The sequence below is a fragment of the Coprococcus ammoniilyticus genome, assembly GCF_025567345.1.
In the GTDB taxonomy this organism is placed as follows: domain Bacteria; phylum Bacillota; class Clostridia; order Lachnospirales; family Lachnospiraceae; genus Coprococcus; species Coprococcus ammoniilyticus.
In genome coordinates this window covers 57672-288357 of the sequence record NZ_JAOQJS010000004.1, presented here as the reverse complement: position 1 = coordinate 288357, position 230686 = coordinate 57672, and the positions used below count along the sequence as shown (strand labels likewise).

General features: G+C 41.7%; 190 protein-coding genes, 1 tRNA gene, 1 pseudogene, 1 riboswitch and 1 other annotated feature (1 of these 194 running past the window's edge). Of the genes and pseudogenes, 19 read left to right on the top strand and 173 right to left on the bottom strand.

The window, feature by feature from the left end:
• The 13 genes from OCV60_RS07675 to leuC all read right to left on the bottom strand — a co-directional run.
• Positions 1-478, bottom strand: partial view of a class I SAM-dependent methyltransferase gene (locus tag OCV60_RS07675; protein WP_021944404.1) — the 5' portion only. It extends 245 nt beyond the left edge of the window; 478 of the gene's 723 nt are visible here — the first part of the coding sequence; the start codon lies at positions 476-478; its stop codon lies off the left edge, out of view.
• A complete protein-coding gene (locus OCV60_RS07670; RefSeq protein WP_262529924.1) occupies positions 471-2288 on the bottom strand; it encodes an aminotransferase class I/II-fold pyridoxal phosphate-dependent enzyme in 1818 nt (605 codons plus the stop codon). Before OCV60_RS07670 ends, OCV60_RS07675 begins: the two co-directional genes overlap by 8 nt.
• A 14-nt stretch (positions 2289-2302) precedes the next feature.
• The gene (gene yidC / locus OCV60_RS07665; protein ID WP_021944402.1) at positions 2303-4327 is read right to left on the bottom strand and encodes a membrane protein insertase YidC; all 2025 of its coding nucleotides are present in this window, start codon (positions 4325-4327) and stop codon (positions 2303-2305) included.
• A gap of 2 nt (positions 4328-4329) precedes the next feature.
• Positions 4330-4587 carry a hypothetical protein gene (locus tag OCV60_RS07660; RefSeq protein WP_021944401.1) on the bottom strand — a complete coding sequence of 86 codons (258 nt, stop codon included), beginning with the start codon at positions 4585-4587 and terminating at the stop codon, positions 4330-4332.
• A 21-nt stretch (positions 4588-4608) separates the two neighbouring features.
• Positions 4609-6666 carry an alkaline phosphatase family protein gene (locus tag OCV60_RS07655; RefSeq protein ID WP_147340228.1) on the bottom strand — a complete coding sequence of 686 codons (2058 nt, stop codon included), beginning with the start codon at positions 6664-6666 and terminating at the stop codon, positions 4609-4611.
• Positions 6667-7071: 405 nt separating this feature from the next.
• Complete coding sequence (asd, locus tag OCV60_RS07650; RefSeq protein WP_008402908.1) at positions 7072-8157, bottom strand: aspartate-semialdehyde dehydrogenase; 1086 nt, start codon at positions 8155-8157, stop codon at positions 7072-7074.
• Positions 8158-8184: 27 nt separating this feature from the next.
• Positions 8185-9348 carry a phosphoglycerate dehydrogenase gene (locus OCV60_RS07645; RefSeq protein WP_021944399.1) on the bottom strand — a complete coding sequence of 388 codons (1164 nt, stop codon included), beginning with the start codon at positions 9346-9348 and terminating at the stop codon, positions 8185-8187.
• A gap of 70 nt (positions 9349-9418) precedes the next feature.
• Positions 9419-10501, bottom strand: a complete 1083-nt coding sequence (gene serC, locus OCV60_RS07640) for a 3-phosphoserine/phosphohydroxythreonine transaminase (RefSeq protein ID WP_021944398.1) — start codon at positions 10499-10501, stop codon at positions 9419-9421.
• Between the two features lie 33 nt (positions 10502-10534).
• Positions 10535-12217: a biosynthetic-type acetolactate synthase large subunit gene (gene ilvB, locus OCV60_RS07635; RefSeq protein ID WP_117785426.1), complete on the bottom strand. Its 1683-nt coding sequence runs from the start codon at positions 12215-12217 to the stop codon at positions 10535-10537.
• A 25-nt stretch (positions 12218-12242) separates the two neighbouring features.
• Complete coding sequence (ilvD, locus tag OCV60_RS07630) at positions 12243-13919, bottom strand: dihydroxy-acid dehydratase (RefSeq protein ID WP_008402912.1); 1677 nt, start codon at positions 13917-13919, stop codon at positions 12243-12245.
• A gap of 14 nt (positions 13920-13933) precedes the next feature.
• Positions 13934-15019, bottom strand: coding sequence for a 3-isopropylmalate dehydrogenase (leuB, locus tag OCV60_RS07625; protein WP_021944396.1), 1086 nt, complete (start codon positions 15017-15019; stop codon positions 13934-13936).
• Between the two features lie 136 nt (positions 15020-15155).
• Positions 15156-15641, bottom strand: coding sequence for a 3-isopropylmalate dehydratase small subunit (gene leuD, locus OCV60_RS07620; protein ID WP_021944395.1), 486 nt, complete (start codon positions 15639-15641; stop codon positions 15156-15158).
• A gap of 18 nt (positions 15642-15659) precedes the next feature.
• Positions 15660-16925 (bottom strand): 3-isopropylmalate dehydratase large subunit, encoded by a 1266-nt coding sequence (gene leuC / locus OCV60_RS07615; protein WP_021944394.1) that lies wholly within the window; start codon positions 16923-16925, stop codon positions 15660-15662.
• 165 nt (positions 16926-17090) lie between these two features.
• On the opposite strand from leuC, the gene OCV60_RS07610 reads away from it, so the two are divergent.
• Entirely contained in the window at positions 17091-18131 is a 1041-nt protein-coding gene (locus OCV60_RS07610) for a LysR family transcriptional regulator (protein WP_117821902.1), read from the top strand.
• A gap of 27 nt (positions 18132-18158) precedes the next feature.
• On the opposite strand, the gene OCV60_RS07605 is transcribed toward OCV60_RS07610, so the two are convergent.
• From OCV60_RS07605 to OCV60_RS07570, 8 genes are all read right to left on the bottom strand, one after another.
• Complete coding sequence (locus OCV60_RS07605) at positions 18159-19859, bottom strand: DUF6541 family protein (protein ID WP_262529923.1); 1701 nt, start codon at positions 19857-19859, stop codon at positions 18159-18161.
• A gap of 198 nt (positions 19860-20057) precedes the next feature.
• Positions 20058-23813, bottom strand: a complete 3756-nt coding sequence (locus OCV60_RS07600; protein WP_021944391.1) for a phosphoribosylformylglycinamidine synthase — start codon at positions 23811-23813, stop codon at positions 20058-20060.
• Positions 23814-23982: 169 nt separating this feature from the next.
• Positions 23983-24921: a M14 family metallopeptidase gene (locus OCV60_RS07595; RefSeq protein WP_118484530.1), complete on the bottom strand. Its 939-nt coding sequence runs from the start codon at positions 24919-24921 to the stop codon at positions 23983-23985.
• A complete protein-coding gene (locus OCV60_RS07590; protein ID WP_117785519.1) occupies positions 24914-25858 on the bottom strand; it encodes a M14 family metallopeptidase in 945 nt (314 codons plus the stop codon). The genes OCV60_RS07595 and OCV60_RS07590 overlap by 8 nt, the downstream gene beginning before the upstream one ends.
• Positions 25859-26026: 168 nt before the next feature.
• Positions 26027-26839, bottom strand: a complete 813-nt coding sequence (spo0A, locus tag OCV60_RS07585) for a sporulation transcription factor Spo0A (RefSeq protein ID WP_021944388.1) — start codon at positions 26837-26839, stop codon at positions 26027-26029.
• A gap of 172 nt (positions 26840-27011) precedes the next feature.
• Positions 27012-27836 (bottom strand): sporulation transcription factor Spo0A, encoded by an 825-nt coding sequence (gene spo0A, locus OCV60_RS07580; protein ID WP_021944387.1) that lies wholly within the window; start codon positions 27834-27836, stop codon positions 27012-27014.
• 232 nt (positions 27837-28068) lie between these two features.
• The gene (locus OCV60_RS07575) at positions 28069-29181 is read right to left on the bottom strand and encodes a 4-hydroxybutyrate dehydrogenase (RefSeq protein WP_021944386.1); all 1113 of its coding nucleotides are present in this window, start codon (positions 29179-29181) and stop codon (positions 28069-28071) included.
• 103 nt (positions 29182-29284) lie between these two features.
• Positions 29285-30709: a DUF512 domain-containing protein gene (locus tag OCV60_RS07570; protein WP_262530017.1), complete on the bottom strand. Its 1425-nt coding sequence runs from the start codon at positions 30707-30709 to the stop codon at positions 29285-29287.
• A 155-nt stretch (positions 30710-30864) separates the two neighbouring features.
• On the opposite strand from OCV60_RS07570, the gene OCV60_RS07565 reads away from it, so the two are divergent.
• Positions 30865-31707 carry a M15 family metallopeptidase gene (locus OCV60_RS07565; protein WP_201815385.1) on the top strand — a complete coding sequence of 281 codons (843 nt, stop codon included), beginning with the start codon at positions 30865-30867 and terminating at the stop codon, positions 31705-31707.
• A gap of 67 nt (positions 31708-31774) precedes the next feature.
• Here OCV60_RS07565 and OCV60_RS07560 read toward each other — a convergent pair whose 3' ends face one another.
• The 4 genes from OCV60_RS07560 to clpX form a co-directional block, all read right to left on the bottom strand.
• Positions 31775-32578, bottom strand: a complete 804-nt coding sequence (locus OCV60_RS07560; RefSeq protein ID WP_262529922.1) for a hypothetical protein — start codon at positions 32576-32578, stop codon at positions 31775-31777.
• Positions 32579-32737: 159 nt separating this feature from the next.
• Positions 32738-34480, bottom strand: a complete 1743-nt coding sequence (locus OCV60_RS07555) for a S8 family peptidase (protein ID WP_262529921.1) — start codon at positions 34478-34480, stop codon at positions 32738-32740.
• A gap of 62 nt (positions 34481-34542) precedes the next feature.
• Complete coding sequence (locus OCV60_RS07550; protein ID WP_117785522.1) at positions 34543-36420, bottom strand: DUF885 domain-containing protein; 1878 nt, start codon at positions 36418-36420, stop codon at positions 34543-34545.
• 341 nt (positions 36421-36761) lie between these two features.
• Positions 36762-38228: an ATP-dependent Clp protease ATP-binding subunit ClpX gene (gene clpX, locus OCV60_RS07545; RefSeq protein ID WP_021944380.1), complete on the bottom strand. Its 1467-nt coding sequence runs from the start codon at positions 38226-38228 to the stop codon at positions 36762-36764.
• A gap of 315 nt (positions 38229-38543) precedes the next feature.
• Between clpX and OCV60_RS07540 the strand changes: the two genes are divergently transcribed.
• Entirely contained in the window at positions 38544-38882 is a 339-nt protein-coding gene (locus OCV60_RS07540; RefSeq protein WP_008402931.1) for a P-II family nitrogen regulator, read from the top strand.
• A 261-nt stretch (positions 38883-39143) separates the two neighbouring features.
• Here the strand turns inward: OCV60_RS07540 and proC are convergent, their stop codons facing one another.
• From proC to ribD, 12 genes are all read right to left on the bottom strand, one after another.
• Positions 39144-39938: a pyrroline-5-carboxylate reductase gene (proC, locus tag OCV60_RS07535; RefSeq protein WP_021944379.1), complete on the bottom strand. Its 795-nt coding sequence runs from the start codon at positions 39936-39938 to the stop codon at positions 39144-39146.
• Positions 39939-40018: 80 nt separating this feature from the next.
• Positions 40019-40465 (bottom strand): DUF6465 family protein, encoded by a 447-nt coding sequence (locus OCV60_RS07530; protein WP_021944378.1) that lies wholly within the window; start codon positions 40463-40465, stop codon positions 40019-40021.
• 253 nt (positions 40466-40718) lie between these two features.
• The gene (locus tag OCV60_RS07525; protein ID WP_021944377.1) at positions 40719-42086 is read right to left on the bottom strand and encodes a UDP-N-acetylmuramoyl-tripeptide--D-alanyl-D-alanine ligase; all 1368 of its coding nucleotides are present in this window, start codon (positions 42084-42086) and stop codon (positions 40719-40721) included.
• 142 nt (positions 42087-42228) lie between these two features.
• Positions 42229-44772 (bottom strand): ATP-dependent DNA helicase, encoded by a 2544-nt coding sequence (locus tag OCV60_RS07520; protein WP_262529920.1) that lies wholly within the window; start codon positions 44770-44772, stop codon positions 42229-42231.
• A 32-nt stretch (positions 44773-44804) separates the two neighbouring features.
• The gene (locus OCV60_RS07515) at positions 44805-45347 is read right to left on the bottom strand and encodes a DJ-1 family glyoxalase III (RefSeq protein ID WP_021944375.1); all 543 of its coding nucleotides are present in this window, start codon (positions 45345-45347) and stop codon (positions 44805-44807) included.
• A gap of 16 nt (positions 45348-45363) precedes the next feature.
• The gene (locus OCV60_RS07510; protein ID WP_021944374.1) at positions 45364-45888 is read right to left on the bottom strand and encodes a CYTH domain-containing protein; all 525 of its coding nucleotides are present in this window, start codon (positions 45886-45888) and stop codon (positions 45364-45366) included.
• A 24-nt stretch (positions 45889-45912) separates the two neighbouring features.
• Positions 45913-46725: a DUF1189 domain-containing protein gene (locus OCV60_RS07505; protein WP_021944373.1), complete on the bottom strand. Its 813-nt coding sequence runs from the start codon at positions 46723-46725 to the stop codon at positions 45913-45915.
• Positions 46725-47528 (bottom strand): HAD family hydrolase, encoded by an 804-nt coding sequence (locus OCV60_RS07500; protein ID WP_262529918.1) that lies wholly within the window; start codon positions 47526-47528, stop codon positions 46725-46727. The genes OCV60_RS07505 and OCV60_RS07500 overlap by 1 nt, the downstream gene beginning before the upstream one ends.
• 121 nt (positions 47529-47649) lie before the next feature.
• On the bottom strand, positions 47650-48111 hold the full coding sequence (gene ribH, locus OCV60_RS07495; RefSeq protein ID WP_008402941.1) for a 6,7-dimethyl-8-ribityllumazine synthase: 462 nt from the start codon (positions 48109-48111) through the stop codon (positions 47650-47652).
• 100 nt (positions 48112-48211) lie between these two features.
• The gene (locus OCV60_RS07490; RefSeq protein ID WP_021944371.1) at positions 48212-49408 is read right to left on the bottom strand and encodes a bifunctional 3,4-dihydroxy-2-butanone-4-phosphate synthase/GTP cyclohydrolase II; all 1197 of its coding nucleotides are present in this window, start codon (positions 49406-49408) and stop codon (positions 48212-48214) included.
• Between the two features lie 29 nt (positions 49409-49437).
• On the bottom strand, positions 49438-50094 hold the full coding sequence (locus tag OCV60_RS07485) for a riboflavin synthase (RefSeq protein WP_021944370.1): 657 nt from the start codon (positions 50092-50094) through the stop codon (positions 49438-49440).
• Positions 50095-50326: 232 nt separating this feature from the next.
• A riboswitch (FMN riboswitch) is annotated at positions 50327-50458 on the bottom strand.
• A gap of 33 nt (positions 50459-50491) precedes the next feature.
• Positions 50492-51586 (bottom strand): bifunctional diaminohydroxyphosphoribosylaminopyrimidine deaminase/5-amino-6-(5-phosphoribosylamino)uracil reductase RibD, encoded by a 1095-nt coding sequence (gene ribD, locus OCV60_RS07480; protein ID WP_330659708.1) that lies wholly within the window; start codon positions 51584-51586, stop codon positions 50492-50494.
• Positions 51587-51709: 123 nt separating this feature from the next.
• Between ribD and OCV60_RS07475 the strand changes: the two genes are divergently transcribed.
• Complete coding sequence (locus OCV60_RS07475) at positions 51710-52216, top strand: YqeG family HAD IIIA-type phosphatase (RefSeq protein ID WP_262529916.1); 507 nt, start codon at positions 51710-51712, stop codon at positions 52214-52216.
• Between the two features lie 136 nt (positions 52217-52352).
• Here OCV60_RS07475 and OCV60_RS07470 read toward each other — a convergent pair whose 3' ends face one another.
• Both OCV60_RS07470 and OCV60_RS07465 read right to left on the bottom strand, forming a co-directional pair.
• The gene (locus OCV60_RS07470; RefSeq protein WP_117785436.1) at positions 52353-54425 is read right to left on the bottom strand and encodes a hypothetical protein; all 2073 of its coding nucleotides are present in this window, start codon (positions 54423-54425) and stop codon (positions 52353-52355) included.
• 183 nt (positions 54426-54608) lie between these two features.
• Positions 54609-56387 (bottom strand): MutS-related protein, encoded by a 1779-nt coding sequence (locus OCV60_RS07465; RefSeq protein ID WP_021944366.1) that lies wholly within the window; start codon positions 56385-56387, stop codon positions 54609-54611.
• A 292-nt stretch (positions 56388-56679) separates the two neighbouring features.
• Here OCV60_RS07465 and OCV60_RS07460 point away from each other — a divergent pair, with 292 nt between their 5' ends.
• Positions 56680-57096: a hypothetical protein gene (locus tag OCV60_RS07460; RefSeq protein ID WP_021944365.1), complete on the top strand. Its 417-nt coding sequence runs from the start codon at positions 56680-56682 to the stop codon at positions 57094-57096.
• 77 nt (positions 57097-57173) lie between these two features.
• Here OCV60_RS07460 and OCV60_RS07455 read toward each other — a convergent pair whose 3' ends face one another.
• Genes OCV60_RS07455 through OCV60_RS07445 form a run of 3 tightly spaced genes read right to left on the bottom strand, consistent with a single transcriptional unit; the run spans position 57174 to position 59984 of the window.
• Positions 57174-58052 carry a hypothetical protein gene (locus OCV60_RS07455; RefSeq protein WP_147340229.1) on the bottom strand — a complete coding sequence of 293 codons (879 nt, stop codon included), beginning with the start codon at positions 58050-58052 and terminating at the stop codon, positions 57174-57176.
• A gap of 54 nt (positions 58053-58106) precedes the next feature.
• Positions 58107-58997, bottom strand: coding sequence for a TPM domain-containing protein (locus OCV60_RS07450; RefSeq protein ID WP_117785438.1), 891 nt, complete (start codon positions 58995-58997; stop codon positions 58107-58109).
• Positions 58998-59984 carry a TFIIB-type zinc ribbon-containing protein gene (locus OCV60_RS07445; RefSeq protein ID WP_117821924.1) on the bottom strand — a complete coding sequence of 329 codons (987 nt, stop codon included), beginning with the start codon at positions 59982-59984 and terminating at the stop codon, positions 58998-59000.
• Positions 59985-60206: 222 nt separating this feature from the next.
• Here OCV60_RS07445 and OCV60_RS07440 point away from each other — a divergent pair, with 222 nt between their 5' ends.
• Positions 60207-60458, top strand: a complete 252-nt coding sequence (locus tag OCV60_RS07440) for a chorion class high-cysteine HCB protein 13 (RefSeq protein ID WP_117785440.1) — start codon at positions 60207-60209, stop codon at positions 60456-60458.
• Here OCV60_RS07440 and OCV60_RS07435 read toward each other — a convergent pair.
• On the bottom strand, positions 60455-60619 hold the full coding sequence (locus OCV60_RS07435) for a hypothetical protein (RefSeq protein ID WP_173783371.1): 165 nt from the start codon (positions 60617-60619) through the stop codon (positions 60455-60457). The genes OCV60_RS07440 and OCV60_RS07435 overlap by 4 nt on opposite strands.
• Before the next feature lie 109 nt (positions 60620-60728).
• Here OCV60_RS07435 and OCV60_RS07430 point away from each other — a divergent pair, with 109 nt between their 5' ends.
• Both OCV60_RS07430 and OCV60_RS07425 read left to right on the top strand, forming a co-directional pair.
• Positions 60729-61340 (top strand): hypothetical protein, encoded by a 612-nt coding sequence (locus tag OCV60_RS07430; RefSeq protein WP_021943384.1) that lies wholly within the window; start codon positions 60729-60731, stop codon positions 61338-61340.
• Between the two features lie 77 nt (positions 61341-61417).
• Positions 61418-61675 (top strand): hypothetical protein, encoded by a 258-nt coding sequence (locus tag OCV60_RS07425; protein WP_021943383.1) that lies wholly within the window; start codon positions 61418-61420, stop codon positions 61673-61675.
• A gap of 218 nt (positions 61676-61893) precedes the next feature.
• Here the strand turns inward: OCV60_RS07425 and leuS are convergent, their stop codons facing one another.
• The 14 genes from leuS to OCV60_RS07355 all read right to left on the bottom strand — a co-directional run bounded on the left by leuS (position 61894) and on the right by OCV60_RS07355 (position 87072).
• Positions 61894-64311 carry a leucine--tRNA ligase gene (leuS, locus tag OCV60_RS07420; protein ID WP_021943381.1) on the bottom strand — a complete coding sequence of 806 codons (2418 nt, stop codon included), beginning with the start codon at positions 64309-64311 and terminating at the stop codon, positions 61894-61896.
• 91 nt (positions 64312-64402) lie between these two features.
• Entirely contained in the window at positions 64403-64960 is a 558-nt protein-coding gene (gene efp / locus OCV60_RS07415) for an elongation factor P (protein ID WP_044946272.1), read from the bottom strand.
• A gap of 215 nt (positions 64961-65175) precedes the next feature.
• Positions 65176-66537, bottom strand: a complete 1362-nt coding sequence (gene aroE / locus OCV60_RS07410; protein ID WP_117785443.1) for a shikimate dehydrogenase — start codon at positions 66535-66537, stop codon at positions 65176-65178.
• A 227-nt stretch (positions 66538-66764) separates the two neighbouring features.
• Positions 66765-73601, bottom strand: coding sequence for a DUF5057 domain-containing protein (locus OCV60_RS07405; protein ID WP_262529911.1), 6837 nt, complete (start codon positions 73599-73601; stop codon positions 66765-66767).
• Between the two features lie 14 nt (positions 73602-73615).
• A complete protein-coding gene (locus OCV60_RS07400) occupies positions 73616-74440 on the bottom strand; it encodes a prepilin-type N-terminal cleavage/methylation domain-containing protein (protein ID WP_262529910.1) in 825 nt (274 codons plus the stop codon).
• A gap of 13 nt (positions 74441-74453) precedes the next feature.
• Entirely contained in the window at positions 74454-74960 is a 507-nt protein-coding gene (locus OCV60_RS07395) for a pilus assembly FimT family protein (protein WP_021943481.1), read from the bottom strand.
• A gap of 11 nt (positions 74961-74971) precedes the next feature.
• Entirely contained in the window at positions 74972-77803 is a 2832-nt protein-coding gene (locus OCV60_RS07390; RefSeq protein WP_262529909.1) for a hypothetical protein, read from the bottom strand.
• A 3-nt stretch (positions 77804-77806) separates the two neighbouring features.
• Positions 77807-79150 carry a type IV pilus modification PilV family protein gene (locus OCV60_RS07385; RefSeq protein WP_262529907.1) on the bottom strand — a complete coding sequence of 448 codons (1344 nt, stop codon included), beginning with the start codon at positions 79148-79150 and terminating at the stop codon, positions 77807-77809.
• Positions 79151-79201: 51 nt separating this feature from the next.
• Positions 79202-80014 carry a hypothetical protein gene (locus OCV60_RS07380; protein ID WP_117785446.1) on the bottom strand — a complete coding sequence of 271 codons (813 nt, stop codon included), beginning with the start codon at positions 80012-80014 and terminating at the stop codon, positions 79202-79204.
• A gap of 15 nt (positions 80015-80029) precedes the next feature.
• Positions 80030-81649, bottom strand: coding sequence for a type IV pilus assembly protein PilM (gene pilM, locus OCV60_RS07375; protein ID WP_117807371.1), 1620 nt, complete (start codon positions 81647-81649; stop codon positions 80030-80032).
• 584 nt (positions 81650-82233) lie between these two features.
• Positions 82234-82638 carry a type II secretion system protein gene (locus OCV60_RS07370; RefSeq protein WP_021943486.1) on the bottom strand — a complete coding sequence of 135 codons (405 nt, stop codon included), beginning with the start codon at positions 82636-82638 and terminating at the stop codon, positions 82234-82236.
• A gap of 126 nt (positions 82639-82764) precedes the next feature.
• Positions 82765-83973 (bottom strand): type II secretion system F family protein, encoded by a 1209-nt coding sequence (locus OCV60_RS07365; RefSeq protein WP_021943487.1) that lies wholly within the window; start codon positions 83971-83973, stop codon positions 82765-82767.
• 194 nt (positions 83974-84167) lie between these two features.
• On the bottom strand, positions 84168-85229 hold the full coding sequence (locus OCV60_RS07360) for a type IV pilus twitching motility protein PilT (protein ID WP_117785447.1): 1062 nt from the start codon (positions 85227-85229) through the stop codon (positions 84168-84170).
• 124 nt (positions 85230-85353) lie between these two features.
• Positions 85354-87072: a GspE/PulE family protein gene (locus tag OCV60_RS07355; protein ID WP_117785448.1), complete on the bottom strand. Its 1719-nt coding sequence runs from the start codon at positions 87070-87072 to the stop codon at positions 85354-85356.
• Positions 87073-87219: 147 nt separating this feature from the next.
• On the opposite strand from OCV60_RS07355, the gene sigK reads away from it, so the two are divergent.
• Positions 87220-87900 (top strand): RNA polymerase sporulation sigma factor SigK, encoded by a 681-nt coding sequence (gene sigK / locus OCV60_RS07350; protein ID WP_117785449.1) that lies wholly within the window; start codon positions 87220-87222, stop codon positions 87898-87900.
• A 1-nt stretch (position 87901) separates the two neighbouring features.
• Here sigK and OCV60_RS07345 read toward each other — a convergent pair whose 3' ends face one another.
• From OCV60_RS07345 to mtaB, 9 genes are all read right to left on the bottom strand, one after another.
• Positions 87902-89140, bottom strand: coding sequence for a peptidase U32 family protein (locus OCV60_RS07345; RefSeq protein ID WP_021943454.1), 1239 nt, complete (start codon positions 89138-89140; stop codon positions 87902-87904).
• Between the two features lie 108 nt (positions 89141-89248).
• Positions 89249-89911, bottom strand: coding sequence for an O-methyltransferase (locus tag OCV60_RS07340; protein ID WP_021943455.1), 663 nt, complete (start codon positions 89909-89911; stop codon positions 89249-89251).
• Entirely contained in the window at positions 89908-90318 is a 411-nt protein-coding gene (locus tag OCV60_RS07335) for an endolytic transglycosylase MltG (protein WP_021943456.1), read from the bottom strand. The genes OCV60_RS07340 and OCV60_RS07335 overlap by 4 nt, the downstream gene beginning before the upstream one ends.
• 61 nt (positions 90319-90379) lie before the next feature.
• The gene (locus tag OCV60_RS07330; protein ID WP_117785451.1) at positions 90380-90715 is read right to left on the bottom strand and encodes a YlbF/YmcA family competence regulator; all 336 of its coding nucleotides are present in this window, start codon (positions 90713-90715) and stop codon (positions 90380-90382) included.
• 61 nt (positions 90716-90776) lie between these two features.
• Positions 90777-92441, bottom strand: a complete 1665-nt coding sequence (locus OCV60_RS07325; RefSeq protein ID WP_021943458.1) for a ribonuclease J — start codon at positions 92439-92441, stop codon at positions 90777-90779.
• Positions 92442-92445: 4 nt separating this feature from the next.
• Complete coding sequence (locus tag OCV60_RS07320) at positions 92446-92718, bottom strand: DUF1292 domain-containing protein (protein WP_117785452.1); 273 nt, start codon at positions 92716-92718, stop codon at positions 92446-92448.
• Positions 92719-92736: 18 nt separating this feature from the next.
• Complete coding sequence (gene ruvX, locus OCV60_RS07315) at positions 92737-93174, bottom strand: Holliday junction resolvase RuvX (RefSeq protein WP_117785453.1); 438 nt, start codon at positions 93172-93174, stop codon at positions 92737-92739.
• 55 nt (positions 93175-93229) lie between these two features.
• Positions 93230-93493 carry an IreB family regulatory phosphoprotein gene (locus tag OCV60_RS07310; protein ID WP_021943460.1) on the bottom strand — a complete coding sequence of 88 codons (264 nt, stop codon included), beginning with the start codon at positions 93491-93493 and terminating at the stop codon, positions 93230-93232.
• 153 nt (positions 93494-93646) lie between these two features.
• The gene (gene mtaB, locus OCV60_RS07305; protein ID WP_262529903.1) at positions 93647-94960 is read right to left on the bottom strand and encodes a tRNA (N(6)-L-threonylcarbamoyladenosine(37)-C(2))-methylthiotransferase MtaB; all 1314 of its coding nucleotides are present in this window, start codon (positions 94958-94960) and stop codon (positions 93647-93649) included.
• Positions 94961-95073: 113 nt separating this feature from the next.
• Here mtaB and OCV60_RS07300 point away from each other — a divergent pair, with 113 nt between their 5' ends.
• On the top strand, positions 95074-95310 hold the full coding sequence (locus OCV60_RS07300) for an HPr family phosphocarrier protein (RefSeq protein ID WP_021943462.1): 237 nt from the start codon (positions 95074-95076) through the stop codon (positions 95308-95310).
• Positions 95311-95410: 100 nt separating this feature from the next.
• Here the strand turns inward: OCV60_RS07300 and thiI are convergent, their stop codons facing one another.
• The 15 genes from thiI to OCV60_RS07225 form a co-directional block, all read right to left on the bottom strand.
• Positions 95411-96598, bottom strand: a complete 1188-nt coding sequence (gene thiI, locus OCV60_RS07295; RefSeq protein WP_117807366.1) for a tRNA uracil 4-sulfurtransferase ThiI — start codon at positions 96596-96598, stop codon at positions 95411-95413.
• Positions 96599-96686: 88 nt separating this feature from the next.
• Positions 96687-97832: a cysteine desulfurase family protein gene (locus OCV60_RS07290; RefSeq protein WP_262529902.1), complete on the bottom strand. Its 1146-nt coding sequence runs from the start codon at positions 97830-97832 to the stop codon at positions 96687-96689.
• Positions 97833-97834: 2 nt separating this feature from the next.
• Positions 97835-98581, bottom strand: coding sequence for a 16S rRNA (uracil(1498)-N(3))-methyltransferase (locus tag OCV60_RS07285; RefSeq protein ID WP_021943465.1), 747 nt, complete (start codon positions 98579-98581; stop codon positions 97835-97837).
• Between the two features lie 24 nt (positions 98582-98605).
• Positions 98606-99568 carry a 50S ribosomal protein L11 methyltransferase gene (gene prmA, locus OCV60_RS07280; protein WP_262529901.1) on the bottom strand — a complete coding sequence of 321 codons (963 nt, stop codon included), beginning with the start codon at positions 99566-99568 and terminating at the stop codon, positions 98606-98608.
• A gap of 11 nt (positions 99569-99579) precedes the next feature.
• Positions 99580-100746 carry a molecular chaperone DnaJ gene (gene dnaJ, locus OCV60_RS07275; RefSeq protein WP_044946265.1) on the bottom strand — a complete coding sequence of 389 codons (1167 nt, stop codon included), beginning with the start codon at positions 100744-100746 and terminating at the stop codon, positions 99580-99582.
• Between the two features lie 115 nt (positions 100747-100861).
• Positions 100862-102709, bottom strand: a complete 1848-nt coding sequence (dnaK, locus tag OCV60_RS07270; protein ID WP_262529899.1) for a molecular chaperone DnaK — start codon at positions 102707-102709, stop codon at positions 100862-100864.
• Positions 102710-102781: 72 nt separating this feature from the next.
• Positions 102782-103447 carry a nucleotide exchange factor GrpE gene (grpE, locus tag OCV60_RS07265; protein ID WP_021943469.1) on the bottom strand — a complete coding sequence of 222 codons (666 nt, stop codon included), beginning with the start codon at positions 103445-103447 and terminating at the stop codon, positions 102782-102784.
• 11 nt (positions 103448-103458) lie between these two features.
• Positions 103459-104490, bottom strand: a complete 1032-nt coding sequence (gene hrcA / locus OCV60_RS07260) for a heat-inducible transcriptional repressor HrcA (RefSeq protein ID WP_021943470.1) — start codon at positions 104488-104490, stop codon at positions 103459-103461.
• 116 nt (positions 104491-104606) lie between these two features.
• Positions 104607-105413 carry a hypothetical protein gene (locus OCV60_RS07255; protein WP_173788556.1) on the bottom strand — a complete coding sequence of 269 codons (807 nt, stop codon included), beginning with the start codon at positions 105411-105413 and terminating at the stop codon, positions 104607-104609.
• Positions 105414-105512: 99 nt separating this feature from the next.
• Entirely contained in the window at positions 105513-106145 is a 633-nt protein-coding gene (locus OCV60_RS07250; RefSeq protein ID WP_021943472.1) for an ATP-binding cassette domain-containing protein, read from the bottom strand.
• A gap of 22 nt (positions 106146-106167) precedes the next feature.
• A complete protein-coding gene (gene hemW, locus OCV60_RS07245; RefSeq protein WP_173788555.1) occupies positions 106168-107382 on the bottom strand; it encodes a radical SAM family heme chaperone HemW in 1215 nt (404 codons plus the stop codon).
• A 111-nt stretch (positions 107383-107493) separates the two neighbouring features.
• On the bottom strand, positions 107494-109308 hold the full coding sequence (lepA, locus tag OCV60_RS07240; RefSeq protein ID WP_008403015.1) for a translation elongation factor 4: 1815 nt from the start codon (positions 109306-109308) through the stop codon (positions 107494-107496).
• 98 nt (positions 109309-109406) lie between these two features.
• Positions 109407-110561 carry a stage II sporulation protein P gene (gene spoIIP, locus OCV60_RS07235; RefSeq protein ID WP_173788554.1) on the bottom strand — a complete coding sequence of 385 codons (1155 nt, stop codon included), beginning with the start codon at positions 110559-110561 and terminating at the stop codon, positions 109407-109409.
• A gap of 43 nt (positions 110562-110604) precedes the next feature.
• Positions 110605-111522 carry a GPR endopeptidase gene (gene gpr / locus OCV60_RS07230; protein ID WP_117785464.1) on the bottom strand — a complete coding sequence of 306 codons (918 nt, stop codon included), beginning with the start codon at positions 111520-111522 and terminating at the stop codon, positions 110605-110607.
• 74 nt (positions 111523-111596) lie between these two features.
• A complete protein-coding gene (locus tag OCV60_RS07225; protein ID WP_021943476.1) occupies positions 111597-111908 on the bottom strand; it encodes a hypothetical protein in 312 nt (103 codons plus the stop codon).
• A 213-nt stretch (positions 111909-112121) separates the two neighbouring features.
• Between OCV60_RS07225 and OCV60_RS07220 the strand changes: the two genes are divergently transcribed.
• The gene (locus OCV60_RS07220; RefSeq protein ID WP_262529896.1) at positions 112122-115115 is read left to right on the top strand and encodes a transglycosylase domain-containing protein; all 2994 of its coding nucleotides are present in this window, start codon (positions 112122-112124) and stop codon (positions 115113-115115) included.
• 90 nt (positions 115116-115205) lie between these two features.
• Here the strand turns inward: OCV60_RS07220 and spoVAE are convergent, their stop codons facing one another.
• Together spoVAE and spoVAD are read right to left on the bottom strand one after the other, a co-directional pair.
• Positions 115206-115562 (bottom strand): stage V sporulation protein AE, encoded by a 357-nt coding sequence (gene spoVAE / locus OCV60_RS07215; RefSeq protein WP_021943478.1) that lies wholly within the window; start codon positions 115560-115562, stop codon positions 115206-115208.
• Between the two features lie 8 nt (positions 115563-115570).
• Positions 115571-116590 (bottom strand): stage V sporulation protein AD, encoded by a 1020-nt coding sequence (gene spoVAD, locus OCV60_RS07210; protein ID WP_173788552.1) that lies wholly within the window; start codon positions 116588-116590, stop codon positions 115571-115573.
• A gap of 147 nt (positions 116591-116737) precedes the next feature.
• On the opposite strand from spoVAD, the gene OCV60_RS07205 reads away from it, so the two are divergent.
• Positions 116738-118045 carry a chloride channel protein gene (locus OCV60_RS07205; protein ID WP_173788551.1) on the top strand — a complete coding sequence of 436 codons (1308 nt, stop codon included), beginning with the start codon at positions 116738-116740 and terminating at the stop codon, positions 118043-118045.
• Between the two features lie 88 nt (positions 118046-118133).
• On the opposite strand, the gene OCV60_RS07200 is transcribed toward OCV60_RS07205, so the two are convergent.
• The 32 genes and pseudogenes from OCV60_RS07200 to OCV60_RS07045 all read right to left on the bottom strand — a co-directional run bounded on the left by OCV60_RS07200 (position 118134) and on the right by OCV60_RS07045 (position 153107).
• Positions 118134-119858 carry a VanW family protein gene (locus OCV60_RS07200; protein WP_262529895.1) on the bottom strand — a complete coding sequence of 575 codons (1725 nt, stop codon included), beginning with the start codon at positions 119856-119858 and terminating at the stop codon, positions 118134-118136.
• A gap of 203 nt (positions 119859-120061) precedes the next feature.
• On the bottom strand, positions 120062-120520 hold the full coding sequence (gene spoVAC, locus OCV60_RS07195; protein ID WP_021944472.1) for a stage V sporulation protein AC: 459 nt from the start codon (positions 120518-120520) through the stop codon (positions 120062-120064).
• Positions 120521-120599: 79 nt separating this feature from the next.
• Positions 120600-121022, bottom strand: a complete 423-nt coding sequence (locus OCV60_RS07190) for a stage V sporulation protein AB (RefSeq protein ID WP_117785469.1) — start codon at positions 121020-121022, stop codon at positions 120600-120602.
• A complete protein-coding gene (locus OCV60_RS07185; RefSeq protein WP_262529894.1) occupies positions 121012-121641 on the bottom strand; it encodes a stage V sporulation protein AA in 630 nt (209 codons plus the stop codon). The genes OCV60_RS07190 and OCV60_RS07185 overlap by 11 nt, the downstream gene beginning before the upstream one ends.
• Positions 121642-121699: 58 nt before the next feature.
• Complete coding sequence (locus tag OCV60_RS07180) at positions 121700-122377, bottom strand: sigma-70 family RNA polymerase sigma factor (protein WP_021944475.1); 678 nt, start codon at positions 122375-122377, stop codon at positions 121700-121702.
• Positions 122378-122809 carry an anti-sigma F factor gene (spoIIAB, locus tag OCV60_RS07175; RefSeq protein ID WP_021944476.1) on the bottom strand — a complete coding sequence of 144 codons (432 nt, stop codon included), beginning with the start codon at positions 122807-122809 and terminating at the stop codon, positions 122378-122380. It lies immediately after the preceding gene.
• A gap of 21 nt (positions 122810-122830) precedes the next feature.
• On the bottom strand, positions 122831-123172 hold the full coding sequence (locus tag OCV60_RS07170) for an STAS domain-containing protein (RefSeq protein WP_021944477.1): 342 nt from the start codon (positions 123170-123172) through the stop codon (positions 122831-122833).
• A gap of 76 nt (positions 123173-123248) precedes the next feature.
• The gene (locus OCV60_RS07165; protein ID WP_173788547.1) at positions 123249-124625 is read right to left on the bottom strand and encodes a tetratricopeptide repeat protein; all 1377 of its coding nucleotides are present in this window, start codon (positions 124623-124625) and stop codon (positions 123249-123251) included.
• 1 nt (position 124626) lies between these two features.
• On the bottom strand, positions 124627-124773 hold the full coding sequence (locus OCV60_RS07160) for a hypothetical protein (RefSeq protein ID WP_021944479.1): 147 nt from the start codon (positions 124771-124773) through the stop codon (positions 124627-124629).
• Between the two features lies 1 nt (position 124774).
• Entirely contained in the window at positions 124775-126109 is a 1335-nt protein-coding gene (locus OCV60_RS07155; protein ID WP_173788546.1) for a bifunctional folylpolyglutamate synthase/dihydrofolate synthase, read from the bottom strand.
• Positions 126110-126121: 12 nt separating this feature from the next.
• Entirely contained in the window at positions 126122-126616 is a 495-nt protein-coding gene (gene queF, locus OCV60_RS07150) for a preQ(1) synthase (protein WP_008402990.1), read from the bottom strand.
• Positions 126617-126630: 14 nt separating this feature from the next.
• The gene (locus tag OCV60_RS07145) at positions 126631-127857 is read right to left on the bottom strand and encodes an aspartate aminotransferase family protein (RefSeq protein WP_117807349.1); all 1227 of its coding nucleotides are present in this window, start codon (positions 127855-127857) and stop codon (positions 126631-126633) included.
• Positions 127858-127898: 41 nt separating this feature from the next.
• Entirely contained in the window at positions 127899-129659 is a 1761-nt protein-coding gene (locus OCV60_RS07140) for an ABC transporter ATP-binding protein (RefSeq protein WP_118484329.1), read from the bottom strand.
• Positions 129660-129675: 16 nt separating this feature from the next.
• The gene (locus tag OCV60_RS07135) at positions 129676-131457 is read right to left on the bottom strand and encodes an ABC transporter ATP-binding protein (RefSeq protein WP_021944483.1); all 1782 of its coding nucleotides are present in this window, start codon (positions 131455-131457) and stop codon (positions 129676-129678) included.
• A gap of 210 nt (positions 131458-131667) precedes the next feature.
• The gene (locus tag OCV60_RS07130) at positions 131668-132408 is read right to left on the bottom strand and encodes a YebC/PmpR family DNA-binding transcriptional regulator (protein ID WP_008402983.1); all 741 of its coding nucleotides are present in this window, start codon (positions 132406-132408) and stop codon (positions 131668-131670) included.
• Positions 132409-132506: 98 nt separating this feature from the next.
• Positions 132507-133313, bottom strand: coding sequence for a hemolysin family protein (locus OCV60_RS07125; protein WP_117785476.1), 807 nt, complete (start codon positions 133311-133313; stop codon positions 132507-132509).
• Between the two features lie 213 nt (positions 133314-133526).
• A complete protein-coding gene (locus OCV60_RS07120) occupies positions 133527-133871 on the bottom strand; it encodes a type II toxin-antitoxin system PemK/MazF family toxin (RefSeq protein ID WP_008402980.1) in 345 nt (114 codons plus the stop codon).
• A 70-nt stretch (positions 133872-133941) separates the two neighbouring features.
• The gene (gene alr, locus OCV60_RS07115; RefSeq protein ID WP_173788545.1) at positions 133942-135108 is read right to left on the bottom strand and encodes an alanine racemase; all 1167 of its coding nucleotides are present in this window, start codon (positions 135106-135108) and stop codon (positions 133942-133944) included.
• A 26-nt stretch (positions 135109-135134) separates the two neighbouring features.
• The gene (locus tag OCV60_RS07110; RefSeq protein ID WP_173788544.1) at positions 135135-136685 is read right to left on the bottom strand and encodes an NAD(P)H-hydrate dehydratase; all 1551 of its coding nucleotides are present in this window, start codon (positions 136683-136685) and stop codon (positions 135135-135137) included.
• Positions 136686-136826: 141 nt separating this feature from the next.
• Positions 136827-138095: a cell division protein FtsZ gene (ftsZ, locus tag OCV60_RS07105; protein WP_021944487.1), complete on the bottom strand. Its 1269-nt coding sequence runs from the start codon at positions 138093-138095 to the stop codon at positions 136827-136829.
• A 202-nt stretch (positions 138096-138297) separates the two neighbouring features.
• A complete protein-coding gene (locus OCV60_RS07100) occupies positions 138298-139062 on the bottom strand; it encodes a cell division protein FtsQ/DivIB (RefSeq protein ID WP_021944488.1) in 765 nt (254 codons plus the stop codon).
• A gap of 22 nt (positions 139063-139084) precedes the next feature.
• Positions 139085-140230 (bottom strand): putative lipid II flippase FtsW, encoded by a 1146-nt coding sequence (ftsW, locus tag OCV60_RS07095; RefSeq protein ID WP_021944489.1) that lies wholly within the window; start codon positions 140228-140230, stop codon positions 139085-139087.
• Positions 140231-140235: 5 nt separating this feature from the next.
• Positions 140236-141597, bottom strand: coding sequence for a UDP-N-acetylmuramoyl-L-alanine--D-glutamate ligase (gene murD / locus OCV60_RS07090; protein ID WP_117785478.1), 1362 nt, complete (start codon positions 141595-141597; stop codon positions 140236-140238).
• 10 nt (positions 141598-141607) lie between these two features.
• Positions 141608-142567 carry a phospho-N-acetylmuramoyl-pentapeptide-transferase gene (gene mraY / locus OCV60_RS07085; RefSeq protein ID WP_021944491.1) on the bottom strand — a complete coding sequence of 320 codons (960 nt, stop codon included), beginning with the start codon at positions 142565-142567 and terminating at the stop codon, positions 141608-141610.
• Positions 142568-142638: 71 nt separating this feature from the next.
• A complete protein-coding gene (locus tag OCV60_RS07080; protein WP_173788543.1) occupies positions 142639-144369 on the bottom strand; it encodes a peptidoglycan D,D-transpeptidase FtsI family protein in 1731 nt (576 codons plus the stop codon).
• 89 nt (positions 144370-144458) lie between these two features.
• Entirely contained in the window at positions 144459-146615 is a 2157-nt protein-coding gene (locus OCV60_RS07075; protein WP_262529893.1) for a peptidoglycan D,D-transpeptidase FtsI family protein, read from the bottom strand.
• Positions 146616-146723: 108 nt separating this feature from the next.
• Positions 146724-147290, bottom strand: coding sequence for a hypothetical protein (locus OCV60_RS07070; RefSeq protein ID WP_173788541.1), 567 nt, complete (start codon positions 147288-147290; stop codon positions 146724-146726).
• Positions 147291-147305: 15 nt separating this feature from the next.
• Positions 147306-148250, bottom strand: a complete 945-nt coding sequence (gene rsmH / locus OCV60_RS07065) for a 16S rRNA (cytosine(1402)-N(4))-methyltransferase RsmH (protein WP_117785482.1) — start codon at positions 148248-148250, stop codon at positions 147306-147308.
• A 17-nt stretch (positions 148251-148267) separates the two neighbouring features.
• Entirely contained in the window at positions 148268-148714 is a 447-nt protein-coding gene (mraZ, locus tag OCV60_RS07060) for a division/cell wall cluster transcriptional repressor MraZ (protein ID WP_021944496.1), read from the bottom strand.
• 519 nt (positions 148715-149233) lie between these two features.
• Positions 149234-149500 (bottom strand): annotated as a pseudogene (locus OCV60_RS07055) (transcriptional repressor); the annotation flags it as partial.
• 167 nt (positions 149501-149667) lie between these two features.
• Positions 149668-152379, bottom strand: a complete 2712-nt coding sequence (locus OCV60_RS07050; protein ID WP_008402964.1) for a sensor histidine kinase — start codon at positions 152377-152379, stop codon at positions 149668-149670.
• Between the two features lie 38 nt (positions 152380-152417).
• Positions 152418-153107, bottom strand: a complete 690-nt coding sequence (locus tag OCV60_RS07045; RefSeq protein WP_117785483.1) for a response regulator transcription factor — start codon at positions 153105-153107, stop codon at positions 152418-152420.
• 562 nt (positions 153108-153669) lie between these two features.
• On the opposite strand from OCV60_RS07045, the gene OCV60_RS07040 reads away from it, so the two are divergent.
• Entirely contained in the window at positions 153670-154854 is a 1185-nt protein-coding gene (locus OCV60_RS07040) for a DUF4317 domain-containing protein (protein WP_262529892.1), read from the top strand.
• Between the two features lie 69 nt (positions 154855-154923).
• Here the strand turns inward: OCV60_RS07040 and OCV60_RS07035 are convergent, their stop codons facing one another.
• The 3 genes from OCV60_RS07035 to OCV60_RS07025 form a co-directional block, all read right to left on the bottom strand.
• Positions 154924-157932 carry an AAA family ATPase gene (locus tag OCV60_RS07035; protein ID WP_173788539.1) on the bottom strand — a complete coding sequence of 1003 codons (3009 nt, stop codon included), beginning with the start codon at positions 157930-157932 and terminating at the stop codon, positions 154924-154926.
• Between the two features lie 2 nt (positions 157933-157934).
• On the bottom strand, positions 157935-159113 hold the full coding sequence (locus tag OCV60_RS07030) for an exonuclease SbcCD subunit D (RefSeq protein WP_243000444.1): 1179 nt from the start codon (positions 159111-159113) through the stop codon (positions 157935-157937).
• 480 nt (positions 159114-159593) lie between these two features.
• Complete coding sequence (locus OCV60_RS07025) at positions 159594-160541, bottom strand: magnesium transporter CorA family protein (protein ID WP_008401814.1); 948 nt, start codon at positions 160539-160541, stop codon at positions 159594-159596.
• Positions 160542-160757: 216 nt separating this feature from the next.
• Between OCV60_RS07025 and OCV60_RS07020 the strand changes: the two genes are divergently transcribed.
• Positions 160758-161531 carry a class I SAM-dependent DNA methyltransferase gene (locus OCV60_RS07020; protein WP_173788538.1) on the top strand — a complete coding sequence of 258 codons (774 nt, stop codon included), beginning with the start codon at positions 160758-160760 and terminating at the stop codon, positions 161529-161531.
• A 171-nt stretch (positions 161532-161702) separates the two neighbouring features.
• Positions 161703-162578 (top strand): Hsp33 family molecular chaperone HslO, encoded by an 876-nt coding sequence (hslO, locus tag OCV60_RS07015; protein WP_262529891.1) that lies wholly within the window; start codon positions 161703-161705, stop codon positions 162576-162578.
• 98 nt (positions 162579-162676) lie between these two features.
• Here the strand turns inward: hslO and OCV60_RS07010 are convergent, their stop codons facing one another.
• On the bottom strand, positions 162677-163984 hold the full coding sequence (locus OCV60_RS07010; RefSeq protein WP_021943671.1) for a Na+/H+ antiporter NhaC family protein: 1308 nt from the start codon (positions 163982-163984) through the stop codon (positions 162677-162679).
• A 215-nt stretch (positions 163985-164199) separates the two neighbouring features.
• Here OCV60_RS07010 and typA point away from each other — a divergent pair, with 215 nt between their 5' ends.
• Entirely contained in the window at positions 164200-166038 is a 1839-nt protein-coding gene (gene typA, locus OCV60_RS07005) for a translational GTPase TypA (RefSeq protein WP_117821949.1), read from the top strand.
• A gap of 128 nt (positions 166039-166166) precedes the next feature.
• On the opposite strand, the gene OCV60_RS07000 is transcribed toward typA, so the two are convergent.
• The 3 genes from OCV60_RS07000 to aspS all read right to left on the bottom strand — a co-directional run bounded on the left by OCV60_RS07000 (position 166167) and on the right by aspS (position 169470).
• A complete protein-coding gene (locus tag OCV60_RS07000; RefSeq protein WP_021943672.1) occupies positions 166167-166769 on the bottom strand; it encodes a TIGR04100 family radical SAM protein in 603 nt (200 codons plus the stop codon).
• A 15-nt stretch (positions 166770-166784) separates the two neighbouring features.
• The gene (locus OCV60_RS06995; protein ID WP_008401822.1) at positions 166785-167627 is read right to left on the bottom strand and encodes a pyridoxamine kinase; all 843 of its coding nucleotides are present in this window, start codon (positions 167625-167627) and stop codon (positions 166785-166787) included.
• Between the two features lie 91 nt (positions 167628-167718).
• Positions 167719-169470 carry an aspartate--tRNA ligase gene (aspS, locus tag OCV60_RS06990; RefSeq protein ID WP_262529890.1) on the bottom strand — a complete coding sequence of 584 codons (1752 nt, stop codon included), beginning with the start codon at positions 169468-169470 and terminating at the stop codon, positions 167719-167721.
• 73 nt (positions 169471-169543) lie between these two features.
• Positions 169544-169832: a binding site (T-box leader), on the bottom strand.
• Between the two features lie 600 nt (positions 169833-170432).
• Between aspS and OCV60_RS06985 the strand changes: the two genes are divergently transcribed.
• Positions 170433-171821: a TrpB-like pyridoxal phosphate-dependent enzyme gene (locus OCV60_RS06985; RefSeq protein ID WP_117785490.1), complete on the top strand. Its 1389-nt coding sequence runs from the start codon at positions 170433-170435 to the stop codon at positions 171819-171821.
• Between the two features lie 122 nt (positions 171822-171943).
• Here the strand turns inward: OCV60_RS06985 and OCV60_RS06980 are convergent, their stop codons facing one another.
• The 27 genes from OCV60_RS06980 to OCV60_RS06850 all read right to left on the bottom strand — a co-directional run bounded on the left by OCV60_RS06980 (position 171944) and on the right by OCV60_RS06850 (position 200711).
• Positions 171944-172885 carry a tRNA dihydrouridine synthase gene (locus OCV60_RS06980; RefSeq protein WP_044945609.1) on the bottom strand — a complete coding sequence of 314 codons (942 nt, stop codon included), beginning with the start codon at positions 172883-172885 and terminating at the stop codon, positions 171944-171946.
• 177 nt (positions 172886-173062) lie between these two features.
• Complete coding sequence (gene guaB, locus OCV60_RS06975) at positions 173063-174514, bottom strand: IMP dehydrogenase (protein ID WP_008401827.1); 1452 nt, start codon at positions 174512-174514, stop codon at positions 173063-173065.
• 172 nt (positions 174515-174686) lie between these two features.
• A complete protein-coding gene (locus tag OCV60_RS06970; RefSeq protein ID WP_021943676.1) occupies positions 174687-176732 on the bottom strand; it encodes an LTA synthase family protein in 2046 nt (681 codons plus the stop codon).
• A 447-nt stretch (positions 176733-177179) separates the two neighbouring features.
• Positions 177180-177251, bottom strand: a tRNA-Gly gene (locus tag OCV60_RS06965).
• Between the two features lie 127 nt (positions 177252-177378).
• Positions 177379-178359 (bottom strand): prolipoprotein diacylglyceryl transferase, encoded by a 981-nt coding sequence (lgt, locus tag OCV60_RS06960; RefSeq protein WP_021943677.1) that lies wholly within the window; start codon positions 178357-178359, stop codon positions 177379-177381.
• A 29-nt stretch (positions 178360-178388) separates the two neighbouring features.
• Entirely contained in the window at positions 178389-179486 is a 1098-nt protein-coding gene (ychF, locus tag OCV60_RS06955; RefSeq protein WP_021943678.1) for a redox-regulated ATPase YchF, read from the bottom strand.
• 233 nt (positions 179487-179719) lie between these two features.
• Positions 179720-180421, bottom strand: coding sequence for a TraX family protein (locus OCV60_RS06950; RefSeq protein ID WP_008401875.1), 702 nt, complete (start codon positions 180419-180421; stop codon positions 179720-179722).
• A gap of 19 nt (positions 180422-180440) precedes the next feature.
• The gene (rlmD, locus tag OCV60_RS06945; RefSeq protein ID WP_173783347.1) at positions 180441-181649 is read right to left on the bottom strand and encodes a 23S rRNA (uracil(1939)-C(5))-methyltransferase RlmD; all 1209 of its coding nucleotides are present in this window, start codon (positions 181647-181649) and stop codon (positions 180441-180443) included.
• Positions 181650-181756: 107 nt separating this feature from the next.
• Positions 181757-182302, bottom strand: a complete 546-nt coding sequence (locus tag OCV60_RS06940; protein WP_262530013.1) for a prolyl-tRNA synthetase associated domain-containing protein — start codon at positions 182300-182302, stop codon at positions 181757-181759.
• Between the two features lie 28 nt (positions 182303-182330).
• The gene (locus tag OCV60_RS06935) at positions 182331-184010 is read right to left on the bottom strand and encodes a GGDEF domain-containing phosphodiesterase (RefSeq protein ID WP_262529887.1); all 1680 of its coding nucleotides are present in this window, start codon (positions 184008-184010) and stop codon (positions 182331-182333) included.
• A gap of 154 nt (positions 184011-184164) precedes the next feature.
• Entirely contained in the window at positions 184165-184647 is a 483-nt protein-coding gene (locus OCV60_RS06930; protein ID WP_262529886.1) for a low molecular weight protein-tyrosine-phosphatase, read from the bottom strand.
• 167 nt (positions 184648-184814) lie between these two features.
• Positions 184815-186479, bottom strand: a complete 1665-nt coding sequence (locus tag OCV60_RS06925) for a hypothetical protein (RefSeq protein ID WP_262529885.1) — start codon at positions 186477-186479, stop codon at positions 184815-184817.
• 90 nt (positions 186480-186569) lie between these two features.
• Entirely contained in the window at positions 186570-187850 is a 1281-nt protein-coding gene (locus OCV60_RS06920; RefSeq protein ID WP_262529884.1) for a site-specific integrase, read from the bottom strand.
• Entirely contained in the window at positions 187850-188059 is a 210-nt protein-coding gene (locus OCV60_RS06915; RefSeq protein ID WP_118674377.1) for a MerR family transcriptional regulator, read from the bottom strand. The genes OCV60_RS06920 and OCV60_RS06915 overlap by 1 nt, the downstream gene beginning before the upstream one ends.
• Positions 188060-188168: 109 nt before the next feature.
• Complete coding sequence (locus OCV60_RS06910; RefSeq protein ID WP_118674375.1) at positions 188169-188387, bottom strand: excisionase; 219 nt, start codon at positions 188385-188387, stop codon at positions 188169-188171.
• A gap of 58 nt (positions 188388-188445) precedes the next feature.
• Complete coding sequence (locus OCV60_RS06905) at positions 188446-188760, bottom strand: phage major capsid protein (RefSeq protein ID WP_118674373.1); 315 nt, start codon at positions 188758-188760, stop codon at positions 188446-188448.
• 229 nt (positions 188761-188989) lie between these two features.
• Complete coding sequence (locus tag OCV60_RS06900; protein ID WP_262529882.1) at positions 188990-189757, bottom strand: helix-turn-helix domain-containing protein; 768 nt, start codon at positions 189755-189757, stop codon at positions 188990-188992.
• A 215-nt stretch (positions 189758-189972) separates the two neighbouring features.
• Positions 189973-190371: a hypothetical protein gene (locus OCV60_RS06895; protein WP_262530019.1), complete on the bottom strand. Its 399-nt coding sequence runs from the start codon at positions 190369-190371 to the stop codon at positions 189973-189975.
• Between the two features lie 280 nt (positions 190372-190651).
• Complete coding sequence (locus OCV60_RS06890) at positions 190652-191542, bottom strand: Fic family protein (protein ID WP_262529881.1); 891 nt, start codon at positions 191540-191542, stop codon at positions 190652-190654.
• 296 nt (positions 191543-191838) lie between these two features.
• Positions 191839-192885 carry a Fic family protein gene (locus OCV60_RS06885; RefSeq protein WP_262529880.1) on the bottom strand — a complete coding sequence of 349 codons (1047 nt, stop codon included), beginning with the start codon at positions 192883-192885 and terminating at the stop codon, positions 191839-191841.
• A gap of 119 nt (positions 192886-193004) precedes the next feature.
• Entirely contained in the window at positions 193005-193379 is a 375-nt protein-coding gene (locus OCV60_RS06880; RefSeq protein WP_117821994.1) for a DUF4186 domain-containing protein, read from the bottom strand.
• Positions 193380-193452: 73 nt separating this feature from the next.
• Positions 193453-196467 (bottom strand): diguanylate cyclase domain-containing protein, encoded by a 3015-nt coding sequence (locus tag OCV60_RS06875; protein ID WP_262529878.1) that lies wholly within the window; start codon positions 196465-196467, stop codon positions 193453-193455.
• Between the two features lie 124 nt (positions 196468-196591).
• Positions 196592-197305 (bottom strand): hypothetical protein, encoded by a 714-nt coding sequence (locus tag OCV60_RS06870; protein ID WP_021944122.1) that lies wholly within the window; start codon positions 197303-197305, stop codon positions 196592-196594.
• A complete protein-coding gene (locus tag OCV60_RS06865) occupies positions 197302-197862 on the bottom strand; it encodes an RNA polymerase sigma factor (RefSeq protein ID WP_021944121.1) in 561 nt (186 codons plus the stop codon). Before OCV60_RS06865 ends, OCV60_RS06870 begins: the two co-directional genes overlap by 4 nt.
• A gap of 340 nt (positions 197863-198202) precedes the next feature.
• The gene (locus OCV60_RS06860) at positions 198203-199045 is read right to left on the bottom strand and encodes a class I SAM-dependent methyltransferase (RefSeq protein WP_262529877.1); all 843 of its coding nucleotides are present in this window, start codon (positions 199043-199045) and stop codon (positions 198203-198205) included.
• Positions 199046-199118: 73 nt separating this feature from the next.
• Entirely contained in the window at positions 199119-199754 is a 636-nt protein-coding gene (locus OCV60_RS06855) for a TetR/AcrR family transcriptional regulator (protein ID WP_317258979.1), read from the bottom strand.
• Between the two features lie 162 nt (positions 199755-199916).
• A complete protein-coding gene (locus OCV60_RS06850; protein WP_021944117.1) occupies positions 199917-200711 on the bottom strand; it encodes an ATP-binding protein in 795 nt (264 codons plus the stop codon).
• A gap of 210 nt (positions 200712-200921) precedes the next feature.
• On the opposite strand from OCV60_RS06850, the gene OCV60_RS06845 reads away from it, so the two are divergent.
• On the top strand, positions 200922-201596 hold the full coding sequence (locus OCV60_RS06845) for a Crp/Fnr family transcriptional regulator (RefSeq protein ID WP_118662616.1): 675 nt from the start codon (positions 200922-200924) through the stop codon (positions 201594-201596).
• 203 nt (positions 201597-201799) lie between these two features.
• Here the strand turns inward: OCV60_RS06845 and OCV60_RS06840 are convergent, their stop codons facing one another.
• Positions 201800-202645, bottom strand: a complete 846-nt coding sequence (locus tag OCV60_RS06840) for a radical SAM protein (protein WP_118662615.1) — start codon at positions 202643-202645, stop codon at positions 201800-201802.
• A 391-nt stretch (positions 202646-203036) separates the two neighbouring features.
• Positions 203037-205313, bottom strand: a complete 2277-nt coding sequence (gene pflB / locus OCV60_RS06835; protein ID WP_021944115.1) for a formate C-acetyltransferase — start codon at positions 205311-205313, stop codon at positions 203037-203039.
• A 227-nt stretch (positions 205314-205540) separates the two neighbouring features.
• Here pflB and OCV60_RS06830 point away from each other — a divergent pair, with 227 nt between their 5' ends.
• Positions 205541-205669, top strand: coding sequence for a hypothetical protein (locus tag OCV60_RS06830; RefSeq protein ID WP_021944114.1), 129 nt, complete (start codon positions 205541-205543; stop codon positions 205667-205669).
• A gap of 480 nt (positions 205670-206149) precedes the next feature.
• Here the strand turns inward: OCV60_RS06830 and OCV60_RS06825 are convergent, their stop codons facing one another.
• The 22 genes from OCV60_RS06825 to OCV60_RS06720 form a co-directional block, all read right to left on the bottom strand.
• A complete protein-coding gene (locus OCV60_RS06825; protein WP_008401909.1) occupies positions 206150-206296 on the bottom strand; it encodes a hypothetical protein in 147 nt (48 codons plus the stop codon).
• A 36-nt stretch (positions 206297-206332) separates the two neighbouring features.
• The gene (locus tag OCV60_RS06820; RefSeq protein ID WP_021944113.1) at positions 206333-206752 is read right to left on the bottom strand and encodes a hypothetical protein; all 420 of its coding nucleotides are present in this window, start codon (positions 206750-206752) and stop codon (positions 206333-206335) included.
• Positions 206753-206897: 145 nt separating this feature from the next.
• Positions 206898-207659, bottom strand: a complete 762-nt coding sequence (locus OCV60_RS06815; RefSeq protein WP_021944112.1) for a YoaK family protein — start codon at positions 207657-207659, stop codon at positions 206898-206900.
• Positions 207660-207850: 191 nt separating this feature from the next.
• Positions 207851-209455, bottom strand: coding sequence for a phosphoenolpyruvate carboxykinase (ATP) (gene pckA / locus OCV60_RS06810; protein WP_008401912.1), 1605 nt, complete (start codon positions 209453-209455; stop codon positions 207851-207853).
• A 185-nt stretch (positions 209456-209640) separates the two neighbouring features.
• Positions 209641-211989: a ferrous iron transport protein B gene (gene feoB / locus OCV60_RS06805; RefSeq protein WP_117821998.1), complete on the bottom strand. Its 2349-nt coding sequence runs from the start codon at positions 211987-211989 to the stop codon at positions 209641-209643.
• A gap of 20 nt (positions 211990-212009) precedes the next feature.
• Positions 212010-212825: an HAD family hydrolase gene (locus OCV60_RS06800; RefSeq protein ID WP_262529873.1), complete on the bottom strand. Its 816-nt coding sequence runs from the start codon at positions 212823-212825 to the stop codon at positions 212010-212012.
• 84 nt (positions 212826-212909) lie between these two features.
• Positions 212910-214103, bottom strand: coding sequence for a nucleotidyltransferase family protein (locus OCV60_RS06795; RefSeq protein ID WP_118674357.1), 1194 nt, complete (start codon positions 214101-214103; stop codon positions 212910-212912).
• A gap of 13 nt (positions 214104-214116) precedes the next feature.
• Positions 214117-215841, bottom strand: coding sequence for an ABC transporter ATP-binding protein (locus OCV60_RS06790; protein WP_118674355.1), 1725 nt, complete (start codon positions 215839-215841; stop codon positions 214117-214119).
• Positions 215838-216308, bottom strand: a complete 471-nt coding sequence (locus OCV60_RS06785; RefSeq protein ID WP_117822002.1) for a hypothetical protein — start codon at positions 216306-216308, stop codon at positions 215838-215840. Before OCV60_RS06785 ends, OCV60_RS06790 begins: the two co-directional genes overlap by 4 nt.
• A 27-nt stretch (positions 216309-216335) precedes the next feature.
• Positions 216336-216596, bottom strand: a complete 261-nt coding sequence (locus tag OCV60_RS06780) for a PqqD family protein (RefSeq protein ID WP_262529871.1) — start codon at positions 216594-216596, stop codon at positions 216336-216338.
• Between the two features lie 50 nt (positions 216597-216646).
• On the bottom strand, positions 216647-217450 hold the full coding sequence (locus OCV60_RS06775) for a hypothetical protein (protein WP_262529870.1): 804 nt from the start codon (positions 217448-217450) through the stop codon (positions 216647-216649).
• A gap of 135 nt (positions 217451-217585) precedes the next feature.
• On the bottom strand, positions 217586-218200 hold the full coding sequence (locus tag OCV60_RS06770) for a hypothetical protein (protein ID WP_262529868.1): 615 nt from the start codon (positions 218198-218200) through the stop codon (positions 217586-217588).
• Between the two features lie 193 nt (positions 218201-218393).
• Positions 218394-219113, bottom strand: a complete 720-nt coding sequence (locus OCV60_RS06765; protein ID WP_021944103.1) for a CpsD/CapB family tyrosine-protein kinase — start codon at positions 219111-219113, stop codon at positions 218394-218396.
• Complete coding sequence (locus OCV60_RS06760; RefSeq protein WP_262529867.1) at positions 219110-219934, bottom strand: YveK family protein; 825 nt, start codon at positions 219932-219934, stop codon at positions 219110-219112. The genes OCV60_RS06765 and OCV60_RS06760 overlap by 4 nt, the downstream gene beginning before the upstream one ends.
• Positions 219935-219957: 23 nt before the next feature.
• Positions 219958-220971: an LCP family protein gene (locus OCV60_RS06755; RefSeq protein ID WP_118674347.1), complete on the bottom strand. Its 1014-nt coding sequence runs from the start codon at positions 220969-220971 to the stop codon at positions 219958-219960.
• Positions 220972-221124: 153 nt separating this feature from the next.
• Positions 221125-221841: a CpsB/CapC family capsule biosynthesis tyrosine phosphatase gene (locus OCV60_RS06750; protein ID WP_117807296.1), complete on the bottom strand. Its 717-nt coding sequence runs from the start codon at positions 221839-221841 to the stop codon at positions 221125-221127.
• A gap of 276 nt (positions 221842-222117) precedes the next feature.
• Complete coding sequence (locus tag OCV60_RS06745; protein ID WP_021944098.1) at positions 222118-223368, bottom strand: ABC transporter permease; 1251 nt, start codon at positions 223366-223368, stop codon at positions 222118-222120.
• A 5-nt stretch (positions 223369-223373) separates the two neighbouring features.
• The gene (locus tag OCV60_RS06740; protein ID WP_021944097.1) at positions 223374-224384 is read right to left on the bottom strand and encodes an ABC transporter ATP-binding protein; all 1011 of its coding nucleotides are present in this window, start codon (positions 224382-224384) and stop codon (positions 223374-223376) included.
• 162 nt (positions 224385-224546) lie between these two features.
• Positions 224547-226526 carry an NAD(+) synthase gene (locus OCV60_RS06735; protein WP_021944096.1) on the bottom strand — a complete coding sequence of 660 codons (1980 nt, stop codon included), beginning with the start codon at positions 226524-226526 and terminating at the stop codon, positions 224547-224549.
• A gap of 332 nt (positions 226527-226858) precedes the next feature.
• The gene (gene hydF, locus OCV60_RS06730) at positions 226859-228058 is read right to left on the bottom strand and encodes a [FeFe] hydrogenase H-cluster maturation GTPase HydF (RefSeq protein ID WP_021944094.1); all 1200 of its coding nucleotides are present in this window, start codon (positions 228056-228058) and stop codon (positions 226859-226861) included.
• A gap of 105 nt (positions 228059-228163) precedes the next feature.
• Positions 228164-229585 (bottom strand): [FeFe] hydrogenase H-cluster radical SAM maturase HydG, encoded by a 1422-nt coding sequence (gene hydG / locus OCV60_RS06725; protein WP_021944093.1) that lies wholly within the window; start codon positions 229583-229585, stop codon positions 228164-228166.
• A gap of 266 nt (positions 229586-229851) precedes the next feature.
• A complete protein-coding gene (locus OCV60_RS06720; protein ID WP_021944092.1) occupies positions 229852-230634 on the bottom strand; it encodes a ZIP family metal transporter in 783 nt (260 codons plus the stop codon).
• Between the last annotated feature and the right edge of the window lie 52 nt (positions 230635-230686).

The following is a 230686-nucleotide window of genomic DNA, read 5'->3' as shown; positions in this document are numbered from 1 at the left end:
GCGCTTTTTCATACATCTTCTCCAGAACATCAGATACATAGGCTTCATCTGGAAAATATGCAAATACAGAATCAGCCATCACAACATCAAATTTTTCATCTGTTGAAATATGGTCCGCTTCCATACATGCTATCTCCGCTTCTTTTAATACAATTTTTGCAATATCTGTACTCTGTCTGGAATAATCAATTCCGCCAATCTTTTTATTCTGCCTGGAAAATAAATATAAGGTCGCTCCTGCGCCGCATCCTACTTCATAAATGCTGTTCCACGGACCAATATGTGTATTTAAAAGTGCACATTCTTCTTCCCAGCTTTTATAAAATGCATTATAATATGCATCCGCTGAATCTCCCAGATCCACATCAAATCCATCAATTCGTTTCAGCTCCCGCCAGATTGCTTTAGGATCTTCAAGCGACTGCAAAAAACATTCATCCGCTTCTCTTCTATTCCAGATTGCTTTCCAGTTATTCAATATATTCACCTCCAAATTTTTCCAACAATTCAATCAGATGCATATTCTCTTCATCCGTCCGAACTGCAAGTCTGATCATTTCCTTTTGGTTATTTAATTTCTCATTCAGCACTTTGATCAAAATATTATTTTCCAGTAAAAATGATGCAAGTTTCCTGCTTTTCACTCCATCTGAAAGTTCACACATAACATAATTTGCTTGCGATGGATATACCTTCATATATGGGAGTTTTTCCAGCTCTTTCATGAAAATCTCACGGGACTTTCTAAGACGATCCAGTGACAGTCTGTAATCCTCCTTGTACTTTTCTATGATCTGTAAAAAGAATTCTGCATAAGAATTAATATTCCAGATTGGCAGTTTGCGCTGGATCTGATCAAGTTTTTCACTGTTTCTTCCAGCTAATATTCCCAGTCTGCAGCCCGGAACCCCATATGATTTTGAAATACTTTTTATTACATAAAACTCATCATACAGTTCCAGATACGAATCAGCTATACAAGATTCTGCCTCATCCGAAAAATCCGAAAAACTCTCATCTAATATAAGACATATCTTTTTCTTCTTACACCAATGGATCAATTCATATATTTCTCTGGAATCAATATAATTCCCACTAGGATTATCCGGATTTATCAGCACAAGCATTTGAATATGCTTCTGTTCAAAATAATCCTGAATGTCCTGTCCAGAATATGAAAAATCCATTTTTCTGGTATCCATAATAACTCTTTGTTCCTGCTTACAGCAATTTATATATTCCTCAAATGTCGGAGTCACAAAACCTATTTTTCCATTCGTTTCCTGCATCATTTCACGAATTAATTCCGCTGCTCCATTACCAACTATAATTTTCTTATCTGATATGCCAAACAGTTTGCCTGCCAATAACCGTATCACTCTTGCACCAGAGGGATACTGCATGATCAGCCGGTCACTGTTGGCACGGATTTCTTCCAACATGTGTTCTGTTGGGAAATACGGATTTACAAGATAGCAATAATCGACCAATTTAGGATATCTCCAAAAGCCACCATATCTGGCAGTTATTTTTTTATACTGTTCCTCTGTATTATCTGTAAACAGGCTTTCTGCAATATCCAGATCCTGAATATCATCAATCTCATACCAGCGCTGACCGTTAAGCCGTCTGGCCTGCAACTCTTTCGTGTCAAGCATTGCGATCAAGCGGATAACAGACTCATAATATTCATTATTTCCCATTGCCATTGCATACGCCTTTAGAAAAGGCACATATGTATACTTGGAAAAATGCCTGCTGAATTTATATATATTCACTGTCTTATAGTATTGATCCGCATTTACAAAATGAAGATTTTTTTTTGCGACCATATCCACAATACAGTCATTCTCATCCAAAAGCATACATGTACCATCCATCCAGCTTTCAAACCGATCAACAAGTGCAAGGTTCTCTCTTGGATCACATAATATCAGATCTATTACCGTTTCATCAAAAATCAGATCTGATTCCAGCAAGAGGGTGTCTTCTTCCTCCAGAAAAGTGGCCGTTAAAGACAGGGAATAAATATTATTTGTTTTATCATATATTGGATTTTCCACAAATATGATCGGTGTATGTATTGTTAATGACACAATATATTCCTTTAATGTCTCTTCCTGATACCCTGTCACTATAACGATCCTTGACAGGTCTTTTCTGTCAAGGATCTTCAGCATTCTTTCAATCAGAGATATTCCATTTACTTCAACCATACATTTAGTCTTATTCTTTGTAATATTCTTTAATCGTTTCCCCATTCCTGCTGCTAATATTATACCCTGCATTCTCCTACCCCTCTCTATTCCATAAGCCGTTTCATAATATATTTTCCACTTAATATCCGGCTCTTTCCGATATTAAAAATATGTTTCTCTCTGGCATCCGCAATCTGCTTTCTATACATGTCCTTTTGCTTTAACATATCTGTAGATATTTCAAGTATATTATCAATATCATTTACAGATATCGCCTTCCCAAGCACATTTCGCAATGTCACATTAATTGGCTTCTGCTCAATCTTATCATATTCAGGATTCATGATTTTCATTGGCGTATCAATAAACAGCACTGGTTTCAATGTTGTAAATGCATATTCAAATGATATATCTGACCAGTCTGTTATCAGCAGATCAGCATCCATAACCGTACTGTTAGAAGAAAAGTCCGTCTGTATAGTTATATTATCATCCTTTGCATATCGCTCCTGCATTTCCACAAACCGTTCCATCTGATGTCTCACCTGCTGCGGATGCGGCCGTACAATGACCTCATATGGTGTATTCTTATATTTATCTAATATCTGCTCAATACACAGATCAATAATATTTTCCGGCTGCCACGATGGTGCGATCAGTATTTTTTTCTTTTCATTTTCTTTTCTGTTTTCAATCTGATACTGCTCGATCATCTGATCCAATAACGCATATCCTGTCTCAACCAGAGTTTTAGGCTGTGTCACATACAGCGCTTCCATTTGCTGTATTTCACGTACCGAATCGATTCCTACACAAAAAACCGTGTCATAATAATCTAATGCACCTTTCCGTAATGTAAGTGCATTACTTCCCATCCCATGTGCTACATAAATATATTCAATATCTGATCTTACCTTGGAACGCTTGATATGATATTTTTCCAGATCTGGCATCGTCATCAGACAGATATCACAATCCAATTTCATAAACAAAGGAATCAGATACTTGTCCTGTGCTATATAATATGCCCGGACTGCCGACTGCTCCTGCTTCAGGATCGGATCCTCCGGATCACTGGTAACATAATCCATTTTATAATCAGACCGTTCAGCCAGATACTCTATGATCGGCTGATAATATTTATAAAAGCCCCGGCCCTCTGCATAAAATACAATTCTCTTTTCAGTCTTCTCAAACCGATGATAATCCTGTTTCTCTGTTCTCCCATACTTTTTTCGTATCTTTTCTTTTTCCTCTGCTGTTTCATTCAAGATCCGTATGTAATCCATATCAATATATTTTTCAGGCGGCATCACAATATTTACCAGATACATGGAAGGAATTGCGAACAAATTTCCAAAGATCCAATATACCCCGACTCCAGCCGGAACAAGGAACGCAAAATATGTGGAAAATGCTATCATAAATACCGTCATTCCTATTTTATTCCATTTTCCGGCATATAACTGCAGCACATTTATTTTATTTTGAACAACACACATGAGCCATGCGCTCACACCCGATAAAACAGGAATCAAAACCAGTTTATTATGTAATGATAATTGTGGTTTCTCTGATAAATTAAATCCGATAAAATTCATATCAAAATCTGATATCTTTTCTATCAGTCCCATAAGGTTTTCAGGTACACCGCTAATACCATTCTGTATTTCATGGATCATTGTCAACTGGTAAGAATTATCCTGCAATGTCCATCCAAGCCCCTCAAACCATTTTTGCAGCATAGCGATATCGGGATCCTGCATCCGCAGGATATATGAAAGCGGGCAATACATAACACCCACCAATCCAAGAACGATCAGAATCTGGATCAGCAGTGGTATCATATCCAGTAATGGATGATATTGCATTTTTTTATATAATTCCAGTTGTGCATCTGCATACCGATCTTTATCATCCACATATTTTACTTTTAAAGCATCAAGTTCCGGACGCATCTGTGCCATTTTTATCGAATTTTTCTGTGTAATCAATGAAATAGGAAATAATACAAATTTTGTAAAAATCGTAAACACAATAATTGACAATCCATAATTATTTACAAAAACATAGCACCATCTCATTATGATCCCGAAAAAATCCGAAACATAATTAATTATCTGATTCACTTCTATTCCTCATCATCTAACAAATCATCTGCAGTAACAATTTTCTTTTCTTCATTTCTTGTCTTTTTTACGGGCTGTTCTTCTGTTTTTCCTTTTTTTAATGCTCTTTTTATTTTACTGAATGCAATTCCTGCTACCGCACCTGCTGCGATCACTACTCCGGCAATTATCTGGATCAGATAACTTGTCGTCGCCGGATCAATATATAATTTCATTGTTGGAAATTCCTGTACTAATAAATTCATTTCATTAAACATCATACTATCTCCTTTTCTTGTTTTTTAATACCAGAAATCGATCAACGGTATCTTCTGCTTCGGTTTTGCACCTGCATATTTCCTTAATTCATCCTTGTCTCCCTGATATGTATACTTATACAAACAAGCATAATTTGCTGAATCATTTTTCAGAAGATCGGATATATTTTCCTTGTACTGTCGTATATATACACTTCTTGACCGATTTTCATCCGCTTCATAATCATAAATGGTTTTATCTTTGCTTTCACCTGTAATAAGCTTCATGATCGTTGGCATAAACTCTTCCGCACTTACCGGAGAACTGCAAACTGCAAGCCTGTCATTCTTTTTATAGGGTTCTTTGATAAAGAAAATAGGCTGAATACCATCTACCGTCATGATTTTTCCATGATCTGCCGTTATTATGATCGTTGAATTATCATAAACTCCCATATTTTTCAATTCATCAAGAAAAACGTACACATCATTTAGATTATCGTAAGCCGCTTCTGGCAGATTTTTTCCCTTTCCATCCCCATAATCATGCATTCCGCTAAAATGGTAAATTGCAAATGTTCCAGAACTGCTGTTATATTCTAGTCCCTGTGTCTGTAATTTTAAATAAAAATCATCATCCAGGTCCGGCGAATCTTCCCCTCCGCCGGAAGAACTGACCGCACCATCAAAATCACTGGTAACAACTAAAGAAAATCTCTTTAATGCCAGCGGCAATACTTTATACATTGCCCCCTTTATAATATTTTTCCGGACTGCGTGGTAATCGACTAAGATCTCACCATCTGCATTTTCCTGTACATTATCATAATATTCATATAGATTCTTTGCATTAAGAAAACTAACTGTTGCTTTATCCGTATATATATTACAAGAATACTGTTGTTCTTTTAGTGTATTATAAAATTCGACAGCCTTTTCTGAATGAAATGCTTCTTTAGAATATTCCCGACAAGGAATCGTATTATCAAATTCCTGTCCCGTTAACAGATAATTCATTGCCAGCGCTGTTCCGTCATATTTGCTGTCATAATTATCATAATATGTAAAATCATGCAGCGGCTCTAACGCATCCGGATATTGCTCTGTCATTTCGTCAATAAAATCATTGCTGTATGTATCAAGAACAAATACAAAAATATTTTTTTCTTCCGATACTGTATATTCATTTTTGCCTGAAACATAGTAATTTGTAATCTCTGCTTCTGAAGTATTCCTATAACCTCCGGATTTTATAACCAGATATACAGTTGCCGATATCTGAATACATAATAAACACACTGCTACATATTTCAAAATACTAAAGAATTTATTTTTAAATTTTGCAAACAAAATAACCGGAACTACAATACAGATTCCCCATACAATTCCGGTCATGATCATCTTGCCGGAATAATCACTCCATTTAATTGCATAAGCATCCGTAATACCAAGGTCACGATCAAATATCATAACCTGAATATAGGAAGCTACCGCTAATCCCCATAAACAACAACTGATAATCTTTGTTACATTCGTTTTCAATAAACTGACCAGAACAGATATGATAACGGATAAGAAAAAAGACTGCACGATCATACTACCCCAGAAATCAGATAAGTTAAATTCCAAGGTCTTTCGATTGGTATAATAAAATTCCAGTGTATTCTCTATAAATACCCAAAACATCAACAAAAACAGGGAAAGGAAGATATTAAAAAATCTTTTTATAATTCTTTTATATCGAACAACCTGTACTTTTCGGTTTTCTGCTGTTTCTGTAAACAGCCAGTATAACATTCCCGGATTTTTATCAACTGCTCCAAAGGTAAACAAACATAATAAAACAAGCCAGATGATCAATAATAAAGCAAACAGCCAATTTGAAAAATATTGAAAATCATCTGATCTTGCAACGATCATACATATAATAAAGGCAAAGAAGCCTGCAATATTCTGAAGCATATGCATTTCCCAAATGGATTCCCGCAGCTTTTTCATCACCATAAAGAAAGCATTTACCAGATATGACATAATAAAGAATCCCCCGCTGATCCCCCATTCGCCATTTGGAAGATATAACAGGATCAACATTCCCCAAAACATAAACGAACTCATCACTTGTTCATGCCAGTTCTTCAGCACTTTAATTACCCGATTATCTCTTCCAATATGATTGAAAAGGAATGGTAATCCTATTTGAAGAATAACCATGAAAAGAACAATTAGCAGATACAGTATTTTTACACGGCATTTACCAACAAGCACATAGTAAAACAATCCAGTCACATCATACAAATATAAAAAATACGAAAATAACATACATGGATTATTTTCCTTTCTTTTCCATATATAACGAAACACTGTAAGAAAAATAACACATATAATAAACCAGACCCCCAGCATTTTATCCTCCTCATACAAATCTTGCATTATGTTATGAAAGAAAAGAGGCTCTTTTTGTATATTCTAAAAGAACCTCCTTTTTTCAACTTATTGCTTTATGAACATTTATTTCTTTGTGATATATCCCTGTGCTTTTAATAACTCTGCGCAAAGGACAGCACCACCTGCTGCACCTCTGACTGTATTATGGGATAAACCAACAAACTTCCAGTCATATACAGTGTCTTCACGAAGACGACCAACGCTGATTCCCATACCATGTTCAAAGTCAACATCCATTGATACCTGTGGACGATTGTCTTCTTCCAGATACTGGATGAACTGCTTTGGTGCACTTGGAAGCTCAAGCTCCTGAGGAACGCCCTTATATGATACCAACTTTTCGATCAACTGTTCCTTTGTAGGATTCTTCTTGAACTTAACAAATACAGCTGCTGTATGTCCGTTTAATACAGGAACACGGATACACTGACATGTGATAACCGGTGTTGTTGCAGGAACGATCACTCCATCCTCGATCTTACCCCAGATACGAAGTGGTTCCTTCTCTGACTTTTCTTCTTCTCCACCGATATATGGAATGATATTTCCAACCATTTCCGGCCAGTCCTTAAAGGTCTTACCTGCACCTGAGATTGCCTGATATGTGGTAGCAACCACCTCATATGGCTCAAACTCTTTCCATGCTGTAAGAACCGGTGCATAAGACTGGATGGAGCAGTTTGGTTTTACTGCTACAAAGCCTCTGGTTGTTCCTAGTCTCTTCTTCTGGAAATCAATGACCTTCATATGCTCCGGATTGATCTCAGGTACTACCATAGGAACATCCGGTGTCCAGCGATGTGCTGAGTTGTTGGATACTACAGGAGTCTCTGTCTTTGCATATGCTTCTTCAATCGCCTTGATCTCTTCCTTTGACATATCAACTGCACTGAATACAAAATCTACAGTTGCAGCAACCTGTTCTACTTCATTTACATTATGAACGATGAGCTTCTTAACGCCCTCCGGCATCGGAGTATCCATCTTCCATCTATCGCCGACTGCCTCTTCATATGTCTTTCCGGCACTTCTTGGGCTTGCAGCCACTGTTACAACCTCAAACCATGGATGATTCTCTAATAATGCTATAAATCTCTGTCCTACCATACCGGTAGCACCAAGAATACCAACTTTCAGTTTATCACTCATTTTTACTAATCTCCTAATCTTTTTTTCTTAGATCGCGCGAACCTTGATAACACCATCAATTGCAAGCAATGCATTGATATCGTCTTCTGTAGGAACCTTATCAATGTCAAGGATTGAGTATGCATATTCACCCTTTGCCTGACTGATCATTCCCGATACATTTCCGCCCTGCTTTGCAAATACACCTGTAAACTGTGTCAGCATGTTAGGAATATTCTTATGGCAGATTGTAACTCTGGCAGTATCACCACATACGCCCATATTTACATTTGGATAATTTACGGAGTTCTTGATATTACCATTCTCCATAAAGTCTGTGATTTCTTTACATGCCATGATCGCACAGTTATCTTCAGATTCTTCTGTGGAGGCACCAAGATGTGGTAATGCAATTACATTTTCTGTACCTGCGATTGCCGGATTAGGGAAATCTGTTACATATTTTGCTACCTTGCCGCTTGCAAGTGCTGCCTTGATATCTTCATCATTTACAAGAACATCTCTTGCAAAGTTCAGGATTCTGACACCATCCTTCATCATGGCAAATGCATCTGCGTTCAACATTCCCTTTGTTGCAGGAAGTGCTGGAACATGGATCGTGATATAATCACATTCCTTATAGATATCTTCTACATTTGTAATGTGTTTGATGTATTTGGATAAGCCCCATGCTGCATCAACGGATACAAACGGATCATAACCATATACTTCCATTCCAAGTCTGACTGCGATATTTGCTACCTTGGCACCGATCGCACCAAGACCGATAACACCGAGCTTCTTGCCGGCGATCTCATTACCTGCATACTGCTTTTTCTGCTTCTCAACTGCTTTTGCAAGGTTCTCGTCAGAAGCATTGTCCTTTACCCAGTTGTATCCGCCCATCAGATCACGGGAAGCAAGAAGCAGACCTGCTACAACCAGTTCCTTAACACCATTTGCATTTGCACCTGGAGTATTGAATACTACAACGCCCTTTTCTGCACATTTATCAAGTGGAATATTATTTACACCTGCACCTGCTCTTGCAACACACAGGAGTTTGTCTGAAAGTTCCAGATCATGCATGGATGCACTTCTTACCAGAACCGCATCTGCGTCTGCATAATTATCCGTTATTTCATATGTATCCGGTAACAGCTCCATGCCACATGCAGCGATCGGATTTAAACAATTCACTTTAACTGCCATTTTTTATTTAACTCTCCTTTATATCCGCCTCCGCATGCAATCCCAAAGGACTGCATGCAGAATGCTCTTATTATGAATTCTTCTCTTCGAAATCCTTCATGAATTCTACTAACTTCTCAACACCTTCGATCGGCATTGCATTGTAGATCGATGCTCTCATGCCGCCAACCGTTCTGTGTCCCTTCAGATTTACAAAACCAGCCTCTGTTGCAGCCTTTACGAACTTGGCATCTAATTCTTCATCACCTGTAACAAATGGAACATTCATTAAAGAACGATCCTCTTTTACTACAGTTCCCTTAAACATCTTGGAGCTGTCTAAGAAATTGTAAAGGATTGCTGCCTTCTTCTCATTGTGCTCCTTCATAGCTGCAAGACCACCCATCTCTTTTACCCATTTGAATACCTTGCCACAAATATAGATACCGTAGCATGGTGGTGTATTGTAAAGAGAATCTGCATCTGCCTGTGTCTTATACTTTAACATGGTTGGTGTAAATGGCATAACGTCATCACGGATCAGATCTTCACGGATGATCGCAACTACTACACCGGCCGGACCTACGTTCTTCTGTACGCCAAAGTAGATCACACCATAGTCAGATACATTGACCGGCTGAGACAGAATGTCGGATGACATATCTGCTACCAGAATCTTACCCTTTGTATTTGGAAGCTTGTGATATGTAGTTCCATAGATTGTATTGTTGTGACAGATATATACATAATCTGCATCCTCATCAATCGGAAGATCAGAACAATCCGGAATATAGGAGAATGTCTTATCTGCTGATGAAGCAACAGCATTTACCTTTCCATATTTTTTAGCTTCTTCGTATGCTTTCTTTGCCCACTGACCTGTGATGATGTAATCCGCTACACCATTCTTCATAAGGTTCATAGGTATCGCAGCGAACTGCTGGGAAGCACCGCCCTGTAAGAATAATACTTTGTAATTATCAGGGATTTCCATGATATCGCGAAGATCCTGTTCTGCCTCTTTGATGATCGTATCGAATGCTTTCGATCGATGACTCATCTCCATAACACTCATGCCTGTTCCTCTGTAGTCAAGCATTTCTTCTGCTGCTTCTCTTAATACAGATTCAGGAAGCATGGATGGACCTGCTGAAAAGTTAAATACTCTTGCCATTTTTTATCTCCTTCTTTTTTATTATTGTTATTTTTAATTATCAAGATCTTTGTCTGTGAAACAGGTGTCGATTGCAGCACCCGGAGCTACCATAGGCCATACCTTATCATCGGAATCGATCATAACATCCAGTACGGTCGGACCATCTGCTGTCAATGCCTTCTTAAACTCTGTTTCAAACTCTTCGATCGATGTGATCTTACTTGCATTTGCCCCAAGTGCTTTTGATACTGCTACAAAATCAACAGAATCATCTAATACTGTATTCGAATACCGCTGTCCATAGAACAGATTCTGCCATTGTCTTACCATTCCGAGAACGTGATTATTTAATACCACCTGAATGATAGGTACTTTATAACGGGCTGCTGTCGCAATCTCGTTCATATTCATACGGAAGCATCCGTCTCCTGCGATATTTACTACAGTCTTATCCGGTCTGCCATATTTTGCGCCGATAGCTGCACCGACACCGTATCCCATAGTACCAAGTCCGCCTGATGAAAGGAAAGTTCTTGGCTCCTTATAAGTGTAATTCTGTGCCGCCCACATCTGGTGCTGACCTACATCAGTAGTGATTATAGCATTTCCTTCGGTAATTTCATAGATTTTTTTGATAGTTGCCGGTCCATTTAAGTGATCCATGTCGTATGTGACCGGATTTTTCTCTGTTAAATCCTTGATTTCTGCCATCCAGGAACGATTTGACTGAGTTGGAAGTTTACTGTTTAATATCGTCAGAACTTCTTTAGCATCACCCACAATGCTTGCATTTGCCGGAATATTCTTATCAATCTCGGCTGCATCGATATCAATATGAATGATCTTTGCATTTGGTGCGAACTTGGAAGCATTTCCAATGACACGGTCGGAGAAACGTGCTCCTACCACGATCACAAGGTCGGATCTGGATACTCCAAGATTCGATACCTTGGTTCCGTGCATTCCGATCATGCCGGTATAACGCTCGCTTGTACCATCATATGCGCCCTTTCCCATAAGTGTATCACATACAGGTGCATCTACCTTCTCGGCAAATTCTTTTAATTCTTCGGAAGCTCCTGAAATGATCACTCCGCCGCCTGCCATGATATATGGTCTTCTGGATACTTTGATCATCTCGATCACTTTATTTATATCTTCTTCCCGGATTGTATCTGTCTTACGCTCGATCACTGCCGGTTCTTCATATGTATACTCTGCCTCTGCAGCCGTAACATCCTTTGTAATATCAACAAGGACAGGACCTGGTCTTCCACTCTTTGCGATCTTAAATGCACGTCGGATCGTCGGTGCCAGATCTTCTACATTTTTTACGATAAAGCTATGCTTTGTGATCGGCATTACAACACCTGCAATGTCGATCTCCTGAAAGCTGTCCTTACCAAGCATATTTACTCCGACATTTGCGGTGATCGCAACCATCGGAACGGAATCCATATATGCAGTCGCAATTCCCGTTACAAGGTTTGTTGCACCAGGACCGGATGTAGCCATACAGACACCGACCTTACCTGTTGCTCTTGCATATCCGTCAGCGGCATGTGCTGCCCCCTGCTCATGTGATGTAAGTACATGCGTGATCTCTTCCTGATGCTTATATAAAGCATCATAGACATTTAAGATTGCGCCCCCCGGATACCCGAACACAATATCAACACCCTGTTCTTTTAAACATTCAATTACTATCTCAGAACCTGATATCTTCTTTGCCATTTTCCTTTTGCTCCTTTAATACTCTCTACTTATCAGCCTTTGGTACCTCTAAGATTGCTCCACGATTTCCTGATGTTACCATAGCGGCATATCTTGCAAGATAACCGGTTGTTACCTTCGGTGTTCTTGGCTTCCATGCAGCCTTTCTCTGTGCAAGCACATCATCCGGTACATCTAACGTGATCGTAGTATTGTTAATATCGATCTTGATGATATCTCCCTCTTCTACGAGTGCGATCGGACCACCAACTGCTGCTTCCGGTGAAACATGTCCGATGGATGCACCACGGCTGGCTCCTGAGAATCTTCCGTCTGTGATCAGGGCTACTGATGATCCAAGTCCCATACCTGCGATCGCTGATGTTGGATTTAACATCTCACGCATACCAGGGCCTCCTTTCGGTCCTTCATAACGAATAACAACGACATCACCGGGTACGATCTTACCGCCCTTGATCGCTGCAATCGCATCTTCTTCACAGTCAAATACTCTTGCAGGTCCTTCATGCACCATCATCTCAGGTACAACAGCGGAACGCTTTACAACAGAACCGTCCGGTGCAAGATTTCCCTTTAATACTGCAAGACCACCGGTCTTACTATATGGATTATCCAGTGTACGGATAACTTCCGGATTCTTATTTGCTACGCCGTCAACAGCTTCACCGATCGTCTTACCGGTTACTGTCATACAGTCTTCATTTAACAGACCTGCGGATTTTAATTCATTCATAACAGCGTATACGCCACCGGCTTCATTCAGATCTTCCATATAAGTAGGACCTGCAGGAGCCAGATGACATAAGTTTGGTGTCTTGGCACTGATCTCATTTGCATAAGAAATATCAAAGTCAAACCCGATCTCATGTGCGATAGCCGGAATATGAAGCATGGAGTTGGTAGAACATCCAAGCGCCATATCAACGGTTAATGCATTGATGATCGCTTCTTTTGTAATGATATCTCTTGGTCTGATATTCTTTCTGTACATATCCATAACAGCCATACCTGCATGCTTTGCAAGCTTCAGACGCTCAGAATACACCGCAGGTATCGTTCCGTTTCCAGGAAGTCCCATACCAAGTGCTTCTGTTAAGCAGTTCATGGAATTCGCTGTATACATACCGGAACAGGAACCGCAGGTAGGACATGCCTTACATTCAAATTCATTTACATCTTCTGCTGTCATGGTTCCTGCCGAATAAGAACCAACAGCCTCAAACATACTGGAAAGACTGGTCTTATGACCTTTTACATGACCTGCAAGCATTGGGCCACCGGATACAAATACGGTAGGTACATTTACTCTTGCTGCAGCCATTAACAGACCAGGTACATTCTTATCACAGTTCGGGATCATAACCAGTGCATCAAACTGATGTGCAGTTGCCATTGCTTCTGTAGAATCAGCAATCAGATCTCTGGTTACTAATGAATATTTCATACCGATATGTCCCATAGCGATACCATCACAGACTGCAATTGCCGGGAACATGACAGGTGTACCACCAGCCATAGCAACTCCCATCTTAACTGCCTGTGCGATCTTATCCAGATTCATATGTCCCGGAACGATCTCATTGTAAGAACATACAATACCTACCAGCGGACGTTCCATTTCTTCCTTTGTCATACCGAGTGCATTAAACAGGGAACGATGTGGTGCCTGCTGCATTCCGACTTTTACATTATCACTCTTCATCTCTATACTCTCCTTTATTTTATGCGTTCTGCAATTAAATCTCCCATTTCAGAACAGCTTACCGGTGTCATTCCTTCCGAAATGATATCACATGTTCTGTAACCATCTACCAATACCTGTTTTACAGCCTGCTCTACTGCATCTGCTTCCTTATCCAAGTCAAATGTGAAGCGAAGCATCATAGCTGCCGACAGGATCGTTGCGATAGGATTGGCCTTGTTCTGTCCTGCAATATCCGGTGCTGATCCGCCGCTTGGCTCATACATACCAAACTTCGTCTCATTTAAGGATGCAGACGGAAGCATACCGATCGAACCTGTGATCATGGATGCCTCATCGGAAAGGATGTCACCGAACATATTCTCTGTTAATACAACATCAAACTGTGCAGGATCCTTTACAAGCTGCATTGCGCAGTTATCAACTAACATATGCTCGTAGCTTACTTCCGGATAATCCTTTGCCACTTCTTCTACGATCTTTCTCCATAATCTGGAAGAATCCAGAACATTTGCCTTATCTACAGATGTAACTTTCTTTCTTCTCTTCATTGCAATATCAAAACCCTTGATTGCAATACGACGGATCTCGTTCTCATTATATACAAGGTTATCATGTGCAGTTAACACACCATCGATCTCCTCTGTACTTCTTGCTCCAAAATACAGGCCACCTGTCAGTTCACGCATGATCATCATGTCAAATCCACGATCTGCGATCTCTTCCTTTAACGGACAGGCACTCTTTAACTCCTCATAAAGATTTGCCGGTCTTAAGTTTGCAAATAATCCAAGCTCCTTACGGATCTTAAGAAGTCCTGCTTCCGGTCTTAAATTTGGAGGAAGCTTATACCATGGCGAGGTAGAAGTATTTCCACCAATGGAGCCTAACAATACGGCATCCTTTGATTTTGCCACTGCTACTGCCTCATCTGTAAGTGGCACTCCGGTTGCGTCGATCGAGCATCCACCCATCAGGATCTGCTCATAATCAAATGTATGACCATATACTTCACCAACTTTATCCAGAACCTTCATTGCTTCTGTTACGATCTCAGGGCCAATACCGTCACCCTTGATCACTGCTAAATTACATTTCATCTTTTATTCCTGCCTTTCTTTACCAAGTAATGCAACCTCGCCTTTCGGCTCGGTTTGTGCTGCGCACTATACATTTGAATAACTCCTATGCTGTATGCAAGCAAGCTTGCATAGCATAGAGTTATTCAAATGTGCATTACTTGTTGTTAATGTAGTTAATCAGACCTTCATTCTTAATGATCTCCTGCATGAATGGAGGAAATGCCTGCCCCTTATACCGGGTATCCTTTGTCTTATCGTAGATGATACCACTGTCAAAATTGATCTCTACTTCATCACCGTCCTCGATACCTTCTGCTGCTTCCGGGCACTCAATGATCGGAAGTCCGATATTGATCGAGTTACGATAGAAAATTCTTGCAAATGTATCTGCGATAACACAGCTTACACCGGATGCTTTAATCGCGATCGGTGCATGCTCTCTGGAGGAACCACAGCCAAAGTTCTTCTTTGCCACAATGATATCTCCTGCTTTTACGTTGTTTACAAATTCCTTATCTATGTCTTCCATACAGTGTTTTGCAAGCTCCGCAGGATCTGATGAATTCAGATATCTTGCAGGGATAATAACATCTGTATCTACGTTGTCACCATATTTGTGTACTGTACCATATGCTTTCATTCTGCGTACCCTCCTTAATTATAATCCAAGTTCTTCCGGACTGCTGATCTTGCCTGTGATCGCTGATGCTGCTGCAACAGCCGGGCTTGCCAGATATACTTCTGAATCAACATGACCCATACGTCCTACAAAGTTACGGTTGGTTGTGGATACGGCTTTTTCTCCTGCTGCCATAACACCCATATGTCCACCAAGACATGGTCCACAGGTAGGAGTGGAAACTACAGCGCCTGCCTTTACAAATATCGTCATGAGTCCTTCTTCGATACACTGTAAGTATACTTCCTGTGTTCCGGGGATCACGATGACACGAACACCCTGTGCTACCTGTCTGCCCTTGATGATATCTGCTGCAATACGCATATCGGAAATACGTCCATTTGTACAGGATCCGATCACAACCTGATCGATCTTGATATCGCCAACTTCATCAATTGTCTTTGTATTCTCCGGCAGATGTGGAAATGCAACTGTTGGACGAAGTGTAGAAAGATCAATCGTATACTCTTCATCATAAACTGCATCTGCATCTGCTTCATACTTCTTGTAAGCCTTTGTGGAATGTTCCTTCATGTATGCTTCTGTTAATTCATCCACCGGAAAGATTCCGTTCTTGGCACCTGCTTCGATTGCCATATTTGCGATAGTAAAACGATCATCCATGGTCAGGTTCTTAATACCGTCACCAACAAATTCCATAGATTTGTATAATGCGCCGTCTACACCGATCATACCAATGATGTGAAGGATAACATCCTTACCGCTGACCCAAGGTGCTTTCTCTCCTACAATATTAAACTTGATCGCAGATGGTACCTTAAACCATGCTTTGCCTGTCACCATACCGGCTGCCATATCAGTACTTCCAACACCGGTTGAAAATGCACCAAGTGCACCATATGTACATGTATGAGAATCTGCACCGATACAGGTCTCGCCTGCAACGATCAGTCCCTGCTCCGGTAACAGAGCGTGCTCAATACCCATAGAACCTACATCAAAGAAATTCTTGATCTGGTTCTCTGCCGAGAATTCTCTGACACATTTACAATGCTCTGCACTCTTAATATCCTTATTCGGTGTAAAGTGATCCATTACAAGTGCAATCTTATTCTTATCAAATACTTCTTTCTTATTGAATTTGTCCATCTCATGAATTGCTACAGGTGTTGTAACATCATTTCCAAGTACAAGGTCCAAATCTGCCTCAATCAACTGTCCGGCTTCCACGCTGTCAAGTCCTGCATGTGCAGCTAAAATCTTCTGAGTCATTGTCATACCCATGTGCTTTGTCCTCCTGATCCTAAATCTTATTTTGTAAATAACTGTCGCTATTTCACGCATTTTGTTATTGAATATTTTTATTGATTTTACCACACCGGCTGGTATAATTACAATATATAATAGTAATACATTGTATAACTTGTATTTATATATCGGAGGGACGCCATGATCAATAATCTGAATTATTATAATGTGTTTTACATGGTTGCAAAGACTGGCAGCATCAGCCGTGCCGCAAACCAGCTTTATATCAGCCAGCCCGCAGTCAGCAAGGCGATCAGCAATCTGGAAGAAAGCATAGGGATTGCACTCTTTGTCCGCAATTCCAGGGGCGTTGCCCTGACCGAAGAAGGAACGATCCTGTATGACTATATCGAACGTGCTCTGGATAACATTGTAAAGGGAGAAGAAAGTCTGAAAAAATACAACGAACTTGGGATTGGTCATATCCGTATCGGTGTCAGCACCTCTCTCTGCAAGCATATCCTTTTGGACTACTTGAAGCCCTTCATCAAAGATAACCCGAATATCAAGGTCAGCATCGACTGCCACTCTACCAAAAATACGATCCGGCTCTTAAAAAATGAAGAAATCGACATCGGTCTGATCTGCGAAACGGAACTACCTAAAAATATCACTTATTCCCATATACGCTCCATCCATGATATTTTCGTGGCAAATAGTGATTATATCGATAATTTTCCATACCGGGAAACAGAAGCCGGTCTGGAAGCAGGCGAAGAAACCGCCGATACACAACCGGAAGCTGCCAGCTATCCGATATTTTCCGGCTCGATCATAGGGAACCTGATCCCGCTTATGAATGTACAGCAGTCCGTTTCGGATTCTGAAGTCCTGACCGAAGATCATATCCGGGATATCTTCCGCCACTCTACACTTATGATGTTAGAGGAGGCAAATGTAACCAGAACCCATGTCGATAACTATCTGAATAAACATTCATTCCACTGTAACCAGCTTCTTGAGATCAATAACATGGATCTCCTGCTTGACTTCGCAGCGATCGGTATGGGAATCGCCAGTGTTGTCCGGGAATTCTCTGAAAGCTACCTGAAGGATGGACGTATCGTAGAAATCCCCCTTCCAACACCTATTCCAAAAAGAAGTGTCGGCTTCGCCTATCTGCAAAACCGACACCAGTCAAAAGCGTTATGTACTTTTTTAGATTATTGTAATATTTCGTGATTTCATCACTTAATGCATTCCACAAAATCAGATGTATTGTGTGTCTGTATTTTCCCGTCCACTTTTATACTTTGTAAGGAACTGGATCACACCAAAAGCAACGATAAGCAACAGACTAAGCAGAGATATCCATTTCGATACTGTCTGCATTGTGGTTTTTCCGTACCAGACACAAATCGTTCCGCTTTTCCCATTCAGTTCCAGTCTGACCAGTCCGGTATCCGGATCTTTGGAAACCGGAAGCAGTTCCTGACTGCCGGCCGGATCGGCTACAGTTGCTTCATATCCTTTGTAGTAATATTTCGGAACAACACAACTGTCATAAGTACCATTTACATCAAAGGAATAGCTTCCATCTGAATGATATTCACCTGTCTCCGTCTTCTCATTCTCTCCATACAACCATATCGTTCCACTGTTATCACTGAACACTGTCTGTCCTCTGTCCGCTTCTGATGGCAGCCATTCACAAAAGCCGATCTCATTTGTATTTGCTGGTGTCTCGATATAGTCATATGAATAATCCATGTGCCGAAGGATCTCCACCTGCCATACGACACTCAGATTAAAGACACCGGCCAATACGCAGAGCACAAAACACAGTTTGCAGTTTTTCTCGGATAAAAGACTGTGTCTGTATAATACATATAACTGGTTTCCGATTCCAAATGCTACAAAAAATTCTGTGAACATATTCAGTCTCCATGGAAACTGCAGACTGATAAGCGGTGTTTTATCTATTAATTTCCATGGGAACAACCGTGTTTCTATGAGTAACAAACCAACTGCAAGGCAAAGGCACAGAATTGCCTTTTTATTTTTTATCTGTGACCGTAGTCCAAGCATTACCAGTAACAGGAAAATACCAAGCTCTGCAAAGGAAACTGACAGTCTTCCACTTACAATACCAAGCATCGTCATCATCTCATCCTGTGTCTCAAATGCCGGATTCGTACTGACATAAAATGTTCCATCCGCAAATTGTTCCAATACCGGAATCCAGTAAAATGCAGTCAGCAGTACACAACCTAAAATCTCAGCCAGCACGCCCAGAATATGCTTTTTATCCCATACCTTTCGGATACGGAGCAGCACCCATACCACAGCGATTCCAACACATAACACGAAGCTGATCGTGTGACAGAGCAGCAAACCGGAAAATACCAGACATAACAACCCTTTTCTCCGTTCTTCCCGTTCTGTATAATCATACAATGCCAGAAATACCAGAGGAATGAATGCCATGGCGACAACTTCTCCCATTGCCGACCGTCTGTATATATCTTCCAAATGATAATGTCCCATTGTATACAATACCATCGTAACAAGCCCCACAAAATGACTTTTTCCAATTACTTTTCCTGCCCGGTATGATGTATAACAGGTCAGTAACAGCAACAAGAAAATATATCCCTTCATGGCTCCTGCCGGTGACAGTCCCATAAAACGAAGCAGGATTGCAGGAAGCAGCAGGATATCCGGATAAAAGATTCCTGCTCCATAACCATACCCCTCCAGCAGTTTATCATAAATATATGCAGGGAAACCCTGTCCGGTCTTTATTGCATGATAAACACTTTCTATTCTCAGAATATGAAAAGTCATATCGTCTCCCTGCGGAAGCAGTTTCCCCATACATGGTATCATGCACAGCAGACTGACGACCAGCATTATAACCAGCCATTCCATTCGTTCTCTTCTGTTGTACCCTTTCTCTTTTAAATCCATAGTCCCCACCTCCTTTATATTTACGTCCGAACCCATGAGAAACCTTTTCCCATTTTCCGAATTACCATAGCACTTGTCAAAATCATCCACTTATATGGGCTTTGATAAATAATAAAGCCCGCACAATCCTCTCTCAGCCACCAAACGGTTATGCCTCAATCCTATCATGCGGGCTTTCATTTATGATCTATTATTCTCTTACTTGAAGTAATCTACACCACTTTCAAAGATCTTCTGGTTCTGGTCGCCATAAATATTGACTGCAACCGCACGACCGGTACGCTCTGAATGTCCCATCTTACCAAGTACACGACCATCCGGACTTGTGATACCTTCAATCGCATAGTAAGAACCATTGACATTGTAGTACTCATCCATTGTCGGGTTACCGTTCATATCAACATACTGTGTTGCAACCTGACCATTTGCAAACAGCTTCTCACACCATTCCTTACTTGCAACAAATCTTCCCTCACCATGTGAGATCGGAATTGTGTATACGCCGCCAAGATCAGCTTCCTTTAACCATGGGGACTTGTTTGTTACCACCTTGGTATAAACCATCTTGGACTGATGACGACCGATGCTGTTGATCGTCAATGTAGGTGAATCATCTGTCTGTGGACGGATCTCACCATAAGGAACCAGTCCGAGCTTGATCAGTGCCTGGAATCCGTTACAGATACCAAGTGCAAGACCATCTCTCTGCTGTAACAGCTTCATAACCTCGTCTGCGATCTTCGAATTACGGAATGCTGTTGCGATAAACTTACCGGAACCATCCGGTTCATCACCTGCGGAGAATCCACCCGGGAACATGATGATCTGGGACTGGCTGATTGCCTTTGTAAATGCATCTACAGAATCACGAATGCCCTGTGCTGTCATGTTACGGAATACAATCGTCTCAACCTCTGCACCTGCACGTTCAAATGCCTTTGCAGAATCATATTCGCAGTTTGTACCCGGGAATACAGGAATGAATACCTTTGGCTTTGCAACCTTATTCTTTGCTGTATATACGGTCTTTGCATCAAAGAGACCGGTCTTGATCTTCTTCTGTTCTACACCGGACTCTGTAGGGAATACCTTCTCCAGTGTCTTTGTCCATGCAGCAAGTGCTTCATCCATTGTAACTGTTACATCACCATAGGTAAATGCTGCGCTGTCATTTACAGTACCGATCTTCTTAACCGGAATACCAAGTGTATTTATATTCTCCGGCTTCACTTCAAGGATGATTGAACCATAATCCTTGGAAACCAGTTCTCTCTTTGTAATACAGGTATCAATATCTACACCCAGCTTATTACCAAATGCCATCTTGCTGACAGCTTCGATCATACCGCCAAATCCTACAGCATAAGCAGATTCTACCTTATCTGCGAGGATTGCCTGATGTAACAGATCGTACATGGCAAGTACATTCTGATATACCGGGATATCATTTTCATCTTTTTCTATATCAAGCTTAACAAGCACATTGCCTGCTTTCTTAAGCTCTGGTGTTACTACGTTCATGTAGCTTGCAACATCAACTGCAAAGGAAACCAGTGTCGGAGGAACATCAATATCATTGAAGGTTCCTGACATACTGTCTTTACCACCGATAGATGGAAGTCCAAGTCCGACCTGAACATCATATGCACCAAGCAAGGCTGCAAATGGCTGACCCCATCTGTATGGATCTGTTCCGAGTCTCTTGAAATACTCCTGGAAAGTCAGACGGATCTTTGATACATCACCACCGGCTGCTGCGATCTTTGCTGCAGATGTAACAACTGCATATACGGAACCATGATATGGGCTCCAGCTTGACAGATATGGATCAAATCCATAACTCATCATTGTGATCGTATCGGTCTTACCCTTCATAACAGGAAGCTTTGCGATCATTGTCTGTGTCGGTGTAAGCTGATACTTTCCACCATATGGCATCGTTACTGTGCCTGCTCCGATCGAGCTGTCGAACATCTCAACAAGACCCTTCTGTGAACATACATTCAGATCTGATAATGTGTCGATCCATGCTTTCTTTACATCTTCCGGTTCTTTTACAGAATCGAAATAATTATCTGCCTTTGCAGGAATCTCTACCTTAACATCTGTTTCCTGATGTGCGCCGTTTGTATCGAGGAATGCACGGGAGATATTTACGATCTCTTTTCCTCTCCATGTCAGAACCAGTCTTGGTTCTTCTGTTACTTCTGCTACAACAACGGCTTCCAGATTCTCTTCATCCGCATACTTAAGCATCGTATCTACATCTTTTGGATCTACTACGATAGCCATACGCTCCTGAGATTCTGAAATAGCAAGCTCTGTTCCATCCAGACCTGCATATTTCTTTGGAACCTTGTCCAGATCTACAACTAGACCAGGTGCAAGTTCTCCGATTGCTACGGATACACCGCCGGCACCAAAGTCATTACATTTCTTTATGATAGAAGCAACTTCTTCTCTTCTGAACAGTCGCTGGATCTTTCTCTCTGTTGGAGGATTACCCTTCTGTACTTCTGCACCACAGGTCTCAAGAGACTGGCTGTTATGTGCCTTGGATGATCCGGTTGCTCCACCACAACCGTCACGACCGGTACGTCCGCCGAGAAGGATGATCTTATCTCCCGGATCAGAATTCAGACGTTTTACCGCACGTCTTGGAGCTGCACCCATAACTGCTCCGATCTCCATTCTCTTTGCTACATAATCCGGATGATATATTTCATTTACAAGTCCTGTTGCAAGACCGATCTGGTTACCATATGAGCTGTAACCTGCTGCTGCGGTCGTAACGATTTTTCTCTGTGGAAGCTTTCCAGGAAGAGTATCCTTTAAAGACTTTGTAGGATCTGCTGCTCCGGTTACTCGCATAGCCTGATATACATATCCTCTACCTGACAACGGATCACGGATCGCACCACCAAGACAGGTAGCAGCACCACCAAACGGTTCGATCTCAGTTGGGTGGTTATGTGTCTCGTTCTTGAAGAATACGAGCCATTCCTCTGTCTCACCGTCTACTTCTACAGGAACGATGATACTGCAGGCATTGATCTCATCGGATACTTCCATATCGTCTAATTTGCCCGCTGCCTTTAACTGCTTCATACCCATAAGGGCTATATCCATCAGACAGATGAACTTATCATCTCTGTCCTTGTACATTTCTTTCATCTCTGCCCGGTAAGCATCAAATGTCTTCTCAAGCATATCCTTATAATCACCATCATCAAATTCAACATTTGTAAGCTCTGTTGAGAATGTGGTATGACGACAATGATCAGACCAGTATGTATCCAGCACACGGATCTCTGTCATAGATGGATCACGCTTCTCTTCACCCTTGAAATACTTCTGGATATGAAGGAAATCCTTAAATGTCATCGCAAGTCCGAGGGAATCATATAACTCCTTTAACTTGTCCTCTGCCATATCCTTAAAGCCATCAAAGACAATAACATCGGCCGGTTCTTCATACTCGGTAACAAGTGTCTCAGGGATCTCCATACCACAGGCTCTGGAATCTACCGGGTTGATACAGTATTCCATAACTGCTTTTAACTGCTCATCCGTTACATTACCGGATAAAATATATGTTGTGGCTGTCTTTATGATAGGATCTTCATCTTCATTTAAAAGCTTAACACACTGTTCTGCTGAATCTGCTCTCTGATCGAACTGTCCCGGAAGGAACTCAACAGAAAATACCTTATCTGTATCTGCCATTGGAAGATTATCTCCCTCGTAGATCATATCGATCGGTGGCTCTGAAAATACTGTAACCAGTGCTTTTTTGTATGTTTCTTCAGACAGATTCTCAATATCGTAACGAACCAGTACTCTTACATACTCGGCATCGATATTCAGATAGTTCTTGATCTCGTCATGAAGTTCCTTTGCCTTAACTGCATAGTCAGGCTTCTTTTCAACATAAACTCTCTTAACTGTGCTCATAAAAACCTCCATTTTTATCATATGTTTTTTCCCATATTGCGGGAATTCATATTATTACAAGCGTTTCACAACGCCTATGATACCACTTTTGAAATTCATTGAATAGCTTTTTTCAGCTTTTCTTTTTAAATTGTTGCTGTTTACCGAATAAACCTCAAAACAGCCATCTTTAATTGTGCAGTCTGCGGATAAGCTTGAATACCACTGAATTCTGATAGATCATCGGTGCATTCTGCGCATAGAAAATAATTCCATCTGTCGGTGCGTAAATATCGGCTGCGATCTCTCCGGTCATCGGATTTATAACATTTGCAATAACATTTCCCCGAACCACTTCATCTCCCGGACTTACAAACCGCTTTAAAAAACCACCGGATTTATCTGACTTTACAGACAGCAGTTCCTCCTCATCAAGAACAGTCGATATATAACCTGCATGACAGTTGTACCGGATGATTCCCATTCTGGTCAGGAATCGGAGTACCGCTGAAACCGCATGTGCTGCACTCTCACTGTCAATCTTCTCCGTCACACCGGAATACACAGAAAACGCCTCTGTTCCTCCGATCTGCCAGTTATAATTTAAAGTTGCCTTATCATATGCCCTCGGTTCTGCTGTCAGAACATAAGGAAGACCAAACAGATTGGCCAGACTGGTACTCTGCTTTCCCGTCTCCATCATTCTGACATGCGGGATAAATTCTCCATCCATATAAAAGCTTGCAAACTGTATTCCATACGCATAATCTTTTACATGATCCATAACCGCTGCCGCTATCCTGCTGGTCGCCTGTCCCTCCGGATTTCCCGGAAAAGCACGGTTCACATCAGAATTATCAGAGATCCAGTATTTCTTACCGACATTAAAGGAACTGTAATTTAAGGATGGGATCAGCAGTATCTGTTTTCCCGATACGATTGCTCCTCTTGTCTCAAGTTCACTTAATTTTTTCGACAGCAGGGAGCAGATATATAACTGCTGGAATTCATTTCCGCGCATAGCGCCCATGATACATGCCGCCTTTTCTCCTGTTCCGAAGCTGAAGCCTTTAATGGAATATTCTCCACGATAGGCGGTGTTCATCGTATATATGATCTCTTTACGCATTATTTGTCACACCTCCAAATATTCTGGCAACCAGCGAACCTTCCTCGATCACCGGATAAGCACGAAGTGAGAATACGACGCCTCTTCTTGGTGACAGGATCGTCTCTTCGACAGAACCGGTCAGTACATTGACGATCTGTCCGATCACATCTCCCTTTTCAACTACGCCTGAGTGCTTTACCTTTGGTATAAAGATTCCACTGCTCTCCGCATTCACAAAAGAGACATCCGTATCTCTGGCGATCTTCGGCATATGTGTATTATAAGCACAGCCATCCCAGATTCCCATATATTCCATCAATGAAAATAGACCCTCAACAATCTGATCTGCATAGTCGTAATCGATCATAAGTGCGACACCGGATTCTACGACCATACTCTTGACTCCGATCTCATTTAAAGAATATGCAAGGCTACCTTCCATAACGGTAGAGGATGGATGCACCCATACAACATCGGTATTCATTCTTGCAGCATATGGCAGGATATCATCTGCAATGTCCGAATTTACCCGTACCTGTGGCAGCTCTTTTAAATATACGCTGCTGGAATGCAGATCAACGCAGATATCCGAACCTTTAATATCCTGCAGCACAAGTGCCGCCGTATACTCCCCGACCGTTCCTTCTGTAGAACCCGGAAACAATGTGTTCATATCAATATCAAACACCGGAACATCTCTCACCTGTGCTTCTAAACCCATTGGATTAATAAACGGATATATGTCCACGATTCCTTTTAATTTATCAAAATCCTTTTTGATCCGTCGGATCACCTCATAGCAGATATACTGTCCTGCCACTTCATCTCCATGTACACCGGATACAATACTTAATCTTTTTTCTTTTCCTGTGGCAAAATCGGGAGCCAGACGATTTTTCTTTACCCGCATTACCTCATCGATCAGCATATCTGCTGACGCTACTGTTTCTATCATTTCTTCTTCCTTTACAGCAAAAAACAGAGCCCCCATGGCGCTCTGTTTTGTTTTTTATTTATTAGGATCCTTGTCTTATACAGGATTTCCATCTTTTATTTCAGCACCTTATCTATTATACACGTTTCTCTCGTTATACGTCAACAAACAAGGAACTTTTTATACACATCATGCCCTTTTTCGATATTCGATCCGGAGCTTATCTGCGATCAGTGCAATAAATTCTGAATTTGTTGGTTTACCTTTACCAGCATTCACCGTATATCCAAAAATATCATTGATCACATCGATCTGTCCTCTGCTCCATGCAACCTCGATCGCATGACGAATCGCACGTTCTACGCTGGATGATGTCGTTTTATATTTCTTTGCAATCGTCGGATATAAAAGCTTCGTTATGTAATTCAACATATTGACATCGTTTACTGCCATAATGATTCCTTCACGAATATATTGATAACCCTTTATATTAGCCGGAATCCCTATATCCCTGATAATATCCGTTACATCACTCTCAATATTATTCGCTGCACCAGACAGTCCCTCTCTATTCTGGATGCAGATCAGATCTTTTGAGATCTCAGTCTGAACCTCTTTTCTTCTGTTGTAAATCTGATGAATTCTTGCAATGAGCTGCTCAGAATTATATGGTTTCAATACATAAAAAGATGCCCCCAGTTCGAATGCGCACCGTATCAGTCTCTGCGAACCAACCGATGTTACAATGACAAATAATGTATCTGGGCATTCGCCTGATTCCCGGATCTGTTCCATTACCCCTAATCCATCCAGAACCGGAAGACAGATATCTAAAAGTACAACATCTGGCTGATATTTTTTTATTGATTCGATCGCACTCTCCCCATCACTTACCTTATCAAGAACCCTCATCCCTGTTCTTGTGTTCGCTGCTGTAAGCTGACGTGCTATTAATTCACAGTCGCTATCAGCAATAATAATACTGATTTCTTGATTGTTCATTATTCAATCCCCCTTAATCTTTTTTGTTTGAAAAATCGACTGTTTCTAAAGTATATTTGTGATTTCGACAAATGTCAAGAACTTACCAGGTTCACAGAACCCCCTCTGATAAGTGAATTTTTATCCATTTTTCGACATATTTCGTCGTCACCTGATGGAATGCACCATATTTCTAAGAAATACTTTGCAGGGAATACTCCGTTTTCTGAAGCATACTGCGATTATCCAGTCGAATTTTGTCTGCAATCAATGCAATAAATTCCGAATTTGTCGGTTTGCCCTTTCCCGCATGGATCGTATATCCAAATAATTCATTGATCGTATCCATACTGCCTCTACCCCAGGCAACCTCGATTGCATGACGGATCGCACGTTCCACTCTGGAGGCTGTCGTTCCATATTCCTCTGCAATCGATGGGTACAACTGCTTTGTAATTGAATTCAGGATGTCCATATCGTGAACTGCCATCAGGATCGCACTGCGAAGATACTGATATCCTTTTATATGTGCAGGGACGCCAATCTCATGTATGATATCAGTCACTACGGCTTCCAGCATGTTTCCATCCGAACCTGTTTCCACCAATTTCTGATAATTATCATTTCTTTTAGCCTTCATAACATCCTCAATAATCTCCCGGATCTTTCGTTCATCATATGGCACATCAAGAATTCGCAATACAAGGCGGTCTGCGATCTTATAGTAGATGAAGTCAAGATATTCTTTATGTGTTTTCGATCCGCACAGAAGAATCCTTGTATTCTTCAGATTCTTATAGTGCATGATTTCTTCTGTTATCTCCAGTATATCTTTGCCCGGCAAAACCTCATCCATGATCACAACATCCGGTTCCCGTTCCAGAATCTTCTTCACGGCTTCCTGTCCACTGTCACATATCCCCGAAACTTCATACCCCGGAATCGACTTCACGATAGATACAAGCTGTTCCACTTCTCTTTTGTCGCGCTTTACTATCATTATTTTTACATAATTCATAATGTCCCTCCTGCTCTTCTGCCTTGGACAACATTATATCTCTATGATACCTGCTTTGGAATATACTTCTCTCCGCAAGTTGCGACAGCTTTTCGCCTCTGTGGAACAATTTTGTACCATCTCGACATTTTCCAAGCAGAACTCCGTAGAATTATGTCTGATCTGTGTAATAAAAAAGAAGATGATGTTCCATCTTCCTTTTTTCTCTATGCCCGCCTAGGCTCCGTCCGGATTAAAAGAGTTCTTTATATATCTTGTAAACTCTGTCCCGGTCAAGTTCTACAAAGTTATTCGCCATCAGACGACCCTGATTCGTCATAACGGAATCGGTAAATTCGACAAGATCTTGCTCCGTTACCCCATATTCATGCAATGCTTTCTTTGGAATCAGAATATTTAAAAGATCCTCCAGAGATTCATAGACATTTTCGACATCGCAGCCAAGGATATCTGCAATAAATGCATTTAATTTTGCAATTTCTCCATCCTGTCTGATCTCCATATAATTCTTCATGACTCCGGTAAACATGGCATAGTTCGATTCTCCATGCGCAACATGATAGGTTGCTCCAAGCGGATAGCTTAAGGCATGTACTGCCGCACAGCCAGCATTGCCAAATGCGATTCCGGCGTAGTTTGAAGCTACAAGGAAACGGTCTAACAATGGAATTCTTGCCTCCGGTCCTTTCTCACGGATCTCCATATATCCATGAAGGATCATATCGATCGCCTTATAGCCAAACATACGTGTATATTCATTTCCTTTCGGAGACAAACTGGACTCTACAGCATGGACAAGTGCATCGATCGAACTGGTTGCAAAGAAGCGGAACGGAAGGCCCTTTAACAGCTCCGGTATCAGAACCGCAGAATCTCCATACATCTCATCGACTGCCAGTCCCTTTTTCGTTCCCCTGCTGTTTAATGCAAGAATCGCTATATTTGTTACCTCTGAACCGGTTCCACAGGTAGTTGGGACCAGTACCAGTTCTTTATCTTTTTCTATCGGAAGCTTGCCATCATACAGATCAAGAATCGGGGATACATACTTTAATGCAAACAGCTTTGAAATATCAATTACCGTTCCTCCACCGATTGCTATAATTCTTTTATGTTCACCCTTTATATCCTTATAAATTGCCTCCGCCATATCATCTGAAGGCTCACCTGCACCATATTTTTCCTGAAAGATAACATCACATTCCAGATCCATCTTTCCAAAAAACGGTTCATAGATATATTCATTTGTAATTACCAGATCACCTTTTTCGATATGGAATTCATCAGCAAATTCCTTACATGTGTCATACTTATAAATCGTTGGTTTGAGCATTAACTGTTTCATACGTATCCTCCATTCATTTTCTCTGATATTTCTGTACCAAAATTTTTGCTCACATTGTACCACTATAGAATGAAATTACAATTACCCAAAAAGAGCATCTTTTTTACTCTTCTGTATCATCAAATGCCTGAATATATCCAACGGTTTCATTGTTTCGATCCATCGAATAGGAAGGATCGATGACTGCCTGTATAAAATCTGCACCTCCGGATTCGATCGGTACCACCTTTAAGCCCAACTGCTTCTCTACCTGTGCAACTGTCATATCATCTAAAAATACCTGTTCTCCCATTCGCAGCATATTCGATGGAATGAGCAGCGCTTCTCCCAGATCATCTCCTGCTGCCTGCCGCTCTTTTAACTGGGTCGTCAGATCAATGCCTGTGATCAGTCCGGATACTGTAATTGTTTCTCCAAAAAAGTCATTCCGGATGCAATATACACGGATCGTAAGTCCTGGATATGCCTGCATCAGCCTTGCTGCAAAGTCTACAACCGTACTATATGTCAGTTTTCCGGTTGCCATACAGATCGTACGGCGGAATGTTCCTTTCTGTTCCTGATATTCCGGTGAAGCCAGCAGCTCCTGATAGGCTTCATCAAATTCCTCTAAAAACAAACGCATCATTCCAACGCCATTTTCAAGCTGGATATAACCATCATAGCGTTCTGCTTCCGGAAATTCCCGTCCGGCCGTTATATACCACTCATCACTTGCATGAATAAAATGAAGCGAATACCTTTCATAGAATTTTTTCTGATAACTCTCGATCAGATCGATAACCTGTCCCGCTTCTTCCTTCGTAAATAATTCTAATGGGTACAAACCTTTTCGGAATTTCGTAAGTCCGGCAGGAACAACGGATACACTCCGCATAAATGGCAGATACTTTCCAAGATCCCGGATACTCCGTTCCAACTCTGCCCCGTCATTTACACGCTTGCAGAGAACGATCTGCCCATTCATCTCTACATGCCCTTCAAAAAGACGATCCAGATATTTCAGCCGGTCACCTGCAAAACGATTATGCAACATCTTGCAGCGAAGCTCCGGATTGGTCGTCTGAACCGATATATTGATCGGTGCAAGCTGCATCTTGATGATACGATCCACATCCTCATCTGTCATATTTGTAAGCGTGATATAATTGCCCTGCAAAAAAGACAACCGGGAATCATCATCCTTAAAATAAAGTGTCTCTCTCATCCCCGGCGGCATCTGATCAATAAAACAGAACATGCATTTATTGGTACAGGAACGATAATCGCTCATAAGACCGTTTTCAAATTCCATCCCAAGATCATCATCATAATCCTTCTCGATCTCAAGCAGCCATTCTTCTCCATATGATTTACGGATCAACACCTCTATATATTCATCTTTGATCATATAACGATAATCAAATACATCTTTTATTTCTTTATCGTTGATTGCAAGCAGATAATCACCCGGTTCTATTTCCATCTCTTCTGCAATGGAGCCCGAATAGACTACCGTAATTAAATGTTCTATTTTCTTCACAGTTATTCCTCATCATTTTCTAATGTATCTTCCCCATTATACCATTGCAAAATAAAAAAGAAAGATGATAAATATGCAAAAACGATGCTTTTTTGAGAATTTTTGTATGCTTCTGTGGCGTATCCTTCTGTACATAAACAAAAGACAAAGGAGCAAACATCATGTTGCATATATTTGGAACTGTAATTAAGAAAAAGAAGGTCATAATTCTGGGGATCATCTATATACTGTTACTGATACTTGTGATCCTTGCAGGAAAGGCGAAAAAAATGAAACTTCAGGAACAGGTCTCCCAGTCAGACTCCAGACCCATCACAACAGAACAGGTTTCTGTCTCCGAAGATTCCACCGAGAAAACCAAAGCATCCTCCGGCAGCTATTCTTCCTTTGATACTGCATCCGTTTTACAAACGCTTGCCTCCGCAACAGAAGCAAAAAACAACGGGCTGCTGACACTGGTCAATATGTCTCATACCCTGCCAGCCGACTGGACCGTTGATCTAGTCGAACTGCGAAACGATCAGTCGATCGACCGCCGTGCTTATGACGGGCTTCAAAAAATGATGGACGATGCAAGAGCCGAAGGTCTTGACCCTCTGATCTGCTCTTCCTACCGTACAAATGAAACACAGGAACGGCTCTATACAAATAAAAAGAATTCTTATCTGGAGCAGGGTTACAGCGAAGATGATGCTACAGCCCTTGCTGCTACCTGGGTTGCCTATCCCGGTACCAGCGAACACCAGCTCGGCCTTACCGTTGATATCTGTTCCATTGGCAACCAGGAGCTGGATTCCTCCCAAGAAGATACCGCCACCCAGCAATGGCTGATGGCAAACTGTTATAAATACGGCTTCATCCTCCGTTATCCGGCAGATAAATCCGATATAACAGAAATCTCTTATGAACCCTGGCATTACCGCTATGTTGGTGTTGAAGCTGCTACAGAAATGTACCAGAAGCATCTTTGTTTAGAGGAATATCTGGAACAGCATACCAATTAAAAAAGCAGTTCAGTCTCCGGTGATCTGTTCTTCACCATCCAGACTGGACTGCTTTTTATCTATATTCTTATTCTGCCGGAATAAATGGAAGGTCGATCGGTTGATCTGCTTTTGTGGATGGATCCGTTGTAGCTTCTGTCGTAGCCTCCGTTGTCTTCTCTTCCGTCGTTTTCTCTTCCGTTGTACGCTCTTCTGTCGTCTTTTCTTCGGTTGTCTTTTCCTCGGTCGTACGTTCTTCCGTCGTCTTTTCCTCAGTCGTCTTCTCTTCGGTTGTCTTCTCCTCGGTTGTCTTCTCTTCTGTCGTCTTTTCTTCCGTTGACGGCTCTTCGGTTACGATCGGCTTCTGTTCCTCGGTCGTTACAACCGGAAGTTCATCTTCGGTTCCCGCTGCCGTTGTTACCTCATACGTCGTAGAGGCTTCCGTAGAGTAAGATGTGTGTGAATCATAGGTATTATATTCCGATGTTACTTCTATTTCTTCTTCATTCTCGGAATCGTCATTAATATTTGTAGTTGGCAAAGGCTCTTCTGTAACAATATTTACTTTCTTCTCCTCAGTAGAACTCTCTTCCTGTTGCGTCTCCTGCTTTGCCTTTTCATATTTTGCTTTATTTGTCTGAAAGAACACACCAAAGAAGGTATATTCACATATGATAAGTACAGCAAACACTGCAACTATGATCTTCAGTATATTATCCTTCCTCCAGAACCGTTTCTTTGCAGGAACTTCATCCGTTTCCAGAACATCTGTCTGATCTGTCTCTTCCGGCTCGGTTTCATCTATATCTTCTGTCTCTGTGATCTCACTTACTTCATCTATATCTTCTGTTTCAAATATTTCTGAGTTATCCGTATGAATCTTTTTATCCATATGTACCTCCGACTATTATTATCCATTCTGGCACATTTTATACATGCCCTTTACCTGTTGGTTACAAACACGTCTTATAGTATAATACACCGCACAAAATCTGTAAAATCATTTTACGAAAAATTATAAATCTTTTACATTTTTGTTACATTTACAGTGTCAGGTCCGGAGCGAATCAAAGGTATTATACACATTCAGGATTCCATAGCCCCACTCCGGATTCGGATATTTCCTTGCAAACAGATATCCCTCTGTATCATTCATGACATATGAAAACGGACTTCCTGCCGTTCCCGGACGAACTGCTCCCCGAATAAAATAATTACGGATCTGATTTCCATTTACAAACCGTGCCAGATCCCGGTCTCTTGCCCATTGCAGGATTAATGCCGCACACCCGGCACAATGCGCTGCTGCAACAGAAGTACCCGTTTTCCTGACAAATGTTCCTGCTCTGCCCGGACCATATACATCAACACCCGGAGCAACAAAATCCGGCTTGATATCATCTGCCGCCGTATATCCCCTGCTTCCATCCAGAAACAGTGTATCCGAATAATGATCATATGCCCCCACTCCCATCGGAACTACTCCTGTAGCCGGATTCACAAGCGTTGTTTCAGGCGTTGGCCTTATAAACCGGGTATCCGGGGAAAGAAATGCCGTGATCGGCAGCCATGCATGAAAGGTCTTCTCGGTATCACCGCTTCCATATACCCGGATCCGCCACAGACCATTTGGCGGATCAAAAAAGCGCATCATGATCAGTTCTTCTCCCGACTGATCCTCTACAAGAAAATAATCGATATATATGATCCCACCACCAAAAACCGGACGTATGACTTCACTTTTATCAAAGCGGGGAGCAATCTGACTTACAAACTCCCCACCCGGAATCTCAAATGCCACAGAATATGTATTGGGAACCGCTCCCCAGATCTCAAGTGTAAAGCTGTTATTTCCCGTAACATTAATCTCCATTTCCGTATAAGCGCTTCCCCCTTCGATCCTGCCTCTGAAATGATGCCCCGCAATTCCCTCATTTCCTGCCGGAACGGACACAGCAACTCCGGTCATGATACCAACATTTGAAAGCAGTGCTTCTAATGCAGAAGAACCAGTATGGCTCCCACTGTTCGAACCAACTCCAATCAGGATTGATATATTTTTCCGAAGTCTGCTTGCCTGTCTCCGCAGAAATGCTACCCCCATCATAATATCATTTTCCTGATATGCTTCTACGTCCTCCGGCACACCATATAATCCTCGCAGATTATTCTTTGCCTGCTTTAATTTTACAATCACATATTCTGCTTCCGGCGCCACTCCTGTGAAATCAGCTGTCCGTTTTCCTGCTGCAATCCCTGCAAGAAAGGTTCCATGTCCATTTGCATCTGTCAGGATATCCGCTTCATTTCGTATGGCTTCATTAATATCCTCCTGCTGATATACCGTTCCATATCCGGGATTTTCTTCCTGATCTGACGGTCCCGGCACGGACTGATCCCATGCTACAAGAATTCTTGTATTTCCGGCAACATCCAGAAACAGATCATTCCGAATATCAATCCCGGTATCGATAATTCCGATCAGAATTCCCTTTCCGGTAAGTCCAAGGATCGATTCCTGCTGTATATTCACAGCTCCGACTGCTTCTACACTACTGGTATCCATCAGCCCATACAATTTGGGGAAAAGTGTATATTCCAGTCTGGAAAAGATCTGCATATAATTCTCCGGCTTCTCCCTGTATAAAACAGCAAACCGCTCATCAATAAAGAGCAGGCAGCCGCTTTCTTTGTAAATATCCAAAACAGTTTCCCGCTCTTCGTTGTATTCAATCAGATAGTCTGCATAATCTTCCCTGTACGCTACATTTTCACATTCCATTTCGATTCCCATCGTATGCTTTTCGTATACAGTCTATTCCGTCTGATTTCTTTCTATACCTTTTTTTGCACCTGTTATATGATCGGCCCCTGCAGCTTCTTATCCACTTGTTCCTTCAGTATATCAAACTGACATGGACCTGTTTCCAGAATAATCGTGTTAAATGTTTTCAGGTCAAAGTCATCTCCCATTTTCTCTTCTGCATAATCCCGCAGTTCTTTCATTTCATAATATCCGGTCGAATAACTCTGATATACTGCCGGATCTCCGACCATTGTCGTGTACAGCTCCTGTGCAGCACTGCCATCCATTCCATTCTTTGTCAGATAATCGGCTGTATCCTGCAACGTCCATCCCTCATAATTGATTCCCAGATCCACTCTTCCCATCATAAGATAACTCATCTCATCATTCAACTGATAAAGGGCTGCAATGGTGTCTCCATATTCCGGTTCCTCATACTCATAGTAATATAAAGAATCATAACATGCATACATCGCCCATCCTTCTTTATATCCTAAGAAGTTCATCAAAGTCCGGACCGGCTCCGGATCCGTTGACATATAATAAGCATTTTGCAGCATATGACCCGGATATCCCTCATGTGCCAGTGTCGTCCACATGCCATCCGTATGCAGACCATTCACCCGGATCAGATTATTATCCGGATCATCGATTGCCGGCGCCATATAATAAGCCAGTACATCATCCATGATCGTTTCGAGGTTCTTATCCAGCGCCTCTGCCTTATAGTTTATCGTTCCTGCATCCGGATAATGCTCTGATGCCGTTTCCATCATTTTATCGACCATTTCCGAAGCTGTCATCTGATCGGTTTCCGCAAATATTGAATCATAATTGGCAGCAAAATATTCATATGCCGCCTGATTTCCCAAATAATACTGATATAACGATACCATGAGTTTTTGAAGCTCTGTATCCAGCATATCGATTACCTCTTCCGGCGACTTGGCTGTTCCTGCAAAATTTTTCAGCAGATATTCATAATATTCCTTGCCACCATCATAGTTGCAGATACCACCATCATTGGTTCCGGTTCCCTTCAGACCGGAAAGCACCGCTGCAACATTCTCAAATGCCGGAAGCAGGGAATTCACAACTGCCTGCTTATTAGCCTCCTTGTATTCTGCCTTTTCCTCATCCGTCAGAAAATCAAGTGCGTCAATATTATCATTAAATGTTGTTACCATAAAATGATTTTCTTTATCTGCAACAAAATCCTTGCACTGACTGATGACTTTATCGCAGACTGCATCACTCATAAAATAACCTTTTTCTGACTTTTCCTGTTCAAAATCCAGATACTCTGCAAAATAATCCGGGATCTGACCAAGCAGTTCAATATAACGTTCCACATCTCCCTTATCATCAAATCGGTAATCTGTGAAATTCGTTGCAATATTGGCCTGAAGTCCACGCATCGGGGAAAACGGCTCATACAGATATACATTATCAAAAATTCCCGCAGACACTTCAAAATACTCATCCAGCACATCATAGGTCAGCTTCTGATCCTCTGTCAGGCAGGAACGGTCAATAGCATCCAGCTTCTTTACCCAGCCTTCAAACTCTTCCTTATCCTGTCCGATCTCCTCTGCTGTCATTCCCGGGTCTCCCAGTGTGACCTCCGGTTCTTCCAGACCGTAATCCGCACCATCCCTGATCGTATAATTATACGTCAACGTGTCGTCCGTAACAACATCCTTAAAATAATCATCCAGATACTGTTCAAATTCCTGCTGCTCCTTCAGCGCATCCTCGGAGAAAGACTCCTGCGCCCTCTCTGTATTTTCAGTTGTATCGTTTTTGTCATTCAGATGTCTGCGCTCTCCCTGCGTCTCCCCACAGGCAGATAATCCAACCGCAAGAGAAATGCAGATAGCCGCAGCCATTACATTTTTACAGGTTCGTAATAATCTCTTTTTTAACATACCCTGCTCCTTTTCGCTTTTTTTCATAGTATCACAGGATTCCCAGACCATCAAGGACTACCTTGATACAAGGCTGCGGTATCATCGGAAGATTCCCAGACCGCCCTCCTGCAATACATCTGTATTTTCCTTTTATTTTACCCAGAGATAACCATTTACATACTGATGCCGACGCAATACAATAATTCAAAAGCTCCGGTATTTTTCCGTCTTCGCTCCGCCATATGATTTCACGATCTGAAAATTATGATCCATATAATAAAGGCTTAAAGACCGTATATTTTCTGTATACAATCTTTAAGCCTTATTAATTACAATATTTTCTCTTATAGTATCAATTATTATGATTGTTTTGTCGCACAGGCCTCAATCTGCATCGGTTCTACACCACGAAGCTCGATGATCGGATTGCCCTTTTCATTTACATAATCTCCGGTTATGATCACCCTGCCAATGCTGTCATCTCTTGGGATCTGATACATGATATCCAGCATGAATTCCTCAATGATCGCCCGGAGCGCTCTTGCTCCTGTATTCTTTTCAAGTGCTTTTTCTGCGATTGCTTCATATGCAGAATCATCAAACTGAAGATCTACCTCATCCAGTGCCAGCAGCTTCTTATACTGTTTCAGGATCGCATTCTTCGGTTCCTTTAAGATCTTGATATACATCTCCTTATCTAAAGCATCCAATGTGAATAAAACAGGCAGCCTTCCCAAAAACTCCGGTATCATACCGAACTCTCTGAGATCCTCATTGGTCACCTTCTTTAAAATGTTCGGATCTTTGTCATATTTGTCCTTCAGATCTGCACGGAAACCGATCGAGGACTGTTTATTCAATCTTGCTTTAATAATATCTTCTATCGCCGGGAACGCACCGCCACAGATAAATAAAATATTCTTTGTATTGACCGTTGTCATAGGCACCATTGCATTCTTGCTTCCGGAACCAACCGGAACCTCAATATCTGCCCCCTCCAAAAGCTTTAACAATCCCTGCTGAACAGATTCTCCACTCACATCACGGCTGTTGCTGTTCTGCTTCTTTGCGATCTTATCAATCTCATCGATAAATACGATTCCCTTTTCTGCCTTTTCGACATCATTATCTGCGGCTGCCAGAAGTTTTGACAATACACTTTCTACGTCATCACCGATATAACCTGCTTCCGTAAGTGTGGTAGCATCTGCGATCGCAAGCGGTACATTCAACAGCTTTGCGATCGTTTTTACAATATAAGTCTTACCACAGCCTGTCGGTCCTACCATCAGCATATTGGATTTCTCGATCTCGATATCATCCATGGAGTCTGTCAGCACACGCTTATAATGGTTGTATACTGCAACAGACATTACCTTCTTGGCATATTCCTGACCGATCACATATTCATCTAACATTGCTTTGATCTTATGTGGTGCAGGGATCGTTGCAAGTGTCATTTCCTGTTCTTTTTTCTTCGGCTTTGCCGCTTTCTTCTTCACCTTCTGTTTATCCGGTATATCATTCATTCCCATCAGTCTGCTCATGTCAATATTTCCCATATTGGAAAGATTGGAGAGATCCAGAAACTGCATTCCGCCAAATCCGCCCTGATTCAGATTATCAAAGGTCTTCTGCATACAGTCTGCACAGATATGTATATTGCCCGGCATATCGATCAGCTTTCCGGCAACACTTTCCGGTCTTCTGCAGAGATAACAATATTTCTCGTATTCGTCCTCACGCTTGTCTTCTGTTTTATGATCATCAGTCACCGTCTGACTGGTCAGTTCTTTATTTTCATCATCATTTCTATAATCAGACATCTTCATCCTCCATACTTTTGTTTCCTGTCTAAAACAGCTATCTATATTAAATGATATAACTCTGCTACATGATACCACAGATTCCACCCATATGAAAACAGTATTATTTCTGGTAAAACGGTTAAATTTTTCTAAATAATTTTCTTATTACCACCCTCGATTAATTAAATTAAGTACAGCTACTCTCATTTCTCCCTGTTTTCCTGTTTTTTCTTCAGATAATATACAAAATCTCCCATTCTGTTCCACTTGTAGAAATGAAACCGAGAATATGGTATCATATTTTTAGTTGTATATGTGAATGGAGGGTTATACATGAAGAAATTATCAATTATTGTCCGTTCTGAAAAACTGGATGATGTAAAAGCCATTCTGGACGAATGCGGATCCACCGGTGCTACTGTATCAAATATTATGGGATATGGTAATCAGAAGGGTTATAAAACAACATACCGTGGAAGTGAATATGTGGTCAACCTGATTCCGAAGATCAAGATTGAAACCATCGTCAAGGATGATGTTGCCGATAACATCATCTTTAAGGTATGTGAAAAGATATCAACCGGAAAAGTCGGCGACGGCAAGATCTTCGTCTATGATGTTGCCGATGTCATCCGTATCCGTACCGGCGAACACGGTGACACCGCCTTATAACATCTACCTGTCATACAAATAAATCCGCTGTGCTATACCACACCTGTTATTACGCAAAACACTTTCGTTCTAGTCCTCGAGCAGCGGTACATAAAGCTGCAAAAGACGTAGCTTAAGTACCGGCCTCGGACAAGGTTTGCTTCATAACAGTGTAATATAGCACAGCGGATTTATTTGTATAACAGCTACGTAAGAATCAAATGCAAGTGTTCTGCGAAATAAAGTTATAGCTACCACAAGCACAGGCTTTTATAGCGGCTGTTATATTCCGCGAGCTTTGCGGACACAGGCTTTCATTGCTTCGATCACGGAGGAACGGAAGCCTTTTTCTTCTAAAACGCGAACAGCTTCTATCGTTGTTCCGCCAGGTGAGCAGACCTGATCCTTTAATTCACCCGGATGTTTTCCCGTTTCAAGTACCATCTTTGCACTTCCAAGCACGGACTGTGCTGCAAATTTATATGCCTGTGCTCTTGGCATACCATCTGCCACTGCTCCATCTGCCATAGCTTCGATCAATATATAAATATATGCCGGAGAACTTCCGCTGACCGATACACATACATCCATCAGATTTTCCGGTATTGTCTCTACTTCACCAAAGCTTCCAAGAATCTGAAGAACTGTTGCATAATCTTCATCGGTAACATATTCATTCCGACATGCTCCTGTCATACCCTCACCAACCAGTGCCGGTGTATTTGGCATTGTCCGGACAAGCCTCACAGATCCTCCAAACTGTTCCTGTAACCAGTCTAATGTTTTTCCTGGTGCTATACTGATCACAATCTGCTCTTTACGGACTACGTCCTTTATCTGAGCGATCACCTCCGGATAATACTGTGGTTTTACCGCCAGAACCAGAATATCACTGTTTTCTGTTACCTCCAGATTATCGGTTGATACCTTTACTCCAAGCTCTTTCTGAACTCTGTCAAGTGTCGCTTTCGTCTTTGCAGATGCTATGATATTCTCTGCATCTATGATCTGCTTTCTGATAATTCCCTTTATGATCGATGTTGCCATATTGCCACAGCCAATAAAACCAATCTTCATATTTCACTTCTTCCTTTCTAATTATACAGAAAAAGCAGCATCCTTATGTTAAGAACGCTGCCCTTCCAACTATTTATAGATTAAAGACTGTAAGAACCTGATTCTCCATCAGCTGTATAGTATACCATACCTGTTTCTGGCTGGTAATATACGTTCAATTCCTTAACTGCCTTATTGCCAAGTGCTTCTTTTGCTTTTGCTACAATGTCAGAAACATTGATCTGTCCATTGTTATATTCAACAAAAACTGTCTCTGTTGTCTTAGCTACTGCTGGCTTCTTTGCTGCCGGCTTTTTAGCTGCTGGCTTCTTTGCTTCAGCCTTAACTTCTGTCTTTGCTGGTTCAGTTTTAGCTGCTACAGTCTTAGCTGCTGGCTTTTTCTCTTCTTTTACTTCTGCCTTTACTGCTGCTTTTACTTCTTTAGCAGCTTCAGCTTTCTTTACAGCTTCAGCTTTAGCAACAACGCTTTCTACTGTTGCCTTTTTTGCAACAACCTTTTTTGCATCTTCAGTCTTCTTAGTAGCCATGATTAACACCCTCCGTTTTAAAACTAATTTCTATCACTTTACTTATGTAACAATTCATGTATGTATTCTTTATTCAAGCTAGGATTGATATTACTCCATTTTCCTTTTTTTTTCAATACAAGTACTGTTTTTTCTCCGTTTTGTACCACAGAGTGTTTTTTTTTATGAAAATCAAAGTCATTTTAGACAAACAAAACTACCAAATTTTATGAAATTTGGTAGTTTATATGGTTGTTTTGTATAATTTGTATAATTAATTCGTAAGAATTTTGACAATTTCGTCCATTTTCATGCCGTGTGATCCCTTGATCAAAACAACATCCTCCGGTCTCATAATAGCCATCAGATAAAGTGCCACTTCTTCATTATCCATAAATGAAAATGTTTTTGCATACTTTGTGTCGCAGACATCCAGTGCCTTTTTAATCTCCAAAGCTTCCTTTCCGACTACCACAACCTCATCGATCTTCTTGTCCCGCAGGTATTCTCCGATCTGATAGTGATAGCTGGCACTGTCAGCTCCCAGCTCAAACATATCTCCCAGTACTGCGATCTTTTTTCCCTCGCAGTCCATATCACAAAGCACATCAATGCTTGCCTTCATGGAATCCGGGCTTGCATTATAGGTATCATCGAGGATCGTGTATCGATTCTCCATATGGATAAGTCTCTGTCTCTGTCCTTCAAAATGTTCAAAGGCTTTTGCTGAAATTGTTATCGGAATTCCCATCTGATATGCAACTGCAATACCTGCCAGTGCATTTCTCACGTTATGTTTTCCGAGGATATCCATGGTAACATGAACGGTCTCACCATTATGAGTACAATCAAATTCCATGCCCTGCTCTCCACATTTTACATTGGATCCCTGAAAATCACAAATTTCATCTATACCAAAAGTAAGTGTCCGACATGGCATATCCGCTTTTATCTCACGCAGTAATGGATCATCTCCATTTAACAGCAACAGGCCGTCCTTATTCATATGATTGATAATAGACAGCTTCTCTTTTCTGATATTCTCCTGGGTTTTCATAAATTCAATATGTGCAACACCGATAATCGTCACCACACAGATCGATGGCTTTACAATCTCAGACAATATCTCCATCTGACCAGGTTCACTGATCCCCATCTCGATCACCGCTGCATCATATCCATCTGTCATTCTGGAAAGTGTCATCGGTACACCAATCTGTGAATTTTCATTTCCATTTGTCTGAAAACAGCGTTTTGCTGTGCTGACAGCCGCTGCGATCATCTCTCTGGTCGTTGTCTTTCCTACACTTCCTGTCACTCCGATATACGGAATATCATACCGGTCACGGATATCCATTCCAATTGCCTGAAGTGCTTTCATCGTGTCATCAACACGGATAAACGGCTTCTCTGAAATAACAACATTATCATGCTCCGATGTCAGAGTTGCAGACGCTTTCTCCATAGCGGATTCAATAAAACGATGTCCATCAACTTTATTACCCAACAGAGGAATAAACAAATCTCCCGGCTGTGCTTTTCTGGAATCAATACACAGGCCTGTGATCGGTGTATCTTCATCGCCGCAAAGCAGGAAACCTCCTGTTGCTTTCACAATATCTTTTACTGTAATATTTTCCATTTTTCCCCTATCTGCCTTTCCAGAACAGTTTCATAATTTTATATAAAAGCATGCACTGCATGCAGGCTGTAAAAAATGCCTGCGTCCATTCTATCACATGTATATGCGAATTTCCAGTATTCTTGTATTTATATTCCCGTTTTCAGGAAAGATTAAGATTCGACCAGAACTGTTCTATGCTCTGCGAAATCTGATCAAAATTTCCAAAGACCGCATCCTGCCACTCCACCGGAAATAACGAATTATATTCCCCGGTTCCAAATCGTTCATCTAGCAACAGGATCACTCCGGCATCCGCTTCTGTCCGGATCACGCGTCCGGCTGACTGAAATACTTTATTAATGCCCGGATACAGGTATGCATATTTAAAACCATCAACCGATGAGCCAGCATATGCCTCCATACTCTTTCTGGCATTAAAATAGTCCATCATGATCTTTCTCTCATTGCACACCTGCGGAAGTCCCGGACCTACTACAACCGATCCGATCAGCCGTTCTCCGGTCAGATCAATCCCCTCAGAGAAGATCCCGCCCATGATACAAAAGGCAACCACATTTCTTTTCGCTGAAAAATGATCCAAAAATGCTTCCCGGTCTGCCTCCTTCATGTTCTGTTCCTGACAGAGCAGCTCCATGCCAGAACAATCACCCTCTATCATTTGCTCATAGACCTCCTGAAGCATTTTATAGGATGGCAGAAACACCATATAATTTCCGGAATGTGCGTTAAACAACTGCCTGATATATTCAGCCACGCGCTTATACTCCTTTACAGACCGTCTGGTATATTTCGTAGATACATCCACACCAACCATGATCTGTCGTTTCTCCGGATCAAACGGAGAAGGAATATAGATAGCCTGATCGGTCACCGTATCGGACAGCATCTCCATATAATATTTTACCGGCAGGATCGTTGCCGAAAAGAAAACAGTCGATACACCCTTATCCAGACAAAGCTTCAGATTATTCGCCGGATGGACGCAATATAACCGAACCATAAATCTGCCATCCGACTTAAGCTCATCATAGATCACATAGCTGTCATCGATCAGATCCGCAATATTTAAAAATGTCGTAAGTGCAAAATAAAACTCCAGTATCTCCTTACGTTCCGGGATCTGTTTGTAATCTTCTAAAAAAGCCTCCATCGTCGTATGAAGATGCAGCAGCTTCAGATATAGAACCCCGATATCATTTAAGATCTGATATCCATGCTCCGGACATTTTTTCTTCAATTCCAGAAGCTCCCGGTTGCAGGATTCCAGACTCCGTGCCATTTTTTTGCTGTACGGCATTACCAGCCTCTTTACAGCAAGGAAATCTTCTTTATACAGCGTGGCACTGTACATGGACGATGCCCGGTCCACCAGATTGTGTGCTTCATCTACCAGAAATACATACCGTCCTGTATCATATGCTGTCTGTGAAAAGAACCGCTTCAGATTCACTCTCGGATCAAACACATAGTTATAATCTCCAATAATAGCATCTGCAAACAGGCTTGCATCCAGTCCCAGCTCAAAAGGACAGACCTGATACCTTTCCGCATAAGCCCGGATGATCTCCCGATCCATTTTTTCCTCCTGAGTGATCAATTCAAATAATGCATCATTAACCCGGTCAAAATGTCCTTTCGCATAAGGGCAGTGCTCTGCATCACATTCCATCGTCTCATTCAGACATATCTTCTCTTTGGCAGTCAACATAACGGAAGAAAACTTTACTCCACGTTCCCGTAGCAATGTAAGTGCCTGATCCGGCACGGTTCCGGCGATCGTCTTTGCGGTCAGATAAAAGATTTTCGATACCAGCCCGGTTGCAAATGCCTTAACGGAAGGAAACATCGCTGCCATCGTTTTCCCGATTCCGGTTGGAGCCTGCACAAACAATCTGCGCTCCCCTTCAATCGCCTTATACACACAGGCAACCATCTGCTTTTGTCCTTTCCGATATTCATATGGAAATTCCAGTTCTGTAATTGACGCATCTCTGCTTCTTGCATGTGATATAGCATGATCAACCCATTTCATCATCTCATCCACTGTATTATGAAACCATTTCTCAAGAAATGAACAAGAAAACACATAAAAAAATTGTTTTACTTCTTCACTTTCCAGATTCACATATGTGATCTGTACATTGATCCGATCCAAAGACTGCTCTTTTGCATAAATATAGGCATAGCACATTGCCTGTGCTACATGAACTGTTTCCGGCACTTCGATATCAGCAAGTTTTCTGTATACACCTTTGATCTCGTCGATCGTAACATCCGCAGGCTCATTCATTTCCTGCATCTGACCAATCGTTCCGGCAGAATTTTGTTCCATGAAGTCTTCACCGACTTCCAGATCCAGACTCTCCGTTTTTTTGAGCAGCAGCCGGTTCCAATATCTATCCTCTACCCGGATCACCTGCCGCTCAATTTCCTTCTTCTTCCTGCTTCGGTTCTTTTCACCTCTCAGATCTATGATCCCATCTGCTCTGCCCTCTACCGTAACATCCAGATCATGAATCCCTTTCTTCATCGTGATCTTTAAAGGAACTTCTGCATCATAATAAGACCCTGCCATTTTCTGAAGCTTCCGATGCATCTTACTTCCTGCATTCATCGCTTCCTTTGACAGAGTCCCATTACTGCTGCTTGTAATATCGCCGCATCTGTATATAAATTCTACCATATGCCTGACCGAAACTTTAAATTCCATAATTCTTATTTGTAAACAATAGCTGCTGCCAGCTTCTCTGATGTATCCTGATCTGTCAGGATCTCAACCAGCTTCAGACCAAAATCAATAGCTGTTCCCATACCTCGGCTTGTAATTACCTTACCGTCTGTTACTACACTGTCATATAATACTTCCGCACAATGAAGTCCCGCCTCCATTCCCGGATAGCAGGTAGCCTTCTTATCCTTTAAGATACCAAATGCTCCAAAAGCAGTAGGTGCTGCACAGATTGCTGCAACATATCTTCCTGCTTCATACTGTCCGCATACAAGATTCTTTACCTTCTCATTTGCGATCAGATTCGTCACACCGGGCATACCACCCGGAAGTACGATCATATCTGCATCATCTGCAAGTTCACTGATTTTCTCATCCATCTTTACTGTGATTCCATGTGAACCTGTAACCGTATCCTGATCGTCTGCTGCCACCATAAGGCAGTCAACCTTTGCACGTCTTAACAGATCTACAACGGTCAATGCTTCTACTTCTTCATATCCTGTTTCAAATAACATTCTGACTTTCATGCTTCTTCCTCCATTCTTAATGTCCGAAAACTCTTGCCATAAATGCAAGTCTCTGTTCTTCATTCATACTGCTTAATGCGCTGTTATGATACGCTCCATCCATAGATACATCTCTGGTAAACCAATCCGGTGCTGCGAAATTATCTGCATCTTCCTTTGTCTCAAATTCGACTTCTGCATAGATCAGCCCCTGATACAGCCCCTCAAAGACATCCAGTTCAATCTTAAGTCCTGCATCCTTTTCCTTATCGCCAGTTGTTCCCTCTGTATCCGTAAGCGGGATGATATACCGACGTTTCGTCACCAGATTTCCATCAACCTTACCAAGCAACCGTTTATAATCCGTCTCATTCATCGGAAGCTCGAATTCCTGTCGTTCCAGTAATCCGCTTGACTTTACTGTAAGAATATATTGTTCATCTGCCTTTCGGATACGGATGACGGGGCTGGTCGAGATATACCCCTGCTCCAGTTCCTTATATGGATACGCTTCCAGTGAAAACGGTATCTCTTTTATCAGATATTTTCTTTCGATCTCCATAAAAGCCTCCTTTTATATCGCCCTTTATAACCAATCCTCCGGTGGTGCTGTTGTTCCCACATGACTTGCGATACCTCTGTTTATCATGGAAAATGCCAGGATCAGAGTGATCACAAACATGATCGATGATGGAATCAGGAAGTCCAGACAGGTATTCACGGATGTCAGCAGCATCGGTAAAGTCAGTCCGTAAAGACATACCCGGAATACATTTCCATAGGACAGCCCTGTATGAAGACCTTTCGCAAGTGTCCGTGCAACGATCGAAAATACAAGTGCAAGGAAGATCATCTTTATTACACTTCCGAACATAATTGCAATGTACATAATGACAATAGCCACATAGAACGCCGGCACTGCGGATGCAAGCTGATCATTGTTAAACCCATCATAGAATAATTTGTCGAGATCCATCGTTGAATATTCATACGTCTGTCCGCCGTTTATCATTCCCATGACTACATTCTCTTTGCCAAATGCAATATACACGCCATTTGTCTTGATATCATCAAGTGTAATTCTGTCATAATCCGTATTCATATATATCGTTGCATTTCCAATATCCAGTGACATCTCTGATTCTGCCGTAAGCTTACCATCCTCAATCACAAACTGCGGAACCTTATTCGTGATCAGGTTATTTAACCCTCCCACATGCATGATAAAGGTAATGACACCGATTCCAAACTCGATAAAGGTCAGGATAAAAGCGATCAATATCATAAATCCTACCGTCTTGCTCGCTTTTAACTTCGTCAGATGCTTATAATTTTTCGGGCTGGATACTGCGATAGCTAACTGATCCACCATGGTTACTTTTGAATATTCTTCGTCCATTAGATAATCTCCATTTTTTTCATAGCTTTATAGATTCCGTCTTCTCTGACATCATCCGTTACAAGACGGACTTTCTTTCTCAGATACTCCGGACCTTTTTTCATTATAATACTATTTGGCACATATGCCAACATAGGTTCATCATTACTTCCGTCTCCAAATGCATAGGCATTTTCTAATGGCAGGTCAAAATAATCAAGCAGATACCGGATACCGGTTGCCTTCGTATATCCCTTTGGCACAACCTCACAAAAATTTCCCTCTCTCTGGATATACATATAATCTTTTTCCAGATATTTCTTAAATGCTTCCAGATACGGAGTATCTGCATCATACCATGCACAAAACTTATCAAAGATCTGATCGTTTGCCGGATCATCATACTCCATATAGGTGCTGGTTGCTTTAAAATAACTGATTAGTTCTTTTAAATGCTCATTATCGGAAAAAGCAGTGCTGGTAAATACCTTGTCCGCATGTTCGTATACGGCATCCATTTTATATTCCCGACATTTCCGAATCACACCTGCACAGACCTCATATGGTGTATCATGATGAAACAATGTCTCTCCATTATAAACAATATGCGTTCCGCAGCCGCAGACAAAGCCATCAAAGCCTGCGCTTCTGATCTCTTCTGTCACATTGCAGAATACTCTTCCCGTATTGATAAATGCCAGGTGTCCGTTCTCTCTTGCCTTTTGTATTGCCTCTTTTGCACTGTCCGGAAAATACCGTTTTCCATCATCCGTGATCAGAGTTCCGTCGATATCAAAAAAGAGAATCTTTCTTGTCTTATTCATGTCTATTTCCTCCGTTTATTATCGCATAAGAACAAAAACGCTCCACGCAGTATGAATACATTCAGGGTTCTATGACCTTTGCATCATAAAACCCTGAACCTTCGTTTATGCTATGCAATTTTTATAACTGCTTCATCAGGTCAATCATCTCAAGTGCGCCCATTGCACAATCATAACCCTTGTTACCTGCCTTTGTTCCGGCACGTTCGATTGCCTGCTCAATATTCTCTGTTGTTACAACACCGAACATAACAGGAATACCGGATTCAAGTGAAACAGATGCGATTCCCTTGGACACTTCATTACATACATAATCATAATGACTGGTTGCTCCACGGATAACTGCTCCAAGGCAGATCACTGCATCATATTTTCCTGACATCGCCATCTTCTTGGCTACAACCGGAATCTCAAATGCTCCCGGGACCCATGCAACAGATATGTCATCCGGATTTACGCTGTGACGTAATAATGCATCCTCTGCACCGCTTACCAGTTTTGATACGATAAATTCATTAAATCTTGCTGCTACAATACCGATCTTGGCACCATTTGCTACGATCATTCCTTCAATCTTCTTCATTTTATTATCCTCCTGTTATTGATTCAATCTCAATATTTACAATTGCTTATTCTCTGTTACCACTAAATCATTATGCATATAATTCCCAGTCCATATGGCTTTACAGATCAAGTATATGACCCATCTTTTCTTTCTTTGTCTTCAGATAAAATGCATCAAATTTGCCCGGCTGCATCTGGATCGGTACTCGTTCCACAATCTCAAGATTGTATCCTGACAAACCATATACCTTTAATGGATTGTTCGTAAGCAGTCTCATCTTTCTGACACCAAGGTCTACTAAGATCTGTGTTCCAATCGTGTAATCTCTTGCATCCTCAGGGAAGCCAAGCTTCAGATTTGCCTCTACGGTATCTAAACCCTGATCCTGTAACTGATATGCTTTGATCTTATTGATCAGACCGATCCCACGTCCTTCCTGTCTCATGTACAGAAGCACGCCTCTGCCTTCCTTTGCGATCATCTTCATCGCTGCATCATACTGCTGGCCACAGTCACAACGGGCTGAACCAAGTGCATCTCCGGTCAGACATTCGGAATGAACTCTGCATAATACCGGCTCGCCATCCGTGATATCACCCTTTACCAGTGCCACATGATGCTCGCCATTTAATTTATTGATATATCCATAGATCGTGAACTCCCCATATCTGGTTGGCATCTTTGCCTTTGCTACACATTCTACAAATACTTCATGTTCCTTACGATACTGAACTAACTTTTCGATCGTGGAGATCTTCAGGTTGTGCTCCTCAGCAAATGCAAGCAGATCATCTTTTCTTGCCATTGTACCATCATCCTTCATGATCTCACAGCACAGACCACATGGCTTCAAGCCTGCAAGTCTGCACAGATCAACCGTTGCCTCTGTATGTCCGCCTCGTTCAATCACTCCGCCCGGAACAGCGCGTAGTGGGAACATATGACCCGGTCTGCGGAAATCCTCCGGCTTTGCAGCTTCTTCTACGAACTTTCTGGCTGTAATGCCACGCTCATACGCTGAGATTCCGGTTGTAGTACTTACATGATCAACAGAAACTGTAAATGCAGTACAATGATTATCTGTATTTGTGATGCACATCTGCGGAAGATTTAATTTCTCCACATAAGAATCATCCATCGGCATACAGATCAGACCTCTGGCATATTTTGCCATAAAGTTTACATTCTCCGTGGTTGCGAATTCAGATGCGCAAATGACATCTCCTTCGTTCTCTCTGTCTTCGTTATCGAGCATAACGACAACCTTACCGGCTGCCAGATCTGCTAATACTTCTTCTATACTGTTTAATTCCATCTGTCTTTACCTCCATAGGAACATTTATTTTATAAGAATCCATTTTCTGCCAAAAAATTCATATCTACTTTTTTTCCTGCATCCGGTTCTTCTTTGTCTTTAAAATGGAGCAGCTTATCTACATATTTGCCAATTACATCGTTTTCCAGATTGACCACTGCTCCGGTCTGCCTGCGGATCAGCGTTGTCTCCTCCGCCGTATGTGGGATGATCGAAACCTTGAAGCAGCGATCATCAACATAAGCAACCGTCAGGCTGATTCCATCGATCGTAATCGATCCCTTCTCGATGATATACTTTAACAGCTTTTTATCACATGTTATTGTCACCCAGATTGCATTTTCTTCTCTAGTGTACTCTGTGATCACCCCGGTTCCGTCGATATGTCCGGATACGATATGTCCACCAAATCTTCCATCTGCCGCCATCGCCCGTTCCAGATTTACCCTGCTGCCGGAGCTTAAGGTTCCAAGATTGCTTCTTCTTATCGTCTCTGCCATCACATCTGCCGTAAACAAATGCCCCGACATTCCTGTGATCGTCAGGCATACCCCATTGACAGCTATGCTGTCACCGATCTCGCTTCCCTGCAGAACCTTATCTGCCTCTATGGTCAGGCGACCGGATGATGTGCCTTTTTCTATCTTCTTTATCGTGCCTGTCTCTTCCACAATGCCTGTGAACATGACTGCCTCCTTTTCGGGGACGTTTTTTTGCAAATAGTCATTTCGTCACCCCATTGACTCTACAAAAAAACTGTCAACCTAATTAATTAACAACTTACTCGCTGAATTACTTCTTTTAACATGTTAAGTTCCTATATAACTTAACATAAAAAAAGCCAGAGAACTATGTCTCCGGCGGGTTGTTTGTTATGAAATGTTGCTGCAGATTCTACGCATACTGATACCTGTTATCTGCATTCTTCTTTCATCCAGACTTTACTGTCGGCTTTGGATTCTCACCAAATCATGCCTTACGGCTCGCGGGCTCACATAGATTACTATGTATACCGCCGGTGGGGAAACGAACCCCGCCCTGAAGACTTCAACATGGTTATATTGGCACAGTTTATTATGTTTGTCAAGCTGTTATCTGAAAATACTGAAGCATGATGTCTGCTCCAAACCTCTGAACGGAACCAAGCTCAAACGGATAGGCTTCTTCTGGTGATTCTACTCCCATACCACCGACCGGTGTATAACCTGCACTTCCTCCAAAGATCTTCGGTGCTATATAGACATCGACCTCTTTTACGATACCTGCTTTTAATGCACTTTCATTTAAGGTTCCGCCACCTTCAAGCAGAATTCCGTCTATGTTTCTTGCGCCGAGCTGTCTCATCAGTTCCTGCAGATCCACATGACCATCCACATTCTCCGTCTCGATGATCTCAACGCCTGCCCCGATCAGCTTCTGCTTCTTATCTGTCTGATCCTCTGACTGTATGGTTGCAAGAATCGTCGGTACTTCAGACGCTGTTCTTACGATCTGTGAATCCATAGGAATCCGAAGTCTGCTGTCGCAAATAATACGGACCGGATTTCTGCCTCCTTCTATCCTGCAGGTAAGTGCCGGATCATCTTTTATCACGGTCTCGCTTCCGACCATGATACCTGTAAGTGCATTTCTCTGCTCCATCACATGGGCTCTTGCTTCTTCGCCGGTGATCCATTTACTCTTTCCACTGTATGTTGCGATCTTACCATCCATAGTCATTGCATATTTCATTACGACATATGGTGTCTTATTTACAATATAATGGAAAAATACCGGATTCAGGCTGTCACATTCTTCTTTTAATACATGTGTGATAACTTCAATCCCTGCATCCCGTAGTATCTGATATCCCTTTCCCGATACAAGCGCATTCGGATCATCCGATCCGACATAGACTCTGCTGATCTTATGTTCGATGATCGCATTCACGCACGGAGGCTGTTTGCCATAGTGGCAGCAGGGCTCCAGCGTCACATACATTTCCGCTCCCGTTGCGTCCTCTGTCAGATGTGCAAATGCATCTCTCTCCGCATGAAGCTCTCCGTATCTTCTGTGATATCCCTCACCAATAATCCGCCCATCCTTTACGATCACTGCTCCGACCAGCGGATTTGGATTTACCGCTCCGATTCCTTTTTTTGCCAGTTCAATGGCTCTCCTCATATATGTTTCCTGCATATTGTCTAACCTCGTATTCCTTATCTGATCATTATCTGCTTCTTATTTACTTCCTGTATACTTCTTGACAAATCTGTTTTACACTATTTATAATTTCACTATCTTATACTATTGGAGTTTAACATGTTTCAGAAATTTTATCCATCAGAATATTATACATCAACCTATGTCATTGACTTTGTCGAATATTATAAAAAAGGCTATCGTGGCATCTTATTTGACATCGACAATACTCTTGTTCCTCATAATGCTCCGGCAACAGAGGAAGCAATCAGACTTATCCACCGGTTAAAAGAGATTGGATTTGGTATCTGTCTGGTATCCAACAACAAAGAGCCAAGAGTTGCGGAATTCAACAAGCCTTTGGATGTAAAGTACATCTATAAAGCCGGAAAGCCAAAACGCTCCGGCTACCAGAAAGCCATGCAGCTTCTCGGCACCGATACTACAAATACTCTCTTTGTCGGAGATCAGTTGTTTACAGATCTCTGGGGCGCAAATAACACCGGTATCACTTCACTGTTAGTGCAGCCAATCGATAAAAAAGAGGAGATCCAGATTATCCTGAAGCGGATTCCTGAAAAGTGGATCTTGCATTCCTACCTGAAAAAACATCAGATTGTACGGTAAATCAGGCAGGCTTGTTCCATAATAATAGTATCAGTTCTCATTTTTCTAACAATAAAGAGATATACATTTCAGATCTAAGTTTTTCATCTGGAATGTATACCTCTTTTTATTTGCTCTTATTGTCTAAGCTTTTATACTAAACTAACATATCCATGTTCAGACGTTTGATTACCTGGAAGGATTTTGCACGAAGCTCTTCTGCATCAAACTGTGACAGCATGGTATCTTTGTCCCACTTTGTCTTCATCAATGCATTTAACAGATCTTCGATATACGCCTTTACATATTTTACGTTTTCTTCTGACTTGTCTTTCAGAAGAACTACAATGTTATCGATTGCTTCAATCACACCGGACTCCTGCTGTTTTACAGGTGCCTGACCGGATTCATCGGATAACTCAATAACCTTACCGGTCTTGGTAATGATAACCTTCTTATTTGGAGCACTTGCAGCCTTTGAAGTTCCCTTCTTGTCAAGCATTCTGTGGATTACTTTTACAAGACATGCAACAGCATAAGTTGCTTCTTCTGCGGTTGGCTTCTCAAGCCCCTTGTCATTATGCTGATTCCATAACCATTCAGACTTACACAACATTTCTTCTACAGATGCATCACGTAGTAATCTTGCAAGATCTGCATCAGCCGCTGAGCCTTTGTTCTTTCCGAAGAAACCACCACCGGATGTCTGTGTCTCCTGACCGTACTTTGCAGGCAATACAATCTTTGCATAAGTTTCCTGTAAATACTTCTTTGCTGTATTCAGATCATATCCTGAGCTGATGATCTGCAGCTTACCACCGCCAAGTCCATTAACGATCATATCTTCAGCAGCCATAAATAACAGGTGCTTCTGTCTGTCGTCGATCATCTTCTTGATCTCGTAGTTGGTCTTGCTCTTCTCAAGGATTGAATTCTTACGAACCTTAAATGCCTTGATCTTTTCCTTTACACTGAAGAACTGCTTCAGAAGATTTGGATTTGCATTTACATAATTATTGATCCATGTTAATTCAATGTACTGATGCTCGATCTTATTTGAAATCTCATATACATTGTATCCGTCAAATACAACATTTAATGTTGTATAGAGAAGTTCAAGCATCTCATACTTTTCTTCCCATGAACGTGTTGACATATCCTGATTTACGATTGCCTTGATACCACATTCGTAGAATACAAGGTTATATTCATACAGACCTTCAAAGATATTTGTCTTGCCATTCAACTGGGAACCGGTTCCAAGTGTCTGAAGATTCTTCTTCATCTCCGGTTCATCCTCGATATATTTGTATACCTTCTTGATAAATCCTGAAACCTCAGCAAGAAGAGTATCGATCCTCTTGTTGTAAATCTCCTGCTTGGAGATAGCAGATACAACACTTCTGGACAGTACACTTGTACTCTGTGCACTGTTACAGTTACGAATCAGCTCCTTGAAATTCTCATATACCGCAAGATTGTCAATTGGAATGTATTCTGCATTTAATCCGTAGAATTCAAATGCTTTTCCATAATTCTTGTCATTGATATATGCATTAAACAAACCAATGCTGAACTGAATCTTATAATCATTTCCAACATGTGGATCTTCCACTACATAGTCAAAGAGAACTTCCAGATTGTTGATGTATGCATCTGATTTTGCTGATGAAAGTGGGAGTCCCATCTCCATTACAACATTGATCAGATCCAGATATCCCATCACTGCCTTATCAAAGTTCTTTGGTCTGTCGTCATCCTCTAAGATCTGATAACTTACATTGATAAGTAATGGTGCGATACGCTCGCCGATCAGCCGCATAGCCTCCGGGAACTTCTCTGTCTGATACAGATAGATCAGCCAAATGCTGTATCTGTAAATACCAGTTGCACTGATAGGTGCATCGATGTCTGATGGATCAATATCACCATAAATAAATTTGAATAATGGCTCTATCCACTCTTCAATCTCATAACGTCCGGTTGCCTTAATATTAAAATCAACGAATTCAGCAAGCTCATATAACTTTGTACACTGAGCCTTTACTTCATCATCAACCATCATGGATGATAAATCAAAATTACTGTCTTTCAGATAATCAATAACAAGTGCATAAAAACCGTCCTCAACCTGCTCGTTCAAAAATCTGATCAGTAATCCTTTGTTATTGGATGCTGCTATGGATAGAACATTATTATCATTGTCTGATGCAATGTTAGCTGGTAGCATATTCTATTCCTCCTTTTTTGTCTATTCTTTGTATGCTTTCGATAAAATTTCCTTCATATTTATAACTATATCACAAAACATTTTACTCTTCAATCAGTTTTTGGTAATTTCTACAAATCGTCATTGTGCATAATTGCTGAAAATACGAATCCTATGAATTGAAAATCGTTTTGTCAGTATTTACTAATCAAGTCCTGCCATATGAAGGATTGCCATCGCATTTGTCGTTGTACATCTGCCATCCTTCTTCTTATAATCAAACTTTAACTGATCACCTTCATAGTACTCCTCAAAATGATAATTTGCTGCCGGCACTCCGCTCTCACTCTTCAGCTCACACAGTTCAAAATCGTGCGTAGATACAAGTGTCATGGAATGATCATCCGACAGCTTTCGGATCACCTGGGTTGCTCCTACAATACGGTCTGCCGAATTTGTACCTTTAAATATCTCATCGATCAGACATAACATCGGCATTTCATTCTTCTTATATTCAACCATCGACTTGATCCGGAGTATCTCTGCATAAAAGGTTGATATACCATTACTGACATCATCCGTCACGCGCATGGATGTAAATATCTTCATGTAATCTGCATGCATTTTCTCTGCGCATACCGGAGCTCCGGCATATGCAAGGATCAGGTTGATGCCAAGGGTTCGTAAAAATGTTGTCTTGCCGGACATGTTAGAACCGGTAATGATCGTAGCTCCCCCTTTAAAGGCTGCATCATTTGGAACTACCTTCGACGGATTGATCAACGGGTGACGCAAATTTTCTGCTGATACTTCTACTTTCTCATGTCTTGTCACCTCCGGATAGGACACCTCTCTGGTACGGGCAAGTACTGCAAAGGATAACAATTCCTCCATTCTTGAAATCGCATGGATCCAGTCCTTCACCTGACTGCCATACTGGTCTCTCCACTTATCCATCATAATTCCAAGATGAAAATCCCATAAAAACAATCCACATAATACCTGATGTACGATTGGATTATAACGGATATTGAATGCTGCGCTGATACGCTCCAGCTTCTTTACAGCATTCAGTGCTCCGGAATCTGTAGAGATTGTATTCTTGATATCATTCAACAACTCTGAATCAAATGTTTCACCGGAGACCAGTTCAAACATCCGGATATAGTCATTGATCACATATCCAAATGAGATCATCGGCATAACCGCCTGTCCTGCAACACCTGATGTGATCCATGCAAACAGCAAAACTACAAAAAAGGAGATCAGGGAATATCCCAGATTGACTTTTCCCATAATACCCAGAATCAGAAGCACGATCGTTATCAACGGAAGCAGAAAACGAAGCACTTGGAAAATCTCCGGTATATGATCATCACTGGTACAATAGGCAACAAATTCATCGGATGAATATTTTTTCTTCTTTCCGGTTTCTGACTTCACACACAATGTCTCAAAGTCCATGGAGAAGTCATGCTTCTCTGCAAGCTCCTGTATCGCGATCTGACGTTTCGTTCTGTCCTCTGCCGCAAATTCAGGCTGTCTTAACGTTTCAGCAAGCATCTGCCTGCCATCCTCTGTTCCTGCCACACAGATAAACTGATAGATGGAATTCTTTCCCATAATATCCAGATCCTTTGCTACAAGATCATCATCGGTCAGATACTCGGAGCCATCTTCTGCGAACTCCTTCCAACTATCATCATAACGTTTCATATACCGCTCATATACGATCACCTTTGCTTTCGTATATTCCAGTTCCTCATTCAGCTTACCATGCCGGAACACCAGCAGTACAAAAATAACGACAGCCACGATACCTACTGCAAGAAACGGTATATTGGAATCATATAGTCCGACGATCAGTCCGCCCAGCATCACAAGGAACATCAGGAACCGGATTGTACCAATATTGGAATAACTATGTTCCAGCTCCTTCTGTCTCTTTTTTAAATCTTCTAACTCTGTCTTAAATCGACCCATTTTTCTTCCCCCTCTGATCTCTGCTATTTTTATTTGTTCTTAATTTTATCTTCATATATGTCCTTTCAATCCTCTTCCAGGAAAATCCTCACGCTGATCAATATACGATCATATATCTTTCAAAACTATAGCATACTTCATCTTATCAGGCAAATGTTAAAAGTTCGTGAAATCTGCCTGCATTCCCTTTTTGTTTATCATTGTTTTCTTGCTTTTTCCGTGTATACATATTAAAATTATGGAAACGTTATTTATAACGACTTTACATCATATATAAAGGAGATTATGTATTATGGGAAAAGGTAAATTATTCAAAGCCGCTGCTACGATCGCTGCGATCGGCGGTGTTTGCTATGTATTCCGGGATAAGATTAAAAATTCTACTGTATACCAGTCATTGGATATGGATGACAAGGTAGAGAAAGTAAAAAATACGATTAAAGAAAAAATGCCTGCAAAGGAAGAACCGGAGCGTAATTATTTCTCTTTAGATGATGCTCCTGTGGAAGGAACAATCGATCAGCAGTCAGAAAACACCTCTGACATTTCGGCAGATAATGCCAAACCGGAGGAAACAGAACATTCCACTGAAGAAGCAGCCACTGTTACAGAAGAAATTGAAAGCCCGATTCTTTATGAAAATGAAGGCTTATCCGATGTATCAGAGGATCTCGATGTGATCGAAGAACAGGACAAACTGGATGTATAAGCACATCACCAAATGATTGCTTTGCAGTATAGCTATTAAAAAACGGGGCAGACCCGGTAACACTCCACTGTGTTATCCTATCTGTCCCGTTTTTTCTTTTGTATATATGGCAATATTGTATCCAGGATCTTCTCATCATGAAAATCATGCTCAAATATTGCACCATTTGCATTTGAAATGATCAGCTTGTACACATCCCGCGGCGGCATCCATGGCAGTATTTTCTTTGTTTCCTTATGTCTGGAAACCACATCGATATCCCGCAGCACAATGATATCCGTCCGGAATGGGGTCCAGATTACCAGATATTTTCTGGTCACATAACAATTTCCTGTTTCATAAACCAGTGCATCATGCAACTGACGGTTAATATCTCCTGTTAACAGCTTCTTGTCACGATATCCTTTCATCTGACGAATCTGTGGATGCTTCCATGGATAAAACCAGTATACAATTCCCTCAATGATCGATAATATAATCACTGCAAATGCAATGATCAACGCAGCCTTTACGATCATATAAAATGTCTTTGGATAATCCACCTCACTGATCAGATAATCGTATGTGATAGTCTCTAACTGCTGCTGTTCGATTCCTACACTCTCCGCACATTCTGACAATATATAATTATATGCCGCAGGATCCTTCTTCAACTGTCCCTGCACCAGATAATCACAGATGATCGTCTCATCACTGTCAAGCAGAACAACCATAAATTTACCATTTACCCAGACATAATAATAACCGCCTACCCGTTCTCCATCTATCTCATAATCGTATCCCATATAGGTCAGCTTCTGAAACCGCATTTCTACATTAGTGGTGCCTGCATCATATAAGACTCCTAATTGCTGCGGATCATCCACATGATAAAAATCCAGATTATTCAACAGATGAAAATGCCGCATACCGCCAACGATCAGCAACATGATCACGATCGTAGGCAGTAATGACATTCCTGTATTCTTTAATAATAATATATTTAACTTCTTGTTCTCTAGCATTTCGTTTTAAAAATGGCTTCCGCCACCACCGTGGCTGCCGCCTCCTCCACCGCTGCTGCCGCCTCCGCCGCTGCTGGATGATTCGATCTTAACACTGGTAACTTCCTTGCGGACAAATATATCCCTTCTGTCCAGTACCTGCGCATTTCCATTTACATATGTATTCAGATTAGTTGTCGTTTCGCCTGCCTTCTTTGACATATTCGTTATAAAGAATATAGCTCCACAGATCAACACCAGAATCACAATATAAAATGGGGGAATCTTCAGGCCGCCACCACTGGAGCTCTTCATACACTGTACCGCCCCCTGGATCATAGTTGCAAACCCCTTCTCTGCATCCTCTCTCAGGTACTTGCCACCTTTCTCTGTTAGGCTGGATGCTTTGGAATCACTGATCCTTGCTCTGACTCTTGTTCCTGTTGTGCTCATCCATACATCACCAGCTTCATAATTTGCAGCTATAATGATGCTGTCGCTTGGTACATAGCCATCGCTGGTGCTCCGGTTACTTTGTGGGTTGTATTCCCAGTTTTCCCAACCAAAGCGTTCCTGCTCACTGAAGCTCTTGGCAACTGTCTTGATTGCCTCAAATTCTTCATAATAAGTATCGTCCATATAAGTACCGAACATACTCTGTGCCTGTGCATTATCGATCGTCATTACAACGATATCCATGCCTGTTTTGTCTTCCCATTTTGCAATCTTTTTTTCCAGTGACTGTTCCTCATTGCCTGTCAGTTTATCTGCATAATCAAACACACGCTGATCTGTCCTGCATTCCGTATTACTCCGTGCATCATGCTTCAGATTGCTGTTTGAAACGATCAGTCCCATGATCATAAATACAATACCGATCGCAAATAATATAAGAACTGTTATCCTGAATTTTTTCATTTACAACACCTCCAGAAGCATAGCAATTCCACTGGCACAAGCCGCAACCGATGCAGCAAATGCTGCTGTCAGTCCGATTGCACGGCTGACACTTCTTGGCGGAGTTCCAACACACTTTCCAGTCTGGCCATTTACATAAAACATATAATTCTGTCCTTGATACCGATATTCATAAATCCACACCGGCATCAAAGCAAATTTATTTCCAAGCAACTGATTATTGGCATTCATGTTTTTAGTCAACAACGAATTATATCCACTGGCTTCACTTTTTGCCCACTCCATGGATGTATCGTTGATCTTTTTAACCGCACGTCCGGATAACTGATCTGGGGTATAATTATAAACCTCTGCCTCAAAGCCTGACATGAACTTATTATCATGCTTTAACAGCGCATCATATCCATAAGGCTCCATCAGGTCCATAATTCCATCCGGCATCTCGACTGATGCATCAACCGGAATTCCGTTGTATTTGATATGCAATTTCCGGTATACATCAAAATAAGATGTCTCCGTGTATCTCCTGTCTCCGGATGTCCATGTCCGCACCTTCGTACCAATTGCGGTATAATCAACATTGGAATCAAAATCATATATCCAGAATGGAACATATACTCCCCGAAGCTTTTCCAGTGTCTTTGTCGATAAAAAGTCCGCTGGCAGGAATAACTTTTTTCCAAATTCTTCCTTTAGCTTCTCTTCTGCCAGATGTTTTGAAAACTTAAATGGCAGGATCATATCCGGTCCATACGGATACACCACAAAGTCATCTCTGATCAGAAATGTACCACAGGCTGGACATTTTCCTGCTGAACCATATTCATTCCGATATGTGATCTGTGATCCGCAGGACGGACAGATCATCGGTGTCTCCGACGGTATACTCTGCTCACAGTCACTTCCACCACAGCTCAGGCATTTCATATGTCCACTTTGTGGATCAAATACAACATTTCCACCACAGTTTACACATTTATAAATCATACTGTTATCTTCTCCTGTTTTTACCCCTTTATAAGCGCTTTTGCGTTCATTATTTCGTGAGCATAACTCACTCAATGCATTCGAAAAATCGTCCTTACAAGCAAGCGATTCTTCACCATTATATCATATCTATGGTTTTTTCGTATATTGTTTTTGTATTTTTGTCACATTTGTCTTTCCCCGGAATACTCTATAGCATAAAGAAAATTGGAGGTATTTACCATGAGTGATTTATCAGCAACACAGTGCGGTTGTGGAAAAAATGGAATGTTTGGTTTTGGTGGAGGCAGCAGCTGCTCTTGCATCATCATCCTTCTTCTTCTCTTCTCCTGCTGCGGAAATGGTTTTGGAAATGACTGTGGCTGTGGCGGCGGAAGTAATGGCTGTGACTGCATCTGGATCATCCTGATTCTCCTTTGCTGCTGTGGTGGATGCGGCAATGGAAATGACTGCGGTTGTGGCTGTGGATGCTAACAGCAACCATTCCCTTTCATTTCAAAATGATGCGGGAACATATGAAATGCGATCAGTGACCATTTCACCAATATAACAAGCATGCTACCGGAATTGTCCCATGCCTTACCGCTGGCAGTTCCGGTTATTCTTGCAGCATCCATTTTCTGTTTATTATGCATAATTACACCTGACTATTCATAAATAACACTATGAAACTTATAACAGAAAACGGGTAACCGGCTAACCATCCGGAAACATCCGTATCACAGTACTCATAAGGAGGTTTCCATGAATCAGATTCCGCACTCCCATCCACTTGACAAATTAATATCGGATGACCGTCTGTTTCTTCTGGAAGCAATCCTACCCTTTGTGGAAGGACCTATGCGCATGCCACTCGTTATCTATCTGAAAATGATGGAACTCCAACAGATCATGCGTGTGATCAACAATCAGTCCTATATCCGTCAGTGTGATTTCAACCGTGATCTTCATAATCAAAATGATATTCTGGCATCGCTGGCCCAGTGTGGCTTTCCGGATATCGCCGATCAGATGAAAAATATGCAGCAGGCAATGAATATGATGCAGGTTATGAATGCCATGAACCGGACCGATTCTGAGTTTCCGGATTTTCAAAGCATTTTCCAGGCTTATGACCAAACCGTTCAAGCTGAACCGGATAACACATCTATATCCACAGATACAGAATATACAAATAATAATCCGTCCATACAGGGGAACAGAACAGATGAGAAAATTCACGATTCCTCCACACATGAAAACACGAAAAATACCAGTACGACTGATCAATCATTATCCCAACATAGCGACAATTCCATAGATCACATCATGCAGTTGTTACAGGAATACGACACGAACACCCGGTCTGCAACCTGACCGGTCATTATAGATTATAAATACATATAACCGGAATCAAAATAAATCCTATAAAACAGAAAGGACGATCCATTGCCATGAATCAATTTGAAAACGATCCCCGTCTGAAAAACCTTATGCCCCTGAAACGTCAGATTATTCTGGAACTTGCAAACGGTTCCCACAATGCTACTATGGAACAGATGTTTCCTCAGATCATGCAGTTAAACCGGGAGCTTCAAAAACGTAATCTTTCTTTCTCAAAAGAGGAATCCAATCTCATCATGGATATTATGATGGAACAGGCTTCCCCTGCTGAACGCCAGAAGATCGCCATGTTTCGTAATTTCCTGTAAAATATAAATAAGCAGCTTTGCCTGCCTTGCAGGCTCACTGCTTATTTTGTATTTATATTTATGAAATAATATGATTTCTACGTTCTTCGAACTCCCGAAATCATCCCACAACATGCGCATTCCGAGCATCCGCTCTACATGCTTATGTTGTTTTTTCCGTCAAATAAATAAGCAGCTTTGCCTGCCTTGCAGGCACACTGCTTATTTGCTTGACAGATTTATTTCATCACAATGTTTACAATTCTTCCCGGTACATAAATTTCTTTTACGATATTGCCAGTCAGCTTGTCTGCGATAGCTTCTTTTGCCTTTGCAATAACATCATCCTTTGGATCAGCCTTATTGATTGAAAGAGTTGCTTTCATCTTACCATTGATCTGGACTGCAATCTCTACTGTAGACTCAACAGTCTTTGCCTCATCAAATGTTGGCCATGATGCCTGATAAAGATATCCATCGTAACCAAGAATACTCCACATTTCCTCTGTGATATGTGGTGCAACCGGATTCAATAATGTAAGGAGTGTCTTCATCTCACCCTTTGTCACTGCATTCTTCTTATAGAAATCATTTACAAGTGCCATCATAGCAGCAATAGCTGTATTATACTTCAGATTCTCAAAGTCAGTTGAAACCTTCTTGATCGTCTGATGCATCTTTGTCTCCATATCCTTAGAGTAAGCATCACCATCTACTACGATATCCTGCAGTTTCCATACTCTCTCAAGGAAACGACGACATCCCTTTACACCATCATCTGACCATGATGCAGCAAGATCAAAGGCTCCAATGAACATCTCATATGTTCTTAATGTATCTGCACCATATGCATTTACAATATCATCCGGATTTACAACATTTCCTCTGGACTTACTCATCTTCTCGCCATTCTCACCAAGGATCATACCATGGGAAGTACGCTTCTGATATGGTTCCGGTGTAGGAACAACGCCCTGATCATACAGGAATTTATGCCAGAATCTGGAATAAAGCAGATGAAGTGTTGTATGCTCCATACCACCATTGTACCAGTCAACCGGCAGCCAGTATTTTAATGCTTCCTTGCTTGCAAGTGCCTCTGTATTCTTTGGATCCGTGTATCTCAAGAAATACCACGATGAACCAGCCCACTGAGGCATGGTATCTGTCTCACGCTTTGCAGGACCTCCACAACATGGGCACTTCACATTTACCCAATCCGTCATAGCTGCAAGTGGAGATTCTCCATTATCCGTTGGCATATAGCTCTCTACCTCCGGAAGCATCAGCGGAAGTTCACTTTCATCAAGAGGTACATAGCCACATTTATCACAATGAATGATCGGAATTGGCTCGCCCCAGTATCTCTGACGGGAGAAAACCCAGTCACGGAGCTTATAATTAACTTTTGCCTTACCGATTTTCTTTTCTTCCAGGAACTCGATCATCTTCTCTTTTGCATCTTTTACCTGTAAACCATTTAAGAAGCCGGAATTGATCAGAACACCTGTTGCAACATCTGTAAATGCTGCTTCATTGATATCTACTTCTTCTCCATCCTTTGCTACAACCTGAATCAGCGGCAGATTGAATTTCTTTGCAAATTCCCAGTCTCTTTCGTCATGTGCAGGAACCGCCATGATCGCACCTGTACCATATGACATCAGTACATAATCGGATACCCAGATCGGGATCTCTTTCTCATTTACAGGATTGATTGCTACCAGACCATCAATAGCTACACCGGTCTTATCCTTTGCAAGCTCAGAACGCTCAAAATCAGACTTTCTGGCAGCCTGCTCTCTGTAGCTTTCGATCTCAGACCAGTTCTTGATCTCATCTTTATATTTATCAAGCAATGGATGCTCCGGTGATACAACCATATAGGTTGCTCCAAATAATGTATCACATCTGGTTGTGTAGATACGAAGCTTATCTTCTTTTCCTTTGATCTGGAAATCCACTTCTGCACCTGTAGAACGTCCGATCCAGTTCTTCTGTGATACCTTCACACGCTCAATATAATCAACAGTATCGAGACCTTCGATCAGCTTATCTGCATATTCTGTGATCTTTAACATCCATTCAGATTTGACCTTACGGACAACCGGTGCACCACAACGCTCACAGACACCATTTACAACTTCCTCATTTGCAAGACCAACCTTACAGGATGTACACCAGTTGATCGGCATTTCTTTCTTATATGCCAGACCTGCCTTGAATAACTTCAGGAAGATCCACTGTGTCCATTTGTAATATTCCGGATCCGTTGTATTGATCTCACGATCCCAGTCAAATGAATATCCAAGGGAATGAAGCTGTGCCTTAAATCTTGCTACGTTATTCTTTGTTACTTCCTTTGGATGGATCTTGTTCTTGATCGCATAATTCTCGGTCGGAAGTCCAAATGCATCCCAACCCATTGGATAAAGAACATTATAGCCCTGCATTCTTCTCTTTCTGGCTACAATATCGAGTGCTGTATATGGCCTTGGATGACCAACATGAAGTCCCTGTCCGGATGGATATGGGAACTCAACTAATGCGTAATATTTTGGTTTACTGTAATCATCTGTTGCAGCAAAAGCCTTGTTATCATCCCAGACCTTCTGCCACTTCTTCTCAACAACTTTATGATTATATGCTGTTGCCATGTCATTTCCTCCTGAAAAATGTTTGTAAAGTGTAATAGGAGCCTAATCATATATGACCAGCTCCTACTATCTCTCTTATATTCTGATCGAATTAAACTCTTGAAAGATACTCGCCTGTACGTGTATCGATCTTGATCGTATCTCCTTCATTTACAAATAAAGGAACATAGAGTGTTGCTCCTGTCTCAACTACACAAGGCTTTGTAGCACCTGTAGCTGTATCACCCTTTACACCAGGCTCGCACTCTGTGATCAGTAATTCTACAAATAATGGTGGCTCTACACCAAATACAGAACCATTATGGGAAACAAGCTTACAGATCTCGTTCTCCTTAACGAACTTTAATGCATCTCCGATTGCTGCTTTATTCAATGGAATCTGATCGTATGTCTCCGGATCCATGAAGTAGTAAAGATCACCATCATTGTACAGATACTGCATATCTTTTCTTTCGATATGAGCCTTCTCGCACTTCTCTGTTGGACGGAATGTCTTTTCTACAACACCACCACTCTTGATATTCTTAAGCTTTGTTCTTACAAATGCAGCACCTTTACCAGGCTTTACATGCTGGAACTCTATAATCTGATAAATATTTCCTTCAAATTCAATCGTAACACCATTTCTGAAATCACCTGCTGAGATCATCTCTGCCATAATTTTCTTTTCCTCCTTAAGATATGAACTTCTTGTGACATTTTATAATATTCTACAGAATATTTCAACTACTTTTTACCAATTCACGGATTCCCGGACGATTGGTGGCCGTGATATGTCTCTTTCATAAGTCGCTTACGCTCTATTATTTTAAAAACAAAACATTGCGTATTAGTTTTTGCTTTTAATTAAGTACATAGTTTATACTATATTTTGCTTATTATTTCTTCCACTATATGCTCAGGAGTCAATTCTGTGACAGGGATTGTCAGATCTGCCGCACGTTCATATAACGGGGTGCGGTAGGTTAAGAGATCTCGTACCTTTTGTTCCGGATTGCCGCCTGCCAGAAGTGGTCTGGTGTTGTCACCGGATAATCGTGATATGACTTCTTCCGGAGTGATCTGTAAATAAACGACTGTTCCAAGAGTTGCAAGCTCTACAGCATTCTCCTCTCGAAGCGGAAGTCCTCCGCCGGTCGAAAGTACCGCGTGTGTCAATGACGTATTTAATTCTTTTAATGTATCTGTCTCCAATTGTCTGAAATATGCTTCGCCCTTTTTACTGAATAATTCTGCGATCGTACAGCCACATTTTTCTTCTATATACTGGTCAGTATCTATAAATGTATATCCATATTTTTCAGATAAAAGCTGTCCAACTGTTGTCTTTCCGGATCCCATAAATCCTGTCAAAATAATATTATCCCGTGTTTTTTTCAACAGTTTCTGATAGATCATATCTGCTGTTTTCTCATCCACCGATATATCATTCCACAGTTCATATGCAATTATTCCTTGATATAACAGCATCTTCAGACCATTATAACTCTTTGCTCCTGCCTGTCTGCACAAAGACATAAATCTGGTACAGAATGGTTTATAGATCAGATCAATTCCCACTGATACCATCTGGTAAAATGCCGGATCTTCAATTATTACCTCATCACTATGCGGATACAGACCCTTTGAAGTTGACTGGAATACAATATATTTTTTCTCCGGAAGTTTGTGATAGTCTTGAATGCTCATAGCAGTCATATTCTGCTTTCCAAAGAAATCATTCATATGATCTGCGATTGCCTGTGCTTTCGATACCGTACGGTTTAAGATATATACATGTCCTGCTCCATTTGCCCCACACATATAGGCTACAGCCTTTGCAGCTCCGCCGGCTCCTAAAATAATGACATCATGCGCATCAAGTTCTACTCCATAAGATCTCACCTCACGAAGAAGCCCCAGCATATCCGTATTATAGCCTTTATATCCATTTTCTGTCCGCACCAGGGTATTAGCAGCACCGATCGCCTGTGCCCCTTCATCCAGCTCTGACAAATATTTCATAACCTCATTCTTATGCGGTACAGTCACATTTAAGCCCAGAATATTCAGTGCATAAGCTCCTTTCACTGCCTCTCCAAGGTCTTCTGCTTTTGTGTGAAATGGTACATACACATTATTTAGTCCAAGTGTTTCACTTAATGTATTGTGGATCAGCGGCGACATTGTATGCTCTACCGGATCTCCTAACAGACCAAGCGTTCTTGTCTTTCCATCTATCATCATTTACCTCTTCTCCTTATGATCTGTCTTAACCAAAATGGCTTATTTTTTTCTCTTTCTTCCGCTCATATACATATGTCCTCTCACCGCATTATGTAATAAAAAGGAAACATTAACATAGTAGCATCTTCTGTTTGTTCTTACAAGAATTATTCCAAATATACAGAAATAAGGCGGACATTACTGCCCGCCTTGTAATATATAAGATTGTTTGTCAATTCTTATATTTGTTAAGCCAATACAAATTTTTTCGTATAAGCTACATCATTTGCTGCAACCTGAATTGCACTATCTGATTGTGTCAGATTGAACAATGGATCAGATGCTTTTACCTTGATCATTGTATAGATCGGTTTTGTCTTACCATTGTAGTATACTTCTACAACTATGTAGGTGTAGTTTCCACCATATGGTGCGAACAGTTCATCTGTTGGCTTCAGGTTATTGGAATCTGTAAACTTATCCTTAATCTGTATCTTCTTTGTCGATGCACTATCTTCCACAATGCCTGCTTTTTCCTTATCGGATGCCGGTGTATTCCAGATCATACGATCTGTACCCTCTGCATATGCTGGACGATTGTTTGCCATATCTGTATCATCATAATCCAGATCATAGTATACGTTAATTGCATCCACTGTTACATCATTTGGAACATTGATCTTGAAGTCGAATTCCGGTGATGTTGTCTTATCTGCTACTTCATCCAAATATACGGTCTTACCAATTGACTCAGATATCTCTTCGTCCTTTGCCATTTCTTTCTTGAAATCTGTATCAGGATCATAAACATATAATGTAGGTTTTTCCTTTACTGCTTCTGCACTGTTTACAATAACGTTGATGAAGAGCTTTCTTTCATCATTATTTCTTGTTGTAGGACCTGTAACCGATCCATGACCGGCTCCACAGTATGTAATTGCTCCGTTACCATAAGATGTTGTGTAGATGTAGTAGTTCTCCATTCCATCATATGGATCTGCTGCATACAGGGATGATCTCTTCTTCGCATCACTTGAGTTGTTAGAACCTGCCAGTGTATACCATACAGTTACATCGCCTGCTTCCAGATCAAGTGCATATACCTGCTGATGTGTACCTGAAATATTCAGGGAATCACCAATCTTGTATGGATACAATGTGATCAGACCTTCATTTAACTGTTTTGCCTTTACAGTCTGTGAATTTGCTGACTGATCGGCTGTTGATGATGCTGACCATGCTGTCGCACTCTGGAAATCACTCTGTGCATATACATATGGTAAGGTGTATGTTGCACCACCGCCACCATTCTTATCATAGTACAAACTGGTCATTGACAATGCACTTACATACATTCCAATGTTTCCAACCTTGTTATAGCTGGATGCGATCTGTGTCATATTAGCATTAATACTGTTTACAAGACTCTTTCCTGCGATTGAATTATTTACATATGGTGTAAGATAATACAGGTCAGCGTCCTCCGACTTGTATGCCAGTGATGTATTCTTGTCTGAATACGTTGGCTTGCCGCCCTCCTGATAAATGTATCCTGAGGTTCCAGCCTTTGCTTCTGTCTTTGTAAAATATCCGGTATCTACACCGCCCCAGTCGTTGATATATGAATACTGGTCATATGTTACTGCATCCTGATAAATGTATCCGGACGTTCCTGCTGTAGCTTTCTTTTTATAGAATGTACGGGTATAATTTGCTGTTAAATCCATGTAAGCATTATCTTTTTCCCATCCATTCAACGGACCCTTCAAATCATGTGTTGTTCCATATGATTTCGGCTCATAAATATATCCATCTTCTGCCAAAGTTCCCTTTATCATTCCGGCTGGTGAACCAGATGAATTCTGCTTTGTATAGATATATCCATCTTCTGTCAATGTTCCCTTTACAAGGCCTTCCCGTGTAACACCTGTAACATATCCGTCATTTACGACCTCATATGTGTTGGCATTATTTGTAAGATCTACATGGAATCTGTTCATTCCAACAATATCAAGTAATGACTTTGTCAGATTAACAGCACCTGCATCTGCATACGGTGTCATTGTGTCATGGAAGAAGAATAAATCTCCACCATTTGATACATAATCCAGAATGTATTCACAAGTACGCTGCTTCAAGTCTACCTTGAATCCACCAAAAGAATCGGATGGACCAAGAACCAGAATTGAATACTGCTTCTTCATGAAATTTTTACCATAAGAACGTCTTAAATCTTTCTTATACACATCTAATGCATCTAATTCTTTATCCTTTGCATCTCTGTACTTCTCATACAGTTCTACAAATTCACTGCCGAACATTGTAGATGAAATCTTTCCGCTGGCAAATGTAATATCTGTATTTGTACTGTATACAGGCCAGAATACCATATAGTACTCACCGGTATCGATCGTATAATTAAGGAGATCGATCAGGTCACTGTTTGAAACAGATGACTTGAAACCACCAAGGAACGTATTATAAGTACCTCTTGCTACATAATTTGTAGAACCTGTATATGTGCCCTGTAAGGACTGAATAGCACCCTTGATGTAGCTATCCAGGTCTTCTTTTGGCTTAACGGTCTCAGATACATATTTGTTATAAGCTGCCAAAGCAATTGTTGCATCTGTTGCATACTGCTTCTTGTTTCTACCTTCTACTGTACCGCCATTCTCCAGCTTATCTGCCTCTTCTACCCAGGTATCCAGACAGTCATATGTGTCTGCCTGATTATCCTTTGTTGTAAAAGCAGCTTTATCCGCTGAAGCTACTACCATATCAAGACTGATATCGTAATCCTCTGCTAAGGTATCTGCAAAATTTGAAAGATAATCATCATTACCCTTCTGTGAACCATAGAACAGATCTGTGTCATATGGAACGATACCAAAACGATTCTCATGACGTCCCAGACATTTATACTGTGCAACATCTGCTGTATCAAGTGCTGTCTGATTTGCATAGGTGTTATACTTCAGAATCTTATGTGCTGTCTGTGACTGAATATCAAAGTACAATGTATCTGTTGCTCCCCAGGATGTTGCTCCCTGTCCTTCTGACATGGTCTGAACCTGTAAAACATTGATATCACTGATTCCGTCTGTGTTGTTTACGATCTTGCAGATACCACGCTCTTCTGCAATGATATTATCCTTACTATCCATAATAAGGATCTGCCAGTATGCAGAACCGAAGAAATCCTGATCCAGTGCAATATTTACTGTCTTATTCTTTACTGCAGAACCGGATGTTCCTGTTGATGTATCTATATCACCTGTTACATAATAGTCAATCGTCTTATCATGATCAAACTGTGTATTCTTATTCTTGTCAATACAGATTGAATATTTATAACTCTTTTCCGATCCTGCTACAGAGAAGGTAAATGATAAATTGGTTGTCTTCAGATATGTGCTTGTAATACCCTCTGAATATTCAACCGGTGCACTTGTAACTGTAAGACGCGCTCTTGATGTAGACTGTTTAACAAGATTGTTAATCGCTGCATTTGTATCCTCTGAGAATACTGTTGCATACGACTTGATAGCCGTCTCATCTGTTGCATCCTTATACCATGTCTTCTGCTGTGCCTCTGAATCAAGCATTGTCTGCTTTTCAGCAATCTTATAAGTGTACAGTGTATCACCATACTGCTTATTTGAATTATCAATCTTCTGTGTATCGGTTGCATCTACGCCCCATAATACATTTGTTCCTTTGGATCTTCTGTTATTGATCACATTCAAAAGGTCATACATTCTGGATGATGGATCCAGATAGAAGTTCTTTCTTTCCAGCTTGCCTGCATTATACCAGTAGCCCTGACTCTTCTGCGCATCTGTAAGACCATTGCCGTCTGCATCTGTTCCATTTACCTTTTCAAATACCGAAGTCAGTTCATTGCCAACCATGATCGGTCTTCCAAGATTAACGTAAGATACAAGCTCATCATACTTATTCTTTGTCAGGTCATTACCATTTTCAACAACATATGTTGTCTTATACTTTGTTGAGCCAATCACCGGTGTTGCCATAAGCTCAGAACCTGTGATTGATCTTGTCATCTTGTAAGAACCGGTACCACCCATCTCCTTCAGAACACCTGTATGGTAATACATAACAAATGTAGGAATTGCGGATACTAACTGTTCTGCGCTTGGTCCGATATAAGCAAATACACTGGAATCGTATATCTTACTCAGATCTCTGTCCAGAGCGCTGATATCTCCACCGATATATACAAGGTCATATGTAGCAGCGATATCATCTGTCATACCGATCAGTGCCTCTGATGAAACCTGTGTAAGCTCAATATCTGAATATGAGATACCATCGATCGCATATGCAATCTTTGCCTTCGTCAGATCAAAATCATAATACTCACTGCCCGGTGAAAGCTCCTCCACTGCATAGCCCTCAGCTACATCCGATGGAACGGTATAATAATTACCATAGATTTTTTCTCCGTGTGTATTGGTACCATTTGTCCATGCACCGGATCCATTCTTAACCGATGAAGATCTTGCGAGTTCTTCATCAATTGGATAATCCGGCTGAATTTCCAGAACTCTGAATTTATTATCACTGCCTCTTCGGTATACACCGGCATTGATAATATCTGCGATCACCTTTGCTGATGGACTGTTGATAATAATCTTATCTGGATCACCTGATCCACCACCATTATTGTTTCCGGATCCAATACCGTCTCCGGCTTCACTGCTTGCGATTACATACACACCCTCTTCTACTGCTGAACATAACTTCTGGTATGCTGAATCACCGATCTCATCTTTATAATCACCTGATTCAATAAAGATAAAATCATACTCTGTAAAATCAATTACATTCGTTCCTGTAACTTTTGGCAACAGGACATCATTTTTATACTTTTTATACTGAGCATCTACATAAGCATATACCTGTTCTGATGTCTCAAAGATAAGATCATCTGTATATACATCTGTTGTATAGTTTGTCGGATCAGCAGCACACTTGTCTGTGTATTCTTTATATTCATCGCAGTCATTTGTGTAGTCGTAAGCATCATCTTTGCTTTCTCCCTTTACAGAAACGATGAAATCATTACCGTTACTTCCGATCAGATAATCCTCGCTGATTGCATTCGGATCCGCTGCCGGATCAGAGCCATCACCTGTACCTGCGTTATCACCTGCACCTGCGTTATCGCCTGTACCGGAATTATCTCCTGCGCCTGCGTTATCGCCTGTACCGGAATTATCTCCTGCGCCTGCGTTATCGCCTGTACCGGAATTATCGCCTGTACCTGCGTTATCGCCTGTACCGGAATTATCTCCTGTGCCTGCGTTATCGCCTGTACCTGCGTTATCTCCTGTGCCGGAATTATCACCTGTACCGGAATTATCGCCTGTACCTGCGTTATCGCCTGATGTATCAGAATCATCTCCATTGTCTTCATATGAAGATGGATCCACTGTTGCCTCCAAAAGAACACTGTAATCATAATCAGCATTTACTTTAGGAAATCCATATTCATATGTATAGATACCTGTCTCTTCATCATATGATCCATTTCCATCTTCACCGGTTGTAAGTTCACATGCCAGAACTGTACCATCTGTATTACCAGCCAGTTTGCTTGCTTCTCCCTTTGGAGTTACAACCAGATAAACAACAGAGCCTGCAAGATCTCCCTTAGACTTGATCGTACCGGTAATCTGCTTTGCAGCAACATCCTGGAAATAAGTCTTAGCAAGATCATTTGCTGTATACTTTGCTCCCTTTGAGCTGTCAACCGCATTTAACAGATCCTTACTCTGAATCTGATAGATATTTGCTCCACTTGGAACAAACTTATAACCCTTACCGGCATAAGCATCACTTGTAAAGTCGCTGTTTGGAGCTTTTACAACAGACTCCCACTTCTTTGTTTTACTATTATATACATAATTTTCTGCAGAGCACTGCGGTGCATCATTCTTTGATGCCAGTTCTGAGAACATACTGTTTGATGTACCATCTGTGATCACCAGAACATTTGCATTATCAAATTTCCATTCATGTCTGGAACCTGATATACCCTGCGTATTTCCAGATATCTTTGCGTATGCAGAATCAACCTTATCGGTCTTATTATTTAAGAAGTTTTCCATCTTATCATCTGTATACCATTTATAATATCTGTTCTTATTGATGTAATCCTTTCCGCCTTCTGTTGCAGAACGTTCAGCAGTCAGAATAAAGTCCGATATTGTCTTTGTGGTATTTGTCATTGGATCTGGCTTTTTACCACTTGCTTCTTTATAAAGGACATTGAAGAAACCAGGTTCTACACAGAGAACATTATCTGTTCTTCCCTTTAATGTTTTTGTTACATATTTGTATGCCAGAGATCCCATACGATACTGGTCATTATTACCTGTGATCTTTTCAGGCTCCGCTGTACATAATGCATATCGATCAAAGATGATCGGATGCTTTCCTGCATATACATCCAGCCAGTTATATAAGCTCTCGCTGATATCTGTACCGCCTGCAGCATAATCATTTGCTGTTGTTGCAACGATATAGATAAAATCCGCATTTGCAAGTATTTCCTGTGCCTCTGTACCCATGCCGTTCAGATCACTGACTGTTTTAGTCGTCAATTGAACTGCACCCGGTGCCATATCATCTTTAATATTCTTATAACCATTGAAAACTGCATATCTGAAGTATTCTCCATCATATACATATTTCCACAGATCAGATGTGCCTTTATATCCTGCTTCATCACTGATCTTTCCTGAGTAACCGGAAGCAGTCACAATCTCTGTCATTGATGTATCTGCTGTTGCATAAGATCCCAAACCATCCGGAAGGATCTGAACAATGTGATACTTATCCTCGCCTGTCTTCTTCAGACTGGAATCGTTTGAGTTAAGAATCGCCTGATCAATGTTTGAGCTGCCCACCAATGTTGAACTGCCACTTGTGTCCGCTTCACTTTTTTCAACAGGAGTTCCAGAATTAGCCAACGTAAAGTTTACGAATATAGCACATACTATAAGTGTAAATATTATCGCTACAGATGATAATACTACTTTTCTGTTCTTAAACACTATTTCTTTCCTCCTTAATCCCATGTATGCTTTTTAAGCACATATGAATTTCGAATGCCAACAACACCATTTATCTTATAAGATGCCGCCGTTGTTGAATCTTCAAGTTCCAGTGTAATTGCAATACTGTCCTCGTCCGGATTGATCTGTAATTTGAAATCCTTTACATCCTTACAAAGAACAGTGCCATCTGCTTCACTTGCATCAGTGATTCTATCTGATTGCGGTGTTTTAAACACATAAAGCTTTTTTTCGGTCTTATCATATGTGATCGTACAGGTCGTGATAACACTGTCACCGTTACTCTGTAATGCAGATGCATAATCTACTTTCAGATATAACTTCCCGGAATTATCCGGAATAATATATGTCGTGTCATCTGTCGATGGTGATGTGACATCACCAAACGACTTCATATCTGCAATATCATAACATGGACCCTTTGGTGTAAGACCAGCTCCACCCGCTTTCTCGATATAAACAGTACGTCTTCCAATACCACCAGCAGACATTAATTCACCTCCGCTGCCCTTTGTATCTGTATCATCCGGAACAATAAATACTCCGGAAACCGGGCTGTAAGATGTGACGCCCGCTGATGTAGTAGCCACATATGCGCTTCCCAATATCTTCACATCAGTCGCACCCATGATCATATCTGATATGGTATCATATGTTTCACCGGCTTCGTTCTGTATTTTCTTTCTATTTGTCATCTTTCTATTGGAGGATACCACTGTACCAACAAGTGAGGTTACCGCAACCATGAACACACTTAAAATTCCAATGTACAGTACTAATTCAATGAAAGTGAAACCTTTATTATTATTTTTCTTCACGCTTCACCCCTCCTCATGATCCTGTGTAATGGCTGCCTGTTGCCTGATTCAGTGTTACCTTTCCAACGGCATCATTGGATCCGTCCTTATAAAAGGTATATACACCACTTCCGGTTTTTACAGAACCATCTGACTTATTAAACTTAATGATCATAGATGAAACTTCACTTCCTGCGGAAGAACCATTATTTGAATAGTAAATCGTTACACGATCCAGAATCTCACGATCCTTTGAAGTATCTTCTGTGAAATCCGATCCATTCTTGCTCTTACCATATACCAGGTTATATTTTCCATCTACTTTTTCCAGTTTCATTGCCCAATCGCTTTCCTGTGTTTTTGTCAGGGACTGCAGAGTTGACAATTCCTGATTGAACGACTCCTTTGATGAAGTCGCACGAGCTGTCCGTATCGAAGAAATCGACACTGCCGCAAGTCCTGACATAACTGCGATGATAGCAAGAACAATAATCAATTCAACAAGGGAATATCCGGAATCATTTTTTATTTTTCTTATCATATTCACCCCTCCTACTCTACATTCTTCTTCCAGTTCTGGAATGCAAGAATGTCGCTATAAGAGATGTCTGATAAGCTTGAACCAGAAACCTCTGAATTGTTTTTATCGTCTACTTTAACATAGTTCTTTAAGATCTCTCTTGTGATCAGACTCAGATCTTCTACATCACTCTTGGAACACTCTTCCAGTACAGTTGCTGTAAAGGATGCGTCTGCTGAGATATCTACGCTGCTGTTACAGATAATCTTTGCACCTGATATGATCATTCCTCGGAATGACTTTACACTCTTATCAAATGTTACATTACCACCACAGATAACGATACCCTGTAAAGCACCATCAGCGGCTGTGGATTTTAATGTTACATCATTTGCATTGATGATAACAACTGCATTTGTCTCTGGCTCTACCTTGTTGATACTAAGATTTTTGGAGAAGATCTTATCATAATCAACATATTTGGTAAGAGGTGTCAGACTGTAGTTGTAATCAAATGTATCAAGGTTCTTTCCGTCAGATCCTTTGATCGGAGCGTATGTGTATGTACTTCCGTTCTTTGTATATCCGGCCACTTCCCATGCAGAAACATCTGTATCTGTATCATCCTTTTTATCTACTACAGACAGATGATCTTTCATATTGATATACATATAATTGATCTGATTGCTGACCTTCTCCTCTTTGCTAAGAGTGGTCTGATCACCAAGTGCCTCTGAATTCTTTTTAATATCTGCAAATGTATTATTATTCTCTGTAATACCCTTATTACCAAGTAACACTGAGAATGTCTTTGATCCTGTTGCATTTTTTAATGCTGTATCAACCTGCAGAGATGTATCTGCAGATGCCTTAACAAATAATGAATTGTCACTGTTCTGAGCAGTTACAGCTCCACTTGTTTTGATCTTGCTTCCATCCACATCACCATCTTTGCTTGGCAGAAGTAATTTAACTTCAAAATTTTCATAGTTAGCAACATTGTACAATTTCTTTTTCGTTTCGTCGATGCCTGTGTTTAAGAGATCATAATACTTCTCTACAAATTCTTCTGCATCATTTACTCCATCTTTATTATTATCACCATCCTGAATGTACAGATAATAATAATCATGTCCGGAAACTGTCTCCTTGATTGCTTCTACAATATAATTATTAGATGTGAGCTGTTTTACGAAATCAGTATACAGCTTGTTAATTTGGACATCATTTGAAAATGTCTTAGGGAACTTTAATGTAACATGTGTATAACCGTTCTCATCCACAACCTCAGTATTATCATACAGATCCCACTGTGTCAGGAAGATCAACTGATTGGACTTAACATCAAGAGACTGACCGGTTGAATAATCGTTTAATGCTGTGAATGCATAATCAGAATCTTTCGTAAGGCCAAAGTTTTTTCTTTCTTTCTCATCTGTGATCGTATTTGCTGCGATCTTGGAGAATTCGATATAGGACTTACCTGCAATATACAGAGATTCCAGACTTGAAAGATCCAGAGTTGAATTCTTTCCATTGACAATGATCGCACTGTCACTGAAGTGTGATTTTAATTTGAATCCTGTTGCAAGGTTACCGGATGTACGAAGAAGGTTAATGCTTCTTACGTCATCTGCTGTATAGCTGTATCCAAAATAAGTTCCTCTTGTAAATGTAAGCTCAGATTTCTCTGCATTCAGCTCTGTATCATCATATACATAAGCATTTGCTGCCGCTTTGATCTGTCCGCCCTCATCACCTCCGATGATGATGTTATCGGTCCAGAGTTCTGATAACAGGGATGTACGTCCTGAAAGATTAATCTCCGCACCATCAAAAGCTGCGAGAGATCCTGAGTTAACGATAATATCGGAATTCAGTGTCAGATTCGCTCTGTCACCCTGTACAAAGATACCGGAATATGCACTCTCATCTGTTGATCCCCATTTGGTTTCAACTGTACGGCTGTATTCATTTGTTACCTTTGTATCTGTTTTTCCGTTATAATCTTTATTGTAATAGTCAGAAGCGGTATAAATGTTACCCTTTATATTTACTTCTGTATCTGCTGCTGTTCCGGATACCTGAAGTCCCATATCAGCTAGCAATGCGTAATTATATAAGCTGTCACTGTTTGCACCTGCCATATCAAAAGAAACATTATATTCCGGTTTCTTTAATACAAGGTCTGTTGTGATCGTCTGTACATAAGTTCCAGGCGCCATTGCTCCGCTCGCGGAATCTGTGCTGCTTAATGTGATCGTACGCTTTACACCAATATTTCTGAATGTAATCTCTTCGATATTATTCTCATCGATCGTATTGGCACTTGCTACACCTGTAACTTTTCCATTCTTTCCAGCTACATATTTGATGTACTTTTCACGACCTTCTTTATCCTTGAATACAATTCTCAGATTGTCACAGGCAAGTGATACATCCGGATCTGTAATATAGCCCTTTAAGGTTTCGATCAGAGTTGGCATATTGCTGAATGTCTTATCTGATTTGATACCCTGCATAAAGAACTGCTTAAACAGATCATTCGCTTCATCTTCTGTCAGATTGTTATACTGACCATCCTTGTAATACACAACAATCTCAGCCGTTGTCGTATACGCGGAATACAAATGCTCATTTGTCGCTGCACCAATTCCGGCATATATCTCATCCATGGCTTTTTCAACACTGTAAAAGTTATTCAGGGAATTCAGCTTATAAAAACGAAGTTTATATGCCAAAAGAGTTCCCATTAACAATGCTGACACCAGTATGCTTAAGAAAGTTGCTGATACAATAACAAGGACAAAACTCGAGCCGCGGTTATCCGCTAATTTAAGCTTGTTTTTTAACTTTTTCAGCATCTCTTATTTCCCCCTTGTTCCTGATACTTCTGTCTTATTGCCATCACTGTCTGTCAATGTAACATGAATATCATACAGGTATGTTTCATCACTTGTATCATCTGATGTGTTCTTAACTTTAATAGCAGTTGCATCTGTTTCATCATACTCAGTTCCGAAGTTTGAATATGTCTCAATCTTTCCCTTGGTATCACCACCAGTGCGGTTCACATATACCTTAACAGAAGATGGTGAGCTTGTATGACTGGTGCTCTGGTAAACCAGACTGTCAATACTGCTTACGCCAAGTGTATCGCAAATAATCTCCTCATATTTCGGATCAATTGAAGCAATTGTTTCAAATAAGTAGATCTTTGCTTTTTCATCATCAGCAAGTCCTGATGTCTCAACTCTGATATAATCATTATTACAATATACACCATTACACACTGCAGGTGCATATAACAGATAGATTGGAGGAAGTGTCTTGTATTCCTTCTGATATACAATTCCCTCTCCATATTTTCCATCCGGTTTATAGGTATCGCTTGCAATTCCATTCGTGTATGCCTTAATGATAGGATTAAACGATGGTTTATCCTGATATTCTACAAAACACTGTACCATATAACCGGATAAAGTCTTTGAAACCTTAATCGTGGTTGTTTTCTGGAACGAATCATTATCCAGATAGGTAGCACCGGACAGATACTGATTATATAAAACGGAATTTCCCTTTAAGATATCCACTTTCACATCTTTAAAATATGCCGCTGCCTGATTATCCAGACTGTTTCCTTCTATACCACTGGTTGCTCCCATATAGGTTGCTCCAGCAATGATCGCTGACTGCTTGTTATCAAGATTACGTACTGTACCAACACCTGATGTAAGGCGGACATACTCAGAACCGTCTTTCTTCAGGTCATTTGTATTGGCATCCCATACATATCCCTTTGTTGCAACTGCATGCGCAATATCATTTACAGTTACTGTGCAATCATACTTCTCGTATTCTCCCCCGAGCGATATTCCACTGCATGAATATGTATTAATGTGATAATCTACAGTTCCCGCACTTTCCGGGAGGGTATAAGTCTGTGTCTGGGAATCATCCAGACCAAACTCATAATTACCTGTAGAATTGCCATCAGGGATACTGATGGCACTTTCTTTCATATTTGCAGTTTTAAAGCTTTCCATGATCTCTTCAGCTTTTTCAATCGCATATTGTTTCTTTGTTGACTTCGTATTGACATTGATCGCTGAAATCAACTGGGCGGTAAGGGGAGCAATTAATATAGCAAATACTGCTACAGCTATGATTACTTCAATCAAGCTAAAGCCTTTGTTATTATTCTTTGCCATTCTTACTTCTCACTCCGTTCAAATCGAATCTACGGGTTGCAAGTCTACATCCTACTGATTGCTATCTGTAGTTGTAGTTGTCGTACTACTCTTTACGGTTGGATTTCCGAAAATGTTATCTTTACCGGTTTGAACATTTACGTTAACCTGATCTGTGGTTCTGTCTCCACCTGTAACAGCATATTCAGAGAATGACATATCTCCTGTGTAATCACCAGTCTCCTCATCAAATGCGATTGAGATAGAGTCAACTGTCATACGGAAATCGCTCTTCTCGATGTAATCAACAACATCTTTAACAGACTGATAAGAACCTGAATATGTAACCGGGAAGCTTGCTGAATAGCAGTTGAAATTATTTTCTCCTGCTACTGCTGCAGTAGCATCTGTGCCAGCGGCTGCAGTCTCTGTTGTAGCTGCTGTTGTAGCTGCTGTAGTATTTGCATCTGTAGAAGCTGTTCCTGTTGCTGCACCATCTAATGTAGCATCACCAACAGCACCGGTTCCAAGTGTATAGAAGAGCTGTTCCTCTCCCATTGATACATCTGTGAAACGGAACTTATATTCGTCCTTGATCCCCTGTAAATACATGATTGTATTTTCCTGATAGATCTCTGATGGGAATTCTGCAAGGATTGCTTCATATTCTTTCTTATAGTTCTCTGTATCCTTGATGTACTGATCTCTGTTTACATCTTTTGCTTTCAGGCTGTTATAATAAACCTGCTGTTCATCCTTCTTTGAAACAAGCTCTTTACGGTCATCAAAATTGCTTAATGCCACAAATCTGATCGGCACAAATAAAATAACAACACCGAGTAAAAATAATAATAAATTTCTTTGTCCTTTTGTCATTGCATCCATGTTCTATGCCCTCCCTTACTCAGCTAATGTAGCATCTGTTTCAGTTGTATCAGCATCTGCCGCTGATGCGTCAACATAGATACACGTTACTGTGAAATCATATGTTATTTTACCTGTGTCTTCATCTACATTTTCTGTGATACTTCCAATGAATGAGTTATCAATACAGTCAATTTCTTTTAAGCTGATCGCAAGTCCTGCAATATCATCATATTCTGTTGCTGTTCCTGAAATTGAAACACCTGTTGAATCGGATTCAAATGCTGTGATATCAGTTCCCTTTGGCATCTTCTCTTCCAAAGCCGTGATAAATGTTACAACATTCTCATTCAAGTTCTTTGTGTAGCTGTACATGCTCATGGCATCAACATAAACGCTTTCTGCATTTTCATAATCCTTTACGATCGTCTCAATATCCTGAATAGAAGCGATCTTCTTATTTACATCATCCAGCTCTGTCTGTGCCTGATTCTTTAATACAAATGACACAGCCGTTAATCCGCCTGCCACTAACACAGCCAGGATCAGGAATGCAACTACCAGTGGAGTTGTATCCATCTGACCTTCCTTCTTGCCGGAAGCTCCGCCTTCTGAAATTGTGAATCCCATAGGTGCAAAAGCAGCACCGATTGGAACCATAAGGTATACAGGATTATATATCTTCAAATCAATCTTTGGGTCAAATTTGATATTGAATAAACTGTCCATAACTCTTGTTGAAACATTGAGCTGTACCTTGAAAAGACCATCAATTCCCTTGATCAGGGCGCCATCGCCTGTCAGGAATACATCATCGATCGGCTTATCAGGATTCTTTGATGCAAAGAAATCCATTACACGGCCAATGTTGTTGATCAGGTAACGGAAAGATCCTGTGATCGCATTATCATCAAAATCAACCGTGATCAGTCTTTCATTCTGGAGTAATGTCATTGCTGTTGTAGCATCAACACCCTTTGCATCCATTACTTCATTTACAACAACATTGGTACCATATGGTACAGTTCTCTGTAACAGAAGGATATCTCCTTTTACGATATTAAGTACAGTAGATTCGCTACCTAACTGGATTACCATAGTCGTCATGTTCTCGCTGGTCTGTGTTTTGATCAACTGCAACATGGCATTTCCAATGTAATCAAGAGCAACTACCTTCAGTCCTGCAAGTGCTGCAACTTCATAATATGAACGAACCATACTGGTTGGTGCTGCAACTGCAAGAACTCTTAACTGTTTGTTATTTTCTTCATCAGTAACTGTCTCTAATACAGAATGGGATACTGTGTAATCCTCTATATTAACAGGGAAATACTCTGATGAGTTCGCATTAATAATTCCTTTAATTTTGTTTTCCTTAACGAAAGGTACAAGAACCTCTCTGTTAACGATCTTTGTAGAGGTAAGAACGAATATTGCGTTCTTGTTAGTGATTCCGTTTGCAGCAAGCTGTGATTTGATCGCCTCTGCAATTCTTTCCTTGTCTCTAATGAAACCATCTTCATAAGCATCTTCCGGTGTCTCGAAGATGATGGCATTATGAACTGTGGAAGTCTTTTTTTCAGAAGCTGTTACTTCTGTAATAGTAATACTTTCATTTGTGATGTCGATTGTTAAGACTTTGTTATTACTCGCCATTTTAAATAGCCTCCCTCGCTAATCAGTAGTTTTTTGTGGAATATGTATATTCCAATTGCCTGAGTACCAGCCTACAAGCTGTTCACCCCACTTAAAATAAAATACAATATGCCTGTATGTACAGGCTGAAAGGTAAACAATCTGTCACCTTTAATCATAAGCACACGGATGATTGACCCGTTCATCTTTCATGCCTATTTTTCAGTTTCCAGCTTTTTTGTAAGCCGGCTGCCGCCATTAGTTCAATGCCGTTGTCATTCGCGTTTCTTCTTTCTACATTTATTCGTTTCAGACATAAACAATATAAAACCGCTGACTGCAAAATAGTCACTCGTATGTTATATAAATCTCTTCTTATTATATAAAGCTTATATAAAACGTGTGACCATGAAAGAGATGCCAACATGCATATTTTTCATACATGTTGACGTTTCATGTTGTTAGACAATTTTGAAGGGCGACAAACAAGATCGAAAAACGAGGATTCTTACCAACTTATTCATCACCCTTCTGATGTCTGACTGATGTAATGATTATCTGTTTAACATCAGATCCTTACATCTGTTCACTATGCCCGCCTTTTATTATGGCTGAGGTGAAACCTGCTGAGAACCAGCTTTAACGATAACTGTGTTACCAGCTACATTGATATCAACTGTGAATTCATTTCCTTTGTCGAAGTACTTTGAAGTAATTGTGCTGTTACCAAGAATGCTGCTGATCTCTGTGCTGAATGCACCGTAGCTTGACTTCAAGTCTGAAACGCTTGCGCCTGTAACGCCTGTTCCGATTGCAACCATTGCATCTTCGTCTGACATAGCTGTCTGACATGCTGTACGGATTGTGTCAGCATTTGAAATATCAGCACTTCTTCTTGACTTGTTGATGTACTTGATAAGGGCTGGTGCAAGAGCACCTGCAAGAATTGCCATAATAGCGATTACGATAATTAACTCTACTAATGAGAAACCTTTGTTGTTCTTCTTCATAATTGTTCTCTCCTTTTAAATTGATATTCTTTGTTGTTTGTTGATGCATCTTCCGATGCTATATTAAAATCAGCATCCTCGTACTGCCGGATCTAATCAATACTATAATATGTAACAGGACTTGTATTAGTACTGGTCAAGTGCACTGTACATACTCATGATAGGACCGTATACAGCCGCAACAATCATTCCTACGATACATGCAAGAACTACCATGATTAATGGTTCCATTGCTGCTGTCAGCTTGTTTGTTGCCTCTTCTACCTCTTCATCGTAGTAGTCAGCAACCTTACTAAGCATCTCTTCTATATCACCGGTTTCTTCACCGATCTTTGTCATGGCGGAAAGCATTGGTGGAAGCATCTCCATATCCTTTAATGGTTTGGAAAGTGGAATACCTTTTGCTACCTGCGTCTTGGCATCTAACAGACCATCGCGAATGATCTTGTTATCCATCATCTTTGCCACCTGTTCAACAGCATCGATCATGGAAATACCGGATGCCATCAGTGTACTCATTGTTCTTGCAAATCTGGAACATGCTGACTTGATTGTCAGGTTACCAAAAATCGGCATCTTGATCGCCATATTCGCGAAAAGCTGTTCGCCAACAGAACTTCTCTTGAATGCCTTGCAGCCAACAACGATAGCTGCAACGATGATGATCAACAGCCACCACTTATGTATAATGAAATTACTTGCCGCTACCATAATTCGTGTTGCCAGCGGAAGCTGTGTTCCCATCTCCGCAAACATACTTGAGAAGTTAGGAATAACCATTACCATTACCACGATTACTACGATGATCATGACGATGAATACTACGATAGGATATGTCATCGCACCCTTGATCTTTGCTGATAACGCGTTATCTTTTTCAAAGTGCTCTGTCAGTCTGTCGAGACAGATCTCCAGGTTACCGGATAACTCTCCGGCTGCGACCATGTTGATCATGATCGGTGGAAATACCTCTGAGTTTACACGAAGTGCATCTGCAAGCGTTCCACCCTTTTCAACATATGTCTTTGCATCCATAACTGCTCTCTGCAGTGTTTTGTTTTCTATCTGGTCTCCCATCAGTTCCAGTGCTGATATAATCGTAACACCAGCTCTTATAACTGCTGAAAACTGTTTACAGAAGACTGCCAAATCTTTTGATTTTACCTTCTTCTTAATCAAACCCCCTGAAAATGGACTGTTCTGCTCTGTCAGGCTCATGATCGCATAACCATCTGCCTTCAGCTTCTTCTCCGCTCCATCTCTGTTCGGGGCCTCAATGGTACCTTTTTTATTCTTACCATTTTTGTCAACAACCTTGTAGTTAAATACTGCCATTGTTTCTCCTCCGACCCTGTCATATTTCTTCTTTTTTGTAATAGTTTTCTACTATTACCAGCTAAAAGTGCGCGTAAATTCACGGACTTTTACATATACTATACCTGTTATATTACTATATTTCTCAACCACATTCAATAATTTCTTATGATTGCAGTTTTTTTTGTAAGAATTGCACAAAAGGATTGTACATCTTATTGTCCGTTGATCTTCTTTCTGAGATACTGCTGATCCTGTGCATATGTCATAGCCATCTCTCTGGTGATCGTGCCGGACGAGAACAGATCATACAATGCATCATCCATTGTGATCATTCCGAGCTGTCTGCTGGTCTGGATCGTCGACTGGATCTGATGTGTCTTCGCTTCTCGTATCAGGCTTCGGATCGCCGGTGATGCAAGCATTACTTCAAATGCTGCAACTCGTCCCTGTCCGTTCGCTGTCGGAAGCAGTGACTGGGAAATAACACCTTCCAGTACCATCGCAAGCTGTACTCGTACCTGTTGCTGCTGGTTTGTCGGGAAGATATCGATAATACGGTCGATCGTACTTGCCGCACCGATCGTATGCAGAGTCGAGAATACCAGGTGTCCGGTCTCGGCTGCAGTGATCGCTGTTGAAATCGTTTCAAGATCTCGCATCTCTCCTACAAGAATAATATCAGGATCTTCACGGAGCGCTGCACGAAGAGCATTCGCATAACTGAGTGTATCCATACCAACTTCTCGTTGATTAACGATTGCCTTGTTGTGATGGTGAATATACTCGATAGGATCCTCCAGTGTAATGATATGATCGGTCAGGTTTTCATTTGCCTTATTAATAATAGAAGCAAGTGTTGTTGATTTACCGGAACCGGTAGGTCCTGTTACAAGTACCAGACCTCTCTTTCTCTTATATAATTCAACAACCTCTCTCGGAATACCGAGCTGATCTGGTCTTGGGATCTGTGTTTCTACTCGTCTGTATGCCGCAGCCATATTACCACGATCCATATATACGTTTACACGGAAACGACCGGTTTCTGGTGAATCGAATGAGAAATCGACCTCACCTCTATCTTTTAAAATTGCTACATGTCTCTCTTTCATCGTTGCTCCGATTGCTTCAGCCGCATCAGCCGGTGTAAGCGGAGGAACTTCAACTTCTGTCAGTCGTCCATTGATTCTGAGTTTCGGTGGTATGCCTACGGCAATATGTACATCCGACGCTTTTGCCTCAACCGAGAATGCCAGGAGCTCTTTCATATCCAGCATACTGTTTCCTTCCTTTCTTTGTTGCATTCATAATTTCAATTTTATTTTTACAGAGCCTGATCACATATTCTTCTCTGCTAAAAATCTTTTTTATCCACGCCGGTTTATCACCGGACCGGATCTTTTAATATTCATCACCTGTTGTATATACGATCTTCTTCATCTCTGACATGGAAGTAATTCCATTCAGCACATGTTTGGCAGCACCCATCTTCAGAGTAAGCATACCTTCTGCAAGTGCCTGTTTTTCAATCTTATCCGCTGTCGCTCCGGTCGAGATAACCGCCTGCAGTGCTTTGGATACCGGCATCATCTCGTATACACCGATTCGTCCTGAATAGCCTGTATCATTACACAACGGGCAGCCAGACGGCTCATAAATGATAACATCTTCTTCATCCTCCGGCACGCCGAGTACTATTCTCTCTTCATCTTCTACGAGACGAGGCTGTTTGCAGGTCGGGCACAGTCTTCTTACAAGTCGCTGTGCAATAACACCTACAACCGCATCACCTACAACATAAGGTTCGATTCCCATATCTTCCAGACGGGTGATCGTACTTGCTGCTGAGTTTGTATGGAGTGTTGATACAACCAAGTGTCCTGTGATAGCGGCCTGAACCGCGATCTGAGCAGTCTCACCATCTCGAATTTCTCCGATCATTATGATATCCGGATCCTGACGAAGAATGGATCTTAAGGCTGCTGCGAATGTCATATCTGCTTTATTATTTACCTGTACCTGGTTAATACCATTGATATTCGCCTCGACAGGGTCTTCTACTGTGATAATGTTTACATCCTCTTTGTTCAGCTCACTTAAGGATGTGTACAGTGTCGTTGATTTACCGGAACCGGTAGGTCCTGTTACAAGGATAATTCCGTGTGGATTACTCAGGATTCCATCAAATACCTTGATCTCATCCTCATCCAGACCAAGTCCGCTCTTCGGTTTTGTAAGTCCGTCCTTGGAGGTAAGTCGCATAACCGTCTTCTCTCCATATACAGTCGGAAGGATAGATACACGGACATCAAACTCTCTGCGGTCTACAAAGATCGTGATACGACCATCCTGTGGCTTTCTCTTTTCTGCAATATCCATACCACCGATGATCTTGATTCGGGCTGTGATACCCGCAAGAATACTTAAGTCGTAGGACATAACCTGTTTTAATGCACCATCGATCCTGTAGCGGACACGGACACTGCTTTCCAATGCCTCAATATGAATATCGGACGCTCTCTGTCGAACTCCGCCTTCTATGATCTGTTTTACAAGCAAAACGATAGGAGAATTATCTATATCTTCATTTACTTCATCTTCATCTCCGCCGCCAAGTGCATCTGCCTGTTCCTGACGATACATCTCAGCCGCTTCCATTGCTTTGGAGCTTCCGTAATACTTGCCGATGGCATCATTGATCTGATCCTCTGTTGCAAGCATAGGCTCCACCTGCATATTGGTTACAAGTCCAATATCATCGATCGCATTGATATCCATCGGATCTGACATGGCAAGTTTTAAAATATTCGGGTTATCCGGATCGATCTCGATAGGAATAACTTTATATTTTGCTACCATATTCTCCGGAACCAGATGAAGCACCTTCTCTTCTATCTTTGCTCCCTTTAATTCTATGTAATCAATGCCAAGCTGCTGTGTCAGAAGCGTTATCAGAATCTCATTACTGATCATACCAAGATCAACAAGAACATTTCCGAGTTTTCCGCCATTCTCTTTCTGATATGCCAGAGCCTCCTGTAACTGTTCTTCTGTAATAGCTCCTGCCGCTACGAGAATATCACCTATTCTAATCTTTTTACGACCCATTCCTAATCGCATACCGGTCTGTCCCTCCTACATTTCTGAAATATACAAGCATTACTTACAGAGTATAGCACAATCTAATAAAAAATTAAACATTTTGAACAGATTTTAGTCATTTTTTTTTAATTTTTTTCACATTTTACCAATTTTATTTTTTGGGATATGCACTTTTTCCACATTTTAATCATAAAATATATACAAATCGCTAGGGGTCTATTTTCTATGCAGGCATTTAAAAAACCCCTTTTACCGGATCAGGAAGAATATTATCTGAAATTATGCAGGGCAGGGGATGCCGATGCGCGGCGGATTCTGATCGAATCCAATATGCGTCTGGTCGCCCATATTGCAAAAAAATACATTGGAACCGCTGACAATGATGATCTGCTCTCCGTCGGAACCATCGGTCTTATCAAGGCGATCGATTCCTACGATCATGCCAAAGGCAACCGTCTGGTCACATACGCTTCCAGATGTATCGACAACGAGCTGCTCATGATGCTCCGTCACTCCAGAAAATACGCCCGCGAAGTCTCCCTGTTTGAACCGATTGGTACCGACAAAGAAGGAAATGAGATCAATCTGATCGACATCATCAGTCAGGATGAAGCAACTATTCTGGATTCTATGGTGCATGCTTACCACATAAACCGTCTTCCATACTGTCTGAAGCACTGTCTGTCCGAGCAGGAAGCCAGCCTTATCATCCGTCGTTATGGTCTATACGGTCACCCTCCACGCACACAAAAAGAGATTGCCAGCCAGATGGGGATTTCCCGTTCCTATGTCTCCAGAATCGAAAAACGGGCATTACAGAAGATCCGCAGGCAGCTTGAAGCCTGACCTATTCCGAAAGCTCCTGCCGTCTGAGTATCATTCCCGCTGATACCGGGCGGTCCAGCTTTACATACAACTGCATCTTTGGATGCGGTGCTGATTCCATCGGTTCCATCCGGTCATTGTAGATCTCCTCAACCCGGCAGACCGTATTGGTTCCATCAAAGTTCATACATTCTATCTCTTCTCCGACTGAGAATTTGTTTTTCTGTTCAAATGCAACCAGTCCGTCCTCTGTAACCTCCTGTACATTGCCTATATAAGTACAGTTTTTAATATATGTGTTATTATCATAGATCTGAGAATCCTGATCTGTTTTTCCAAAATAAAATCCAGTTGTAAATTGACGGTATGTGCATTTTGCAATTTCTGATTTATAATATTCCATATTTGACCGGTACAGCTCCGGAGATTCCATATAGTCATCAATTGCTTTACGATAGGTTCTTGCTACCGTTGCAACATATAGTGCCGTTTTCATTCTTCCCTCAATCTTAAAGCTGTCAATTCCGGCATCGATCATTTCCGGGATATGCTCAATCATACAAAGATCTTTGGAATTAAAAATATAAGTACCCCTGTCATCTTCATTGACCGGCATGTACTCGCCCGGTCTTGTTTCTTCTACAATGTGATACTTCCATCTACATGGATGTGTACATGCTCCACGATTTGCATCTCTTCCTGTAAAATAACTGCTGAGCAGGCAGCGTCCGGAATAGGAAATGCACATTGCTCCATGCATAAAGGACTCAATCTCCATATCCTCCGGAATATGTTCTCTGATCTGTTTAATCTCCACAAGTGACAGTTCTCTGGCTGTGACCACTCGTTTTGCCCCCATATTATACCAGAAATTATACGTCAGGTAATTCGTGTTATTTGCCTGGGTGCTGATATGAAGTTCCATATCAGGCATGATTTCCTTTGCCAGCATAAAAATACCCGGATCTGATACCAGAACCGCATCGACACCGGTATCCTTCAACTGCTCAAAATATGCCTTCATTCCTTCAATATCATAATTATGTGCAAATATATTTGCTGTCACATATACCTTTGCATTCTTTGCATGCGCATATTTCACAGCCTTTTTCATTTCTTCAATCGAAAAATTATCTGCTTTTGCACGAAGTCCATATGCCTGTCCGCCAATATAGACTGCATCCGCACCATAATCTACTGCAACCTTTAATACCTCAAGACTACCTGCCGGAACAAGCAGTTCCACTTTACGTTCTGCCATATCTTTCAAAACCCTCTTCTTTTCTTTCCGTACAGATGACATCACCTTTTAGTCTGTTGCCATCCGCCTGTTAATATCTTCTTGTTTTTTCATTGATCCACTACTTTTTCAATGATCCTTTTTATCAGCCGTTTTTTTCACCGATAGGCTCATTCCATCTCCTATATTCAGGATGGCTGTATCCAGCCGTTCATCATGCTTTAATTCATACAGATATTCCCGCATTCTGGCATGAATTGTCCGGTTTCTTCTGGTTACTGCAAACCGCGATTCCAGTACATCTCCATCCTGCAGCACATTATCACATAGCAGGATTCCTTCCGGCGCAAGTAAAGGAACCACCTTCTGGAAAAAGCTTCCATACTGACCTTTTGCAGCATCCATAAAGACCAGATCATATTGATCCGACAATGTCGGCAGGATCTCATTTGCATCTCCCTCTAACAGAGTGATCTTCTTTTCTGCACCTGCCAGCTTTATATTCTCTTTTGCCCGATCAATTCTCGGCTGATAGTTTTCAATTGTTGTGATATGTCCACCCTCTGCAATAAACCTGCTCATAAAAATAGCAGAAAAGCCTACCGCAGTTCCTATCTCCAGTATATTTACCGGTTTCTTCATTCTCAGAAGAAGCCTGATAAATTCTCCGGCCTCTCTTCGTATGATAGGAACCCCCTGCTCTTCTGCTTCTTTTCTGATAGCAGTTATTGCATCATCATAGTCATTGTTGAATGAATTTATGAAGGATGCAATTCTCTCATCTGTTATCATTTATTATCTCCACTTTTCTTACTGTCACTATCCAGAGTTCCACCTGTTATGATCGTTATGATCTCATCATTTGTATAACTTGGTGCGATCTCATATGTTCCAGGTTTTATCTTTGCTGCATAAGATCCGATTCGGATACGCACCATCAGTGCATATGCATTTTTTACAACTCCGGCATCATCCAGAGTCTCGCATACATCCTTGATCGAAGAATCCGGCAGAACTGTGACTGTGACTACCTTTGTATCAGATTTATCCTTACAGCTATTGCTGGCAAATACATCATAGGCAAAGCTAAAGCCAAACGCAAACACTTTCACAAGTATAAACAGGATAAATACATTTACCAGTAAGCCTATCGCAAACCGCAATATCCGTTTCATTGTTACAGCACTATCTATAGCCATATCTGTTCTCCTTATCTTACGGTGTCCATCCAGACACTTCTCGTAACTGTTTTATCATATCCTACTGCTTTATGTCAACATCCAGACCATCTGCAATCTCATCATACATCGTTTTCAACATCCTGCACAGCTTTCGTTCTGCCCGAAGGAAATCATTCACGATCGTGTCGTGAACGATTGCGTCATACTCCTCAAACAGTGCAACCACCTCATCGTATGGATTATCCACAGAGCCACGGTTCTGGATCTCTGAATTTCTTTTCTTGAATTCATTCAGTCCCCGGAGAAGATCCGGATGTTCATACAGCCGTTCACGGCAGGTCAGATAATTTCTGTAGAATTCTGACTCCTTTATCGTTTCATTCAGTTTTTTGCTGAGTTCAACAACATCACTCATGTCTGTTTCCTCTTTTCTTCTTAACCTGCATCTGTGCATGGACACTATTTTTCAGGACAATTTATACTTCGGTAATGATTGGAAGGATCATCGGGCTTCTCTTCGTCCGCTTCCAAAGGAATTCACTTAAGGAATCCTTGATGGTTGTCTTGATCTTGCCCCAGTCGGTAATATTCTTCCGCAGGCATTTCTCCAGTGCTTCTTCTACTACGGCACGGCAGTCTTCCATCAATGTTTCCGATTCTCTGACATATACAAATCCACGGGAAACGATATCCGGTCCTGCAATCAGGTTATTGCTGTATTTATCGAGTGTCACTACGATGATCAGAAGACCATTCTGCGACAGAAGTTGTCTGTCTCTTAAAACGATATTTCCAACATCTCCAACTCCAAGTCCGTCAACAAAGACTCCCTGTGCAGGAACTTTTCCGGTTACTTCCAGTTTATCCTCACTGACTTCCAGAACATCTCCTGTTGTCAGGATCTTGATATTCTCTTTTGGAATACCCATCTCCTGTGCCAGCTCTGCATGGCGCTTCAGATGTCTGTACTCACCATGTACTGGTATCGCATATTTTGGTTTTGTGAGTGCATAGATCAGCTTCAATTCCTCTCTGCATGCATGTCCGGATACATGTGTATCTTCAAAAATTACATGAGCACCTTTCATTTCCAGCTCATTGATCACCTTGAATACCGCTTTTTCATTACCAGGGATTGGGTGCGAACTGAATATGACCACATCTCCCGGCATGATAGAAATCTTATTATGGATCGATGCTGCGATCCTTGATAAGGCAGCCATGTTTTCACCTTGGCTTCCTGTCGTGATCAGAACCAGCTTCTCATCCGGATAATTCTTGATCTGGCTGATATCGATCAGCGTGTTGTCCGGTATATCAATATATCCGAGTTCAGAAGCTGTGCTGATGATATTCACCATACTTCTTCCTTCGATGATTACTTTTCTGCCATATTTATATGCCGAATTGATAATCTGCTGCACACGATCTACATTCGATGCAAATGTAGCAATAATAATACGATGATTCTGATTATCATTGAACAGATTATCAAAGGTTCTTCCTACTGTCTTTTCTGACTTTGTAAAGCCCTCACGTTCTGCATTTGTGGAATCTGCCATCAGTGCCAGAACGCCTTTTTTTCCAAGTTCCGCAAAACGTTGGAGATCGATCATGTCTCCAAATACCGGTGTATAATCAATCTTGAAATCTCCGGTATGGACAAGCAGTCCTGCCGGCGTATAGATCGCCAATGCTGCGGAATCAGCAATCGAATGGTTCGTCTTAATAAATTCTATCCGGAATTTTCCAAGAATGATATTCTGTCCATATTTTACAACCTTACGTCTGGTGTTGTTCATCAGATTATGTTCTTTCAGTTTATTCTCGATCAGTCCCATCGTAAGCTTTGTTGCGTAAATCGGCATATTGAGTTCTTTCTCAATGTAAGGAATGGCTCCGATATGATCCTCATGACCATGGGTAACCACAAGTCCTTTGACTTTGTCCGCGTTTTCCTTAAGGTAAGTGACATCCGGTATTACAAGATCGATTCCTAACATATCGTCCTCAGGGAATGCCAGACCGCAGTCAATGACTATAATAGAGTCCTCATACTCTATTGCAGTAATGTTCATTCCAATCTGTTCCAATCCGCCCAATGGAATGATCTTTACTGCATCACTATTCAATTTTTTCAATGTTCTATACCTCCAAATCTACGTCCTCTAGCAGTTCTTCAAATATCTTCATAACTGCTTCTAATTCTTTGTCATCTTCAACGATATCAAACGCTGCCATCTCACCTTCACTGTCTAAAGCATTCTCCTTCAGGATCAGGAAAGAACCATCATCCTCATCGTCTCCATCTTCTGTAACAAGCAGGTAATTCACTCCGCCAAGAGTTGTCTGCTCCATAACAGAAAAAGCAACCTCATTGCCATCTTCATCTGTAAATACTATGCTGTCGTTTTCCATTCTGTTTAATCCTTTCGACTATTCTGTCTGCCCTTCATGAGCCTGACTGTCAAGATAATTCTGCAAAATAACCGCAGCAGCCATCTTGTCCACATACTGCTTCCGGTTTTCTCTTCTGACTCCAGTATCCATTAAAATCCGTTCTGCTTCTACCGTAGAGAGTCTTTCATCCCACAGGATCACTTCCAGGCCTGTCCTGCGTTCCAGATCTTCTTTAAACTGTTCGGCCGCTTCTGCCCGTTCTCCAATCGTATTATTCATATTCTTCGGATATCCGAGAACGATCCGTTCCGCCTGATATTCTTCAATGATACTCTCTATCCTCGCAAGTGTCTGTCGAAGCTTGTTTGCTGATTTTCTTTCTATTGTTTCAAGTGGCTGTGCCGTGATCATCAGCGCATCACTGACCGCAACTCCTACTGTCTTTGTTCCGTAGTCCAATCCAATTATCCGCATACTCTTATCCTGTTCTTCTCTCTGCCTGATTCGATTATTCTGATACACTCTTCATCTACTTGATCAGATTATTCTTGATGTAATCTTCAAACAGAACTTCAATGATCTCATCCCGTTCTGCCTTCATGATCAGACTTCTTGCATTCTTATAGCTGGTGATATATGTAGGATCTCCACTCATAATATAACCAACAAGCTGGCTGACCGGATTATATCCTTTTTCTGTCAAAGCCTCATAAACCTGTCCAATGATCTGTGTTACATCTATTGTATTATCTTTCAGTTGTGCAATATGTTGTGTATTTTCTCTATTATTCATATACTCACATCCTTACTTTTATCAAGTGCCATCGGCATCTTTGCAAAAAAATCTTATCCTATAATAATATAAAATCACGCAAAATTCAACCTAAAGCCGCATATTTGTATATGTTCCAACGCAATTCATGCATAATTTTCCCACACCGGCTGTCTATTCCATGCCATATGGAATCTGCACTATATGATTGATGATATCCACTTCTCGTCCACAAATCCTGTGCATACATTCTTCCTCTACAAAAATATCTATATAGCGTTCTGTATGTCCACGGTATCCGTCTTTTCCATTTCTCCGGACTTTTTCTTCAATCAGAACCTCCAGAGTTTCTCCCCGAAAAGAAGCTTCATATGCATGTTTGTTCTTTTCAGATAATGCCAGCAGCACATCGCTCCTCTGATTCTTGATCTCCGGTCCGATCTGATCCCTCATACCGGCTGCAACCGTTCCCTGTCTCGGTGAAAATTTAAATATATGCATTTCATACAGATTAAGTTTCGTCAGGTAGTCAACCGTTTCCTGAAATTCTTCATCCGTTTCTCCCGGAAAGCCTACGATCACATCTGTTGTCAAAGCCGGGCGGTCAAATGCCTTACGAAGCATCTCACATTTTTCAAAGTATTCTTCACAAGTATATTTCCGGTTCATCCGTTTCAATACTGTATTGCAGCCACTTTGCAGGCTTAAATGGAAATGCGGACATACCTTTTTATTATCCACAATACGATCTATAAATGTATCTGTAATGATACCCGGTTCCAGAGAACCAAGGCGTATCCGTTCAATTGATTCAATTTTTGAGATTGCGTCAATTACATCTGCGAGTCCTACCTCATTTTCCTTATCCTTGCCATAAGATGAGATATGGATACCCGTCAGAACAATCTCTTTTACTCCGGTCTGTGCCAGACGTTCTACTTCTTCTGTAATCGATGCAAGCTCCCGGCTCCGGATTCTTCCTCTAACGTACGGAATAATACAATAAGAGCAGAACTGGTTACATCCATCCTGAATCTTCACATATGCCCGTGTATGTTCTAAGGTACTGTTGATCGTAAGCGGTTCATATTCCTTTTCTGCCGCAATATCGAGCATGCCTTCGTCCGTCACTCCGATCTCCAGATAATCTTCAAGGATCTGCACAATGTCCTTCTTTTTATTATTTCCGATGATAATAGATATCCTGTCATCTTCCATCAGCTTATCTTTTGCCGCCTGCACATAACAGCCCGTTGCTATTACAACCGCATCCGGATTCAGCTTCTTGGCTCTGTGTATCATCTGTCTGGACTTTTTATCTGCCATATTGGTAACAGAGCATGTATTTATCAGATACACATCTGCTTTTTCTTCGAAGGAAACAGCCGTCATACCAGCCTCTTTTAAGAGTTCGATCATACCATCTGTCTCGTATTGATTTACCTTGCAGCCCAGTGTCAGAGGGGCTACTGTTTTTCCCTTCAGCATTCCTTATTTTTCCTTTCTTATTATTGACTTTTCCCTCTCCAAAAGATATTATAAATATATAAACATCCGCGGTCATTATGGCTCCGGATAATCTAACTTTTAGGAGGGCAATCATGAAAGCATTAATGGTTTCTTTAAATTCAATCGATAAGGTAAAAGCATTCTGCAATGAAATTGCAAAATTCGACGCAGAGTTCGACCTCATCTCAGGACGTTATGTTATTGATGCAAAATCAATTATGGGTATATTCAGCCTTGATATTTCAAAGCCAATTGAATTAAACATTCACGCTGATGACAAGGATCTTGCTGATATTCTTGCAGCAATCAAGCCTTACGTTGTTGAATAATCATAACCGACTATTTGCATACATACAGAATGCCCGTTCCGACAGTCATTCTGCATAAAAAAGCTTGCCGCCTTTGTAGTGGCAAGCTTTTTTCATCTTATTATCTCTGTGATCTGCACATTACAGTTTCTACAGACTCTAACGCTTTTTCATATAACGGTTCGATAATACCGGCAAGCTTTGCTTCCGATTTCTCGATCGCAGATAATATCGGTTTTGTTACCGGGTGCTTTGCTACAAATGTTGTACAGCAGTCCTCATAAGGAAGGATCGAAGTCTCATAGGTTCCGATTTTCTCTGATATGTCAACGATCTCCTGCTTATCCAGTCCGATGCATGGACGAAATACCGGCAAAGTACTGACATCATTGATAACAGCAAGACTGAATACCGTCTGGCTGGATACCTGCCCGATACTTTCTCCCGTCACCGTACACTGACAGTCATTTCTCTTTGCCAGCTCTTCTGCTATCTTGATCATATAACGCTTCATAATGATCGTAAGTTCCTCGTGCGGACAGTTATCATAGATTGCCATCTGAACATCTGCAAAGTTTACAACATGCAGCTTGATCGCACCTGCATAATCCGCAACCAGACATGCCAGATCAATTACCTTTTCTTTGGCACGTTCACTGGTAAATGGCGGTGCATGAAAATATACCGCTTCCATCTGAACTCCACGTTTTGCGATCATATAAGTTGCAACCGGGCTGTCAATTCCACCGGATAATAATGCCATTCCCTTGCCATTTGTACCAACCGGAAGTCCTCCCGGGCCTGGAATCGTGATCGAATAAATATATACCGTCTTTCGGATCTCTACATTTATGATCTCATCCGGTTCATGAACATCAACGGAAGTATCCGGAAATGCCTCTAACAGATAATGACCAAGCTCCGCATTTACCTCCATTGAGGTCATAGGATAGCTTTTATCATTTCTTCTTGTATTTACTTTAAAGGTAAAGTTCTTCTTACGATATGCCTGATCCACATATGCGATCACCTTTCCTTTGATTGCTTCAAACGATGTATCCTCCTCTACCACGATCGGGCAGATTCCAACGATACCGAATACCTTGGTCAGTGCATTCACTACATCTTCATAATCATAGTCTGATTTTGCTTCAATAAAGATCCTTCCCTGTTCCTTGCGGATATAAAAATCACCATAATTTTTGATCTTACGATTAATGTTTTTTACAAGGATATCTTCAAATATATACCGGTTTTTTCCTTTTGTACCGATCTCAGCATATTTGATCATAAATGCCTTATACTGCATATACTTCTCTCAACCTCCAATTTTCATCCTGTTTATTTGTTCTTCACCTGTTTTTACTATTATTAACGAACTTTCCATTTGTTTGATACTACTTTTTTCTGACATATTTTCTATAAACCGGCAGGATCTCCTCTATCACATCTGCTGCATAGTCTGCCTGTTCCACTGTGTTCTCTGCTGAAAAACTGAAACGGATCGTGGATTCCAACCGATCCTTCTGCAAGCCGATCGAGGACAATACATGGCTGACTGCCGGTTTATTCGACGAACATGCCGATCCGGAAGAAACATAAATCTGCCGCTCTTCTAATGCATGCAGCATCACTTCGCTTCGAACACCAACAAATGATACACTTAGGATATGTGGCGCTTCCCCTTCATTGATATATACATCCGGAAGTGCCTTTAGCCGTTCGGTCAAACGGTCTTTTACCGCCCGCATACGAACAGTTCTGGCTTCCAGATCTTCATAAACCATCTTTGTTGCCAGTCCAAATCCTGCAAAACCCGGAACATTCTCTGTGCCGGATCGCATTCCGTCCTGCTGTCCGCCGCCGTATATGATCGGCTTCACCTTCGTACGGTTCTTGATAAACAATGCTCCGGTTCCTTTTGGTCCATGTATCTTATGACCACTTACAGACATCAGATCGATACCCATCCGTTTCGGGTAAATGTGATATTTGCCAAATGCCTGAATCGCATCTACATGAAAAAGCGTCTTCGGATTCTTCTCTTTGATGATCTCTGCAATCTTCTGAATCGGCTCTACTGCACCGATCTCATTATTTACATACATAACAGATACAAGAATCGTTTCCTCGTTCACTTCCTGTTCTAATTGTTCCAGATCCACGATTCCCTGGTGATCTACATTCAGATATACAACTTCAAATCCAAGGCTCTCCAAAAATGCCATCGTACTTGATACAGATGCATGTTCCACCTTAGAAGTTATAATCCGGTTACCACTTCTTTTATTCGCAAGTGCTGCTCCGATCAACGCAAGATTATTGGATTCCGTTCCACCGGAAGTCAGCACGATCTCTTTGCTGTCTACCTTCCATTCTTTTGCAAGAATCTCTTTCGTCTCCTTGATATAGTGTCCTGCATCCAGACCTTTCTGATGCAGGGAAGAAGGATTTCCATAATCTTCTTCCATTAATTTTACTACCAGATCTTTCACTTCCGGAAATACCTTTGTTGTTGCTGCATTATCAAAATATGCTTCCATCTCTATCTATCCTCTTCCAGTTCAAACATTATGATCGACATAACCGCCATTCCTGCCGTCTCTGTACGCAAAATCCTGTGTCCAAGTGTGACCATCTTCGCACCCATAGCTACCGCTGTCTCAACTTCTTCTCTGGCAAATCCACCTTCCGGACCTATAAATATACCAAGACTTTTCTTTCCTTTGATCGATGCAAAGACCTCTTTCGAATATGCGACTCCTTCTGCTTCCTCATATGGGATCATATTCATATCAAGCTCCTTTGCCATAGCAAGAGCCTCTTTCCATGTTACGGGAGCCGTCACCTCCGGGATTATGCCTCTGCCCGACTGCTTCGCCGCCGCAAGTGCGATTGCCTGATAACGTTCCGTCTTCTTTCCTGCTTTCTTCGCATCCAGCTTGACAACCGTCCGTTTCGTCATAACCGGTACGATCCTGGTCACACCAAGTTCTACCGTCTTCTGGATGATCCATTCCATTTTATCTGCCTTTGGAAATCCCTGAAACAACGTAATCCCTGTTTCAAGTTCTGCAAAATTATCACATACATCCAGAATATCTGCAACCACTTTTTCATGATCCATAACTGAAATCTGGCAGCGGTAATCTCTACCCCTGCCATCACTTATTATGATCTCATCATTTACTTTTAAACGAAGAACATTCTTAATATGATTGACATCCTCACCGGTAATATCAATGCTCTTATCAAATTCCCGTCCATCAAAATCTACAAAAAAACGATTCATCTTCCCAATCCTGTCTCTTTATGACTAATTATCCTTCTCAGCTACAAAACTGATCCAGTCTTTCATAGAGACAGTATCCACTATTCTGAAGTGATTGTCAAGAAGTGCCTGTCTGACCTCATCTTCTTTTGTATTAATAATTCCGGAACAGATAAACTTCGCATCATCCTTCATAAACTGCTGTACAACACCGGAAAGTGGGATGATTACATCTGCAAGAATATTCGCAACTACGATATCATATTTCGGCTCAATCGACTGGACAAGCTTTTTATCTGCGAGCACATTACCACAGAGGAACTGAACCTGATCTTCAGTAATATGGTTGATCTCCCTGTTCTCGATGCTGACATGAACCGCAGTTTCATCTATATCAATTCCAAGGACCTCTTTTGCGCCAAGATTACTGCATACAAAGGAAAGAATCCCGCTTCCGCTTCCACAGTCAAGAACCAGATCTCCTTCTTTCATATATTTCTTCAACTGTCCGATACATAATCTGGTTGTCTCATGGGAACCGGTTCCGAATGCTGCACCCGGATCAATATCGATCACAATATCATCATCTGTTACGTCAGAAGGTGCATCCTCCCAGGTTGGTTTGATAACGATATTATCATACAGACGAAACGGTTTAAAATATGCTTTCCAGTTATTCATCCAGTCCACATCTTCCGTCTCGGATTCTATGATATTACAGACTCCAACCGGAATAAATTCTGACAACCGTTCCAGTTCGTTTTTTATCTTGGTCTTTATCTCTTCCTTGTCAAAGGAATCATCCAGATAGCAGGAAACCTTTGCTGTTCCGTCATCCGTCGGCATCTCATCCGGCAGAAGATCTACAAACATCGCTGCCATTTCTTCATCTGTCAGAGGCACATTGTCATCGACTTCTATACCCAAAACGCCTTCCTCATCGAGGAAGGCGCTGAGTAAATCGACAGCCTCACACGTTGTTTCAATCGTGATTTGTGTCCATTTCATAATCTATTTACCTATTTCTTCTTTCTTTTTTTGTGATCTCCAAACGAGAATGATGTTCCTACCGAATCTGTTGCAGGTCTGGTCTCAACCAATGTTGCCTGCTCGTATTCATTCAAGATACGCTTCTGTTCTGCAGTCAGCTTCTCAGGGACCTGTACAACCAGTGTTACATAATGATCACCACGCTGAGTAGGATTCTTCAGGTTTGGCACACCTTTTCCCTTCAGCTTAACCTTGGTATCGGTCTGTGTTCCTGGTGGAATCGTGTAATCAATCTCTCCCTCGATCGTATGGATCTTAATATTTCCACCCAGTGCTGCCTGTGTGAATGAGATCGGTTCGGAGGAGTAAAGATTGTATTCCTGTCTCTGAAACTTCGGATGACGATCAACAAGGATCGTAACATGAAGATCTCCTCTTTCACCACCATTAAATCCAGGTTCACCTTTTCCTTTGATACGGATATTGGTTCCGTTATCTACTCCAGGCGGAACAGCGATCTGAATCTTCTTTCTGCTCTTTACATAACCGGTTCCCGCACAGTTGCTACATTTATATCTAATGATCTTACCGGATCCGCCACAGTCCGGACAAGTCGATACATTTCTTACTACGCCAAACAAGGACTGCTGTGTTGTAACGATCTGACCTTTTCCGCCGCATTTGCCACAAACCTCCGGCTGATGTCCCGGCTGTGAACCGGTTCCCTTACATACTTCACATTCATCCTTTAACGGAAGATCCAGTTCTTTCTGTGTACCAAATATTGCTTCCTCAAAAGCAACTCTGATCGTTGTCTTGATGTTAGCACCCTTTACAGGTCCGTTTGAATTTCTCTGTCTGCTTCCACCACCGAACATATCTCCGAAAATATCTCCGAAAATATCTCCCATATCAGCAAAATCAAAGCCGCCGAAGCCACCAAAGCCACTGCCGCCGGCATTTGGATCAAATGCCGCATGACCATACTGATCATATTTTGCTCGCTTCTCCGGGTCACTAAGTACTGCATAAGCTTCCGCTGCTTCTTTAAATTTTCTTTCAGCCTCCGCATCGCCCGGGTTCATATCAGGATGATATTTCTTGGCTACGACACGATATGCTTTTTTTATCTCTGCCTCTGAGGCATTCTTGGTTACACCAAGGACCTCATAGTAATCAGTTTTTGTTTCTGCCATAACTTTTAACCTTTCATCTGCGATATACATTCATATCCACAGTAAAACAGGAAACCTTTTTCCTGTTTTACTGTCAGATATTTACTATAGACTACATTTCATATTATTTCAAGGCTTAAACCTCTGTGAAATCTCCATCTACTACATCACCCTCTGAAAAGTCCGGTGTACCTGTTCCTGTTCCTGCGTTTGCTCCGGGACCATTCTGCTCATAAAGCTTAGCGAACAGATTCTGAGCACTTTCCATAAGCTTATCCTTAGCAGCCTTGATCTTATCCACATCAAGATCTGTCATATTCTCTGCATCCGTGCTTTCAATTGTTGACTTTAATGAATCTAAGTCAGCCTGTACGGCAGACTTATCTGCATCTGAAAGCTTATCTCCGACTTCATTCAGTGCTTTTTCTGTCTGGAATGCAAGTGCATCTGCTTCATTTCTTGCTTCAATGCCTTCCTTACGTTTCTTATCCTGTGCTTCGTATTCTGCAGCTTCTTTTACTGCTCTCTCGATATCATCATCTGAAAGTGATGTACCGGAAGTAATTGTAATGTGCTGTTCTCTTCCTGTTCCGAGATCCTTAGCAGATACATTTACGATACCATTCGCATCGATATCGAATGATACTTCGATCTGAGGAACGCCTCTTCTTGCAGGAGCGATACCATCCAGTCTGAAACGTCCAAGACTCTTATTATCTTTTGCAAACTGTCTTTCACCCTGTACTACGTTGATATCGACGGCATCCTGATTATCCTGTGCTGTTGAGAAAATCTGGCTCTTCTTTGTAGGAATTGTAGTGTTTCTCTCGATCAGATGTGTTGCGATACCACCCATTGTTTCGATAGAAAGTGTAAGTGGTGTAACATCAAGAAGAAGAATCTCACCGGCACCGGCATCACCTGCAAGCTTACCGCCCTGGATAGATGCACCGATTGCAACACACTCATCAGGGTTGATACCCTTGAACGGCTCTTTACCTGTTAATCTCTTAACTTCTTCCTGTACAGCGATGATACGTGTAGAACCACCGACTAATAATACCTTATCAAGATCTGCTGCAGTAAGTCCTGCATCTTCAAGTGCTGTCTGAACAGGTATCTTTGTTCTGTCAACCAGACCTGCTGTTAATTCATCAAATTTTGCTCTTGTCAGGTTCATATCAAAATGCTTTGGACCATCCTGGTTTGCTGTGATGAAAGGAAGATTGATATTTGTTGTCATAGCAGATGAAAGCTCTTTCTTTGCCTTCTCTGCTGCTTCCTTCAATCTCTGCATAGCCATCTTATCGCCGGAAAGGTCGATACCCTCTGCTTTCTTGAATTCATCTAACATATACTGTGTAACAGCATTATCAAAGTCATCACCACCAAGCTTATTATCACCGGCTGTTGCCAATACTTCAATAACGCCTTCACCGATCTCAATGATAGATACATCGAATGTACCACCACCTAAATCGTATACCATAATCTTCTGTTCCTGTTCATTATCAAGGCCATAGGAAAGAGCTGCTGCTGTAGGCTCGTTGATGATACGCTTTACATCAAGTCCTGCAATTTTACCGGCATCCTTTGTTGCCTGTCTCTGTGCATCTGAGAAGTAAGCAGGTACTGTGATAACGGCCTCTGTAACCTTCTCACCGAGATATCCTTCTGCATCGGATTTCAGTTTCTGAAGAATCATAGCTGAAATCTCTTCCGGTGAATACTTCTTGCCATCGATCTCTACTCTGTAATCTGTACCCATATGACGCTTGATGGATGAAATTGTCTTATCTGCATTTGTAACTGCCTGACGTTTTGCAGGCTCACCGACTACTCTCTCACCTGTCTTTAAGAAACCTACTACAGATGGTGTAGTTCTCATACCTTCTGTATTCGCAATAACAACAGGCTTACCACCTTCCATTACTGCTACACATGAATTTGTTGTTCCTAAGTCAATACCAATTATCTTACCCATGATTATATTCCTCCTAAATAAAATTCTGTTTTCTTAATTTAATAAAATTTATATGCTATAGTCATTTGACTATTAGTTTGCAACCTTTACCATGCTGAATCGTAATACCTGATCCTTATACATGTAACCACGCTGCATCTCTTCGACGATCACGTTCTCTCCGTAATTCTCATCCTCTACATGCATTACTGCATTGTGGAACGCCGGATCAAACTGTTCACCCTCGCAGTTCATCGGGGTAACGCCGATGGATTCCAGTGAAGTCATAAGTGATTTGTAGATTTTATCAACTCCTGCTTCAAACGGTCTGTCTTTATCCTCTTCCGGAATTGCTGCAATCGCTCTTTCAAAGTTGTCAACTACCGGAAGTAATTTTCCAAGAACATCCTTCGCTCCGAAATCATACATTTTGGATGACTCCTTTTCATTTCTCTGGCGGATATTCTCGCACTCTGCAAGAAGACGTTTATATTTGTCTTCTGCATCCTGACAGCGCTCTTTTAATTTATCATTTTCTTCTCTTAAAGCCTTACTGCCGCGTCTGTTCTCTTTTGCAACCGGCTTCGGTTTTGCTGCTTCCGCCTGCTCTTCAGGGACATCCACGGTTTCTGTAACATTCACATCTGTAGTTGTTGTTTCTGCAGTATCTGCTGACTCTGCTGTAACTTCATCTACAATTGTTTCTGCTGCCTTTTCATCTGTCTTTACTTTCTTAGTATCTTTCTTGGTGTCTGCCATTATCGGACCCCCTATTCGTTATTATTAAATATATCATCCAATTCATCGGTCAGATTTTTTAACATCGTAACGACTTTCTTATAGTCCATACGTTTCGGACCGATGATACCTATAGTTCCTTTTGCGCCTTCCGGCATCTTATAAGTTGCCGTTACAAGGGAGCAATCTTTCAGATCCTCACTGGAATTCTCATCACCGATTCGGATCTCTATATCAGAGTTATCTTTATTGATAACTTCTTCTACATATTTTACAAAGTCTTCTTTGTCTTCTATGTCTTCAAAAGTTCCAAGCAGCTTCTCTGCTGTCGCAGAATCCATTAATTCCGGATACTTTAACATGTTGGTCATTCCGCTTGTGTAAACCTTCAGATCATCTGCTTCATGAATGGCTTCCATAATCCCCTGGAATATGGTTTCTAAAATATCTGCATACTCACCTGCCTGCGTCTTCATCGTCTGTATCAGTTCCAGATTAATATCTTCTAATGCAGCTCCCTGAAGGAATGTGTTTAATAAAATATTGAATTTTAAAATCTCATCATTCTTCAGATCGTACGTGGTATCGATCAGCTTATTCTTTACGATATTCCCATCCACCATGATCACCGCAAGAAGCTTTGATTCAGCAACCTTGGAAAGCTGTATAAACTTCACGGTATTATTATACTGAGGTGTGGTAACCAGTGTGGCATAATTCGTATTTGCCGCTAATACCCGGGCAACCTGCTTCAGCATCTTCTCCATCTTATCAACTCGTTCAAGAAGATTTCCCTTCTCTGTCTCAGCCTCTATCTTCTCATTCATAAGGCTGTCAACGTAGAACCGATATCCTTTGTCCGTTGGAATTCTTCCTGCAGATGTGTGCGGCTGACATATATAACCCATGTCCTCCAGATCAGACATCTCATTCCTGATCGTCGCTGAACTCAGATTCAAATCTGTATACTTTGAAATCGTCCGCGATCCTACAGGTTCTCCGGTCTCTAAATAGTTGGAAACGATAGCTTTCAGAATTTTGACTTTTCTCTCGTCAAGTTCCATCTGCTCATCCCTTTCGTTTTGTTAGCACTCAAATACTCCGAGTGCTAACCACTAAAATTAATCTAACACCCACTCCCTTGTTTGTCAACATTTATTTTGAAAAAAATCAAGAAAATTTATAACTTTTGAACTTTGAAAAAATGAATGCCGAGACTTGTAGAAATCACAGCATATAAAAGACCGACCACCAGCATGATCAATACATCTGTTCTATTAAATGCAAGATCACTTGTGGTACTCAAAAGTTCTATGATCCAGATCTGTTTTACTCCGGACGGAAGCTCAAACAGATCCACAAGAACACGATATCCCGGTGTAAATAAGAATACCAGAAGGACTATCGTTGTCATAGACAAGACGGAATGACGGATCAGGGATGTCAGCATAAATACAAACATCACACACGCTCCGGTCACTATAAACTGCAGCACGATCGCAAGCACTGTTTTTCCAGTTCGGGAAGCTACTGACATTTCATGGGAACTTCTGAAAAATAAAGCAGCTATCACCCCGGAAATCAGAATATATTCCAATAAAATGCCCCAGGCATAAGTAACTGCTGCCAGCATTCTTGCAATATAACAGGCTGTTCTGCTCTTGCTTCTCTGTAATTCACAGCGCAATGTATTCTGTTCATAATCTTCAGATATATGAAGGATAACAGGAAACATCATAAGAAGGATCAGAAGTTCGGATGCAGAAAAGGAAGAGGCAATATAAGCAATTCCGCTCATCTGGCCTTTGATCGCTTCGACCGTCTGTTCTGAGAAGCCTGCCGCCGCCAGAAAGTCACTGCTTATCCCATTACTTATATAATAAAGAAATGCTGCTGTAAGACATGCAAATGGCACTACCAGGATCATGATCATCCTGCCATAAAAGCTTTTGCTATACCGAAATACTTCTGCTCCGTAAATATTCATACTGTTGCCTGCTCCTGTTAATTAAGAAATAACCAAAGTTGCCTTCTGTTTCTCTGATGGTTTCTTCTATATTGATATCCGAATCGAATTTCTTTTGTTTTAAAGATACAATATCCGGTCACAGATCTGTTCCAGATTCCCTGGTATATGGCTGGTAAGGATAACAGCCATCCCCTGCTTTCTCCATTTTCTCAGACAGAAAAGAACGGAAGCTTTGGTAAATGGATCCAGTCCGTTTAAAGGTTCATCCAGTAGTGCCAGCTTTGTTTCCCTATGAATTGCAAGACACAGCGCCAGCTTCTGTTTATTACCTAGTGACAGCTTAGATGCTTTGATCCGATCAAATTCATGGATTCCCAGAAGTTCTGCCAGCTCCTCATCCATAAGCCCTTTTTCTCCATTCATACGATCCATCAGTCTCAGATTATCCCGCACAGAAAGATCGGAAAAAAAAGAAGGTCTGTCGATCACACATGCCATATCCCGTTCTGGTATTCCGGTAATCATCTGCCCCGAACACCTGTTGATTTCCCATGGAATAAATCCTGCCAGTAGCCGGAGCAACGTGCTCTTCCCGCTTCCATTTTGCCCTGCCAACCCGACGATTTCTCCTTTATCGATCGTAAATGTCAGATTCTTCTCCCATACCGGAGTTTTCGTTCCAGGATAGGTATAATTCAGTTCCTTCCCTTCTATGACAGTCTCTCGCTGCCCATCTGTCTCTTTTTTCATATCCGAACCTGTCCTTCGTCTCTCATTTGTTTTCATCATGCAGAAAATCTACAAGGATCCTGTTGCTTACATCGATTCCCTTTCTCGTTAGAAAGACCATTCCTTTCTCATCCTTCATATGTCCGCTCGCCACATAACTTCTTATAACATCCCCATAGACATCATATAAGGAATGTCCAAACCGGTCATAGAAATCTGCCGCACTGATCCCTCTTGTCATCCGCAGTCCAAAGATCACATATTCCTCCATCAGGGTATCAACATCAACCGTTTCATCAATGTGACGGATCGTATCCAGTGCCTGACTCTGATAAATCTCATCGGCCGACCGTTTATCAAATACATCCTCCATCGTCCGAATATACTGCTTCATATCCAATGTATTTGAGTATCTTCTTCCATTAAAAAAAGAAGCCGCACCGATACCAAGTCCGATGTATTCATCCATCGTCCAGTATACAATATTATGCCGGCATTCATATCCGGGCTTTGCATAATTGGAAATCTCATACCGCTTATACCCTGACATCTCAAGCACCTTTCTGGTTGCCTCATACATTTCGCGGTCAGTCTCCTCATCCGGGAGCTTTGCAAGAAGCTCCGTATCCTCTGCGAGCGGCGTACCATCTTCCACGATCAGACTGTAGGAGGAGATATGCTCTGGTCTGCACTTCAATACCCGTTCCAGTGTATCCAGATAGGAATGAAGTGTCTGTCCAGGAATGGCAGAGATCAGATCAATGTTGATATTCCGAAAGCCCGCCTCCCGTGCCGTCTGATAGGAAGCCAGGAACTGCTCATATGTATGGATCCTGCCAAGCATGGCAAGCTCATCATTGTGTGCAGACTGCAGTCCGATACTCATACGGTTGATCCCTGCATCCAGATATTCTGCCGCCTTGATCGCGGTCAGGGTTCCCGGATTCACCTCTATCGTGATCTCTGCTGCTTCATCTACCTTAAAGATGCTTCGAAGCGTTGCCAGAATATTCATGATCTCGCCCGGCAAAAGTATAGACGGAGTGCCTCCGCCTATAAATATCGTTCTTACAATATAGTCCTTTGATATACTTTTATAGCTCAATAATTCTCTGCAAATACTCTGGACATATGCTTTTCTGACTGCCCCACTCCGGTTGATCTGCGGATCATCCGCACCAAAAGACAGGAAATCACAATATACACACTTCTTAACGCAAAACGGAATATGTATATAAATACTCAGATTTTTTCTCATGTGTTTTTCCTGCCTTCTCATTTTTCTGTAATTTGCTTTCTTCTTATATCAAAATCACATTTGATTTATTTCATTCTAAATGTCCCGATATAACCTGCAATTATTTTATATTTATTCCTCATCAAGTTTTAATACGCTCATAAACGCCTGCTGCGGGATCTCTACATTTCCGATCTGACGCATACGTTTCTTTCCTTCCTTCTGTTTCTCCAGAAGCTTCTTCTTACGGGAGATATCTCCACCGTAACATTTTGCAAGGACATCCTTTCTGACTGCTCTTACTGTCTCTCTGGCAATGACCTTATTGCCGATTGCAGCCTGGATCGGAATCTCAAATAAATGTCTTGGAATCTCCTGCTTTAATTTCTCACACATCTTTCTTCCGCGTTCATAAGCAGTGTCCTGATGAAGAATGAAAGATAACGCATCGACCTCTTCTTTATTGATCAGAATATCCAGCTTCACCAGCTCACTTCGTACATAGCCCTTCATCTCATAATCAAAGGATGCATATCCTCTGGATCTTGATTTTAAAGCATCAAAGAAATCATAAATGATCTCATTTAACGGAAGGTCATATCGAAGCAGTGCTCTGGTTTCTTCCATATATTCCATTCCCTGATATACGCCACGTCGTTCCTGACAAAGCTGCATGATTGCACCCACATATTCTGTAGTGACCATGATCTCTGCGGATACAAATGGTTCTTCCATATATTCGATATTCGATGGATCCGGCAGATTGGATGGATTCGTCAGTTCGATCATCTTGCCGTCTGTTGTATGCACACGGTAAACAACGCCCGGTGCAGTCGTAACCAGATCCAGATTAAACTCTCGCTCCAACCGCTCCTGTATGATCTCCAAATGGAGAAGTCCCAGGAAACCACATCGGAAACCAAAACCAAGTGCGATCGAAGTCTCCGGCTCAAAGCTTAAGGATGCATCATTTAACTGCAGCTTCTCTAATGCATCACGAAGATCCGGATATTTGGCTCCATCTGCCGGATAAAGTCCGCAATAGACCATAGGCTGTGCCTTCTTATATCCCGGAAGAGCCTCTGCACATGGATTGTCGTTATCTGTAACGGTATCACCGACCGTGGTATCTCTGACATTCTTTAAGCTGGCAGTAATATAACCTACCATTCCTGCGGATAACTCATCACATGGAACGAATCTGCCAGCCCCGAAGATTCCTACTTCCACTACCTCTGCAACTGCTCCGGTTGCCATCATCCGAATGGATGTTCCACGTTTTACCACACCGTCGAATAAACGGCAAAATATGATAACACCTTTATAAGAATCATAAATACTATCAAATATAAGCGCCTGAAGCGGCTTTTCCGGATCTCCTGCTGGTGCCGGTATCTTCGTAACGATCTGCTCTAAGACCTGATCGATATTGATTCCGTTCTTTGCCGATATCCTTGGAGCATCCTGTGCTTCAATTCCGATCACATCTTCAATTTCATTTACCACACGCTCCGGTTCTGCCGAAGGAAGATCGATCTTATTGATAACCGGCATAACATCCAGATCGTGATCGATCGCAAGATATACATTTGCAAGTGTCTGTGCCTCGATTCCCTGTGCAGCATCCACAACCAGGATCGCGCCCTCACAGGCAGCCAGACTTCTTGATACTTCATAATTAAAATCCACATGTCCCGGAGTATCGATCAGATTGAAGATATATTCCTCTCCATCCTGTGCTTTATAGATCGTACGGACGCACTGTGCCTTGATCGTGATTCCACGCTCCCGCTCCAGATCCATATTATCAAGCACCTGATTCTGCATCTCACGTTCAGTCAATAATCCTGTCTTTTCTATAATTCTGTCCGCAAGTGTCGATTTACCATGATCGATATGCGCTATAATGCAAAAATTTCGTATCTTTGACTGATCTATATGAGCCATCCTGTTTTCCTCCGGTATCTGAATTTCTTTTCTCTTTTTTATTTTAAGCATGCATTCCTGCAGGCAAATAATTTCGTGTTCATTATCATAACACAATCTCACTTTCCGCTCAATACTTTGTAGAGAATTGCAGCCAGCGGCTCCATGGCATTTTTTGCTTCTTCAACTGTGTTCGTCTGACTTCCGACTTCTACTAACAACGACCGTGGTTTCAAATCCAGATTATACCGGTAACCCTTAACAAATATCTTTCTTACATAGGAATCATAATTGGCCTGCGCTGTCAGATACATCTGCAGACTGAATGCAAGATTCTCTGTTTTGTACGGATTGGCAAGATATGCGATATCACCATTCTTATTAAGACGGCTCACTCCGTTTAAGAACATGACCTGTGCTGTTTTTTTGCCATCTATTTCCGTGATCAGATATGTATCTTCGGATACCCCATCCCTGTGAAGATCGATCACGACCTCAATGGACGGATACTCCGCAAGGATCTTCTGGACCCCTTCTCTTGCATAATCATAAGCAGCACTTCGATCTAACTCTCCACCTGTCATATCATAGGCCGTTGTATCATGATAGACTGCTACCCCGTAATTTTCTTCAAGAAGCTCAGTCAGATAGTCTCCAAGTCCGATTACGGTATCCTCAACCTTTCCCGGCTCGGAATCTTTAAAGCTCTCCGTTCCGTGTGTATGGTAGATCAGTACCTTATAATTCTTTTCTTCTGTATCGATCGTCAGATCCATGGAAGCAAGATCCTGGCCATTTAATTCTTCTCTGGATACACTTGTTGTACTGTCTATAACATAAAAATTTGATCTCATATAATCATAATCCGTCAATTTCTCCCGCATATATCCATATTTGTCTGACATGGCGGCAACTATGGCTTCCGCCCGGTGATCCAGTGCGATCACAGTCTGCGCCGGCAGATTGTCCGTTCCTTTTTCATCCGTCATCTGTCCCGCCGACACAGTCTGATCCTTCTGTCCACTTCCCTGTACCAGTTCTCCTGCCAGACAATATTCCTGCAGCATATCCTCCAGATATTTCCCGGATGCCGACACGGTTTCCATATTTTCGGTCTGTGTTTCGTATCCATTTCCAAAAAACAGCCAGTTCACCATCCGGTTTACCAATTCCATCCGATATGTTGCGTCACAATTTGCGAACCAGATCAGTATCGACAATCCGGCCCATAAAAGGCAGTATTTTGTTTTTCTTATGATCCGTCTGTTCTTCATCCAGTAAATACTCTTATTTTAGTTATTTACCAGTATATGTTGGTTATGTGAAAATCATGCTGTTTATTGCTTCGGATATTGTGAAGCTTATTCGTTTTACCAGTTCATCGATATTTTTCGGTGTTACAAACATATCCGCAAGCTCCGGTTCAGCCAGATGATATGCCAGCTCATATCGCTGCTGTTCGGAAAAAGATTCCATCAGCTTTTTTCCATAAGACTGGTTAAATGTATCTGCAATAACATCCAGAGAACCATCTATAATGGACGGAACTGAAATAACGGTTGGAACACCGAGAGCGATCACCTTTGCTCCGATCGTCTGTGAATTGATCTCCGTACGATGATTCCCAACACCGGATCCCGGACTGATACCGGTATCCGCAAGCTGTATCGTTTTATTTAAACGTCTGCTGCTCCGGGCGGCAAGTGCATCGACTACAACCACTGCATCGACATCAATATTGTCACAGATTCCACGGATGATCTCCACCGTCTCGATCCCCGTCTGGGCCATGACACCCGGACAGATCGCAGAGATTTCATATTCCGGCTCTTCCTGCAGGTGTATATGCTCCATCTGCAAATGTCTGGTTATAAATAAATGATCGGTCACCAATGGTCCCAGCGAATCCGGTGTTACCTCCCGGTTTCCCAGTCCCACGACCAGGATGGAACGGGCTTCTCCCAGCATTTTTTTCAGATCATGTGCCAGCTCTTTACAGAGTGGCTTATGGATATCCTCATCAAATTCCCGGATTTCCGGACATTCAATGGTGATATAAGTGCCAACCGGTTTTCCCAACGTATCGGCTCCTGTCTGGTCATTTACATGTATAATAGTCGTCTTTATTTTTTCCTGGCTGATCCTTGTTTCAATTTCGATCCCGTCTATCTTCCCGCGATCCTTGATATCCTCCCGCAGCTCAATGGCAAGATCGGTTCGTATTGCCCGGTTCATGTATACGCCTCCTATCTGTTATCCCAATACATATAAAATACCCGGGTGAATTTCTTTTTATTCACCCGGGCAGTTTACATGATCTTTTTTAATATACGGCTGATCACCTCAGGATAACCACAGATCGTCATGACCGGCGGATTCCATCTGACATATGCTGTATTATAAAAACAGGTCGATACGCCTACTTCTATACCGCCTTCCATCTCGGCAGATCGTATGATACGCTTGAATTTACTCTCACTCTTTACCAGACTGAAGGCAGCTTCATGGATCGTAAAATCAACAACCGGATACCCACCGTCATATCCTGTGACCTTCGCATCCTCAATAAAGGAAAACTCCTCTTTCCATACGGAAATTGCTTCTTCAATTGACTCAAACATCGCTGTTCTGTTTCCTCTCTGTTTATTTCTGTAACCATCATACTACAAAATCCACCTATAGTGTAACAAAAAAACTATAAAATATTTGGGATTTATCCGCATTTTTATATGTCTTAATTTTATTTCACATCAGAAGTTTTACTTTATTATTATGTAAATCTCTGCTATAATGAGTTGTATTTATGATTGAACTTAATTTAAGGAGGATTTTCCATGGATTTTAGCAAAAAGGGCGTGGAAAAGAAACAAAAAGCACTTGTTTCCAAACTACCCCGAAATAAACGAAAACTATCGGTTTCGCTGTTCAAAACACTACTGGTCATATTCCTTGCGATCGTCGTACTGGGAATCGGTTCCGGTTTTGGTATGTTAAAAGGCATATTGGACGACACACCAGAGGTGAATGCCAAGGATCTGATCCCGAAAGGATATCAGACAACCCTGTATGATCAGGACGGCAAAGAGCTTATGGTCCTTGCGAGCTTTGATGCCAACCGTGAGTATGTTTACTACGATGATATACCGGAAACACTTGTAAATTCCTTCATTGCGATTGAAGATAAACGTTTCTGGGAGCATAACGGTATCGATGTCCAGGGTATCATGCGTGCCTTCGCCCACGGTCTCCAGTCCGGTGACTTTGATCAGGGTGCCAGCACACTGACCCAGCAGCTGATCAAAAACCAGATCTTCAATGTCGGTCTGGATGAAAAAACCATGTTTGACAAGATCGAACGTAAGGTTCAGGAGCAGTATCTGGCAGTTGAGATCGAAAAGGTGCTTCCGAAAAAGAGCATTGCCGAGTATTACCTGAATACGATCTATCTCGGTCAGGGACGTTACGGCGTAGAAACCGCTGCAAAATACTATTTCAATAAAGAACTGAAGGATCTGTCCATATCCGAATGTGCGGTACTGGCAGCCATCCCTCAGAACCCAAGTAAATTTGACCCTATCGTTTTCCCGGAGGAAAATGCCAAAAGACGACTGATGGTTCTTGAAAATATGCTGGATCAGAACATGATCTCCCAGTCCGATTACGATACTGCACTCGCTGATGATGTATACAGCGAGATTGAACAGGTATCATCGATCAAGAAATCATCCCCAACCAAGGTCAACTCTTATTACATTGATGAGGTCATCAGCCAGCTTGAAGATGATTTCATGGCTATGGGCTATTCCAAGTCAGAGGCAGACAGCCTGATCTACTCCGGTGGTCTGGATGTCCGTACCTGTCAGGATACACAGATCCAGAATATCTGTGATGATGTTTTAAATGATGAAGACAACTACCCGGCTGACAGCTATCAGTTATCCTATGCACTGACACTGGTAGATGACAACGGTGAACAGTACAACTACAGCCAGAATATGATGGTAACCTGGTTCCAGGAAGAAATGGGACAATCCTCTTTCGACCTGATCTTCTCCAGTGAAGAAGATGCCCGTGCCGCTGCTGACGAATACAAAGCACACCTGATCGAGACAACCGGTTACAAGGAACAGCTTGAAAGCTATAAGGTCACAGTGGAACCACAGATCTCCTTCACTCTGATGGATCAGGAGACCGGTCAGGTAAAAGCGATCGTTGGTGGTCGTGGAGAAAAGACAGAGGATCGTTCCTTTAACCGTGCTACGGAAGCAACCAGACAGCCTGGATCAACCTTTAAGGTTGTAGCATCTTTCCTTCCTGCACTGGACGGCTGCGGCATGAGCCTTGCAACTGTATACAAAGATGAAGCATACACCTATACAAATGGCGGCGAAGTCAGAAACTGGTACAGTGGCTACCGTGGTCCAAGCACGATCCGACAGGCTATTCAGAATTCCATGAATATCATTGCTGTTAAGACGATCACAGATGTTACTCCGGAGCTTGCTTACGAATATCTGTTAAAGCTTGGATTTACAACCCTTGTAAAAGAACGTACAAATTCAAGCGGAGGAATTGAATCGGATATCAACCAGTCCCTCGCACTTGGTGGGCTGACCGATGGTATCACAAACCTTGAGATCACCGCTGCTTATGCAACAATTGCAAATGAAGGCAATTATATCAAACCTATCTTCTACACCGAGGTATATGATCATGACGGCAAGCTTCTGATCGATAACAGAACACCGGAAGAATCCCCGGTCATCTCTCCTCAGAATGCATGGTTATTAACAAGTGCCATGCATGATGTAGTTACGATCGGTACCGGTACTGCTGCAAACCTTTCATGTGGCCTTTATACAGCAGGTAAAACAGGTACAACCTCCAGCAACTACGATGCATGGTTCTGTGGATATACTCCATATTACACCGCTTCGATCTGGATCGGTTTTGATGTAAATACTAATTTTGCTGCTGGAAGCTATCATAAGAACATGTGGCGTAAGATCATGGATCAGATCGTGGAAGCAAAGGGTCTGGATACCTCCAAAACCTTTGAAATGCCAAGCGGAATCATCCGGGCAACCGTATGTAAGGATACCGGTCTTCTCCCTGTTGAAGGCTGTTCAACGATAACAGACTATTTTGCAGAAGGAACCGTTCCTACCAAACGATGTGGTGGAAACAAGAAGGTTGTGATCTGTAATGATTCCCATAAGGTAGCAACCAATACCTGTAAGGAAACAACAACCTATTATTATACTGAAGATGATGACGGCAAGATTGAGATCATTGATGCAGACTTTGAATACGATCAGAACATCCTGAAAGAGAAATGTCCGCTTCATCCGGAGGAAGAAGAAACCGAAGACTCTTCTGATTCTGAAGATCCAAATAAGACTACAGAGGACAACAAGAAGGACAGCTTCAAGATCACTTCCGGTGTAGATGGATCCGGTGGTTCTATCTCACCAAGTACAACCGTAAAATCCGGCAAGAGCACAACCTTCTATATCACACCGGATAAGGGTTATGTGATCTCGGATGTATATGTAGACGGAAGCTCCGTCGGACCGGTTTCACAGTATAAGTTCTCAAAGGTAAAAGGCAATCATACGATCACTGTTAAGTTCAAAAAGGACAAGACAGAAGAACCGACAACCGAGAAGCCTACAACAGAGGAACCGACAACGGAAACTCCTACAACAGAAGAACCGACAACGGAAGTTCCTACAACAGAAGAACCGACAACAGAGAAACCTACCGATGAACCATCTTCTGATGAACCTTCCTCAAAAGAGAACAAACATAAAAATACAGAAGAATAAAAACGATATATGTAAAAGGGAGCCATGAGAGATCATTCTCATGGCTCCTTTTTTATTCCCTGGGATCTATATAAAAAAGTATACTTTATGCTATTTTACCATCTTGGGTTTAAAGATCAGGGATGCCAGATAGGAAAAGATCAGCGCTGCCGATGTTCCTACTGCCGCCATCTTGAATCCTCCCCGGAACAGCCCGATAAATCCATCCTGATCAACTGCTTCTTTTATTCCCTTCCAGAGATTATAACCAAATCCGGAAAGAGGAACCGAAGCTCCGCAGCCGGCAAATTCAAGAAATGGTTCATATATCCCGATTGCTCCAAGAACAGCACCGGTACATACCAGGATCACCATGATCCGTCCCGGAAGCAGCTTCGTCTTGTCCATCAGTATCTGAACAAGCACACAGACAGCACCTCCGATCACAAATGCCTTTATATAATCCATAAATAACTTTACCTCCGTTCTATTATAACTGCATGTGCCACGCCCGGTATATTCTGTCCTTCATTATAGCTTACTGTGGAAAGAAGTGCTCCGGTCGGTACAAACAATACCCTCTTCCAGGTTCCGTCCCGTAACTGCTTTAATACATAGCCAGCCAGCGTAATAGCCGAGCATCCGCAACCGGAGCCACCGGAATGTGTATCCTGTTCCTCATTATCAAAGATCTCGATACCACAATCCATATGCTGTTTGCTGATATCTATTCCATTGTCCTTTAAAAGATCAAACAGTATCTTCTGCCCGATTTTCCCCAGATCCCCGGTGATGATACGGTCATAATACGTTGGCTTCCGGTCAAAGTCCTTCAGGTTCTGATAGATCACATCTGCCGCTGCCGGTGCCATACAGGCTCCCATATTAAAGGAGTCCTTTACCCCATAATCCACGATCCGTCCCGTTGTAACCCCGGTAATCTGAATGGCTCCTTCTTCCGGCTCTGCCTTACCAACAACAAACGCTCCACTTCCGGTTACCGTCCAGGTCGCAGATAACGGTCTCTGATTTCCATATTCCAGTGGAAAACGGAACTGCTTCTCTGCACTTCCAAAATGACTGGACGTTGCCGCCACTACACAGTCCGCATAACCGGCAGCAACTGTCATGGATGCCAGCGACAATCCCTCTCCACAGGTGGAGCAGGCTCCATACAACCCAAATACCGGTATATCAAGATCCTTAATACCAAATGTGGTTGCGATCAATTGTCCCAGCAGATCCCCCGCAAATATATACCGGATCTCCTCTTTCTTTTTATCCGCCTTTTTGATCGCAAACTCGACCGCCTGCCGGATCATCTCACTTTCGCCCTCTTCCCAGGAATCCTTGCCAAATGTCGGATCCTCGGAACGGATATCAAAGTAATCCGCCAGAGGTCCTTCAGCTTCCTTTGGTCCACAGATAGAAGCCGCTCCCAGAATACATGGAGGATCTGAAAAACTGACACTTTGTTTTCCAACCATTTTATTCATTTTCTGCCTCCTTATTTCCATATGTTCTTCTGTTGATAGTCATTTGCTTCTTTTCTTTATTTTATTCATATTTAATATGTTCTGGACAAATCCGCTGATTCGGGGTAATCTATGAAAGAATAAAAACGATCTGGATAGGTATAAATTATGATATTTACAAAAGAATACTGGTTAAATTGTATCGATCGTACAAAACGATACGCAAAAACATTTATTAAATGGCTGATCTGTTCTGCCATTATCGGAATCACCTGCGGGGCTGTCGGAACAGCCTTTCATTACAGCGTTGAATATGTCACACAGTTCCGTTCCGGGCACAGCTGGATCATCTTCCTGCTCCCGGCAGCCGGTCTGTTGATCGTATTCCTGTACCGTGCAGGCGGCATCAAGCATGACAAGGGAACCAACCTTGTTATCGGTTCGATTCGGAATCCGGAATACAATGTGCCTTTCCGTATGGCACCTCTGATCTTTATAACAACCGTTATCACGCATTTGTTTGGCGGATCTGCCGGCCGGGAAGGTGCCGCCCTGCAGATTGGCGGAAGTCTGGGGGCATCGATCGGCAAATTGATCAAAATGGATGACAACGATAAACATATTATGACCTTGTGTGGTATGAGTGCCGTATTCGCTGCCCTGTTTGGAACTCCTGTTACGGCCGCACTTTTCAGTGTAGAGGTTATCAGCATCGGAATTCTGTATTATAGTGCTCTGGTACCATGTATCCTGTCAGCAACCATTTCCTATGCGATCACAGAAAAATTTCACATCACCCCTACCTATTTCATTCTGAATCAGGTTCCTGAAATGTCACTGGCAACCGGGATCCGGGTGATCATTCTCTCGGTCGCTGCTGCCGTACTCAGCATCCTTTTCTGTATGTCCATGCAGGTCATCGGAAAAACATTTAAGAAATATCTGAAAAACCAATATCTTCGTATACTGGTCGGCGGTGTACTGCTGGTTCTCCTGACGCTTGCCGTCCGCTGCAATGACTACAATGGTGCCGGTATGAACATTATTGAACAGGCGATCCATGGAACAGCAAAACCGGAAGCCTTCATTCTAAAGCTCCTGTTTACCTGCATCACGATTGGCTGCGGATTCCGTGGCGGAGAGATCGTTCCATCGTTCTTCATCGGTGCAACCTTCGGATGTACCCTTGGAGGCTGGATTGGACTGGATCCAGGATTTGGAGCTGCTATGGGGCTTGTATGTCTCTTCTGCGGCGTTGTAAACTGTCCGCTGGCATCTCTGGTCTTAAGCATCGAATTATTCGGTGCAAGCGGTATCCTGCTGTTCGCGATCGGTTGCAGTGTCAGCTATATGTTATCCGGTTATTACAGCTTATACAGTGAACAGAAAATCATATATTCCAAGCTTCGTCCTCACTATGTAAACCTGTATACCAATCAGGAGGTCAAAACAAACGACCACAGTGAAGCGGAATAATATACTATCAATAACACAAAAGAAAGCTCATATGGCTGCCTGATCCTTACGAACCGGCTTCCATATGAGCTTTTCTTTGTTTCTTTATTTAATCATCTGTCTTTGTATCATTCTTTTTCTTATTGTCTGACTTTTTATCCGATTTCTTATCATCCTTCTTGGAATCGTCTTTCTTGTCGTCCTTCTTTTCTGTCGTATCCTCAGTTGTCTTTTCCTCGGTTGTTTTTTCCTCCGTCTTCTTCTCCTCAGTCGAATTCTCCTCTGAGCTATCCTCTTCTGAGGTATCTTCCTTCTCTTTGGTTCCACGAAGAACTACTTTATCCCGTTTATCATACACACTGACAGATTCCGGTTCAGAAGAGATTACCTCTCCATTTCCGTCATATACCGTCCGGTAGGTCTGATATTTGGTTCCTGTAATACCTGTAACGGAAACTTCCTCTTCACCTTCCTCCAGTGTATCGTCGTCCTCATATTCCGTATCATAATCATAAGTTGCTACAAGTTCACTGGACAGTGACACTCTGAAGTCCTTTAGCTTCGTTCCATAAATCGCACATGACACAACACCACCACTATAGGAGGCGGTCACCTTGAGCGGATAATCCGTATTATTTATAAAACGGTAATCCGGTCCGCCCCAGGATACCGTTGCATCAAAGCCTGCATCTACATAAGTAGATGGATGCGGATGGCAATGACGTTCTGCAATTTCCAGATTCGCATACAGACAGGCATCATAAAGAGTGGATGATACCTGACAGATACCTCCGCCGACCTCATCTACTGATTCCCCATTGACATAAGATGGAGCTGCCTGAAACCCATTCTCGATGGTTCTCTGTCCTACCACATTATTGAATGAAAACTCTTCCCCCGGCATCAGTATCGTGCCGTTACAATTCTCTGCCGCCTTTGCAACATTTCCTTTTCTTGCATCCGTTCCACCTACATTGGTACTGAAGGATCCCAGCGTATCACGGAAGAGATAGGCCTGTAATGTCTCCTTCGACAGCTCCGGTTCTGTATAAACCAGATCAAAGCTGACTTCTTCTCCATCGGCTGCCGCATCCAGCTTCTTCCTGGCAGCATCTTTATCAAAGCTGATTCCTACCACAGAATCTGTTACGCTGTAATCATTTTCCGGATCCAGTGTTGCATCCGCCGGTGCTACATAAATCTGATCATATACCAGATCCAGATCGACATCACTGTATGTAAGCGGACATTCAAGCTGCGCATCAAATTCTCCCTTGCTGATGCAGGAAGCAATCTCATCTACCAGCTTATCCGAATCTACCGTATAACCTCCGCGGCCCTTTGTAACAATAACCTTGTCATCCTTCACGGTGTAAGAGGAATCTTCTACCCCTTCCAGCTTCGTCAGCCCGGACTGTTCGATCGCAGTATACAACGGCTTCTTATCCTTCAGCGATGGTCGTGCAGTATATTCTGCCTCACCAAATAATGCCCTGATAAAATTAAAACCTCTTGTTAAAAATCCATGGCTTTCATCGTTTGCCTGTTGTACCGCATCGATCACATTCAGATCCAGAGCTTCTTCGATCGCAATGCAATATGTTTTACCTTCCAACGTTACGTCGATCCCGGCGTTATTGTACTCCGTTGCAAACTGATCTTCTACAGCCGCTGCAGCTTCCTTCACCGTCATGTTACTGACATCAATTCCATTTATACTGGTATTTGGAAAAAACTTTTTCTTACCAATAATTCCGCAAAATATCAGATAACACACACACAATGCAACAATAACACATACTGTTGTAGTAACACTTCTTTTTGCTTTTTTCATGATGTATCTCCATTTACTACACATGCGAGTATACGCATCCTGCTAAAGGATACAGATACCTACTATTATTAACTTAACCATTTGTTAAAGTTATCATAGGTATTTTTATCTGTCAATACAGATTCCCCTTAAATCTAATATTTCACAAAACCATCATTTTACCTTAAAACATATGTAACATTTTTGAAAAAACAGGCCGGGAATCATACCCAGCCTGCCAGCTTACAGATCCAGTATATCAGTCCCAGCACCCATGATGTAAAGATACCGTACATGATAACCGGGCCTGCAATCGTAAAACATTTTACACCTTTACCGAAGACCTCACCTTCGGTCTGAAACTCTATGATCGGAGCACAGACACCATTAGCAAAGCCCGTGATCGGTACCAGAGTTCCGGCTCCACCATATTTTGCGATCTTCTTATAGACATTCAGACCTGTGAGTACCACACTGATGAGTACAAGAACGATCGATACATAAGACGAACTGTCATCCTTATCCAGTCCCGCATATTCAAACAAATTAAATAACACCTGTCCGATCGTGCAGATCAGTCCTCCGATGAGAAACGCCCACAGGCAGTTTCTTGCCGAATTGGATACCGGAGTAATCGTTTCAACATACTGATTGTATTCCTTTTCTTTTGGTTCAAACTGCATATACTTTCCTCCTGTCTTACCGGGTTCTATTCTTCAGTATTTTCCATTTGCATGAAAACTATGCATATAAATCGCATTCCTAGACCAGTCCGGTTGATATCAGACCAAGAACAGAACCCACGAGTTTCCCTGCTGCAACCATGTATATGATGTAAGGAATATAACGCCGGATTGAAAACCGTCTGGATATGATCGGAAATACATTCAGCACCTCTGCGAGCGCACCAACCAGACAGCCTGTAAAGATACCGCCAAGCAGGGTTACAAAAGCCAGCCCAGGAATTGCAAGCGGGATCCGGATATTAAATATATATACGATATTTCCTGCCACAGCACCATATGCCAGCAGACATTCCACCAGCATATAGTGCCGATTGCCTTTCACCTTTTCCGCCAACTTGGGGAATACTCCGATCAGGGATATAAATGCAAAATAACCACTGGATATAGCTGCCCCTCCGATAAATGCAACCAGTGCATAACAAATATGTCTAATCAGCATCCCGCACATCCTTCTTTCTTACAGAATCCGTGATCACTGTCTGATTGATCTCCTGTTCATACTGCCGCATCTGCACCTGAAGCGGGGTCGGATCATCGGTAAATTTCTTATTGGCTCCATGATTAAAGAATACAATGATTCCAATGAACAAGCCCAGTGAATAGGCAACACCGCCAATCATGGCTCCTGATTCACTGCCTCCGGTAAATACATTCTGAAGCAGATCAAGCTGTCCGACCAGATTCACATCCGAGTTATAGGATATAATTGAAAATCCAGCACCAAAGAATGCGATCAGGCATAGAAATATAAATTTGAACTTCTGCTTTATCCGGTCCGACGGATCGAATGCCTTATAATATACAACGACATCAGGCTGTCCAAGATTCTGGATACACAGCTCCCCATCGCAGTTTTTTCTGATCTCCTCTATGATATCCAACATGGATATGACCTGCTGTCCCTTTGAACTGGTAGAAAAATTCATCAGTTCAATTTTTTCGATTTTATTTTTCAGATCCAGATTGTCGGATACGACCTTCGATACATCCCGGATCAATACCTTTCGTTTTTCCGCCAGAACACTTTCTGCCAACTGCAAATATACCATTTCTGCCATATTACGAAACCTGCTTTCCCATATTCTTACAGGATTAGGATATCCGCATCCGTTCTTTTTATACACTTTCTTTTAATTTCTCAAGGATCCGTTTTTCCTGCCGGCTCACCTGAACCTGGCTGATACCAAGCAGTTTTCCGGTCTCCGACTGCGTTTTGTCTTCAAAATACCGAAGCTGGATCAAACGCTGTTCCTCCGGCTCCAACCGTTCCAACATCTGCATCAACGACAAATGATCAACAATCTCCTGGCTATATTCCTCCGTTTTTGAATATACACCCGGAGCATCCAGAGACTCCGGCTCCAACGAAGCCTCCATTGCCATTACGATCTCCCCTGCATCATAAGAAAGGGCAGCAGCGATCTCTTCAATCTCAGGCTCATAGCCCTTTTCCTTGATCACCCGCTGCCGGTATTGCTCTACCTTACTATTCATCTCCTTCAGACTACGGCTGACCTTGATTGCGCCGTAATCCCGCAAAAAGCGGCGGATTTCCCCTTGGATCAGCGGAACTGCATAGGTCGAAAACTTCACATCATAGTCAAAATCAAATTTATCAATACTTTTGATCAATCCGATGCAGCCGATCTGAAACAGATCCTCGATATCATATCCACGTCCTGTAAATCTTCTGGCTACGCTCCATACAAGTCCAAGGTTCTGTTCTACCAGTTTTTCTTTTGCACTGTCATCACCCTTCTTCGCCTGTAAAAGAAGATCCAGATTATTTTCCATTTATACTGCACACCCAGCCCCTATTTTTTTTGCCATCTTTACTGTCGTTCCTTTTCCCGGCTCCGACTCTACCGTAAGCTCATCCATAAAGGCTTCCATAAAGGAAAATCCCATTCCCGACCGTCCATCCTTTCCGGTTGTAAACATTGGCTCCATTGCCTTTTCCACATCCTCGATACCACAGCCATAATCGGTGATCTCTATGTACAGCTTCCGCTCTTCTATGTATGCCCGTATCTCGATTGTTCCCTCTTTTTGCCCATAACCATGAATGATCGAATTCGTAACTGCTTCCGACACGGCTGTCTTAACATCAGCGACCTCCTCCAGCGTCGGATTCGTACGGGTCATAAAGGATGCTACGACAACCCTTGCAAAGCTCTCATTTCTTGGATCACTTCCAAACTCTATTTTCATTTCATTTCTGTTCATTCTTTTCTTCTCCTTTTCATTTTATGACATATGTACTTGCTTGTACGCAGTCTCAAAATCCTCTGTCTGCTCTGCGATCTTAAATATTCCGGACATTTTAAGAAGCCGCTGCATTCTGTCATTTGCATGGATCACAAACACCTTTCCGCCTCTGTCATATACATTCCGGAATCTTCTCGTGATCAGACCGATCCCGGAGCTGTCCATCACGCTTGTATGCCGGAAATCGAATATCACGTACCGGATCCTGCCATCCTGAAATACCTCTTCCGTTTCGTTCACCAGTATCGATGCCCGGTAATCATCAACTTCTTCCGGAAGCTCTATTAACACAGTATCCCCTATTTTCTCATAATTATTCATACGCCACCTCTTTTTTACAAAAAAAGACAAATAAGCAATATTGCTTATTTGTCTTTTGTATAATCTTGATTTCTTTTTATTCATTTGTCGGATCCATATCGGATTCCGTTGTTCCTTCCGAACTGCCTTCTGTCGTGCTGCCTCCATCATCTGTTTTTCCACTCGTTGTGTCTGCACCAGACAATGCTACTGCAACTGTATAATAAATAGAATTTGGACATTTCTGGATAAATGTATCAAAGGATTCTTTGGCCTTATCCTCATCCTCCGTACCCAGATAGCACAGAGCTTTATAATACAGAGCAACATCATAATCCGGGCTGGTCTCCAGCACCTTGTCGATCTCTGTCATTGCCTTATCATATTGGGTATCATTATAATACTTCATGGCAAGCTGCATCGTAACCTTATCCGTATCTGATATATCTGCCTTGCTTTTTTCCTCATAATCTGCGACCTGCTTCGTAAGATCTTTATTCTTTGTTGTCAAGGAATCAACCTCATCCTGCAGAGAGGAAAGCTTGGTATTCTTATTGGCAATCTCTTCGCTGTAGGCAATCTTAACATTTCTGCTCTCATCATCTGCATTCTTATTATGCTGTGGCATAACAAGGAACCACATGACAGTCAGTCCCAATACCAGTCCTGCCAGAACATAGGCAAGCGAATATTTGTAGAAATTAATATCCTTATATCTGCCAACCGGAGTCGGTCTTCCATTCCGGTCAACATTATCGGATTCCACATATGCCCGTGGCTGGTCTTCCACAAACAGCAGATCCGCATCATAATCATCATCCGGATAATCACGAAAGCTCATGATCTCCTCATCCGTATGCCCCATCTCATTGAAATAGCGGACAGCCAGGGGATTGGTTCTGTCGATCTTGATGACACGTTTTAATGCTTTTCTTGCCTTATCATATTTGTTATCATCGATCAGTAGAAGTGCCATCAGCAGATAACCATTTACAAACTTCGGATTATCCGATAAGACTTTTCGAAGCTGGATAAATGCAAGATCCTTACTGCCCTGTCTGGCATAGTTTACTGCCTGATTGTATTTTCTTGCTGCATTGTTCGTTGTTTCAAGCTTGTGTGGATTGCCCTTCACCTCTTTGATATAACGTTTTGCAACATTTCGTCCGCTGAAATAATTCACACTGATGACCCAGTGGCTTAATGCCAGAACAACTTCACCGGTTTCATAATATACAAGCCCCAGCAGATTTCTGGCATCAATATTCAACTTGTCATATTTAAGGGCTGTCTTTAATGCATCTTCTGCACCACTCATATCACGAACCCTGGCTTTATCCAGACCAATATTATAATAATATTTGGATGTGTTCAGTGCCTTATTTACAAATTCACTCTTTAACCCACATTGGCTGCAATATCCGGTAACAAGGATCTTACCGCCACAATGCTTACAATTCAGTACGTCTGCCATATTATTTCTCCGTTTCCTTTGCTACACGAAGCATCTCCTGCATAATATCTGAGATATCCTTCAGATCATTATGATAAATGGCATCTTCTGCCTGGTCTACTTCCAGAGTCGGTCTGAATTTTTTTACTTCTTCATCAAAGTTTATCATACTATTCCTCCATATTCGCAGATTTCTCTTTTATCTTCTGAAGCCAGCGTTTGACTTCTCCCACCAGATAAAGAGAACCCACACAATAGACTGCTGAATCTGTGATCTGTTCTTTATAGCGGATGGCGACATCCATTGCTTCTGCAATATCCTCATATGCCTCCACCGTATGTCCTGTGTAATTCCGGAACCTGTCTGCGATCAGAGAGACCGGCGCCTTCCGTTTATTATCTACACTTGTAACTATGATCTTCTCAAACGAAAGTGCTTCTGTCAGATCCCGTATCATCGTATCATAGTCCTTGTCCTTTACTGCTGCAAAGACCAGGATCTTCTTTTTCTTCGTATAAAGCGTCCGAAGTGTTCTGCAATAACATTCGACTGCTTCCGGATTATGTGCACCATCTACAAACAGATCCGGTGCGATCTCCTCCATCCTGCCTTCCCATGAAAAATCAAGTAATCCGCTTCTGACTGCCTGCTCTATCCTGACATCAGCACCTGCATTTTTCCCATATTCTATATCCCTGATCTGCATCAGGATATCAAAAGAAGCAACTGCAAGGCAGGTATTTTCGACCTGATAAAGAGACGTTTTCGGTATCCTCAAATGGTCATAATTATAATACCGATTATGAAATGAAAAATCAATGGTTTTATCATCTATTTCATTTATTATATAGTTTGATTTTTCGACCACTGTTACGGCAGAATCCAATTCTTTTGCATGAGTCTCTATGATTCCAGACGAAACCGCATCCCGCTTGAAATATACGACCGGAACTGACGGTTTGATGATCCCTGCTTTCTCTCCTGCGATCTTAGCGATCGTATCTCCAAGATATTCCATATGATCAAGTCCTACCGATGTGATGATGCAAAGCTCCGGTCTTACGACATTAGTTGCATCCAGCCTGCCACCCATTCCGGTCTCATAAATCACATAATCCGGCTGCTTCTTCTCATAATAAACAGCCGCCATCGCAAACATCACTTCAAAGAAAGATGGATGAACGATGAACTTCTTCCGCACCTGCTCAAACGCCCATGTAAAATCTTCATCCGATATCATTTCATCATCATATCGGATCCGCTCATTGATCGAGACAAGATGCGGTGATGTAAACAATCCTACATGAAAGCCTGCATGCATCAGTATCGTAGCAAGCGCCTTTGCCGTTGATCCCTTACCGTTTGTTCCTGCTATATGGATCACTTTGCTCTTATCCTGCGGATTCCCTAAACGTTCAAGAAGACTGGCAAGATTCTCTGTGCCAATCTTCTGTGCGAACAGTGGAATGCTTAGGATATACTCAACTGTTTCCCTGTAATTCATCTGACATTCCGCCTATCTGTTATCTATCTTTTCCGGATACAGGTCATGATTTGACATTCTGTTCCATGCAACTTCTTCCCATTTTGTTCCCGGTCTTCCGTAATTACAATATGGATCGATCGAGATACCGCCTCTCGGAGTGAATTTGCCCCAGACTTCAATATATTTCGGATCCATCAATTTGATCAGATCCTTCATGATAATGTTCATGCAGTCCTCATGGAAATCTCCGTGATTTCTGAAACTGAACAAATATAATTTTAAAGACTTGCTCTCTACCATCTTCACATCCGGAACATAGGATATATATACGGTTGCAAAATCCGGCTGTCCCGTGATCGGACATAAGCTGGTAAATTCCGGACAATTGAACTTGACAAAATAATCATTGTCCTGATGTTTATTAATAAAGGTCTGTAACATCTCCGGTGCATAGTCCATGCTGTATTTTACATTCTTATTGCCGAGAAGTGTTACATCTTCCATTTCTTCTGCGGTTCTTCCCATCTTCTGTTACCTCCTTATGCATCTGCTTCTTCTGCTGCCTTTGACACACATTTGATCAGGATCTGAACAGCCTTATCGCACTGTTCCTTTGTTACGATCAGTGGCGGTGCCATACGGATCACATTTGGTCTTACCGCTGTGATCAACAGTCTGTTCTCAACAGCCAGATGCTTTACTTCGTTTGCGATTGGTTTGGTGAATTCAACGCCAACCAGAAGTCCGCGTCCGCGTACTTCCTTCACATACGGAAGGGAATAAAGCTGTTCTGCAAAATAAGCTCCTGTCTCTTTTGCATTCTCTGCAAGATGATTGTCTAAGATCTCATCGATCTCTGCAAGTGCGGCTGCACAGCATACAGGATTGGCTGCATAAGTAGAACCGTGTGCCCCCGGTGTAAATGCACTTGCAAGCTCTGCTGATGTACAAAGTGCGCCGATCGGCATACCGCCGCCGATCGCTTTTGCCATAGATACCATATCAGGCTTCACTCCATAGGTCATAAATGCCATCGTATCTCCGCATCTGCCCCATCCGGTCTGTACCTCATCGAATAACAACAGGATGCCGGTCTCGTCACAGTAAGCACGAAGTCCTTTTAAGAATTCCTCCGTTGCCGGATATACACCACCCTCGCCCTGAACAGGCTCTACCATGATTGCAACTGTGTCTTTGGTACATTTGTTCTTGAAATCCTCAAGATTATTGAACTCTGCATATGTGAAGCCCGGAAGCATCGGCTTGAAACCGATCTGACATGCATTGTCCGGCTGTCCGGTTGCTGATAACGCTCCATAGGTTCTGCCATGGAAGCTGTTAATGGCTGTAACGATATGATAATGCTCCGGTCCGTAATGATCGGTTCCGTATTTTCTTGCCATCTTGATCATTGCTTCATTTGTCTCTGTTCCTGAATTCTGAAACAGAACCTTCTCCATACCGATCGTCTCACAAATCTTCTTTGCAAGCAGGATCATAGGAAGTGTATATGCGTAATTGGATGCATGGATCACATTCTGGCACTGGTCTGCGATTGCTGCCGCAACTTTCTTGTTACAGTTACCGGTACTGTTTACTGCGATGCCGCCGAAGAAGTCAAGATATTCATTTCCTTCCTCATCATACACATACATGCCGTCTCCCTTTTCTTCAATAAAATTCCATCTTCTGGACTGCTCAGCGAGGTATTTGTCTACTATGTCAAGTAATTCGTCTTTTGTATATCCGCTTTCACTAACTTTCATCTTCCTGTCTCCTTTATATAAATACAAATTTTTAGTTCCTACTAATGTGCAAACTGTGAATTGTAAAGGGTGTAATAGAACCCTTTCTGTGCTAAAAGTGATTCATGATTACCCTGCTCTATGATATGTCCATCCTTCATAACCAGTATAATATCAGATTCTTTGATCGTTGACAAACGATGCGCTACGACAAAGCTCGTTCTTCCCTTCATCATCTTCGCAAATGCACGCTGGATCCGGATCTCGGTTCTTGTATCGATCGATGATGTTGCTTCATCAAGGATCAGCATCGGTGGCAGATCAAGCATAACTCTGGTAATACATAAGAGCTGTTTCTGTCCCTGTGACAGTCCGCCGCCATCCTCTGATATCATGGTATCATACCCCTCCGGCAAACGCTTGATAAAGCTGTGTGCGTGGGACTGTTTTGCTGCTTCTATAATCTCCTCATCCGTCGCATCCGGTCTTCCGTATGCGATATTCTCCTTGATCGTTCCGGTCTTTAACCAGGTCTCCTGAAGAACCATACCATAGTTATCACGAAGGCTCTCTCTCGTTACCTGACGGATATCATGGTCATCTACAGAAATGGCTCCGGCATCTACATCATAGAAACGCATTAAAAGATTGATAACGGTACTCTTACCACATCCGGTCGGTCCGACGATCGCTACACGCTTACCCGGTTCAACCTTCAGATTCAGATTCTTGATCAGTTCTACATCTTTATTATAAGAGAAATCCACATGAGACAGATCCACCTGTCCATCTGCTTTCTCGATCACATAGGCATCCGCAGGCTCCGCGATCTCCGGTTCTTCATCGATCAGCTCAAATACTCTGGCTGCGGATGCAAGTGCATTCTGAAGCTCCGTTACGACGCCTGAGATCTCATTAAATGGCTTTGTATACTGGTTTGCATAGCTTAAAAAGCTGGTAAGCTGACCAACGGATATTCTTCCCTTGATCGCCATGACCGCACCGATGATGCCAACGCCGGTATATACTAAGCTGTTTACAAAACGGGTACACGGATTGGTAATGGATGAGAAGAAGGTCGCATCCAGTCCGGCCTTATTCAATCTCTTATTTACTTCGTTAAAGCTGCCATTTACATTTTCTTCCATGGAAAAGGCTGTTACAACCTTCTGGTTTTCTACCATCTCATTAACAAGTGATGTCATCTCACCCTTGATCTCTGCCTGCTTTCTGAACATATGGTAGGTTTTCTTTGCGATAAATGCCGCAACAAACAGAGAAACCGGAGTGATCACAACAACCGCAACCGTGATCACAGCGTTAATCGATAACATGAAACAAAGCGTTCCAACGATAGTCATAACCCCGGTAAATAACTGTGTAAAGCCCATCAGCAGACCATCTGAAAACTGGTCTACATCTGCGATCACACGACTTACGATATCACCATGGGTGTGAGAATCCACATAGGATAACGGAAGCTGTTCTAACTTCTTATATGCAGATGTACGGACATCATTTACAACATGATAGGTAACTTTATTATTCAATATATTCATGATCCACTGGCAGACTGCCGTAACCGCAACTACAATCACAAAACGGATTGCCAGTGTCTTTAATGCTCCGAAATCAACGGCTCCTTTTCCGACGATCTTATCTACCATATGTCCGGTAATGATCGGTGCATATAAGGTCAGAACAACGGATATCGCTGCACAGATCAGGGAAAGGACAACTAAGAAACTGTATCGTTTGATATACTTTAATATTCTGCCAAGTGTTTTCTTATTGACAGACGTACTTTTTTCTTTTTTACTCATCGTCGCTTCCTCCTTCCTATGCCATTGCATTTCCGGCAGAAGTCATTTTACCGGATACTTCATTTGCCGATAACTGTGACTGACAGATCTCCTGATATACCTCACAGGACTGTAACAATTCTTCATGGGTTCCGATACCTGCAACCTGTCCATCATCTAATACGATGATCTGATCGGCTCCCATGATCGTCGATGCACGCTGGGAAACAATAAATACTGTCATACCCTTTGTCTGCTCTTTGATCGCACGACGAAGGGCTGCATCTGTTGCAAAGTCAAGTGCCGATGCACTGTCATCCATGATCAGGATCTCAGGCTTTCTTACAACTGCTCTTGCGATCGTAAGACGCTGCTTCTGCCCACCGGATAAATTCTTACCACCCTGTGTGATCTTAAAGTTCATGCCATCTGGTTTCTGATCAACGAATTCTTTTGCCTGTGCGATTGTAAGTGCCTCATTGATCTCTTCTTCCGTTGCGTCATTTTTACCCCAGCGGATATTCTCGGCGATCGTTCCCTGGAACAGAACTGCCTTCTGAGGAACCACACCTACCTTCATTCGAAGGGAACGGAGATCATAGTCCTTTACATCCACACCATCGATCTTAACCACACCACCGGTTGCATCATAGAATCTCGGAATCAGGTTGACCAGAGAACTCTTACCGGAACCCGTACCACCGATAATACCGATCGTTTCTCCTGCTTTTGCCGTAAAGGATATACCGGTCAGTGAATCTTCCGATGCTTTACCATACCGTAAGGCTACGTTGTCAAATACCACCTTAGGAACATCCTGGCCGGCTGCCTTCTGTGCTTCTGATAAAGCAGAATCTTCTTCAACCTCTGTGATCGATGGCTTCGTATCAAACACAACATTGATTCTCTTTGCACATGCGATCGACTTTGTGATGTTAATGATCAGATTGGCAAGCTTTACAAGCTCAACTAAGATCTGTGACATGTAGTTGATCAGTGCAACAACCTTACCCTGTGACAGGATACCGATATCGGTCTGTCCGGCTGCGATCCAGATGATCGCAACAGTTGCAAGATTGATGATCACATATGTGACAGGATTTAAGAATGCCGAGATTCTTCCGACATACAACTGAATATCCATCAGATCATCGGTTGACTTATCGAATTCATCAACCTCTTTTTGCTGTCTGTTAAATGCCCGGATCACACGGGCACCTTCCAGATTCTCTCGGGTCAGAAGCATGACCTTATCCAGTCTTGCCTGTACCTTCTTAAACAATGGAATGCTGACAAGCATAATTCCGAATACAACGATCGACAATGCCGGTATTGTAACCACAAAGGTCATGGCTGATTTGACATCGATCGTAAATGACATGATCATCGCACCGAATACGATAAACGGAGAACGTAAGAACAAACGGAGCACCAGATTGACACCTGTCTGGATCTGGTTGATATCACTGGTCATTCGAGTAAGCAGTGTCGATGTTCCGATCGTATCGATCTCATTATAAGAAAGACTTGTGATATGACGGAACAGATCACTTCGAAGTGCCGTTCCGAATCCGGTTGCTGCTTTTGCGGAAAAATACTGTGCTGTCAGAGAACAGCTCAGGCCGATGATACCAAGTGCGATCATAACGAGACACATCCGAAGAACATATCCCATGTCCTGATTCTTAATACCGGTATCAATAATATGTGCCATTACGATCGGGATCAGCAGTTCGAAACAGGCTTCCAGCATTTTAAATAATGGTGCCAGAACCGATTCTTTTTTATAGTCCCGTAAATATCTTAATATTCCCTTCATTCTACGCTCCTACTCTTGTTGTAAAATGTATATATGCTCTCTGCATTTGTTTTTAACATACCATATGCCAGGCGTGCTGCCAAACGGCTTTCTGCCGTCCTGCTGCCTGCCTGGCATACATATATGGTAGAATCCCCACACCCCCTTACATAAAATTGCATGTGGATTCTGTGGAAATTCTTTCATGCACAAATGGCATGAACGATATAATTATTCCTCATCCGGAAGATTTGCATTGTGATATACGGCCTGTACATCATCATCTTCATCTAAGAGATCCAGAATTCTTGTAAACTTCTTTACAACCTCAGGATCTGTCAGATCTACATAGTTCTGTGGGATCATGGTAAGCTCTGCTTCTGCCATCTTGATTCCCTCTTTTTCAAGAGCCTCTCTGACTGCTGAGAAATCATCCGGTGTTGTGATGATCTCAAAGCTGTCTTCCTCTTCACTGAAATCCTCAGCTCCGGCATCCAGTGCCATCATCATAAGATCATCTGCATCCATATCACATTCTTCTTTATCGATAATGATCTGTCCTTTATTATCAAACATATAAGATACACAACCGGTCGTTCCTACGTTTCCGCCGCCCTTTGTAAATGCATTTCTTACATTTGCAGCCGTTCTGTTCTTATTATCTGTAAGAGTATCAACGATGATCGCTGTACCGTTCGGACCATATCCTTCGTATGTATTAGCAACATAATTTACTGAGTTTGCATCACCTGCTGCTCTGTCGATACCACGCTTGATCGTATCGTTTGGCATATTGTTTGCCTTTGCCTTTGCGATTACATCACGAAGCTTACTGTTGTTATCAGGGTTTGCACCACCTTCTTTTACAGCGATCGCAATTTCCTTACCGATAATGGTAAAGATCTTACCCTTTGCAGCATCGTTCTTTTCTTTCTTATGTTTAATATTTGCAAATTTTGAATGTCCTGACATTTTTTTACTCCTTAACTCTGTAATTCTATCTTTTGAATATCCATTTTCGGATATCGGTTTCTTTTTTGAAGCTTTATAAGCCCAACTGGTTCATAATATCATACCTGATTTTCATTTTCAACCTTGGTTATCCGCACCTTATCGATCATCTTATCCTTGATCCCAATGGTCTCAAAATTATATCCCTTATATGTAATATCTATTTTTTCGTTCTCATAAGGGAGCCTTCCCAGTTCATACAGCATAAACCCGTTCAGTGTCTGAAAATCCTCATCCGGAAACTCAATTCCCAGATGTTCCGACAATTCATCCAGTTCTGCTCTGCCGCCCACGATATATCCATGACCCGCAAGTGCAATATCATCGTCATCATCGTCGTATTCATCAAAAATATTGCCGACAATTTCTTCCAGAATATCTTCCATCGCTATGATGCCTTCTGTCTGACCATACTCATCCACCACAATAACCATATGGATTTTCTCTTTCTGCATCCGTTTGAATAATTCCGATATATTCTTTGTCGGATGCACAAATATCGGCTCAACCATGATCTGTTCGATCGTCTGGTTCTTATCCTTTAAATACGCTTTTACGAAATCCTTAAAATAAAGGATTCCGACTATATTGTCCAGATCATCATCAAACACCGGATATCTGGAATAATTATTCTCCAGCATGATCTTGATCGTTTCATCCATTGTAGTATGTTTGTCGATTCCAACTACATCGGAACGCGGCGTCATAACATCCCGGACTTCTTTCTCACTGAATTCAAAAATATTTGTGATCATCTCTACTTCGTCATCATGAATGAGCCCCTGTTCATTACCCTCATTGACCATGGAAATAATCTCTTCCTCAACTTTTTCTTCATCAGCTTTTCTGTTATTAAATAATTTCATATACCAGACAGTCTCTGTCTACAAATCACCTCTCCTGTTCGTTTCATTCTGCATTCACTCTTAGTTCCACACGAATGCAAATATAATGGAAATATATCATTAATTCCAACATTCGTCAATTTTTTCATATGAGAATCTGCATAATCCGTATTCATATGGAAATCTGTATAACTGTATGATTATACTATGTCTATAATTACCATGCCACAAAGATCAATACAGATCCAGACTGATCTTTAATGCAATATCTACCTTTTTCAGAATGTCATCTCCCATATGGCATACTTTTTCTTTTAATCTCTGTTTATCGATCGTACGCACCTGTTCCAACAGCACAACCGAATCCTTTGCCAGATCATACCGACTGGAATCAATCTCAACATGTGTAGGCAGCTTCGCCTTGTTCATCTTGCTGGTGATCGCTGCACAGATCACAGTAGAACTGTGTTTATTTCCCGCTTCATTTTGTATGATAAGTACCGGTCTGACTCCTCCCTGTTCCGAACCAACGACAGGCCGTAAATCAGCATAAAATATATCGCCTCTTCTGATTACCAATTCTTTTCACTCCATTTATTTATTAATATCTTCTGTTGTGAAAAGTATTTCCAATTCTATTCTATGATATTCAGTTCCGACGTAGATAATTCACTTCCCCGACTTCTTTTCCATCCCTAATATAGACTCTTGGTACACGTCTTCCGATATTACAGATCAGTTCATAGTTGAAGCTGTTTGCCGGTTCCGCAACTTCTTCCACCGTGATCTCTTTATCTCCGCATTTTCCGATCAGAACAACTGTATCACCGACTGACGTCTCCGGTATATCACTTACATCGATCATAAACTGATCCATACAGACACGTCCGGTGATCGGTGCATACTTACCATGAATGATCACACGCCCGATATTGGACTGTGCTCTTGGATATCCGTCAGCATAACCGGCAGACACGGTTGCTATTCTCATATCATGCGGTGCGACAAATGTCCATCCATAGCCGATACCTGTTCCTGCTTTCACATTCTTCACATGAACTACCTTGGCAAGTAGTTCCATTGCCGGCTTAAGTGCCGCGATCGAATGATCGACTTCATCCGATGGATATAGTCCGTATGTTACGATACCGGATCTTACCATATCAAAGCCTTCATTATCCATCTCCATGATTCCTGCGCTGTTTGATATATGCTTTACAGGAATCGATATACCCCGTTCTTCTAATCTGCGGATCACAGACCGGAATAACGCAAGCTGTCCATTTGCAGCTGTTTTATCGTATTCGTCCGCCTTTGAATAATGTGTAAATATTCCCTCGATCTCAATTCCCGGCATATGCGCGATCTCCACGATATCATTGATACCTGCATCATCACACTGAAAGCCGATCCGGCTCATACCGGTATCCATCTTGATATGGATCTTTGCTTTTGACCCTTTCTTTACCGCATCATCTGAGAGAATGGTACATTCAGCTTTATCATACATCGCAGGTCTTACATCGTATGTGATCAGTTCATCATACTCTGATGGGTCTGTATATCCAAGTATCAACAACGGCTTCTCACATCCTGCATGACGTAGCTCTACCGCCTCATCAATACAGGCAACCGCATAAAAGTCTGCCAGATCAGAAAGGGCTCTTGAAACCTCTACTGCTCCGTGGCCATAGGCATCTGCCTTGATCACGGCAAGCATCTTCATACTCTCCGGCACACATGCCTTCATCATTTTTATATTTTCTCTGATATTATCCAGATTGATATCTGCTTCTATTCTTCTATATTTATTCATTTGTCTGCGCCTCTGCCTATTATATTTTATACATAAGAACTCATGATCGGACCGATCTCATCGATCAGACTGCCGGCGGTTATAGCCGCCTTTCCATACCGTTTCTTTGCACGATCCCCTGCAAGCCCGTGTATATACACCCCAAGTCTTGCTGCCTCTGACGGAGATATTCCACCGGCAGATAGCCCTGCAATCATTCCGGCAAGAACATCCCCTGAACCTGCTGTTGCCATACCATCATTTCCCGAAGTGTTCATGTAAGTATGCACGCCTCCGTCACTGACACAGGTTCTTGCATCTTTTAATACACACACGAGTGTTTCTGCTTCCGCAAATGTCCTGCACTCACGAACCGGTGCTTCTTTTAATTCAGTCACTGTCTTTCCTGTCAGTCTGGACATTTCTTTTACATGAGGGGTGATAACAAGTGCTATATTCCCTGTCTGTCTGCTGATTTTCCCTGCTGCAAGCAGCTCCTTATGTGCTGACAAAAGATTAAGTCCATCTGCATCAACAACGATCGTTCCTTTGAAATTCTCCAGCACTGTCTTAAGCATACATTCCGCTTCTTTTCCGGTTCCGATACCCGGTCCGATCAGAATGATATTTGCCCATACACATGCATTCTCCGCACAGATAACTGCTGTTTTCTCATCCTGATATGTCATCATCAATGCTTCCGGCAGATATCCCCCGACAATCACTCTGTTATCCTTATGGGTATATACCTTTACCATACCACTTCCAACCCGGTAGGCTGCTGATGCCGCAAGACAGGCCGCTCCCGATATCTCCCGACTGCCGGCTATGACTGCAACTTTTCCAAAGGTTCCTTTATTTCCATCCGGTCTTCGTTTATTCAGCCGATTCAGATCCCCTTCATTATATGTAAATATCTCCGGCATCACCATATCAACTGCCTTATCCGGAAATCCGATATCTTTTACAAGGATCTCTCCACAATATCCATGTCCCGGATAAACGGTCATACCGACCTTCATGAGTCCCATAGTTACAGTGAGATCTGCTTTTACCGCAACATTCATTACCCGTCCGGTCGTAGCCGATATACCGGATGGGATATCTACTGCTACCACATATGCCGGCATATCATTGATATGATCAATGACCTCTTTATGGATTCCTTCTATATCACGCTTTAATCCAACTCCAAAGATTGCATCTACGATTACATCATATTCTCCATTCGGGAAATCCTCTGTAATCTTAATCCCAAGCTGTCCAAGTATACTCTCCTGAACCTTATAACTCTCTGTTGCTCTGCTAACCTGTCCGATACAGTACACATCTACCAGATATCCTTTTTCTGCCAGCATCCTTGCTACAGCCAGACCGTCCCCTCCATTATTGCCGCATTCTGTTACAACAAGGATCCTGGTATATGCTGTCCGTCCGGTATCATGTTCTCCTGTTTTTATCCGTGAAAATCTTTTTTCTATTTCTTCTGTTACAGCAAGTGCTGCACGTTCCATCAACACCAGACCGGGAATTCCAATCTGTTCAATGGAGATCTGATCGATCTTCTGCATTTCCTCTCCGGTTGCCAGGAATCTCATATCTGTCTCCTTCCATGTTATGATTTTTATATCCATTAACTGATGCAGATATTATTTCTACATAACAGCTTATTGCACAAATGCCATGGCAATATCGCCATGGCATCCGTACATATACATATCTGTCCGCATCTCTGCTATTTATCTTTTCTTTAAAAATTCCGGTATTCTGATACTGTCATTTGACTGTACAGTCGGTCTTGCCGGTTTTGGAGACGGAGCTACATGCGGCTCAACCGGAGCGGCTGTTCTTGTTGTATTTGGAACTACCGGCTTTGCTGTCTGTGATGCTGCTCCTGCATCTGACAGGAAAGTAGGACGGATGGAAGATGATCCACCAAGTGCCTGTCCACCATAAGTAGGTGTTGTCTTTCTTGCTTCTCCAAATGATGTTGTATTAACTGTATCAAGCTTTGGAGCTGCAGTTCCTGCGAATCTGCTGACAGGTGTAGTTGTCTCTGCTTTCTCAAGGCCTGTAGCAATGATCGTAATGCTGATCTCTTCACCCATGTTATCATTGTCAACTGTACCGAAGATGATATTTACACCATCACCGGCCTGTTCAGTCAGGTAAGTAACTGCATCGTATGCTTCCACGATACCAATATTTCCTGAGAAGTTTACAATAATATCGGTTGCACCGGATACTGTTGTCTCCAGTAATGGTGAATCCATAGCTTCCTTGATCGCATCAACAGCCTTGTTCTCACCGCTTGCAGAACCGATACCGATATGTGCAATACCCTTGTCTCTCATAACAGTCTGGATGTCTGCAAAGTCGAGGTTGATAAGACCCGGTTTATTGATCAGGTCTGTTACACCCTGAACACCCTGCTGAAGAACCTGGTCTGCTTTCTTTAAAGCATCCGGAATACTGGTTCTCTTATCACAGATCTGTAATAACTTATCATTTGGAATAACGATCAGTGTATCAACATTCTCTTTTAATCTTGCAATTCCTTCCATCGCATTCTTCATACGAGGCTTTCCTTCAAAACCAAATGGCTTTGTTACAACACCAACTGTCAGGATACCAAGATTTCTTGCCATCTCCGCAACAACAGGTGCTGCACCGGTTCCGGTACCACCACCCATACCACATGTTACGAATACCATGTTGGCATCTTTGATAATATCTGCTATCTCTTCTCTATTCTCTTCAACTGCACTGGCACCGATCTCAGGCTTTGCACCTGCACCAAGTCCCTTTGTCAGCTTCTCACCAATCTGAATCTTTGTTGTAGCTCTGCTTAATGAAAGTGCCTGTTTATCCGTGTTGATCGCTATCAGCTCCACACCTTCTACATTTTCATCAATCATTCTGTTTACTGCATTGTTACCAGCGCCACCTACTCCTATTACCAGTATTCTAGCTGGTGTTCTCTCATCGTTAGACTTTATTTCGAGCAAGGTTGTTTCCTCCTTCTATATATTTCTTTATAATTCCTGTACAGCTCCCTCCCCCGGTTGTCTTCATTCTGTAAGCAAGTCACAGGCTGCAGATCTGGCACCCGCAACCCAAAGTACAGGGAGTGTACATCTATATAATCGCATTAATATCTTAATAATACGATTTTTTCATAAATAACGCAACAACTTTTTGTTTTAAATTTTACTTATTTTCCTTAAATATTGCGTTTCCACTGCTTGCCGAATAATCCGACAGATCCAGGGTTCCACTTTTCCCTTCCAGTTTGGAAAGAATGCTTTCCAGATTCATAAGCTTGTCCTCCAGCCCGGATCCGCTTCCAAGCTCTATTTTGATCTTGTCCTTATACAAGATGATCTCATTGTCATTATTAAACCGGATTTCATCGATCAACAGCTTGTTCTTATCGATCAACTGTGTCATCGTCAAGATCTCCTGAAACATATCCTCGTCCGTTACAGGGAGTTTTTCACCCACAACGATACGGTCAAATTTCAATCCCTGAATACACGGAACATCCTCCAGTTTTTCGGAAGACGTTTCAAGCACGCGGCCATCATTATCAAAATAAATGTACTGATCCATATAGCTCACACAACCAGCCATGGACTTCTCATATACTGTGATCGTTATGGTATGTCTTCCAATCACTTCGATCTGAAATTTATCAATAAAGGTTACATCCTCTACCGGATGCATTCTGTTGTCCAGATAGAAAAACAGGGTATTATCCGCTTTTTTCCCTTTTGTTACAATATCTATGATCTCATCCTCTGTATAATGCACATTGCCGGACACCTGTATCTTGGTCAGACTGTAGCATTTCAGGATATAGACATAGGCACTAAGGCATATAAGCAGCAGCGCGCCAAGAATGATCAGCAGAATCTTACCTGCCTTTCTTCCCTTTTTCTTTTCAGTTTCGCTCTCTGTTCTCCTGTTCTGCATCTTTTATATCTTCCTATCCATTTTATCTTCCCGGCTTCATCTGTCTGGCAACAGCAAGCACCAGTCCCATCTCAAGAAGCATGAAACATATCGAGCTTCCACCATAACTGATAAATGGAAGCGGTACACCGGTCGGTGGTATCGTATTTGTTACAACACTGATATTGATCAATACCTGAACAGCAACATGTGCCATAACACCGGTTGCGATCAGACCTCCAAACCGTTCACCGGAATTGATTGCGATCAGTGCGCATCTGTATATCAGGACCACAAACATTGCGATTACAAGTGCCGCACCAAATAAACCAAGCTCTTCACAGATAACGGAAAAAATCATGTCATTATGGGACTCTGGTATAAATCCCATCTTCTGGATACTGTTCCCAATGCCTCTTCCAAAAAAGCCTCCGGATCCGATCGCATAAAGGGACTGCATCGTCTGGTATCCATCATCGTATTTTTCCGGTGCAAGCCAGATACGGATACGATCTGCACGATAGCCTGCTGTTGCAATAAATATCACGCACATCAGGATTCCGATCAGCCCCATCAGCACAAACGGCCATTTTTTCGGACTGGCGACAAATACAATGATCACAACAATGCCAAAGCATATGATCGCGGTACTTAAGTTCTCGATCGCGATCAGTATGATCGTTACAAACGGAAGCAGAAGCATCTTCGCCAGACCCTTCAGTGTATTCAGGCTTCTGGGTTTTCTGGTACAGATATCTGCGGTATATACGATCAGCGCAAGCTTTGCAAATTCTGACGGCTGGAATCCAAATGCACCAATATAGATCCATCTGGTCGATCCATGGCTCGCACTTCCTATAATGTAGACCAGCACTAAAAGTGCCATTGCCACATACAGAAAATATTTGGAATATCTTGCATATCTGCGATAATCGATCTTCGATACCAGAAACATTCCAAACAATGCAACAAGTTCAAAAACAAGCTGTCGTTTTGCAAAATATGTACTGTCACCATACAGTTCATCTGCCCGGTAGGAGCTGGTGCTGTAAACCATGACCAGTCCAAACAGAACAAGCCCCAGTACAATGCCAAGCAGCGGATAGTCAAAGTAACGTCCGCTGTACCATAACGGCTTTCTTCTGCTATCTATCTCATTTGTATCTGTGTTCCTGTTTCTGTCATTCAAATATTTCACTCCTTAAAATCGCGGACATATTCTTTGAACATTCTTCCTCTTTGCTCGTAATTATCAAACATTCCCCAGCTTGCACATGCTGGAGAAAGAAGAACTGCTTCTCCATCCTTTGCATTCTCATGACAATATTTTACCGCTCCTAACAGATCGTCTTCAAATACAATATTATGGAATCCGTGTTTCTTGGCAGTCTCTGCGATTTTCTTCGCCGTCTGACCGATCAGAACCAAACATCTGACTTTTCCGTCAAATGCATCGATCCATTCATCATAGGTAGAGCCTTTATCATAGCCTCCACCGATCAGATAAGTCGGTTTTACCATTGCCTGAATTCCCTTGATGGCTGCATCCGGATTGGTTCCCTTGGAATCATTGTAATAATCCACACCAGCCACTGTCTTTACATACTCTATTCTATGCTCTACGGCTTTAAAACTGACTGCAACATCACGAATGACATTGACCGGCACTCCCATATAATAAGAGATACCAACTGCAGCGAGCACATTTTCAACATTGTGGGAACCGAGCAGGATCAGATCCTTTAATGCAAGGACATCGATCTTTTCTCCATTTGCCTCGATCACAATGTGACCATCCTCTACATATACACCGCCTGCAGGCTTCTCCAGTCTGCTGAAATATACAACTCTTGGACGGATTCCCTCTGCCATTGCTCTTGTATGATCATCATCATAGTTTAATACAACCACATCATCTTCTGTCTGATTCTTTGTGATCGACTTCTTGACATTTCCGTAATTTTCAAATGTATAATGACGGTTCAAATGATCCGGTGTCAGATTTAAGATTGCACTGACATTCGGATGAAAATCCACGATCGTCTCTAACTGGAAGCTGCTGATCTCTGCCACTGTTGCACTGTCATCATCGGTTGTATCACAAAGCTCGGTATATGGAATACCGATATTTCCAACTACGATCGTCTTCGGATTCCACGCCTTTACGATCTCGCCAACAAGTGCCGTCGTCGTTGTCTTGCCATTTGTTCCTGTGATCGCAGCGATCTTTCCTTTACCAAAATAATATGCAAGCTCAATCTCACTCCATACCGGAATGCCTGCTTTCTTTATATCCTCTACAAATGCAGAATCAACCGGAATACCTGGGCTTATAACCATAATGTCTGTCTGCTTTAATACTTCATCCGTTAATTTTCCAAGCAGAATCGTAACAAGTTCTGACTGGGAGAGTTTCTCCATCAGATCATTTTTATCTCTTTTTTCATTTTCGTCAAACAGCGTAACCTTTACGCCATGAGCGATCAGCAGCTTTGCTGCACTGATGCCGCTCTTACCTGTACCAGCCACTAAAGCATTTTTAAAATTCATCTTCATATCCTCCGTATTAAACAGCCAGTAAACCTACAACACAAAGTACGGCTGTTACTATCGCAAATATTGATACAACCTTTGTCTCAGGCCATCCGGAAAGCTCAAAATGATGATGGATCGGTGCCATTTTGAACACTCGTTTTCCAGTCAGTTTGAATGAAACTACCTGGATGATAACCGATAATACTTCTATAAAATAAATGAATGCCACGATCAGAATAAATAATGGCATCTTCAGCATGTATGCGATCGATGCTACAAATCCGCCAAGTGCAAGAGAACCGGTGTCACCCATAAACACTCTTGCAGGGTATACATTATATACAAGGAATCCTAACAAGCTTCCCATTGCTGCACAGGAGATAGGCGCAAGACCGGATCCGGTTCCGATCGCAACAACTGTAAAGAATGTAGCGATCAATGCTGTTACGGAAGAAGCAAGGCCATCCAGACCATCTGTGAAGTTTGCACCATTTACTGTTCCAAGTACAACAAAGAATAACAAAACGATATAAACCCATTTATCAAGAACAACTGTCTTACCGACAAATGGAATAATGATCTCGTTGTTGATCTCGGTATATTTCTCAATATAATATGCAAAAACTGCTGTTACAACGAACTGTCCGAGCATCTTCTGCCATGCACGAAGTCCCAGGGAACGCTTCATAACGACTTTGATATAATCATCCAGAAATCCGATCAGGCCAAAACCAAGTGTTACAAACAATACCGGAAGGATATCCGGATAATCCTTCATATAAAATAACGAGGTAATCACCAGACTCAACAGAATGATCAGTCCGCCCATTGTCGGTGTTCCTGATTTCTTCAGATGTGTTTCCGGTCCATCATCTCGTACAAACTGTCCGAATTTCAGTTTCTTTAAAAATGGGATCACGATCGGGCTTAACACCACGCTGATTCCAAACGCTATAAGTATCGGTAAAATAATTGAAAAATCCAAGTTCATTTCTTTGTACTCCTTACCCGTCATTTCATTTTGAAATGGCTATATTTTTCCTCACGTATGAGGTAATTTTCTTATTCCTCTTTTGGTATTCCCAGATATGGAAGGATATTGGAAAATACCTCCTGTATGACAGGGGCTGCTATCGTTCCTCCATAATATACTCCTGTCGGTTCATCGATCATAACAAATGCCATGACCTGCGGATCATTTGCCGGTGCAAATCCTAGGAAAGATGATATGTATTTTCCGGTTCCTCTCGGATACTTCTCACTGGTTGCTGTCTTGCCGCCAATCCGGTATCCCTCGATCTGCGCCTTGCTGCCTCCGCCTTCTGCCACAACAGACTCCAACAGATCACGCATTGTCGCCGATGTTTCACTACCGACCGCCCCCTGGGTGACCGGATATTGAAGCTCCGTCATAACCTGGCTCTCCGCATCCACCACCTTCATACCGATATGTGGTGTGATCTTATTCCCACCATTTATAACGGTTGCTGCAGCAGTCACAAACTGGATCGGTGATATCTGAAAGGACTGTCCAAATGACATCGTTGCCAGTTCTACCGGTCCGATATCGGAAAGCTTATGCATAATGGAATTTGCCTCACCCGGAAGATCGATCCCGGTTTTCTGAAACAATCCAAGCTTCTGATAGGTCTGATACAGATTCGTGGCTCCTGTCCGTTCTCCGATCGTCATAAATGCCGGATTGCAGGAATTCATCAGTGCATGCCGGAAGTCCTCCGAACCATGTCCTGTCGTCTTATGGCACCGGATCCTGCGATCCTCCACGATCTTATATCCCGGACAGTAAAAGGTATCCGATAAGGATACGGTTCCAGCCTCAAGGGCTGCTGTCGCTGTCACGATCTTAAAGGTAGATCCCGGTTCGTACGTATCACTGACTGTAAAATTACGCCACATATTGTTTAACGCATCCATCTTCTCACCGTCAGCCACACTCTCGTATCCAGCCAGATCCATGTTCAACTGAAATGGCTGGTTCAGATCATATTCCGGCACATCGACCATGGCATAGATCTCTCCATTCTGCGGATTCATAATGATCATTGCCACCCGTTTTGCCTGCTTCTCTTCCATAACGGAAAGAGCCGCCTGTGTTGCATATTTTTGTATTGTCAAGTCCAGTGAAAGTACCAGGTCATCTCCCGGTACAGGACTTACTCTCGTTTCTTTTACATTCGGCAGTTCGATTCCCTTTGCATCCGTTACTGTATGAATGCTTCCGTCCTCTCCTGCCAGGATCTCATTATACCAGACCTCAAGGCCAACGATTCCCTGATTGTCTGCTCCTGTAAAGCCAAGAACCTTGGATGCAAGGCTTCCATAAGGATAATACCTTTTATAGTCCTCGTCAACCTTAATTCCGGCAACATTTAATTCCCGGATCTGATCTCCGGTTTCCTTCGCAACGTTTGTTGCGATCAATTCACGGGATGATACCTTGGTTACTTTTTTGCGTATCTCCGCTTCTCCCTTATCCAGATATTCATTCAGAACCTGTATGACTGCTTCTTCATCCTCAATCTGGCTGTGGATGACCGATACGGAACAGACTGCTTTATTATCAGCCAGGATATTTCCATTTCTGTCGTATATCCTTCCTCTTGGTGCTTTGATGCTTCGTTCTCTTTCATGAAGCCCGGTTGCTGCACGATTATAATAATCCGCTTTTGCAACCATCAGATAAGCAAGTCTTCCCATCAGGAAAACCGCAGTCATTACGATCGCTATACATGTAAAATATATCTTTCTCCGATTATAACTATAAAGCTTCATTCTGCCCGCCGGATTTATTTATCCTTATATCTTATTACTTTTTCCGGACAAATATGCCTTTTCTGTCAGTCTGCCAGATATTCCCTTGTTTATTCATCCTGAACTTTGGCTTCTGTTGTTTCTTCGGAGGTTGTTTCTTCTGAAGTGCCATTTTCAGATACTGCTTCTGTTGTTCCCTCAGAGGTTACATTCTCTGAACCGGTATCTTCCGCTGTTGTATCTCCCTCTGCAGTGCTTCCTTCTTCTGTTGTTCCCTCGCCTGTTGAATCTTCTACATTGCCTTCAAATGGAGAGCTGATCGGCTCATCTTTTCCATTATACGTTACATCTTCATCACTGCTCTGATATACATTCATATATGGGAGCAGATCTTCCATGATCGCATGGAATAACAGTGCTCCGGCACCGGATGTAGACTGACTTTCTACATTTGGTTCGTCAACTGCAACATACAGCATGATCTGTGGATTCTCTACCGGTGAGAAACCGATAAAGGATAATACATAATTGCCCTGATTTCTAGGAATCTTTTCTGCTGTACCTGTCTTACCGCCGATCGTATATCCATCAACGGCTGCTCTGGAACCGGTACCTTCTGTAACAACACCTGCCATATACTGCTTCATCAGATCTGAAGTTGTCTTTGAAATCGTCTTGCGGACAAGTTCCGGTTCATTATTCTCTATAATACTTCCATTTTCATCTAAAATCTGTCTGACGGTGTGAGGCGTATAATAATTTCCTCCATTGATCAGTGAACAGAACGCTGCTGCCATCTGGATCATTGTTACATTAATACCCTGTCCAAAGGATGAAGTTGCAAGCTCGACCGGATTCAGTCCTTCTTCATCATACACCAGACCGCTTCCCTCACCGGAAAGATCAATTCCGGTCTGATTACCAAAATTAAATATATCCTGATATTTGGAAAATGTTTCTCTTCCTTCTGATTTTGCGATCTGCATCAAAGCGACATTACAGGACTGCTCTAGTGCCTGCTTTAATGTAAGCGTGCCATCACCACTTCGGTTATGACAATAGATTGGAGATGTTCCCTCTGCAACGATCTCATAGCCTTTACAGAAGAATGTATCGCTGTCTTTCACAACTCCGTCCTCAAGGGCCCCTGCAATCGTAAAAGGCTTAAATGTAGAACCCGGCTCCAAGATATCACTAATGCAATAATTTCTCCATACAGCATCTAATGCTTCATACGTCTGATCACTTGTCAGACCATCAATTGCTTTCTGGAATTCATCATCTGTCATAGATGAAAAATCATATGTGATCTTTTCCGGGTCTTTCTGTTCCTCGGTTGTTGTTTCTATCGTATCTTCAGAAGAACCTTCCTCGCTACTGTCTTCTTCTGTTGATGGTTCTTCCGTACTTTCTGTAACGGTAACCTTCATATTACGAAGTGCATCCGTATTCATCGGTTCGTTCGGATCATATCCATAAGAGGTACTCATGCCAAGGACCTCTGCCGTATCCGGATCCATTGCGATAACACCGATCTTCTTTGCACCGGTCGTCTGCATATATTCTTTTATATTATCTTCAATGATCTTCTGGATATTCAAATCGATCGTAGACACTACAGTATAACCATTCTGTGCAGGTACTGTAACGGATTCTACGGTATTATCATTTGTCAGATATCCATATGTCTTTCCATTTACACCATTCAGGTAACTGTTATAATAGCCTTCGATTCCACCCTGTCCGACATTTCCGCTTACGGTATATCCAAGCAGGTGACAGGCAAGGCTGCCATTTGGATATTTTCTTTTGTATTCCTCCTCAAACCGTACACCAACGACATCTGCACCATCTCTTGTATCGCAATATTCCTGAAATGCTTTTACATCTGCATATTCAAGCCCTTTCATGGCTACCTTATAAAAGGAATCTGTGTTCTGCATACATTCATCGAACTTTGCATCTTCCATTCCAAAATATTTGATCAGCGCTGCCTTTGTTGCCTCTTTTCCCTTATCCGTACGCAGGATATTTTTGGGCTCCAAAATCAGATTGTACACTTTCTCACTGGTGGCAAGAATATTTCCATTTCGATCCACAATGTCTCCCCGTTCAAACGGAATATCCAGACTGTCGTAGGTCTTCTGATCCAGTACCTCTTCCTGATACTCCTGTCCTTTTGCAAGGCTGATATAGATCACACGTCCGATAAGCACAACAAAAAAGAGTAATGCGATACCAAATATTATAACCAGTCTCTGTTTCATTCTCCTAAGAAAATTCTTTGCTTTTGTCGACATATTTTCCCACCTTTGATTTTATTTTTATATTCTGTATCTTAACAGGTTCGGGTATAACGCAAAATTTCCTGAGACTTATTTGGTCTCAGGAACATTTTTGTACTGTATAACATAATCGTCACTGTTCTGTGGATAGTACACAGTCTGTCCCGGCTTCGAATATACCATACCAAGCTCAGTTGTTGCAATCTTATATATTTCATCCAGATCTGTCATGCTGTCAAGTCCTGAACTGTATTCTGCATTTACATTTAACTGTTCATTCAACTGGCTCTGCAGTGTACTAACTTCATTTTTTCCTTCTTTTACATCTGCCATTAATTTCAGCATTACAAAGCACAAGCCTACTGCACATATTACAGCAAATGATAAGAATAATCCATGTCTTAATTCATCGACCCATCTTCTGTCTCTCTGTCTGACAGCCGGCGCCTGTTTGGTTCTTACCTGTTTCTTTCTCTGTGGCATCTGCTTTCTTGCAGGTGTTGCTGTCTGTTTCTCCTGTCTTCTTCTGGCAGGGCGTTCTGCCGGCATCTCTGTTCTTCTTGCCGGTTCATATTTTCTTCTGACCGGTTCTGCTGAATAATCCAGCTTCCGGACTGTACTTCCATCTATGTAGTAGTGATTCCGTCTTTCTGACATTTTAAAACACCCCTTTTATATATTCATACCTTTTTCAAATACCCGGAGTTTTGCGCTCTTGGATCTTGAATTTGCTTCCATTTCTTCTTCTGTTGGAAGAATTGGTTTTCTTGTTATCACTTTTCCTTTTGATTTTCTTCCGCATGTGCACACCGGAAAATTCGGTGGGCAGATACACGGATTTTCATTTTTACGAAATGCATTTTTTACGATTCTGTCTTCTAACGAATGGAATGTGATGATACATAATCTTCCGCCTGGTTTCAAACAGTCAATCATTCCATCAATGGAATTCGTTAGTACTTCAAGCTCATGATTTAATTCAATACGAATTGCCTGAAATGTCTGCTTGGATGGATGTCCCTGTGCATTTCGTACTTTTGCAGGAATTGATCCACGGATGATATCGTTTAATTCTTCTGTTGTTTCAATCTCTTTTTTCTCACGATACTTCACAATATGGTATGCAATACTTTTTGCAAATCGTTCTTCGCCATATTCTTTGAGTATATGAAAGAGTTCCTGCTCGGTATATCCATTTACGATATCCTTTGCAGTCTTTGTCTGGCGGTCGTCCATCCGCATATCAAGGGGCGCATCAACCCGATATGTGAATCCTCTATCCGCATTGTCGAGTTGATATGAAGATACGCCAAGATCCAGCAATATCCCGTCCACTTGAAGTATATTTAGCTCGTCTAGTATGCTTTTAAAATTCTGATAGTTATCTCTTACGACTGTAATGCGGTCACCGTACTCCGCCAGTCGTTCTTTTGCTGTTATAATCGCCTCACCATCCTGATCAATACCGATCAGATGTCCATCCGGTCCAAGTCTTTTGGCTATCTCTTTCGAATGTCCGGCTCCTCCAAGAGTTCCATCCATATAAACACCATCCGGTCTGATATTCAGATTTTCAATGGTTTCATCCAGTAAAACCGATGTATGTTTAAATTCCATAACTACCACTTCTGTCCTTATATTCTGAAATCCAGTTCATCCAGCTTGTCTGCAATCTCATCCATGTTCAGGGATTCTTCATTATTGATCTCGTCCCATGCTTCCTTATTCCAGATTTCTGCTTTCTCTCCGTTACCTATAATGACAACATCTTTTTCGATGTTGGCAAATGTACGAAGTGTCTGTGGAATGATCACTCGTCCTTGTGCATCTGTTTCGCACTTTACTGCTCCTGAGTTGAAGAAACGCTTGAACTGTCTTGCACTCTTATTCGTCATCGGAAGCTGGTTCAACTTGTCCGCAAACTGCTGCCATTCATCATTTGGATAAACGTACAGACAATTGTCCAGACCTTTTGTGATCATGAAGGTGCAGCCGAGTTCCTCTCTAAGCTTGGATGGCATGATAAGTCGCCCTTTGGTATCTAATCTGTGTTCATATTCACCTGTTAAACACTTGGACACTTATTCCACCTTCTTTCGACTCATTTCCTCCACTTTGTGGCACTAATCCACCACTTCACTCCACTTATAGGGTAATTCTATACTACTTAACTAAAAAAAGCAACCACAAATATGAAAAATTCACATTTGCGATTGCCTTAATTTTTCATGTAATGTCTGGAACTTCAAGATGGTATGGCGCTGTATATAAACACACGACCTGCTGCGTTTCTATTCGACTCGCACGCCGATTTGTCAGCAGTCGCCCTAACTCACCCTTATGGGTTCAAACAAGGGCTTGGTGCTGACAGCTAGTGCAAGTCTCATAAACGAAACTACACAAACGTCGATGTTGTTTATATACAGCGCCATACCATTCTGAAATTCCAGACTTTTAAAAAAACAAGCAACGTACCCCTTAATTTTATCTTTACCATATAAAAAGGACATCCACGCCATTGTGGATGTCCCGTTTGTATGTTTGTATGTGTTTTTACACCTGAGTGTACATTCCGGTGGGGGATGATCCCATTTTTAGAAACACGCAACCTTGTACATATTCTTTCTGCTGATCACACCTATGTCTTCCAGAGTGTTCACCATTCTGTATACCGTTGCGATTCCTATGCTGTCATCTCTTTTGACAGCCTTGTAATATATTTCCTTACAAGAAGAACAGTCTTCATCCAGAATAATATCTAACAGAATGCATCTCTGTTTTGTAATGCGAAATCCCTGTTTTCTAAGCTTCTCGATCACTGCATCCTTCCGGTTTGGTTCTCCCTGATATCTTACATAACCAAACACATTGTCATTACGGATTTCCTGAACAATCATTTTATTCCTCCATTTTTATATCAATAAATATAACTACTACGTTCTTATGTTGGTTAGTATATTCTAACATTCGTTAGTTGTCAATAATTATTTATATATTTTGTGAACAAATAACTGTTTTTTCCGAATCCCGGTGACTACTGTTCAATATCTATGGCTTCTGCAGCTTCTGTCTGATCCACATCCTGATCTTCCTGTGGTTCTTTACAGTATGCAAATGTAATCACAGCCTTAAACAGATCTCCATCGATCACAATGTTAAAATCCGCATGTTGAAGCTGACACAGGCTTCTTGTAATGGATAAGCCGAGTCCGCTTCCCTCTGTATTTCTGGAACTGTCACCTCTTACAAAGCGTTCCATCAGTTCATCACTTGAAATATTCAGCGGTGCTTCTGATATGTTCTTGAACTCTATACATACCTTCGCAGGTTCTTTGATGCTCTTTTTAAGATCACGGATCACATTTCCATCTTCATCGGTTATATAAGTATTTACATATAACCGAGTCCCCGGCATCGTATATTTGAATGCATTATTTAATAGATTATCAAATACTCTCCAGAGGTGTCTGCCATCTGCTTCGATCCCTGCGCGATCCTTTGCGAGATTCGTTACCAGCGTGATGTTCTTCTGCATCAATTTGTCAATATATTCACCGGATGCCTGTTCTGCGATCATATTCGCATCCATGTTTACAAGCTCTACCTTTACATTTCCGGTCGATGCCTTAGAAGCATCCACAAGATCCACGATCAGTTTTTTTAACCTTGCTGACTGCCTTGCTATTACTTCTATATAAGAAGCCTCAGGTTCTTTTTCAATATCCTCCTTCTGAAGCAGATCGACATAGTTAATAATAGAAGTAAGCGGTGTCTTGATATCATGCGATACATTCGTGATAAGCTCCGTCTTCATCCGTTCACTTTTCATCCGGTCATCTACCGCAAGCTGGACACCTTCATTGATATGATTCAGATTCTCGCCATGTTCTTTGAACTTTCCAAACATGAATCTTGTATTTACCTTATGACCATACTCGCCCTTTGCAAGCTTGTCACCACCCTGGAAAAGCTCCTGCATCATACAGACAAATGCCATATAGGCAATTGCACAGATGATCTTCAACAGCATTAATACAATAAATCCAGCTTCATTTATATATACAGCATTAAAAACAAGCAATGCTACTATAATTTCAACGATCGTAATTACGATATACAAAAGGAACGCTTTTATTATAAATGGAACCTTGCTGAATACATACCGGAAAAATGCGGTTATCTTTCCCGATTTTCCAAATAGTTTGCGACCCAGTCTGACAATCCATGATGTATTAAGCAGATTCGACTGTTTGACTCTTGCGATCAGATTGTTGATCAGTAAAAGTCCGACCGTACAGATACAACCCAAACCGATCAGACATACAATAGTCTCAATATCATGTCCTGTAATATTGCTATCAATAAAATAATGAAGCCGGTCTGTACCGCTGTAACTATAATAAGCATATGATAAGGAATAACTGATATTCTGTGCAAAAGCAATCAACAGACTTATCAAAACGACTATTCCAGTCAATATAATTTCAACCGGAACCTTTTCTGTTTTTCTTACAACACCGTCTTTACCGGATAATACCATACTTGTGATCATGAATATGATACACAAAACAAAATCAAGTCCAAAGAAGAGCAGGATTCTGTTCTTTCCCGAAGCAGCCTTGCTGATCGCCTGTAGGCTCTTATTCATACGTGAAGAAACGTCAGATGTGCCGTCGATATATAAATTACCGGAAGCATATATCGTAATATCGTCTCCTGCATAATTGCCAACGATTACGGTATATCCATCTTTTATGATCGGATAATACATATCATCCTCCGCATAATACTCGTACTGCTTTGTCGTTCCGTTTGCTGTGATCGCTATCTGATTTCTATTATAAGAAATCGTTACTCCCTCCGGCGTATTGTATGAACCGGAACTCTCTATTTCCTCCTCCATTGTTGTTGAATCTTCTGATGTTGCAGACTCTTCCGATATTCCTGAATTCTTGGTTTCGGCTTCCGTCTCTGCTTCCGTATCTGTGGTATTTCCCTCCAGATCACTCAGATCAATTCCATAATCATCAGACACCTCTGACCTGGAAAGAGCTGCTTCATCCGGCATACGCAGGTTAACATAATTATAATTGTTTCCTTCTTTTTCCACACCGATACTCTGTGCTTCCTTATAGGTATCATATCTCAGAATCTTTCCTGTAGGAATACCGGTCGTCGTACTGACAACTGCTTTCTCTCCTAAAACTCCATATACTAATGCTTTTTCCGGCAGATTATCTGTCTGCGCCAGCATAATGGAATTTGATTCACCCGTTTTTGAAGAATCCCAATCATCACCAACACTCACATACAGATCTGTTTTCGCATATCCATATATTTTCTCCAAATCCTCTTTATAGGTACGATCATATTTATCAAATGCATTTTCCTTTTCCGACAACAGCATCAGAAAATCACTTGCATCGACAACATTATCATGATTCATATCCTTTTTCTGCAAAGCATCGGGATCGTATTCATAGTCTCCCCATTCATCATCACTGTAACTGATATCCAGAGTATTTCTAATATACTCGGCACCACGATTCACACAGGTAGTCAACATCTCGCTCTGATAATCCGCTTCCAGTTCTGCCCGCAGCTCCGATTCCGATCTGCCCTGAAATATTCCGGCTTCATACATATCAAGCAGTACATAACCCAATATAAATCCAACGCTACAGGTGATAAAAAATAACGTATAAATCAGTAATTTAAAAGGATTGTTATTTTTTAACTTATTCATGTTTCGCATTCTCCATTCCTGTCAGACTGTATAGAGGTTTACTGATATTCCATCTTATAACCTCTGCCCCAGATCACCTTGATATATCTTGGTTCTCCGGGATTGATCTCTATCTTTTCACGCAAATGACGGATATGGACAGCTACCGAACCTTCGGCTCCGAGCGGTGTTTCTTTCCAGACTTCCTTGTAAATATCTCTCGGTGAAAATACCTGTCCCGGATGTTCCATCAGAAGTCTTAAAATATCATATTCTGTCGGTGTCAGACTGACCAGTTCGCCATCGACCGTAACCTGCTTGGAATTATCATTCAACTCAATTCCCCCGATCACGATTGCATCTTTCTTGATCTGTCCGCTTCCAAGCTGCATATATCTTCGAAGCTGCGATTTCACTCTGGCGATCACCTCTACCGGATTAAACGGCTTGGTAATGTAATCATCTGCACCCACTTCCAGTCCAAGGATCTTATCTGTATCTTCACTCTTTGCGGTCAGAAGGATAACCGGCAGATTCGTCTCCTCGCGGATCTTTAACATCGCTGTGATCCCATCCATCTCCGGCATCATGATATCCATTAACACCAAATGGATGTCATGCTCTTTGATCTGCTCTAACGCTTCTTTTCCGTTGTAAGCTTCATAAATATTATAACCGGATGTTTTCAGGTAAATCTTTAAAGCTGATACGATATCTTTCTCATCATCGCAAATTAGTATATTATACATTTCTTTTCTCCTCGTCCGAAAATATGATCGTTGTCTGTATCTTATCGGGTACGTGTGCGCACCACGCATTCCTTTTTAGGATACAGCAAACCGCTGATATTTTCCATATCTTTCTTTGACGGTATCATTGTAAGGCTTTCTACCATTAAGATACAATTTGGGATATCCTTAAGATTTATTAAGATGTGGGGACAATAGAAGTGTGGAATGATATATCTTCATTTCGCAAATCACTCTCGTTCTATCCTCGATGCAGCGGTACATAAAGTTGCAAAAGACGCAACTTAAGTACCGGCACTCGGATAGGTTTGCTACATGAAATATATCATTCCACACTTCTATCTGTATATTGGTATGGCAATATAATTATTACACATTTGTTTTTACAAATCTAAATATCATTGTTAACCATGTAAAATATTAAAAGTTATAGATGTCAATTCTTGTCTTTGTTTTTTTTAGGTGATACACTTATTAGGCTTATTTAAGATTTTTCAAATGCATAGAATGCATGAAACACATAATGCACTATTAAAGTTTTTTATAAAGGAGTTTGATACATATGACAAAGAAAGAGGTTCTGGAAATCCGGCATCAGTTTGCGCAGGCTACCTGTTCGATCGATAAGATCTGCGGCTGCTATGTGGATGGTGACAGACGTAAAATTGCGACAATGAAGGAAGCGTTTCTCTCTCTGCCGAAGGAGGAAGCTTTTAAATATTTTGAGATTTTTAAGAAGAACTTGTCCGGCTCGATCGGAAAGAATCTGATCACGATGCCGTTTCCCACAGATTCGGAATTTGACGGCGGTACGCAGGAATTTCTGTTAAAGCTGCGTAACAGCAAATTAGAAGATGATGAACTGATCGACCAGTTCTATGATAAGGTAATCGAGAATTATGACTATACCGGAAACTATCTGATCCTGCTGATCCATGATACATATGACGTACCCGGAAAGACAACAGACGGACTGACAATGGATGATGCCTCGGATGAGATCTACGAATACATCATGTGCTGTATCTGCCATGTAAATCTGTCAAAGGCAGGACTTAGTTATTTTGATTCGGAGAACACCTTCCACAACCGTATCCGTGACTGGATCGTGGATGTTCCTGATATCGGTTTCCTGTTCCCTGCATTTATCGACCGGACAGCCGATATCCATAATGTCCTCTACTATACGAAGAAGCCGGAGGAAATCCATGAGGAATTTATCCGCTATATTCTCGGAACGGGAATGCCTGTAACTGCCGGTAATCAGAAAGAGGCGTTCCAGACGATCATCACCGATACACTCGGAATGGACTGTGATTATGAAGTGATACGAAATATCCATGAGAATCTGAATGAAATGATCGAGGAACAAAAGGATAGTCCGGAACCACTGACCTTATCCAGGAATTCATTAAAGAATCTTCTGGAAACCTCGGGAGTATCCGAAGAAAAACTGCAGACCTTTGATGCAAACTTTGATCGCGCCGCTGCTGCTTCCATGAACCAGCGTCCGGTTGCCGAAGGTTCCGAAGAGACTCTGCCTGCACCGGCTCCGGGAAAAGTACAGCTCTATGCAAATAATATCGCCAGTACAAAATCATTTGAGATAAAGACTCCGGAGGTTGTGATCAAGGTCAATCCTGACCGCGCCGATCTCGTAGAGACCCGTGAGATCGATGGACGGAAATGTATCGTAATCGAGATCACAGATGAAGTATCCGTAAACGGAATTCCTGTAAAATATTAAAAAATGCCCCACTGATCATACAAATGCCTGTAAGCAGATATCTTCCTATGATCAGTGGGGTATATTTTTTTACACCTGTATCTCCACATGACTGCCGCCCTGATGATCCTTAGTAACCAGGATCTGGCGGTCGATACGATGCTTCAGCTCTTCCACATGAGATATGATACCAACCAGATGATCGGACTCGGACAACTCAGCCAGTACATTTAATGCCTGCTCCAGAATATCAGAATCCAGAGAGCCAAAGCCTTCATCGATAAATAATGTATCAATTCTTACACCTGCCGCATTTGCAGATACAATATCGGCAAGTCCAAGTGCCATAGACAGAGATGCTACAAATGCTTCCCCGCCGGACAGTGTTTTGACATCTCTTTCTTTTCCTGTCCGATGATCCAGCACGAACAGATCAAGCCCTCTGTTTCCTGCAGTCTTCTGTCCGCGTTTCAGCTCAAACTGGTTGCATACGATCTGGCGCAGTCTGTGATTCGCATTGTCTATAATGCGGTCAAAATAGACCTCCTGTATATAGGTTTCCAGCTTATAATTACCAAGTGCAGCCTGTGAAAGATCCTGAAGCTTACTGTATCTCTTATAGATATTCAGATATGCTCCATAATCCTTCTTTAATTTGCTGTATGCTGCCTTATTCTTAACTAATCGTTCCGCGATCGCATCATGCCTGATGGCAACACTGTTTTTCTTCCGGATCGTGCGTTCTATCTGCCCGGATATCTGTTCAAGCAGAACCGTTGATGCCGTACAGAAATGTGTATAACATTCTCCGTAGCCGCCTGCCTGCTTTTCCAGTTCCTGTTCATCTGCAAAATCATTTTCTTGATTGCTGTCAGGAAGCTTCTGTATCACACTTTCGTCATTTACAGATGTGTTCATTTCTCCGCTGTCCGTTTCAAGTGCAGAAAGAACATCTTTCTCCAACTGCCATTCCTGTCTGTATTGCATATTCTGATCTTCTGCATCACGCTTCAGATTTGTTTCCAGTGCAGAGAGTTCCTTTGCAAGTTTATTATAAGTATCTCTTGCCTCTGTCTTCTTCCGGTTCACCTCGGCAATCTCATTTCTCACCTGTTGCAGTTGCTTCAGGATATCCGACTCATCCCCCCGGATCTCCTGTCGCATCTGTGCCGCGGCTGCCTGCTTTGCCGTGTAACTCCGGTCTGCCTCCTGATATTCCTCTGTTACCCGCACTTCCGTTTCTTCCAGTTCTTTTATCTGCAAACGAAGCTCGCCAAGCTGCCTTTTATGTTCTTGATAACTTCTGTGCTCTTTCTCAAGTGTCCGCAGTCTGGCTTCTGTTTCCTCTGTCCTTTTCTCCCAGATTACATGCAGTTTTCTGACCTCATCTATCAGAACATCAGCCTGTACTGTCTGATCCGGTATGGTAAAGGCTGCCATCTCCATAACCGCTGCTGTTGTCTGATTCCGTTTTTCTTCCAGACGACCATTCAGGCTTCCAAGCTCATTTTCTTTTCGTCTGAATGAAGCATCCGCCTGATCAAATGCAGCCCGGAGCTTCTTTACCATTTCTTCTGTTACAACAGCTCCGTCACAATGTGCCTTTTCCGGATGTGTCTTACTTCCACAGACCGGACACGGTGTTCCCTCCTGTAGGTTTGCTGCCAGTTCTCCACAGATCTGATCATTCCGATTTCTGATAGCTTCCTCGTAATTCGCATTTGCCTGATTCCGCTTCTCAAATGCACTCCGATTATCAACCACCATCTGCTGTTTCTTAATTTCCAGATGATCAATCTCCAGACATTCTTTTTCAAGCTCCTGTAACCGCTGCATACGTTCTGCAATCTGTTTCTTTTCTGTCTGAACCTTCTCAAGCTTCACCTGTGAAGTGTCACCCGGATTCACGATCTGTTCCAGCTCCTCGGTCTGCTTCTGAAGTTTCTTCTTTGTTTCAAGAATATCCTGTCTTTTCTTTCCTGCCTGATGGCATACCTGCTCCACAAGCAGCAATTCTTTCTCCATCTCATTTAACCGCACAAAAGAATCTGCCTGTTTCTGAAGCTCCGCCTGTCTCAGCATAAGCGGTTCTGTAGACTGTGCTTCCATACTATGATTCTGTGCTTCTGCACTGACAAATTCCTGCTTCACCTGTCTGTATGCATCGAGATGTGCCACATAGCCATCATAGGTCTGACCGATGATTCTCTTATTTTTCTCGATTGCTGTATACCAGTTGTCATATTGGTTATTGGTCTGTGTATAACTCTCAATCTGATGATGCAGATCTTTCGCCTGCTTTTCTTCGATCTGATTCAGACTGTGCAGCTCTTCCAGAATATCATCAAATGCAAGATGACGGTTTTCCAGATGCTCCGGCAGATCCTGAAGTCCTGTTTTATAAAGCTCCGTTTCATCCGGCAGCTCTACTCCCTCTATCGTACGATCTACCTTTGCAACAAGCTCTGTATAGACCCCCTCTGCCTCTTTACAGTCCTGTGCGATCCTGTTCTGGATATATTCATAAATCTTCGTATCAAATATCGTCTTAAAGATATCGCTTCGGGTCTTCGTATCCGCAACTAACAGCTTCTTAAAATCTCCCTGTGCGATCATCGCAACCTGTCGGAACTGATCGGCCGTAAGTCCCAACACTTCTCTTACCCTGCCGATCACCCCTGCTGTCCGCTTACCATCAATATCTGCCGCTTTCAGCTCTGTCTCCTGTCCATCCTCCATCCAGCGCACTTCTGCCTGCTTCATGGATTTGTATCCCGGTCTCTCATACGCTGGACTTCGCCAGACCTTATATTCATGACCGCCGCTTTCAAATAACAGCTCTGCATAGGTAAGCTGCTTTGGATCTGCAAAATCACTTCGGAGCATTTCACCGTTTCGTCCGGTGTTATTCTTCCCGCTTCCTGCGCTGGTCTCTCCGTAAAGGGCATACATGATTCCGTCAAATATCGTTGTCTTTCCCGATCCGGTATCTCCCGAGATCAGAAAAAGCCCCTGTTTCCCAAATTTTCGAAAGTCAATCTCCGTTTTTTCTATATACGTTCCAAACGCTTCCATTGTAAGTACCAGTGGCCGCATCATCTTCACCCCTGTCTCTGTTCATAATAATCCCGGATCAACTGTCTGATATAAACTGCATTTTCATCGGACAGCTCCCGTTTCATCTTTCTGTTATAGAAATCCGCAAATGCCTCATCAGGTGCAAGATTCTTCACGTCCTCAAGTGTCCGTTCCTGTTCCGTTCTGCTGCCATCTGCCATCTGGAATTCTACTGACATCAGGTTCTTATACACGGTCCGAAGTCTCGCCTGAACATCAATGATCGTTTCCTTATCCGTTAGCACAATTCTCGCATAATCTTCATTTGCTTCCCGGCTCATGGCTTCATCAAGTGTACCCGTAAAATTGTACCACGCATGAAGCTGGTGCAGGGGCAGTTCACGGATCGAAAGCTTTCCTTTTTCTCCAAGTTCTACCACTGTGACAGATTTCTGATCGTCGGCTTCCGACATAGAATAGATAACCGGTGTGCCACAATACCGAATCTCCGGCTTTCCGATCTGCTGTGGAGAATGAAGATGTCCAAGTGCCACATAGTCAAATATATCAAATACCGTACGGTCAATATTATCCAGTCCACCGATCGATATTGTCTCCGAATCCGACCGCCGGTTCACTCCACTATTTGTTACGTTCTGATGGGTGATCAGTACATTTCTTTTCCCCGGATCAACTTGCATGGCTGCAACTGCCTGCTGCATGGCTTCTGTATATGTTAAGGCTGCTGACTCTTTCTCCGGTTCTTCTGTTAAATCCGATAATGTATTTTTTACGTTTGCCGGCTTTACAAACGGCATCAGATAAAAATTCACATCTCCCCATTTATCCTGCATCGTCACCTTCATGGCTTCTCCACCATAGGTTCCTTTCATATATATATTCTGCTTTTTCATGATACTGCTGGCAAAATCCAGACGTTCTGCCGAATCATGATTGCCACTGATAATGAGGATGATCGTTCCGCTGTCTGCAAGTTCAGTCAGGAATTCATCAAATTCTGTTACTGCTTTTGCGGATGGAACTGCTTTGTCATAGATATCTCCTGCGATCATCACGGCATCCGGCTGTTCTTCTCTTACATATGCAAGGATCTGGTCAAACACATAGCGCTGGTCTTCCCACATCTCATATCCATTTACGATCTTGCCAATGTGCAGATCCGACAAATGAAACAGCTTCATCGTTGTTATCTCCTTTCCCATACATGTTTTCCATGTTTCCCGGACGAAAGTTTCTATCCTTAGTAACTTATTACGCAAATCGCTCTCGCTCTGTTTTCATGCAGCGGTTCTAAGCTCCCACTTCGTGGATCGCTAAGTACCGGCATTCAAACAGGTTTGTTCCATAAGTTCAAAGGATAGAAACTTTCTGTCTTTGAAATGAATGTTGTTTTTTAAATAAGTTAAGTTTAGCATTATGAAGCAAGGGGGTCAATATTCTTCGAACTTTCGAAATCGCTACACACATGCGCATTCCGGACTATCGTCCTTCATGCTTATGTGTCCCCCTCCCTCTACCTGTAAAAATAATACGATTTCTCCGTTCTTCGAACTTTCGAAATCGCTACACACATGCGCATTCCGGACTATCATCCTTCATGCTTATGTGTGTTTATCCGTCAAATAAATAAGCAGCGTTGTCTGTACACAGACGCGCTGCTTATTTGCTTGACGGATTTATTTTTACATCTTGAACATTTTCTTTTTCTTGAGGATTAGGGCTATGATAATACAGATCAGAACGATGATGCCACATACAATGTAGAAGCCGTATGGGGTTTCTGCGAGAGGCATCCACTTACCTGATACGTTCATTCCATAGATACCGGATATGATCGTCGGGATCGCCATTACGATAGTGATAGCCGCTAAGAACTTCATGATATTGTTCAGGCGGTTATTGATAATCGTCGTCATCAGTTCTCTTGTACCGCTTATGATATCTCGATAGATTCCGGTCATCTCGATAGCCTGTTTGTTCTCGACCATAACATCATCCAGAAGCTCCTGATCCTCCGGGTACTGCTTGATACTGCTGTATCTTGCAAGCTTATCTAATACAACTCCGTTTGCACGAAGTGATGTTGCAAAGTATACAAGGTTAGATTCCAGTTCGTGAAGATCAATCAGATCCGCATCCTCTGTCTCATCCTGGATTCGTTGCTCGATCAGATTTCTTCTGCGATCCATAACTCGCAGATAATACTGATAGGTCATGCAGTTTCTATATAAAATCTGGTACATGAAGCGCATCCGTTTCTTTGTACTGAATTCCTTTACCTTTGACTCAATAAATGCATCCAGAACAGGCGTATCCTCCGCGCATACCGTGATCAGAATGTCCTTTACGAGGATAATACCCAAAGGAATAGTTGTATATGCTTCGCGTTCATTTCTCATCTCGATCGACGGAATATCGACAAGGATCAGTGTATAACCATCTTCGACCTCCACACGGGAGCTCTCCTCATCATCCAATGCAGCTCTGACATCTGCCAGATCAATCTCAAAATCTTCTGCAATCAGTTTGGTCTCATCTACTGTAGGTTTCGTCATACAAACCCACATATTGTCTTCATATTCTGTTATCTCTGACAAAACCTTATGATCTGTTCTATAGAACTTTATCATGCCAAACTACCCACTTTCATATATGGTTTCTTCCATATGAGGATTTCTAACCGAATTTATATTAACACAAAAGCCCACCATGTTCAATCTCAAACCTTATTTTTTACATTCTGTCTGCCGCAGCAAATAGAAAACTGCTCCAAAAGAAACGGTTGTTTTTCCTTTCTGAGATGTATATAATGATGGCATTGAGATTTTATGAAATGAGGTTTTTCTATGGATGCCTATACAAGCTTCGCGCAGGTATACGATGAGCTGATGGATAACATTCCTTATGACGAATGGATATCTTATATCACCAGCCTGCTCCATGAATACAATATCACCGAAGGTCTGGTTGCCGAGCTTGGCTGCGGAACGGGAACAATCACGGAAGGACTTGCCACCGCTGGCTATGATATGATCGGAATTGATGTATCTCCTGATATGTTAGAGATTGCAAATGAAAAAAAGATTGCGAATGGTTTCTCATCCATTATGTATCTCCAGCAGGATATGTGTTCCTTTGAATTATTCGGAACAGTAAATGCCATCGTCTGTGTCTGCGACAGCATCAACTATCTGTCAAATACAGATCAGATCACTACCGTTTTTTCTCTTGCAAATAATTATCTGGAAGCAGGGGGTATCTTTATCTGTGATTTTAAGACCAAACACTATTTCCGGGATGTCGTTGCAGATTCAGTGATTGCTGAGGATCGGGATGATGTCAGCTTCATTTGGGATAATTATTATGATGAGGAACAGAATGTCAACGAGCTTGCACTCAGCCTGTTTCTGAAAGAGGAGGACGACCTGTACCGAAAAACGCAGGAATTCCATTACCAGATCGGACTGACCTGTGAGGACATGATTCGTTGTGTAGAACAGGCAGGTATGGAGCTTCTTGCCATGTATGATGCATTTACACACACGCCAGCAACCGATGACAGTGAACGTGTCTATGTGATAGCCAGAGAAAAACATCACGAAGGCAAATTATATATCTGATCTCCTGCCGTAGTGATTTTAGTCATCAATTTATTATTAAGCACTACTTTTATAAGTACAAGTATTATTTTGTTATTAATCAGCACTTTATAAATGCAGGTATTATTTTTAAAAAGGCACCTTAAAAGTGCAATATTTTACATTATATATAGAAAGAACGAGGAATAACATATGAGTGATTATATTATCAGAGGTATGGCGGCAGATGGACAGGTTCGTTTCTTTGCCGGCACCACAAAGGAAATCGTTGAAACAGCAAGAAGTATTCACAATACCAGTCCGGTTGCCACTGCTGCCCTCGGTCGTCTGCTGACCGCAGGTGCATTGATGGGGGCTGCATGTAAGAATGACTCCGATCTTCTAACGCTCCAGATCCAGTGCAGCGGTCCGATCGGCGGACTGACAGTGACTGCTGATGCGCACTGCAATGTCAAAGGCTATGTCAACAATCCGGAAGTTATCCTGCATGCAAATGATAAGGGAAAACTGGATGTCGCTAAAGCTCTTGATATGGGCGTGCTCTCCGTGATCAAGGATATCGGCTTAAAAAAGCCTTATATCGGTCAGACCCAGCTTGTTTCGGGTGAGATTGCAGAAGACCTGACGTATTATTTTGCAACCTCAGAACAGATTCCAACTTCTGTAGCTTTAGGTGTTCTGATGGAGAAGAACAACACAGTAAAACAAGCCGGTGGCTTTATCATTCAGCTTATGCCATTTGCATCCGAGGAACTGATCTCTGATCTGGAAAAACGTCTGGGTGAATTCACATCCATTACCGCTCTCCTCGACCAGGGTATGGAACCGCTTGATATCGTGAAGCAGATCTTTGAAGGCTATAATGTAGAAGTTACCGATACCATTCCTACGAAGTGGCACTGCAACTGCAGCAAGGAACGTTTCTCACAGGCTGTTATCAGTCTCGGTAAAAAGGAGATTGCAAATCTGCTCGCAGACAATAAGCCGATCGAGGTAAACTGCCAGTTCTGCAACTCCTCTTACACCTTCTCACCAGAGGAACTGGAAAATATGTTACTTGGCAAATAAAACAGAAAACGCTGATCTGTTCCTATGTGAATACTACCAAAGAGTTTATTGACAATGTGAACAGATCAGCGTTTTCTATATTCTTTGAATTGTCTCTATTATTTATCACTTCTTATTATGGTAACGAGTGATGTCAGCAGCAAGAACATCGGATAAAAAAGCTTCGGCATGATCTGAAAAGCAGAAATGGAATCACCCAGTTCTCCTACCGCGGCAATTGCAACTAACATCTGCGCACCATATGGGATCATCCCTTGAAAGATACAGGAAAAAGTATCAAGCAAAGAGGCAGTCTTCTTCGGAGAGATTCCATATTCCTGTGCCATTTCTCCAGCAATCGGATTTGCCATAACGATCGCTACCGTATTGTTTGCAGTTGCAATATCCATTGTTCCGACTAACAACCCCATTCCGAGCTGTCCGCCTTTCTTTCCGCGAAAGATCCTGTGTATCCAACTGAGAAGTGCATCGAAACCGCCATATTCCCGAATCAGTGCACATAACGCCGCTACTAATATTGCTACCATACAGGTTTCAAACATTCCGGAAACACCGGAGCCCATATTTGTCAGAAGATCAACAGGTGCAGTATGTCCCCATATCAGCATAATAAATGCTCCGGATACAATTCCCGTAAGTAATACGATAAATACATTCAGCCCTATAATTCCACCGATCAACACCAGAACATACGGTATGATCTGCACCAGATTATAAGTCTGGCTGACCTGACCCTGTATGTCGGTCTGAAATGAAAGTACAAGAATTAATATCAGCGTTATAACCGCTGCCGGAAACGCAATCCAGAAATTCTCCCGGAATTTGTCTTTCATCTCACATCCCTGTCCATTACATGCCGCAATCGTCGTATCTGAGATAAAAGAAAGATTATCCCCAAACATTGCTCCACCCATAACCGATGCAACACAAAATGCCATATCAAAGCCAGACGCTCTCGACACTGCTACAGCAATCGGTGTTAACAATGTGATTGTTCCAACCGAAGTGCCCATAGCAACTGATACAAAGCAAGCAACAACAAACAAAACCGCTACTGAAAATCTTGCCGGGATCAGTGTCAGCATAAAATATGCTACACTCTCTGCGCTGCTTCTTCCGACTACCCCGACAAACGAACCCGCTGCCAGGAAGATCAACAGCATCGTTATAATATTCTTATCCCCAACTCCCTGTGCCATAATCTCAAGCTTCTTATCAAATACCAATTCCCGGTTCTGGATACATGCGACCAGGATAGCTGCAAGAAATGCCACGATGATAGGCACATTATAAAAGCCCATCGGAATTTTCATCACATATTCAAATATAATCCCAAGTCCCAGATACAATAACAGAAATACACCGATCGGCAACAGTGCGATCGCTCTGCCCTTTTTCTCATTCATTTTAATACCTCTCCAAATCACTTATTTAGCAGGAACCGTTCCCGCCTGTCATACTTTCTAATAATAACATATTTTTGTACAGTTCGGCGCATTTTACCGAATATTTTGGTATAATTTTCGGCTATCATTTCCATTGAAATGCTTTTTTTCGTATGCTAGAATGGTAAACGTTGTATTGTAAGTAATTTTAATATCATAAAGAAAGAGTGAAAAAAATGAAGATTACCAGAGATGATATCAGAAATGTTGCGATTATTGCCCATGTTGACCATGGCAAAACAACATTAGTGGATGAACTTTTGAAACAGAGTGGTGTATTCCGTGATAATCAGGAAGTTACCGAACGTGTCATGGACTCAAATGATATTGAACGTGAACGTGGTATCACGATTCTTTCCAAGAACACTGCCGTCCGTTATGGTAAGACAAAGATCAACATTATCGACACTCCGGGACATGCTGATTTCGGCGGTGAAGTAGAACGTGTCCTGAAGATGGTAAATGGTGTTATTCTTGTTGTTGATGCTTTCGAAGGTGCCATGCCACAGACCAAATTCGTTCTGAAGAAAGCATTGGAGCTGAACCTCAGTGTTATTGTATGTGTAAACAAATGTGACCGTCCTGAAGCTCGTCCTAAAGAGGTTGTAGATGAAGTTCTTGAGCTTCTGATCGAATTGGATGCAAATGACGATCAGCTTGACTGCCCATTTGTATTTGCATCAGCAAAGACAGGTGTTGCTTCTCTTGATCCAGATGAACCGGGTACAGATATGAAGCCACTGTTTGATACCATCGTTGATTATATTCCTGCTCCTACCGGTGATCCGGATGCAGGTACACAGGTTCTGATCAGCACGATCGACTACAATGAATATGTAGGCCGTATCGGTGTTGGCAAGGTTGACAACGGTAAGGTCGTTGTAAATGAGCCTGTTGTTATTGTTAATGAACACGACCCTGACAGAATGTTAAAGGTTAAGATCGGTAAGCTCTATGTTTACGAGGGTCTGAATAAAGTAGAAGTAAATGAAGCAGACATCGGATCGATCGTAGCCATCTCCGGTATTGCAGATGTTAATATCGGTGATACGATCTGTTCTCCTGAAAATCCGGAACCAATCCCATTCCAGAAAATTTCAGAGCCAACTATTTCCATGACATTCATGGTAAATGATTCTCCTTTCGCCGGTAAGGAAGGAAAGTTTGTAACCTCCAGACATTTACGTGACAGATTGTTCCGTGAATTAAATACAGATGTCAGTCTCCGTGTAGAAGAAACAGAGACAACAGAAGCTTTCAAGGTATCCGGTCGTGGCGAACTTCACTTATCCGTCCTGATCGAGAACATGAGACGTGAAGGATATGAATTTGCAGTCAGCAAAGCCGAAGTTATCTATAAGACAGACGAACGCGGTAAGAAGCTTGAACCATTTGAGATTGCATATATCGATGTTCCGGATGAATTTACCGGAACAGTTATTAATATGTTAAATTCCAGAAAGGGTGAGCTTCAGGGTATGGCTCCTACCGGAAACGGTACAACCCGATTGGAGTTCCTTGTACCTTCCCGTGGACTGATCGGTTTCCGTGGTGACTTCATGACCGCTACAAAGGGAAATGGTGTTATCAATACGATCTTTGATGAATATCTCCCATATAAGGGTGATATGAACTATCGTTCACAGGGTTCTCTGATCGCATACGAGACCGGTACTTCTATCACTTATGGTCTGTTCAATGCACAGGAAAGAGGTACACTGTTCATCGGACCAGGTGAACCTGTATATGCCGGAATGGTTATCGGTGAAAATGGACGTACCGATGATATCGAAGTAAATGTCTGCAAGAAGAAACAGTTGACCAACACCCGTTCTTCCGGTGCTGATGATGCATTAAAGCTGACACCTCCTAAGGTACTCAGTCTGGAGCAGGCACTTGACTTCATCGATACAGATGAGCTTCTTGAGATCACTCCTAAGAGCTTCCGTATCCGTAAGAAAATCCTTGATCCTACACTTCGTTTCCGTGCTAAGAGAGATGCCGGAAATAAATAAGCATTTATGTTATAATAATAAATATTACAGTAAGACCGCAGGCAGCCTGATCGCTACCTGCGGTCTTTATTTGTAGGATAACAAGAAAAGCCCTGTATTTTCATACAGAGCTTTTCTTATCAGATTTATTAATCCTCCCATGGGCGGATTCTGTATTTTGCACCGATTGAATCACAGATTCTCCGGCATTCTTCCTCTTCCTCTTTTGTAATCGTGGTATCTACAGTCGTCATAACTACATTGGATACATACTTTGTAGAACTTCTTGCAAAGTCAAGCATCGCATCAAAGGATTTATCTCCGAACTTACTTCTGACCAGTTCATGATACCGATCTGCATTCGGCGTATTCAAGCTGATCGATACCGTGTCGATCAGGCCTTCCATCTCCGGTGTGATATCTCTGCCATTTACAAGATTTCCCAGCCCATTCGTATTCAAACGTATCGGCATATGATAAGTCTCCTTTACAAATGCCGCAACCTTCTTCAACACCTCAAAGGCTTCCGTCGGTTCTCCGAATCCACAGAACACAACCTCATTAAACCGGCTCATATCGAATTTTGCAAATTCAGCAATCACTTCTTCTGCTGATGGTTCTCGCTCTAACCACAGACTCTTTGATTCACCAACATGATCCATGTTCTGTCTGAGACAGAATGTACATGCACATGGGCATTTATTTGTCAGATTTACATACAGATTATTATGAACTTTATATAATATCTCCATACTATTCGCCTCCTGTTATCTGGCAAGCTTGTACAGACATTCCTCAAAACACACTCCATCGGTCAATGGAAGCTCCATCTCAACGGAACGTTTGATACATTCTTTAATAAATACACTTGCCTTCTTAACTGATTCTGTAAAATCTACATTATTTACGGCATCCGCCGCAAGAATCGCCGAAAAGACATCTCCGGTACCGGAGCGCGACTCTCCGATCTTCTTCGTCTTCACAACGGTTACTTTTCCATTTTCATAGCAGAAGTTAGCAAGGAAGCTTCCCCGCCTGATTCCTGTTATCACAACTTTTACCTGTCTGCTCTCTGACTGTGCTGCCAGCTTCTCCGCCATAGCTTTCAGTTCATCCATATGCCAGTCATCCTTATATGGTGTATCCGTCAGAACACATGCCTCTGTGGTATTTGGAGTAAGGATATCAGCAAACCGCACCAGCTTTTTCATCTGCTGGCACAGTTCGTCTGTATAGGTCGGATATGGTTTGCCATAGTCACCCATTACCGGATCCACGATCACCTTTGTCTCCGGTCTTTTAAAATCCGTAAGGAACCGTTCCACTATACTGATCTGTTCACTGGAACCCAGGAATCCGGTACAGACACCGGAAAACTGCAGATCCAGCTTCTTCCATTCATCGATATACCTCTGCATATGATCTGTAAAATCTTCATAATAGAAGCTGTCAAACCCCGTATGATTGGAAAAAATCGACGTCGGAACCGGACAGCACTGAACCTTCATTACAGAAATAATCGGCATTGCTACTGCTATGGAACAGCGTCCAAATCCTGAGTAATCATTTATAACTGCTATCTTTTTCTGGTTATTATGCGAGCCCTGCATATCTTATGCACCTTTCTAACATAAAATCTTGGGTGTATATCAAAATAATCTTCTATCCGGTAATCTATACATAAATACCTGATTTTCTCTGTTACTGTCTTACCTTGATATGAACCTCACGGAGCTGCTGCTCTGTAACCTCACTAGGGGCGCCACACATCAGATCCTGTGCATTTCCGTTCATAGGGAACGGAATAATCTCACGAATATTTTCTTCATTACGAAGGAGCATGATCATACGATCAACACCGGGAGCCATACCGGCATGTGGTGGTGCACCGAACTGGAATGCATTGTAAAGTGCTCCAAACTTTGTCTTCAGATCTTCTTCTGTGTATCCTGCGATCTCAAATGCTTTTACCATGATCTGCATATCGTGATTTCTGACAGCACCGGATGAAAGCTCGATACCATTACATACGATATCATACTGGTATGCCAGAACATCTAACGGATTCTTCTCATTTAAAGCTTCCAGACCACCCTGTGGCATGGAGAACGGATTATGTGTAAAGATGATCTTCTTTGTTTCCTTATCGTACTCGTACATAGGGAAATCATTAATATAGCAGAATCTGTATGCATTCTTCTCGATCATATCAAGTCTTGCACCGATCTCATTACGAAGCTGTCCTGCAAAGGAAGCTGCCAGTTCTTCTACATCGGCAATGAAGAAGATAGTATCACCTGCTTTCAGATTTGCAAGCTCTGCGATCTCACTCTTCATATCATCCGGAATGAACTTATCGATCGGTCCCTTGTATGTCATATCGTCCAGAACTTCCAGATATCCAAGACCTCCCATACCGATAGACTGAGCATACTTTAAGAGCTTCTCATGCTGTCCCTTTGACAGTTTCTTCGGTACATTGATCGCACGTACAGTCTTGCCATGGAATGGCTTAAATGTACATCTCTGGAAGAAATCTGTCAGATCGATGATACGAAGCGGATTACGAAGATCCGGCTTATCCGTACCGAATTCTAACATTGCCTGCTTATAGCTGATTATCGGATAAGGAGCCTGTGTTACAACAGAGCCTTCCGGTGCGAATTTCTCAAATGTTGCTGAAAGAACTTCCTCTCCTACTTTGAATACATCTTCCTGTGTTGCAAAGCTCATCTCAAAATCGAGCTGATAGAACTCACCCGGTGAACGGTCTGCTCTTGCATCCTCGTCACGGAAGCATGGTGCGATCTGGAAATATTTGTCAAATCCTGCAACCATCAGCAGCTGCTTGTACTGCTGTGGAGCCTGTGGCAGAGCATAGAACTTGCCTTTAAATTTTCTGGATGGAACAATATAGTCTCTTGCACCTTCCGGTGATGAAGCACACAGAATCGGTGTCTGGATCTCTAAGAATCCCATCTCTGTCATCTTCTGACGAAGGAAGCTGATCACCTGTGAACGGAAGATCATATTATCCTTTACTTTTTTATTTCTAAGATCCAGATATCTGTATTTGAGTCGGACATCTTCTCTTGTCTCCTTGGATGTCATGATCTCAAACGGAACCTGCTTGTATACTCTTCCAAGCACTTCTACGGAATGTGCCTCCAGTTCGATCGTTCCTGTCGGGATCTTTGGATTGTATGTCTCCTCATCTCTGTGCTCGATCACACCTGAGATGGATACACAATCCTCTTTTGTAAGTCCATCTAATAATGAAGTGTCTCTCATAACTACCTGAAGAACACCATACATATCTCTCAGGTCGATGAAGGATACACCACCATGGTCACGGATGTTCTCGATCCATCCTGCCACCTTCAGCTCTGCGCCAACGTCGCCTTCGCTGATCTCATTTAAGGTTCTGTTACGATAAATGTTTGAAATGGTCATTGTCTGCATTATCTCCTTTGACTGATTTTTATATTTCACAGGTTGCATAAAAAAAGAACTATGCCTGCCCTGCATCCAGGACGAACATAATTCATATCCGCGGTACCACCTGATTTACTGTCTCTTATCTGACAGTCCCTTTCCTTGTTTCACGCACAATTGCGGCGCACCTACTACTGTGAGGTCCATTTCGCAGAACAACCATCTCGCATTTTCCGGTCATCTCTGCAAATGTCTTCTTCACGGGTTCAGCTTGCAGCTGTTAGAGTGTTATTCACGCTTATTCATTCTGCCGGATTCTCACCACCACCGGCTCTCTGGGAGCGATAAAAAGCGCTACTTCTCTCCGTCTTCGCCTTTTCAATGTGTCAATTATATAGCAGGGAAAATGGCTTGTCAACGGACTTTTCTTAAAAATACAACCCCATTCATAAAAAAATACTTGCCACATAAAAACAATTATGCTAGTATTGCTTTAAACCGTTGAAGGAGAGTAAGTACATGATGTGACAAACATCCCAGAGAGCTGCCGCCGGTGGAAGGCAGTATGTTTTCCATGATGGAATGGACTCCCGAGGGCAAGCTGAACGATGTGGTACGATTCCTGTATATGCATTCTGTATGTAAGCCGGAGATGATACTCCGTTAAGAACGAGATATCTGTAATGTATGTATTTGCAGACAATGAGCGGGCGTATCTGATACGTCAAGCCGGGTGGCACCGCAGGAAACAGTTTCTAATGAACAATCTCCTGTCCCAGCATTTTTATACTGGGGCAGTTTTTTTATGTCTTAATATCTATCACAAATCCATGCAAAATTCTTTGCCCACAAGGATGATGATTTTGCAAAATGCATGACATTATAAAATTCCCCGGAACATATTTATATATCCCATCAAAGATAACCGGGATAACTGAAACTATTTATACAAATGAATCAAGCATTGGAGGGTTATGATTATGAAAAAAGATGCAAACATTCCTTACAAAATCTATTTAAGTGAAAACGAGATCCCAAAAGAGTGGTATAACGTACGTGCCGATATGAAGAACAAGCCGGCACCTCTGTTAAATCCGGGAACACTTCAGCCAATGACAGCCGATGATCTTCGTCCTGTATTCTGTGACGAACTGATCGCGCAGGAGCTGGATGACACCACTCCATACATCCCGATTCCACAGGAAATTCAGGACTTCTATAAAATGTACCGTCCTGCTCCACTGGTTCGTGCATACTGTCTGGAAGAAAAGCTGCAGACACCGGCTAAGATCTACTACAAATTTGAAGGGAACAACACAAGCGGCAGCCACAAATTAAACTCCGCTATCGCTCAGGCTTATTATGCTAAACAGCAGGGTTTAAAGGGTGTTACAACCGAGACCGGTGCCGGTCAGTGGGGAACCGCCCTCTCTATGGCATGCTCCTACTTTGGTCTGGACTGTCAGGTATATATGGTTAAGGTTTCCTATGAACAGAAGCCATTCCGTCGTGAAGTTATGCGTACCTACGGTGCAACCGTAACTCCATCTCCTAGTACCACAACAGAGGTTGGCCGTAAGATCCTTGCTGAGCATCCTGGAACAACCGGAAGCCTTGGCTGTGCCATCTCAGAAGCTGTTGAAGCAGAGTCCAAGCAGGAAGGCTATCGTTATGTACTCGGAAGTGTACTGAATCAGGTATTACTTCACCAGACTGTTATCGGTCTTGAAACAAAAGCAGCACTTGACAAATATAACATCACACCGGATATCATCATCGGATGTGCCGGCGGCGGTTCAAACCTCGGTGGTCTGATCTCCCCATTTGCAGGCGAGGTTCTCCGTGGCGAGAAGAACTACCAGATCATCGCTGTAGAACCGGCATCCTGCCCAAGTCTGACAAGGGGTGTCTATGCCTATGATTTCTGTGATACCGGCAAGGTATGTCCACTGGCAAAGATGTACACCCTCGGAAGCGGATTCATTCCTTCACCAAACCATGCAGGCGGACTTCGTTATCACGGTATGAGCCCTGTTGTATCCCAGCTCTATCATGATGGCATCATCGAAGCCAGAAGCGTTGAACAGACAGCAGTATTTGAAGCAGCAACCCAATTTGCAAGAGTGGAAGGTATTCTTCCTGCTCCTGAAAGCAGCCACGCGATCCGTGTTGCTATCGACGAGGCACTGAAATGTAAAGAAACCGGGGAAGAAAAGACGATCGTCTTTGGTCTGACCGGAACCGGATATTTCGATATGGTTGCTTATGGCAAATATAACGATGGTGAGATGAGCGATTATATTCCTACCGACGACGATCTGAAGGCAGGTTTTGACGGAATCCCTCATTTTCCCGGAAATGAGTTCTAAACTTCCCCTATAAAAAAGGAAGCTGGCAATACATATTATTGTCAGTTTCCTTTTTCTAGTATCAACATATAGGATATACTTCATACTAATATCTTTTTCTCATTTTTATTCTGTTTTCTTCATCACCGCAACAGCTTCCGGACTTCAGTGTTGTAGGTATCCGGATCGTTGGCTTTGCGGATCTTTTTTAATATCTTCTGCTGGTCGGGAGCTTCAAAAAGACATTCCATAAACGACCACAACTCTTTCATCTTAAACATGACATTTCTCGCCCCAAGCCCTGCTTCCATATAACCGGCAAACAGTTCATCGTGGAATGCCAGAAGGATTCCTGCGTTATAGCAGCACCTCTGTTCTGCAATCTCCTGTGGAAGAAACGGATTTCCTATGATTCCACGTCCGATCATGATCTTATCAACCTGTGGATATCGTTCCTGAATATTTTTATAGCCGGCAGCATCGGTAATATCACCATTATAGCAAAGGACACTTTCTGTCTGCTCTCCATATCGTTCTACTGCCAGATCGAACATAGCAAGATCTACGCTGCCACCATAATAATCTTCTCTGGTTCTCGGATGAATGATCACTTCGGTAAATGGATATTTCATTAATACATCCAGAATATCCGGGAATTCATCTGCAAATTCCATTCCCAGTCTGGTCTTTACCGATATTTTGCAGATATCGGCTGCAAATATCTCCTCAAGGAAATGATCCAGCTTTACGGGATCTGCCAACATCCCTGAACCTTTTCCTTTTGAAACAACCGTACCGGAAGGACAGCCCATGTTTATATTGATCTCATCATATCCCATATCAGCTAAAGCTTTTGCCGCTTTTATAAAGCCTTCTGAATGATTCGTCAGAATCTGCGGGATCACCGTTATGCCCGTATTATGTTCAGGGCGAACATCCGCCAGCTCACGATGTCTGAACGGTTTCCCCTTTGCAGGAGCTATAAAAGGCGTAAAATACCGATCGATTCCTCCAAAATATTTCTGATATGCATTTCTGTATATATATCCGGTTATCCCCTCTAAAGGTGCCAGATAGAGCATCATAATTCTCCTTCCAATTATTAAAACATATGTCATCATGATAATCGCAGACACAGACTTCTTATACTTTTATGTCATCACAGCAGTCGCCAAACTCAGTACTCAAATATAGCCAGTGATATATGTTATCTGCATATTCTCACCGGCTATATTCTGACTTATATTTCTATTATACTGTTATTACTCTACGCTGTAGTTTGGAGCTTCCTTTGTGATATGAATATCATGTGGATGGCTCTCTTTTAATGATGCTGCTGAGATCTTAACAAACTCTGCTTTCTCATGTAATTCAGGAATGTTGTGAGCTCCACAGTATCCCATACCGGAACGAAGTCCGCCGATCAACTGGAATACAGTATCTTCAACAGAACCCTTGTATGCAACACGTCCTTCTACACCTTCCGGAACAAGCTTCTTTGCATTCTCCTGGAAGTATCTGTCCTTGCTTCCATTCTCCATAGCTGCGATAGAACCCATACCTCTGTATACCTTGTACTTACGTCCCTGATATAATTCGAAGTCACCAGGAGCTTCATCTGTACCTGCAAATAAGCTACCCATCATACATACATTTGCACCTGCTGCAATTGCCTTTGTGATATCTCCTGAGTACTTGATACCACCATCAGCGATAACAGGAATACCTGCATTCATAGCTGCATCATATGCTTCCATAATAGCTGTGATCTGTGGTACACCGATACCTGCAACAACACGGGTTGTACAGATAGAACCAGGTCCGATACCGATCTTAACTGCATCTACGCCCATATCGATCATTGCCTGTGTACCGGCCTTAGTAGCTACGTTACCGGCGATAACCTGAAGATCCGGATACTTCTCCTTTACCATCTTGAAAGTACGAAGTACGTTTGCTGAATGTCCATGTGCTGTATCAATAACGATCGCATCAACCTTTGCTGATACAAGTTCAGCAACACGATCCAGAATATTTGCTGTACATCCAACGGCTGCTGCACAGAGAAGTCTTCCCTGTGGATCCTTAGCAGAATGTGGATATTTGATCGTCTTCTCGATATCCTTAATTGTGATAAGTCCTTTTAATCTGAAATCATCGTCAACGATCGGAAGCTTTTCTTTGCGAGCCTTTGCAAGAATCTTCTTTGCTTCCGGTAATGTAATGCCTTCCTTTGCTGTGATCAGACCTTCTGAAGTCATTGACTCGCTGATCTTCTTGGAATAATCTTCTTCAAACATCAGGTCACGGTTTGTAATGATACCGACTAATTTGCCATCCTCTGTGATAGGCACACCTGAAATTCTGAACTTTGCCATAAGTGCATTTGCATCGGCAAGTGTATGCTCAGGAGATAAATAAAATGGGTCAGAAATTACACCATTCTCAGAACGCTTAACCTTATCTACTTCCTCTGCCTGCTCCTCGATTGACATATTTTTGTGAATAACACCGATACCACCCTGACGAGCCATAGCGATAGCCATTCTGTGCTCTGTTACGGTATCCATACCGGCACTCATAAGAGGAATCTGAAGCTGTATTTTCTTTGTTAAGTTAGTTGTTAAATCCACGTCATTTGGAAGCACCTCAGAATATGCAGGTACTAATAATACGTCATCAAATGTAATTCCTTCGCCTATGATCTTACCCATTTTTTTCTCTCACTTTCTTTTTTTTATTTGTAAGTTGATATAACAGGAGCATTCAAACGAACGCTCCTGTTATATCCAAAATATATGATGCTATGCTATCAAATAACCTATTTAATGTCAAGATTATTTATTACCAAAAAATTTCTTTTTTATGAGGAATTATCAGTTATCTTTAATTTTCTGCTACCGGAGCCTGATAAATAAACGCTTCCGACTTTCCGATATCAATGCTGTCATCACCAACCTGAGCAACATAGACTTCCTCACCATCGTCAAACGTGATATCAGGAATAAACAGAGTATTCCGGTCTATATAGATTGTTTCCTTCTTGAATCCGTTGTTGATCCAAACAAAACTGCATTCATTGAAATTCTCACCCTTGATATAATATCCATGGAGCTGCTCCGGTGCTTTCTCCGGGTCATCGGACAATTTCTGATAATCGCCTTCTTTTATATCCGTAATATAGATTGGTTCTACACCATACTGCATATCGGTAGGCTCATATGGCCAGCCATCCGGATACATATATCGCTTACCGTATAACATATCATATTCTACATTCCACATTACATCGCTGTATTCAGGATCATCTTCGCTGTAAAGTGTATGCACCTTCTGCATGGCACTCTTTTCAAGTCCGATCACATCAAACAGCTTCGTACTTAGATCATAAGCCGGAATGTCTTCATCTTTATCAATGAAATGCTTCATATTGCTCCATATGAAATATTCCGTCTGGTACAGATTTCCATTCTCTACATCATCATTTGTCAGTTCAAATCCCGGTAAATGATCACCATACATTACCAGTACTACATCTTCATCATAATTCTTCAGTTCTTCAATTAAATCCTTGATAAATTCATCCATCTCATGAAGCTGATTGCAATAATATGTCCATTCATTGTCCAGTTCTTCACTTCCCGTACCTGTTACTTTTACCGGATAGGAATAATTCTCATAATCTAATTCACTCGGATATCTTCCATGTCCCTGAACGCTGACCGTGAAGATAAAATCCTTGTCCTCTGTAGATTTCAGGGTCTTCATGATCTCTCCGGTCAGTACATTATCCTTTTCCCAGTTTTTCTGGGTATGCTCTACGTCATACATGTATTCCATAGGGGTAAATGTATCAAAGCCAAGATTCTTGTATACGATATAACGGTCATAGAATGTACCGTCATGGTTATGCATCGCATGAGTAGAATAACCAAGCTTTTTAAACTGTGTCGCCATCGTCTCACAGGTTGTACTTCCAAGTACCGTCTTATATGGATATTCACCGGCACCGAAGTATGCCACATCAAATCCGGAAAGCACCTCAAATTCTGAATTTGCCGTTCCCGCTCCGATTGCAGGCATCGTAAGGAAACCTGACGAACATTCTTCTTTTAATTTTGTGAAATTCGGAATCGGATTCATATTAAAAGATAATTCTTTTACATATGACGGATCCATGAAGGATTCCAACTGAACTACAATTACGTTTGGCTTTCTCTTTGCAAATTTTGCTCCCGAAGCTTTCACCGTATCCAGTTCATCCTTGATCTCAAGCATCTTTTCTTCACTGTAATCTGACGGTTCACTGATTCCGACATCCACTACACTGTTTGAAAAGCAATATACAAAACCATATTTATCATATGCTGTTGCCAGATTTGCAAAGTTATCCGAGATTGCCTGCGCATTTAATGCAATCTTTGTAAACAGCATAACCATACAGAAAGATGCAACGATCAGAACCGTTGTACGGATTCTGTAAATATTTCCCTGGATTGTCGGGGACTTTAAGAACAATATGATAACCGCTGCCAGTGCAACAAATAACGCTACACCAATGAATACAACCTGCCATACTGAGAAATACTTATCAATGATGGTGATTGTATTTCTCGCCATCAGCATATCGATCGCTGAAAACGGAGTGATACGAAAGCCTAAAACAATACAGTTCGTTACACCACAAAGCAGCCATGCAAATGAAATAATACCATAACCAAACACTCTCTTACGCATCAGCAGTGCCAATGTCAGAGTAAAAAAGATAATGGAACAGTTATACAGGAACACCAATGGTTCATTCACAATATATTTCATCGTATTGATAAATGAGTGTCTTCCCAATATCTCCAAAATAATATCCAGCACAATTGCAATCGCAACACACTGGAATATAGCTGTACTACACAATTTCTTCAATTTGTCTTTCATCTAAAACTCCATTCTGCCGTGATTCGGCAACCACTAACCAAATACTTAATGCAATCCTGTTATCTTATTCATAAACCGGTAATTTCAGAATAAGATTAAATCGGTTTCATTATAGCATCCCTTTCTTTTTATTCAATCCGCAAATTTTACAAATAATTACCTCATTTTTTCATTTTTTGCGTAATTTTTACTTACTTTTCTTCTATCTATATCTTTGGGAATGCTTTATATGATGGGAAAATATCATATTTCGGAGGAAACTACAATAAAACAATTATTAAATCTTCTTTAGGATTATTAAGAAGAAGCCCTTTGTTCCAGCATCGGATCATCGAAAGTCAGTCGTCTATGCTACTGTTTTTCTGATAAATAGCAGTGGCTCATTGAGGTTCAAAGTATCAACCACAAAAAAAGAAGCCTTAAATCTTAAGACTTCTAAAAAATAAGAGCGCGAGACGGGGATCGAACCCGCGACCCCCTCCTTGGCAAGGAGGTGCTCCACCGCTGAGCCACTCGCGCATTTTCCATTGTTGTGATTTATTTGCCTCACAACAATGGATATGTTATCATAAGACGTTGTATCTGTCAACAACTTTTTTCAACTTTTTTAAATATTTTTTTCACGCAATGAATTACCGCATTGAGCCTAGTTGTTTTCATCCTCTGAAGGCGCTTGAACAGACTCATTTTCAATGGTCTGCAACTGCCCTTTTGCTCTGCGAACATAGCCAACGATGAGCACAACTGCACCAACTAAAAAGCATGCAAATCCAAGGAGCTGTGATACACGGATACCGGAATTGCCGATCATTAAGGAATCTGTACGAAGTCCTTCAATGATACATCTTCCAAGTCCATAGCCTGCTACATAGATAAATGCGAATTCACCTGTAAACTTCTGATGCTTTCTATATATAAGAAGAAAGATCAGCAACATCAGATTCCAGAGTGACTCATACAGGAACGTAGGATGTACTGTTATACATTCCATACCATGAAGCATCTGTGTATTTGCAAGCATGGTATCTGAGATCACTCCACTGCTGATCAGACTGTTTAGTGTTCCTTCATGTCTGTAATAATCAAGAGGGATTCCCATCGCAAATACAGAATCTGTATACGCACCAAACGCCTCCCTGTTGAAGAAATTGCCCCAGCGTCCAAGAATCTGTCCGATCAGCAGACCAAACGCTGCTGTGTCGGCAAGCCGAAGCACATTTACCTTCCGCCTCTTCGCAAAGATGCATCCGGTAATAATACCAGCAATTACACCACCATAGATTGCAAGTCCGCCACCTCTGATATTTAACATACCAAGGATGGTTTCTTTTACATTTCCCGCCACTATATACTGATCCAGCCGGAACAATATATAATAAATTCTTGCGCCTAAGATTACCGGAATGATCAGGATCAGGATAAAGTCCAGATACATTTCCGGATCCTGCCCTGTTCGTTTCGCTTCATTTGTCACAAGGAAGTAGGCAAGGATAAATCCACACATAATGATGATACCGTAAAACCGGATCTCAAAGCTGCCAATGGATATATGATCACCTACATGCTTCAGGAAGATTCCCAAATGCGGAAAGATAATACTGTTAAAATATTCTGAAATAGTTTCCATTTTCTTGTTATCTCCTAAAGGAAGCTGTTTTATACGTTGAACTTAAAGAGGATGACATCTCCGTCCTCTACCACATATTCTTTACCTTCCTGTCTTACCAGACCTTTTTCTTTGGCAGCTACCATATTGCCACATTCCATAAGATCTTTATAGCTTACAACCTCTGCCTTGATGAATCCACGCTCAAAATCAGAATGGATCTTGCCGGCTGCTCCCGGCGCTTTTGTTCCCTTCTTGATCGTCCATGCTCTGGATTCTGTCTCACCGGCTGTCAGATAACTGATCAGTCCAAGCAGTGAATAGCTTGCCTTTATCAGTTTATCAAGACCGGATTCTTTTACTCCAAGATCTTCCAAAAACATTTTCTTTTCTTCGTCATCCAGTTCTGCCAGCTCCTGCTCGATCTGTGCACAGACAACAAATACTTCTGAATCAAATTCTTTTGCATATTCTTTTACTTTCTGAACATACTCATTTGATGCTCCATCATCTGCTACATCGTCTTCGCTTACATTTGCTGCGAAAATAACCGGTTTCCATGTAAGAAGGTTGTATTCCTCGATCCAACCCTGTTCGTCCTCGTCTGTTACCTCAAGAGTCTTTGCAAGCTTGCCTTCCTCCAAATGTGCTTTGATACGCTGCTGGAAATCCAGCTCCTTTGCAAGCATCTTATCATTTCTTGCACCTCGTATCGTCTTTGCTATTCTACGATCCAGAACTTCAATATCGGAAAAGATCAGCTCCAGATTAATCGTTTCAATATCACGGATCGGATCAACCGAACCATCTACATGAATAACATTTGTATCTTCAAAGCATCTGACAACATGAACGATCGCATCTACCTCTCTGATATTTGCAAGGAACTGGTTTCCCAGACCTTCGCCTTTGGATGCGCCCTTTACGAGTCCTGCGATATCTACGAATTCAATAACTGCAGGAGTGGTCTTTGCCGAGTGATACATCTCTGTCAGCTTGTCTAACCTCTCATCCGGTACTGCAACGACACCTACATTGGGGTCGATGGTACAGAATGGATAGTTTGCTGATTCTGCACCTGCTTTTGTCAGAGAGTTAAATAATGTACTTTTTCCAACATTGGGAAGTCCAACTATGCCGAGCTTCATGGTTATAATTCCTCCTTAAAACCTTGATTTATAAGGTCATACAACTCATACCATTCAGCCATATTACGTTATGTCAGATGGCCGTTCAAAGTTGATGCCACAAGGTAATTTTTCTCTGTATTCTTGTTCTTTACCTGTATAATGGCGCAAAAAAGCCCCAAAATAGCACGATGATTATACTACATTGGGGCATAAAATTCAATGATTATCAGCCGGTTGCCGTCAAATTACTGTCAAATTCCAAGACACATTCTCAGAATTCCCAATATCAGAAGATGCACCGGATAAAACAAATAGTTCACAAGCTTATTCTGCTTTCCACGCTTTCCATTATAAGTAAGCATCAGGCCAAAACCCAGAAGTGCCCATGGTTCCTTATACATCGATGCAAAATTAAACGGAATAGCAATAATCGGTCTGTCATGAAAAAGATACAGAAAATAACCGATCAACACCGCATGGGAATCATAATCCAGACTCAGATTCATGGCTATCAGACAAGTTACTGCTACAATTATAAAAGATACAAGATACCACAAGAACTTGGGCAGCGTCTGCATCTTCTTTTTCAGGGCATCAATAATCCAGATCATCGCCAACACCAGCGCAAGCGTAAACATGATATTATTCCAGTTTGGTTCAAAAAATACATTAGATGTACACATATCAAACGGAACCTCTGATATAATTCCAAATACCAGGAGTGTTCCCAAATATCTCCATCGATTTCTCGTTTTAAAATATCCCTCCACCAACAGGGAAATAAAGATAGGAAATGCGATCCTGCCTAATATATCAAACAGTTCACTCATAACTATTAAAGCCTTACTGTTAAAATATATGAAAAATGTTTTATTAACATGATCGATCAACATTGAAGCAAATGCTATATATTTCAGTTGTGCACCGGATAATAATTTTATCTTTTCTTTCATCTTTAATAACGTTCCTCTCCTACTTAAAAATAACTCTGTCTCTCGTCAATAGCGTAACAACCTCTGTATGCTCAGTAAATGGGAAGAGATCAAATGGTGTGATCTTTAACACCTGATAGCCATGTGTGGTCAGATACTTCAGATCCCTCGCAAGGGTATCCGGTCCACAGGAAATATAAACTACCTTACGCGGAGACAGAGTCACAACAGAAGAAAGAAATTCTTCTGTGCTTCCTGAACGAGGCGGATCCATAAACACAACATCAATATGCTCATCTGCGTCTGCCAGTTCTACCATAAACCTGCCTGCATCATTTGCATAGAACTCGATATTTTCTATCTTGTTCATCCTGCTGTTAATCTTCGCATCACGGATTGCTTCTGCATTCAGTTCCACACCGATCACTCGTTTTGCCCGGTCGCTTGCAACGATACCGATCGTTCCGATTCCGCAGTATGCATCTATCACCGTCTCTTTCTTTTTCAGATCCGCATATTTGATCGCCTTGTTATATAATTTCTCCGTCTGAACAGAATTGATCTGGTAAAAGCTTCCCGGCGACAGCCGAAACCGTTTGCCACAGAGAACATCTTCTATATAGCCTTTGCCATAGATGACCTGATTTCGGTCACCTAACACCATATTCGTATCCTTTGTATTTATATTCTGAACGATCGTTGTGATCTCCGGATGAAGCTTCAAAAGTGCATTTGCAAAATTCTTCTTCGACGGAAATACCGGAGATGCCGTCACAATGATCACCATGATCTGTCCGGTCTGATGTGCTGTCCGGATCAGCACATGACGGATCAGTCCATATCCGCTGTCTTCATTATAGATCATCATTTTAAATGACCGGAACAGTCCTGTGATATCCTGAATGATCGCATCCGCCCGCTGATCTTCGATCTTGCAGCCTTTTGTCTCTATGACATTATGAGTACCCTCCTGATATCGGCCGGAGATGATCGTACCATTCTTCAGTTTTCTGAATTCCGCACATACTTTGTTCCTGTAATAATACGGATTTTCCATTCCCACGATTGGATCGACCGGTGCAAATCCTGAAAGCAGCTTTTCCATCTCTGTCTGCTTCTTTACAAGTAATCTCCGGTATTCTTCGTCTGTATATTCGTATGCCACGGGGTTGGGTTTCTTATTTGGAGACTGGACTTTTCTGCCATCCGGTTTTCTATTTCCCGGCCGTCCCTTTATATTTTCTTTCATATTTTATTTCCTTTCAAATCTCTCGTCTAAACATAGCAAAAACCAAACACATGGTCAACAACATTTCCCTGAATGTATATGACTTATGGCCTGGTTTTTTCTTTGCTCTATGCTTCACCTGTCAGGACGACTTTTGTCATATCGTGTCCGACCGCATCCAGATACAATCCGAATACATCTGCCGTGCGCATCTGCAGACTGGATGTATTCACACATGGATGGCAGCCAAGATACTCGCCTTTTAATATGTCTTCATCCACCAGCAGCCGTACATGATGCTCCGTATCATTCATCAGTCCCATGACACTGACAGCCCCCGGTTCGATATCCAGATATTTCTCCATGTCCTCAGCCGATGCAAATGACAGTCTTGCGCTCCCGATCTGTGAAGTGATCTCCTTCGTTTTAAACGGCTTGTCGCCCGGCATCATCAACAGATAAAACTGTGTCTTCTGACGATTGCACAGGAAAAGATTCTTACAGATTGTCGCCTGCAACATCTTATCAATCTCCTCACATACTTCCATCGTAAATGCCGGTTCATGGTCGACTCTCTTATATTCTATTCCAAGATGGTCAAGAAAATCATATACCCGAATCTCCTTCTCCAGTCTTCCTTCCGTATTCTCCGGTCTTCCATCCAAAAGTTCCAACAGTACTTTGTCCTCCCGTTCCTTATATCTACCTCTGCTGCTCTGTCTGCTGTTCATCCAACATATGCTCAAACTCCGGAATCGAAACAGGCTTGGAAAAATAAAATCCCTGAGATACGCTACATCCATTATCATAAAGGAAATCTGCCGTTCCTCGATTCTCTACGCCTTCTGCTATAATACTTAAGCCCAAATCATTTGACATGGATATCACATGAGAAATGATCGTCTTACCCTGTTTACTGTCCAAACATTCATCCAAAAACTGCCGATCCATCTTCAATACGTCAAATGGTGTATTCTTCAACATACAAAGGGAAGAATAACCTGATCCGAAATCATCCATTAACAATGTAAATCCCGCCTGTTTCAAACTATTGATATAAGACAATGATTCTGCATTCTCCGTTGTCTCCGTGATCTCTAACTGGAACAGCTCCATCGGAATCTGATATTTGTCGATCAGATTCTTGATATATCCTGCAACATCTTCTTTCTGAAGATAGGTTCTCGACACATTCACCGAGATTGGAAGTGGTTGCCTTCCGGTATCCAGCCATCTTCTGATAACTTTACATACCATCTCCCACATGAAACAGTCTAATTTGTATATAAATCCATTTGCCTCAAATACCGGAATAAATTCCATCGGCGACTTGCATTTTCCATTTGCATCAATCCAGCGCACAAGCGCCTCTGCTCCGACAATCTTCGCATGGCTTCTGTCATACTGGTACTTCGGCTGAAGATAAACCTGAAATTCTTCCCGTCTCAGAGCCTCCTCCTCAACTTCCTCGATTGCTCCCGTCTGTTTCACATGATTCATCAGCGTATCCTCATAGAATACAACCTTATTCAAAATCGTCCGCTTACCCTCTGCACGGGCAAGTCCTGCTTCATCTCCATGCTTGCGATATGCCGTTGAGCTGCCCGGTACGATATTCACTCCATATGTAATGCTTAACTTGATATCACCATATCTCCGAATTTTTTCATCAAGTTTATCAATAAATTCCATGATTTCTTCTCTGGAATTATAATAGGTCACGATCTGGAATACATCCGCTGACAATCTACAATGCAGATGTTCCTTATCACACATCACATCCAGCGTGTCATATATATACCGAAGAATATTATCTCCTGTATCACTGCCATACTTCTCATTGATATACTTAAATCTACGGACATCAAACTGAATATATGCATACTCCCGCTCCGGATGCTCTGCCTGAAAACGCGCAATCTTCTTGAGCAAGAATGCCGGATTCTTATCATTGCTAAACGATGTCACAATCTCCCGATTCTCTAATTCCTGTTTGCGCATGATCCGTATCATGCCCACATACTCCCGAATCAATCCTTTTTCATCTTTCTCAAGATAACAAAGGACTGCCATCAGAACTTTCTTCCCGAATCTGGTCTCAAGATGCACCCATGTCTCCAAATCATCCATCTTGATCGGCTCTTTTGTTCCCTGCTCAATCTGTCTATACAAATTGCACATTTTATTCTTCTCTGTTTCTTCTATACATGTACAGTCGCAAAATGCTTTTAGTAAATTTTTATCATCCGGATCCAACTCATCAGGCAGAATATCATTTTCCTCAATCGTGTAAAACCGCTCTTGCAGATTAGCGTAAAAATATATGGCGTCGCGGTGATTTTTCCTTATTCTGTTAATCTCTCTCCATGATTCAAATGCCATAATAATATCTTCTCCCAACAATGAATACTTACCTAATTTTACATGTTCTGTTCCCACAGGAACTTGCTATTATATATATATTAACATGTTCTTTAGCAAAAAGAAAGTTTGCATCCAACTTAATCATTCGGAAATTAAGTGAAATTTTAGTTAATCAATTACTTAATTTCTTGTTAATTGTCAACCAGTCAAGAAACGCCTGACAGCCTTCTACAACATCTTCATAAGTCTCCCGGAAATTTCTACTGTACCACGGATCTCTGACATCTGCATCCCGCCCGGCAAACTCCAGCATCTTATAGATCTTATCCCCACGTCTGTGTCCGGTCATTCGTTCAATATTCCTCATATTCATAGAATCCATACCGATCAGATAATCGTAATGATCATAATCTGAGGCTGTAAGCTGCACGGCTCTTTTACCTTTGCAGCTTATCCCATGTCTGGCAAGTTCTCCTCTTGCCGGCGGATACACCGGATTCCCAACACCATTCCAAATCTCTTCTGTGCTGGTGGCTGCCGATGCGATCTCAAACTGATCGGCAATACCACGTTTTGTTACTATATCTTTTAATATGAATTCTGCCATGGGGGAACGGCAGATGTTGCCGTGGCAGATAAAAAGTACTTTTATCATTATTTTATTTCTCCTTGTTTTGCCCCGGAATGCCCTGTTTTGCAAGGGTTTCCGGGGTTATGGTGATATGCTCTGAAAATACAGATTGTGGCAAATCAGAGCAGAATTGAGCAAGTTGTTACTACCTGTTAGTAGTAAAGTTGGTAGTAAAATGAAGCTTCTTACTACTAAGCATTCTCGTGATATATCATCCTTATATTTTTAGAACCACATATCGGACATTTTTCTGGTTTCTCATGTATTGCCACATCACGATCTTGCATTAAACAATTTTCACAAAACAGATATTCTTTACTAAACAATGCTTTTCTTTTTGCCGCAAGTTGTCGCATTATTTCCCATTTGCTAGGATTTTTCCCTATAATAAAATCAGGCGTAATAAAAAGTGATGTTTTAACTTTCAAGAATGTATCATCCAATTCTGTTTCAATATATTCATAATCGTCATATAAAAAAATAACATATCTTCTTTCTCTTTCAGCTTTCCATTTGCTATCTTTAACAGAAAGAATCCAATATTGCAATATCTCCTGTAAAAACATTTTCTTATTATTGTCAGATAAATCAAACATGTCTATAACACTAAATAAATATTGTAATTCCGTTTTTGCTTCTTCAATGTCATATAATACATCAAATGTTATTACTTGAGCTATATATGGTCTTTTCATAGTATCTGGCAAATCTGCGTCAGCGTCAGCCTTTTTTGTCAATGTATATAATCCAATAGGTCCAATCAGGTCCACAATTCTATCATTTTTATATCCATACAAACATTCTCCATAACCGTCTTGCATATGGCTATTATTTATTGACTTACTGAAACATGACACATAATAGTTTCGTGTCTCAGAAAAATCAATGTCTTTTATCCAGTCATAATGAATCCATGACATATCTTCAAACAATTCTGGAATAACTTTTTTCTCTCGCTCATCATTAAGCAGCTCTGTTTTCTTCATCCAAATTTGATGATTACTAATACTACTCTTTGCAACTTCTATTGGCAGATATTTACAAATATAATCATTGTTATACCCATTTCTCGATTTTAAAATGAAATTGCTTATCATCATCATAAGCACACCCTTAACTGGTCGAATGTTGGCAGGCTGCTTATTCATTCTAAGTAGCTTTGCTTCTATTGCTAATAATTTGTATAATTCTTCTCTTGTAAATTCCCATAACTTTTCTCTTTTACTTCCATGCATATTACTAATATCCAGTAACATAGATGTATATGAATGAGTCAAGGTATCAATCTCTTCTTCCGTTTGGCAGCTTTTTAACGTTTCCTCTACAATTTCTATTAATTGTTCTGCAAATGACTTATTCTTTTCTATTGTGAACTTTTGATACGCTATGTGATACAATCTCAGTGGGAACATAAGCCCCTGTTCATATGGTATTACACGATATGTATTTTCTTCATCACAATTAATCACAGGATTAAACCAAGAAGTAATTTTCTGTAGTCTAGTTACCTGCGTTATAATATTGTATATATATGTTTTTAATGAAGATATTTGATATGCATTACCAACTAAATAGAGAAAATTCAGTATTCCAACTTCATACTCGGTTACACGAACCAATCCAGAATTTTCATTCAAATTCAAATCATGCTCACACGTTAAAGACAAAAGGACTTCTCTTGTCTTATAAGACGGATTGTTCTTAAATTCTTCTACACATTCACATAATGTATCTAAAATCTGTTCACGAGCATTCGCAGGCCATTTTTCTGGCTTCTCTGCTGTTTCTTCCTCGTAATACATTTCACAACCATTCCTTTCATATAAAATCAAAACCGCTTTTCCCCATCTTCCCAAATCACCCTGATTATATTATATCCTCTGAACCTACTTTTTTCCATAGAAAAAACGCCCCAGCCTAAGCCGGAGCGCCACCTATCTTCCATATTAAACTACCTTAAACATCTTCTGTGACATCGGTTTCTCCTTCTTCTGCTCAACCTCCGCCTGTGCCTTCCTAAACTCTTCCATCCATTTCAGCTCTTCCTCTGCATCATCGAATCCGATATGCGTGTGCACATTCATTGTGACTGATATATCCGAATGCCCCATGAGGTACTGTAGTGTCTTTGGATCCATTCCCGATTTTGCCATATTCGAGCAGTAAGTATGCCTGCATACATGAGGCGTAATGTTTGGCATCTGCACCCGGTAGATGTCATTGTATCTGCCAACCATATGGTTGAATCGGTGCTGCCAGTGCATTGCCACAAGTGGCATTCCATTATCATCGTAAAACAGGAATCCGCTATATCCGTCTATAGCTTTCTCCACTTTAGGTGCATTTCTGTCCTCAATGATTGCCTGAAACATCTGTGCCACATCCTCTGTGATTGGCAATACTCTTGTTCCGACATCCGTCTTTGTGGTTTCTATGATATATCGCATATCCGATGTTCTCTGCAACTGATGGTCGATGTTCACAGTTCTATTCTCAAGATCAATGTCCCTCAGCGTCAAGCCACAAAATTCTGATATTCGCATTCCCGTATGAAAAAGTATGTACACCACTTCATAGTATTTACAGTACACCACATCGTCATGCACAAATTTTAAGAACTTTCGCATCTGGTCTTTTGTGATTGCCTCTCTTGTAACTGCATCATTTACCAATACTCCGGCAAGCTGAAATCCAAATGGATTCTTTACCAGAATGTCATCATCCACCGCCATCTGAAAGGCTGGTCGCAACACTCCCCGGATGGTATGAATAGAACTGTAACTTTTTCCATCTTCCTGCTGTAATTTGATAAGGAATAGCTTTGCATCGGAAGTTTTCACACTTCGTATCGTCTTTTTGCCAAATGCTTCCTTCGCAAGTAATCTCTGTACTGTAACATATCTCTGTTTCGTGCTTTGCCTTACTCCAGTCTTTGTTTTTAAATATCGGTCTACCAGTTCACAGACAGTCATCTGTCCGTCCACGATATTTACAGGTAAATCCAAATCTGTGTTTACCTGTTTTCCCAATTCACGAAGGGAAAGGCATGGCTTTTTTCCCTTTGGAAGTTTGTCCGTTGACTCCAGTTTCCAACTGTATACAAAATGTGGTTTTCCATCAATGTGATACTTATATTGATATTTCCCGTCTGCCCTTACGCTCTCTCCCGGTCTGAGGACTCTTCTTTTGGAATCCAGCCGTGTCTGTCCTCTTCCTGCCTTTGCCATTATATCCGCCTCCTCAGTTCTGGATGGTTACACAGATACCTTTCAAAGGCTACACGAAGAATCAGCTTGCGTTCTCCGTAATATGCCAGAAAATCTTCTCCATCCGTATTATTCAATAAATCATAAAATTTTCTCCGGCTCAAAACAAAATATTCAATTGCCTCAGAAGGATTTAAAATATCCTTTTCTGCTAAATCTGGTCTTGCCATAAAAGTACTTCCTTTCTTCCAAAAGTGGCTGTTTTCAAGAGTTTTCGGGGTCATCCTATGTTCGCTCTTATGCCCTGTAATAGCAACTACTTTTGGCAGATAAAAGGAACTATATTTCTGAAGAATTAAGGATAAATCCTTCGAACTTCGGGCGGATGATCAGGAATCTGTTTCCGCAGTACACCGCCACTGTTCCAAGGTTATCCTCTGCAATTCTTCTCAGTTTCTTTATACCAATATTAAAATAAGCTGCTGCCTCCTTGATGGTGAGCATATACTTCTCACTAACAGGCACAGCATCATCCTTTTTAGTTTCAACTAAATGCATTATGCCCACCTCCCAACCGGATCAGATTACTCTCCTCCGGCTAATATAGATTTATGTGTTATGAAAGCTTGAGAACCTTAATCGCCTCAGAACGAAGAAGTCTTGCATCAAGATATTCACAAGCTAAATATCCTGTCTGCTGAGAAAGAGCAAACTTCTCAGCAAGTGTTCTAACCAAAATTCCACTTCGATTTACAATCCAGTAATAGCTGAAATCACCAAACGCAATCGGCTTATTTCCATTATTCACATTTGACATGAACTCTGAAATAAATACTGACTTTCCGAAGATAGTATCAGCATTGTGGTTCCAGATATAATTACCATCTGCATCCTTAAGCTTACGAAGAACAAGTGCCGTCTCGTCATTCATTACCCATTCTGCAGTTTGGTTGTATCTCCGCCAATTTCTACGGTAATTCCCTGAATACGGCTTGCCATGAATTCTCACTTCCTCCTAAAAATGTGTACAAAAAAAGGAGCATCTCTGCTCCGTAACAAAGAAAAACACCCGCCATTCCTGACAGGTGTTATCTTAACAATTATGTATTCTATTTTATATTTGTTTCCCTCCAAATATAAAAGAACACAATATAATATAGTTATTCCTTATCATGTAATTTCTTCATTTTTTCTCGGAATTTGATATTTTCTTCTTCAACCAGTCTCAATTTATAATCATATCTATTTTTGAAAATGTCTGCCTGTTCGTATATCCATTCAATATCGTCATATAATTTACTCCCTATGTTGTGTTCAAATTCCTTTTCGAGTTCTTCCTTACTCATTAGTCCATTCGCAATCAGAAGCGAAAAAAGAACATTCCTAGCCGTATTGTAATACAAAATTGTTGTTCCAGGCTTCTCATTCGGCATTTGTCTTAGATACTTTGTTAGTGCATCGTAAACCTTACAGCCACGATTGATTGCCGAAACATCTTCAACAATTTTATCAGGCTTACCAAAATACCCCATTGCCTCTTGAATGCCTTCCATTGTCTCTTTTTTCTTTTTCTTCGCATGAATCATTTGTTCATCTAATGATTCCTCAAAATTAGGATAAGAAAATGATCTATACTTAAAATCATCCTTCATCTCTCCTTGTTTTATAAAACAATAGACTTCCTTTTCATTATCTTGACGACGATAAAGTGCCTTGGAAACAATATACTCTTTATCTTCTTCTGATATATTTAAGAAATATTTCTCATCAACACCAAAATATTTCGATAGTTGACTTAATCTATTTTGTGAAATTGGTTTTACACCATTCTCCCAAGTGCTTATCTGCTGTCTACTAACAGATAAAACACTTGCCAGCTCACTTAAAGAAATATTGCACCTTGTTCTTATAAATTTTAATCCATTCATACTGTTGGTTCCTTCCTTATCTTGATTTTATTGATAAGCGCTTTCAACAATATGAATTGTAGCTTTGGTTGACAGCAAGTGTCAACCTGTAACCCAAGATATTTTCCTAGAACCTATCAAAGTCCTCCTGCGTGGCAACTTCTGAATACTTATAATCATCATTACTGCTTTCAGCATACATGTCATTAACCATACCTATTGTCAGAAGATCTAGATCACGGATAGATAAGCCAATCTGTACACATCTTAGAAGAAATAAGGGTGTTGTCATCTGGCGCTCTATCGGGCGAAGTTTTTTTAAGCGTATAGTTTTCTCCCTTACAGACGCCCAATATATAATGCTTGTATTCATATCCGAGGATATTTTTTAAATCATCAAGTGTAACTTTTTCTCTTTCCTCACAATACTCTGCATACACATCTACAGTGCTAATTTCTTTTCCTAACTCACTTATTATCGGTCCATTAAAAGAAAAACTATTCTTTAAAATACAACCCAAACAATTTCTAAAACCATACGTTGTATATTCTTCAGTATTAATAGCAACACCCGGACATTTTTCATTTATCATTGTTAATATTTGTTTTGGATACTGATACGTAAAATACCCCATAAGTAAAAAAGTCCCACCGGGTTGCGCATAAAAATCAGAGGCGTGGTGGGTTCTGTTAATATTACTGTACAGCATTCAATGTTACTGTCAAGATTTCTTTTGTAAAAAAATCAGCAGCCTTTTTATTTCTTGAAGTTGTGTTATCATTCATCAATTCCTAATTTTCAAAACATATCTCTTGTCATTCCATACATCTTGTCTACCGATCCGATCTTCCAGAAGTAGCATATCCGCATTCACAGGAACTGTCGCACGATATTGTGCCGCAGTATTTTCACTTTTAATATGCAATTCTAAAATAATCCAGGTATGCTTTATATCTATTTTGTGCTGTCAGGCAAGTATCAGTCAGATACCCTTTTTCATTGTCCCATTCTTTCAATCCTCGATAATAAAACATTTTCAAATTATCCTCGATAATAAATGGAACAATATTGTATTTCAAGCACTCCTTAAACATAATCAATCTTCCCACACGACCGTTTCCATCCTGGAACGGGTGAATCCTCTCAAACTTCACATGGAAGTCCAGAATATCCTCAAAGGTCTTTTCTTCTTTGGCGTTGTATTCCGCCAGTAAGGTCTTCATTTTATCGGCAACTTCTTCCGGAAGGGCTGTATCCCTGCCGCCGACTTCATTCGGAAGTTTCTTATAATCTCCAACAGCAAACCATTCTTTTCTAGAATCGCTGGTGCCATTCTTCAAAACCAAGTGAAGTTCTTTGATAAATTTCTCTGTCAAAGTTGCTTTCGCATGATCAATAATCATGTCAATGCAACGGAAGTGATTTGCCGTTTCGATCACATCATCCACATTTAGCACTTCTTTTTCTACGCCAATAGTATTGGTTTCAAAAATATATCGGGTCTGATCGTGGGTCAGCCGACTGCCTTCCATATGGTTTGAATTATATGTTAAATCAATCTGTGTCTTATGATAAATGCCTCCAGCATATTTATTCGCCTTCTCATCCTGCAAAACATCCAATAAGGTCGTTGGTTTTTCTTTCTTCTTGTTAGTGCGCTCCGGCTTTTCTGCATTTTCCGGAATATTCCATGTCTTTCCGGTAAGAAATGCTCCCGGCACACGACCATGGGCACAATAATTTCTTACACTACGTTCAGATACATCCCATTTTTTTGCCATTTCAGCAACTGAAAGATATCGCATCTACCGCTCTCCTCCTTTCACACGATAAAAAGCATATTCTGTGAGCCTTTTATTATCATGATTTCAAAAATCACGTTTACTATAGTTAGTATACCACATTATCGGCAACAAATCCATATTTTGTTTCTATCCTTCTGTTGTTTTTGCCGATGCAGAAAACTCTAAAAAATTACCAACCATCGAATTTGACGGTTGGTAATTATATTTTAGTTTTGGTCATCTGGATAAGTATTCAGACAAAATCCTGTTATGAATCCACCCCTTACCCCAATTCATATTTACAAAAAATCAACCACCTACCTCACCCCAAAATAGCAGGTATTTTTTCCTTTTCCTTCTTTCCTCAATTCTCCTGATGCAACCAATTTTCGCAGTGCACCTTCAATAGAACTGTCACTGAGTGTAGGGCATAGCTCCCGTATATCCTGCTTATTGAAACGTCCAATTTTATTATGACTTGCTCTCCGTACCATTTCAAGTGCAGGTAGTTTTATTTCAACCAACGCCATTCTGTCTTCAAAATCTTTATAGGCAGCAAGGATGGTTCCAAGTAAATATTTGATAAATGGCACTACATCTTCTGTTCCATCATGCCAGCCCGGCTGAGCCGCAACAAGAGCCTCATAGTACAGGTCTTTATTCTTGGCAATCTTTGCTTCCAATGAGACATACTTTCCAACATAGAATCCACTCCGATACAGCAGTAATGCAGTGAGCAGACGGCTCATTCTTCCATTTCCGTCATTGAAAGGATGAATGCATAGAAAATCATGTATAAAAACAGAAATGGCAATAAGTGGCTCCAATTCCATATTTCCTATGACACGATTGTATTCCTCACAGATTCTGTCGAGTGCCTCCTGTGTTTCAAATGGAGCAAGTGGTGTAAACAGCACTTCAACATGTCCATCTGGATAAGTAGCACTAATATAATTCTGTACATTCTTTGTTTGCCCTGCAAGCGGATTGTTCATATGGCTATATAACATCTTGTGCAGTTGCAAAATATAATTTTTTGTAATAGGAATCGCATCAAAGCTATCATGAATAACATTCAGCACATCACGATAACCCGCAATTTCCTGCTCATCCCGGTTCTTAGGTGTTGTCTTTTCTTCAACAAGCTGACGAATTCTGGTACTCGTCGTAACAATGCCTTCAATAGCATTAGATGCCTCGGTACTTTGTATTTTTGCAATCTCTACAAGTTTATCAAGTTCCTCTGGACGCTGCTTCAAATACATCTCCTGTTTTCCAGCTTCTTTATAAATAGCAGCAATTAACCCTAAAATCTCTGAATCCCATTTCTGATATTTAATTGCAGAATAATTGAAGTTTCGCATTCCCTTACTTCTCCTTTCTTTTCCTTAAATAATAGTGTTAATTAAGGGAATAGTCAACAAATTAAGCGAATTATCTCATAGTATTCTATCCCAATTAAAGAAATATTATTTTTACCTATCTAATCCTTATTTCTCTCCATCTCTCTCTGAATCCAGGTCATGATCACATCCACAAGATACTCCTGCTGTATCTGGCTCAATTTCCTGCCCGGCTGTATCTTATGCCATTTTCGGATGCACTCCCTGCAGCAGGTTGCAGTTGCATGCTGTGCGATAAATACCGGATGCCCTTTCATCGGCGTCTGTTTTCCATCGTTTGGAATAACCGCCGGAGCTTCCCGCTTTGCAATGAAATCCTGCGCATGCTGCCTTATAGTATCCAGTCCTTTTTCATTTATGTAATCAATGTCCTTCTGCTTTAAATGAAAGCTGCTTCGGAACTTGGAATTACCAAGTCTCTCAAATAGCTGCTTATACCATTCCTCTTTTGTCATTAAAATTCTCCAAACTTCTTATGGCATCCTAACACTTCCTGTTAGAATGCCATCTATAAACATAAATACTATATTATTTTTCCCCATGCTCCTTCACGACCAGTCTGCCTCTTCCGCTTTCCTTCGCCTCGTATAATGCATTATCTGCTTCCTCATATAACCGGTTAAAGGTTGCTTCTGACTTAGCGATGACTGCGCCCATAGAGATGCCGGTACCTCCCTCTGCAGATTTTACTGTCAGATTTACTTTGTCAAATATCTGCTGGGCATGTTCTTTGATCGCCTTCTCCGGCACACTCTTATTAAAGAACATCATTACCGCAAATTCGTCCCCACCCATACGACTGGCAAAATCTTCATTTCGTAAAGACGCAAGCAATGTCTGGGCGACTAAGATCAGATATTTATCACCATTATGATGACCATAGGTATCATTATATTGCTTAAATTTATCAACATCTATCATGATCATCATTGCATTAAAATCACCTGATAACAGCTTCATCTCCATATCATTCCGAAAAGCCGCATGATTCAAAAGGCCCGTCAGGGAATCTGTACGATATGTATTCTCCCAATTCCGCAATCTGACTTCTGCCTTATTCTGCTCTGCATCTGTCAGGATCTTCATGGAATAAGTACTCGATACATCTGAAATAATAATCTCTGCACGATCCTGTTTAACTGCCGAATCGTAAAAGACACGTCCATAGCAAAAGACATAAATATCCTTTCCATCCTTTCGATGGAGTCTGTGTTCCTGCAATACATATGTACTCTTAGCCAGATTGGCATTTGTCCGGCACAAATATTCTGTCCGATCAGCTTCTGGGATCAGGTCCATCTGATTCATGGAATTTTTTTCTACATCCTCACCGGAATAACCTGTCAGCTTCTCGAAATTATCATCCACAGACAAAATATTCCATGAACCATCCAGCAAATATCTGCTGCATTGCACTGTATGTACACAGAATGCTTCCTGAAGTGTACTGTTATCCTCCGGTTTTGCCACTTGTTTGTGTTGAGGCTTTTCCTTCTCCTGCCTGAACTTATGAACTCCCTTTACGGTATCAGAATAATTCTCTGATATCATTTGAATAAACTCGGAAACAATAAACGGATCAAATTGTGTTCCGGCGCATTTTTTTAATTCTTCAAGTGCATCGGATACAGGCATTCCATTTCTATATGGGCGGTCACTTACCATCGCATCAAATGCATCAACAACAGCAATTACACGTGACAGTACCGGTATACTCTCCCTGCTCAGTCCGTCCGGATAGCCCTTTCCATCCCATCTTTCATGATGATGTCTGATTTCCTCTGCGATCTGCTTCAATTCTACATTACTGTTTGCAATATCGTAGCCCTTTTCAACATGTGAACGCATGATCTTCCATTCTTCATCGGTAAGTTTTCCCGGTTTGTTCAATATCTCCATCGGAACACCGATCTTTCCGATATCATGAAGCAGACAGAGAAGGGACAAGCGGCTTTGCTGTATATCGGATAACTCTATACGTTTACCAAGCTCTGCACCCATAATCTGTGTACGGCGAACGTGATGCTCCGTATCACTGTCACATTCCTCAAGTGCCCGTATCAGAGATGCCAGCATATCCGAATGAATGGATTTGCTGTCTACTAATTTCTTTGTACGCATAGCTTTAGTTGTATTTCGAATGCTTTCAACTATACTGTGTGTCTCATCTTCTACTACACTGACTGCGTACTGAATACTTCCGTCGAACTTCTCCTTAAGTTTTCCGGCACATACTGCCATCTCATCTTCACTGCTTCGGCTACACAATGCTATAAGATGTGCCTCGGTTCCTCTGACATAATATGCCCTTTCAGGAAAACAGGTTCTCATATTTTCCGACAACAACCGGATCTTCTGATCCCCTGCTTTTTTCCCAAGTGTGCTGTTGATAACAGACAAACTATTAATATCACATACAGCAATTCCTACCGGGAACGTAAAATGATCATTTTTTTCCAATGCAAGCTGTTTGAAATTTTCCCATTTCTGAAATCCTGTAAGCATATCCGTCTCAAGTGCGATATCTGTAAATACAAACATCTGACCAATCTTATGGCCGTTTTTATTTTCAAGCTTCTTTACATCACACCGCAATGTCTTTTCTTCCGTTTCCAATTTAACATAGCATTGCAGGGAAAAGCTGTCGTCATCTGATTCCGGATCAAACGACAATCCATATACATCCAGAAAGCTCTGAAGATCTTTACATCCGGTCAACAGTTCTTCTCCCAGGAAAAAATCAGCTCTTTCATTATGCAGAATCAAGCGCTCGTCATCATCAAACAAAACGATGCCCTGCCCTATATTTTCAAATATACTTGTCTTCAATTTATTCAACATCCCATGTGTGGAATAATCAAAGCAGCTCCAATAAATAATAAATGATACTACACTGTATCCTCCGATCGAATAGTCCAGTAAATTCACTACAGATTCGCCCGGTAAAAATAAAAAGATCGCATTTGACCCTACAATAATAAGAATTCCTATGATAACACTTAAATACTGCCAACGATATTCTTGCGGAATCTTGCAAATCTTCCGAATCAATAAACCTACCACCAATAACACCATTACATACGAAAATATCAGATGGAGCTCATACAAGGGCTTCATCTGATAGCTATACTTTGCAATCAGCGTATCCCGTGGTTTATATTCAATTGCAATTTCCATAAATGGATTAACTGCAAACACGATCAATTCATATATACAATATAAAAAGCAGAATGCTAACATCCATTTCCCATATCCGGAAAACTTTCCTTTTGTGAAATAAACCGTGAAAATTAAAAGAGAGACAAGCATAAAATCTATACTTATAAAATATATACTCGACATAGCCGCCATGCACATATAGGAATCACTTATGATACTGATCAGATAACTAATATCTACAATAGCCGCACCCATACAGGCAAACCCCAGAAATCTACCTGTTGTTTTATTCTTTTTAAAAGATTTTACCGCTAATAATATATCTGTAGCAGCAATAATAATTGATATGACTATATATGCATTGATCATAACTGTCTCATTCATAGAAAGCCTCCCATATTCAGGCAAAATCTGAGTTTATTTTACTATTTTTGAGGCAGTATGGCAACACCTATGCGTATCACAAGCGCCGGCAGTTTAGTTGAAATGTAAAAATTCTTGTCGGCTATCACTTTTCGCCACCTGTCGCAAATGGCAAAAATTTTTCCAGTTTCCCATTTGTTTCTTTTAAGATTATCAGATCCTTATACTGCACCTCATTTGCACTATCTTCTATATTTAATGTATAAGAAATATAAGTCTTATCTGCTATCTGATAGGTAGATGCATACTCTGAAAGAGAGTGGTCTGCCGATACATCCGGCATCGTATCTGATGCCTTCTGCATTTCATCATATGTTGCTACTTCTTTAAATTCATCCTTATTTACATCATAAAGATATCTTTTACTGTTATCTGACATATAAAATTCGACAAATTTTCCATTTTCTACAGCTTTCACACAAACATATGGATATCCCTGAATCTGTGTCATATCAAGCGGACGAAAATCACAATATCCAACCAAGTTATTTTTTGAAAAATCATATACCCATATTCCTATGTAGTCATACATAATTATTTTCTTGTCATTACAATATAGGATCTGTGGCATCGTTGCCCCGAGCTGCATATATTCTTTTCCCACTTCAGATGCGATCACCTTATACGCATTTTCTTTTCGATTGCTTATCAATATAAAACATCCGGCAAAAATAAATATAACTATTACTGCCGCAACCGATAACCACTTAATCCAGCCATGTTTTTTCTTTCTATCTACTTCAGTTATATATCGGCCATCCAAATCCTGCAACAGCTCAAACATATCTTCTCTGTTCATAATTCGAACCCCCTTTCTGACAAATATATGCGTAATTCTGCCCGCATTCGATTTAATATCACCGATACATAATTCTCCGTCATATTATACCTGTCAGCAATATTTCTAATGCTATCCGCATACCAGTATCTGCATACAAATAATTGCCTCTTTCTTTGGGATACATTTGCCAGATACTCATTTATAGTTCTAATTAATTCTTTCCGTTCTACTTCATCCACAGGAGTATTTCTCTCTGAAATGATATCTTCTAATTCATCTAAGATCAATTTCGTTTGTCCTCCACCCCTTTTGGTCGCCGTGTTTTTCTTATATCTGTCAAATGAAAGATTTCTTACAATTTTCCCTAGATAAGTTGACAACCTAACCGGTTTTTGCGGTGGTATTGAATTCCATACCCGTAAATAAGTATCATTTACACATTCCTGTGCATCCTCATAATTTCCCAGAATATTATTTGATATTGCATAACAGTACGCCTCATATTTTTCCTTTGTTTTCAAAATCGCATTTTCATCTCTATCCAGATACATCTGAACAATCACCTTGTCATCCATTCAAATACCTCCTTCTATCTATATACACGACTTTTCAACAAAAATCTTACAATATTCTTTATCTCTCCCCCACCGAATTTTCCAGCACTCCATAAATGCAATCAAAGCAGCCGGTTCCGCTTCGTATTGCGATTAAACCGGCTGCTCCATCCATTCATCGATTACAACAAGGTCCCGGCAACAACATCAAAGTCTTACCGATCTCAAGCCCTTTTTCGTCAAATCTCATAACTGCCTTCTGTCTTTTTATTTAAAAAAAGAGAGATGTCTCGCTTTTTTCAAAAATACATCAACAAAAAAGATATTGTCAAGTTTTTTCCAAGCTCCTATTGTTTATAAATTATCGTTTATTCAGTACCAGAATCTTGTTTGAAAAATTCCTTACAGACGGAATCTTTCCAAGCACTTTATATATGGAAGCAAATTCTTTCATCCCCTCTACCAGACTGATATCTCTTTCGCTCCGGAAAGAAGGTGTAACACTCTGAAATGCTTTTCCACTTTTCACACCCCAGATGAATTTCGCCCGGCTTCCCTCTATGGACTTCTCTTTCATATGCTTCACAACAAATGGTGCCATTACCTCAACCAGAACCTTTGCCTGTGTAAATGTCTGATCAATGATCTCAAACATCTTCCGCACATCCTGCTCCGTTAAATACATCGTAAGACCTTCGATCACCACCAGAACCGGTTCTCCATGATACTCGATATCCACCGTATAAGATGGATCAGTTGCAGACTTTGCGATCTGGTAAACCGGACCATTCTCCTCAAGGAAACGGCTTCGGATATCCATGGTCTCCGGAAGATCGATATTGTACCAACGCTGATATTTTCCCTTCATCCGGTAGCAACGGGTATCCAGTCCGCAGGCAATATTTACAACAATGGCATCCGGGTGTTTGGTCAGATAATCATTTACCAGACGATCCAGCACGATCGTTCTCGCAATTACACCGCTGCTCATCAGCTTATCGGATTCTGCTTTTGAGAAATCATAATCTAACTGTGATACGATCTCGATCGCTTTCTTATCATAGATATGGTGATTCTCTTTTTCGGATTCTGCCGCTCTTGCAAATAAAGTCTGCAGCATCGTCTCCGGTACTCCCTGTACTCCTACCTTTGTTTTAGCCTGTTCTCCTGTTGTTCCTGTCTGCATTACTTTTCCTTCACTCATAGCTAATTCTCCTTTTCTGTGTTTGCATAACAAATGTTATTTTTTGTTATGTTGTAAAAAAAGAACCCCACAGCTATATGCTGTGAGGCTCTCTTAGATTCTGTATTAATTTGTCTGTTCCACCCATTGAGTAGATCCCGATCTTCTCAACCAAATACAAACTATCTTCCATACTATAATTTCCTTTAATAATCTCCAGACATCCATCCAAACGGATCTTTGCCAGTATCTTTACAAGCTTTTCATCCGGCTCGTAATCCATCCGGCTCTTATAAAATGTATATATGGACTGCTCCATCAGTTGTTCTACCTTGGAGCGATACATCTCATAACAGCTTCCCTGCGCCTTTTCCAGAATGATCACCGCTTCCTTCCGATGTTCCAGAATAAACTGCATCATCTGGACATCCAACTGTGTGCCAAGCTCCGGTTCTGCAAGCTCTAACTTCATATATCTGACAAGCAATTCTTCATATTGAACGACCAATGGTTCAAATATCTCCCGAAACAATGCTTCTTTATTCTTAAAATAAAAATACATTGCACCGGTCGTAACTCCTGCCCGACTGCAGATCGTTCGAAGACTTGCTTTGTTATAGCCATGCATGAAGAATTCGTCTAATGCTGTCTGTTTAATTTTCTCTATTGTGTTTTCCTGATCATTCATCATAACACATGTTATGTTAGATACTTCTAACCAAAATGTCAAGTATTATTTTCCGGTCACGCCCTTTACCTTATAATTTCTGACACCCGAAGCCTTCTTCTCTTTTATTTTTCTGTCACCCGACATATTTTCCTGCAAAATCTGTGTCCTCTATCCCACATGATCTTACATTAGCAACAGTAAAACAATATACATTTATTTTACTTACATAATCTTTCCATCTGTTGAAATTGTAACTACATTCCACGGAAGGAATTTTCCGCTGTTCTGAAGCGCATTCTTTACAGCCATCTCAATACCACCACAACACGGAACCTCCATTCTTACAACCGTAATGCTCCGGATATTATTATTCCGGATGATCTCTGTCAGCTTTGCAGAATAATCTATCATGTCAAGCTTCGGGCAGCCCACCAAAGTGATATGTCCCTTAATAAAATCCCGGTGGAAATTCGCATATGCATACGCTGTACAATCCGCCGCAACAAGCAGCTTTGCTCCATCAAACCAAGGGGCTGTCACCGGAACAAGCTTAATCTGTACCGGCCACTGGCGCAGCTCTGACTCCTGCTGTCCCATCATCGATGCTAACTGCTGTGCAAGCTCAGGTGATATTGCACCATTCTGCGCAGTCTTACTCCCAGCTTCAACAGCTCTTGTCTTTTTGTCATACTGGTCTCTGTTAAATGTTTTCATAGCCGTACCCGGACAACCACATGGCAGAGGTTCTCCTGATGGATTGCCTGCTTCATTTGCCATCTTCTCAGCTTTTGCCGCCAATACCGCCGCCTCATCATAGTCTGCTGCTTCACGCTCAACAAATGTAATAGCCCCGGTCGGGCAGGTTGGAAGACAGTCTCCCAGTCCGTCACAATAGTCATCCCGAAGCAGCTTTGCCTTACCATTCACCATCCCGATCGCGCCCTCATGGCATGCCGATGCACATGCCCCACAGCCGTTACACTTTTCTTCATTAATTTCTATAATCCTGCGAATCATCATTTTTCCTCCTGAATACCCGATACCTGATCATTCTATGATATTTGCTGTTATATTTGTCGCTTCATTGATGGACAATATACATCATAGCTTTCTTTCATCACTTAACTGTCAATCAGGTTCTTGATTTTATGTGCTTATTCTAATATACTTATTTCAAAATGTATGTTGGATTTCCAACAAAATAACATTTAAGGAAATGGAAATTTTATGAACAAATCTGATCTTACATCCTATATTGATACCCTGTCAGCCTGTCGCCTGTTTACCGGCATCGATGAACAGAATCTGCCGGCCATGCTTACATGTCTGGATGGAAACCATATTCATGTAAAAAAAGGGAATCCCATATTCGTAGAGGGCGATCCAGCTCGCTTTATCGGAATCATCCTTACCGGAACAGCGCAGGTGATCCGAGAAGATTATTATGGAAACCGAAGCGTTATGACAAATTTACAACCCAGTGATCTGTTTGCAGAAGCCTTCTCCTGCGCAGGTCTTTCTACTGTACCAGTCAGCGTCTTTGCCATGACTGACAGTGATATTCTGCTTCTGGACTGCCATCATCTTCTGACCTCATGTTCGAATTCCTGTGATTTTCACAATACCCTGATCCGGAATCTGCTGCATGAAATTGCCCGGAAAAACCTTGCGTTAAATCAAAAAATACGCTATATGTCAGAGAAAACAACCCGTGATAAATTAATGGCATACCTCTCCGATCAGGCAAAACAGAATCATTCGGATACCTTCACGATTCCTTTCAATCGTCAGGCACTCGCAGACTATCTCGGTGTAGAACGCTCCGCCATGTCCGCTGAAATCAGCAAACTAAAAAAAGACGGAATCATTGACACTCAAAAGTCAACCTTCCGCCTACTCTAAAAACATGCTTGCAAAGAGCATACCTTACTATATAAGTTTATGGCATAAAAATGGAAGATGAATTATTATTATGCAGCAAGCCTTTCCGAGCGCCGGTACTTAAGTTACGTCTTTCGTAACTTTACGTACCGCTGCGCCGAGGAATAGAGCGAAAGCGTCTTGCGAAATAATAAGTAATTTCATCTTCCATTTTTATTCACAGCCTAATTTTCAAGAATGCTCTTTGCAAGCTTCTGCTGCTCCTCTGTTGGAGGATCGATTCCCTCTAATTTATAAGGAATTCCAAGTCTCTCCCACTCCTGAATACCCAGCTTATGATATGGAAGTACCTCTACCTTATCCACTGTTTTAAGAGTATCTATAAATTCTTTTGTCTTCTTCAGATCATCCTCATCTGTCGTAATTCCCGGAACAAGTACATGTCTGATCCACATATGCTTGCCATGATCGGACAGATACTGTGCAAGCTCCAGAATATTCTGATTTGAGAACCCTGTTAATTCACGATGCTTATCATCATGAATCTGCTTAATATCAAGCAGAAAAAGATCTGTAAGGCTCATCAGTTCATTGAACTTTGAGAAGAACGGTTCTTCTCTGGTAAATGGATTTCCGGCCGTATCGATCGTAGTATGGATACCCTGCGCCTTCGCAAGCTTAAAAAATTCGATCAGGAAATCCATCTGAAGTAAAGCTTCACCACCGCTTACAGTGATACCACCCTGACCTTTCCAGTATGGCTTATAACGAAGTGCCTGCTTTAACAGATCTTCCGGAGTTCTGGCCTCGATCTTAACACCTTTATCTTTGAGCAGTTTTGTATTCTCTTCAATTTTTTTCTCAAGTGCTTCTCTTTCATCATCGCTGACATCGTCAGCATACAGTCTGCTGTAATCTGTTACAAGATTCCATGTCTCTGGGTTATGACAATATTTGCATCTCATCTTGCATCCCTGTAAAAATACAACAAATCGAATTCCCGGACCATCGACTGCTCCAAAGCTTTCTGTTGAATGAATATATCCTAAAATCTGTTTCTTTTCCGGCATGTTCCACCTCTAAGTTCTTTCTATTATTTTACACAATTACACATTAAACAACCACGACTATGCATCTGTTTCCACCACTCACAGCTTCATAGCCTCTTTCTATTTTCTCTCTGATACACAATTTTCATACATGATATAATGAACGCAAAATTATTTGCTCGCAAGGATGCTGATTTTGCGAAATGCATAGAATGTGCGAAGCACATGATATAATGAACGCAAAATTATTTGCTCGCAAGAATGCTGATTTTGCGAAATGCATAGAATGTGCGAAGCACATGATATACGGATAAAAATCCGTCTGCCTTATGCTGTAAAAAAGTCCCGGAGATAGACTCCCCGGGACTCCAATCTTTTACTTATCTGTTAAAACATTCAGACTGTGTAAGATTTACAGTGAGTCATGGAATGTTCTGTTGATAACGTCGAGCTGCTGCTCACGTGTAAGTGAGATAAACTTAACAGCATATCCTGATACACGGATTGTGAAGTTAGCGTACTCTGGCTTATCCGGATTCTCCATTGCATCAAGGAGCTTATCCTTACCGAATACGTTTACATTTAAGTGGTGAGCACCCTGATCGAAGTATCCGTCCATAGCGCTTACAAGCTTCTCAGCTCTTTCTTCCTCGTCATGTCCGAGTGCTGATGGGTTCATTGTCTGAGTATTTGAGATACCATCTAATGACCACTCATAAGGAATCTTAGCTACTGAGTTCAGTGAAGCAAGAAGTCCTGATGTCTCTGCACCGTAACTTGGGTTAGCACCTGGTGCGAATGGTGTCCAAGCACGTCTTCCATCCGGAAGGTTACCTGTGTACTTACCATATACTACGTTTGATGTAATTGTCAGGATAGATGTTGTAGGCTCTGAATTACGATATGTGTGTCTCTTCTTGATGTCTGTAAGGAACTCATGAAGAAGCCATACACCGATGTTATCAGCTCTGTCATCATCATTACCATATTTAGGGAATTCTCCCTCGATCTCAAAGTCTTCTGCAAGACCTGTTTCTGCGTTACGAATAACCTTAACCTTAGCATACTTGATAGCTGACAGTGAGTCGATTACGTGTGAGAATCCGGCAATACCTGTTGCAAATGTACGACGTACATCTGTATCGATAAGTGCCATCTCTGCTGACTCATAGTAATACTTATCATGCATGTACTGAATCAGGTTCAGGATATTTACATAAAGTCCTGCTAACCAATCAAGCATCTTCTTGTACTTAGCAAGAACTTCATCATAGTCAAGATACTCTGCAGTAATTGGAGCATACTCAGGACCAACCTGCATTGGCTTACCTGTCTTCTTGTCTAAGAACTTCTCATCTTTACCACCGTTGATAGCGTAAAGGAGACACTTAGCAAGGTTTGCACGAGCTCCGAAGAACTGCATCTCTTTACCTGTCTGTGTAGCTGATACACAGCAGCAAATTGAATAGTCATCACCCCAGATAGGCTTCATAACATCATCATTCTCGTACTGGATTGAGCTTGTTCTTACTGAGATCTTAGCAGCATACTTCTTGAATGTATCCTGAAGAGCTGAAGAATAAAGAACTGTAAGGTTTGGTTCTGGAGCCGGTCCCATGTTCTCAAGAGTATGAAGGAATCTGTAGTCGTTCTTTGTAACCATTGAACGTCCGTCAACACCGATACCACCAACTTCAAGTGTAGCCCATACAGGGTCACCTGAGAACAGTTCGTTGTATGACTTAATTCTTGCGAACTTAACCATACGAAGCTTCATTGTGAAATGATCGATAAGCTCCTGAGCCTCAGCCTCTGTAAGCTTTCCGGCCTTAATATCTCTCTCAATATAAATATCAAGGAATGTTGATACACGTCCTACTGACATAGCAGCACCATTCTGAGTCTTGATAGCTGAAAGGTATCCGAAGTATAACCACTGAACAGCTTCCTTAGCGTTTGAAGCAGGCTTAGAAATATCATAACCATATGACTGAGCCATAACCTTCATCTCCTGCAGACGTCTGATCTGCTCTGCAAGCTCTTCTCTCTGACGGATAACATCATCAAACATATTACCATCGCCACAGTTTGCCTTATCTTCCTCTTTCCAAGCGATCAGCTGATCGATACCGTAAAGAGCAACTCTTCTGTAGTCACCTACGATACGTCCACGTCCATAAGTATCAGGAAGACCTGTTACGATATGTGTATGACGTGCAGCTTTCATCTCTGGTGTATAGGCATCAAATACTGCCTGGTTATGTGTCTTGTGATACTCTGTAAAGATCTTATGGAAGTTCTCGTTTGGCTTGTAACCATACATCTCAAGAGCTTCCTCAGCCATCTTAATACCACCATAAGGCATGAATGCTCTCTTAAGTGGTTCATCTGTCTGAAGACCAACAACCTGCTCAAGGTCCTTTGTCTCAGGATCAATATATCCAGGGCCGTATGCTGTGATGCTTGATACAACATCAGCATCCTCCTTTAATACACCGCCGTTATCTCTTTCTGCTTTCTGAAGAGCCTGAAGCTTGTCCCAGAGCTTGTTAGTAGCATCTGTTGGTCCAGCAAGGAAGCTCTCGTCTCCGTCGTACATTGTGTAGTTGTTCTGGATGAAGTCTCTGACATTACATTCTTCTTTCCAGAGTCTACCTGTGAATGAATCCCATTCCTGGTTCTGTAACATAATAATTTTTTCTCCTTTCAATTTTATATTATGTGAATATATAAAACACTCTAATGGTATTATACAGAATCTTTTTTTATAATTCAACAATCCTTATCATTTTTATTGTATTTCTTTTCGTACATTCGCATAATTTTTACAAATTTTTTTAATCTCTGAAAAAAGCTTGACACAGAGTGAACTCCAAGGACTATCATTTAATTATCAAAGACAAGAAGGATCGTCAAATGAATAAATTATCAGACACATTTGAACTGAAAAATAGAGTATCAATTCCATGCATCAGATATGGAAATGAAATCAGCGTTGGCAAAGGGATTTCCGAAAGTGGAATTGCGATACATGGAACGCCATGACATATTTGTATAAATCCGGCAAAATCAGTAACACCATATCGAATCGTTGAAAATGCCAACGTGTGCTTATCATATTGAATACCGGTTGTTTTCCTGCCGGCACATCCAGTGCCAACCGCAGCTTGGTCGCCGGCTTTATATCTATCGTTCCTGCCATTTTATCCCTTACTTTCTTCTTTATATATCGTTCATTCTGAACAGACGAATCTATACTTTATCTCCCATCCTGATTTTTGTCGATTTTTAAGTATATGTAATGAATATTTTAACATATTGTAAACAGAAAATCCAGTATTTTATATCAGGAATGCGTTAATTACGGCAAATAACCGCATACGTGAAAAAAGCTGCCGGAATCCATCATATATCTCCCTTTTCACCTGCATTATATCAGGCAAAACCGGTTAATAAATGACCAATTCCGACAGCTTTTTGTCTCAGCTATTGTTTCTTATAATATCCCATATAATAGTATACTGCTTATGATTCTCTGCTGTTCTTCTCTGCATCTGCAGATATCTTATCGCTATCCGATTCTTTTTTAATAAATGTCTCATTAATGAAAAAGAATCCTCCGAGACCGATTGCAACAACGCCAAAAACAATAGCAAATATATCCATACCCATTTTATTATTCTCCTTTTCTTCTTACATATTCAGTTTTCAAATGTAAGAAGTCAGGAGTTTCTTTCCGTCCTTTTTATGTATATACTCAAGCCTTCGATACCATTGAGATGCATGCACCAGTGTGCCGATCTTCACCCACCATTTTCTGGTATCACAAACGAACCCGGATAAGGTAAACAGAAACGGTAAAACCAGGATCCACAGATCAACTGTTTTCTCCGATTGAAACGATTTCAGGCTCTGCGTTTCAAACACTGTACGAAGAACGCTTCCTGTCGGAAGTATCCCTATTTCATTAATTGATGTCGTCCGGACTTCACGAAGCACAGATTTATTCTGTTCAAGCCCCCGCTCCATTCTGGAACTTTCTATATCACCTATGCCAAAAACGGTGGCAGCTAATATCAATATGATACAATATATCACACATATTTGTTTCTTCTGTTGTTGAAGCATAGTTGCCACCTCACTTTCTGTAGATTTCTTTCTGCATATCCTATACTTACTGCATGCCACATAATCAACACACTTGAGAACGAATAATTCTGCGTTCATTATCTCATAAATATAACAAAATGAATATTCTTTATTTTATTCTTATCTATTTCTTAATTTCTTCGCGGAGCTGTGTTCCAAGTTTCTGAATATCTTCTTCCAGATCACCCTCCAGCTCATGCACATCTTTTTCAAGACGATCCTTAAACATCAGAAGGAAACTGATAAGAAGCAATCCGCTGGATACCCAGATAGCATGGAAGCCCAGATGTACCGACAAAACACCTCCGATTCCGGCTCCGACCGCAAAGAACAGGATCACACCGAAATAATACAGTGACATTTCTAACTGCTCCGGCTTCTTTTCTCTTAAATATACAGATAAGGCCGCTGTACCACTTCTGAGATTTCCGATACACATCGTACTCGCATAAGAATGTCCGTTGACTTTCCGGAATGTCTGAACCTGCATTGCACAGGAAAAAGATACCAATACCGTTGCCAGCATGTTCCATCCTTCTGTTAAAAATCCAACAAAAAACAAAATTAAAATCTCCATCAATAAAATGGATTGTCTCCAATGAAGCTTCTTTGCGTATTTGAACCGTCCCTGTACCTGTTCTGCAAAGAACACCCCAAATGCAAATGCAAACAATGGATACAGATAACGAAGTCCTGCCTGCCATTCACCCATCATAAAATGCTGACTCATCAGCACTACATTTCCTGTCTGCGCATTTGAAAACACTTCATCTCTTGTAAAATATGTATAAGCATCCTGAAATCCACCGGATAACGCCAGAAACACACTGGTAATAAATGCTTCCGACATCTGCCGTTCTGCCTGTCTGTTCTGCCTAACTTTCATCTCAATCAACTCTCCGTTCTTCTTCAAATAATATCAGACACAATATAGTTAGCAAGAACGATATGCCCTGCTACAAAGAAAAACCGGATGTGAAACCCACACCCGGTTCTTCTTTGTCCGAAGTATATCCTGACGTTATAGTGTCTCAGGTGTATCTCACGAACATATATTGTATTCTGATCATTCAGATATTATTTCTGAGGACCTGCTGCAACTAATGCCTTACCGGCTTCGTTGCTCTCGTACTTAGCAAAGTTCTTGATGAATCTGTCAGCAAGATCTAATGCCTTTGTCTCCCATGCAGAAGCATCTGCATATGTGTCACGAGGATCAAGGATTGCCGGATCAACACCCGGAAGCTCTGTAGGTACTTCAAAGTTGAAGTAAGGGATCTTCTTTGTAGGAGCTGAAAGGATAGCACCGCTAAGGATAGCATCGATGATACCTCTTGTATCCTTGATTGAGATACGCTTGCCTGTTCCGTTCCATCCTGTATTTACAAGATAAGCCTTAGCTCCGCTCTTCTCCATCTTCTTAACAAGCTCTTCAGCATACTTTGTAGGATGTAACTCAAGGAATGCCTGTCCGAAACATGCTGAGAATGTAGGTGTCGGCTCTGTGATTCCACGCTCTGTACCGGCAAGCTTAGCTGTGAAGCCTGACAGGAAGTAGTACTGTGTCTGCTCTGGTGTCAGAATAGATACCGGAGGAAGTACTCCGAATGCATCTGCTGAAAGGAAGATAACATTCTTTGCTGCAGGAGCTGATGAAATAGGACGAACGATGTTCTTAATATGATCGATTGGATAAGATACACGAGTATTCTCTGTAACGCTCTTATCTGTGAAGTCGATCTTACCATTTGCATCTACTGTTACGTTCTCAAGAAGAGCATCTCTTCTGATCGCATTATAGATATCTGGCTCTGAATCCTTATCAAGGTCGATAACCTTTGCGTAGCAACCACCTTCGAAGTTGAATACGCCGTTGTCATCCCAGCCGTGCTCATCATCACCGATCAGGAGACGCTTAGGATCTGTTGAAAGTGTTGTCTTACCTGTTCCTGAAAGGCCGAAGAAGATAGCTGTGTTCTCACCGTTCATATCTGTGTTTGCTGAACAGTGCATAGCTGCCATTCCCTTAAGTGGAAGGTAGTAGTTCATCATTGAGAACATACCCTTCTTCATCTCTCCGCCGTACCATGTATTGATGATAACCTGCTCATGGCTTGTGATGTTGAATGCTACACATGTCTCTGAGTTAAGACCAAGTTCTTTATAGTTTTCTACTTTAGCCTTTGATGCGTTGTAAACAACGAAATCTGGCTCGAAGTTCTCAAGTTCTTCAGCAGTTGGCTTGATGAACATATTTGTTACGAAATGTGCCTGCCAAGCTACTTCTACGATAAAACGGATAGCCATACGAGTATCAGCGTTTGCTCCACAGAAAGCATCAACTACAAATAATTTCTTATTTGAAAGTTCCTTCTTTGCAATATCCTTAACGGATGCCCATGTCTCTTCTGTCATTGGATGATTGTCGTTCTTGTAACCATCTGTTGTCCACCATACAGTGCCCTTTGAATTCTCATCAACAACAATATACTTATCTTTAGGTGAACGTCCTGTATAAATACCTGTCATTACATTAACAGCGCCAAGCTCTGTTTCCTGTCCTTTTTCATATCCTTCAAGAGTAGATTTAGTCTCTTCCTCGAAAAGTGTTTCATATGAAGGGTTGTAAACGATCTCTGTAGTTCCGGTAATGCCATACTTGCTTAAATCAATATTTTTCATTGTACACAAATCCTCTTTTCTTTCTAAGTATTATTCTATGGAGGTTAGTTTGTACTACCAACTTCCACAGTCAATTTGTATTATAGCCATCCCTAATCAAAAAGTAAAGAAAATCTTTACCGGATATGACTTTTTTACATTTTTTTTATAATCATCACGCCTGTATTTTATAATTTATATTTGTTTTAGAAACACAGACAGATTGCATAGACAAGTGCCGCCATGATCCATGCAACAACACACTGTCCGACCACAACTACCAGTGCCCATTTGCTTCCAAGTTCCCGTTTTACGGAAGAAACGGCTGCTACACATGGAGTATACAGCAGACAGAATATCAACAATGACAGAGCGGATGCCGGTGTCAGGATCTTATGGATAACATCCATGCTTCCGGTCAGCACAGACAATGTTGATACTACACTCTCCTTGGCCATAAATCCGGATATCAGTGCCGTCGATATCCGCCAGTCTCCGAAACCAAGCGGTGCAAATACCGGTGCGATCAATCCTGCGACAACTGCAAGGATACTGTTCTGTGAATCTGCCGTCAGGTTAAAGTGCAGATCAAAGCTCTGTAAGAACCAGATCACGATCGTTGCCACAAAGATAACCGTAAATGCCCGCTGTAAGAAATCCTTTGCCTTTTCCCATAATAACTGCAATACATTTTTCAATGCCGGCATTCTGTAGTTTGGAAGCTCCATAACAAACGGAACTGCCTCACCCTTGAATAATGTCTTTCTGATAATAAGCGCCACAAGGATTCCTATCAGTATTCCCACAACATACAACCCGACCATAACAAGTGCTTTATACTTTGGGAAAAACGCTGTTGCAAAGAATGCATAGATCGGAAGCTTTGCAGAACAGCTCATAAACGGGGTCAACAGGATCGTCATCTTACGATCACGCTCCGACGGAAGGGTACGGCTCGCCATAATGCCGGGAACCGTACAGCCGAAGCCAACCAGCATCGGCACAATACTTCTTCCGGATAACCCAATCTTTCTGAGTGGTTTGTCCATGACGAAAGCAACACGAGCCATATATCCACTGTCTTCCAATAACGAAAGAAATAAAAACAGCACCACTATGATCGGAAGAAAACTCAGCACACTTCCAACCCCCTTAAAGATACCATCAATCACAAGTGAATGAAGCACCGTGTTCACCGACCATGCAGTCAGAAGCTGATCCATCTGCGCTGTCAGATAATCAATCCCTTTCCCCAGCAGATTCTGAAGTACCGCTCCGATCACATTAAAGGTCAGAAAGAAGACCGCTCCCATGATCAATATAAAGGTCGGTATGGCGGTATACTTTCCCGTAAGAACCGCATCGATCCTCCGGCTTCTGATACGTTCCTTACTCTCTGCCGGTTTGACAACCGTCTGTCTGCAGATCCGCTGTATAAAATCAAACCGCATGTCTGCAATTGCTGCCGCACGATCAATTCCACGTTCTTCTTCCATCTGGCTTACAATGTGTTCTATCATCTCTGTCTCATTCTGTTCAAGATGTAGAGATTTTTCCATCTCTGCATCCCCTTCTGCCACCTTCGCCGCAGCAAAACGAACCGGGATTCCCGCATTCTCTGCATGGTCTTCGATCAGATGCATGATTCCATGCAGGCACCGGTGCACCGAACCACCATGATCTTCCGGATCACAAAAATCCTGTCTGCCCGGTCTCTCCTGATATCTGGCGACATGAACTGCATGTTCGATCAATTCATCTACACCCTGATTCTTGATCGCAGAGATTGGAATAACCGGAATTCCAAGCATACTTTCCAGCTGGTTAATACGGATTGATCCTCCGTTCTCACGGACTTCATCCATCATATTCAGTGCCAGCACCATCGGTATATCAAGCTCCATCAGTTGCATCGTCAGATAGAGATTTCTCTCAATATTGGTTGCATCCACGATATTGATTATGCCCTTTGGTTTTTCATCGAATACAAACTGTCTGGTTACAATTTCTTCGCTGCTGTACGGCGAGAGAGAATATACACCCGGAAGGTCGGTTACTCTTGTGTCCGGATATCCTTTGATCATTCCCTCTTTCCGATCAACCGTTACTCCGGGAAAATTACCTACATGCTGATTCGAGCCTGTCAACTGGTTAAATAATGTCGTCTTGCCACAGTTCTGGTTACCAACCAGAGCAAAGGTCAGGATCTCATCCTTCGGCAGCGGATGTTCATCTGCTTTCACATGATATTTTCCGCCTTCGCCAAGTCCCGGATGCTCTACTAAAGCTTTATCCTTTTTGTTATCTTTCCTATGTTCGTCTTCATCTGATTTTTTATCTGATACCTCGATCTGCTCAGCATCCGCCAGTCGGAGCGTCAGTTCATAATCATGAATACGAATTTCAAGAGGATCGCCCATTGGTGCATATTTGATCAGTTTAACCTCAATACCGGGTATCACGCCCATGTCAAGGAAATGCTGTCTCAGTGCTCCATCACCGCCAACTGTACAGATGGTTGCGGACTGTCCCTCTTTCAAATCTTTGATCGTCATTTGTATCGCCTCTTAACTCTTTATAATAAATATTTATCAATTGCTTCTGCACATCCATCATGGTCACAGTCATTGACAACAACCGCAGCAACTGCTTTTACATGTTCATTTGCATTTCCGACCGCAATCGCTAATCCTGCAGTTTCCAATATATTCAGATCGTTGTCTGCATCACCGACCGCGATCGTCTCTTCAGGTTCAACACCCAGGTACTCACACAGCCGGAGCAGCCCGGTTCCTTTGGTAACTCCTGTCGCCGAACATTCCAAAGCGGTCTTCTCTGCATCCGCAAGAACAAGATTCAGTCCGGCAAGTCTCTTTCTGGTTTTCTCCCTGCCTTCTGTTGTCGCATGATACAGATTCAGCTTCGGGACCTCAAATGGATGTTCCTTATAATATTCATAGATATCATCGACCTGTGTTGTAACCTTCTCATACATTGGCCGATAGACGCCCATCCCAAAGCGTTCCATCTGGGGTATGTCCTTTTTCTGCACTATGGATTCGATTGCAAGCAGATGCACCATAAGATCTTCTTTTTTACTTTCTGTCAGAATCTTTTCTGCCAGTTCAATAGAGATTGAATTCGAATACAGGATCTTTTCCTCTTTTACATCATACAGGATCGCGCCGCTAGAGCAGACAACATAACGCAGCCTCGGAATCCGCTTAAAATATTCCCGAAGCTCTGCCACACATCTTCCGGTCGAAAGGATCACTTCCTTTCCTGCATCAAATGCACGGTTCACAGCTTCCAGTGTCCGCTCTGATATCCGTTTTTCGGAATTTAATAAGGTTCCATCCATATCAAAAGCAATCAACTTGTATTTACTCATATCCATGTCCGCCTTTCTGTTTTTATATTCAGATCTGTTTCATTCCGATACTGTTATTCTCTTCCATTTATATTTGTTTTGTGTTTATTTTTTTCTTATTGCTTTAATCTCTTCCGTAATCTTTTTCCGGTTCTTTATCAATCCACGCCCCCAACGGAAAACAGTATAAAACGGCAACAGGATCTTATGATGATATACCACCGGTACATACTCTTTATAAAATCCCATATCCGGGAAAAGTCTCCGCCACATGTACCGCCATTTTGTTCCGGTTGTGATCGTGCCTCCATCTGCCTGAAGTTCTTTCAGTGACCGTTCCACCATGCCGGCGACCGTTCCGTATGTGCCGGAATACATCAGTTCGGTAAGAAGCTCCCGCTCCTGTTCTGTAAACCGGTTCTTCTGCCCCATATCCTCCGATGCAAATATCTTATGTGCAAGACTCCGCAGTGTCTGCTCAAATTCCGATGCTCCGAACACAGCTAACTCCTGCCCGATATATTCATAATCAAAATGATCGACATATGCTTCATTCAGAATATAGCAATCTGTAAGTGTCCGTATTCCGGTTCCTGAACCTTTATGATGCTTATACGCATGGGCAATCACATAAATATACAGATCATTTTCTTCAAAATGATAACCAAAGGAATTACTTCCATCTTTTATCAGTCTGTCCTTCACATCCTGATAATATTGATTCCATTCTGCTCCCGGCTTCTCTGAAAACAATACCCGGTGCATCTCGAAATTATAGACCGGTTCTTTCAGATAAGTATCATGTGCTCCAACGCCATATGATTCCGTCTGATATCCATGTTCTTCCATATAAAACCGGATCTTCCGGCTGTATGCCGGATCAAACAAAATATCATTATCTGACATTTCCCTCATTCCGGGCTTCTTATACAGATCCTTTATGATGCTCCCCTTTAATGGCATATACCAGATACCTTCGGCTTCCATATATCTAAATAACTGCTTCCTGGCAGCATCTAACAGCATATTCTTGCGTAACGCCTTATCCCTTTTCTCCCGCCATGCCGTAAGAAGCTGTGGATACGCTTCCGCAAATGTCTGGTCTACCTTTAACGCAGGTTCAATGGCATCATAAACCAGAGCACCTAACATATGATATTTGCTCCACTTCCGGACAGCCTGCAGATTCATCTGATGTAGCCGTTCCGTTGATACCGCTTTCATATGAAGTCCAAACGTCACTAACTCCAGAAAATCCCATTCATTTTTTCCAAGTGTCCTGATGTTATACTGAATCATATTATCTCATTCCTCATTCTTCCCTGTTCGTCACCATTGCTATCGTACGGTCACACACCTGCAAAGCTGCCGGCCGGTGTGTAACGATCAGGACAGTCCGATCTGTCATTGCACGGAGATTGGAAAGCAGCCGTTTCTCTGTCTGTTCATCCAGTGCACTTGTCGCTTCATCAAGGATCAGAACCGGATGTCCGGAATAAACCGCCCTTGCAACTGCCAGACGCTGGATCTGCCCCTCCGATAATCCATGTCCCTGTTCTCCAAGTGAAGTTTCCATTTGTTCCGGAAGCTGATAAACAAATTCTGCACAGGCAGCTTTGAGTGCCTGTGTCAGCTTCTCCGTGTCGATATGCTCACCAAATGCCACCGCTTCTTTTATTGTTCCACTCATCAGATGATTTCCCTGCGGCACATAAGCAAACAGCGAGCGGAAGCCTGCATGCATCTTATACCTTTCACTGCCAAGTATTACGCTGCAGTCTCCGGAATCCAGTGCATACAGACTCATTAATATTTTAAGCACTGTACTCTTTCCACACCCGGAGGGTCCGGTCAGTGCCAGAAATTCTCCTTTTGCGATATGCATATTAAAATGCTCCAGAACCTTTCTTTCACAGTGATCTGAATCTGCCAATGCTTGAACTCCCAGCAGATCCGTATCTCTCCGATAAGAAAAGGAGCCGTCTGTGATCTCAAGTGCCGTAAATGATTCCTGAAAACCGGAAGGGCTCATCTCTGATCCGGCTCTATCCGGTTCAAAGGTTTCTGCCTGCATCAGCCGTTCTGCACTGGCAAGGCAGGCAAAATATTTTGGGAAATACCCAGACAGATTCGCAAACGGTGTCTGGATCTGTGCGACAAGCTGAAGCACTGCTATAAAGGTTCCATAGGAAACCTGTCCTTTCAATATTCCATACCCACAATATATGGCTCCCAGAATATAAGCTCCATTCATTGCTGCACCGAACCCGATATTACAGATATTGGAAAATCTGTTTTTCTTCATCCGGCTGCCCTGATGTGCATTCATATACCGGTCTGCTTCATCTGCCGTTTCCTGTTCTTTTACGAATGTGTGAAGGATCACCAGACCGGATAACCGTTCCGATAAAAAAATCCGTAATCTGCCATCTGCCTCCTGCACTTTTTTATGCAGACGTTTCAACACCCGTCGGAATATCCAGGTCAGAAAGACAAGCAGAAGACCTCCCGGTATCAATACATAAGCAAGTTCCGGCATAATACCGATCAGCAGAACAACCGCGATCAGGATCCGTGTCAGCATCCCGCATACACCGGGAACGATCTGCGCCAGTCCATCCGCCACGATCACGGTATCTGAAGTCAGGCGGTTCATCCATTCTCCGGAATGGATCTGTGTGACTTCGCGGTAACTTCTTCCCATAAGTTCCGAAAACAATCGTTTCTTCCAGATATTTTCATAAGTTGACCGTGTTTTTTCTTCCAGATAACGGTCAACCGCCCGGAACGTGATCTGCAGGATCACAAGCAGTACAAGTCCTGTTCCCGCTGCCACAAAACCGGAACGTTCTCCTTCCACCGCATGATCGATCAGATTCCGGAGCAACAATGCGAGCAGGCCGCCGGACATACCAAGAAGGACAGATATTATAAGCAGGAAAACGATATAATACCGCTTTCCTGCTATACCCTGCCACATCCATACAAATGTTTTCCTGTTCTGTTCACCCTGCATCATCCTGCTTTGTTTCTTCATCTGCTCTTACCCATTTTCCTGCGCAGCCGGGCAGCTCTTGCCTTTACAAATAAAATACCTGCCCGGATATAAAAAAGATCACACCATATATGCACATACCATCTGTATCGCTTATCCGTAACCGGAATCTCTTTTCCATCCCGTATCACCCCGGTAAGCACTCCGATAATATCCGGATCCGTAATATCATATTCTCTCCTGTAATTGTGATCCCCACAGATCACATAACCATCATTTCTTACAGAAAGTATCCTGTGCAGGATATAATGATCTCCCCTTTTATAAAGCACCGCATCATACTTTTTAAGCCGTCCTTCCGGTCTGGCCTTTATGATCATAATATCACGATGTTCCCGAAGGAGAGGCATCATACTGCGTCCTACATTGGTATATATAATGGTTCCATATTTGTTTAACTGTTCCTCATAAGTAGAACAGCTATCATATCCCTGTTTCTCCGTTTTCATTTTCTCTCTTTTTGCTGTTCCGGCTTCTTAATATTCGATCGCACCAATGGAATCCAGCTTCTTCAATATTCCCTTCACATCCCTGCGGACAACAGCCTCCGATGCATCATATGCATCTGTCATTGCATGAACGATATCATCCTCTGTCACAGTTTTTTTCAGACATTCTACGATAAAGCCTGCTGTCTCATTGCTTCTGACCAAACCGGAAAAGCTGTCGGTTCCGGCAGCTACCATGATCTGTTCTCCATCTGTTTCATATGTAATAAATTCATCTTTTAATTTCATTTACCGCTCCATTATTTCTGTATATTTTCGTTTTGTTGTTTTATATGTTTTTAATCTGCATAATCTATATCTGTATTCATTCCATTGTAGGAAGTCTCCACTGCCCGCATGGACATATTGCAGCCTAGCCGGTACAGCTTTGTTTTATCCATGATCTGCTCCGCCAGACGGATTGTCGATGATAATACCGCCGGCTGATCTGAACGATAACTCTGCTGTAATATCATCTTCCATGCATCCCGCTTCCTGATCTGTTCGATATGATTGACCGTATCCCGTTCCAGAATACATACTGCCTTTAATGGAACCATGATGTTGTTCTGCAGATGATCCTTGCCCGCCCATGGGGTTCCGCATGCCAACACACCTTTGCCGGTTACTTTCAACAATGGCTTATCGTCATTTACCATCACAGCACGATTTCCAAAATATTTGCGCCACAGCTTGGTATGTGTAGATTTTCCGGTTCCACTCTTCGCCGTGAACAGATACGCTTCTCCATCCACCGCTATCACCGAACCATGAAATAACAAGGTACTGTATGCGATCATCTGATCTGCGATCTTCCGGTATAACGCCAGCGTTTCCAGATATGCATCACTGTAGTATCCAAACCACGGTCTTCCCGGTCCTTTCCTTCCACCGGCCTGTTCCTGCTTCTCCGACCGATCCCGTTCCGCTGCGATATCCCTCTGTGTGATCATTACCGAAAATGCCTCCGGTCCCGTTGTCAGGTAGTCCCGGCAATATTCTCTTGTGCTTCTGTAATTCGCATAGATTTTTATCGTTACATCCGCAAGCCGAATCCAGAATATAAATTTTTCATTTTCAAATCCCATCTTTTCATTTTTCATGTTCCACATACCACCATCATTTAAAATACTGCCTTAGTTTACCACACAGTAAGGACAGCGTGCAATAAGAAAAAAGACACCCTCGTGGCCAGGGTGCCTTCAACGCTATAGCAATTTAATGTATTGTGTTAAATATTATTTAACTTTGATCTTGATTGTCTTTGTTGTTGCTTTGTAGTTCTTTGTTGCAGCAACCTTAACAGTTACTCTGTAAGTACCTTTCTTGATACCCTTAGCCAGAGTGATCTTGCCATTCTTTACAACAATCTTCTTTGAGCTTCTCTGATAAGTTACTTTAGCCTTATCCTTTACACCAGAAACCTTGAATGTATAAGATTTAGCTTTCTTCTTAAATGTTGAAGCTTTCTTGGTCTTATAACCGTTTTTAACTGTCAGCTTCTTCTGAGTTGCCTTCTTAATTGTGTATGAAGATGACACTTTTCCGGCATACTTGCCCTTACCAGTGATCTTTACTGAGTAAGTACCAGCATTTTTGCCGCTTGTAACCTTAACAGTATAGTCTGTACCAGCCTTTAATGTTACTTTCTTGCCGCTCTTGGTTTTATACTGAACCTTGATCGTCTTAGGAGTCTGTTTCTTACCTGTATAAGTAAGTGTAGAACATGTAATTGTTGTGTTCTTCTTTGTTAACTCCTGTGAAGTAACTGACTCTGTTGCAGCCATTGCTGTACATGGAATCATAAGAGCGATAACCATGATAATAGCAATCAGCTTCTTTAAATTCTTCATATTGAGTTTTCTCCTTCCTAGCACATTTTCGGATAAAAATCGTTCTGATCATTTTGAAAACTGAAGTTCTCTCACCACTTTAACCAGAACATCTATGATAAAACAGCCGTCTGCCACGTATCGGCCGAATCATCCAACCTGTGTCCATCTGCCAGATCCTGTTGAACGGATCCGCTATCTATCTGGATCTGTTCTATTTTCCGCTTTTCTGGTCTTTTCCATAGCCGTATCCATAGCCATAGGATTTATATTTTCCATAATAACTCTTGTATGCACGTCCGGATACTTCTACCCGGTTCAGGATCACACCCAGCAGTTTACAGCGAACCTGTTCCAACTGCTGCATGGATTGTTTTATCACGTTTCTGGACGTTTCACCACTACGGACAACAAGTACTGCACCATCACATAAGGAAGCAACCTGTGCAGCATCTGCGACACTGCCAAGTGGCGGCGAATCTATAATCACATATCTATACTGCTCTGCCAGTTTATTAAGCAGTTCTGCAAAACGATCATCCTCCAATAATGCAGATGGATTCTCTAACAGATTGCAACATGGCACGATATAACCATTTGGGATATTTGTTTCATATACAACATCCTCATATTCTGCCTGCCCGGACAGATAATAACCCAGATCCTTGATCTCGCCTTCTGTCTGGATATTATGTCTGCTCTTGATCACTGATTTTCTCAAATCCACATCAAGAAATACAGTCGGAAATCCGGCTTCTGCCATCATCTTCCACAGATTCATGGAAATGGTACTTTTGCCTTCATTTGGCAGACTACTTGTGATCAACAACTTCTTTGTATTTTTTCCACAAAACTTGATATTTATACGAAGCCTGTTCATTGCTTCTTCGACAGCATACGGCATTTCTTTAAAATCAATATTTATCTTTTTCATTTGCTTCGTCTCCCTTTCAATCCAGATTTTGTTTCTCCATATTCAGAGCCGTCCTCATTCTGTCCCAGTGACTCACTGTCTGGAATTGAAGTAAGCGGAACAATTCCAAAGTATTTTTCCATATCGGATGCTGTATGGATCGTATCATCCAGGAGATATCGTATGATCAGGATCAGACAGTAAATAAATGCGCCCGCCAATGCTCCGATCAGTGTATATTTCAGATAACTTGGTCCTGCCTTCTGATCCGGTATTCTTGCAACCTGAGCAATATTCGGTGCATTGGTACTCATTGTATCCGGAAGATATTCTACCGCGATCTCAGCCAGTGTGTTTGCTATGTCTTTTGCCTGCTCCGGATCTGTGCTTGTAACTGTTATCTTCAGTACTCTTGTATCCGCCGGATTCTCAAGTACGATCATCTGTGCAAGCTCTGCCGAATCCATTGACAAATTCAATTTGGAGATTACCTGATCCAATACAGGATAACTGAGCATTAATTCCTCATAATCCTTTGTCAGCGACATACCAATATTCAGATCGGACAGATTTACAACGGAATCCTCCGATGCAGATACGACATACAGTTTTGCGGTCGACTGGTACGTCGGTTTGATCATAAAATATGCATATGCATTTAACAGGACTGCACCAAGCAAAAATGCAAGTATGATAAAATGCAACTTATCCATCAGTGCATATCCCAGATCGACCAGATCTATCTCTTTATCGTCATCATCAACGGTCACCATCGTCACCTTATTGATCTTTTCTTCTTTTCCATTGTCCGACATCGGTACTTTTTTATTTTCTGCGCTCATGTTCTCCTCCATCCAAAGTATCTCTATTCTGTATATTCTTTATAAAACAGCTCTGCGATCGCTGCATTCAGACTTTCCTCATCTGCCTCAAAGGTAGCGAAATCAAGTTCATCCAGCCCTTCTGTTCCGGAAATAGATACCTCGCCCTCATCCTTCTCTTTCACAACAAGAAGTGCCAGCTTGCTGAATTTATTTGCCGATATATTCGTCACCATATAATCTCCCAGTGCATTGTACAGATCCAACGGATAGGTACTGTCTGTCTGACATTTCTCTTTTATATTTTTCTTAAGCCCTTCCATATATACGGACTGACGTTTCATTCTGTTTTCATTTGTTTCATCAGCGACATCCCACCGGTCATGTACATAATGTACCGCCTGCTCATCACTGAGCTGAACCGTATCTCCAATCTTAAGGGATGGATCCACTTTGGAAAAATCATCCTCAATCGTAACTGTTACTCCTCCTGCCATATGATTGATGATAGAAATTGCTCCCATATTTACAGCAGCATATCCGTCAATCTTCTGACCACCAAGCAGCTCTGATACAGCATCCACGGTATTCTCGCAACTGGCTTCCAGTCCATCTCCGCTTGCATGTGCAAGTGCAATCTGTACAACAGAATCGCCCAGATAAGAATTGTCGAGATCCAGGGATTTTACATTTGTCAGTGTATTTCTGTTGATCGCCAGAGTCTTAAATGTCCCTTCACTGATATCTCTGACCATCAGCAAAAGCACATCACTCTGCCCGGATTCTCCATAGTCCTCTGCTTTTTTTACTTTATCCAGTGAATCGATACCCATGAACAAATAGGTCTCTATATTCTTCTTCGGAAGATATTTCTTGCCATTTATACGGACAACTCCCTGCTCTGCCTCATATGCCTCCTGCTTCCGGAGCTTCTGCCGGTCAATTGCCCGGAACACAATAACTGCCGCTAAACAAAATATGATAACTGCTGCAATAGTAATTGTCAGTTTTTTATATAATTTCAGTTTTTCCTGTCTGGAATGTATCCTGTGTGCCATCTTTCTTTCTCTGATCAGAACAGGTTCCCTATCAGATCAGATCCTCCTGTCGGCCATGTTTTTTCACATATGATAAGTGCTGTCAATATAATAAACAGTATAATACTGATTATGATCGCTACTTTTTTTGACATCTGTCTATCCTCCAACCTTTTATCTCAAACCAAGAAGCTGACATCCATATGCATCAATCTCTGCAAGAATGTCTGCACCTGCTTTCTTTTCCAGTCTCTGTCGTCCCTCCATCAGATTCGGAGGACGATGATGAACTCCATGACAGTCACTTCCCAGAATATGTGCCTGCCTCTTTTGAAACATGCGAATCAACATCCCGCCCTGTTTCCAGTCTGACAAACTTTCTGCATTGATCTGTATGGTAACCGGAAGCTCCATCAGCTTTTTTATGTACGGCTTATTCCCTGAAATCTTCATAAAGCGTTCCAGATGAGCGATAATGATCCGGAGCTGTCTCTCATGGATCAGCTTTTTTACCTGTAAAAGATCTTCATCCGTCCACGTCCGGAACGGCATCTCAAGCAGAAGAAGCTCTGTTCCCTGGATTGTCAGCCGGTCAACCTTATCTGCATCTCCGATCCCATCAAAAAAAGCAACTTCCGCTCCAAGCAGAAGCTGTGGGGTATCCGATATGTTTTCAGTCGTTACTGCCTCTATCAGACTTTGATATGCATGTTCCCGTTTTTCAAGAAAATGTTCGATCCGATCCTCGTCCGCATAAAAGTGCGGTGTCGCGATCATTCTGTCTACACCGGCATTCCGACTGAGCCGAAGCATCTCTATGGATGTTTCTATATTTCTGCTTCCATCGTCAATTCCCGGAAGAACATGGGAATGGAAATCGATTACTTCCATATTTTACTGTAACCTTTCTTTTTAAGCCATTGAAATTATATTCCAGAAGCGAACAGATATCACAGCCACTCTTTTTGCACTGCGAATTTAGAAATTGCTTTCATTTCTATTTTATTTTACCCTGTCTCCCCTGTATACCCGCACCAAGTGCGTTCAATAATTTCACATGAAATTATGCCACATCCGCCTTTTAATGTAAAGGTATAAGGAATATTTTCTACATTTTTACATCAACACAGCACGCATGTGGCCTTTTTATTGTCTTATTTTTATATCTTATTTTTCTCTTTTTAATTCTTTTAATGCTCTGGATAACCTGATTGGATTGCCATACCGAAGTGTTGAATTACGGAAGATCTTACCTCCCAGAACACCCATACCGATCACCGATATATATAAAATTATTGCTGATATAACAACTTCCCATGTTGCTACATCTCCCATCGCAACTCTTGCAAACATTGCACTGTAAGAACTGATCGGTAGATAAGAACAGATCCTGATGACCAGTCCATCTACATTTGTCAGGTTCATCAGTACGACAAAATACACGATCATTACGATCATCTGCGCCGTACCGGCTGATTTGTTCAAATCCTCGATCTTAGATACCAGTGCCCCAAGTGCTCCATACATAAATGCATAGAACAGGAATCCACCAAGGCCGAATACCGCAAATGCGATCAGAACATCAGATGGGATATTTAATACAGAACCCATAAAGCCGCCCCAGTAGTCTTTATTAAAGTTGTATGAGATCAACAGGGCTGCCATGATCAATCCAACCTGAAAGAACGTAGCAACTGTTCCGGCAAATACCTTTCCAAATAAAATATCTCTGGAGTTCGTTGTTGTTACCAGAATCTCGATCGAGCGGTTGCTCTTTTCATTTGCCACACCGGTTGCGATCGACATTCCATACATAACGATCAGCATGAAGATCACGATAACCAGAATATAACAATACCAGTAATTGCTTGTGCTGTCCTTACCGAGGATAACTTCTTTTGCCTGGATATCTGCATAATCAAGACTCATAAGTTCATCAAAATCCAGATCATGTGCTTCACTGTACTGTTTCTTGGACAGCATGGACAGATAACTGTCAAAGGTACTGGTGTAATCATCAAACATGCCTTTATTATAAACATAATAGGTATATTCTGATGTACTATAAACTACATAACCAAGTTCCGCATCTTCACTTTTAACCAGCGACTCTACTTCTGCTGCATCCTTACATTTCTGCAGCTTAACATCCGGATATACCTGCGCCAGCAATCCTTCATCCATAATACCGGATGCATCATAATATGCATATACGGATTCATTCTCCTGATCCGATTCATCCTCTGCATCTGTCTCTTTATCAGACGAAGGACTTCCACTTGTAAACGATTCCTTAATTCTCGGTGCGAACATGATGCCTACGCAAAGAAGTGCCAGTAAGATCGTTGAAATCAGATAGGATTTACTGCCAAAATAATTACCGAGTTCAAACCTTAATATTGTACCAATCTTTTTCATATATCTTAACCTCTCTTTCCAAACAGACCCTTTTTCTGCTTTGGTTCAAATTCAGAAAAAGAAGTTCCGATATTATTTTTTTCTTTTATATCTTCCGGTGTCTCCTCATCTCCGACTGCCGATACAAATATATCATTCAGGGAAGGCTCATAAACTCCATAGCTCCTAAGCCTGATTCCCAACTCTTTAAAACGGGAAAGCACCTGCCATTCATCCTGTTCCGGCAGAATCTGTGTCACAACATGATGCTTGTTATGGCTGATCACCTGCACCTGATCTGCAAACTTATCACGAAGAATCTGTTCCAGTTCTTCCGACTCCATTCCAACAGCCGCAACTGCTTTATGTCCTTTTCCGTATTCTTCCTTGATCTTGTCAAGGTTGCCTGCCAGTGCCACTTCACCATGATTGATCACTACGATATCTTCACAGAATTCTTCCACATAGCTCATCTGGTGGCTGGAGAAGATAACGATCTTTCCGTCTGCGATCAGTTCATTTATAACATCCTTTAAGATCTGGGAATTCACAGGATCTAAACCGGAAAACGGCTCATCTAAGATCACGATGTCAGGATCTGCTACTAATGTTGCTGCAAGCTGTACCTTCTGCTGATTACCTTTCGATAACGTATCCAGTTTCCGGTTCTCGTACTGGATCACATCCAGACGGGTCAGCCACTTCCGCATATTCTCTTCCGCCTGCTTTTTATTCATCCCACGAAGCTTTGCCAGATATACTAACTGCTCACTGATCAGACGTTTCGGATATAAGCCACGTTCCTCCGGCAGGTATCCGACCTGCCCCGGCTGATAGACAAAGGGGGCTCCATCTAATAAGACCTGACCTTCATCTGCATGGAAAACATCCATGATGATCCGGATCGTTGTGGTCTTTCCTGCGCCATTTCTTCCCAACAGTCCGAGTGCGCTTCCACCCTCTACCGAGAAATTGATCCCATGCAGGATCTCTGTGCCATCAAAGCTCTTTTTGATGCCCTGTAATTCTAATTTCATATCTCTCTCCTTTTTATGAACCGACATTCATATCCCTGTTATGAATGTACGATCAGTTTCAGGTTGCAATTTCCATCTACTATATCATAATTCAACTCTGAAACAATCTTTAATAAGCTTAATTATCGTTTGTAACGGTTCATATTTTCCTCTATTCCAGTTCTATTCGAAAGTAAGGAAATCCTCAAATTCTATCTCGGATGGCAGTCTCAGATCCCCTCTTGGGCTTACCGATACCGTACCGACCTTTACGCCATCCGGCATACAGTTACGTTTAAACTGCTGACGGAAAAATCTGGTATAGAATACCTTCTGCCATTTCTTTATCTCTTCATCTGTAAATGTATATGCTTCTATTTCCCCATCTTCCGAAGCTTCTACGCTCTGTCTTACCGCTTCTTTACAAAGGTCATAGACATCTTCCGGCTCCATGCCATAACGCAGTGTGTAATACAAGAAGAAATCATGCAGGATATAGGATCCAACAGTATCCTCTGTCTTCTGTGCGATCGTTCCATCCGCATTCGGCGGAAGCAGTTCAGGACTTACCGGCGTATCAATGATATCCTCGATCACGTCCTTGATTCCCGGGAATCCATTTCGATCCATATCATGTCCAACTTCATCTACCAGAGTCCGGACCAGAGTCTTCGGGATGCTGGTATTCACCGCATACATGCTCATGTGGTCTCCGTTATAGGTACACCAGCCAAGTGCAAGTTCTGACAAATCACCGGTTCCGATCACAAATCCGCCCTCTTTATTGGCTACATCCATCAAGATCTGTGTCCGCTCTCTCGCCTGACAGTTCTCATATGTAATATCATGTACTGTTTCATCCTGCCCGATATCTGCAAAATGCTGACGGACAGAATCTACGATGCTGATCTCCCGGATGTCACATCCAAGCAGTTCCATAAGCGTTGTTGAATTGCTTTTTGTGCGTTTCGTCGTTCCAAATCCCGGCATCGTGATACCGGTTACTGTCTCCGGTGGCAGTCCGAGATTCTTTACTGCCTGTGCGGATACCAGAAGTGCCAGCGTAGAATCCAGTCCACCGGATACGCCAACAACGATACATGACGCATGTGTGGCTTCGATTCTCCTTTGCAGACCTGCAACCTGCATTGCAAAGATCGACCGGCATCGTTCCAGTCTGTTCTTTGATGGAACAAATGGTGTCATGGAAACCTTTGCGCATACTTCTTTTTTCTCTGCAAATACCTTCTCGCAGTTTACTGTCATGTATTCTCCGGCTTCAAAATTCCGTTTACACTCCGCAAAGGATTTATTTGCCAGACGATCATGGCGGATCTTTGTCATATTAAAATCACGGATCAGGATCCCATCTTCAAATGGCTTGATCTCGCCTAATAATTTTCCGTTTTCATACATCAGATTGTGTCCGGAAAATACCATATCCGAGGTTGATTCATAGGCTCCGGCTGATGTATAGACATATCCACAGATACAGGAGGATGACATACTTCCTGTCAGTGTTCTTCTGTACTGTTCCTTTCCGATCACTTCATTGGATGCCGACAGATTGAGCAGGATCTCTGCTCCCTGAAGTGTCAGCAGTCTTCCCGGTGCGATCGGTGTCCAGAGATCCTCGCAGATCTCCATGCCAAATGTAACATGCTCCTCCTGCTGATTCGGATCCGTCATCTCGATCAGGATGGAATTGCCAAATAAAGTTTCCGATCCATCTGCCAGTTCAACTGTCCGGTTCTCTACACGTCTTCCACTAAACCACCGTTTCTCATAAAACTCTCCGTAATTCGGCAGGTAGATCTTCGGAACGAGTGCGAGCACCATTCCGTTCCATAAAAAAGCTCCACAGTTAAATAATTCTCCGTCTACTTCATATGGCACACCGACAACAAGTGCTGCGCCCTTTTTGCCATATTCTGCTGTCATTTCCGCCAATTGTAACAGTCCTTCTTCTGCCCTGTCGATCAGATGACGGTTCACAAACAGATCCCCGCAGGTGTATCCGGTCAGTGACAGTTCCGGCGTCACAATAACGTCTACCTGTTCTGCATAGGTTCTATAAACTGTTTCAAGCTCCTTACAGTTCTTTGTTACATTACCAAGATGTACTCTTGGTGATACGGACGCGATTCTTACTAAATGTTTCATCATCGTTCTCCTGAATTATCTGTATATTTTCGTATCATTTGTTCTTTGATATCCGGCATCATCTGTTTACCGGCTTATAGCCTAATTTCCCTATTTCCCGGGAATAATAGGCGTTTCATTATCTCCGGTTATAACGTCTCCACTCGTACAAATGATATCCTCTGTTTCAAATTCTACAATATTCATCTGTGGCGTTTCGTATTTCTTCATAAACTTTGCCTCCTGATTTTGTTTTATATTATATATTATATTACTTACTTTCTGCAGCATTTGTTGTTATCTTTTCCTGAAGCCCATTAATATGATCAGTGGCTTCTGTCTTTTCCGGCTTTTTAGTCAGGTATTACAACCTTATCTAATATCCCGGTCAGATACGCGATCACCACACCATAATTGGTCATCGGGATCTGTTGCTCCTTTGCATGATCGATCCTTGACATAATATATTTGCGATTAAACATACAGCCCCCACACTGTATGACAAGATCATACCCCTGCAGATCATCCGGGAAATCCGTTCCACTGACTATATCGATCGTCATATTTTCTCCATACCGTTTCCGCAGCATCTTAGGAATCTTTTCCCGTCCGATATCTTCTTTTAACGGTGCATGTGTACAGCACTCTGCAATCAGCACATGGGATTCCCCATTCAGCTTTCCTATCGCATTTGCACCCTCTATATAATATTCGATATCTCCCTTATGTGCGGCAAATAACACAGAAAAGGAAGTCAACATAGATTTCTTAGGCTTATGCTCATAGACATAGGCAAATACCTGTGAATCCGTTATAATCAGCTTCGGTGCCTCTGTCAGATGGGATAAGGCTTCCACATACTGATCTGTCGTCACGCTCATAACAAGGCATTTTTTATCTAACAATTCTCTCAGTGTCTGCACCTGTGGCAGGATCAGTCTGCCCTTCGGTGCCTGAATATCCTGCGGCATAACAAGCATGACCAGATCTCCCTTTGTTACCAGCTCTCTAAGGATCGAAGAAGCACCATATTGCTCCGGCAGGTTCCGTACAAGCTCTTTTCTTACCTGATCCATACCGTCTCCAGTCGCGGCACTGATAACAATCGCACGCTGTCCTGTCTGTTGATACAGCGTTTCATTTATCTTTTCTGTATCATTCCGGATATCTGCCTTACCGATCACCCATATAACAGGTGTCTTCTTTTCCTTAAACTGTTCATACCAGTGAAGTTCCTCGTCCATGTCAGTATCTACAAGCAGAATGATCGCTATATCTGTTTTCTCGGCTGCAATCCTTGTCTTTTCCAAGCGTTCCTCCCCAAGCTCTGTCGCATCGTCAAAGCCCGCTGTATCGATCAGGGTACAAGGGCCAAGCGGATAAACTTCCATTGCTTTGTACACAGGATCAGTGGTTGTCCCTGCAACATTCGCTACGATTGATATATTCTGACCGGAAAATCGGTTGATAAAAGAAGATTTTCCGCTGTTTGTCTTTCCAAATACTCCGATATGAAGTCGATTGCCCGATGGTGTCTCATTTAACCCTGCCATGTGTTGCCCTCCCTGTTGTTATACGCTGTCTGCTTCAGCATTTATCTGCAATCTCTGTTATCTGCAATCCTTTCATCTGTTAAGATCGCTTCTTCCTATCATCTGTTAGAACCGGAAGTCTCTCTGTCCTTCTGCAATATCATGTATATGATCTGCCGTGATCTGTCTGACCTTCTCATTCGGGATCCGCGCAAGCTCACGTTCGATCAGCTCCAGACCGATCTGCTTCGTCTCAGGACTTGCATAATCTTCCAGATATTCCTTCAGCGTCATAAGAGCATTTGGATGACAGCAGTTTAAGATCTGCATACTCTTACAGAGTGCCATAAACCGGTCTCCTGTTCTTCCTGCTCTGTAACATGCTGTACAGAAGCTTGGTATATAATCCATCTTCATCAGCCAGTTCACAACCTGATCCAGCGTTCTGGTATCGCTGACATCGAACTGAGCCGATGTGATATCTTCTGATGTCTCCGGGATATCATATCCGCCTACACTTGTTCTCGAACCTCCACTGATCTGTGAAACACCAAGCGGCAGCACTTTCTCACGAACTGCCTGACTCTCTCTGGTTGATATGATCATTCCCGTATATGGTACTGCAATACGGATCAGTGCGCAGATCTTTGCAAATGTATCGTCACTGATTCCGTTATCGAATACATCAGGATCGATATCATCTGCACGTTTGATCCTCGGAACACTGATCGTATGCGGCCCTACCCCATGAACCGCTTCCAGATGTTCTGCATGCATCAGTAACCCTGCAAATTCATACCGGTACATTTCCAATCCGAACAGTACACCAAGTCCTACATCATCGATACCACCTTCCATGGCACGATCCATAGCTTCGGTGTGGTAATCGTAATCATGCTTCGGACCTGTCGGATGTAATTTCAGATAGCTTTCCTTATGATAAGTCTCCTGAAACAGGATATAGGTTCCGATGCCTGCATCCTTTAACTTCGTATAATTCTCAACTGTTGTCGCTGCTATATTGACATTGACACGGCGGATTGCGCCGTTCTTATGTTTGATACTGTAGATTGTATTAATACATTCCAGAATATATTCGATCGGATTATTCACAGGATCTTCACCGGCTTCGATCGCCAGACGCTTGTGTCCCATATCCTGAAGTGCGGTAACCTCTCTTACGATATCCTCCTGTGTCAGCTTCTTTCTTGCAATATGTTTATTCTTGCTGTGATATGGACAATAGACACATCCATTCACACAATAATTGGACAGATACAGCGGCGCAAATAACACGATACGATTTCCATAATAATCTTCCTTGATCTCCCTTGCCAGATCATACATCTCCCGGATCTTATCCGGCATCTCACAGGCCAGCAGCACAGACGCTTCTCTGTGCGTCAAGCCCTTTTTTAATCTGGCTTTTGCAAGGATCTCATCAACCATCTGTACGTTATCTTTATTCGCATCGGCATATGCCAATGTCTCTCTGATCTCTTCATCTGAAATAAATTCTTCTGCTTTTAATGATTTTACATCATACACTTGTATCTGCCTCTTTTCTTCTGCTATATAATTCTTCTTCCTGTACAATCATCCGGTCTGCCTCGCGCGTTCTATAAAATCAATATATCTGTGAGCAGACCTTTGTTATGCTTCAAGCTATACCTAATAACAGTATAGTGGAACACTCCGAAAATATCAACTGCCATAAAAATGCAGTTATATAGTTATACAAATCATAAAAATGCAGCATATAGTTATCCTTTTACAATAACCATAACCTGCATTTTCACGTTCTGACTGTTCTCTTATCCAAGTGCTACATCAAGCACCATCATCAATGAAAATCCTACCGCAAACATGATCGTACCAAGATTCGTATGCTCACCCTCTGCCATCTCCGGTATCAATTCCTCAACTACAACATATAGCATAGCTCCTGCCGCAAATCCCAGAAAATACGGAAGCACCGGTACCATGATCGAAGAAAGTGCGATCGTAAACAGCGCTGCGATTGGCTCTACGATACCGGAAAAGAATCCATAGCCAAATGCTTTCGGTTTACTGCAGCCTTCCGAACAAAGCGGCATTGACACGATCGCTCCCTCCGGAAGATTCTGGATCGCAATACCGATGGATAATGCAAGTGCCGCCGTCAACGTAATGTTCGTGCTGCCACTGATCCATCCGGCATAGACAACACCGACTGCCATTCCTTCCGGAATATTATGTATGATGATCGCAAATACCATCATAGTCGTACGTTTGAAATTGCTCTTGACCCCCTCTGCCTCCTTACTGTCAATATGCAAATGTGGCATCAGAGTATCGATCAGTAATAAAAATATAATTCCCAGCCAGAAACCGATAGTTGCCGGAAGAAATGCAAGCTTCCCCATTGCTTCCGACTGCTCCATCGCCGGGATCAGCAGGCTCCAGATAGATGCAGCCACCATAACACCCGCCGCAAATCCGGACAATGCTTTCTGCAATAACAGATTCATCTGTTTCTTCATAAAAAATACACAGGCTGCTCCTGCCGTCGTTCCAAGAAGCGGCAGTCCCAGACCAACAATTAAACTTAATATCATATATATTCACGCTCCATAAATTATTTCCATTTATTATATGAATCATCTCTCC

Bases quoted from the DNA above. Each gene is read 5' to 3' on its own strand.
- OCV60_RS07285 (WP_021943465.1), bottom strand. From the start codon at position 98,581: ATGAATCGTTTTTTTGTAGATTTTGATGGACGGGAATTTGATAAGAGC.
- OCV60_RS07540 (WP_008402931.1), top strand. From the start codon at position 38,544: ATGAAGAAATTATCAATTATTGTCCGTTCTGAAAAACTGGATGATGTA.
- OCV60_RS07110 (WP_173788544.1), bottom strand. From the start codon at position 136,685: ATGAGATTCCTGGCAACCGGAGAGGAAATGCAGAAGATCGATCAGATC.
- murD (WP_117785478.1), bottom strand. From the start codon at position 141,597: ATGAAGATGAATTTTAAAAATGCTTTAGTGGCTGGTACAGGTAAGAGC.
- OCV60_RS06825 (WP_008401909.1), bottom strand. From the start codon at position 206,296: ATGGGTATGGATATATTTGCTATTGTTTTTGGCGTTGTTGCAATCGGT.
- OCV60_RS07435 (WP_173783371.1), bottom strand. From the start codon at position 60,619: ATGCATAATAAACAGAAAATGGATGCTGCAAGAATAACCGGAACTGCC.
- OCV60_RS07660 (WP_021944401.1), bottom strand. From the start codon at position 4,587: ATGATGTTTAATGAAATGAATTTATTAGTACAGGAATTTCCAACAATG.
- pilM (WP_117807371.1), bottom strand. From the start codon at position 81,649: ATGGCGAGTAATAACAAAGTCTTAACAATCGACATCACAAATGAAAGT.
- dnaJ (WP_044946265.1), bottom strand. From the start codon at position 100,746: ATGGCAGAAACAAAAACTGATTACTATGAGGTCCTTGGTGTAACCAAG.
- OCV60_RS07355 (WP_117785448.1), bottom strand. From the start codon at position 87,072: ATGCGATTAGGAATGGGTCGTAAAAAGATTAGAATAGGTGATATTCTC.
- OCV60_RS06760 (WP_262529867.1), bottom strand. From the start codon at position 219,934: ATGAGCGCAGAAAATAAAAAAGTACCGATGTCGGACAATGGAAAAGAA.
- OCV60_RS07180 (WP_021944475.1), bottom strand. From the start codon at position 122,377: ATGGAAAATAATCTGGATCTTCTTTTACAGGCGAAGAAGGGTGATGAC.
- spoVAC (WP_021944472.1), bottom strand. From the start codon at position 120,520: ATGCAGTTTGAACCAAAAGAAAAGGAATACAATCAGTATGTTGAAACG.
- leuS (WP_021943381.1), bottom strand. From the start codon at position 64,311: ATGGCAACAGCATATAATCATAAAGTTGTTGAGAAGAAGTGGCAGAAG.
- OCV60_RS07370 (WP_021943486.1), bottom strand. From the start codon at position 82,638: ATGAAGAAGAACAACAAAGGTTTCTCATTAGTAGAGTTAATTATCGTA.
- OCV60_RS07505 (WP_021944373.1), bottom strand. From the start codon at position 46,725: ATGGACGAAGAATATTCAAAAGTAACCATGGTGGATCAGTTAGCTATC.
- OCV60_RS07645 (WP_021944399.1), bottom strand. From the start codon at position 9,348: ATGGCAGTTAAAGTGAATTGTTTAAATCCGATCGCTGCATGTGGCATG.
- OCV60_RS07430 (WP_021943384.1), top strand. From the start codon at position 60,729: ATGAATCAGATTCCGCACTCCCATCCACTTGACAAATTAATATCGGAT.
- grpE (WP_021943469.1), bottom strand. From the start codon at position 103,447: ATGGCAGACACCAAGAAAGATACTAAGAAAGTAAAGACAGATGAAAAG.
- OCV60_RS07170 (WP_021944477.1), bottom strand. From the start codon at position 123,172: ATGAATAATTATGAGAAAATAGGGGATACTGTGTTAATAGAGCTTCCG.
- OCV60_RS07300 (WP_021943462.1), top strand. From the start codon at position 95,074: ATGAAAGCATTAATGGTTTCTTTAAATTCAATCGATAAGGTAAAAGCA.
- OCV60_RS07320 (WP_117785452.1), bottom strand. From the start codon at position 92,718: ATGGAAAACGACAGCATAGTATTTACAGATGAAGATGGCAATGAGGTT.
- OCV60_RS06985 (WP_117785490.1), top strand. From the start codon at position 170,433: ATGAAAAAAGATGCAAACATTCCTTACAAAATCTATTTAAGTGAAAAC.
- spo0A (WP_021944388.1), bottom strand. From the start codon at position 26,839: ATGAACAATCAAGAAATCAGTATTATTATTGCTGATAGCGACTGTGAA.
- OCV60_RS07000 (WP_021943672.1), bottom strand. From the start codon at position 166,769: ATGGAGATATTATATAAAGTTCATAATAATCTGTATGTAAATCTGACA.
- OCV60_RS07070 (WP_173788541.1), bottom strand. From the start codon at position 147,290: ATGTCAGAAAGACGGAATCACTACTACATAGATGGAAGTACAGTCCGG.
- OCV60_RS07190 (WP_117785469.1), bottom strand. From the start codon at position 121,022: ATGCTGATTAGACATATTTGTTATGCACTGGTTGCATTTATCGGAGGG.
- OCV60_RS06765 (WP_021944103.1), bottom strand. From the start codon at position 219,113: ATGAAAAAGATAAATATTGATTTTAAAGAAATGCCGTATGCTGTCGAA.
- OCV60_RS07200 (WP_262529895.1), bottom strand. From the start codon at position 119,858: ATGAAAAAAGCAAAAAGAAGTGTTACTACAACAGTATGTGTTATTGTT.
- hydF (WP_021944094.1), bottom strand. From the start codon at position 228,058: ATGGCAGGGTTAAATGAGACACCATCGGGCAATCGACTTCATATCGGA.
- lgt (WP_021943677.1), bottom strand. From the start codon at position 178,359: ATGGAAACTATTTCAGAATATTTTAACAGTATTATCTTTCCGCATTTG.
- proC (WP_021944379.1), bottom strand. From the start codon at position 39,938: ATGAAGATTGGTTTTATTGGCTGTGGCAATATGGCAACATCGATCATA.
- feoB (WP_117821998.1), bottom strand. From the start codon at position 211,989: ATGACGATCAAAGATTTGAAAGAGGGACAGTCCGCAACCATCTGTACA.
- OCV60_RS07655 (WP_147340228.1), bottom strand. From the start codon at position 6,666: ATGTTTTGGGGAATGTTGATCCTGTTATATCTTCCAAATGGCGAATGG.
- ribD (WP_330659708.1), bottom strand. From the start codon at position 51,586: ATGCAGGAAACATATATGAGGAGAGCCATTGAACTGGCAAAAAAAGGA.
- OCV60_RS06785 (WP_117822002.1), bottom strand. From the start codon at position 216,308: ATGAAAACGGAGAAACAGGGATATGATAGCTGTTCTACTTATGAGGAA.
- OCV60_RS07590 (WP_117785519.1), bottom strand. From the start codon at position 25,858: ATGATAGAAACAGTAGCGTCAGCAGATATGCTGATCGATGAGGTAATG.
- OCV60_RS07450 (WP_117785438.1), bottom strand. From the start codon at position 58,997: ATGAAAAAATTCAGGATAACAGTTCTTATATTATTTGCGATCGGTATT.
- rsmH (WP_117785482.1), bottom strand. From the start codon at position 148,250: ATGGAATTTAAACATACATCGGTTTTACTGGATGAAACCATTGAAAAT.
- OCV60_RS07035 (WP_173788539.1), bottom strand. From the start codon at position 157,932: ATGATGCGGCCACTGGTACTTACAATGGAAGCGTTTGGAACGTATATA.
- OCV60_RS06980 (WP_044945609.1), bottom strand. From the start codon at position 172,885: ATGATGCTCTATCTGGCACCTTTAGAGGGGATAACCGGATATATATAC.
- OCV60_RS06735 (WP_021944096.1), bottom strand. From the start codon at position 226,526: ATGAAACATTTAGTAAGAATCGCGTCCGTATCACCAAGAGTACATCTT.
- asd (WP_008402908.1), bottom strand. From the start codon at position 8,157: ATGAGTGATAAACTGAAAGTTGGTATTCTTGGTGCTACCGGTATGGTA.
- rlmD (WP_173783347.1), bottom strand. From the start codon at position 181,649: ATGAAAGAAAATATAAAGGGACGGCCGGGAAATAGAAAACCGGATGGC.
- OCV60_RS07050 (WP_008402964.1), bottom strand. From the start codon at position 152,379: ATGAATAAGTTAAAAAATAACAATCCTTTTAAATTACTGATTTATACG.
- OCV60_RS06875 (WP_262529878.1), bottom strand. From the start codon at position 196,467: ATGAATGAGACAGTTATGATCAATGCATATATAGTCATATCAATTATT.
- OCV60_RS06840 (WP_118662615.1), bottom strand. From the start codon at position 202,645: ATGCCGGAAAAGAAACAGATTTTAGGATATATTCATTCAACAGAAAGC.
- OCV60_RS07440 (WP_117785440.1), top strand. From the start codon at position 60,207: ATGAGTGATTTATCAGCAACACAGTGCGGTTGTGGAAAAAATGGAATG.
- OCV60_RS07145 (WP_117807349.1), bottom strand. From the start codon at position 127,857: ATGAAAGTTAGTGAAAGCGGATATACAAAAGACGAATTACTTGACATA.
- spoVAD (WP_173788552.1), bottom strand. From the start codon at position 116,590: ATGAATAAAATGGTTGGAAAACAAAGTGTCAGTTTTTCAGATCCTCCA.
- ychF (WP_021943678.1), bottom strand. From the start codon at position 179,486: ATGAAGCTCGGCATAGTTGGACTTCCCAATGTTGGAAAAAGTACATTA.
- OCV60_RS07130 (WP_008402983.1), bottom strand. From the start codon at position 132,408: ATGTCAGGACATTCAAAATTTGCAAATATTAAACATAAGAAAGAAAAG.
- OCV60_RS07575 (WP_021944386.1), bottom strand. From the start codon at position 29,181: ATGAAACAGTTAATGCTCAAACCAACGATTTATAAGTATGACACATGT.
- ribH (WP_008402941.1), bottom strand. From the start codon at position 48,111: ATGAAGAAGATTGAAGGAATGATCGTAGCAAATGGTGCCAAGATCGGT.
- OCV60_RS07345 (WP_021943454.1), bottom strand. From the start codon at position 89,140: ATGGCAGAACGTAAAGTGGAACTGCTTGTTCCGGCAGGTAGTCTTGAG.
- thiI (WP_117807366.1), bottom strand. From the start codon at position 96,598: ATGCAGTATAAGGCATTTATGATCAAATATGCTGAGATCGGTACAAAA.
- OCV60_RS06790 (WP_118674355.1), bottom strand. From the start codon at position 215,841: ATGAAGAAACAAAGCAGGATGATGCAGGGTGAACAGAACAGGAAAACA.
- hrcA (WP_021943470.1), bottom strand. From the start codon at position 104,490: ATGGAACTTGACGAGAGAAAAGTCAAAATTCTGAAAGCTATCGTTTCC.
- OCV60_RS07165 (WP_173788547.1), bottom strand. From the start codon at position 124,625: ATGGCAGACGTACTGAATTGTAAGCATTGTGGCGGTAAGATCCTTGTT.
- OCV60_RS07395 (WP_021943481.1), bottom strand. From the start codon at position 74,960: ATGATAAGAAAAATAAAAAATGATTCCGGATATTCCCTTGTTGAATTG.
- OCV60_RS07185 (WP_262529894.1), bottom strand. From the start codon at position 121,641: ATGGCAGAAATGGTATATTTGCAGTTGGCAGAAAGTGTTCTGGCGGAA.
- OCV60_RS06885 (WP_262529880.1), bottom strand. From the start codon at position 192,885: ATGCGAAACTTCAATTATTCTGCAATTAAATATCAGAAATGGGATTCA.
- OCV60_RS06890 (WP_262529881.1), bottom strand. From the start codon at position 191,542: ATGCGATATCTTTCAGTTGCTGAAATGGCAAAAAAATGGGATGTATCT.
- OCV60_RS06860 (WP_262529877.1), bottom strand. From the start codon at position 199,045: ATGAGTGAAGGAAAAGTAATGCAGACAGGAACAACAGGAGAACAGGCT.
- OCV60_RS06820 (WP_021944113.1), bottom strand. From the start codon at position 206,752: ATGCTTCAACAACAGAAGAAACAAATATGTGTGATATATTGTATCATA.
- OCV60_RS07465 (WP_021944366.1), bottom strand. From the start codon at position 56,387: ATGGGTCGATTTAAGACAGAGTTAGAAGATTTAAAAAAGAGACAGAAG.
- OCV60_RS06870 (WP_021944122.1), bottom strand. From the start codon at position 197,305: ATGAACAGAGAAGATATGTTTGAGCTGTTGCAGGATTTGGATGGCCGA.
- OCV60_RS07020 (WP_173788538.1), top strand. From the start codon at position 160,758: ATGGATGCCTATACAAGCTTCGCGCAGGTATACGATGAGCTGATGGAT.
- OCV60_RS06950 (WP_008401875.1), bottom strand. From the start codon at position 180,421: ATGAAAGAAAAGATAAAATTATTATCCGGTGCACAACTGAAATATATA.
- OCV60_RS07550 (WP_117785522.1), bottom strand. From the start codon at position 36,420: ATGTTAAAAAAGAGATTATTACGAACCTGTAAAAATGTAATGGCTGCG.
- OCV60_RS07390 (WP_262529909.1), bottom strand. From the start codon at position 77,803: ATGCTGAAAAAGTTAAAAAACAAGCTTAAATTAGCGGATAACCGCGGC.
- gpr (WP_117785464.1), bottom strand. From the start codon at position 111,522: ATGAACCGGGCAATACGAACCGATCTTGCCATTGAGCTGCGGGAGGAT.
- spoIIP (WP_173788554.1), bottom strand. From the start codon at position 110,561: ATGAAGAACAGACGGATCATAAGAAAAACAAAATACTGCCTTTTATGG.
- OCV60_RS07365 (WP_021943487.1), bottom strand. From the start codon at position 83,973: ATGGCAGTATTTAACTACAAGGTTGTTGACAAAAATGGTAAGAATAAA.
- OCV60_RS07380 (WP_117785446.1), bottom strand. From the start codon at position 80,014: ATGGATGCAATGACAAAAGGACAAAGAAATTTATTATTATTTTTACTC.
- spoIIAB (WP_021944476.1), bottom strand. From the start codon at position 122,809: ATGAACAGAAATGAAATGAAAATAGAGTTTGGAAGTGATCCAAGAAAT.
- OCV60_RS06755 (WP_118674347.1), bottom strand. From the start codon at position 220,971: ATGGCACACAGGATACATTCCAGACAGGAAAAACTGAAATTATATAAA.
- OCV60_RS06795 (WP_118674357.1), bottom strand. From the start codon at position 214,103: ATGATTCAGTATAACATCAGGACACTTGGAAAAAATGAATGGGATTTT.
- OCV60_RS07555 (WP_262529921.1), bottom strand. From the start codon at position 34,480: ATGGGAATCGAAATGGAATGTGAAAATGTAGCGTACAGGGAAGATTAT.
- OCV60_RS07490 (WP_021944371.1), bottom strand. From the start codon at position 49,408: ATGGAATTAAACAGTATAGAAGAAGTATTAGCAGATCTGGCAGCCGGT.
- OCV60_RS07610 (WP_117821902.1), top strand. From the start codon at position 17,091: ATGATCAATAATCTGAATTATTATAATGTGTTTTACATGGTTGCAAAG.
- OCV60_RS07225 (WP_021943476.1), bottom strand. From the start codon at position 111,908: ATGTTTGAGTCAATTGAAGAAGCAATTTCCGTATGGAAAGAGGAGTTT.
- ilvD (WP_008402912.1), bottom strand. From the start codon at position 13,919: ATGAAGAGTGATAATGTAAAAGTCGGAATGCAGCAGGCACCACATCGT.
- OCV60_RS07310 (WP_021943460.1), bottom strand. From the start codon at position 93,493: ATGAATAATAGAGAAAATACACAACATATTGCACAACTGAAAGATAAT.
- OCV60_RS07220 (WP_262529896.1), top strand. From the start codon at position 112,122: ATGGATTTTAGCAAAAAGGGCGTGGAAAAGAAACAAAAAGCACTTGTT.
- leuD (WP_021944395.1), bottom strand. From the start codon at position 15,641: ATGAAAGCATATGGTACAGTACACAAATATGGTGACAACGTAGATACA.
- OCV60_RS07155 (WP_173788546.1), bottom strand. From the start codon at position 126,109: ATGAATTACAGGGAAACAGTTGAGTATATCCTAAGCATTCCACTGTTC.
- OCV60_RS06915 (WP_118674377.1), bottom strand. From the start codon at position 188,059: ATGGCAAGACCAGATTTAGCAGAAAAGGATATTTTAAATCCTTCTGAG.
- OCV60_RS07485 (WP_021944370.1), bottom strand. From the start codon at position 50,094: ATGTTCACAGGCATTGTGGAAGAGACAGGCACGATAAAGAAGATAGAA.
- OCV60_RS07290 (WP_262529902.1), bottom strand. From the start codon at position 97,832: ATGGAAGCATATTTTGATAATGCAGCAACAACAAAGGTATTTCCGGAA.
- OCV60_RS07425 (WP_021943383.1), top strand. From the start codon at position 61,418: ATGAATCAATTTGAAAACGATCCCCGTCTGAAAAACCTTATGCCCCTG.
- OCV60_RS06895 (WP_262530019.1), bottom strand. From the start codon at position 190,371: ATGGGGTATTTTACGTATCAGTATCCAAAACAAATATTAACAATGATA.
- OCV60_RS07335 (WP_021943456.1), bottom strand. From the start codon at position 90,318: ATGGCTATAGATAGTGCTGTAACAATGAAACGGATATTGCGGTTTGCG.
- clpX (WP_021944380.1), bottom strand. From the start codon at position 38,228: ATGTCTGATTATAGAAATGATGATGAAAATAAAGAACTGACCAGTCAG.
- serC (WP_021944398.1), bottom strand. From the start codon at position 10,501: ATGGCAAGAGTATTTAACTTTTCAGCAGGTCCATCCATGCTTCCTGAA.
- OCV60_RS07100 (WP_021944488.1), bottom strand. From the start codon at position 139,062: ATGCAGAACAGGAGAACAGAGAGCGAAACTGAAAAGAAAAAGGGAAGA.
- OCV60_RS07565 (WP_201815385.1), top strand. From the start codon at position 30,865: ATGTTGCATATATTTGGAACTGTAATTAAGAAAAAGAAGGTCATAATT.
- spo0A (WP_021944387.1), bottom strand. From the start codon at position 27,836: ATGAATTATGTAAAAATAATGATAGTAAAGCGCGACAAAAGAGAAGTG.
- hslO (WP_262529891.1), top strand. From the start codon at position 161,703: ATGAGTGATTATATTATCAGAGGTATGGCGGCAGATGGACAGGTTCGT.
- OCV60_RS07030 (WP_243000444.1), bottom strand. From the start codon at position 159,113: ATGGGAAAGGAGATAACAACGATGAAGCTGTTTCATTTGTCGGATCTG.
- lepA (WP_008403015.1), bottom strand. From the start codon at position 109,308: ATGGCTCATATAGATCAGTCAAAGATACGAAATTTTTGCATTATAGCG.
- OCV60_RS06845 (WP_118662616.1), top strand. From the start codon at position 200,922: ATGAACAAATCTGATCTTACATCCTATATTGATACCCTGTCAGCCTGT.
- OCV60_RS07515 (WP_021944375.1), bottom strand. From the start codon at position 45,347: ATGAAAGTCAGAATGTTATTTGAAACAGGATATGAAGAAGTAGAAGCA.
- OCV60_RS07600 (WP_021944391.1), bottom strand. From the start codon at position 23,813: ATGAGCACAGTTAAGAGAGTTTATGTTGAAAAGAAGCCTGACTATGCA.
- guaB (WP_008401827.1), bottom strand. From the start codon at position 174,514: ATGGGTAAGATCATAGGCGAAGGAATTACATTTGATGACGTATTATTA.
- prmA (WP_262529901.1), bottom strand. From the start codon at position 99,568: ATGAAATGGACACAAATCACGATTGAAACAACGTGTGAGGCTGTCGAT.
- OCV60_RS07045 (WP_117785483.1), bottom strand. From the start codon at position 153,107: ATGTATAATATACTAATTTGCGATGATGAGAAAGATATCGTATCAGCT.
- OCV60_RS07125 (WP_117785476.1), bottom strand. From the start codon at position 133,313: ATGAAATTATTTAATAACAGAAAAGCTGATGAAGAAAAAGTTGAGGAA.
- OCV60_RS07160 (WP_021944479.1), bottom strand. From the start codon at position 124,773: ATGATAAACTTTGATGAAGAAGTAAAAAAATTCAGACCGACTCTGGAA.
- OCV60_RS06930 (WP_262529886.1), bottom strand. From the start codon at position 184,647: ATGATAAAAGTACTTTTTATCTGCCACGGCAACATCTGCCGTTCCCCC.
- OCV60_RS06780 (WP_262529871.1), bottom strand. From the start codon at position 216,596: ATGAAATTAAAAGATGAATTTATTACATATGAAACAGATGGAGAACAG.
- OCV60_RS07135 (WP_021944483.1), bottom strand. From the start codon at position 131,457: ATGAAGGGAATATTAAGATATTTACGGGACTATAAAAAAGAATCGGTT.
- OCV60_RS06850 (WP_021944117.1), bottom strand. From the start codon at position 200,711: ATGATTCGCAGGATTATAGAAATTAATGAAGAAAAGTGTAACGGCTGT.
- OCV60_RS07205 (WP_173788551.1), top strand. From the start codon at position 116,738: ATGATATTTACAAAAGAATACTGGTTAAATTGTATCGATCGTACAAAA.
- OCV60_RS07360 (WP_117785447.1), bottom strand. From the start codon at position 85,229: ATGCTGGATATGAAAGAGCTCCTGGCATTCTCGGTTGAGGCAAAAGCG.
- OCV60_RS06995 (WP_008401822.1), bottom strand. From the start codon at position 167,627: ATGCAGGGCTCGCATAATAACCAGAAAAAGATAGCAGTTATAAATGAT.
- spoVAE (WP_021943478.1), bottom strand. From the start codon at position 115,562: ATGGATTATATAAAGGCATTTGTGATCGGAGGTGCTGTCTGTGTGCTT.
- OCV60_RS06815 (WP_021944112.1), bottom strand. From the start codon at position 207,659: ATGAAAGTTAGGCAGAACAGACAGGCAGAACGGCAGATGTCGGAAGCA.
- OCV60_RS07075 (WP_262529893.1), bottom strand. From the start codon at position 146,615: ATGAAACAGAGACTGGTTATAATATTTGGTATCGCATTACTCTTTTTT.
- OCV60_RS06920 (WP_262529884.1), bottom strand. From the start codon at position 187,850: ATGGCAAAGGCAGGAAGAGGACAGACACGGCTGGATTCCAAAAGAAGA.
- mtaB (WP_262529903.1), bottom strand. From the start codon at position 94,960: ATGCTGAAGGGAAAAACAGTAGCCCCTCTGACACTGGGCTGCAAGGTA.
- pflB (WP_021944115.1), bottom strand. From the start codon at position 205,313: ATGTTACAGAACCAGGAATGGGATTCATTCACAGGTAGACTCTGGAAA.
- OCV60_RS06720 (WP_021944092.1), bottom strand. From the start codon at position 230,634: ATGATATTAAGTTTAATTGTTGGTCTGGGACTGCCGCTTCTTGGAACG.
- leuB (WP_021944396.1), bottom strand. From the start codon at position 15,019: ATGAAATGTAATTTAGCAGTGATCAAGGGTGACGGTATTGGCCCTGAG.
- OCV60_RS06750 (WP_117807296.1), bottom strand. From the start codon at position 221,841: ATGGAAGTAATCGATTTCCATTCCCATGTTCTTCCGGGAATTGACGAT.
- queF (WP_008402990.1), bottom strand. From the start codon at position 126,616: ATGGGAAGAACCGCAGAAGAAATGGAAGATGTAACACTTCTCGGCAAT.
- hemW (WP_173788555.1), bottom strand. From the start codon at position 107,382: ATGAGAAAAAATCTGAGTATTTATATACATATTCCGTTTTGCGTTAAG.
- OCV60_RS07560 (WP_262529922.1), bottom strand. From the start codon at position 32,578: ATGGATAAAAAGATTCATACGGATAACTCAGAAATATTTGAAACAGAA.
- OCV60_RS07605 (WP_262529923.1), bottom strand. From the start codon at position 19,859: ATGGATTTAAAAGAGAAAGGGTACAACAGAAGAGAACGAATGGAATGG.
- typA (WP_117821949.1), top strand. From the start codon at position 164,200: ATGAAGATTACCAGAGATGATATCAGAAATGTTGCGATTATTGCCCAT.
- OCV60_RS06910 (WP_118674375.1), bottom strand. From the start codon at position 188,387: ATGCATTTAGTTGAAACTAAAAAGGATGATGCTGTGCCTGTTAGTGAG.
- OCV60_RS06900 (WP_262529882.1), bottom strand. From the start codon at position 189,757: ATGAATGGATTAAAATTTATAAGAACAAGGTGCAATATTTCTTTAAGT.
- OCV60_RS06935 (WP_262529887.1), bottom strand. From the start codon at position 184,010: ATGGCATTTGAATCATGGAGAGAGATTAACAGAATAAGGAAAAATCAC.
- OCV60_RS07250 (WP_021943472.1), bottom strand. From the start codon at position 106,145: ATGAAAAAAGAGACAGATGGGCAGCGAGAGACTGTCATAGAAGGGAAG.
- OCV60_RS07255 (WP_173788556.1), bottom strand. From the start codon at position 105,413: ATGAATATTTACGGAGCAGAAGTATTTCGGTATAGCAAAAGCTTTTAT.
- OCV60_RS07025 (WP_008401814.1), bottom strand. From the start codon at position 160,541: ATGATAAAGTTCTATAGAACAGATCATAAGGTTTTGTCAGAGATAACA.
- sigK (WP_117785449.1), top strand. From the start codon at position 87,220: ATGCACTTTTTCCACATTTTAATCATAAAATATATACAAATCGCTAGG.
- OCV60_RS06745 (WP_021944098.1), bottom strand. From the start codon at position 223,368: ATGAAAAAGATTGGTACAATATTAAGGTTTGAACTCGGTAATTATTTT.
- OCV60_RS06830 (WP_021944114.1), top strand. From the start codon at position 205,541: ATGAATAAATTATCAGACACATTTGAACTGAAAAATAGAGTATCAATT.
- OCV60_RS07470 (WP_117785436.1), bottom strand. From the start codon at position 54,425: ATGCTACCAGCTAACATTGCATCAGACAATGATAATAATGTTCTATCC.
- OCV60_RS07460 (WP_021944365.1), top strand. From the start codon at position 56,680: ATGGGAAAAGGTAAATTATTCAAAGCCGCTGCTACGATCGCTGCGATC.
- OCV60_RS07510 (WP_021944374.1), bottom strand. From the start codon at position 45,888: ATGGAGATCGAAAGAAAATATCTGATAAAAGAGATACCGTTTTCACTG.
- OCV60_RS07455 (WP_147340229.1), bottom strand. From the start codon at position 58,052: ATGTCATTACTGCCTACGATCGTGATCATGTTGCTGATCGTTGGCGGT.
- leuC (WP_021944394.1), bottom strand. From the start codon at position 16,925: ATGGGTATGACAATGACTCAGAAGATTTTAGCTGCACATGCAGGACTT.
- OCV60_RS06865 (WP_021944121.1), bottom strand. From the start codon at position 197,862: ATGGATGACAAGGTGATTGTTCAGATGTATCTGGATAGAGATGAAAAT.
- OCV60_RS07475 (WP_262529916.1), top strand. From the start codon at position 51,710: ATGTTTCAGAAATTTTATCCATCAGAATATTATACATCAACCTATGTC.
- OCV60_RS06880 (WP_117821994.1), bottom strand. From the start codon at position 193,379: ATGACAAAAGAGGAATGGTATAAGCAGCTATTTGAGAGACTTGGTAAT.
- OCV60_RS07530 (WP_021944378.1), bottom strand. From the start codon at position 40,465: ATGGCTACTAAGAAGACTGAAGATGCAAAAAAGGTTGTTGCAAAAAAG.
- alr (WP_173788545.1), bottom strand. From the start codon at position 135,108: ATGAATAAATATAGAAGAATAGAAGCAGATATCAATCTGGATAATATC.
- ruvX (WP_117785453.1), bottom strand. From the start codon at position 93,174: ATGCGGATAATTGGATTGGACTACGGAACAAAGACAGTAGGAGTTGCG.
- aspS (WP_262529890.1), bottom strand. From the start codon at position 169,470: ATGACCATTTCAAACATTTATCGTAACAGAACCTTAAATGAGATCAGC.
- OCV60_RS07330 (WP_117785451.1), bottom strand. From the start codon at position 90,715: ATGAGTGATGTTGTTGAACTCAGCAAAAAACTGAATGAAACGATAAAG.
- OCV60_RS07385 (WP_262529907.1), bottom strand. From the start codon at position 79,150: ATGGCAAAGAATAATAACAAAGGCTTTAGCTTGATTGAAGTAATCATA.
- efp (WP_044946272.1), bottom strand. From the start codon at position 64,960: ATGATCTCAGCAGGTGATTTCAGAAATGGTGTTACGATTGAATTTGAA.
- OCV60_RS06905 (WP_118674373.1), bottom strand. From the start codon at position 188,760: ATGAATGACGAGACGGCACTTGTTCTTCGTAAGCTTAAGGATGCAGAT.
- OCV60_RS07670 (WP_262529924.1), bottom strand. From the start codon at position 2,288: ATGCAGGGTATAATATTAGCAGCAGGAATGGGGAAACGATTAAAGAAT.
- dnaK (WP_262529899.1), bottom strand. From the start codon at position 102,709: ATGGGTAAGATAATTGGTATTGACTTAGGAACAACAAATTCATGTGTA.
- OCV60_RS06970 (WP_021943676.1), bottom strand. From the start codon at position 176,732: ATGAAAGACAAATTGAAGAAATTGTGTAGTACAGCTATATTCCAGTGT.
- OCV60_RS06800 (WP_262529873.1), bottom strand. From the start codon at position 212,825: ATGAGTAAATACAAGTTGATTGCTTTTGATATGGATGGAACCTTATTA.
- OCV60_RS07340 (WP_021943455.1), bottom strand. From the start codon at position 89,911: ATGATAACAGATGAGAGAATTGCATCCTTCATAAATTCATTCAACAAT.
- OCV60_RS07010 (WP_021943671.1), bottom strand. From the start codon at position 163,984: ATGAATGAGAAAAAGGGCAGAGCGATCGCACTGTTGCCGATCGGTGTA.
- OCV60_RS07040 (WP_262529892.1), top strand. From the start codon at position 153,670: ATGACAAAGAAAGAGGTTCTGGAAATCCGGCATCAGTTTGCGCAGGCT.
- mraY (WP_021944491.1), bottom strand. From the start codon at position 142,567: ATGAACTTGGATTTTTCAATTATTTTACCGATACTTATAGCGTTTGGA.
- OCV60_RS07445 (WP_117821924.1), bottom strand. From the start codon at position 59,984: ATGATTTATAAATGTGTAAACTGTGGTGGAAATGTTGTATTTGATCCA.
- ilvB (WP_117785426.1), bottom strand. From the start codon at position 12,217: ATGGCAAAGAAGATATCAGGTTCTGAGATAGTAATTGAATGTTTAAAA.
- OCV60_RS07525 (WP_021944377.1), bottom strand. From the start codon at position 42,086: ATGGAAAATATTACAGTAAAAGATATTGTGAAAGCAACAGGAGGTTTC.
- OCV60_RS07520 (WP_262529920.1), bottom strand. From the start codon at position 44,772: ATGGTAGAATTTATATACAGATGCGGCGATATTACAAGCAGCAGTAAT.
- aroE (WP_117785443.1), bottom strand. From the start codon at position 66,537: ATGATGATAGATGGAAAGACAAGAACGCTTGGTCTGTTAGGAGATCCG.
- OCV60_RS06770 (WP_262529868.1), bottom strand. From the start codon at position 218,200: ATGAAGAATTTAAAGAAGCTGATTGCTATTATCATGGTTATCGCTCTT.
- pckA (WP_008401912.1), bottom strand. From the start codon at position 209,455: ATGAAAAATATTGATTTAAGCAAGTATGGCATTACCGGAACTACAGAG.
- OCV60_RS07595 (WP_118484530.1), bottom strand. From the start codon at position 24,921: ATGCGTAAAGAGATCATATATACGATGAACACCGCCTATCGTGGAGAA.
- OCV60_RS07080 (WP_173788543.1), bottom strand. From the start codon at position 144,369: ATGAAGCTTTATAGTTATAATCGGAGAAAGATATATTTTACATGTATA.
- OCV60_RS06775 (WP_262529870.1), bottom strand. From the start codon at position 217,450: ATGAAAAATGAAAAGATGGGATTTGAAAATGAAAAATTTATATTCTGG.
- OCV60_RS07140 (WP_118484329.1), bottom strand. From the start codon at position 129,659: ATGAGTAAAAAAGAAAAAAGTACGTCTGTCAATAAGAAAACACTTGGC.
- OCV60_RS06740 (WP_021944097.1), bottom strand. From the start codon at position 224,384: ATGAAATTAGAATTACAGGGCATCAAAAAGAGCTTTGATGGCACAGAG.
- OCV60_RS07500 (WP_262529918.1), bottom strand. From the start codon at position 47,528: ATGAATAAGACAAGAAAGATTCTCTTTTTTGATATCGACGGAACTCTG.